Raw genomic sequence first — 230,686 nt, forward strand, 5'->3', positions numbered from 1 at the left:
CAGCAGAGCGGTCGGGCCGAGCAGGATGCCGCCGAACCCGGTCATCAGCATCAGCGACAGCACCACGATGATCGGGCGCTGGTCGTGCAACCGCCGGCACAGCACCGGGATCGACATCGATCCGGCGGCCTGGATCGCAGCCTGCACGCCCAGCGCGAGTCCGGCCAGCTCCGGGCTCATCCCCCGGCTCTGCAACATCGTGGGCAGCCAGCCGAACACGATGTAGGCGAGCGAGGACTGCAAGCCCATGAACAGCGTGAGGTGCCAGGCCAGCGGGCTGCGCCAGAGGATTCCGGGGCTCACCGGCTTCGGCGCGGCGACCGCGCTGCCACGCACCGCGACCAGGCTGATCACCAGGGCCACGAGCACCGGGACGGCCAGCAACCCCAGCGGGGCCCGCCACTCGGAACCCAGCGCGTGCCCGATCGGCACCACCGCGGCGGCCGCGATGGCACCGCCCAGCGTCAGGCACATCGTGTAGACGGCGGTGACCACCGGAACCGTGTGCGGGAAGTCGCGCTTGATCAGGCCCGGCACGGCGACGTTGGCCACCGCGATGCCCGCTCCGACCACGACGGTGCCCGCCAGCAGGGTCCAGATGTCGCCGAAGGCGCGCAGCGAGTTGCCGATCAGCAGCACCACCAGGCACCCCAGCAGCACGCGCTCATCACCGAAGCGCTGCCGCAGGCGCGGCGCGATGAAGGCGAAGGCGCCCAGGCACACCACCGGCAGGGTGGTCAGCACACCGCTGAACGCGCCGGAGACCCCCAGGTCGTTCTGGATGCGCTCCAGCAGGGGCGCGACCGCGGTGAACGGGGGCCGCAGAGCCAGCGCCACCAGCACGACCACGACGACGGTCACGATGGCGGTGACCCGCTGGGTTCGCGACGACTCCTCCCGAACTCCGGTGTCCACGCGACTCTTCCTCCCCGCAACGAACAGCACTTCCGCGGTCAACCCAACTACATGGAACGCGCGTACCACAATCTCCCGACCAGTGAACCTCTGCACACTCCGCCGGGGAATTCCCCCAAACACCCCGAATTCGCCCGTCGAGTTCCGCGCGAAGTTCGAGCTCGAAGGGTCGCGTTCGAATCTCGCGCGAAGTTCGAAAGCTCTGCGGGCATGCGAAGCCCCCGGGAACCTGGGGCTCACCGGGGGCGTCGCGAGGCTGGGATCAGTTGAGGAGGGCGTCCACGAACGCCTCCGGCTCGAACGGCGCCAGGTCGTCGGCCCCCTCGCCGAGCCCCACGAGCTTGACCGGGACACCGAGCTCCCGCTGGACCTGGAAGACGATGCCGCCCTTGGCGGTCCCGTCCAGCTTGGTCAGCACGATCCCGGTGACGTCGACGACCTCGGAGAACACGCGGGCCTGCATGAGCCCGTTCTGGCCGGTGGTGGCGTCGAGGACCAGCAGGACCTCGTCGACCTGCGCCTTCTTCTCGACGACGCGCTTGACCTTGCCGAGCTCGTCCATCAGCCCGGTCTTGGTGTGCAGCCGGCCCGCGGTGTCGACGAGCACCGCGTCCACACCGCTCTCGCCGCCACGGCTGACGGCCTCGAACGCAACGCTGGCCGGGTCGGCGCCCTCATCACCGCGCACCACTTCGGCACCGACGCGCTCGCCCCAGGTCGCCAGCTGCTCGACCGCGGCGGCCCGGAAGGTGTCGGCCGCGCCGAGCAGCACGTTGCGTCCGTCGGCGACGAGCACGCGCGCCAGCTTGCCGGTGGTGGTGGTCTTGCCGGTGCCGTTGACGCCCACGACCAGCAGCACGGCAGGCTTCCCGCCGTTGGCCGGGTCGCCGTGCGGCAGCGCGCGCACGGAGCGCTCCATGTCCTTGCCGAGCGCGTCGACGAGCACCTCGCGCAGGACCGCGCGGGCCTCCTCCGAGCTGCGCACCGCCCGCGAGGCGATCTCGGAGCGCAGCCGCTCGGTGATCTCCGTCGTGGTGGCCGCACCCAGGTCGGCCATCAGCAGGGTGTCCTCGACCTCCTCCCAGGAGTCCTCGTCGAGGTCACCCGCGCCGAGCAGGCCCAGCAGGCTCTGCCCGAAGGTCGTGCGGGAGCGGGACAGCCGGCCGCGAAGCCGCTCCAGGCGTCCCGAGGTGGGTTCGATCTCCTCCGGCTCGACCGCGGGAGCCTCCGGTTCCGGAGGAGCCGTCGGTGCGGGTTCCGCCGGGGCGGACGGCTGCGCCGGAACCTCCGGCTCGGCGGGAGCCTCCGGCTGCGCGGCGGCGTCCGGCTGCGCGGGAACCTCCGACTCGGCGCCGGCGTCCGGCTTCGCCTCGGGGCCCGCCGTGGCGGTCTCCTCGGGCAACTCCACGTCGACGATGCCGCGCCGCTCGGTGTCGCGCGGGACCGCTGCGTCGTCACCGACGCCCGGCTGCCCCTCCACCTCGGTGCGCTCGTCGACGGGGTGCTCCGGCGCGGCGGGTCCGGCGTTCGCCGACTCCGTCTCCGGCTCGGCCGTCGCGGGTTCAGCAGTGGCACCGCCGCTGGCGAAGCTGATGCCGCTCCCGGCTTTGTAGCCACCGCCCTTGACGGCGGGCGGAGCTTCCGCTTCGTCCTTCTCACGCAGGCTGATCCGGCGGCGGCGGTTGAGCACCACGCCGACGACGACGGCGATCACCAGCACGACCGCGGCAACGGCGGCGATCAGAATCAGGGTTGAGGTGGGCACCGGAGCATCCTCCCACCTGCTCTAACCGCCCCGGCGAGGCACCTGCCGGGCAGTTACGTGAGCAATTCACCAACAAAGGCCACAAAGTGCTTGCTTTTTCATGCCCATGTGCAATACACCACAGGTATGCGCTGGTGGCGAGCGGTGGGGCTGCTCTCGGGAACGTCGATGGACGGCATCGACGTGGTCGCTGCCGATCTCCGCCTCGACGGCGAGACGATCGAACTCCGACCGCTGGGCGAAGGCACCCTCGACTACCCCGCCGACCTGCGCGAAGAGCTCCTGTCCGCGCTGCCGCCCGGTGATCTCGACGCGGAGGCCTTCTGCCGGCTGGACACCCTCGTCGGCCAGTCGTTCGCCGACGCCGCCCGCCTCGGCGTGCACCTCGCCGACGGCGAGGCCGACTTCGTCGCCTCGCTCGGCCAGACGCTCTACCACTGGGTCGAGGGCGGCCATGCCCTCGGCACCCTCCAGATCGGTCAACCGGCGTGGATCGCCGAGGCCACCGGCCTCCCGGTGATCGCCGACTTCCGCGCCCGCGACGTCGCCGCCGAAGGCCACGGCGCCCCGCTGGCCGGCGTCCTCGACGCCCTCTGGCTCGCCGACGACGGCGCTCAGGGGAAACCTGGGCCCGGAGCGCAGGTGGCGTTGAACATCGGCGGGATCGCCAACATCACCGTGGTCGGAGGAAGGGAACCCCTCGCCTACGACACCGGCCCCGGCAACGCGCTGATCGACCTCGCCGCCCAGCAGCGCACCGGCAGGGCGCAGGACACCGACGGAGCGCTCGCCGCCTCCGGTTCGGTGCGCCACGACCTGCTCGCGACCCTGCTGGACGACGGTTACTACCGGCTGCCCGCGCCGAAGTCGACCGGCAAGGAGCACTTCAACTCCTCCTACCTGGACCGCGTCCTCGCCGGGCTCCGCGATCCGATCGGTGACGGCGACCTGCTGGCGACGCTGACCGAGCTGACCGCACGCACCATCGCCGACGCCTGCCGGGCCGAGGACGCGTCGCGCGTCGTGGTCGCGGGCGGCGGCGTGCACAACCCGGTGCTGCTGGCGGCACTTCGCCGACACCTGGACGTCCCCGTGCTGGTCAGCGACGATCTCGGGATGCCCGCCGACAGCAAGGAAGCCCTGCTCACCGCGCTGCTCGGTTTCCTGACCTGGAGCGGCCTTCCCGGCAACACCCCAGGAACGACGGGGGCCGCCGGTCCTCGCGTCCTCGGCAGCATCACGCCGGGTGCGACCGGCCTGCGACTGCCCGAACCCGCCACCACCCCGCCACGGCGGCTGATCATGCGGTCCGCCGCAACCAACTAGGAGGCCAGATGCGATCGCTCGACCTCGTCGTGATCGGGTTGTACCTGATCGCGATGCCGGCCCTGGGATTGCTGCTCAGCGGCAAGCAGAAGAGTTCGCAGGACTACTTCGTCGGCGGGCGGCAGCTCCCGTGGTGGGCCGTGTGCTTCTCGGTCGTGGCCACCGAGACCTCGACGCTGACCGTGATCAGCGTCCCGACGGTCGCCTACCTCGGCAGCTTCACCTACCTGCAGCTGGCGATCGGCTACCTGATCGGCCGGATCGTGGTGTCCTTCGTGCTGCTGCCCCGCTACTTCGCCGGGAACCTGGTCAGCGCCTACGCCTTCCTCGGCCAGCGCTTCGGGACCGCCCTGCAGGGCACCGCGTCGGTGACCTTCCTGATCACCCGGTTGCTGGCGGACGGCCTGCGGCTGTTCGCCACCGCGATCCCGGTGAAGGTGATGCTCGCGGCGTTCGACATCCACCTGTCGTACTGGCAGATCATCGCCCTGCTGGCGGTGCTGACCGTGATCTACACCTACTTCGGCGGGATCAAGGCCGTGGTGTGGGTCGACGCGATCCAGATGGTGGTCTACGTCGGCGGCGCCGTCCTGGCCGGGATCATCCTGTTCGGCAAGCTGCCCGCCGACTGGTTCTCCAGCGCGATGGCCGAGGGCAAGTTCCAGCTGCTGGACTTCTCCTCGTCGATCATCACCGACCAGTACGCGTTCTTCACCGCGGTGATCGGCGGCGCGGTGTTCGCGATGGCCTCGCACGGCGCCGACCAGCTGATGGTGCAGCGCCTGCTCGCCTGCAAGGACCTCAAGGACGGCCGGCGGGCGCTGATCGCCAGCGGCTTCGTCGTGGCCCTGCAGTTCGGGCTGTTCCTGTTCATCGGCACGATGCTGTGGTCGTTCTACAAGGGCGCCACGCCGGACTCGATGGGCCTGGCCAGCTCGGACGAGCTGTTCCCGCAGTTCATCGTCAACGACCTGCCGCCGGGCGTCTCCGGCCTGTTCATCGCGGGCATCCTCGCCGCCGCGATGAGCACGCTCGCGTCCTCGCTGAACTCGCTGTCGACCTCGACGGTCAGCGACCTCTACCAGCGCTTGTCGAAGAAGCCCCTCAACGACGCCGCGATCCTGAAGATGGGCAAGCTGTGGACCCTGGTGTGGGCGGTGGTGTTCGTGGCGTTCGCGTCGATGTTCACCAGCACCGAGGACCCGGTCGTCGAGGTCGGCCTGAGCATCGCCAGCTACACCTACGGCGCGCTGCTGGGAGCGTTCCTGCTGGGCCTGATCGTCAAGCGGGCCCAGCAGGCCGACGCGATCATCGCCTTCGTCGCGACCATCGCCGTGGTGCTGATGTTCGCCATCGGGGTCAGCTTCCCCGACGGTGAAGGCGGCGAGACCTCGCTGGCCTTCCCCTGGTACACGCCGCTGGGCGTGATCGTGACCCTGGTCGTGGGCGGCCTGCTGTCGCTGCGGCACCGCAACGACGCGGTGCAGCGCACGCCCGAATCGGTCTGAGAAGCAGAATCGCCCCTGATCACAGCCGTTTCCGGCGGTGATCAGGGGCGATTCTGCCGTTTGATCAGGCGAAGGCCAGCGGGAGCAGCCCGAGCAGCAGGACCAGCACGAACACGCCGATGCTGACGCCGATGGTCAGGCCCATCCCCGGCGTCTCCTGCGGTCCCGGGCCGATGTTGCCGTCGACGAACACGATCGCCGGTGCCCGGTAGAAGACGTCGAGCTGCTGACCCGCACCGACCGGGATCACCGCGGTCGCGTAGCCGATCTTCCACAGGTAGTTCACGTGCACCACGATCTGGTACTGACCGGGCGGCAAGTCGATCGGGTTCTTGCCCCAGGTCAGCACCGGGCCCGGCTGACCGTTGATCGTCACCTGCGGCTTGAACAGCAGGAACAGCCAGGTGAGCCAGTGGTAGGAGCAGTCGATCAGCAGCCGCCCCATGCCGGGAGCCGGCGGCGGGAACTGCGGGGGCATCTGCTGCTGGGGCGGCATCTGCTGCTGCGGGGGCATCTGCTGCTGCGGGGGCATCTGCGGCATCGGCCCGGACTGCGGGTATCCGGACTGCGGGTATCCGGGCGGCGGGCCCTGCTGGGGGTAGCCCTGCGGCGCCGACTGCGGGTACCCCTGCTGCGGGTAGCCCTGGGGCATCGGCTGCTGCGGCATCGGTCCGGAAGGCGGGCCGTAACCGGGCGGAACCTGACCGCCCTGCTGCGGATACGGCGACTGCCCTGGCGGCGGGCCGTACGGGTTGGTCATCAAGATCTCCTAGTGCCTGCCTCGGTCCCCGCGCTCGGGGTGGTGCTCGCGGGAGCACGACGCCGACTCCTCGCCCGGTGAGCTGCCGGATCACGCACATCTTCGCGCATGCGTTCGCGTGGCCCCAACCCCCCGTCCGCAATCCCTGCGCACGGCCTCTTCAGTACCGCCCGCGAAGAGCCGATCATGGGGCAATGGGGATGTTCGCCAGCAAAGACCGGACGGGGTCGGCGACCGATCACGGGGACTTCCAGAGCCGGCTCGACGCGTACGCGGCCGGTGATCTCGACGACGTCGGCTGGCTGATGATGCGCACGCACCTGGCCGAGTGCACCGACTGCCAGGCCGACCTGCGCCGCCCGAAGCTGTGGAACCGCGCCGCACCGCAACGCGTCATCGCAGGTCACGAGGTGCCACGTCAGCAGACGCGGGAAACCGCACCGGGCTGGACCGTCGCGTTGGGCATCGTCCTGGTCGCCGTGCTGGTCACCTTCGGCATCGGCTACGCCCTCGGCGGCCTCTGAACGTCCGCTGGAGCCGGTGCTTCAGGTGCGGGACCCGGCCCGCACCGCCGGGCACGGCGAATCTTCGACGACCTTCTAATCGAGGACCGACGCGACGTCGCCTTCTTCCGGCGCGCCTTCGGGTTCGGGCTCGCCGGAGGAAGCCTCCTGCTTGCCCTTCAAGCGCTGCGAGATGACCTGCGTGATCCCGTCACCGCGCATGGTCACGCCGTAGAGCGCGTCGGCGATCTCCATGGTCGGCTTCTGGTGCGTGATGATGATCAGCTGCGAGGTGGCGCGGAGCTGATCGAGCAGGGTGATCAGGCGTCGCAGGTTGGTGTCGTCCAGCGCGGCCTCGACCTCGTCCATCACGTAGAACGGCGACGGGCGGGCGCGGAAGATCGCGACCAGCATCGCCACCGCGGTCAGCGACTTCTCGCCACCGGACAGCAGCGACAGGCGCTTGACCTTCTTGCCCGGCGGCCGCGCCTCGACCTCGACGCCGGTGCTCAGCATGTCGTTCGGGTCGGTCAGCGTCAGTCGCCCCTCGCCGCCGGGGAACAGGACCTTGAAGACGACCTCGAACTCCTTGGCCACGTCCTCGAACGCCGAGCTGAAGACCTCCAGGATCTTCTCGTCGACCTCCTTGACCACGCTGAGCAGGTCGCGGCGGCTGTCCTTGAGGTCTTCCAGCTGGGTGGACAGGAACTTGTAGCGCTCCTCCAGCGCCGCGAACTCCTCCAGCGCCAGGGGGTTGACCTTGCCCAGCAGCGACAGGTCCTTCTCCGCGCGCTTGGCACGTCGTTCCTGGGTGGCGCGGTCGTAGGGCACCGGCGGCGGGGCGCTGACCTCGTCGCCGCGCTCCTTGGCCGCCTCGTACTCGGCGAGCTCGGCGGGGCTCGGCGGCACGGCGACGGTCGGGCCGTACTCGTCGACCAGGTCGTCCAGGCCGATCCCGAAGTCCTCGATGATCTTGGTTTCGAGCTGCTCGATGCGCAGCCGCTGCTCGGCGCGCACCACCTCGTCGCGGTGGACCGCGTCGGTGAGCTTCTCCAGCTCACCGGAGAGCTCGCGGACGCGGGCGCGGATCACGCCGAGCGCCTGCTCGTGCTCGCTCTGCTTGGCCTGCGCGACGTCTCGCTCTTCGGTCGCGGCCTGCAGCGACACGGTGATCCGCTCCAACGCGGTCTCCGCACCGCTGACGACGGCGCGGGTGACGCGGGCGGCCTTCTCCCTGGCCTCGCGGGCGGCCTCGGCGCGGGCGCGGGTCTCGCGCTCGTGGCGTGCGGCGCGGCGCAGCTGATCCGCCTTGCCCTGCACGGCGCGGGCGCGCTCCTCCGCCGTGCGCTGGGTCAGCCGGGCGTCCATCTCCTGCTGGCGCACCGTCGTGAGCTCGGTGGAGAGGCGATCGCGCTCGTCGGTGTCGGGTTCCGCGGCCTCTTCCTGCTCGTTGTTCACCGCGTCCAAGCGCTCTTCGAGCTCGGCGAGCTTCGTCAGCGACTGGTCGCGGGTCTGCTCGACCTTGACGCGCTGTTCCGAGATCCGCTCGACCTCGGACGTCGCGTTGCGGGCCGCGCGCTGCAAGCTGGAGAGCCGCTCGGTGCTGCGGGCGCGAGCGACCTTGGCCTCGTTGATCTGCTCCTCGGCGGCACGCGCCTCCGTGCGCCGAGAGTCCTCCTCCGCGCGAGCGCCTTCCAGCGCCGCCGAGTGCTGCTCCAGCCGGCGCTCGGCGGCGGCGAGCTCGCTCTCGGCCTCGTCGACGGCCGCGCGGACCTCGATGACGCTCTGCTTGTCGTCGGAACCACCGGTGGCCCAGTGCGCGCCGAGCACGTCACCGGTCGAGGTCACGGCCCGCACGCTCGGGTGCGACTGCACGATCTCCCGCGCGGTGTCGAGGGCGTCGACCACCACGACCTGCTCCAGGGCGCTGAGCACCGCGCCCCGCAGCTCGTCCGGAGCGCTGACCAGGTCGACGGCCCAGCGGGCGGAGGAGGGCAGCTGCGGCCAGTTCGAGCGGTCGACGTCGGCGTCCGAACCGATCACCACGCCGGAACGACCCGCGTCGTCGGACTTGAGCAGGTCCAGCGCGGTCACCGCGTCGGTGACACCGCGCACCACGACCGCGTCGGCCACCGCACCCAGAGCGGCTGCGAGCGCCGCTTCGGCACCGGTTTCGACGGTGAGCAGCGCAGCGACCGATCCCAGCAGGCCGGGCACGCGGTCGCCGGCGGCCAGCAGCGCGCCCGCGCCGTCCTTGCGCTGCAGACCCATCGACAGCGCCTCGACCCGGGCCTTCCAGGACGCGATCTCGCGTTCGGCGGCACGCTCCTGCTTGACCAGCTCCTCCACCCGCGCGCGGGCGGCGTCGCGGGCCTGCGCGGCGTTCTCGCGGCGTTCCTGCAGGCCGGCGTCGTCGGAGTCGTAACCGCCGCTCTCCTCCTCGGCGTCGGCCAGCGCGCCGTTGGCCTCCTCGGCGCGCGCGGTGGCCTCTTCCAGGGATTCGCCCAGCCGCTCGATCTCATCGGCGCTGTCGCTGACCTTGCCGCGCAGCGACTCGACCTGGCCGGACAGCCGGGCTGCTCCCTCGCGCCGGTCGGCGATGGCTCGGACCGCCGCCATGTGCGCCTGTTCTGCCTGCTTGAGCTGCGATTCGAGCTCCGAGCGCCGCTGCACCACTTCTTGGAGGGCTTCGCGAGCTTCCTCGACCTGCTCGCGCAGCTCGATCTCGTGCTCGGCGGCTTCCTCAGCTTCGGCGTCGAGCTGGTCGGGATCGCGGCCGGGGCGGTGCTCCTCGGACTGCTCGGTGAGGTGCCGCAGCCGTTCCGCGGCCAGCCTCGACGTGCCGCGCAATCTCTCTTCCAGCGCCGAGAGCCGGTACCAGGTCTCCTGGGCCTTGTTCAGCCGCGGCGCGTCGGCTGCCACCGACTCCTCGAGGGTCTTCTCCTCGGACTGGGCGAACTGCAGGGCCCGCTCGACCTCGGTCCGCTTGGCGCGCGCGGTTTCCTGGTCGGATTCGTCACGAGCGAGGTCCGCACGTGCCGTGACCAGGTCATCAGCGATCAGCCGCAAGCGGGCGTCGCGCAGGTCGGCCTGCACGGTCTGCGCCTTGCGCGCGATCTCGGCCTGCTTGCCCAGCGGTTTGAGCTGCCGTCGCAGCTCGCTGGTGAGGTCGGTCAGGCGAGTCAGGTTGGCCTGCATCGCGTCGAGCTTGCGCAGCGCCTTTTCCTTGCGCTTGCGGTGCTTGAGCACGCCCGCGGCCTCTTCGATGAGCCTGCGGTTCTCGTCCGGCTTGGCCTGCAGGATCGACGCCAGCTGGCCCTGACCGACGATGACGTGCATCTCGCGGCCGATACCGGAGTCGGAGAGGAGTTCCTGCACGTCCATCAGCCGGCAGGTGTTGCCGTTGATCTCGTACTCGCTCGCGCCGTCGCGGAACATCCGGCGGGTGATCGAGACCTCGGTGTACTCGATGGGCAGCGCACCGTCGGAGTTGTCGATGGTCAGCGTGACCTCGGCGCGGCCCAGCGGAGCGCGGCCCGCGGTACCCGCGAAGATCACGTCCTCCATCTTGCCGCCGCGCAGGTCCTTGGCGCCCTGCTCGCCCATCACCCAGCGCAGCGCGTCGAGGACGTTGGACTTGCCGGAGCCGTTGGGTCCGACGACGCAGGTGATGCCGGGTTCGAAGCGCAGCGTGGTGGCCGAGGCGAAGGACTTGAACCCCTTCAGCGTCAGGCTCTTGAGATACACGGCTGCCGTCGACCTTCCCGTCGGTTACGCGACCACGTCCGCGAGACTCTACCGTCGATCGAGTCGGCCTCGACGCAGAACCGCAGGTTCAGCGCTCGACGAAGCCGGTCAGGCCGCCCTTGGGTTCCATCCACAGCTCGGCGACGTGCTCCACCCGGCCGGGCGTGTCGCCGGAACGCAGTGCTTCCAGGAGCTTTTCGCAGTTCTCCCGCGGTCCCTCGGCGACGACCTCGACGCGGCTGGCGGGAAGGTTGGCCGCGCTGCCGACCAAACCCAGTTCCAGCGCCCTGGATCGCGTCCACCAGCGAAAACCCACGCCCTGCACGTGTCCGTGCACTCGCGCGATCAGTCGTGCCCGCTCCGATTCCGTCACGGTCACCGATGATGCCGCTCGCCGCCCGGACTCACATCACCGGCGGCCGATCGAGACGAATCCGACCCCCGGTATGATCCGCCAGATCCCGGCGCGAGCCGGTGACGGCGGGGGACGAGGACAAACCGACACGAGTTGGGGCACCGATGGACCCGTTAGACGTGGAAGACCCGGACGCCCGGCCGAAACGGCTGGTGATGCTCGCCGCGTCCGGCATCGCCGCGGCCACCATCTTCGCCACGACCGCCGCGGTCGTGGCCGGATCCCAGCAGCAGGAGTCCGCAGGACCGGACATCACGCTGCACCCCAGCACCACCCGCAGCAGCGCCACGTCCTACACGACGCCACCTCCGATGCCGCCGGGACCGCCGATCACCGGCACGACCAGCTCGGAAACCTCCAGCAGCGAAGAGACGTCGACGGCGAGCAGCACGTCGACGACGACCACGTCGGCCACGCCGCCACCTGCGCCGCCGACCACCACGACGCCGCGTCCGACCCCGACCCGGCCGTCGCCGACCACGACAAACCCCCCGACGAGCCCGCCGACGACCACGACGCCGCCGACCACGACCAGGCCGGACCCGACGTCGCCGCACGTCCCGAGCTCGACCAGCAGCTGATGTCGCTGGAAGTGCACGCGTGCCGGTCGCTGTGCTCGTGGCACCGGACTCCCAAGGAGCTCAACGGACTTCCGCTGCTGGCCTGCCGCGGCTGCGGTTCGCAGTGGGTCCGCAGCGAGGCGTGGACGCCGATCGACCACACCGGCCGCATCCCCGACGACGTCCGCGCGCAGCTCCGCGAGCGCTGAGTCAGCTCGGGTCGCCGTCGACCACGAGGTCCGCGCGGACGCGGGTGGGGGCGACGACCGCGGCGTTGCGCTCGTCGCTGCGGTGGACCCATTCCGCTGCGGCTTCGGGTGTTCTGCCGTAGCGGACGTGCCGGTCGATCAGCCGCTGCACGCGGATCTCGTCGTCGGGCGCGAGGAACCAGCACTCGTCGAGCAGCCCGCGCACCGGCGACCAGGGCGGGGTGTCCAGCAGCAGGTAGTTGCCCTCGGTGATCACCAGCGGGACGTCAGGCTCCACGGCGATCTCGGCGGCGTAGGACTCCTCGACGTCGCGGTGGAACTGCGGGGCGAACACGGTCTCCGCGCCTTCCCGGATCCGCCGCAGCAGCGCGACGTACCCGGCGGCGTCGAAGGTGTCCGGCGCTCCCTTGCGATCGGCCCGGCCCAACCGGCTCAGCTGGGCGTTGGCCAGGTGGAAGCCGTCCATCGGCACCAGCACCGCGGAGCCAGCGAGCTCGCTCAGCACGCGCTCGGCAACGGTTCCCTTGCCCGCTCCGGGTGCCCCGGCGATCCCGAGCACCCGCCGCTCACCGCCGGCCGCCAGCGCCTTCGCCCGCGAGATCAACTCCGAGTACACGCACCCCACCCTAGTTCCACACACCTCGCGACCACCCGACCCGACGACGCCACCACCTCACCAAATCCCAGTTTTAGTCCAAACCGAGGACCCCTCGCGCCCGAAATGTCCACTCAGTTATGACTAAAACTGGGACCGGGTGACGCGCGGTTCACACGGTGACGCCGTCGAGGCCTGGCGACGGGGCGCTCGGGTCGTCCCAGACCTCGGTGAGGAGTTCCCGCGCGTACTCGGCGAGGCGGGCGTTGTCGGCCGGCGCGATGGTGCTCCAGGCGCGGCCGTCGCCGCTGCTGCGCACGACGTGCAGGTAGCGGCCCCGATCGGTGTCGTGGAAGGCGACGACCCGACCGGCTCGCTCGGGCCTGCCCCGCCCGGGGTTGGACTCCGCGCCGAACTGGCCGCGAATTCCCATGTTGTGGGCCATGTTGGCGACGTCGGCGGCATCGTCGTGGGCGATGCCCAGGACGCGCAGCTCGTCGGTGAACCCCAGCGGGTTCCCGGCACCGGCGACGTCGGACGCCTTGCGCAGCGCGTCGTTGGGCAGGCTGACCGCCCGGCCCGGACCCGGCGGCACGTCACCGGCGACCGACACCGCGGCATCGGCCAGCGCCCCACCGCGGATCGGGGTCAGCTCGACCACGTCGCCGTCGACGACGGCCAGCAACCCCTCACCGCCGTTCGCGCACGCCAGCGCGCGGATCGAGCGATCGGCCCAGATGCGCACGTCGATGCTGCGCTGCGGCCGGTCCAGCAGTCCGAGCAGGTCCGCGAGCTCCACGTCGACGCGGTCCCGCTTCGTCTCGGCGAGCTGCTTGTGCCGCAACGATTCCCACGCCTGCGCGACGAGCTCGGCGCGCTCGGCGTAGGTGGATCCGGGGCTGGGCACGTCGAGGATGATGTGCCGCCGGTCCTCGAAACCCGCTGCTTCGCAGATGACGTCGAATTCCAGCGCGGACAGGTAGATCGAGTCGACTTCGGCTCCGGGGCGCAACGTCAGTCCTGCTTCTCCGGCTCGTCTTCGTCGTCGTCCTCGTCGTCGCGGGCCGCCGGCTCGACGTTCCCGAGCACGGCGGGGGCGACGAGCCGGTCGTCGTCGAACGGGGTTTCCTCGGCGATGTACTTGTTCTCGTGGTCGGCGTCCTCACCCGGCTTCTGGCCGCGCGTGGCCGCGGGCGACATCATCGATCCCGCCGCGGGACGGCTGCCCGGCGTGCCGCCCGCCGCCTTGCCCGCTGTCGTGTCGCCCGGACCGCCACCGATGACGGACCCGCCGCGCGCCGTCGCGGGAGTCTTCGACTCACCCGCTCCTGGAACGACTTGGGGCCCGCCCGCGGTCGCCGGAGCACGTCCGCCGAGGGCCCGGCTCGCCGCGTAGGCACCGCCGACGGCGACGGCCGCACCACCTGCGGCGACACCGAGGATCGTGCCGGTGCTGATCCGGCCGTCGTCGTCCTGCCCTGCCTGCGGGTTCGGCTCGGCGTCGAACTCCGCGGCGTGCTCGTCGGATCCCGGTCGCTCCTGCTCGGGGTGTTCCTGATCGCCGGGCCGCTGACCCGCGGGCGGCTGCGCGACGGGAGTTCTCGGCGCGCCCGGCCGGTCTCCACCGACTTGACCACCACCTACCTGACCACCGCCGACGGTTCCGCCACCGACCTGACCGCCACCGACCGTGCCACCGGCCACCGAACCACCTGCGACGGCACCGCCGACGACGGCTCCGGAGAAATCGGCGGAGGAGCCGCCGGTCGCGCTCCCGACAGATCCGATCCCGGCGGAGGGCACCTGTCCCGATGACGACGCCGGTGCCACTGCGGCAGCGGGCATCGTGGGGAGCGGCTGGTAGGCCTGGGCCTGCTCGACCGAGGTGTCGCGGTAGTTGCCCAGCGCCGCCTGCGCGGCCTGCTTCTGGGCCTCGATCTGCTTGGCCTCCTGGTCGTAGTCGCTCTCGTAGCCGAACCCGCCGCCCGCCCACTCGAGGACGTTCTCCGACTGCTGATGCCGCAGCTCGTCGGCGTTGGGCAGCCGGTGCAGCGCCGACTCGTACCCGCTGGCCTGCGCGTCCACGCTGCTCGCGGACACGGCGAGCGGGTCGGGCGCGTCACCGAAGGCGACGCTCTGCTGGCGAGTCGCCTCGGCGGCGAGGCTGCCCGCGCTGCCCTCCCACTCGACCTGCAGCTTGCCGAGCTCGCGCCGCAGCGTGTCGTCGAGGTCGACCACGACCTGCACGCACTTGTCCAGCGCTCGAACGGCTCCCTGCATCGCCTGGGTGCCCTGGCCCTGCTTGATCTGGGCGATCCAGTTCTGCAGCTCGGGGATGTCCATCCCCTTGAAGCGGATGTCGCGGATCGGGTCGATGTAGGTCACGTCAGTCCCCTAGCTCCGAGCCTGCAACGTGGTGACGGCGGAATGGGCTGCTGTCTGCGCCTTCTCGCACATCTGGTCGGCATTCATGGCGTTGGGCGTCTGCAACTGCATGTTGATCCAGATCGTCTGCCCCTCGGCCGCGTCGACGAAGGCGTCGCATCCGAGGCTCTCCCCGCCGTTGATCTGGCTCTGCACAGTCCCAAAACCGTTGAGCTGATAGGTCTGCCGCGTTCCTGGGCTCGAGTTGATCTTCTGCAGGAACATGTCGACGGCTTCGGGAACGATCCGCACTCCGATGGCGAACCGCGCAGCTCCGGTGTCACCGAGGTAGCCGCACCCGTTGTAGTTGTTGCCGTCCTTGGGCAACGGCTCTCCCGGACCGACCAGCAGCGATGCCTGCTGCTCAGCACTCATCCAGGTGCAGACGTCGGCATCGTTCTTCCCCGCGATCGCGAGTTCTGCCGGCCGCTGCGGAAGGTTCGCCGACCCGTTCTCGGGCGCGGTCGGCGCCGGAGCCGGGTCGGGACCGTTCACCGTGCAGCCCGTCAACGCGATCGCGGCCGCAGCGGAGGTCACCGCTGCGGCCCAGGTACGGAAGCGCACCGGGTTGCCTCTCACTTCGGTCCCCGCTTCGACTGGAACGAAGCGCTGATCTCTTCGTCGGTGTACCCGTACTCCTTGGCGGCCTCACCGAGCTGCTCGCCGAGCGCGACCACGTTGTCCACGTATTGCTGCAGGCGTTTGAAGTGCGAGTCGGGGTTCCCGAGCAGGTTCGCGGTCCAGACGGCCGCGGCGCGCTGGGAGATCTCGTCGCCGGCCGGCGGGCTGACCGCGAGGCTCGGTGCGAGATCGTTCAACCGCTCGCTGGCCTCCTCGGCCGCTGCCAGGATCGTCTTGCGCACTGCCAGCACGTTGTCCTTGTTGACCGTGATGGTCTGCCCGGGCGCGCCGGAGCCCGGCGCGGGAGGCGGTGGTGGCGTCGTCATCGCGGAAACCCCCAGGTCGCGGCGGCATTTGATCACCCGGTCGGAACCGACAGTAGCAGCGCTCCGACAAGCCCAGCACCCACTTCCGCCGAACTTCCGGCGGCTATTCGCAACCGCGCATGCGACGACTCACGGTTCGAGGCGGTAACCCATCCCCGGCTCGGTCAGCAGGTGCCTCGGCCTGCTGGGGTCCGGTTCGAGCTTGCGGCGGAGTTGGGCGAGGTAGACGCGCAGGTAGTGGGTCTCGTTGGCGTACTGCGGACCCCAGACCTCGTGCAGCATCTGCTTCTGCGCCACGAGCCGGCCCCGGTTGCGCGCCAGCAGTTCCAGCATTCCCCACTCGGTGGGCGTGAGGTGGATTTCGACGCCGTCGCGCAGGACCTTCTTCGCCGAGAGGTCGACGGTGAAGGTCGCCGTCTCGACCACGGGCTGGTCCTCCGAGCCGCTGGTGCTGGCGCGGCGGACGGCGGCGCGCAAGCGCGCCAGGAGTTCGTCCATGCCGAAGGGTTTGGTCACGTAGTCGTCGGCACCCGCGTCGAGGGCCCCGACCTTGTCGGCGGAGTCGGTGCGCGCGGACAGCACGATGATGGGAACCGTCGTCCAGCCGCGGAGGCCGGCGATCACCTCGCTGCCGTCCATGTCCGGCAGCCCGAGGTCCAGCACGACCACGTCGGGCTTGCCGTCGCCCGCAGCGCGCAGGGCCGACTTCCCGTCGACCGCGGTGAGCACCTGGTACCCGCGAGCGGCCAGGTTGATCCGCAGCGCCCGCAGCAGCTGCGGTTCGTCGTCGACCACCAGGACCTTCGTCATCTACTCCCCCTGCCGGTCCGCTGCGGGCAACGAGACCACGACCGTCAGCCCGCCGCCCGGCGTGTCCTCCGCGCGGATGGTTCCCCTCATCGCTTCCACGAAGCCCTGCGCCACGCTCAGGCCGAGGCCCACACCGGCCGGTCCGGTGTCGCCGCGCTCACCCCGCTCGCCGAGGCGCTCGAAGGGCGCGAACGCGGTGCCGTCGGCACCGGCGGGAAGTCCTGGACCGTGGTCGACGACGCGCAGTTCGACGCGGGCGGCGTGGGAGCTGGCGCTGATCCGGATGCGCCCACCACCCGGGCGGCCGTACTTCAACGCGTTCTGCACGACGTTGGCCACCACCCGCTCGAGCAGCCCGGGGTCGGCCACGACCCGCGGCAACCGCTCGGAGATGTCGACGTCGATGTGGTGTCGACCGTCCAGGCCGACCAGCGCACGGGCGACGACCTCGTCGCAGCCGACGGGGTGCAGCTGCGGGGAGACGGCACCGGTCGCCAGGCGCGAGGAGTCCAGCAGGTTGTCCACGAGCTCGGTGAGCCGGTCGGCGGATTCCTCCACCCCGGTCAGCAGCTCCGCGGTGTCGTCGGGCGAGAGCTGCAGGTCGGGGGCGCGCAGGCTGCTGACGGACGCCTTGATGGACGCCAGCGGTGTGCGCAGGTCGTGGCCGACCGCCGACAGCAGCGCGGTGCGCAGCTGCGTGGCGTCAGCACGGCGCTGCGCCTCCCGGGCGTCGTCGGCCATCCGCTGCTGCCGCAGCGCGAGCAGCGCCTGCCCGGCCGCGCCTTCCAGCACGAGCCGATCCGCCGCGGGAAGGGGGCGTTTGCCCGCGCGCCGGAGCGACAGGTGGGCGTCCTTGGTCACCTCGATGTCCACATCGGACTCATCAGGCTTGCGGCACGGGTCGCCGCCGGTGCTCGCCGCCACCCGCCAGCCGTCCCCACCGCGTTCCAGCAGGGCCACCGAGGTGAGCCCGAAGTTCTCCGCGATCTTCTCCAGCAGCGGCGCCAAGGGGTCCGGGTGGATCAGGACCGTGCGGGCGTAGGAGGTGAGCAAGGTCGCCTCCGTGCCGGCGCGGGCCGCCTGCTCGGCGAGCCGTGCCGCGCGGTCGACGGTGAACGCGACCAGCACCCCGACCAGCATCATCGCCACCAGGGTCACCACCGTCTCGGCATCGGTGACCAGCAGCGAGTACCGGGGCTCGGCGAAGAAGAAGTTCAGCAGCCCGCCCGCGAGAAGGGCGGCCACGATCGCCGGGGCCATCCCACCGACCAGCGCGACCAAGATCGTGGCCAGGAAGTAGCCGACGACGTCGGTGGACAGCGTGACCTCTCCCAGCGTCGTGGCCAGCACGGTGACCAGCGAGGGCAGCAGGATCGCGAGCACCCAGCCCCAGGCCTGGCGGGTCGGCGACAGCGGGTTGCGGGCGATCGTCTTCAGCAGCCGCCTGCCACCGGCCTCGTCGTGGGTGACCATGTGCACGTCGATCGGGCCGGACCTCTGCACCGTGGTGGAACCGATCCCCTCGTCGAAGACGCGCGCCCAGCGCGACCGGCGAGAAGTTCCCAGCACGAGCTGGGTGGCATCGGCGGCGCGGGCGAACTCGAGCAACGCCTCCGGGACGTCGTCGCCGACGACGGAGTGGAAGCTGGCCCCGACCGCCTCGGCGACCTTGCGCGCCTTGGCCAGCGTGCGCGGGGACGTTCCGGACAGCCCGTCCCCGCGCAGGACGTGCACGACCTGCAGTTCCGCACCGGCTCGCGCGGCGATCCGCCGAGCTCGGCGGATCAGCGTCTCGCTCTCGGGACCACCGGTCACCGCGACCACGACCCGTTCCCGCGTCTCCCAGGTGGCGGTGATCTGCTCCTCCGCCCGATATCGGCGCAGTGCCACGTCCACCTGGTCGGCCAGCCACAGCAGCGCCAGCTCGCGCAGCGCGGTCAGGTTGCCGGTGCGGAAGTAGTTGCCCAGGGCCGCGTCGATCCGCTCCGCCGGGTAGACGTTGCCGTGAGCCATGCGCCGTCGCAGCGCCTGCGGGGTGAGGTCGACCAGCTCGATCTGCTGCGCCTGGCGGACGACCTCGTCGGGGACGGTTTCCTGCTGGCGGACGCCGGTGATGGTCTCCACCACGTCGTTGAGGCTGTCCAGGTGCTGGACGTTGACGGTGGAGAGCACCGTGATCCCCGCCTCGAGCAGTTCTTCGACGTCCTGCCAGCGCTTCTCGTTGCGGCTTCCGGGAGCGTTGGTGTGGGCGAGCTCGTCGACGACGGCGACCTCGGGTGCGCGCGCGAGCAACCGGCCCACGTCGAGCTCGGTCAGCACGACACCGCGATGGGGCACTTCAGCCCTCGGCAGCACCTCCAGACCCTCGACGAGGGACGCGGTCTTGGCCCGGCCGTGGTCCTCGACGAACCCGACCACCACGTCGGTGCCGCGCCCGGCTCTGCGGTGCGCTTCGGCGAGCATCGCGTAGGTCTTGCCGACCCCAGGTGCGGCCCCGAGGTAGATCCGCAGCTCACCGCGCTTGCGCCCGTGTTCCACGACTCCAGTCTCCTACTGCCCGCTGTTATTAGCGCCGATGATCACCCGATGCCATTTCCGCATGCTCGGTCCGAGGCGAGAGACCCACCGGTTACCGGACCACCAGGCGAGGATCCTGTCACGTCCTCGACCCGGCGGTGGTGCGCCGACATCTCCCGCGATCACCTGGCGGCACCCCGGACGGCGACGTTGAGGGTGCTGGTGTTGACCGCGAGGGGTGACACGAGGCCGCCTTCCTCGCACTGGGCGATGAGCCGGTGGACCTCCGCGAGAGGCAGTCCCGTCACCCGCGCCACGCGCGGCGCCTGGAGTTCGGCGTAGGCGGGGCTGATGTGCGGGTCGACTCCGCTCGCGGAGGCGGTGACCGCGTCGGCCGGGACCGCCTCGGGGACGCTTCCCTCCCGCTCGGCGATGGCGGCTCGTCGCTCGTGGACCGCGGCCAGCAGCTCATCGTTGGAGCCGCCGTCGTTCGAGCCGCCGGAGGTGGCCGGGTCGCCAGGACCGAGGGAACCTTCCGCCGACGCCGACGGCCGGGTGTGGAAGTAGGGGTCGTGGGCCGGATCGTGCGCGACCGGGTCGATCCCGATCAGCGACGAGCCGACCACGCGGCCGTCCATCACGATCTGCGAGCCCTCCGCGTTGGCCACCAGGCCCGGGAGCCGGCTGACCCCCCAGATCGCCATCGGATAACCGATGCCGAGCAGGACCGTGGCGACCAGCAACAACCGGAGTCCGGCCAGCGTCTGCCGCAGCACAGCACTCACTTCCCCTCACCCGATACCGGGCACGAATCGGATCACCAGGTCGATCAGCCAGATCCCGGCGAACGGCGTCACCACACCGCCCAGTCCGTAGATCAGCAGGTTCCGCCGCAGCAGCGCGGCCGCGGTGGACGGTCGGCAGCGAACACCGCGCAGCGCCAGCGGGATCAGCGCGATGATGACCAGGGCGTTGAACACCACCGCCGAGAGCACCGCGGAGTCCGGGGTCGCCAGGCGCATCACGTTGAGCGCGCCCAGCTGCGGGTGGATCGCCGCGAAGAGCGCGGGCAGGATCGCGAAGTACTTGGCCAGGTCGTTGGCGACGCTGAAGGTCGTCAACGCGCCGCGGGTGATCAGCAGCTGCTTGCCGATCTCGACGATCTCGATCAGCTTGGTCGGATCCGAGTCGAGGTCGACCATGTTGCCGGCTTCCTTGGCCGCGCCGGTGCCGGTGTTCATCGCGACCCCGACGTCGGCCTGGGCGAGCGCGGGGGCGTCGTTGGTGCCGTCGCCGGTCATGGCCACCATCCGCCCACCGTCCTGCTCGGACTTGATGAAGGCCATCTTGTCCTCGGGCTTGGCCTCCGCGAGGTAGTCGTCCACCCCGGCCTCAGCGGCGATCGCGCGAGCGGTGAGCTCGTTGTCCCCGGTGATCATCACCGTGCGAATCCCCATCGCGCGCAGTTCGGCGAACCGCTCCCGCATCCCGGGTTTGACCACATCGGACAGCCGGATCACGCCCACCACCCGGCCGTTCTCGGCGACGACCAGCGGTGTCGCCCCCGCAGCGGCGATCTCGTCGGCGCAGCGCACTATCTGATCGGGAAGTTCCCCCACCAGATCGCGGACCGCGCTGATGGCGCCCTTGCGGATCGTCCGGTCATCGAGGTCGATGCCGCTCATCCGGGTTTGCGCGGTGAAGGGAACCTTGTTCGCGCGCGCCTCCGCACCGACGGGCCCTTCGGGCAGCCCGAACTCCTGCGCGCAGAAGGCCACGATGCTACTGCCTTCGGGCGTGGGATCGGCGAGGCTCGACAGGCGGGCGACCTCGGCGAGCGCGGCCGGCTCGACGCCGTCGGCCGGGATGAGCGCGGTGCAGCGGCGGTTCCCGAACGTGATGGTCCCGGTCTTGTCCAGCAGGAGGGTGTCCACGTCCCCGGCGGCCTCCACGGCGCGGCCGGACTTGGCCAGGACGTTGCGCTGCACCAGCCGGTCCATCCCCGCGATGCCGATCGCCGAGAGCAGCGCTCCGATCGTGGTCGGGATCAGGCACACCAGCAGGGCCGTCAAGGTCGTGACCTCGATCGCCGAACCCGAGTAGATCGCCATCGGCTGCAGGGCGACCACCGCGAGCAGGAAGATGATCGTCAGCGTGGCCAGCAGGATCGTCAGCGCGATCTCGTTGGGCGTCTTCTGCCGTTGCGCGCCTTCGACGAGCGCGATCATCCGGTCCACGAAGGTCTCGCCGGGCGCGGCCGTGATGCGCACGACGATCCGGTCGGAGAGCACCGAGGTGCCCGCCGTCACGGCCGAGCGGTCCCCGCCGGATTCGCGGATCACCGGGGCGGATTCGCCGGTGATCGCCGACTCGTCGACGGTCGCGATGCCCTCCACCACGTCGCCGTCACCAGGGATGGTCTCGCCCGCCTCGACCACCACGAGATCGCCCACCGCCAGTGCGGTGCCGGGAACCTCCCGCTCACCGGCGTCGGTGAGCTTGCGGGCGACGGCCTCGGCCCTGGTGCGGCGCAACGATTCCGCCTGCGCGCGACCGCGCCCCTCCGCGACCGCTTCGGAGAGGTTGGCGAACAGCACCGTGAACCACAGCCACGCCGCGACGGCGATGCCGAAGACGTTCGGGGACAGCGCGGCCAGGACGGTGGTCAGCACCGAACCGACCCACACCACGAACATCACCGGGTTGCGCAGCTGGTGTCGCGGGTGGAACTTGCGCAGCGCTTCGGGGATGGCCGTGAGCAGCTGCCGCGACTGGAACGCTCCCGCGACGGTTCTCCGGCCCGCGGCGGGAGTGTCGAGCGCGGGTTCGAGGGTGGCGGTCATGACAGGGCCTCCGCGATCGGGCCGAGGGCGAGCGCGGGCAGGAAGGTCAGCGCTCCGACGAGGACGACCGTGCCGCCGAGGAGACCGGCGAACAGCGGTCCGGTGGTCGGCAACGTCCCCGCCGTGGCGGGCACGCGTTGCCGGCTCGCGAGCGAACCCGCGAGCATCAGCACGGCGATGATCGGCACGAACCTTCCCATCAGCATCGCGATGCTCAGCGCGATCTGGAAGAACGGGCTGGTCGCGGTGAGCCCGGCGAAGGCGCTCCCGTTGTTGTTGCCCGCCGAGGCGAAGGCGTAGAGGACCTCGGAAAGCCCGTGCGCGCCGGTGTTGTTCAACGCTTCGCGGGTGGCGGGAAGTGCCATCGCGAGGCCGGTGCCGAGCAGCACGGCCGTCGGCATCGCCAGCGCTGAGAGAGCGGCGGCCGTCACCTCGCGGCGCCCCAGCTTCTTGCCGAGGTATTCCGGCGTGCGCCCGACCATGAGCCCTGCGAGGAAGACGGCGATCACGGCCAGCACGAGGATCCCGTAGAGGCCCGAGCCTGCTCCACCGGGAGCGACCTCGCCGATGAGCATGGTGAACAGCACGGTCCCTCCACCGAGACCGGTGAAGCTGTCGTGCATCGCGTTGACCGCGCCGGTGGACGTGCCGGTGGTGCTCACCGCCCACAGCACGGAGGCGTCGATCCCGAAGCGGGTTTCCTTGCCCTCCATCGCGGCTCCTGCGGCCAGTGCCGCCGGGCCGTTCGGGTGCGTCTCCGCCCACCACGTGACGGCCAGCATCGCCGCCCAGAGGGTTCCCATCACCGCCAGCAGCGCGTGCCCTTGGCGGCGATCGCCGACCAGGGTGCCGAAGGTGCGGGTCAGCGAGACGGGGATGACCAGCAGCAGGAAGATCTCCAGCAGGTTCGACGCACCGCCCGGGTTGGACAGCGGGTGCGCGGAGTTGGCGTTGAGCACCCCGCCGCCGTTGGTGCCCAGCTCCTTGATGGCCTCCTGGCTGGCGATGGGCGCGGTGGCGAGGGTGTGCGCCTGCCCGTCCAGGCCGGTCACCTGCAGTCCGGGCGCGAGGCTCATGGCCACGCCCAACGCGACCAGCACGATCGCGGCCACGGCCGAGACGGGCAGCAGGATCCGGGTGCAGGCGCGGGTGATGTCGACCCACGCGTTGCCGATCCGGCCGCTGCCGTTCCCCGTGAAACCACGCACCAGCGCGACCGCCACGGCCATGCCCACCGCGGCGGACAGGAAGTTCTGCACCGTGAGCCCTGCCATCTGGACTCCGTGCCCGAGCACCTCCTCCGGCACGTAGGACTGCCAGTTGGTGTTGGTGACGAAGCTGACGGCGGTGTTGAAGGCCATCGACGGCGGCACCGCGCCGCGCCCGAAGTTGAGCGGCAGCAGCGGTTGCAGCCGCTGCATCGCGTAGAGCAGCGCGATCGAGACGAAGGAGAAGCCCAGCACCGCTCTCGCGTAGCCGGTCCAGCGCTGGTGCGCGGAGGCGTCCACACCGGCCAGCCGGTACACGACCTTCTCGACGCGCCAGTCGGTTTCAGCGGTGTAGACGCGAGCCATGTAGTCCCCGAAGGGCTTGTGCACGACCGCGAGGGCGGCCACCAGCAGAACCGCTTGCAGCACTCCCATCAGAACCTCTCCGGCCGGACCAGCGCGAGGAACAGGTATCCGATCAGCAGCAGGGCCAGCACTCCGCCTGCGGCGTTGGCGAGCAGCTCGTTCACAACCGCTCCACACCGCGCAGCAGCAGCGCCAGCACCAGGAATCCGCCGACCAGCAGTGCGGCGAACGCGAGATCGACCACGACCGGTCACTCCTTTCGAACTTCTTGCGACCCGTGGTCCAGCCAAGCCCTCCGCGGATGCGCGGTCGAGACCCATGACGACTCCTTGACGCGGTGCGGGGTGGCCTTGATGCGTTCTTGACGCCGGGCCGCTTTCCTCCTGGTTTCCGCAGTTCTGACTGTTTTGCGGGTGGGTGACTTCACTCCGTTAGTTGGTTTCATCGATGCAACGATCTCGTTAATCTCGCTAACAAGTCGGTGCGTTGAAACCTCGCGGCGAAAACGCCCGAAATCAGCACGGGACGAACGAATTGGAGAAACATCCGGAAATGTGCGGAATCTCCGGCTGGATCGACTTCCAGCGCGACCTGACCGAGCACGGATCCACGGTCGACGCCATGTGCGACACCATGACCTGTCGCGGCCCGGATGCGGGCGACACGTGGGTCAGCAGGCACGCGGCGCTCGGCCATCGGCGGCTGGCCATCATCGACCTCCCCGGAGGCGCGCAGCCGATGGAGGCCGAGAGCGGCCAGGTCGCCATCGTCTACAGCGGTGAGGCCTACAACTTCACCGAGCTCCGCGACGAGCTCCGCCGCCGCGGCCACCGCTTCGACACCGACAGCGACACCGAGGTCGTGCTGCACGGCTACCTCGAGTGGGGCGCCCAGGTCGCCGAGCACCTCAACGGCATGTTCGCCTTCGCCGTCTGGGACTCCCGCGAGGAGAAGCTGCTGCTCATCCGCGACCGGATGGGCATCAAGCCGCTGTACTACTACCCCACCGAGAACGGCGTGCTGTTCGGCTCCGAGCCGAAGGCCATCCTGGCCAACCCGCTGGCCGAGAAGGTCGTCGACGCCGACGGCATGCGCGAGCTGTTCGGCATGGTCAAGACCCCCGGGCACGCCATCTGGTCGGGCATGCGCGAGGTCGAGCCGGGCACGATCGTCACCCTCGACCGGAAGGGCCTGCGCGAGCAGACCTACTGGACGCTGCAGGCCACCGAGCACACCGACGACCAGCAGACCTCCGTCGGCCACGTGCGCGAGCTGCTCGACGACATCGTCGAGCGCCAGCTGATCTCGGACGTGCCGCGCTGCGTGCTGCTCTCCGGCGGCCTCGACTCCAGCGCCATCACCGCGCTGTCCGGGCTGCACCTGGCCTCCAGCGGTGAGCAGGTACGCAGCTTCGCGGTCGACTTCCTCGGTCAGACCGAGAACTTCGTCCCCGACCCGCTGCGCGCCACCCCGGACGGACCGTACGTGCGCGACGTCGCCGAGCACGTCGGCTCGCAGCACCAGGACATCGTCCTGGACCCGGAAACCCTCGCCGACCCGGAGGTGCGCCGCGCGGCCGTGCAGGCGCGCGACTTCCCGATGGGCCTGGGCGACATGGACCAGTCGCTGTACCTGCTGTTCAAGGCGATCCGGCAGCACTCCACGGTGGCGCTGTCCGGTGAGTCCGCGGACGAGGTCTTCGGCGGCTACAAGTGGTTCCACGACCCGGAGGTGCGCGCGGCCGACACCTTCCCGTGGATGGCCGCCGTGCAGAGCCAGGGCGCCGGTTACGACATGCTCGACGCCGACGTCACCGCAGCGCTGGACCTCCCGTCGTTCATCGACGACTCGTACCGCACCGCCCTCAACGAGGTTCCGACCCTCGACGGGGAAACCGGCCTGGAGCGCCGGATGCGGGAGATCTGCTACCTGCACCTGACGCGCTTCGTGCGCACCCTGCTCGACCGCAAGGACCGGATGAGCATGGCGGTCGGCCTCGAGGTGCGCGTGCCCTTCTGCGACCACCGCCTGGTCGAGTACGTCTTCAACACCCCCTGGTCGCTGAAGACCTTCGACGGTCGCGAGAAGAGCCTGCTCCGCCACGCCACGGCCGACACGCTCCCGCAGTCGGTGGTCGAGCGGGTCAAGAGCCCGTACCCGTCCACTCAGGACCCGAAGTACGCCGAGGCCCTGCAGCGCCAGGTCCGCGACCTGGTCAAGGCCGACAACCCCGCGCTGTCGCTGCTGAACAAGCAGTGGATCACCGAGGCCGCCGAGCAGGACCCGTCGGGAATCGACATGCCCGCTCGCTACGCCTTCGAGCGCGCTCTCGACATGGCGGTCTGGTTCGACCTGCACAACCCCACGATCAAGCTCTGAGGTCGTGAGAACCGAAGGGGGAGCCGCACTTCACCGAGTGCGGCTCCCCCTTCTCGCGTTCAGCCGACCGGCAGCAGGAGGCGGAAGACACTGCCCCCACCGGGATTCTCGTGCAGCTCCAGGCGACCACCGTGCGCCTGCGCCAGAGCCCCGGCGATGGCCAGCCCCAGCCCCGTACCGCCCGAGGCGCGCGTCCGGCCGTCGTCGACGCGGTAGAAGCGGTCGAAGATCTTCGCCGCGTGCTCCGGCGGAATTCCCGGCCCGGTGTCGGCGACCGTCACCGAGACCATCCTCGTGCCGTGGCCGGGTTCCGCCCCGGCCGCCGCGAGCGCCTGGTCGCTCGCGGCCGCGTGCGCGAGCTCGACCGCGATCGGCGAGCCCGGCGGCGTGTGCACGAGGGCGTTGTTGACCAGGTTGGTCAGGACCTGGCGCAGCCGAGCGCCGTCACCCAGCACGCGCAGGCCTTCGGGCGCGTCGAGCACGATCTCGCGTTCCGGATCGCGAGCCCTGGCGTCCTGCACGGCATCCCGGGCCAGCGGGACCAGATCCAGGTCCACCAGGTCGATGGTGCGCTGCCGGTCGAGCCGGGCCAGCAGCAGCATGTCCTCCACCAGACCACCCATCCGGACGGATTCGGCCTCGATGCGGCCCATCATCATCCGGACGTCCTCCGGCTCGTGGGCCTCGCTGCGGCGGTAGAGCTCGGCGAAACCGCGGATCGAGGTCAGCGGGGTGCGCAGCTCGTGCGAGGCATCGGCGACGAACCTGCGGAGCCGGTCCTCGGAGCGCTCCCGCTGCTGCAACGCGTCGGTCAGCCGCCCCAGCATCGTGTTCAACGCCTCGCCGAGCCGGCCGGTCTCGGTGCTCGGATCCTGGTCCGGCACCCGACGGTCCAGTTGACCTGCGGCGATCCCGTCCGCCGTGTCCTCGATGCGCGCCAGCGGGCGCAGGCTGAGCCGGACGGTGCCCGCGGCGGCCAGGGCCAGCACCAGCAGCACAGCGCCACCCACGACCAGCTCGATGATCACCAGCTGCCCGACCGTCGCCTGGGCGTTCCCCATCGACAGTGCGAGAACCACGTTGCGCCCGCCGGCGAGCTGGACGCGCCGCACCCGCCAGTCCGAGCCGCCCGCCCGGTCCGGAACGGTGCCGATCTGCGGACCGCGCTCCGGGTTGAGCAGGAGGGGCCCTCCCGAATCACCTTCCTCCGCACCGATCATCCCGCCCACCTGCTCACCGGCGGCGTCGAAGATCAGCACGCGGAACTCGGTCGGCAGCTCACCCCGCCCGGGACCGCCGGGTGGGCGGTGCATGGGATCCGGAGGCGGCATCCGGCCCGCCTCCCACGGCATCGACAGCTCGGCGAGCCGGTCATCGGTGCGCTCCACCAGCGACCGGTTGAGCAGCGCCACGCTGGTGAACCCCATCAGCAGCAAGCCCACGACCAGTGCGCCGACCAGCACGAGCACGAGCCGGCCGCGCAGCGTGCGGAAGACCTTCATCGGTTCTCCGGGGGAAGGCGCAGCACGTAGCCGACACCGCGGATCGTGTGGATCAGCGGCGGGGACACGAAGTCGACCTTCCGCCGCAGGTAGCTGATGTAGGACTCCACGATCCTGGAGTCGCCGCCGAACTCGTAGTTCCACACCCGGTCCAGGATCTGCACCTTGCTGACCACCTTCTCCGCGTTGATCAGCAGGTACCGCAGCAGCTTGAACTCGGTCGGCGACAGGCTCACCAGCTGCCCGGCCCTGCGGACCTCGTAGGTGTCCTCGTCGAGCTCCAGGTCCTGGTAGCGCAGCGTGGCCCCGTCGTCCTGCTCCGGGCGGACCCGCCGCAGGATCGCCCGGAGCCGAAGCACGACCTCGTCCAGGCTGAACGGCTTGGTGACGTAGTCGTCGCCGCCCGCCGTCAACCCGGCGATCCGGTCCTCGACCGCGTCCCGGGCGGTGAGGAACAGGACCGGTACGGTGCTGCCCGCGCTGCGCAGCTCGGTGGCGACGGAGAACCCGTCGCGGTCCGGCAGCATCACGTCCAGCACGACGATGTCCGGGTGGAAATCGCCCGCCTCGCGCAACGCCTCCTCACCGGTCGCGGCGCCGCGGACCTCGAACCCGCTGAGGCGCAGGGCCGCGGCCAGCAGCTCCAGGATGTTGGGCTCGTCGTCCACGACGAGCACTCGCGCTCCGTTGCTGTCCTCCACGCCCTCCAGCATCGCTCACCTCCCTGGGAAAACCCTGGAAACCGGCTGAACGCCCACCCCGCACCCGCCGCACGACTGCCGGAGAAGCCCAGTTTTAGTCATAACTGAGCCGACATTTCGGACATGATCATGGCTCGGTTTGGACTAAAACTGGGCCCTGCCTCACCCACCTCAGTGGAAGCGTCACCCGCAGGTGTAGAGCTGCTGGGAGGAGTCCGTCGAGCCGCCGTAGGTGGCGGGGTCGACGAGGGTGCAGTTCTGCTTCACCCAGTTCTCCCGGTCGGTGGCCGCCTGGCCGCCTCCGGGCATCTGCGCGCCGCCTCGCCCGTCGTCCTGCTGCTGGCCGTCTTGAGGCTGGGCGCTCTGGTTCTGATCGTCCTGGTCCGGGGTCTGGGGGTTCTGAGCATCGGCGGAGCGCATCATGCCTCCCGGGCCGCCTCCCAGCAGGACGAAGCCGAGCTGGCCTCGCTGCTTCCACTCGGCGAGCCGGGCGACCGAGGGCGCGTCATCGGACCCCATGAAGCCGCCCATGCCGACCACCGTCAGATCCGTGTTGATGATGTAGCTCGACGCGCCGTTCGCACCGCCCTCCACCGCCAGCGGAACCTCCACACCACCCGCGTTGGCCTGCACGTGATCGACGATCTTCTGCTGATCGGCGCTCAGCGACGCTCCGCCCGGACCGCCCATGCCACCACCGCTGCCTCGGTCGCCGGACGCGCCCGGAGGCATCTGACCGTCCATCCCCGGAGGGGCCTGCCGGTCCGCCGAAGGCATGCGGCCTTGCCGCCCACCACCCGGCCCGCCCATCGACGTCTCCGGGCCGGCCATCGGGTTGACCCCGCCCATCATCCCGGTCTCGCCGCCGACCACACCGATCACCGACCAGGTCGCGGGCACCGCGAGCACCGCCGTCAGGGCGAGCGCGAAACCGGCCTTGGCCAGCCCCGGACGTCCGCGCCGGCCGACCACCAAGACCACCAGCGCCAGCACGCCGACCCCCACGGCCAGGTAGCCGGTCCACGGGTGCCAGCTCATGTCCCGAGCCACCACGGTCATCGCCCAGGTCACGCTGAGCGCGACACCGGCGGGCAGCAGCAACCAGGCCTTCCCACCCGGCCGCCGGTACCACTGCCAGAACCGGACCAGGCCGGCCCCGACCACCGCGCCGACCGCAGGCGCCAGCATCGTCGTGTAGTAGGGGTGCATGGTGCCCTGGGCGAAGCTGAACATCACCGCGATGACGACCAGCCAACCGCCCCACAGCACCCAGCCGGCGATCTGCTCGCGGTCGGGGGAACCACCCGCGCGCCAGCGCCGCGCACCGAACACCAGCATCGCGACCAACACCAACCCGCACAGCGGAAGCAGCCAGCTGATCTGACCCGCCAGCTGCTCGTTGAACATCCGCAGCACGCCGGCGGTTCCGGAGAACCCGCCACCGCCGCCAGGACCTCCCCCGCCGGGTCCACCACCGGGACCGCCGCCCTGACCGGCACCCTCGCCGAGGATCCGGCCGAAGCCGTTGTAACCGAAGATCAGGTCCCACGCCGAACCATCCGTGCTGCCACCGATGTAGGGCTTGGGCGACGGCCACAGCGCGGTCGCCACCACCCACCAGAACGAGCTCACCAGCAGCACTCCCGCGGCGACGCCGAGGTCGGCGATCTTCCGGCCCGCACCGTTCCTGCTGCCCACCAGGTAGGCCGCGACGAACGCCGGCAACACCATCCAGGCCTGCAGCATCTTGGTCATGAACCCGCAGCCGACCAGGAACGCGGCCAACGCGATCCAGCCGGTCGAGCGGCGTTGGGACGACATCGCCCGCGTCATCGCCCAGGCTGCGGCCACGACCAGCAGCACCAGCAGCGTGTCCGGGTTGTTGTCCCGGTTGATCAGCACCGAGGTGGGGCTCAGCGCCAGCACCAGAGAGGCGATCAGCGCGGCGTTCTCACCGGCCCACCGACGCACCGTGCCATGCAGCAGGAACACGGCCACGACACCGCAGATCGCCTGCGGGAACAGCACTGCGAACTGGTGGAACCCGAAGATCTTCACCGAGATCACCTGCAACCACAGGGCCATCGGCGGCTTGTCGACGGTGACGACACCGGCGGCGTCGAACGAGCCGAAGAAGAAGGTCTCGAAGCTCGTCGACATCGATTTCACGGCCGCGGAGTAGTAGCCGTTTCCCCAGGAACTCCCGATCCCCCAGAGGTGGAGCACGGCTGCGAGCGCGCAGATCCCGGCCAGCGCGAGCCGCCGCGGCTCCACGCGCGTTCGCTGCGGAGCAGCCTCTTCGACTGCGATCATGATGCTTCTTCTCCCTCGGCCGGGGCCGCGAAGACCCAGGAGCGGAGCAGTACGAACCGAAGAGCGGTACCGACCACTGAGGACAGGACGAGAGCCAGAACCTCCAGCCAGCGCGACGGATCAGCCGAGTAGGCGTGCAACCCGAGCAGCGTTCCGGAGGTGACGACGTAGTACAGCGCGAACACGATCAGCCCTTGCGCGTGCACCCGCCTGGAAGAGCCGTGTTGCTGCAGGAACGTGTAGCGGCGGTTGGCCTCCGTGTTCCACAGCGTCGTGACCGTCAGCGCGACCAGGTTCGCCAGCAGCGGTGGCCACCAACCGCGCAGGAGCGCGTAGAGCACCGAGGTGAGCGCAGTGGACACCAGACCGATCGCACCGAACGAGACCAGCTGCCACAGCAGCCCGTTCTCCCGCTTCGCCAGCACCGCTCGCGGGTGCGCGGCCCGGGGTTGCGGACGTTGCGGCAAGCCCGGAACCCGCGCGGCATCGGTCACCTTGGCTCGCGCGACCCGGATCAGCCCGGCGACGTCGTCGGTCGCCGTGCGCACCACGTTCACCCGCGTGTCCACGTCCTCGACCCAGTCCACGGGCACCTCGTGCACGCGCAGGCCGTTGTGCTCGGCCAGCAGCAGCAGTTCGGTGTCGAAGAACCACGACTCGTCCCGCACCTGCCGCAGCAGCGGGCGGATCACGTCGGTGCGGGCCGCCTTGAACCCGCACTGGGCGTCGGTGAACCGCGCTCCGTGCGTCCACCTGATCATCTTGTTGTAACCGCGGGAGATCATCTCCCGCTTCCCGCCGCGCACCGTCCGCGCACCGGGGGCCAGCCGGGAACCGGCCGCGAGATCAGAATGCCCGTTGACCAGGGGCGCGACCAGCGGCAGCAGCGCGTCCAGCCCGGTCGAGAGATCGACGTCCATGTAGACCACGACATCGGCGTCGCTGTACTCCCAGGCGGTGCGCAGCGCGAGACCGCGTCCCTTGCGGTCCAGGTGCAGCACCCTCACGTGGGCGAACTCCTGCGCCAGCCGGTGCGCCACCTCCAGCGTCGAGTCCGTGCTGGCGTTGTCGACGACCGTGATCGACCACGAGAAGGGAAATCCCTCGCCCAGGTACCGGCTCAGCACCTCCAAGCACCCGGGAAGGGAACGTTCCTCGTTGTAGACCGGGACGACCACGTCGACCGTCGCGGTCCGGTTCGACGCTCGACGCACTTCCTCGGCGCCGAGCTGCGGCACGGCACTCATCTCCCACCACCTCTCATCCGGTTCCGCTCCATCAAGCCGGACGCAGGTGCGAGCCCCGTTGACGGAACCTGGGAATCAGCTGGGAGTGGCTCTTCTCCAGCGGACGTGCAGCCGGCTCGCACGTTCCTCCCAGCCGCGGCAGCCACCCTCGACGCTCGGAATGCCCGTCCGGAGAGGAATCCGCGCCATGGCCGCACGTCTGCGTCTGCCGCTCGCCCGCACCGGGGAGCCGAGATGGTCCCCTCCCGCTCGCTGGGTCGTGCTGGTGATCGCCGCGTTCCTCAACACGTGGGCGCTGTCGATCAACGAGTGGGCGAACACGTACTACTCGGCAGCCGTGCTGGGGATGACGCGGAGCTGGGAGGCCTTCTTCTACGGCGCGCTGGACGCCGGATCGTTCATCACGGTCGACAAGCCTCCGCTGGCTCTGTGGTTGCAGGCGTTGTCGGCACGGGTCTTCGGGTTCAACACCTGGAGCCTCCTGCTGCCGCAGGCCGTCGCGGGCGTGGTCGCGGTGTGGGTCGTCCAGCACGTGGTGCGGCGGAGTTCCGGTCCCCTCGCCGGAGCGCTTGCCGGACTCGCGCTGGCGGTAACGCCGATCGCGGTCGTGATGGCCCGCCACAACAACCCCGACATGCTGCTGACCCTGCTGCTGACGCTGGCGTTGTGGGCCGCTTCCCACGCGATCCGGTCCGGGACGCTGCTCCCGCTGGTGTGGTGCGCGGTGGCCGTCGGCCTGGCGTTCAACACGAAGATGCTCCAGGCGTTCCTCGTGGTTCCGGTGGTCGCCGTGGTCTACCTCGTGGCCGCCCGTCCGAAGTGGACGCGCAAGCTGCTGAACCTGGTCGTCGCCGGTGGCGTGCTGGCGGCGGTGAGCGTGTCGTGGCTGGCCGTGGTCGATCTGGTGCCGAGCTCGGCGCGCCCCTACGTGGGCGGCAGCACCGACAACACGGTCCTGGACCTGCTGCTGGGCTACAACGGGCTCGGCCGCGTCGAAGGGCAGGCCCAGATCATGTCGCCCGGGATGATGGGCGGCGGCGGGCCAGGTGGTGGGTCACCAGGGGGCATGCCCGGTGGCGGAGCACCCCCGGCCGGTGCGATGGCCGGCGGCCCAGGTGGGCCCGGCGGTGGTGGGCCTGGCGGTGGTGGCGGCGGGATGGACGACGCCGGTCTGACCCGGTTGTTCAGCGGCGAGGTCGCGCCGCAGATCGGTTGGCTGTTCCCGCTCGCGCTGTTCGGCGCGGTCGCGGTGCTCGTGCGCCTCCGACGCCGTCCCCGGCACGACGCCGAACGCGCGGACTTCCTGCTGTGGGCCGGAACACTACTGGTCACCGGGGCTGTGTTCACCTTCGCGTCGGGCATTTGGCACACCTACTACACGGTCGCTCTGGCACCACCGCTCGCCGCGCTGACCGGCATGGGCGTCCACGCGATGTGGCGCCTGACCCGCGACACCGAGTGGTGGGGCCTCCTGCTCCCGGTCTCGGTCATCGCCACCGGTTTCTGGAGCGCGCACCTGCTCGGCGGGAACGAGGACTTCCTGCCGTGGATGGGAACCGTTGTCGCAGCGGTCTCCCTCGCCGCGGGAATCGCGATGATGGTTCCCCTGCTCCTCTCCCGCCACGGTGGACGTGACAGGAAGCGTCCCTTCATCGCGGTCGGCGCCCTGGTGGGAGTCCTCGCTTCGCTGGCGGGCCCGACGACGTACGCGGTGACGCCGCTGTCCACACCGGTGGGAGCAACGTTCCCCTCCGCAGGTCCCAGCGGTGGTGCGGGCGGTGGACCGGGAGGCGGGCGGATGCCCGACGGCGGTCAACGACCGAACGGCGCGCAGCCGGCCAGGATGCCGGACGGCGGCGAGCGGTCCGGCAGCGAGCAGGTCAGTCCTCAGCTGATGCGCTACCTCACCGACCACCACGCCGACGAGACCTGGCTGGTGGCCGTGGTGGGATCGATGGTCGCGGCGCCGGTCATCCTCGAAACCGGGCAACCGGTGATGGCAGTCGGCGGCTACAACGGCAACGACCCGACCCCGACGGTCGACGAGCTCCAGGAGCACGTCGCCGACGGGGAGCTCCGGTACGTGTGGACCAGCGGCACCTCGGGAGTGCGGAGCGCGGGAGGCGAGGTGGACACCGCAGTGGTGGACGCGGCCATGGGATGGGTCGCCCAGCACTGCGCGATCGTTGACCCGGCCGCCTACGGAGGCGACACCACCGCCACCACGCACCTCCACGACTGCAGAGGCGCCGCATGACCAGCACCCGCCGCACCAAATCCCAGTTTTAGTCATAACTGAGCCGACATTTCGGACATGATCATGGCTCGGTTTGGACTAAAACTGGGATGCTCCCGGGTTTCCGCTCTCGTGGCGTCGAAGTCGGCTCAGGAGTGCGCGTTGCGGGGTTTCGGTTGGCAGACCGGGCAGGTGTAGGCGGAGCGATTCATCCAGGGGTCGCGGCGGATCGAGGCTCCGCACCGCGGACAGGGGTTCCCGCCCTGGCCGTAGACCGCCAGGGAGCGGTCGAAGTAGCCCGACTCGCCGTTGACGTTGACGTAGAGCGCGTCGAACGAGGTGCCGCCGACGTGCAGCGCTTCGCCGATGACGTCGGTGACGGCCGCGAACAGCTCGCGGATCTTGGGGCGCGTCATCGTCGCGGTCGGCCGCGCCCAGTGCAGCCGGACCCGCCACAGGGCCTCGTCGGCGTAGATGTTGCCGATGCCCGAGACCAGGCTCTGGTCCAGCAGCGCTCGCTTGATGCCGGTGCGACGGCCGCGCAGTCGCTCGATCAGCCGGTCCAGATCGAACGCCGGCTCCAGCGGGTCGGGGGCGATGTGCGCGACCGGTTCGGGAAGCGCCACCCCGCCGACCTCGACGAGCTCGGCCAGCTGGAGCCCGCCGAAGGTGCGCTGATCGACGAACCGCAGCTCAGAACCGCCGTCGGCGAACCGCATCCGGACCCGCAAGTGCTTCTCATCAGGTGCGTCGGTGGGCTGCACGAGCAGCTGCCCGCTCATCCCGAGGTGCACGACCAGGGCTTCGCCATCGGTCGTCCCGGAGCCGTCGCCGAGTTCGATCCACAGGTACTTGCCGCGCCTGCGGGCGTCCGTCAGAACCCGCCCAGCGAGCCTCGCCGCGAGGTCCTGCGGCCCGGGCACGTGGCGGCGGACGGCACGCGGATGCAGCACTTCGACGCTGGAGAGCTTGCGGCCCACGGCGTGTTCGGCGACACCGCGGCGGACCACCTCGACCTCGGGCAACTCAGGCACGAGCACATCCTTTCCCACACCGGGCGAGCACCCGGAGGCGGGCGCGAAAGAGGGACGTGATCAGAGGCCGACCGGTAGTTCCCGGCCGCTGATCACGTCCCTCTTTCCGATCGGTTCGAGGTGAACCGACTTCGCTCAGGATGTGGAATCCGCCGCAGAATCCTCGACCTGCGCAGCCTGGACCTGCTCGTTGAGCTGGCGCCAAGCCGCTTCGGCAGCCTTCTGCTCGGCTTCCTTCTTGGTTCGTCCGTCGCCGCGCCCGTAGGTCTGGCCGCCGACGGACACGAAGGCGCTGAACTCCTTGCGGTGGTCAGGCCCTTCTTCTTCGACGCGGTACTCGGGCACGCCGAGAGTCGCGGAGGCGGTGAGCTCTTGCAGGCTGGTCTTCCAGTCCAGGCCGGCACCGCGCTGCGGCGCCTCGGCCAGCAACGGCTGGAAGAGCTTGTGCACGACTGCGCGCGCGACGTCGATGCCCTCAGCGAGGTACACGGCGCCGAGCACGGCCTCGAGCCCGTCCGCGAGGATGCTCGCCTTGTCACGGCCCCCCGTGAGCTCCTCACCACGACCGAGCAGCAGGTACTCACCCAGTCCGCCCTCACCGAGCCCGCGGGACACCCCGGCCAGCGCGTGCATGTTGACCACGCTGGCTCGAAGCTTCGCGAGCTGTCCCTCCGGCAGGTCCGGGTGCTCGTTGTAGAGGTGATCGGTGATCACCAGACCGAGCACCGCGTCGCCGAGGAACTCCAGCCGCTCGTTCGGCGGCAGACCGCCGTTCTCGTACGCGTACGAGCGGTGGGTGAGGGCAAGGGTGAGCAGCTCGGCGTCCAACTCGACGCCGAGCGCTGCCAACAACGGAGCCCTGTCGACCTGACGGGCTCGCGGCTGCTTTCCCCCCACTACGTGGCCGCCACTCAGGCGGGCTGAACGACCTGACGGCCGTCGTACTGACCGCAGGCCGGGCAGACGACGTGCGGGAGCTTCTGCTCGCGGCAGGAGCGGTTCGAGCACTCGACCAGCGTCGGCGCCGAGGTCTTCCACGACGAACGGCGGTGACGGGTGTTGGCCCGGGACATCTTGCGCTTCGGGACGGCCACGACTACTTCTCCTCTTCGGTACCGCCGAACCGCTCTTGAAGCGCGGCCCAGCGAGGATCAATGGTCTCATGCGTGTGCTCGGGGGCGAGTTCGGCCCACTTCACGCCGCACCCGGAGCACAGCCCCTGGCAGTCCGGCGAGCACAACGGTGCCGCGGGCAGCGACAGCAACATCGCATCCCGCACCACCGGTTCGAGGTCGATCAGGTCGTCGACGACCCGCTCGACCTCGTCGTCATCGGTGCTGGTGTCGGTCGCGCTGTCCGGGTACGCGAACAGCTCCCGGAGCTCGATCTCGGTCTCCTCGGAGAGCGGATCCAAGCACCGGACGCATTCGCCGGTCAGCCGGGCCGACGCCGTGCCCGACACCAACACGCCCTCCACCACGGACTCGGCCAGCAGATCGAGGTCCACCGGTTCGCCCTCGGGCACCTTGATCATGTCCAGCCCGAAGCCGGCGGGCGCCGGGGCCTTGCGCGTGTAGGCACGGCTGCTACCGGCCCGATGGCCGATTTCCCGGGTGTCGATCACCCAAGGGCCGGCTTGCGCAGTGCGCGGTTCATGGCTCTGAGACATCACGAATTTCGGTGCTTGGTGAAATGGGCATTCAGCCGACGCTGGGAAGGTGCCTCGACGAGTCGGGCACTGCACCCCAAGTCAGCCCTACCAGCCTACGCGACGCCCGCCTGCGAACGACACCAGCCCCTGTTCACAGCGGTTTCGCGCCGGGCCAGCAGGCCGGGAGGACTGCTCTCAGTTGGCGCCCGCCGAGGGCTGCCACTCCTCGTAGTCGAACGGCGCGCCCATCGGGCTGCGGAGCTGCTGCCGTCCCTTGCCGACGGTCCGCAGCGTGCGACCGAGCAGGTCCTCGAAGTCGGCCAGGCGGGAGTCGACGTAGGCGTCGCACTCGCTGCGCAGCCGCTCGGCCTCCTCACCGGCCTCCTCGGCGATGCGCTTGCCCTCCGCGCTGGCCGCCTGCACGACCTCGGTGTCGGTGACCAGGCGGGCCTGCTCGGCCTTGCCTTCGTGCACCGACTGCTCGTAGGCGGCGCGACCGGCCTGCACCATCCGGTCGGCTTCGGACTGAGCCCGGCTGACGTAGTCCTCGTACTCGCGGCGGCCCGCGGTGACGGTCTGCTCGGCCTGGCCGCGCGCGTCGGACAGCAGGTGGTCGGCCTGCTCGCGCGCTTCGGCCAGCAGCTGCTCCGCTTCGGCGCGGGCCTCGGCGACGGTGCGCTCCGAGTCGGTGCGGGCCTCGGCGACGGACTTGTCCGCCTCGGTCTGGGCCTTGGTGACCACCTCGTCGCGGTGGTCCAGCACGTCCTGGGCGTCGTCGAGCTCCTGCGGGATCGCGTCCCGCACGTCGTCGAGAAGCTCCAGCACGTCACCGCGCGGGACCACACAACCCGAGGTCATGGGGACGCCACGCGCCTCTTCGACGATCGTGACCAGCTCGTCGAGGGCCTCGAACACCCGGTACACCATGATCTCCCTGCAGTCGTTCAGCGCCGCGCCGCTCAAGCATGTCAGAACGCCGCGCGATGCCGATCACGGGCCGTTCACCTCCACAGTCTGCCTCCGCGAGACCCGTACCCGGGGGAAATCAGCCATCCGCGTGTCAAGCCGCCAACCGAGCGGTCGACGAGAACGAGGGAACCTTCCTGCCACCACGAGTGACAGGAAGGTTCCCTCGCACGCATCGCGCGCTCTCTCTCGTTCACCACCCGAGAACCGGCATCACGGCAGGTCCTCAAGCGAGACGAGGAGATCAGGCGTTGATGTCGGTGATGGAGAAGCTCTCGTAGTGGTCGTCGGTCCAGAAGAACTCCCCCGCCTCGCCGACGACGAAGCGGCGGGCGCCGCGGTCGTCGCTGCCGGGGGTCTCGACGGTGTACTCCTTGTAGTACCCGTCCGCGCAGTCGGGCAGGAGCCCTTCGCGGTTGCCGAAGGTCTGGCCGTCCTCCGGGTACGGGAAGGGGCCGCCGGCCTTGATGAGGTCGACGGTCTCGGCCGCCTCGGGAGGCAGGGACGAGAGCGTGACCGGTTCGAACCCGGCGGTGTCCCCGCACTCGGCCTGCGCGACGGCAGCCGGGGCGGGAGCGGCGGAGAAGGCACTGGACTGGAAGCCGACGAGCCCCGCCACGGCGAGCAGGGCGGCCAGCAGGATCTGCACTGACTTCTTCATGGCGATCACGCTAACCGCGGCGCGGCGTCAGCCAGCGGAAATGGCGGGAACCCGAAGGAAACGGGACACGATCCGCCGAAAACTGCGTGGCCCAGCGGTGTTGCGGAGGTTAACCGTTCTCCGCGATGCGCTCGCGCAGCCGCCGCTCGATCTTCGGCGGCAGCAGGTTGGAGACGTCACCACCGTAGGTAGCGACCTCCTTGACCAGCGAGGACGCCAGGAAGCTGTAGAGCGGGTTGGTCGACATGAACATCGTCTCGACCCCGGACAGCTGCTGGTTCATCTGGGCCATCTGCAGCTCGTAGTCGAAGTCGCTCACCGCGCGCAGGCCCTTGACAATCGCGCCGATCTCGTTGGCCTTGCAGTAGTCGACCAGGAGGCCGTGCCAGGAGTCGATGCGCACGTTCGGCCAGGGGGCCGTGACCTCGCGCAGCATTTCCAGGCGCTCGTCAACGGAGAACAGGCCCTTCTTGCTCTTGTTGATCAGCACCGCGACCACGACCTCGTCGAACAGGCCGGACGCTCGCTCGATGATGTCCAGATGACCGTTGGTGACGGGGTCGTAAGAGCCTGGACATACCGCACGCCTCATGTGCTGGGACGTTAGCAGCAGGCCGGGCCAACCCCCAGGTCGACGTGGCCTGGCTCACCGCTGTTCGATCACGGCCCAGTGCACCGAGGTGTCCCCGTAGCGCTTCGAACGCAGCGCTTCCAGCGGGTCCGGCCAGTCGGGTTCACCGCTGCGGACCGCGCGTTCGACGATCACCACGCTGCCCGGCCCGACCCAGCCGTGGGCGACCAACCCGTCCAGCACGCGTTGCAGCAGTTCGGAGGACAGGTCGTAGGGCGGGTCGGCGAGCACGACGTCGAACGGCTCGGCGGTCGCGGCGGCGGTCAGCGTCTCGGCCTTGGCCTGCTCCACCCGCACGTCGCGGAAGCCCAAGGCGGTGGCGTTGCGCTTGAGGATCGATGCCGCGCGGCGGTCGGATTCGACGAACGTCGCGTGGCCGGCGCCCCGTGAGAGGGCTTCCAGCCCGAGAGCCCCGGATCCGCCGTAGAGGTCGAGAACGCGGAGCCCCTCGATGTCGAGCATCGTCTCCAGCGAGTTGAACAGCGCCTCGCGAACCCGCTCGGAGGTCGGCCTCGTCCCCTTCGGGGGCACTTCCAGCCGTCGGCCACCCGCACTTCCCGCCACGATCCGCGTCACCCGGACATCGTCGCGCACCCCTGGTGCGCGGGTGTTCCGCGGGTCCTCCGCCATCGCGCATCTTACGCCCGCGGACCAGCCGCGACGGCAGGCGGGAGACGTCGGCCCGCCCGGCGCCGCGCGTAGTCTGTTGGGTCTGTTCACCGCGCAAGACCGGGAGAAAGTCACAGGTGTCCGAAGCATCCGAAAAGCAGGCCGAGATCGCGGTCGAGCAGGAGCACGTGGACCGCGTCTACGCCCGACTCGACGAGCTGCGCTCCGAAGCCGAGGCGATGCGCGACAAGAGCTACGAGTACGGCCGGGAGGCCACGCCCGAGGCGCTCAACGAGCGGGACGTGATGCTGCACCACGCCAACCGGACCTTGCAGGCGCTCAACGCCGAGTCCGAGGGCCTGGTGTTCGGCCGCCTGGACCTGGGCACCGGCGACGCCGTGCACATCGGCCGGCTGGGCATCCGCGACCAGCGCTTCGACAACTTGCTGGTGGACTGGCGCGCCCCGCTGGCCGCCGCCTTCTACCAGGCCACTCCCGAGCACCCGCAGGACGTGATCCGGCGCCGGGTGATCCGCTGCTCGCGCGAGCAGGTGATCGACGTCTCCGACGACCTGCTGGCACCGGACTCGGCTCCGTCGGACATGCGGGTGATCGGCGACGGCGCGCTGATGGCGGCGCTGACCCGCTCGCGCGGCGAGACGATGCGCAACATCGTGGCCACCATCCAGAAGGAGCAGGACGAGGCGATCCGGGCACCGGAGAGCGGCGTCACCGAGATCACCGGCGGTCCCGGCACCGGCAAGACCGCTGTCGCGCTGCACCGCGCCGCCTACCTGCTCTACCGGGAGCAGCGGCGGCTCGGCGGGCCGGGCGTGCTGGTCATCGGTCCGTCACCGGTGTTCATGAGCTACATCTCGCGGGTGCTGCCGTCGATGGGCGAGCACAACGTGGAGCTGCGCGCGCTCGGCGAGGTGCTCGACGGCCTCGGCACCTCGAACATCGACGATCCGCGCACCGCCGAGGTCAAGGGTTCCTCGCGGATGGTCAAGGTGCTGCGCCGCGCGCTGCGCCTGGCGCCACCGGACGCTCCCGACTCGTTCAAGCTGTACTACCGGGGCGCGGTGCTCAAGCTGGAGGCCGACGAGCTCAAGCGCATCCGCCGCAACCTGCACAACAAGGGCGGCCAGCCGAACAAGACTCGGATGAAGGCCGCCGATGCGCTGCTGGAAGCGCTGTGGCAGCAGGCCAGGGGCTTGGCGGGCGATGATTTCCAACCGGATCGGGACCGGCTGATCAGCGAGATCGGCGAGCGCATCGAGTTCCACCGGTTCCTGGTCGCCTGGTGGCCCGCGCTGTACCCGATGCAGGTGCTGCGCTGGCTGTCGGATCCGGAGCGGCTGGCCGGCGCGGCGCGACGGCTGCTGGCCGCCGAGGAGGTCGACGTGCTGGCCAAGTCGTGGGCGTCGATCGCCGAGTCGTCGGGGTCGGACTGGACGGTCGCCGACGTCGCGCTGATCGACGAGCTGCGCATGCTGATCGGCCCGCCGCCCAAGCGCTCCCGGCGTGCCGAGCCGGAGGCGGAGCAGCCGCGCCGCGCCGTCAACTACGACGAGTACGCCCACGTGGTCATCGACGAGGCGCAGGACCTCTCCCCGATGCAGTGGCGGATGGTCGGCCGCCGCGGCAGGCACGCCAGCTGGACGATCGTGGGCGATCCGGTGCAGTCCTCCTGGCCGGACCCGGCCGAAGCCGCGACCGCCCGGGCCGAGGCGCTGATCGGGCAGCGCAACCACCGCAAGTTCACGCTGCGCACGAACTACCGGAACTCGGCGGAGATCTTCGACTACGCCTCGAACGCGGTGTGCGACCTCGTCGACCCGGACGACCTGCCGTCGGCCGTGCGCACCACCGGCATCGAACCGGACGTGCGGGAGGCGACCGCCGAGGGGCTCGCCGCGACGACCCGGGAATCGGCCCTGGACCTGCTGGAACGTGCCGAGGGCACGATCGGCGTCATCACCACGATGTCGCGCAGGGACGAGGTCCGCGCTTGGCTGTCCGATGTGGACGAATCGCGGCTCCGGGTGGTGGGCAGCCTCGATTCCAAGGGCATGGAGTACGACGCCGTCGCCGTGGTCGACCCCGACGGCCTGGCGGCCGAGTCCACGACCGGACGCAGGGCGCTGTACGTGGCCCTGAGCCGCGCCACCCAGCTCCTCGCGGTGATCAAGCCGAGCTGAACGACCGAACTCCGCGAGGGGACGGGCGATCCACCACGCGCACGAGGCGACCACCGCGGCAATTCCCAGTTTTAGTCATAACTGAGCGGACATTTCGGGCATCGAAGGTCCTCGGTTTGGACTAAAACTGGGCCCTGCCCGGCCGAGCACCGGTGTCGTCGCGGGACTGGTCAGCAGACGGGTGTGAGCCTGCGGCTACTGACCGTCGATCCGGACGAACGCCTGGGCCGAGGAAGCCCAGCGGTAGTGCTCGGTGTGGCCCTGCCCGGTGTCGAAGTCGTTGATCCACACGGCGATGTCGTGGTGGAACACCTGGAACTCCTCGGGGACCTGCGTCCACACCGGCGGGCTGACCACGGTTCCGAGCGGATGCGGCGCAGTGCCGCCCGGGTCGGTGGTCATCCCGATCAGCGCCCGCGAAAACTCCGCGTCCCGCGGCCCGCACTCCATCAGGATCAGGGCGTCCTCGACGCCTTCGCCGGTGACGTCGGCGTAGCCGATCGGCTTGTCCGGGGCGAACCGGTAGACCCGATCCCCGGTCTCGCCCGCTCCGTCGGTGAACGAAACCCGCTGCTGCGGGCAGGAACCCACCGGCGGGACGTCGAATTCGGCGTTGCGCCAGTCGACCTGCTGCACATCGGCCGCAGCAACACCGCCCCCGGCGAGCAGCGCCGCGGCCACCAGCACCCCAGCGCTGGACGCGATCCTTGCGCGCATGACAACCCCCCATGTCTCGGTAGTGGCTCATCCGTTCACCGAGAACACGGAGCGCACCGGGACTCCTGTTGCCACGCCTCCCCGCATTCACCGCATCGGGTGAGCAGGTACAACGAAACGGGCCGCCCCTCCGAGGAGGAACGGCCCGTTTCGAGGGGTCCGGCGATGTGCGGGTCAGCCGAGTTCGACGATGAGGTCCCCGCCCTCGACCTGCTGCACCGAGCCGATCGCGAGGCGCTTGACCTGGCCGCCCTGCGGGGCGGTGATCGCGGCCTCCATCTTCATGGCCTCGATCGTGGCGACCGTCTGGCCCGAATCAACGGCGTCGCCTTCGGAGACCGCGAGGGTGACCACGCCGGCGAACGGGGCCGGGACGTGACCGGGGTTGGAGCGGTCGGCCTTCTCCGCGACCGGCAGGTCGGTGGCCACCGAGCGGTCCCGGACCTGGATCGGCCGCAACTGCCCGTTGAGCACCGCCATCACCGTGCGCATGCCGCGCTCGTCGGGCTCGCTGATGGCCTCCAGCCCGAGGAGCAGCCGCACGCCCGGCTCCAGGTCGACCGAGTACTCCTCGCCCGGCTTGAGACCGTAGAAGAAGTCCTTGCTGCGCAGCAGCGAGGTGTCGCCGTAGGCCTCTCGGTGCTCCTGGAACTCCTTGGTGGGCTTGGCGAACATCAACCGGTTCAGGGTGTTGCGCCGGTCGTTGAGCAGCCCGTCCTGGTCCTCGTCCGACAGCTCCGCGATCGCGCGGGTGCTGGTGCGGCCTTCCAGCGCGCGGGTGCGGAAGGGCTCCGGCCAGCCGGCCGGCGGGTCGCCCAGCTCGCCCTGCAGGAAGCCGATCACCGAGTCGGGGATGTCGAACTTGCGCGGCTCGGCCTCGAAGTCGGCGGGCGAGACACCCGCACCCACGAGGTGCAGGGCCAGGTCACCGACGACCTTCGAGGACGGGGTGACCTTGACCAGCCGGCCGAGGATCCGGTCGGCCGCGGCGTACATGGCCTCGATCTCCTCGAACTTGTCGCCGAGACCGAGCGCGACCGCCTGGGTGCGCAGGTTGGACAGCTGACCGCCGGGGATCTCGTGGGAGTAGACCCGGCCGGTCGGCGAGGCCAGCCCGGCCTCGAAGGGCTGGTAGATCTTGCGCACCGATTCCCAGTAGGGCTCCAGGTCGCACACGGACTGCAGGTCCAGCCCGGTGGTGCGCTCGGTGTAGTCGGTGGCGGCGACCAACGACGACAGCGCGGGCTGCGAGGTGGTGCCCGCCATCGACGCCGTCGCCGCGTCCACGGCGTCCACACCGGACTGCACGGCGGCCATGTAGGTCGCCAGCTGCCCGCCCGGGGTGTCGTGGGTGTGCAGGTGCACCGGCAGGTCGAACTCCGAGCGCAGCGCGGAGACCAGCTTCGCAGCGGCCGGCGGCCGCAGCAGCCCGGCCATGTCCTTGATCGCCAGCACGTGCGCACCGGCGTCGACGATCTGCTCGGCCAGACGCAGGTAGTAGTCCAGCGTGTAGAGCTTCTCGTCCGGATTGGACAGATCAGCGGTGTAGCACAGCGCCACCTCGGCGACGGACTTCCCGGTGTTGCGCACGGCTTCGATGGCCGGGCGCATCTGCTCGACGTCGTTGAGCGCGTCGAAGATCCGGAAGATGTCGATGCCGGTGCTGGTGGCCTCCTGCACGAAGTGCTCGGTCACCTCCGTCGGGTACGGCGTGTAGCCGACGGTGTTGCGCCCGCGCAGCAGCATCTGCAGACAGATGTTGGGGACGGCCTCACGCAGCTTCGCCAGCCGCTCCCACGGGTCCTCGGCGAGGAACCGCAGCGCGACGTCGTAGGTGGCACCGCCCCAGCACTCCACCGACAGCAGGTCCGGCGTCATCCGCGCCACGTGCGGCGCGACGGCCAGCAGGTCCTTGCTGCGCACCCGGGTGGCCAGCAGCGACTGGTGGGCGTCGCGGAAGGTCGTGTCGGTGACGCCGACCCTGCCGTTCTCGCGCATCCAGCGCGCGAACCCCTCCGGGCCGAGTTCGGTGAGCTTCTGCTTCGAACCGGGCTGCGGCGCGGCCGTCAGGTCGACCTCGGGGAGCTTGAAGGTCGGGTCCGCCGCGCCCGGCCGGTCGCCGTTGGGCTTGTTGACGGTGACGTCGGCGAGGTAGTTGAGCAGCCGGGTGCCGCGGTCGGCGGAGTGCCGGGCGGTGAGCAGCTGCGGGCGCTCGTCGATGAACGAGGTGGTGACGCGCCCTTCGCCGAAGTCGTCGTCGTCCAGGACCGCCTGCAGGAACGGGATGTTCGTGGACACGCCGCGGATGCGGAACTCGGCCAGGGCGCGGCGGGCGCGACCGACCGCCGTGGGGAAGTCGCGGCCTCGACAGGACAGCTTGACCAGCATCGAGTCGAAGTGCGCGCTGATGCTGGTTCCCGCGAAAGCGGTTCCGCCGTCGAGGCGGATGCCCGCGCCGCCCGGGGACCGGTAAGCGCTGATCATGCCGGTGTCCGGCCGGAACCCGTTGGCCGGGTCCTCGGTGGTGATGCGGCACTGCAGGGCGGCGCCGCGCAGTCGGATCTCGTCCTGGGTCATGCCCAGCTGCTCCAGCGTCTCGCCGCCGGCGATGCGCATCTGCGACTGGACGAGGTCGGCGTCGGTGACCTCCTCGGTCACCGTGTGCTCGACCTGGATCCGCGGGTTCATCTCGATGAACACGTGGTTGCCGCGCTCGTCGACGAGGAACTCGACCGTTCCGGCGTTGACGTAGCCGATCTTGCGGGCGAAGGCGACCGCGTCGGCGCAGATCCGCTCCCGCAGCTTCGGGTCGAGGTTCGGGGCCGGGGCGATCTCGATGACCTTCTGGTGCCGTCGCTGCACCGAGCAGTCGCGCTCGAAGAGGTGCACGACGTTGCCCGCGCCGTCGGCGAGGATCTGCACCTCGATGTGCCGCGGGTTGACCACGGCCTGCTCCAGGAACACCGTCGCGTCGCCGAAGGCGGACTCCGCTTCGCGCATCGCCGCTTCCAGCGCCTCGCGCAGCGCGGACGGCTCGTCGACGCGCCGCATGCCGCGCCCACCGCCGCCGGCGACCGCCTTCACGAAGACCGGGAAGGTCATCTGCTCGGAGGCGGCCAGGAGCTCATCGATGTCGCGGGTGGGCGGCGAGGAGTCCAGCACCGGGACGCCCGCGTCGCGCGCGGCGGCCACGGCGGTGGCCTTGTTGCCGGTCATCTCGAGGATCTGCTGGCTCGGACCCACGAAGGTGATGCCCGCTTCGTGGCACGCCCTGGCGAGATCGGGGTTCTCGGACAGGAAGCCGTAGCCGGGGTAGATCGCGTCGGCGCCCGCCTGCTGCGCGGCGCTGATGATCTCGTCCACGGACAAGTAGGCCCGGACCGGGTGGCCGGGTTCGCCGATCTCGTACGACTCATCGGCTTTCAGGCGGTGCAACGAGTTGCGGTCTTCGTGCGGGAACACCGCGACGGTGCCCGCTCCCAGCTCGTAGGCGGCGCGGAAAGCGCGAATCGCAATCTCGCCGCGGTTGGCGACGAGCACCTTGCGGAACATGCCGGCTCCCTCGGATAACAGGTGTCGGTCGGTGTGGAAGACACTACCGCGAAAATTCCCCGCAACGGGAGAACCCCTCAGGTGATGAAGACCTCCACACCCCTGATGACCAGCGCAAATGCGGGGAACACACAAGCTGCATCGGAAAGAAAATCATGCATTCTTTCCATTCGCAGAACTTTCGCTCACCTATTCGAAGCGGTGTGGTCATCTCGTGGACACCTGGGAGCAACACGTGGCCGGTTTTGGTCCGAACCGCCCACGATCGATGCCGCATTTGCCCGGTCAGTTCGGACCAAAACTGCCCAGATTCCGGGATTTCACGCCCCAGAGGGAGGCGATCACGACTTCTCCAGGTACTCCGCGCGGTCGTCGTCGACCACCTCGGCCACCATCCGCGCCAGCCCCGAGTGCTCCCGCAGCTCCGGGTCCGCCCCGACGAAGCGGTCCGCCTCCTCCCGAGCCTGGGCGATGACCTCCTCGTCGCGCAACAACGACAGCATCTTGAGCCCGGACTTGCGACCCGACTGCGCGGCACCCAGGATGTCGCCCTCGCGGCGCAGCTCCAGGTCCAGCCGCGCGAGCTCGAAACCGTCGGTCGTCGAGGCGACCGCGTCGAGCCGCTCGCGCGTGGTGGTGCCGCCCATGGCCTCGGTGACCAGCAGACACAGCCCCGCCGCGCTGCCCCGGCCGACCCGGCCGCGCAGCTGGTGCAGCTGCGACACCCCGAACCGGTCCGCGTCCATGATCACCATGACGGTCGCGTTGGGGACGTTGACGCCGACCTCGATGACGGTGGTGGCCACCAGAACGTCCAGCTCACCCGCGGCGAAAGACCGCATCACCGCGTCCTTGTCGTCCGGCGCCAACCGGCCGTGCAGGATTCCCAGCCGCAGCCCGGAGAGCGGGCCCGCGGCCAGCTGCTCGGCCACGTCGATCACCGCGACCGGAGGACGCCGCTGCTCGCCGCCGTCGTCCTCCGGCGGCGGCTCCTCGCCGTCACCGTCATCCACAGTGGACTTCTTGGTCTTCTTGCCCTTGCCCGAGCTCTCCTCGTCGTCGCCGATCCGCGGGCACACCACGTAGACCTGGTGCCCGGCGGCGACCTCCTCGTGGATGCGCGCCCACGCCCGGTCCAGCCACGCCGGCTTCTCCGAAATCGGGACCACGCTGGTGCTGATCGGCGAGCGCCCCTGCGGGAGTTCGCGCAGCGCCGAGGTTTCCAGGTCGCCGTAGACCGTCATCGCCACCGTGCGCGGGATCGGCGTCGCCGTCATCACCAGCACGTGCGGTGCGGTCTCCTCGCCCCCGCGCGCCCGCAGGGCATCGCGCTGCTCGACGCCGAAGCGGTGCTGCTCGTCGACCACGACCATCCCGAGGTCGGCGAAGGACACCTTGTCCTGGATCAACGCGTGCGTGCCGACGACGATCCCGGCCTCGCCGGAGGCCGCCTCGAGCATCGCCTTGCGCCGCTGCGCGGTGTTGAGCGAGCCCGTCAGCAAGGTCACCCGGGTCGCGTTCTCGGCTCCCCCGAGCTCCCCGGCCATGGCCAGGTCGCCGAGCAGTTCGCGCAGCGAACGCGCGTGCTGCGCGGCCAGCACCTCGGTGGGCGCGAGCATCGCCGCCTGCCTCCCGGCGTCGACGGCCTGCAGCATCGCGCGCAGCGCCACGATCGTCTTGCCGCTGCCGACCTCGCCCTGGACCAGGCGGTTCATCGGGTGCTCGGTGCCCAGGTCGACGGCGATCTGCTCGCCGATCTCCCGCTGGCCCTTGGTCAGCTCGAAGGGCATCCGCTCGTCGAAGGCCACCCGCACGCCGTCGTCGCGGCGCTCGCACACCGGCGCCGGGTGCGACTTGGTGGCGCTGCGCCGCTGCGCCAGCCTGAGCTGAACGGCCAGCGCCTCGTCCCACTTGAGCCTCTCCTGCGCGGCGGCGACCTCACCGAAGTTCTGCGGCACGTGGATCTTGCGCAGCGCGTCCTCCAGCACCGCCAGGCCCAGCCGCTCGCGCAGTTCGGGCGGCAGCGGGTCGTCGGTCCCGTCCCACACGTCGAGCACCTGCTTCACGCAGCGCGCGAGCGACCAGGACGGGAGTCCCTGCGCCGACGGGTACACCGGCAGCAGCGCACTCGCGAACTCCTCGGCGGCGGTCCCGACGTCGGTGGCCTCCGAGTCGAACAGCTGGTACTCGGGGTGCGCGAGCTGCAGCTGCTCGCGGAAGGCGGTGACCTTGCCCGCGAACATGCCGCGCTTGCCGGGGATCAGCTCCCGCTCGCGCCAGGCCTGGTTGAAGAACGTGCAGGACAACGACCGGTGCCCGTCGGTGATGCGGGCCTCGACGATGGTGCCGCGGCGGGACTTCATGGTGCGCTTGGTGACCCGCTCGACCTTGGCCAGCACCGTCGCGTGCTCGCCGAGCTCCAGTCCTGCGATCGCCGTCAGCTCACCGCGCTCCGCATAGCGGCGGGGGTAGTGCCGCAGCAGGTCGCCGACGGTGACCAGGCCGAGCGCAGACTCGAGCGCCTTGCCGGTCTTGGCACCCAACAACCGGTCGAGCTTCGCGTCCAATGTGGTCACTGCACGTCCTCCGCCTGCGTCCTCGGATGGCACCGCAGGTTACTCGGCGGCACCGACTGCTTCCCTGCCGCCGAACCGCCACCCGGCCCACGCCATCGGGAGCGCGCCGAGCAGCAACCAGCCCTCGCCGTCGAGTCCGGTGGCGTCGCGGAAGTCCGGTGCGTCCAGGTTGGCCAACGTCGTCAGCACCACGGTTCCCAGCATCACCCAGCCGAACACCGCCATCACGGCACCTGCCAGCTCCTCCCCGCGCTTGCGGAGCACCCCGCGCAGCACGAGCGCGCTCCACACCGCGGCGACCACCAGCCACCACAGCAGCTTGCCGACCAGGAAATCGCGCAGCGAGCTGGAACTCTCCGGCGTCCCGGTGGCGGTCCACTCGACGGCGATGGGTTCGGGCAGCCGGGCACCCGCCATCAACGGCACGGCCAGCATCAGCACCGCCACGAACAGCGTCCAGCCACCGATCAACCACACGTACCGGCTCCGGATCCGCACTGCTTCTCTCCCGCGTCGCTCGACGACTCGGTTCGAGATTAGCGGCACCGGACGCCGGGTCCGCTCACCACCCGGGACGACGCGCGGGCGGTGAGCGGAAGGTTCCCATCCTCACATCGCCGAGCGCTCCGAGAGCAGGCCGTTGATCAGTTCCGCGCCGCGCTCCGGCTTGTCCACGCTGATGACGAAGTCGCGGCCGGAGGTCAGGCGCAGCACCAGGCACTCACCGCTGCGCAGCATGATCGCGGTGGTGGCGGGACGGACCCGGTATCCCCAGCCGCCGACCTCCAGCGCGCGGTGGCGCGCGACTCCGGCGCTGCTGATCTGCTTCAAGCCGATCCGGCGCACCGGGAAGCGCTGCGGGCCGAAGGCGGCGCTCACACCGCGCTCGTCGACGCGGATCCGGACGGTCGACAGCGCTGACACGACGATTCCCACCAGCAGCGCGGGCAGCGCGACCGGCCAGAGCTCCAGGGCCAGGGTGCCCAAGCCGACCGCTAACGAGACGACTCCGACCACGGCGAGGACCGGGCTGGTCACCGAGGAGATCCACACCGCGCGCTGACCCGGTTCGAGAGCGAGCTCACCTGCCGCGTCGTGCTCGGCGCCCGGTTCGTCCGGCCCGCGGTTGCCGAGGAGCCACCCGAGGCCACCGGCCACGACAGCCGCGACCAGCACCGCGGGCACGTGCCACCCCGGCAGCCGGACGTCCTGCCAGGTGGTGTGATCGAGGTTCGCCAGGAGCGTCGAGGCCGTGATCCCCGCGAGGAAGAAGGCCATCGCCGCCAGCCCGGCCGCGGAACCGGCGCGGTGGGCACGTCGCTTGCCCAGCGTTCCCGCGGCCACCGCCAGCCCCGCCAGGACGAGCCATCCGGGCAGCATGATCAGCGGGAACACGGAGGCGGCCGAGGAGCCGTCGGCGACGCCGTTGAATCCCCAGTGGGTGGCGATCGGGTCCGGGAGCCGGTCGCGCCACACCCCCAGCAGCCCGATGAGGACCAGCGCCACGATCGCGGTCCAGACGAGCGAGACGGCCAGGAAGATCTTCCGGTGGTTCACGATTCCTCCTCGATCCACCGAGCCAGCTCCTCGGTGGTGAATCCCTGGCGGCGCGAGTCGGCCACCAGGTCGCGCAGTCGCGAGCGCAGCCCCTGTTCCGGGTCCGGGCGGTGCAGCACGGTCACCCCTCGCCCGCGGCGGAACTCCAGCAGCCCTTCCGCCCGCAGCTCGCGCAGCGCCCGCAGCACGGTGTTGGCGTTGATGCGCATGGCGTCGGCGAGGTCGCGGGCGGGAGGCAGCCGATCGCCCGGTTCCACCTCGCCGGCCGCGATGGCGCGCCGGATCGCGTCGGCGGCCTGCTCGTGCAGGGGCCGACCGTCCTCTAGGTCCAATGAGAGCAACATGGTGCTAATGACACTAGCATCATTGAACTCATCCTGAAAGCGGCGCGACAGAAGCGGGGAACCTCCCGTCACTGACAGGAAGGTTCCCCGGCTCGCGAAACCGGACTACTCGATACCGACCAGCAGCAACGAGTCGAGGGCACCGGCCGGGTAGCTCGCCATCTCCACCTCGGGGTGCACGCGACGCAGGTGAGCGGAGAGTTCCCCGAGCAGATCGGGCGGGGTGTTGTCGCCGATGAGCGCGGTGAACAACTCACCGCCGGTGGTGAGCATCCGCGTCAGCAGTTCCTGCGCCGTGGTCGTCAGGTCCTCACCGATGAGCACGACCTCGCCGTCGATCAGGCCGAGGATGTCACCGGGACGGCAGCGACCGACCCACGTCAGCGCCTCCACATCGGCCACGTAGAGCTCACCTCGGCGGGTCGCTGCCGCGGCCTCCGCCATCGCGACCTGATCCGATGCCCGGCGGCGGTGCGGATCGTGCACCGCGAGCGCGGCCAGCCCCTGCACCGACGACGCGGTCGGCACCACCACGACCTCGGGACCCTCGGACATGTCGGTCACGGCCCGCTCCACGACCAACGCCGTGTCCAGGTCGTTGGGGAGCACCACGACGTGCCCGGCACCGGTGCCGGCGAACGCCTCCCGCAGCTCCGCCGGTACCGGCAACGCGTCGGTGACCAGCACGTCGGCGCCCTCGGCGGCGAAGATCTCGCCGAGCACCTCCCCCGGCACGCACGCCAGCACCGCCACCTCGCGGGCGTAGGCGGCCTGCTGGTCGGCGAAGCGGGTCACCTTGATGCGGTGCACCCGGCCCGACTCGATGCCCGTCTCGATCGCGCCCCCGATGTCGTCGCAGTGGACGTGCACCGCCCAGGAGTCGAGCCCGTCGCCCACGACCGACACGCAGTCGCCCAACTCCGCGAGCCGCCCGCGCAACGCCTCGGCCCGCCCCGCGTCGGTGTCCGCCAGCAGGTACATGACCTCGTAGGAGAAGCTCGACTCGTGCTCCAGGTGGTCCGCTTCACCGGGCACCGGGGAGTTCGGGGCCAACCACTCGCCCTCGCGGACCACCGCGTGCAGCGCGTCGAGCAGGATCACCAGCCCGCGTCCGCCCGCGTCGACGACCCCGGCCTCCGACAGCACGGGCAGCTGAGCGGGCGTGGCCGCCAGCGCGTCGATCGCCGCCCGCGTCGACGTGCGCACCACCTCGCCCAGCTCGCCGGAGCCCTCCGCGCCGCGGACCGCCGCCCGCAGCACCGACAGCAGCGTTCCCTCCTGAGGTTCGGCGACGGCTTGGCGCGCCAGCTCGTCCGCTCGCCGCAGCGCCTCCCGCCAGGCCGCCCCGTCCGCGGTCTCCGCATCCCGAAGCTGCTCGGCGATACCCCTGATGGCCTGCGACAACAACATCCCGGAGTTCCCGCAGGCGCCGCCGAGAGCCCCCTTGGACAGCGCGCCGAGCACGCCGCCGAGGGTGTCCGGAGCGGCCTCGTCGAGGGTGCGCACCGCGGCGCGCACGGTCTGCAGCAGGTTGGTCCCGGTGTCACCATCGGCCACCGGGTAGACGTTGATCCGGTCGATCGCGTCGCGCTCGGCCGTCAGCGCCGACAGGACCAGGTCCGCCCAGCGCCGGGCAGTCGCCGCGTTCAGCGTCCGCAACACCCGGGAACCTCCCACGCGAGTTAGGATCGGTCGGAGCCGAGACTATCCGCCGCCGGTGACCTCGCGGTGCTCCGGCGCACACAGGCCCCCACCTCGGAAGCTCCCGGTAGCGGTGGGCTAGACTGATCCGGTCCCAGGGTGGCGATGACCCCGGGCAACCGGGTTCTCCGGGCTCAGGCCGCCGCACGGCGGTGAGCAGGAAGCGCTCCCGCACGTACCACTCCGCTTCGGCGTGGCAGGACTGCGGAGCTCTCATCGCTGTAACCGTCAAGCAAAGTAAGGGGTGTCTGACGTGGCTGCCGTCTGCGACGTCTGTGGCAAGGGACCAGGCTTCGGCAACTCGGTCTCGCACTCCCACCGGAAGACCAAGCGCCGGTGGAACCCGAACATTCAGACCGTGCACGCCAAGATCGGTCTGTCCCAGCGCAAGCGCATGAACGTGTGCACCTCCTGCATGAAGGCAGGCAAGGTCGCCCGCGGCTGAGGGTTTTCGAGGCTAGGAACCCCGAGGTGATTCACCTCGGGGTTTTCTGCTGTCCGAGGGCGGAACACCCTGAACGAGCACGTCAGGCAACCGGCGAAGCCGGTTTCTCACCACCCCCAGCACGCAACCGGCACCGCCGCGGGTTCTCAGACGCCTCCTGGGGAGGACAGCCGAAGCGCCGCGTATCCCCTCATACTCAAGTCTCGGATCCCGGACCCAGGAGGTGTCTGAGGTTCCGCCACCCGCGCCCCCAAGCAGCGGAACCAGAGAGCAGTAGGCAGGACCCAAAAAGGATCAGGGGAGCTTCCAGTCGATGGGTTCCCACCCCTTGCCCTGCAAGATCTCGTTCGTCCTGCTGAAGGGACGCGATCCGAAGAACCCGCGGTCGGCCGACATCGGGCTCGGGTGCGGCGACTCGACGCATTCCACCCCGGGCATCAGCGGCCTCAGGTCGCGCGCGTCACGCCCCCACAGGATCGCCACGAGCGGTTCTTCGCGGGCGGCAAGGGCTTTGATCGCTTGTGCGGTGACCTGCTCCCAGCCCTTGCCCCGGTGCGAGCCCGGCTTGCCGGGGCTGACGGTGAGGGCGCGGTTGAGCAGCAGCACGCCCCGCTCGGTCCAGGGCGTGAGGTCCCCGCTCGTGGGCTTGGGGTGGCCGAGGTCTTCGCCGTACTCGCGGAAGATGTTGACCAGGCTGCGCGGTGGCGCGACGCCCTCGGCGACGGAGAAGCTGAGGCCGACCGGGTGGCCGGGCGTCGGGTACGGGTCCTGGCCGACGATGAGCACGCGGACGTCGTGGAACGGTTGCTGGAACGCGCGCAGCACGTTCTCCGGAGCCGGGAGGTACGTGCGGCCCTCGGCGACCTCGGAGCGCAGGAACTCGCCCATCGCCGTGATCTGATCCGCAACGGGAGCGAGCGCCTCCGCCCAGCCGGCTTCGACGGTTTCGTGCAGTGGACGTGCTGCCATGCCGGGAGGCTATCGATCGACACCGCGAGTCCCGCACGCAACCCCACAACCACCCGACAGTGGCACACGTCACATACCAAAGCCGTAACGGCGATCGCGAATCGGCCCACATGCGTAATCGGGACTACTCCGTTGGCGCTATTTCCGCCCGTCACCCCTGAAATTCACCTCTCCCATCGGTGACGCTCCGGGGCAGCCTTCCGGGGCCGGCGCCGTGCGGTTCCGGATAAAGCAAATAACGTGGGAATGCTCGATGTCGCGCTTTTGGTGGCCTCCCCCTGGCCACTCGGCTAAGTTCTGGCGAAGTTCGAAATCGACCACGGCGTGGAGACAACACCCGGAGGTGGGCCGCAATCTCATGACTTCTCAGGAAACAGCCGAATCACCGGAGCAGAAGTCGTTGCTGCGCCGCGCGGTCGGCGCAGCGGCGATCGGTAACTGCACGGAGTGGTACGACTTCGGTGTCTACGCCTACGTGGCCGCGTACGTCGGCCACCAGTTCTTCCCCGGCCCGTTGGAGACCGTTTCCGCGTTCGGCGTCTTCGCCATCTCCTTCCTCTTCCGTCCGCTGGGCAGCCTGTTCTTCGGCCCCCTCGGTGACCGGATCGGGAGGCAGAAGGTCCTCGCGGTGACGATCCTGCTGATGTCGGGCTCGACGTTCGTCATCGGCCTGCTGCCGACCTACGGAGCCATCGGCATCTTCGCCCCGATGCTCTTGCTGCTGTGCCGCTTGTTGCAGGGCTTCTCCACGGGTGGCGAATACGGAGGCGCAGCGACCTACATCGCCGAGTACGCCCCGGACCGCAAGCGCGGCTTCTGGGGCAGCTGGCTCGAATTCGGCACCCTGGTCGGATTCGGCCTCGGTGCGCTGGTGCCGACCATCCTGATCCTGACGCTGGACGCCACGTCGATGGAGACGTGGGGCTGGCGCATTCCGTTCCTGATCGCCGGTCCGCTCGGCGGTGTCGGTCTGTACCTGCGTTCCAGGCTGGAGGACACCCCGGCGTTCAAGCAGCTGGAGAACACCCACCAGGTCGCCAAGTCCCCGCTGCGGGACCTGGTCCGCGAGTGGTGGCGCCAGCTGCTGATCCTCATCGGCATCGTCGTCCTGATCAACGTCGCCAACTACACGATCCTGACCTACATGGAGACCTACCTCTCGGACACGCTCAACGTGCCCGATGGGCAGGAGCACCAGGTCCTGATCCCGCTGTTGCTGACGGTCCTGTTCATGATGATCATCATCACGCCGATCGGCGCGCTCTCGGACCGCATCGGCCGCAAGCCGCTGTTCCTGTCCGCGGCGATCTGCTTCCTGGTGCTGCCGGTGCCGGCGTTCTGGCTGATCAGCCAGGGCACGGTGCTGACGACGATCGCCGGTCTGGGTCTGCTGGCAATCGGCCACGTGCAGCTGATCGGGCCGCTCGCTTCGACGCTGCCGGCGATGTTCCCGACGAAGGTCCGCTACGCGGCCTTCTCGGTCGGCTACAACCTGTCCACCGCTGCCTTCGGTGGTACCGCGCCGCTGATCAACGACGCGGTCGTGAGCAGCACGGGCAACAGCTACTTCCCCGCCTTCTACCTGATGGCCGCGGCACTGGTCGCCCTGGTGCCGATCATGCTCATGAAGGAGACGGCGAGGAAACCGCTGATGCAAGAAGCCCCATCGGCGGCCCCGGCGAGCTGACCTGCCGGAACCCACCACGAAACGAGAACGCCCCCTGGCAGCTGCCAGGGGGCGTTCTGCGCGTTCGGCTACCGCCAGTGCTCCCAGCCCGTGGAGCCCTCGTAGTCCGCGCCGTCGATGGTCACCCCGGATCCCTCCGCGACCACGCCGATCTCGCGGAAGTCCGGGGGTACGGGCCGGTTGGCGGGGAAGGTCGCGATCAGCGCCTGGTCCTCGCCCCCGGTGAGGACCCAGTGCCGGGCGTCGGCTCCGAGGGCGGAGGCGACCTCGACGAGCCGCTGCGGGATCTCGACCTGGTCCGTGCGCAGGTCGATGGCGACCTGCGACGCGGTGGCGATGTGGCCGAGGTCGGCCAGCAGCCCGTCCGAGGTGTCCACCATGGACGTGGCGCCCGCGACGGCGGCCTGCGGTCCGGCGCCGTAGGGCGGCTCCGGCACGCGGTGCGCCCCCACGACCGCCACCGGGGAGCGGAATCCGCGACCCAGGACGGCTAACCCGGCCGCCGACCAACCGAGCCGGCCGGCCACCGCGACGACGTCGCCCGGGCGCGCACCGGAGCGGGTGACCGGAGCCCTGCCCTGCAGGTCTCCCAGCACCGTGATCGAGACGGTCAGCGCCGGCGCGGTGACCATGTCGCCGCCGACGATCCCTACCCCGACCCGCTGCGCCTCCTCCCACAGGCCGTCGGCGAGTTGATCGACCACGGCCGCGGGCGTGTCGGGCGGGCAGCCGAGCCCGACCAGCAGACCGGTCGGCACCGCGCCCATCGCGTTGATGTCGGAGAGGTTGACCGCGACCGCCTTGCGGCCGACCTGGTGCGGTGTCGACCAGTCGAAGCGGAAGTGGACGTGCTCGACCAGCACGTCCGTGCTGGCCACCACGCGACCGTCGGGAGCGGCGAGCACCGCTGCGTCGTCACCAGGGCCGAGCAACGTGCCCGGCGACTGCTCGCGGCCAGCCGTCACTCGATCGATGAGGTTGAACTCACCCACCTGGGAAATGGTCTGTGGTTCCTGGGACGAGTCAGGACCCAACTGGGACCTTCCTTCCTTGAGCATCAGCTCGGTCAGATGGGGTAGCTTTCTGCCAGTTTCCTACCCCGAGCACGGGGGCCAGACGAAGGGGCACGCCGTGGTACAGGCATACATCCTCATCCAGACCGAGGTCGGCAAAGCGGCCGCCGTCGCCGGCGAGATCGCGGGGTCCACCGGCGTCATCAGCGCCGAGGACGTCACCGGTCCCTACGACGTCATCGTGCGCGCAGAAGCCGAGAACGTCGACCTCCTCGGAAAGATGGTCGTCGCCAAGATCCAGAACGTGGAGGGCATCACCCGCACGCTGACCTGTCCGGTGGTTCACCTCTGAGGTGCCCCTATTCCGCCCGGCTCCCGGCGTGGTGCTGTAGTGGGGAACGTGGTTGAGCAGGAGGGTTCCGGTGTTCCCAAGCCGGTTTTGATCATCGCGATCGCGCTCGGCGTGCTGCTGGCCGTGGGAGTGGCGGGCGTCGGCGTCTACGGCTGGTACGGTGAGCACCAGATGCGGGAAGAGGCCGAGGCCGCAGCAGCGGCCCGGCGCACGGGTCCGCTGGCGGCGGCTCCGATCCCGGCACCGGAGGCCCGGTCGGCCGAGTGCGCCTCGGTGATGTCGGCACTTCCCGCGCAGCTGTCGGTCGGTGGAACGCCGGTGCCGCGCCGGGCGCTGGCCGAACCGGCACCCGCCGCGACCGTGGCGTGGGGCGATGCGGAGCACGACCCGATCACCGTGCGCTGCGGCATCGACGCTCCTGCCGAGCTGACCCCGACGTCGCAGCTGATGGACGTCTCGGGGGTGAGCTGGCTGGAGATCAACCAGGGCGGCGATTCCTCGTGGCTGGCCGTGGACCGGCCGGTGTACGTGGCGCTGAGCGCCCCCGCCGACACCGGGACGGGCCCGCTGCAAGATCTTTCGAAGCTGATCGGCGCGAAGCTCCCGAAACAACCCGTCTTCCCCTGACCCGCCACCCGGCCACTCCCAGTTTTAGTCATAACTGAGCGGACATTTCGGGCGCGAAGGGTCCTCGGTTTGGACTAAAACTGGGAACTGGTGAGGGGCCCCGCCTCAGCGGAGGCCGGTACCTCGTGCGGTGGCGGTGTCGACCAGCGTGGTCAGCAGCGTCGGGTAGTCGAGGCCGCTGTGCGCCCACATCCGCGGGTACAGCGAGATCGGGGTGAAGCCCGGCATCGTGTTGACCTCGTTGATGATCAGCTCGCCCTGGTCGGACAGGAAGAAGTCGACCCGCGCGAGTCCCTGGCACTCCAGCGCGGCGAAGGCGCGCACCGCCATGTCCCGCAGCTGGGCCGTGTGCTCGTCGCTGATCTTGGCGGGCAGGTCGAACTCGGTCACGTCGTCGAGGTACTTCGACTCGTAGTCGTACCAGTCGGTCTCGCCCGTGACGCGCAGCTCCGCGGGCTGGGAGGCCTCGACGCGACCGTCGGGGAACTCCAGCACGCCGCACTCGATCTCGCGTCCGACCACGCCGGTCTCGATGATGACCTTCGGGTCGGTGCGGCGGGCTTCGGCGATCGCGGCTTCCAGGTCGGACCAGTCGGTGACCTTCGTGATCCCTAGCGAGGATCCGGCGCGCGCGGGCTTGACGAACACCGGGAGATCGAGCCGCTCGCGCTGGGCGTCACTCAGCGTTTCCTGACCGCGCCGCAGGACCTCGTAGGTGCCGACCTCGATGCCCTCGGCCGCGAGCAGCTTCTTGGTGTACTCCTTGTCCATCGACACCGCGCTGGAGAGCACGCCCGGCCCCACGTAGGGAACGTCCGCCATCTCGAACAGGCCCTGGATCGTGCCGTCCTCGCCGAAGGCGCCGTGCAGCACCGGGAACACGACGTCGACGCCGGAGAGGACTTCGCCACCCCGCTCGGGGTCCAGCAGCACCAGCTCCTGGCGCGTCGGGTCGCCCGGCAGGGCGAGCGCGGTGCTGGCGGCGACCTCAGGCTCCTTGCGGTCCCGGATCTCCAGCTGCTTCGGGTCGTCGGTGCCGAGCACCCAGGCGCCTTCCTGGGTGATGCCCACCGGCACGATCTCGAAACGGTCCTGGTCCAGGTGCGCGAGCACGCTACCGCCGGACACGCAGGAGATGCCGTGCTCGGTGCTGCGCCCGCCGAAGACGACGGCCACCCGGGTCTTGCGCGAAGTCATGCGCCGGACCATACCCCGGCCGCGCTCACGCCGTTTTACGAAGGCCTTCCGCCGGCGACACGATGCGGTATCGGATGTCACGCCTGGGTTTTTCCGCACAACCGCGCCACCACCGGCAGCGCGGATTCGAGTTCGTCGCGGGTGCAGGCGGCGTAGCCGAGGGCGAGCCCGTGCCACCGCTGCGGACCGTCGTGGTGGCGCCGCAGCCCGTCCAGGACGATCCCCTCCTCCGCTGCTCGTTCGCGGACGCGCTCCTCCGTCCCGCCATCGGGCAGCGGCAGCACGACGTGGGCACCCGCGCGGTCGCCGAAGACCTCCAGCCCCTCGTCCCGCAGGCGTTCGACGACGATCGCGCGGCGCTGCGAGAGCTCCCTGCGAAGCCGGCGCAGGTGCCTGCCGAGGTCGCCGTGGCGGGCGATCTCCACCAGGACCCGCTGCCCGGCGGGCGCGGGGCTCGCACCGACGCTGTCCCGGTGCCGCTGCACCGCGGTGGTGATCTTTTCGGCCGCCAGCATCCAGCCCACGCCGAGCGTCGGGGTGAGGATCTTGCTGGTGGTGCCGAGGTGCACCACGACGTCCGGGGCCATCGAGGCCAGCACCGGCAGCGGGGCGACGTCGTAGCGGAGTTCGCCGTCGTAGTCGTCCTCGACGATGAGCCATCCCTCGTCGCGGGCGCGTTCGATGAGTGCGATTCGCCGTTCGGCCGGGAGCCGTCCGCCGATCGGGAACTGGTGCGCGGGTGAGCAGTAGACGGCCGCGACCCCGCTCGGCACCTCCTCGACGATGAGACCGGAGTGGTCGACGGGTGCGGGCACGACCTGGATCCCGGCCGCTTTCAGCGCACCCACCGCGCGCTGGTAGCCGGGTTCCTCGACGGCGACCTTCGCTCCGCGCGGCAGCACGGCGGCGGCGAGCTCGCCGAGGGCGGTGCTGGTTCCGCCGGTGGCCAGCACGTTCTCGGCCGTCCACCCGCCGATGACCAGGCCTCGGTGCCGCAGCAGGTGTTCCACGACCGCTTCCCGGTAGCTGAGCAGCCCGGCCCGTTCGTGGCGCAGATCGGGCCCGGCATCGGCGGCCGCGCGCCACGCCCGGCGCCAGATGGCGCGGTCGATGCCATCGGCCCACGGGACTCCGGGAACGAGGACGACCATCGGGCGCTGGTTGCGCCGCGGTTCCAGGACCGGCGGCGGCACCGCATCGCTGCGGGCACCGGGCGGGCTGGTGGTGACGTAGGTGCCCGAGCCGCGGCGTCCGACGATCCAGCCCTCGGCGTGCAGCTGCTCGTAGGCGGCGGCGGTCACGGTGCGGCTAATGGCGAGGTGCCGGGCCAGAGCGCGCGTGGAGGGCAGCCGGTCGCCACCGCGCAGCTGACCGATCGTGGCCGCGTGCCGCAGCGCGTCGGCGAGTTGCACCGCGAGCGGAAGATCAGCGTCCCGATGCAGGTCGATGGCCAGTTCCAGCAGTGGAGAGCTGGCCGCGGGCACGTCATGTGGCATTTCAGAATTCTCCCTGATTGGCACTTCTATGATGCCACTTCTCCGGGTGATCCTGACGACGTGACTACGCAGCTCTCCCCCACCGAACGATCCACCGTCCGCCGCGGAGCCAAGCGGGCGCGCACCGAACGCGACGACCTCCACGCGACCCTCGACGCGGGGCTGATCTGCCACCTGGCACTGGTCGTGAACGGCACGCCGCTCGTGCTGCCGACCTGCTACGGACGCCGTGACGACACGCTCTACCTGCACGGATCAACCGGAGCGCGCAGCCTGCGGGAAGCAGGCGACGTGTGCGTGTCGGTGACGCGAGTGGACGGGATCGTGTACTCGCGCTCGATGATGCACCACTCGATCAACTACCGGTCCGCGGTGATCCACGGGCGCGTCCGGCACGTGGAGGACCCGGACGAGCGCTGGGAAGGACTGCGCCTGGTCACCGAGCAGCTCGCACCGGGGTCGTGGGACTACGCGCGGCAGCCCAACAAGAAGGAGCTCGCCGCGACCTCCGTCCTCGCGCTGGACCTCACCGAGGCTTCGGTGAAGATCCGCGCCGGAGACCCCGGTGACGACGACGAGGACATCGAGGCCAACGAGGTGTGGGCCGGCGTCCTCCCGCTGCACCAGACCTGGGGAACGCCAGTGCCCTCCACCGACCTGATCGCGGAACTGCCCGTACCGGAACACGTTCTGCGGCGGTCCTGAGCGGATCAGCCGCGGAGGGTGCGGTTCGCGCGTTGCGGGCGGTAGACGTGGATCGTCACGGCCGGGTCCACGCCCAGGTTGCTGACCTGGTGGGCGTAGTGCGGACCGAACACCCGGGACTGACCGGCGGTCAGCGAGTGCAGGACCTCGGAATCCCCTGGCCTGGCGACCCGCTCGGTCAGATCCCCCTGCACGACGGTGAAAGCGCCGGTGGCACCACCGTGGTCGTGCAGATCGGTGTGCTGGCCGGGCAGCCAGCTCAGCAGCCACGCCTCGTAGGCGTCGGTGCGAGCGAGCAGCCCGGCCCAGCGCTCATCGGCGTCGTAGCGCAGCAGGTGCGCCCAGGACGCGCGGTCGGCGGCGAACTCGCGGGCGATGCGCGCGGGGTGCGCGATGCTCAGATCGGCAGGCGCGGCGAGGGTGTTGGGCGGAACGGCGAACACGGTGAAGTCCTTCGGAGATCGTGAACGGATCCCCGGGGCGCAGGCGCGCGAGGACGCCGCGATCAACCCGGGAAGTGGCTGAGACCGATCAACACGAAGAACACGAACAGAGCGCGCTGGCGACGTGGTGCAGGTCGATGTGACCCCGTCGGCCGGTGAACGCGCGCTTCAACACGACACGAACTCAACCAGCCCCCCACGACGCCGTCAACCACCCCGCGGCGTCACGCCCACGACTCGGGACTCACCTCACACCCGTTGGGGTGAACTGAGCTCCGCCACCACCCGCACCCCGGGGAACGAGGGGCGGTGGCCGCGGAGCGAGAGGATCAGGTGAGGGCTCGGAGGACGTCGTCGACCAGGTCCTCCGGGGTTTCGCAGCCCGCTGAGAAGCGGAGGAAGCCTTCGGGGACCGGGTCGCCCCACTGGGCTCGGCGGTCGGCGGTGCTGTGCAACCCGCCGAAGCTGGTGGCGGCCACGACCAAGCGGCTCCGGGCGATGAAGGTCGCCACGGCGTCGGCGTCGGCGAGCTCGAAGCAGAACACCCCGCCGAACCGGCGCATCTGCCTGCGGGCCACCTCGTGCGAGGGGTCCCCGGCCCGCCCGGGCCAGCGCAGACCACTCACCGCGGGGTGACCGGCCAGGGCCTCGACCAGAGCGGCGGCGTTCTCCGCCTGCCGCGACAACCGCAGGTCGAGGGTTCCCATGCTGCGGTGCGCCAGCCACGTCTCGAAGGGTCCCGGGATCGCGCCGGAGAGCGACCGGGCGCGCACCAGGCGGTTCGCCAGCTCCTCGTCGCGGACCGAGACGTGCCCGAGCAGGATGTCGCTGTGCCCGGAGAGGGCCTTGGTGTCGCTGGCGATGACGATGTCCGCGCCCAGCTCCAGCGGGCGCTGCCCCAGCGGGGTCGCGGTGGTGTTGTCGACCGCCACCAGCGCACCGGCCGCGTGCGCGCGCTCGGCCAGCGCGGCGATGTCGCACACGTCGCCACCCGGGTTGGAGGGGGTTTCCAGCAGGACCAGCCGAGCGCCGTCGAAGACGTCGTCGGCCCACGGGCCCGGAGTGGGGATCTCGCGGACGTCGAGGGCGAGTTCGGTCAGCTCGTCGGTGACGAACTGGCGTGACGCGTAGTAGCCGTCCGAGGGCAGCACCAGCTTGTCCCCCGCGCCCAGCACCGAGCGCAGCACCGTGCTGGTCGCCGCCATCCCGGAGGGAAGCAGCACGCAGTGCCCGTCGTCGAGCTCACCGATCGCCGATTCCAGCGCGCGCCAGGTCGGATTTCCCGCGCGGCCGTAGAAATCACCGCTGGGACCCGACTCGCCCAGGTGGTACGGCGCCGCGAACACGGGTCCGGGCAGCAGCGGGGTGCCCGCCTCGGGTTCGGGGTGCCCGCCGTGCACCACGCGCGTTCCGTCTCCGAGATCCCCAAGATCCACTGTGGTCGCTCCCCGCGCTCGATCGACGCGAGCGCGGAGCGGATCACTCCGCTTTGCGCTCGCGTCCCAACAATTCCGCCGCGGCCGGCCCCGGCTGCAGCCCCTCGTGGCACACCCGGTGCACCACGTCGGTGATGGGCATCTCGACGCCGTGCCGCTCGGCCAGCTGGCGGATCGACGAGCATGATTTCACGCCCTCCGACACCTGGCCGTGGGCGGCGTCCTGCGCTTCGGCCAGCGTCTCGCCCCGCCCCAGCCGCTCGCCGAAGGTCCGGTTCCGCGACAGCGGGGACGCGCAGGTCGCCACCAGATCGCCCAGCCCCGCCAGCCCGGCGAAGGTCATCGGGTCGGCCCCCAGCGCGACACCGAGCCGCGTCGTCTCCGCGAGACCACGCGTGATCAGCGAGGACATCGTGTTGTGCCCGAAACCGAGGCCCGCCGCGATCCCGCACGCCAGAGCGATGACGTTCTTGCAGGCTCCGGAGATCTCGATGCCCACCAGGTCGGTGTTGGTGTAGGGCCGGAAGTACGGCGTGAAGCACGCCTTCTGCAGCGCCACAGCGCGCTCCGCGTCCGCGCAGGCCACCACGGTCGCGGTGGGCTGCCCGGCCGCGATCTCCTTGGCCAGGTTCGGTCCGGACACGACCGCGACCCGGTTCATCGGCACGTCCGCGACCTCGCCGACGACCTGGCTCATCCGCTTGAGGGTGCTCAGCTCGACGCCCTTGGCCAGGCTCACCAGCGTCACGTCGGCAGGCAGCAGCGGCTGCCACCCGGCCAGGTTCTCCCGCAGCGTCTGGCTGGGCACCGCCAAGACCACGAACTCCGCCGCGTGCACCGCTTCCGCGGCGTCGTCGGTGGCCCGCAGCCGCTCGGGCAGCGTGATGCCGGGCAGGTAGGAGTCGTTGCAGCGGGTTTCGTTGATCTCGGCCGCCACCTGCGGGCGCCGGGCCCACAGGCAGACGTCGTTGCCCGCGTCGGCGAGCACCTTCGCGAACGTCGTCCCCCAGGAACCGGCGCCCAGCACCGCGATCCGCTCAGGCTGCGCCATCGGTCCCCTTGTTCTTCCGGGCGGGAGCGTAGAACGCGGTGGGCGGCTGCTCCTCGCGGATCTCGCCGAGCAGCTCGCGGACCCGCCCCATCGCCAGGTTCGCGACTGCGCGGATCGTCTCCACGTCGGGCTCTTCGCCCCGGTAGGCGGACAGGTCCAGCGGCTCGCCGATGACGTAGTTGACGGTCTTGCGCGGGAAGGGCCGGAACTTCTTGTTGTAGTGGTCGTAGATCTCGCGGGTGCCGTAGCGGGCGGCGGGGATGACGGGGATGTCGTTGGCCAGCGCCAGCCGGGCCACGCCGACCTTCGGCGTCATCGGCCAGCCGTCGGGGTCCTTGGTGATGGTGCCGTCCGGGTAGATCACCAGGACCTTGCCGTTCTCCAGGCCCGAGTGCGCCTCGCGCAGGCTCTTCCGCGCGTCCGCCGTGCCCCGGTAGACCGGGATCTGCTCGACGCCGACCAGCACGTTCCGGACCAGCGGGAGGTTCCACAGGCTGTTCTTGGCCATGAACCGCGGCACCCGGGCGGAGCGGTGAACGGTGACCGCGTCGAAGATCGGGTCGAGGTGGGAGACGTGGTTGAGCACCAGCAGCGCACTGCCCTCGGCGGGAATGTTGTGCGCCCCGCGCACGCGAACGCGCGCCAGCAGGTGCGTCAGCGGGTAGAAAACCCAGCGGGCCAGTCCCAGCCAGAAGATACCCATCCCGCGTACCTTCTCGCTGGTCTTCCTCCGCTGCCGCCGGAGGCTTCTCGGTTCGGCCACGACTACTCCTCAAGGTCTCGAGCGCCAGTCAAATTACCCGGCCCCGGGCACAGCCTCGTCAACCAGGCGGCAGTTGGGAAGGCCTCCACCGCATCGGCGGACGTTGGCGCAAGATGGTTCCCGTGACCACTGAGAACACGCCCGAGGATGCCGGGGTGCAGCTGCTGGTACCGCTCAAGCCGCTGGCGCTGGCCAAGTCCCGGTTGCTGGCCGGCCGAGGCTCGGCCGGGCACTTCGAGCTGGTCACGGCGATGGCGCTGGACACGGTGGCCGCCGCTCGCAGGGCGCGCGGGGTCGCGAGCGTGCTGGTGGTCTCCTCCGATCCCGAGCTGACCGAGGCCTTCGCCCAGCTCGGCGTCGAGGTCCTGCCCGACGATCCGGCCGACGGGCTCAACGCCGCCCTGCGGCACGGCGACGAGGTGCTGCGCTCCCGCGGCGTCACGCGCGTGGGGGCACTGCAGGCCGACCTGCCCGCGCTGCGCTCGGGCGAGCTCGGGTGGGCGCTGCGCTCGGCCGGAACCGACCGCTCGTTCTGCCCGGACCTGCGCGGCGACGGCACCACGCTGCTGCTGGCCGAACCCCACCGGCCGCTGGAGCCGCGATTCGGTCCGGGCTCCGCGCTCGCGCACTCCGAGTCGGGCGCGAAAACGCTGCTCGGCCCGTGGGAGTCCGTGCGCCGCGACGTCGACACCGAACAGGACCTGAACGCGGCGAAGGCCGCCGGCCTCGGCCCCCTCACCGCTGCCCGGCTCAACCCCGGCGAGTGAGCGGAAGGTTCCCACCCGCACGTCCGCCCCGATGGCAGGAAGGGTCCCTTCCTCGCGACTCGCCGCGGAGCGTCCACCCGGGAACGAGTGGCAGGAAGGTTCCCCTGCGCACGTCGCGGACGGCGCCGTGTGCTCGGACGAACATCAGATGAACGGCCTCAGCGGTCGATCTGGAGCGGTTTTCTGAGCGACAATGGAACCGTGAGCACCAACAGCGACCGGTCGCCGAAGCGGCCCGCAAAGCGCACCTCGTCCCGGGGCAAGGCCACGAGCCGCGCGCCGCGTCCCGCGCCTCGCGCCGCCGCGGGCCCGAAGCCGGACGAGTCCGCTCAGGTCAACGGCGGTGCGCGGGTCCCCTCCGCGCCGCCTGCGGTGACGCGGGCGGCCGCGACGACGGACCTGCCCGAGGACCGGTACCTCAACCGGGAGCTGTCCTGGCTCGACTTCAACGCGCGCGTGCTGGCCTTCGCCGAGGACAAGTCGCAGCCGGTGCTGGAGCGCGCGAAGTTCATGGCGATCTTCGCGTCCAACCTCGACGAGTTCTACATGGTGCGCGTCGCGGGGCTGAAGCGCCGCGAGGAGACCGGGTTGTCGGTGCGCAGCGCCGACGGGCTCACCCCGCACGAACAGCTGGTGCGCATAGCCGCGCGCAACCAGGACCTGATGGAGAAGCTCGGCCGGGTCTTCGTGGACGAGCTGCTGCCGGAGCTCGACGCCGGCGGCATCCGCATCATGGAGTGGGACGACCTCGGTGCGGACGACCACGGCAAGCTCACCCGCTACTTCGAGGACCACATCTTCCCGGTCCTCACACCGCTCGCCGTCGACCCGGCGCACCCCTTCCCGTACATCTCCGGGCTTTCGCTGAACCTCGCCGTGACGGTCACCGACCCGGACGCCGGACTGCGGCGCTTCGCCCGCGTGAAGGTCCCGGACAACGTGCCCCGCCTGATCCGGGTGGAGGCCGACCGCGAGAACGAGCTGGCCACGTTCCTCCCGCTGGAAGAGCTCATCGCCGCGCACCTGGACAAGCTGTTCCCGGGGATGCGGGTCTCCGAGCACCACATCTTCCGCGTCACCCGCAACGCCGACCTGGAGGTCGAGGAGGACCGCGACGAAGACCTCCTGCAGGCCATGGAGCGGGAGCTGGCGCGCCGCCGCTTCGGTCCGCCGGTGCGGCTGGAAGTCACCGACACCATGAGCGAGAACATGCTCGAACTCCTGCTGCGCGAGCTGGAGGTCGACCAGCACGACGTGGTGGAGGTCAAGGGGCTTCTCGACCTCTCCTGCCTGTTCCAGCTGGACAAGCTGCAGCGGCCGGACCTCAAGCCCTCGCCGTTCGTGCCCGCCACCCACCCGGCCTTCGCCGAGGGGCAGACGCCCAAGAGCATCTTCTCCACGCTGCGCGAGGGCGACGTGCTGGTGCACCACCCCTACGACTCGTTCTCGACCTCGGTGCAGCGCTTCATCGAGCAGGCGGCGGAAGACCCGCACGTGCTGGCCATCAAGCAGACGCTGTACCGCACCTCGGGCGATTCGCCGATCGTCAACGCCCTCATCGACGCCGCCGAGGCCGGCAAGCAGGTCGTGGCCCTGGTGGAGCTCAAGGCGCGTTTCGACGAGCAGGCCAACATCCAGTGGGCGCGGACCCTGGAGCGCGCGGGCGTGCACGTCGTCTACGGCCTCGTCGGCCTGAAGACGCACTGCAAGACGTCCCTCGTGGTGCGCCAGGAGGGTTCGACGATCCGCCGCTACTGCCACCTGGGCACCGGCAACTACAACCCCAAAACGGCCCGGATCTACGAGGACCTGGGCCTGCTGACCGCATCCCCGGAGATCGGCGCCGACCTCACCGACCTGTTCAACGTGCTCACCGGTTACGCCAGGCACGGCGACTACCGGCGCATCCTGGTGTCCCCGCAGGGCATCCGCAACGGGATCGTCGAGCGGATCGAGGCCGAGATCGAGCGCGCCCGGCAAGGTTTGAGCTGCGGTGTCCGGATGAAGGTGAACTCGCTGGTCGACGAGCAGATCATCGACTCCCTCTACCGCGCCTCGCTGGCCGGTGTGCCGGTGCAGGTCGTGGTGCGCGGCATCTGCGCCCTCAAGGCGGGAGCCGACGGGCTCAGCGAGAACATCGAGGTCCGGTCGATCCTCGGGCGCTTCCTGGAGCACTCGCGGGTGTTCCACTTCGTCGGGATCGACGAGCACTGGCTGGGCAGCGCGGACATGATGCACCGCAACCTGGACCGCCGCATCGAAGTGCAGGTGCGCGTCACCGACCCGAAGCTGACCGCGCAGCTCGACTCGATGCTGGACTCCGCGCTGCACCCGTCGACGCGCTGCTGGGTGCTCAACCCCAAGGGAGACTGGGAAGCCTCGCCGCGAAGCGGTGAGCAGGTCCGGGACCACCAGACCGAGATGCTGTCCGGCCACGGCGCGAAGGTTTCCTAGCGAAACGCCGACGGCCCGAAGACGCCGCTCCTCAAGACCGGCGATGCACGGCTCGCCCACGGCGGCGGTGCAGGCTGCTCGGATGAGGGTGGCGCTTCGCCGCCCGGAGACACCACGTTCACAGGCTCGATGAGGAAGTAAGCGTGACCGACGAAATCCCGGTTGCCGAAGCGGTCGAGGTGCCCGCGCTCGTGCGCGCTGCGGGCGCGGTGCTGTGGCGGCCCGGTGCGCGTGGGCCGGAAGTGGCCCTCGTGCACCGGCCCCGCTACGACGATTGGTCGCTGCCCAAGGGAAAGCTCGACCCCGGTGAACTCCCCGCGCACGCGGCGGTCCGCGAGGTCGCGGAGGAGACCGGTTTCTCCGTCGCGCTCGGGCGTCACCTCCCGCAGGTGCGCTACGCGGTTCCCACGCGTGCGGGCGGGGCGGCGCCGAAGATCGTCGATTACTTCTCCGCACGCCTGCGGGACGGCGAGTTCACGCCCAATGACGAAGTGGACGAACTCCGCTGGCTGCCACTGGAGCAGGCGCACGCGGAGTTGAGCTATCCGCACGACGCGCGAGTCCTCGACGCATTCGACGAGTCCCTGGCCGAAACGGCGACCGTATTGCTGGTGAGGCACGCAAAAGCGGGCAAACGATCCGAATGGTCCGGAGATGACGCTCTGCGGCCGCTGAGCCAAGCGGGCCGCAAACAACGCGACGCATTGCATTCCCTGTTGCCGTTGTTCGCGCCTTCCCGGATCTATTCGGCTCCGCGCGTGCGCTGCGAACAAACCGTGGCCCCGGTGGCCGCGGAGCGGGGAATCGACATCGTGAGCGAACCGCAGTTCTCCGAAGAGGTCTATTCAGCCGATCCGCAGGCGGGCGTGCGCGCACTGCTGGGAGTGGCGGCGGAAGGCGGCACGAGCCTGGTGTCCAGCCAGGGCGGCGTCATCCCGGATCTGGTGACGCGGCTGGCGGATTCGGCCGGGATCGTGCTCGACGGGGTGGCATCGCGCAAGGGAAGCGTCTGGACGCTGTCCTTCCGGCCGGAAGAGCGCACGGAGGGCGAGCAGGAACCGGGCCTGCGCCTGGCGGCCGCCGACTACCTGCCGGATCCCCTGGCAGGAGCACGAAGAAGGCTTCCTGGGCGCTGATCGCGCCGCACAGGGCCGTTGCGGGCGCCTCGGCGGGAGAAGGCCGCCGGGTCCGTGCCGGCGCTACGCGGGCATCTGGAGCCCTTCACGCGCGGAACGTGGGAAGAGGAAGCGACCCGCCGCCCGCGGCGCGGCGGGTTTTCGCATTCCTCGCGAGCTTTGAGCGGGCGGCGGCACGCCCCTGGGTGGGGTTATGCCTCCGCCCGCTCGGCCCGCTGGAGCTCGCAGTCGAAGCGAGCGATCACTTCTTGGTGGACTTGCGGGTCGTCGTGGCCTTCTTGGCGGCCGGACGAGTCGTCGTCTTCGCGGTGGACTTCGGCGCCGCCTTGGTCGTGGCCTTGGCGGTGCTGGCCCGCTTGGTGGTCGACGCCTTGGCCGGGGCCGACTTCGCCGTGCTGGCCTTGGTGGTCGCCCGCTTCGGGGCCGCCTTCGTCGTGGCCTTGGCGGTGCTCGCCTTGGTGGACTTGGCGGTCGAAGCCTTGGCGGTGGAGGCCTTGGCCGTGGTGCGGGTGGCGGTCTTGGTGGCCGCGGCACGCGTGGTGGTGGGCTTGCGAGCAGTGGTGGTCTTGCTCGCCGAAGCGGTCCGCGTGGTCACGCCGCGCGTGGTGGCCGCCTTGCCGGAGGCCGTCGAGCGCGGGAGCTTCCGCTGGCCGCCCACAACTTCCTTGAACTGGGTGCCGGCGCGGAACGCGGGAACGTTGGTCTTCTTGACCTTCACGCTCTCACCGGTGCGCGGGTTTCGAGCGACGCGCGCCGCACGAGCGCGCTTCTCGAAAACGCCAAACCCGGTGATGTTGACCTTCTCGCCTTTGTTGACGTTGCGAACGATGATGTCGACGACGTCTTCAACGGCCTGGCTGGCGGTCTTCTTGTCTCCGAGGCGTTCTGCCAGAGCCTCGATCAGTTGGGCCTTGTTCACTTCAGTCCCTCCCAGGACACAACAACGGCCCCGTTGGGCCGACTCAATGTCAACGGTAAAGCCCCGGAACAACAAATGCCATTCGCCACGCCCCATTTTTTCGTTGGGGCGCGGGCATTCGAGTCCGGGCAACGGGGTCCGCGCAGTGCTGGGAGCAACTGTTGAAGTTGTCCGGGCGAAGCGGGTTTTTCCTGCTGTGAAAGGAAAAACCCGCCTCGCTCCGGGGTACGGCTCAGCCCTTGCGGGCAGGCAGCGTGGCAGGCTTGAAACTCTCGCGCCCACGCTCAAAAGTGTCGATCGTCTCGGCGTGGCGCAGCGTCAAACCGATGTCATCAAGGCCTTCCAGCAGCCGCCAGCGGGTGTAGTCATCGATGCTGAAGGGCACCGTGAGGTCCTTGGCTTGCACGGTCAGATCCTGAAGATCCACCGTGACAGCGGTACCCGGCTCGTTCTCCAGCAGCTTCCAGAGCAGCTCCACATCGGACTGCTCGCACCGCGCCGCCAGCAAGCCCTGCTTGCCGGAATTGCCGTGGAAGATGTCCGCGAATCGGCTCGAGATGACCACCCGGAAGCCGTAGTCCTTCAGCGCCCACACCGCGTGCTCGCGGGAGGATCCGGTGCCGAAGTCGGGTCCGGCGACCAGCACGCTGCCGGAGGAGAAGGGTTCCTGATTGAGGATGAAGTCCTCGTCCCCGCGCCAAGCGGCGAACAGCGCGTCCTCGAAGCCCGTGCGGGAGACCCGCTTGAGGTACACGGCGGGGATGATCTGGTCGGTGTCCACGTTGGACCGGCGCAGCGGGACTCCGATCCCGGTGTGCGTCTTGAACGGTTCCATCGTTGCTCCTGGTGAGTGAAAGCTCGGGAGTTCAGTTCGGGTGCGGCCGACGGCCCGCCCGGATTCGGTTCGGCCCGCGCCACCACGCGGGACCCTGATGAATCAGCTGCTCAGTCGAGGTCTTCGGGCGAGGAGAGCGTTCCGCGCACGGCGGTGGCCGCGGCCACCAGAGGCGAAACCAGGTGGGTCCGGCCGCCCTTGCCCTGCCTGCCCTCGAAGTTGCGGTTGGAGGTCGAGGCGCTGCGCTCGCCCGGGTCCAGCTGGTCCGGGTTCATGCCCAGGCACATCGAACAACCGGCCGAACGCCATTCCGCTCCGGCGGCGGTGAAAACCTCGTTGAGCCCTTCGCTCTCGGCCTGCAGCCGCACCTTCATCGAGCCGGGCACCACGAGCATCCTGGTGTTGGCGGCGACCTTGCGGCCCTCGATGACGGCTGCCGCCGCCCGCAGGTCCTCCAGCCGACCGTTGGTGCAGGACCCCAGGAAGACGGTGTCCACGCTCACCTCGCGCAGCGGCATGCCCGCGGTCAAGCCCATGTAGGCCAACGCCTTTTCCGCGGCGAAGCGCTCGCCCTCATCGACGATGACCTCCGGGTCCGGCACGTTCTCGCCCAGCGGCAAGCCCTGGCCCGGGTTGGTGCCCCAGGTGACGAACGGCGTGAGTTCGTCGGCGTTGAGCGTGACTTCCTCGTCGAAGGTGGCGTCGAAGTCGGTGCGCAGCGTCTTCCAGTACTCGACGGCGGCGTCCCACTCGGCGCCCTCCGGTGCGTGCGGACGGCCCCGCAGGTACTCGAAAGTCGTGTCGTCGGGCGCGATCATGCCCGCCCGCGCACCGGCCTCGATCGACATGTTGCAGATGGTCATGCGGGCTTCCATCGACAGCTGGCGCACGGCTTCACCGCGGTACTCCAGCACGTAGCCCTGACCGCCGCCGGTGCCGATCTTGGCGATGACCGCGAGGATGATGTCCTTGCTCGTCACGCCGGGGCGCAGCGATCCCTCGATGTTGATGGCCATGGTCTTGAACGGCCGCAGCGGCAGCGTCTGGGTGGCCAGCACGTGCTCCACCTCGGAAGTGCCGATGCCGAAGGCCAGCGCGCCGAACGCGCCGTGCGTGGAGGTGTGGCTGTCGCCGCAGACGACCGTCGTGCCGGGCTGCGTGAGGCCGAGCTGCGGCCCCACCACGTGGACGATGCCCTGCTCCGCATCCCCCATCGGGTGCAGCCGGACGCCGAACTCCGCGCAGTTCTTGCGCAGGGTTTCGACCTGGGTCCGCGACACCGGGTCAGCGATCGGCAGGTCGAGGCCGACGGTGGGGACGTTGTGGTCTTCCGTGGCGATCGTCAGGTCGGGGCGCCGCACCTCGCGGCCGGCCAGTCGGAGCCCTTCGAAAGCCTGCGGGCTGGTGACTTCGTGCACCAGGTGGAGATCGATGTAGAGCAGGTCGGGCTCGTGCCCTTCACCTTGGCGCACGATGTGCGCGTCCCACACCTTCTCCGCGAGCGTTTTTCCCATCACTGCTCCCAGTCGAGCGCGCCGAGACCCGTGAAGAAGCGGGTCTCTCCCACAGAGTGGACTTCCCAGATATCGAGAAGTTAGTATCGGTACGTGGGACAGCATAGCGGCATCGGAGTGTTGGACAAGGCAGTGGCCGTACTGCAGGCGGTGGCCCAGGAGCCGTGCGGCCTGGCAGAACTGTGCAGCCGGACGGGGCTGCCGCGCGCGACGGCGCACCGCTTGGCGGTGGGCCTGGAGACGCATCGCCTGCTGCGTCGCGGTTCGGACGGCAGGTGGCGTCCTGGCGCCGCCTTGGCGGAGTTCGCCGGCGGCGCGGTGGATCCGCTGCTGGAGGCGGCGTCCACGGTGCTGCCCAAACTCCGGGATGTCTCGGGTGAAAGCGTCCAACTCTACCGCCGTGACGGCATGCAGCGCCTGTGCATAGCGACTGCGGAGCCGCCGAGCGGTTTGCGGGACACGGTCCCGGTGGGGACTGCGCTGTCGATGACGGCGGGCTCAGGGGCGAAGGTCCTGGCGGCGTGGGCGGATCCGGCGACGCAGCGCGCGGTGCTCGGCGAGGCGGTGTTCGGTGAGCGCACTCTCCTGGAGGTGCGGCGACGGGGCTGGGCGCAGAGCGTCGCGGAGCGCGAGGCCGGTGTGGCGAGCGTTTCGGCGCCGGTGCGGGATTCCCAGGGCGGGGTGGTCGCGGCGATCTCGGTGTCGGGCCCGATCGACCGGATGGGCCGCAGGCCGGGCGCGCGCTGGGCAGCGGATCTGCTGGCGGCCGCCGAGGGCTTGCAGAACAGGCTCTGACAGAGGCAAAAACGAAGGCCCCGGACACGATGTCCGGGGCCTTCGCGTTGTAGTCCCGACGGGATTTGAACCCGCGCTACCGCCTTGAGAGGGCGGCGTCCTAGGCCGCTAGACGACGGGACCGCGCAACGGGGATAAGACTACAACACCCGAGAAACCCCGAGAACACCCCCACCCCTCACACCCACAACCAGCAGGAACACCACCGAAAGTGACCCCAACAACAAAGAAGAGGACAAAAGCACCGCAACACAATCAAAGAAACAACCCCACCAACAACCAAAAGCCAAACCCCAACAAGGCACAAGGAAGCAGGAAGCAGGAAGCAAAAACGAGCCAGCGAGAGGGCGAGACGGCGAAGCCGACAAGCCCACCACGAGACGGCGAAGCCGGCGAGAGCCACCAACCGAGGCGGCGAAGCCGCCGAGCCCACTACGAGGCGGCGAAGCTGACGAGCCAGCCAAGCCAAGCCAAGCCAAAGAGGCTGGTCACAAGCCCAGGCCGGGAACCAGAACCAAAGAGAGGAGCACTCCCCAAAGCAACCACCGCACCGTGGGGGGCTTGGGGGGTTCGACCCCCCAATACAATGACGAAAGCGGTATACCTACGCATCAAAGTAGGTATACCGCTCCCACCGCTGTAGTCCCGACGGGATTTGAACCCGCGCTACCGCCTTGAGAGGGCGGCGTCCTAGGCCGCTAGACGACGGGACCGCATGAGAGATCACCGAGGTGATCTGCTCGCTGGGGTACCAGGACTCGAACCTAGACTAACTGAACCAGAATCAGTCGTGCTGCCGATTACACCATACCCCATGGTGCTTGACGGCCAGTTGTCTCGAATTCCGATCTCCGGTGTGGAGTTCGGCTTCCGGACTTCTGTCCGCCGCGTTGGTGAATATATTAGCCCACCGCTCGAGGGGCCTTCCCAGCACCCCCCTGCTCTGGTGTTCTCGCAGGTGGCGGCCCGGTTCAGCGCGCTTGGCCGACGAGATCGGCGAGGGCGGGTGCGGCGATCTCGGTGACGAGCAGTTCGGGGAGTTCCTCGAGGCTCGTGATGGTGGGGACGGTGTCCTCGGCGTGAGCGCGAGGCGCGGGGATCCGGTGGCGGTTGAGCCAGATGCCGCTGAGTCCGGCGCGGGCGGCGCCGCGGGCGTCGGTGGTGAGCTTGTCTCCCACGTGGGCGACTTCGTGGGGCTGGAGGCCGAGGCTGTCGCAGGCGGCGTGGAAGATTCGCGGATCCGGTTTGGCCACACCGATCTCGCCCGAGATGACCACGGCGTCGAAGGCGTCGGCGAGGCCGACGGCGGCGAGCTTCTTGCGCTGGTAGGCGCTGGGGGCGTTGGTGACGGCGGCGAGGCGGAGTCCGGTGGCGCGCATCCAGTCGAGGCTGTCGAGGACGTCGTCGAAGAGCCCCCAGGCGCGCTGCATGGCTTCCATGCGCTGGTTTTCGCGGCTCTGCGCCTCCGCGTAATCGATGTCCTCGCCGAAGGCGGCGAAGAAGGCGCGGGTGCGTTCCACGCACATGACGTCGAAGGGCATCTGGCCGGTGACGAACCGCGCGTAGTACCGGTCGGTGGTGCGTTCCCACACGGGCCAGGCCCGGTCGGTCCCGAGGAGCTCTCTGAGGGAGCTGCGCGCCGCGCTCTGGCTGTCCAGCAAGGTGTCGTCGATGTCGAGGCAGACAGCCTTGATCTGGGCGGGATTGCGGGATTTCGATTCGTCAGCCGCGGATGTCACCCCGAGAGGCTAGGCGTTCACCCGCCGCGTCCGACTCTGCCAACCTAGTGAAGTCTGCTGTGGGTCTGAGAACACTGCGCAACCGAACCGGGTTTCCGCTCCGTCTTAGCAGTTGGGCTCGAACACGTCCCGGGGCGAAAGCGCAGGTGGGAGAACGACGCCGCCGCGACGCTCCGGTGAGCGACGCGGCGGCGTGGGTGGTGGGAGTTGCTCTCGGTGTCCGTCAGCCGAGCGCCTTGCGGAGCCTGGTGAGCGAGACCTCGCGGCCGAGGAGCTCCATCGACTCGTACAGCGGTGGCGACACGGTGCGCCCGGTGATGGCGACGCGGACGGGCGCGAAGGCCTTGCGCGGCTTGATGCCGAGGCCGTCGACGACGGAGACCTTGAGAGCCTCCTCGATGGCGGCGGTCGTCCACTCCGGCAGCGCTTCGAGCGAACCGATCGCGGCTTCCAGCACGGGCCGGGCGTCGTCGCCGAGCGCCTTCTGCGCGGAGGCTTCCTCTGGCTGGAAGTCGTCGCCCGCGAACAGGAAACCCATCATGCCGACGGCGTCGGAGAGCACGATGAGCCGCTCCTGCACCAGGGGCGCGGCGGCGCGCACGGTCGCCAGCTGCGACTCGGTGGGCTCGGCGGGCAGCACTCCGCCGTTGACGAGGTAGGGCACGATGCGTTCGACGAAGTCGTCCGGCGCCAGGGCGCGCAGGTGCGCGGAGTTGATGGCGTCGGCCTTCTTCTGGTCGAAGCGCGCCGGGTTGGAGCTGACGCGCCCGATGTCGAAGGCCTCGACCATCTCCTCGAGCGTGAACACGTCGCGGTCCTCGGAGATCGACCAGCCGAGCAGCGCCAGGTAGTTGAGCAGGCCCTCGGGCAGGAACCCGCGGTCGCGGTGGTGGAACAGGTTGGACTGCGGGTCTCGCTTGGACAGCTTCTTGTTGCCCTCGCCCATGACGAACGGCAGGTGGCCGAACGCGGGCGTGAAGTCGGTGACGCCGATGCGCTGCAGCGCTTCGTAGAGCGCGATCTGGCGCGGTGTGGACGAGAGCAGGTCTTCGCCCCGCAGCACGTGGGTGATCCGCATGAGGGCGTCGTCGACGGGGTTGGTGAGCGTGTACAGCGCATCACCGTTGCCGCGCACGAGCACGGGGTCGGGCACGCTGCCCGCCGGGAAGGTGATCTCGCCGCGGACCACGTCGGTGAAGGTGATGTCGCGCGCGGGCATCACCAGTCGCAGCACGGGCTTGCGACCTTCGGCCTTGAATGCCTCGCGCTGCTCGTCGGTGAGGTCGCGGTCGAAGTTGTCGTAGCCCAGCTTGGGGTCGCGCCCGGCCGCCTTGTGGCGGGCCTCGACCTCGTCCGGGCTGGAGTAGGACTCGTAGAGCTCACCGGCGGCCAGCAGGCGCTGGGCGACGTCGGCGTAGATGTCGCGCCGCTCGCTCTGCCGGTAGGGGCCGTGGTCTCCGCCGACTCCGGGACCTTCGTCCCAGTCGAGGCCCAGCCAGCGCAGCGCGTCGAGCAGCGCCTGGTAGGACTCCTCGCTGTCCCGGGCGGCGTCGGTGTCCTCGATGCGGAACACCAGTTTGCCCTTGTTGTGCCGGGCGAACACCCAGTTGTAGAGGGCGGTGCGGATCAGGCCGACGTGCGGGGTTCCGGTCGGCGACGGGCAGAACCGGGCACGAACCGGGCCTGCGGCCCCCTGTCCGGCTGCCTCTTCCTTGGCTGCGTCTGTGCTGGCTTCTGGCGTGCTCATAACGGATTCAGCCTAGCCACTGCTCGCGTGCGCTTGACGGCCGCACCCGGTAGGTGCATGCTGACGTTATTCAACAAGCGTTGAAAACCTGGGAGGAACGCGATGGAGCGAACCACCTGCTGCATCGTCGGCGGCGGACCGGCGGGCATGGTGCTCGGACTGCTGCTGGCCCGGTCCGGCGTCGAGGTCACCGTCCTGGAGAAGCACGGCGACTTCCTGCGCGATTTCCGCGGCGACACGGTGCACCCCACGACATTGCAGCTGCTCGACCAGATCGGGCTCGCCGACCGCTTCGAGCAGATCCCGCAAAGCCGGATCACCAAGATCCAGCTGCCGCTCGGACCCGACGGGGACCTGTTCACGGTCGGCGACTTCAGCCTGCTGCCGATCAAGCGCAACTACATCGCGATGGTTCCGCAGTGGGACCTGCTGGACATGCTCGCCGAGGAGGGCAAGTCCGAGCCGGGGTTCACGCTGCGGATGAACACCGAGGCCACCGAGCTGATCCGGGAGGGCGGACGGGTTCGCGGGGTGCGCTACCGCACCGCCTCCGGCGAGACCGGCGAGCTGCACGCCACCATCACCGTGGCCTGCGACGGGCGCAAGTCGTTCGCGCGCGAGCTGCCGGAACTCGGACTGCAGGACTTCCCGACTCCGATGGACGTCCGCTGGTTCCGGCTGCCGCGGCAGCCCGAGGACCCGGAGGGACTGGTCGGGATGCTGCGCAAGCGCGCGTTCCAGGTGCTCATCGACCGGCGTGACTACTTCCAGGTCGCCTCGATCATCCACAAGGGCTCCGACGGCGAAGGCCGGACAGGGCCGATCGAGGACTTCAACGCGCAGCTCAGGCAGGAGATCCCGTGGCTGGGCGACCGCGAGCTCGTGCGCTCGTGGGACGACGTGAAGCTGCTGCACGTGACCCTGGACCGGTTGCGCAAGTGGCACGTGCCCGGCCTGCTGTGCATCGGCGACGCCGCGCACGCGATGTCGCCGGTCGGCGGGATCGGGATCAACCTCGCGGTCCAGGACGCGGTCGCGACGGCGCGCCACCTCGCAGGACCCCTGCGCGAGGGTCGATTGCGGCGCGCGCACGTGGCGGCCGTCCAGCGGCGCCGCTGGCTCACCACGGTGCTGATCCAGGGCTTCCAGCGCGTGATCCACGACAACGTGGTGGGGCCGGCCCTGCGCGGCGAGATCGACCTCGGCGACTCGGCGAGGCTGCCGCTGCCGATCCGCCTGATCTCGCGGCTGCCGTTCCTCCGCCGCGTCCCGCCCTACCTGCTGGCCTTCGGCGCGGTCCGAGAGAAGCCCCCCAAGGAAGCCCGCCGATAACCCGGGCGCCACCCGAATCCCAGTTTTAGTCCAAACTGAGCGGACATTTCGGGCTTCGAAGGTCCTCGGTTTGGACTAAAACTGGGCGGCTACCGCACTTCTCACCCGAAGGTGCGAAGACTGCGGGGGTGTGGGCGCTCCGGACGTCAGGCGTTCTGGACGGGGTTGGTGAGGGCGCCCAGGCCGTCGATGGAGACCGTGACCTTCTGGCCGTCGGTCATCGGTCCGACACCGGCCGGCGTGCCGGTCAGGATGACGTCACCCGGCAGCAGCGTCATGATCCGCGAGACCCAGGAGACCAGGCCGCCGACGCCGTGCACCAGCTGCGAGGTGCGGCCGTCCTGCTTGACCTCGCCGTCCAGATCGGTGCGCAGGGACAGGTCCGACGGGTCGATCTCGGTGTCGATCCACGGCCCCAGCGGGCAGAACGTGTCGTAGCCCTTGGCGCGGGTCCACTGCCCGTCGGCCTTCTGCTGGTCGCGCGCGGTGACGTCGTTGGCGATCGTGTAGCCGAGCAGCACCTCGGTGCCGCGCGCCTCCGGGACGTCCTTGCAGGGCTGGCCGATGATCGCGGCCAGCTCGCCTTCGAAGTCCACCCGCTCGGAGTTCGGCGGCAGCTTGATCGGCGAGTTGGGGCCGACCACCGAGGTCGAGGGCTTCATGAAGATCAGCGGGTTCTCGGGAGCCTCGCCGCCCATCTCGCGCGCGTGCTCCACGTAGTTCTTGCCCACGCAGATCACCTTGCTCGGCAGGATCGGCGCCAGCAGGCGCACGTCGGCCATCGGCCACTTCCGGCCGGTGTAGGTGGGCGAGCCGAACGGGTGCTGGTCGATCTCGACCGCCACGATCTTCTCGCGAGGCGCGGCCGGATCCGGCTCCAACGCCACGAACGACACCCCGTCAGAGTGGGCGACACGAGCCAACCGCAAGACGAACCTCCGCAATGAAATCTGCTGTGGACGGGTGGTGGGAACCCGCGCCCAACATACTCGGGCACCGGAACCCGCCACCGCATTCCGGGGTTCGGCGGGAGGCCGTCGTCACATCGCGGCGCAGGCCTTGTAGATCAGCGCGTCGCAGAGCGCGAGCCAGCTGGCCTCGACGATGTTGGCGTGCACGCCCACGGTGGTCCACTCGTGCTCGCCGTCGCGGGACTCGACGAGCACCCGGGTGACGGCGTCGGTGCCCGGCTCGTCGACGAGGATGCGGACCTTGTAATCCGTCAGCTCGACCGATTCCAGCCACGGCAGGTGCGGCACGAGGGCCTTGCGCAGCGCGGCGTCGAGGGCGTTGACGGGACCGTTGCCCTCCGCCGTGGCGATCACCCGCTCCCCCGACACGCTGACCCGCACGGTCGCCTCCGAGACGACCTCGCCGTCCTCGCGGTGGTCGAGCAGCACCCGGTACGACTGGAGCTCGAACGGTGTTTCGAGCTCGGAACCCGTCATCTCCCGGCGCAGCAACAACTCCAGCGAGGCGTCGGCGGCCTCGAAGGACCAGCCGCGCGCTTCGAGCTCCTTGACCTGCCGCACCGCTCCCCCGACGGCCTCCGGCGAGAGTTCCAGACCGAGTTCGGCTCCCTTGAGCTCCAGGCTGGCGCGACCGGCCATCTCGGTCACCAGCACCCGCATCCCGTTGCCGACCTCGGCCGGGTCGAGGTGGTTGTAGAGCTCGGGGTCCACTTTGATCGCGCTGGCGTGCAGACCGGCCTTGTGCGCGAACGCCGACTGCCCCACGTACGCCTGGTGGGTGTCGGGAGCCAGGTTGGCGATTTCCGCCAACGCGTGCGAAACACGGCTCAGCTCGGGCATCTTTCCCTCGGGCAGCACCGGCATGTCGAGCTTCATGCCCAGATTTCCCAGAACTGCGAACAGATCCGCGTTGCCCGTGCGTTCGCCGTAGCCGTTGGCGGTGCACTGCACGTGCGTGGCACCGGCCTGCACCGCCGCGACGCTGTTGGCCACGGCGCAGCCGGTGTCGTCCTGGCAGTGGATGCCGACGCGGATCCCGGTGCGCGCGATGACCTCCCGGACGGTGTCGGCCAGCTGCAGCGGGAGCTGGCCGCCGTTGGTGTCGCACAGCACGACGACGTCGGCACCCGCACCCGCGGCGGCGTCGAGCACGCGCAGCGAGGTGTCGGGGTCGAAGGCGTACCCGTCGAAGAAGTGCTCCGCGTCGACGAAAACCCGCCTGCCGTGGTCGACGAGGTGGCGGACGGTGTCGGCGATCATCGCGCAGTTCTCCGCGACGTCGGTGCGCAGCGCTCGTTCGATGTGCCTGCGGTCCGATTTGGCCACCAGCGTCACCACCGGGGCGCGAGAGTCCAGCAGGGCGGCAACTTGACGATCGTCGTCCACTTTGGAGCCTGCGCGGCGAGTGGAGCCGAACGCCACGAGCGCGGCGTGGCTGAGTTCGAGTTCCTCTTGTGCCGCGCGGTGAAAGAACTCGGTGTCCTTGGGAAGCGCTCCGGGCCAACCACCTTCGATAAACCCGACCCCGAGCCCGTCCAGCAGGCGCGCGACGGCCAGCTTGTCGGTGACCGAGTACGAAATCCCCTCGCGCTGCGCCCCGTCGCGCAGCGTCGTGTCGTAGACGTGGAATTCGTCGCCCAGGGGCGTGCCGGCCGGCTTGGTGCGGGTCACTGGAATGTCTCCCGTCGGATCGATCGGTTCGGCGCGGACTTGGCGCAGGCAACAAAAAAGACCCCCCGCGAATGCGAGAGGTCAGCGCGTCGGGAAGCGGAGATGTTTACCCGACGCGCTCGCCAATAATGATCACACTGCGGAAAGCCACGACCCCATGCTGCACACCTCGCCCGCGGATGTCCATCGAACGCGGCGGAGTTCTCACGATCCGGAAAAGCCGAAGGGCGCCTCCCCCGGCGGGGAGACGCCCTTCGGAACTCGAACTCCGGTGAAGATCAGGGCTGCGGAGCGACCTCGCGGGAAGACACCAGAGCCGCGAGCCGGTCGCCGATGGCGAACGTGGCGCCCGGCGACGAGTGGTCGCGGGTCGCCAGGTCGAAGGCCACCGAGGCCTCGACGCGCTTGGCGGCCTCGGTCAGCCCGACGTGGTCGAGCAGCATCGCGATCGACAGCACGGCGGCGGTCGGGTCGGCCACGCCCTGCCCGGCGATGTCCGGGGCGCTGCCGTGCACCGGCTCGAACATGCTCGGGTTGCGGCGGGTCGCGTCGATGTTCCCGCTGGCCGCCAGACCGATGCCGCCGGTGATCGCACCCGAGAGGTCGGTGATGATGTCGCCGAAGAGGTTGTCGGTGATGACCACGTCGAACCGGCTCGGGTCGGTCACCATGTGGATCGTGGTGGCGTCCACGTGCTGGTAGGCCACGGTGACGTCCGGGTACTGCAGCGAGACCTCCTCGACCACGCGCGACCACAACGAGCCGGCGTGGGTGAGGACGTTGGTCTTGTGCACCAGGGTCAGGTGCTTTCGGGGCCGCGAGGCGGCGCGGGCGAACGCGTCGCGCACGACCCGCTCGACGCCGAACGCCGTGTTGATGCTGACCTCGGTGGCGATCTCGTGCGTGGTGTCCTTGCGCAGCAGGCCGCCGTTGCCCGCGTACGGGCCTTCGGTGCCTTCGCGCACGATGACCATGTCGATCTCACCCGGGTCGGCCACCGGGCTCTTCACGCCCGGGTACAGCCGCGCGGGGCGCAGGTTCACGTGGTGGTCGAGCTCGAACCGCAGCCGCAGCAGCAGACCGCGCTCCAGGATGCCGCTGGGCACCGATGGGTCGCCGACCGCGCCGAGCAGGATCGCGTCGTGCTGGCGGAGCTCACCGAGCACGGACTCGGGGAGCAGCTCCCCCGTCGCGTGCCAGCGAGCGGCTCCGAGGTCGTAACGGGTGATCTCGGTGTCCGGCACCACCTCGCCGAGCACCTTCAGTGCCTCGGCCACGACCTCCGGCCCGATCCCGTCGCCGGGGATCACAGCGAGCCGCATCTACACACCTCCCGAGAACCACCCCGAACTGCGGGGCTCGAACTGTTGAGCCGAAGGCTACCGGCATGTCCACGTCTCGCGGCACGCCGGGCCCACCGAGTGGATGATAAGTCCCGAACTGTGGGACACCCACTAGAGTGACGGACTGTTTCGTTCCAGGTGCGCGTGAGGGGCCGTCCCCTGAGCGGAGACGACCCCTTCTCACGCTTCCGAGCTATTCAGCACGCGATCCGTCGGTCGCGCACCTACTCAGCGACACCTCGTTGCCGAGGCATCCACCTTCACTCGAAGCTGACCGTGCGCACGATGCGGGCACCCACGGCGGCGCCGATCGGCTCCAGCACGCCCTGCTCGACCGGACGGTCCACGCGCAGCAGCATGATCGCTTCGGAGCGCTCGGTGGTCTGGCTGACCGTGGCGGCCTCGATGTTCACGCCGACCTCGCCCAGCAGCGTGCCGACCTTGCCCATCACGCCCGGGCGGTCCGGGTACTCCAGCAGCAGCACGTTGCCCTCGGCCCGCAGGTCGAAGTGCCGGCCGTTGACCTCGATCAGCTTCTCGACCTGGTTCGGGCCCGACAGGGCACCGGAGACGACAGCGGTGGTGCCGTCGGCCATGTGCGCGCGCAGCGACACGACGCTGCGGTGGTTCGGGCTCTCCGAGGTCGTCTTGATCTCGACCTGAACGCCCAGCTCCTCAGCCAGCTGCGGAGCGTTGACGAAGGTCACCTGGCTCTCGACAGCACCGGAGAACACGCCGCGCAGCGCGGCCAGCTGCAGCACCGAGATGTCCTCGTCGGCCAGCTCGCCGCGGGCCTCGATGGTCACCGAGCTCGGGGTGCCGCCCTGCAGCGCGGACAGCAGCTGGCCCAGCTTCTGGGTCAGCGCCAGGTACGGGCGGACCTCTTCGCCGACCGCACCGCCCTGCACGTTGACCGCGTCCGGGACGAAGTCGCCGCGCAGCGCGAGCCGGACGGACTTGGCCACGTCGGTGCCCGCGCGGTCCTGGGCCTCCCTCGTGGAGGCGCCCAGGTGCGGGGTGACCACGGCGTTGTCCAGGGAGAACAGCGGGCTGTCGGTGATGGGCTCCGACTTGAACACGTCGATGCCGGCGCCGGCGATGGTGCCGTTGCGCAGCGCCTCGGCCAGCGCGTCCTCGTCGACCAGACCGCCGCGCGCGGCGTTGATGATGACCAGGTTCGGCTTGGCCTTCTTGAGCTCCTCCGCGCCGATCAGGCCCAGCGTCTCAGCGGTCTTCGGGAGGTGGATCGACAGCGCGTCGGCGCGGCTGAGCAGCTCCTCCAGCGAGACCAGCTCGATGCCCAGCTGCGCGGCGCGGGCCGGCGACACGTAGGGGTCGTAGGCGATCAGCTTGGTGCCGAAGGCGGCGACGCGAGCGGCGAACAGCTGCCCGATCTTGCCCAGTCCGACGACACCGACGGTCTTGCCGTTGAGCTCGACGCCGCCGTAGGAGCTGCGCTTCCACGCGCCGCCCTTCAGGCTCGCGTCGGCCTGCGGCACGTTGCGGACCACCGAGAGCAGCAGCGCCATGGCGTGCTCGGCGGCGGAAACGATGTTCGAGGTGGGGGCGTTGACCACCATCACGCCGCGCTCCGTGGCGGCGGGTACCTCGACGTTGTCGAGGCCGACACCCGCGCGGGCGACGACCTTGAGATTCTTCGCGGCCGAGAGGACTTCGGCATCGACCTTGGTCGCGGAACGGACCAGCAGCGCATCGGCGTCGGCGACAGCGTCGAGCAGCGCCGGACGGTCGGTGCCGTCCACGTTGCGGATCTCGACCTCTTCGCCGAGGGCGTCGATCACGGACGGGGCCAGCTTCTCGGCGAGAAGAACGACAGGACGGCTTGCGTTGGTCACGGGCGAACTCCAAGCTGGAAGATCACGATCGGCACGACGATGTGCCCGGACGTTGGAAGTTTAACGGGAGATTGAGAAAGCATTCACAAGGGTGTAGCTCGGATCACCGCTGGATCGAACATGTCCGCAAGTTCCGCTTTCCCGGCATTCTCGCAGATCAACCCCCATGAGCGAGCAAAACCGTTCCACAGTGCGGGAGTGAATCGCCGCCCGAACGGGCCAGGCCGCCCACGCCGGCGGCAGCAGGCCCGAACGGCGGCCGCGCTTCACGGTTCGTCGAATTCGCCGTCCTTGGCGCCCGCGACGAACGCGTCCCATTCCTCGGGGGTGAAGACGAGGACCGGCCCTTCCGGGTCAGCCCCGTTCCGCATCCCCACGTAACCGTCGACGAAGGCTATCTCCACGCCCGGTTCATCCGGATCGTCCGTACTAGCGATCCACTCAGCGTCCGTGAAGTCGAGCTTCCCGCGGACGTGCGCTTTGTCGTCGACGATCTCGTTGTCTGCACTCACGATGCGTACCGTATCCCTCACTCATAGCGATATCCCGTTGTGGGAGACCCGCCCGGCGGAAACCTACCGACCACCGCAAGAACGCGCGAGGCCCGGTGAAACCTCATCTGAGGATTCACCGGGCCGGGCGGATCAACGCTGCCGAGAGATCCGGAGAGCTCGGAAACTCACCCCGATGGCGCCACCGGTGCGGCGGCGCGCAGGGGATCAGCTCACTTGTTGGTCCACGACATCAGCGCGCGCAGCTTCTTGCCGACCTCTTCGATCTGGTGGGCGTTGCCCTCGGACTGCAGCTTGGTGAAGTTCGGGCGACCGGCCTCGTCCTCGGCCACCCACTCCTTGGCGAAGGTGCCGTCCTGGATCTCACCGAGAACCTTGCGCATCGAGTCCTTGACGTGCGAGTCGACGACGCGCGGGCCCCGCGTGAGGTCGCCGTACTCGGCGGTGTCGGAGCAGGAGTAGCGCTGACCGGCGATGCCGCCCTCCCACATCAGGTCCACGATCAGCTTGAGCTCGTGCAGGACCTCGAAGTAGGCGATCTCCGGCTGGTAGCCGGCCTCGACCAGCACCTCGAAGCCGTTCTGCACCAGCGCGGAGGTGCCACCGCAGAGAACGGCCTGCTCACCGAACAGGTCGGTCTCGGTCTCCTCCTTGAAGGTGGTCTTGATGACGCCGGCGCGGGCACCGCCGATGGCGGCGGCGTAGGACAGCGCCAGGGCCTGGGCGTTGCCCGAGCCGTCCTGCTCGACGGCGATCAGGCACGGCACGCCCTTGCCGTCGACGAACTGGCGGCGGACCAGGTGTCCCGGGCCCTTCGGCGCGACCATGGCCACGTCGACGTCGGCCGGCGGCTGGATCAGGCCGTAGCGGATGTTGAAGCCGTGGCCGAAGAACAGCGCGTCACCCTGCTTGAGGTTCGGGGCGACGTCGTTGGCGTAGATCTCGCGCTGCTTGGTGTCGGGCGCCAGGATCATGATCAGGTCGGCCTCGGCGGAGGCCTCGGACGGGGTGAGGACCTTCAGGCCCTCCTCCTCGGCCTTGGCCCGGGACTTGGAACCCTCCGGCAGACCGATCCGCACGTCCACACCCGAGTCCCGCAGGCTCAGCGCGTGGGCGTGCCCCTGGCTGCCGTAGCCGATGACCGCGACCTTCCGGCCCTGCACGATGCCGAGGTCAGCGTCCGCGTCGTAGAAGATTTCAACTGCCATGGTGTTTCAGCGTTTCCTTTCGGGACTTCATCGGTTGTCGGTCGCGCCTGCCAACCGCTAGGAGATGTTGGGTGCGGCGGTAGCCGCTGCTTCAGGTGTGGGACTCAACCAGCACCGCCGCGGGTTCTCAGCGGTTCTCCGGGGAGGACGCCGCGACGCCGTGTAATTGGCATACATCAGGAGTGGCGCCCGGACCCGGAGGGCCGCTGAGGTTCCGCTACTCGCACCGCTAAGCACAGTGACCCGAAACCATTCCTTTAAGTTGTCAGCGGACCGCAGTAGCCGTGATGGAGCGGGGGCCTCTACCGATCGCGATCGTTCCCGACTGCACCATCTCGCGGACGCCGTAGGGTTCCAGCATTCGCAGCAACGCGTCGAGCTTATCGGCGGGTCCGGTGGCCTCGATGGTCAGCGCCTCCGGCGAGACGTCCACCACCTTCGCGCGGAACAGCTGGACGGTCTCCAGGACCTGGCTGCGCACCGACGAGTCGGCGCGGACCTTCACCAGCAGCAGCTCGCGCTGCACCGCGGCGTCGTCCTCCAGCTCCACGATCTTGATCACGTTCACCAGCTTGTTGAGCTGCTTGGTGACCTGCTCCAGCGGTTGGTCGCTGACGGCGACCACGATCGTCATCCGGGAGATCTCCGGGTGCTCGGTCGGGCCGACCGCGAGCGACTCGATGTTGAAGCTGCGGCGCGAGAAGAGACCGCTCACCCGGGCGAGGACACCGGGCACGTTCTCGACCAGCACGCTCAAGGTATGCCTAGTCACGCCTCGTCCTCCTCGAAAAGCGGGCGGATGCCGCGGGCCGCCATGATCTCGTCGTTGCCGGTGCCGGCCGCCACCATCGGCCAGACCTGCGCGTCCTTGCCCACCACGAAGTCGATCACGACGGGTCGGTCGTTGATCTCCATAGCCCGCTGGATGACGCTGTCGACGTCCTCTTTGGACTCACACCGCAGGCCTGCGCACCCGTAGGCGTCGGCGAGCAGCTTGAAGTCCGGGATGCGGTGCTTGTGGGTGCCGAGGTCGCTGTGTGAGTAACGCTCGGCGTAAAACAGGTTCTGCCACTGCCGGACCATACCCAGGTTGCCGTTGTTGATGACGGCCACCTTGATGGGGATGTTCTCGATCGCGCAGGTCGCGAGCTCCTGGTTGGTCATCTGGAAGCAGCCGTCGCCGTCGATGGCCCACACCGTCTTGTCCGGCTCGCCGGCCTTGGCGCCCATGGCCGCCGGAACCGCGTAGCCCATGGTCCCCAGACCACCGGAGTTCAGCCAGGTGCGCGGGTTGTCGTAGCCGATGAACTGCGCGGCCCACATCTGGTGCTGCCCCACGCCCGCGGCGTAGACGGCGTCGGTGCCCGCGATCTTGCCGAGGCGCTCGATGACGTACTCCGGCGACAGGCTGCCGTCGCTGGGCTCGGCGTAACCGAGCGGGAACCGGCCGCGGATGTCGTCGAGCATCCCCCACCAGGGCTTCAGGTCGACGGTGCCGTGCTCGGACTCGGCGGCTTCGAAGGCCTCGGTCAGCTCGGCGATGACGTCCTTGCAGTCACCGACGATCGGGACGTCGGCGTAGCGGTTCTTGGAGATCTCGGCCGGGTCGATGTCGGCGTGCACGACCTTGGCGTCCGGTGCGAACGACGACAGCTGGCCGGTGACCCGGTCGTCGAACCGGGTGCCCAGGGCGATCAGCAGGTCGGAGCGCTGCATGGCGGCGACCGCCGACACCGTGCCGTGCATGCCGGGCATGCCCAGGTGCTGCGGGTGCGAGTCCGGGAACGCACCGCGCGCCATCAGCGTGGTGACCACCGGGATCCCGGTGCGCTCGGCCAGCTGCCGCAGCTCCGCGTGCGCCTCGGCCTTGATGACACCGCCGCCGACGTAGAGGACCGGCTGCTTGGCCTCGACCATCAGCTTCGCGGCCTCGCGGACCTGCTTGCCGTGCGGCTTGCTGGTCGGCCGGTAGCCGGGCAGCTTCATCTCCGGCGGCCAGGCGAACGACATGGTCGCCTGCTGGACGTCCTTGGGGATGTCGACCAGGACCGGGCCGGGACGGCCGCTGGAGGCGATGTAGAACGCTTCCGCGATGACCCTCGGGATGTCCTCGGCGTCGGTGACCAGGAAGTTGTGCTTGGTGACCGGCAGCGTGATGCCGCAGATGTCGGCTTCCTGGAAGGCGTCGGTGCCGATCAGGCCGGTCGACTGCTGCCCGGTGATCGCCACCATCGGAACCGAGTCCATGTTCGCGTCGGCCAGCGGGGTGACCAGGTTGGTCGCGCCCGGGCCGGAGGTCGCCATGCAGACGCCGACCTTGCCCGTGGCCTGCGCGTACCCGGTCGCCGCGTGCCCGGCTCCCTGCTCGTGGCGAACCAGCACGTGCCGGACCTTCTCGGAGTCGAGCAGCGGGTCGTACGACGGGAGGATGGTGCCACCCGGAATCCCGAAGACGACCTCGCAGCCCACGGACTCCAGGGAGCGGACGAGTGCCTGCGCACCCGTGAGCTTCACCGGAGCACCGCTGGGCGGCGCTGGCTTGGGTCGGCGTCCTGGCGGGGGCGCCGGGACCGGATTCTGCCTGGTATTGGCGCTGGTCATCGGGTCAACCTCGGTGGTTGGGAGTGGGACCGGACACGAAAAAACCCCCGCAGGCCACGAATGGGCCAGACGAGGGTTGGCGCGTCGACAGCTGCGAGGACTTCCTCAGGCGTCGACGCGCCGGGGAAGTACGAGAATGTCGTGCAGTCGCAGCATGGCCAGGACGTTAATGGGGTTGGTCGTACCGCGTCAAACCATTCGGGACGCTCTTCCCGCATGCTGGGCGCCCGTTCGAGGGGCCGCGATCACGCTCGTTCGCGATTTTCCCAGTTCACGGGCATCGTGCCGACGAGATTTCCGGCCGATGTGATACGCACCGCTCTGCGACTCCCAGCCATCGGGAAGCCCTGCGGCGCTCGGGTCCCGACCGGGAGGATCCGGCCAGGTGAGAGCATCGGGGCGTGAGCGACACACCCCAGGACTCCGGGCGGGACGACGCCGCCGAGCCGCAGAGCACCGAATCCGCGCAGGCCGCGGAACCGCAGCAGACCCGAATCCCGGAATCGCTGAACTTCCGGCTGCCCCGGGTATCGCTGCTGGCCGTGCTCGCGATCGCCGCCTGCGCGGTCCCGCTGGCCACCACCGCCGGCCCGCTGGGACTGCTCGTCTTCCTGGTGCCGCTGGTCCTGCTGTGGATCGTGCTGTGGCCCCGCACCATCGTCGACGCCGAGCGGATCAAGGTCCGCGGCCTCGCGACCGCGCACACCTTTCCCTGGGAATCGCTCAACGGCCTGGCCATCACCAAGCAGTCCAAGGTCCGCGCCAGCACCACCGGAGGCTCCGAGGTCACGCTGCCGCACGTGCGCCCGCGCGATCTCCCGGCGATCTCGCTCGTCAGCCGCGGCCACCTCCCGGACCCCAGCGCGCAGTCCACCGACGAGGGCTGAACACCACCGCCAGCGCGTAATCTGCCCGACATGCGTGGTCAACGGCGCTTCGAGCAGGAGTAGGGTCGCGGTACCGCCACGCTTAGCGCCCACAAGGCGTTGTCAGCGGGAAGGTCCGCGTTGAAGCTCTCGCTGGCTCCGCATCCTGGCACCGACCCGCACAGAGCCTGGAATCGAAGAAGGTCTCCCAATGCCTCAGCTGCGTTCCCGAACCACGACTCACGGCCGGAATGCCGCCGGCGCCCGTTCGCTGTGGCGCGCCACCGGCATGACCGACGACGACTTCGGCAAGCCGATCGTCGCCATCGCCAACTCCTACACCCAGTTCGTGCCCGGTCACGTGCACCTGCGCGACCTCGGTGATGTCGTGGCCGAGACGGTCCGCGAGACCGGGGGCGTGCCGCGCGAGTTCCACACCATCGCGGTCGACGACGGCATCGCGATGGGCCACAGCGGCATGCTCTACTCGCTGCCCTCGCGCGAGATCATCGCCGACTCGGTGGAGTACATGGTCAACGCGCACCAGGCCGACGCGCTGGTGTGCATCTCCAACTGCGACAAGATCACCCCGGGGATGCTCAACGCCGCGATGCGGCTCAACGTCCCCACCGTGTTCGTCTCCGGCGGGCCGATGGAGGCAGGCAAGGCGGTCGTGGTCGAAGGCGTCGCGCACGCGCCGACCGACCTGATCACCACCATCTCGGCCTCCGCGAACGCCGCGGTCGACGACGAAGGACTGTCCGAGGTCGAGCGCTCCGCGTGTCCGACCTGCGGTTCCTGCTCGGGGATGTTCACCGCGAACTCGATGAACTGCCTGACCGAGGCACTGGGCCTGGCGCTGCCCGGCAACGGTTCGACGCTGGCGACCCACGCCGCCCGCCGCGAGCTGTTCCAGGAAGCCGGGCGCACGGTCGTCAACATCTCGAAGCGCTACTACCAGCAGGACGACGAGTCCGTCCTGCCCCGATCCGTGGCCAACAAGCAGGCCTTCGAGAACGCGATGGCGCTCGACATGGCCATGGGCGGTTCCACCAACACGGTGCTGCACACCCTCGCCGCCGCGCAGGAGGGCGAGATCGACTTCACCCTCGACGACATCGCCGAGATCAGCCGCAGGGTGCCGTGCCTGTCGAAGGTCGCGCCGAACTCCGACTTCCACATGGAGGACGTGCACCGGGCCGGCGGCATCAGCGCGATCATGGGCGAGCTCGACCGCGGCGGCCTGCTGCACCGCGACGTCGCCTCGGTGCACAGCGAGAGCCTGAGCGCGTGGCTGTCCGATTGGGACGTGCGCGGTGAGTCCCCCTCGGAGAAGGCCCTCGAGATCTTCCACGCCGCCCCCGGCGGAGTCCGCACCACGCAGGCGTTCTCGACGGAAAACCGCTGGTCGTCGCTGGACACCGACGCCGCCGAGGGATGCATCCGCGACGTCGAGCACGCCTACACCGTCGACGGCGGTCTGGCCGTGCTCAAGGGCAACCTCGCCGAGGAAGGCGCGGTCATCAAGGCCGCGGGCGTCGAGGAGGAGCTCTGGCACTTCCAGGGCCCGGCTCGCGTTCTGGAGAGCCAGGAGCAGGCGGTCTCGGCGATCCTGAAGAAGGAGATCCAGCCCGGCGAGGTCCTGGTCATCCGCTACGAAGGACCGGCGGGCGGCCCGGGAATGCAGGAGATGCTGCACCCGACCGCGTTCCTGAAGGGCTCCGGCCTCGGCAAGAAGTGCGCGCTGATCACCGACGGCCGGTTCTCCGGCGGTTCGTCGGGCCTGTCGGTCGGGCACATCTCGCCGGAGGCCGCGGGCGGCGGAGCGATCGGCCTGGTGGAGAACGGCGACCAGATCCTCATCGACGTCCACGAGCGCAAGCTGGAGCTGCTGGTCGACCCGCAGGTCCTGGCCGAGCGCCGCGCCAAGATGGAGGCCAGCGAGAACCCCTGGCACCCCGTCGACCGCGAGCGCAAGGTCACCACAGCCCTGCGCGCCTACGCCAAGCTCGCCACCTCGGCCTCCTACGGAGCAGTCCGAGACGTGAACAAGTGATTTTCTGCATGGACCTGCTCAGCGGTGCGGGTGGGGGAAACCCCGGAGGGAAAGCACAGCGGCTCCGTGGACTCCGCGCGCCACTCCTCGTGTATGCCCAACACGTCGTCGCGGCGTGCTCGCCACGAAGCCGCTCAGAACCCCCGGCGGTGCCGGTTGCTCAGGTGGGGTAACGAGAAAGCACCTTCGGTGCTTGCCTGACGAACTCATCTCCTGACCACGAAGAATCGGGCCCCGCTCCTTGTGTGGAGCGGGGCCCGATTTTTCGGTGCACGCCTCAGGGGCGGTGGAAGAGGATCAGAATCGCCGCGGCCGCGCCAGCCGCGACGACCAGGCCGAAGAAGCCGAATCCCAACGGACGGCGGAACCACACGCGCCCGTAGTCCAAGGCCACCCGACCGGGGCCGGTGAACATCAAGCCGAGACCGAGGGCACCGAGGATGGCATCCATCTCGAACCCACCGTCGGCGTTGAAGAAACCGGCGCCCAGCTTGACGAACACCGCGCTGGCCATCAGGCCCACCACACCGGCCGCGGCGGCGGGCGTGAACAGACCGAGGACCAGCAGCGCACCCGCACCGAGCTCGGTGCCGCCGGTGACCAGCGAGAGCGCGGCGCTCTGCTGGAAGCCCATGCCGGACAGCACTTCCGCGAAGCCTTCCGGGCCCGGACCGTTGAACGCGCCGAAGAGCTTCTGCGCGCCGTGCAGGAGGAAGACCCCTCCGAGCGCGAGGCGCAGGATCAGCAGTCCGAGGTCGGTGCCACCGTTCCAGGCGAAGGGCTTGCGCTTCTTGCCGAGCTCTTCGGCGTAGCCGGACTCTTCGCCGACGCCGCCCACCAGCGAGGTCGCTTCGCCGTCGCTGTAGCCGTCGTCTTCGTCGTAGTAGTTGTGTTGCCGTGCGCCGAGGCTCTGCGTGCTCCTGGCCGCACCCTTGGCGCCGCGCGGGCGCTGGGCGTGCGCGCCGTAGCTGCGATCGTCGGGGGAGCCGCCCGCACCGCCGGGGCGATCGTCATGGATGCTCACGCCGCAGGAGGTTAGGGCATCTTCACCCGATAGTGCGACCCTTTGGGAGAAAACCTTTCCGACACGTGACAGGTTCGATACCAGAAGTGTCCGTTCAGGTGGAAAATGTGCTGATGGAGGATCCAGAATTCGGCGAGCACGCGCCAGGAAGAACCGATGTTTCCGCAGGTGGCTCGCGTTTCCTGGAGTTCGGCGAAGCCTGGCCGTCGGGCTCGTTCGCCCCGCGAGCGGTTCTCGCGCTTCCCGAACTCATTTCGGCGCCGGAATTGCTTCCGCTGGATTGCACGGCTCAGGTGCTGAATTGGTCCCCCTCCCGCATTTCCTCCGGCAGCCCGGATGAGCACATCGCCGATGCCGTCGAAGTCCTCGATGACGCCGACGTGCCCGACTGCGTGGTCCTGGCGTGGTCCGGCGGCACCGCCACCGCCGTGGAGATGGCCGCGCGCCACCCCGATCGGGTGCGAGGACTCCTGCTGCTCGCCGGACCTCCCACCGCGGGCATCGAGACCCTGCTGGCCAACCTGGGCCTGCCCGATTCGGTGCGCAGGCTGCTGGCCTCGGGGGGCTCGGCCTCGCTGAAGCTGGCCGGCGACCTGATGGAAGGCATCACCTCGCAGCTACCGGTGGGCGACTGGCCCGCCCGCATCCTGCGTCAGGCGGGCGTGCTGCCGACCGGTCACCGCGCCACCACCGCCGTCGCGCTGCGCAGGCTCGTCCAGCACGACTGGCGCAGGCACGCCGAACTCGCGCTGGCCTGGAGCGCGTCCGCCCGCGACGAACTGCCGCGCATCACCTGCCCGGTCACGCTGCTGGCCGGGCGCAACGACCCCCTCGGGGAACCACTGACCGCGGCCCGGCAGATCGGCTCGCTCCCGCAGGCCAGGGTGCGGCTGCTGGAGGCCTCCCACTTCCTCCCGTTCGAGGATCCCGCCACGGTCCGGGAGGAGTTCGACCTGCTCCTCCGCCGCGTCGAGGCCGTGGAATGCGCGCGCCTGGGGATCGACCCGCCACCACCGCCGGTGCGACGACTCCGCTTCCCCCTGCCAGACGTGCGCCCACGGCGCAGGGCGCTGCGGCCACCGACGTGACCCGAGGCGAAGGGTGGCTCACCCCGGGTTCACCGCGGGGCGGATAGGGTCGCGGGTGTGATGGGTCGGTCTCGTGCGCTGGTGAGCGCCTTCGCGGTGCTCGGGGTCGTGCTGAGCGGATGCGCCCAGTTCCCCGACGAGCACACCCGGCCGTTCGCCGAACAGCCTTCGCTGGCGCCGCAGGCCGGACCGCAGCCCTCCTTCGAGAACGAAGTGCCGCCGTCCGAAGCGCCCGGCGCTCCGAACCCGCAGCAGCCGCCTCCGCAGGCGGTCGGCTGCGAGGACCCCGACCCGGCGGTGGTCGCCACCTGCCTGGACCCGGTCGGGGCGATCGCGGTGCTCCCGGACGGGCAGAGCGCGATCGTCGGCGAACGCACCACCGGCCGCGTGCTGCGCGTCCAGAAGGGCGCGAAACCCGTTGAGCTGGCGCGCATCTCGGTCGACGCGAGCAGCGGTGGCGGGCTGACCGGGCTGGCCCTGTCCCCCACCTACCACGAGGACGAGCTCTTCTACGCCTACGTCACGACCGGCTCGGACAACCGGGTCGTGCGAGTCGCCAGCGGCGACAGCCCGAAACCGGTGCTGACCGGCATTCCCAAGGGCTCCAGCGGGAACTCGGGTGCGCTGCTCGACGACGGCAAGGGCGCGCTGCTGGTGGCCACCGGCAACGGCGGCGACCCCGCCACCGCCGCCAACCCGACCTCGCTGACCGGGAAGCTGCTGCGCATCGACGGTTTCGGCAAGCCCGCTGAGGGCAACCCGCAGCGGAACTCCCCGGTCGTCACCTCCGGGCTCAACGAACCGACGGGCATCTGCGGGACCGCCGCGATGAACATGTTCTGGGTGACCGACCGCAACAACGGCCAGGACGCGCTTCACCAGGTGAGGTTCGGCGAGCCGCTGGGCACCCCGGCCTGGACCTGGTCGGACCGGCCCGGGGTGTCGGGATGCGCGGCCGACGCGTCGACGGTGATCGTGGCGCTGCGCGACGCCTCCGCCCTCTACACGCTGCACCCGGCGCCGGACGGGAGCTTCACCGGGCAGCCCACCAAGGTGCTGGAGAACCGCTACGGCCGCTTCTCCACCGCGACGCTGGCCCCGGACGGCCTGGTGTGGCTGGGCACCACCAACCGCGACGGCGACCGTCCCGTCCCGAGCGACGACCGCGTCCTGCGGCTCGAACCACCGACAGGCGGCACCGCGGGCAAGGACTAAGGGGTCGTTTTCAGAATGCGGCGGTAGCCGTTGCTTCAGGTGTGGGACTCAGCTGGCACCGCCAAGCAAAGCAAATCCGAAACAACTCCTAAGACCGGAACGGCCTAGCCGTTGATGCCGCGGTCGATGAGCCCGGTGAGCAGGTCGATCGCGTCCTCGTCTGCGAGCGCCGCCAGCACCGGCTGGCCCTCGACGAGCTTGGCGTAGGCGAACTGCTGGCAGAGCCCGGCGATGGCGACCGCGGTCGCCTCCGGCCGTGCGCAGTGCGCCAGGTGGTCGGCGAGGTGGTGCACGTCGGGTTCGAGGAGGCCGGCGACGCGGTCGGCGAATCGCTGGTCGACCAGCGCGGCCTGGCGCAGCGCGATGAGCACGGCCTTGTTGGCCCCGAAGAAGTTCCAGTACTGGGAGACGTGCCAGCGGATCGCATCCCGCCGCCCCAGGTCCGGCGAGTGCTCGTCGTCGGCGAGCACCTCCTCGTCGCTGACCCGCAGCAGGTCGGCGAGCAGCGCTTCGAGGAGCTCTTCCTTGCTCTTGAAGTGGTTGTAGAACGATCCCGCCGACCGGCCGGCGTCGGCCGTGATGTCGGTGATCTTGGTGTTGAGATAGCCCTGCCGGTCGAAGACCCGCACCGCCGACGCCTTGAGCGCCGCCTCGGTCTCGGCCGCCTGCGCCTTGCGGGTGATCCCCGGCATCTGACGTCCTCCCTCGTCGCTTGACACGAAACCTAGCAAGCGGTTCACTGAACTTTAATTCACTGAATTTTAATTCATCTAGGAGTGGTGATGGACACCCGAGTGCTGATCGCCGGTGCCGGACCCACCGGACTGACGCTGGCCATCGAGCTGGCACGGCGCGGCGTGCCGTGCCGGATCGTGGATGCGAGCGAGGATCCCTTGCCCGGCTCGCGCGGTGATGGACTCCAACCGCGCACCCTGGAGGTCTTCGACGACCTCGGCGTGATCGACGAGATCCTGGCGGCCGGCTTCCTCCCACCACCGTTCCGCACCTACTCCGGCGGCAAGCACACCGGCGAACTGCGGATGGCCGAGCACGTCGAACCCACGCCGCAGATCCCCTACCCGAACGGGTGGATGGTTCCCCAGTGGCGCACCGAGGAGATCCTCCGCGACCGCCTCGCAGAACTGGGCGTGAAGGTCGAACGCAGCACGGCGCTGCTGAGCTTCCAGCAGGACGATGACGGCGTCACGGCCACGCTGACCAGCGGAGACGTTCGAGCTGAGCACCTGGTGGCGCCGACGGCGGCCGCAGCGCCGTCCGCAAGCAACTCGGCGTCGACTTCCTCGGCAACACCGACGAGGACACCAAGCTGGTCCTCTTCGACGCGCGCGTCACCGGCCTCGACCACCCGGAGCTGGCGCACCACTTCGCCTCCGCCACCGACCCCGGGTGCGGGGTGAGCCTCACCCCGCTCGCGGGCACCGACGTTCTGCAGTGCGCAGCAAGGCCTCCCTCCACCCACCCGGCGCGGACGGACATCGACTCCGTGCAGGGGCTGCTGGACGAGTTCGGCGCATCGCACGTGCGGATCCAGGAGTTGACGTGGTCGACGGTGTGGCGCCCGAACTCGCGACTGGCCGAAACCTTCCGCTCAGGGCGGGTGTTCCTGGCAGGCGACGCCGCGCACACCCACCCGCCCACGGGCGGTCAAGGGCTCAACACGAGCGTGCAGGACGCCTACAACCTGGGCTGGAAGCTCGCCGACGGCTCCCCCGAACTGGTCGACAGCTACGACGCCGAACGCCGCCCGGTCGCGGCGAGCGTGCTCGGGCTCAGCACCGACCTCCTCGACAAGACCCTCGAGGGAAACCCGGACGCGATGCGCCGCGGCCCGGAGACCAACCAGCTCGGCATCAACTACCGCAACGGTCCCCTCACCACCGACGAGCGCCCGCACCCCGGTCGCGTCCGAGCAGGCGACCGCGCGCCCGGTTCCCTCCTGCGCAGCCCCGGAGGCGAACCGGTGCACCTCTTCGACCTGATGCGAGGAACGCACTGGACGCTTCTGGCCTTCGACGCGGACGTTCCCAGCACCCCGCCGCACATCCGCACCGTGCACATCACCCGGGAATGCGCGGAAGGTTCCCATGCTGACGTCGACGCCTACGACACCTACGACGTCACCCCCGCGACCACCGTGCTGATCCGGCCCGACGGCTACATCGCCCACGTCCTCTGAACGCCGGCGCGCACGAAGAACGCCCCCGACCTGGCGAGGTCGGGGGCGTCTCGGGAACTGCTGCGCTACTGGCCGCAGGCCTTGAGGACGAGTTCGCGGACCCGCTTGGCGTCGGCCTGACCCTTGGTGGCCTTCATGACCGAGCCGACCACGGCACCGGCCGCCTGGACCTTGCCGCCGCGGATCTTGTCCGCGACGTCCGGCTGCGCCGCCAGGGCCTCGTCGACCGCCTTCTGCAGCTCGGAGTCATCGGAGACGACCTCGAAGCCGCGTGCGGCCACGACCTCGTCCGGCTCGCCCTCGCCGTCGAGCACGCCGTCGACGACCTGGCGGGCCAGCTTGTTGGTCAGCTTGCCCTCGCCGACCAGCGCCACGACCCGCGCGACCTGCTTCGGCGTGATGGCCAGATCCGCCAGCTCGACACCGCGGGTGTTGGCCTGCTGCGACAGGTAGGCCACCCACCACGAGCGGGCGTCGCCCGGAGCCGCACCGGCCTCGACGGTCTCGGCGATGAGCTCCAGCGCACCGGCGTTGACGAGGTCGCGGAGCTCCTCGTCGGACAGGCCCCAGTCCTCCTTGGCGCGACGACGACGCTCCCAAGGCAGCTCCGGCAGGGTCTGGGACAGCTCCTCGACCCACTCGCGGGACGGCGCGATCGGAACCAGGTCGGGCTCCGGGAAGTACCGGTAGTCCTCGGAGGTCTCCTTCGGGCGACCGGACGAGGTGGAACCGGTGGACTCGTCGAAGTGCCTGGTCTCCTGCACGATCGACCCGCCGGAGGTCAGCACCGCCGCGTGCCGCTGCATCTCGTAGCGGACCGCCCGCTCGACGCTGCGCAGCGAGTTGACGTTCTTGGTCTCGGTGCGCGTGCCGAACTCGCTCGCGCCCTTGGGCATCAGCGACACGTTCGCGTCGCAGCGCAACGAACCCTGGTCCATCCGCACGTCGGAGACGTTCAGCGCGCGCAGCAGGTCGCGCAGCGCGGTCACGTAGGCGCGGGCGACCTCGGGAGCGCGCTCACCGGCACCGGTGATCGGCTTGGTGACGATCTCGATCAGCGGCACGCCGGCCCGGTTGTAGTCCAGCAGCGAGTAGTCGGCACCGTGGATTCGACCGGTGGCACCGCCCATGTGCAGCGACTTCCCGGTGTCCTCCTCCATGTGCGCCCGCTCGATGTCGACGCGGAAGGTCTCTCCGTCGTCGAGCACCACGTCGAGGTGACCGTCGAAGACGATCGGCTCGTCGTACTGCGAGGTCTGGAAGTTCTTCGGCTGATCCGGGTAGAAGTAGTTCTTCCGGGCGAACCGGCACCACTCCGCGACCTGGCAGTTGAGCGCCAGGCCGATCCGGATCGCGGCCTCGACGGCCTTGCCGTTGACCGCGGGAAGCGCCCCCGGCAGCCCCAGGCACACCGGGCAGACCTGCGTGTTGGGCTCGGCGCCGAACTCGTTGGCGCAGCCGCAGAACATCTTTGTCTTGGTGGAGAGCTCAACGTGGACCTCGAGCCCCAGCACCGGGTCGAACCGGTCCAGAACCTCGTCGTAGTCCATGATCTCGGCGACCGCGGTCACTCGTCGTCACTCCCCTTGCGCAGCGCGCGCACCGCCAGCGCGGTGCCGGTGATCAGGCCGAGCGCGGTGATGATGACGTCGGCCAGTTCGAGCTTGTCGTTCTTCTCGCGGGCCGCCTTGTAGCTCGACTTCAGCCCGAAGGCCGCCGAGACCACGGAAGCGAGCTGGAACGCTGCCTTCAACTTCGGGTTCACTTTGCGACCTCCTGCATCGGTGGCGTGGGAGCGGCTCATACCGCCGCCTCCAGCTTCGGGGCACGGTTGATCAGCGGGCCGCCCTGCTCGGCGTCCCGGGCGACCTCGTAGGCCGCGCCGACGCGGTAGAGCCGGTCGTCGGCCATCGCCGGAGCCATGATCTGCAGACCCACCGGCAGGCCGTCCTCATCGGACAGTCCGCACGGGATGCTCATGGCGGCGTTGCCCGCCAGGTTGGACGGGATGGTGCACAGGTCGGCGAGGTACATCGCCATCGGGTCGTCGACCCGCTCCCCGATCTTGAACGCGGTGGTCGGGGTGGTCGGCGAGACCAGCACGTCGACCTGCTCGAACGCGGCGGTGAAGTCGCGGGTGATCAGCGTCCGCACCTTCTGCGCCTGGCCGTAGTAGGCGTCGTAGTAGCCCGACGACAGCGCGTAGGTGCCGAGCATGATGCGCCGCTTGACCTCGGGGCCGAAGCCCTCCTCGCGGGTCAGCGACATGACCTGCTCGGCGCTGTGCTCACCGTCGTCACCGACGCGCAGGCCGTAGCGCATCGAGTCGAACCGGGCCAGGTTCGACGAGCACTCGCTCGGCGCGATCAGGTAGTAGGCACCCAGCGCGTAGTCGAAGTGCGGGCAGGAGACCTCGACGACCTCGGCACCCAGCTTCGAGAGCTGAGCGACCGCGGCGTCGAAGGCGCGCTGCACACCCGGCTGGTAGCCGTCGCCGGAGAACTCGCGGACGACGCCGACCTTCACACCGGTCAGGTCGCCGCCCGAGCCCTGCTTGGCGGCCTCGACGACCTGCGGGACCGGCTGGTCGATCGAGGTCGAGTCCATCGGGTCGTGCCCGGCGATCACCTCGTGCAGCAGGGCCGCGTCCAGCACGGTGCGCGCGCAGGGACCCGGCTGGTCCAGCGACGAGGAGAACGCCACCAGGCCGTAGCGGGAGACGCCGCCGTACGTGGGCTTCACGCCGACCGTGCCGGTCACCGCGCCGGGCTGGCGGATCGAGCCGCCGGTGTCGGTGCCGATGGCCAGCGGCGCCTCGAACGAGGCCAGCGCGGCCGAGGAACCGCCGCCGGAACCGCCCGGGATGCGGTCGGTGTCCCACGGGTTGCGGGTCGGGCCGTAGGCCGAGTTCTCGGTGGAGGAACCCATCGCGAACTCGTCCATGTTGGTCTTGCCCAGCACGACCACGCCGGCCTCACGCAGCCTGCGCGTGACGGTCGCGTCGTACGGCGCCATCCAGCCCTCGAGCATCTTCGACCCGACGGTGGTGGGCATGTCGGTGGTGGTCAGCACGTCCTTGAGCGCCAGCGGCACGCCGGCCAGCGGCGACGCCGCCTTGCCCGCGGCCCGGTCCTCGTCGGCCTTGCGGGCCGCGGCGAGCGCGCCCTCGGCGTCGACGTGCAGGAACGCGTGGACCAGCGAGTCCACAGCGGCGATGCGGTCCAGGTGCGCCTGGGTCACCTCGACCGATGTGACCTCACCTGCCGCCAGCTTGGCGGCCAGCTCGGACGCGGTCAGCCCGGTCAGGCTCATCAGGCCTCCTCAGTCAAGATGCGGGGGACGCGGAAGCGGTCCTCTTCAGCTGCGGGCGCCGCTGCGAGCGCCTGCTCGCGCGTCAGGCCCGGACGGACCTCGTCCTCACGGAAGACGTTGGTCACCGGCACGGCGTGCGACGTGGGTGGGATGTCGTCCGCAGCGACCTGCCCCACCTTCGCCACCGCGTCGAGGATCTGGTCGAGCTGGCCTGCGAAGGTGTCGAGCTCGGCCTCGGTGACTGCCAGCCGCGCCAGGCCGGCGAGGTGTGCGACCTCGTCGCGGGAGATCTTGGACACTGCGAAGGCTCCCTGGTCATGTCCGGTTTACGAGTACATCCCAGTCTATGGCGACCACGCTGCCAGACCTGGCAGGGGTCGTGCCTGGCGAGGCGCGCCCGGGAACTTTCGCGAATGGCCTGGTCGTTCTACTCCGTGGACGGCTGTAGCAAGGTGACTACACCGCGTCTGACACAATTTCTCCGCGGTTGTTCCTCGCGCGTGCGGCCGCGCAAGCGGATGCGCACGCGAAGGAGAACGCGCGGCCGGCGAGGTGTCGCGCACGAAACTGGAGGCGTTGAGTCCGGTGTCCTTCCTCATCCGGGTGCAGATACCGGATCGGCCCGGCAACCTCGGGTCGGTGGCGAGCGCGCTCGGCGAGATCGGTGCCGACATCCTCAGCGTCGACGTCGTCGAACGCGGCGGCGGCGTGGCCATCGACGACCTCGTGGTGGAGCTGCCCTCCGGGCGCCCGCCGGACGTGCTGATCACCGCTGCGGAGTCCATCGACGGCGTCGAGGTCGACGCCGTGCGGCCCTACGCGGGCGTGCTGGACACCCACCGCGAGCTGGAGCTGGTCGAGGAGATCGCCGCGGAACCGGCGCGCGGCCTGCAGATCTTCGCCGAAGGCGTCCCGAAGATCATCCGATCGGGGTGGGCGATCGTGTTCGGGCACCGCTCCGGCGGCGCCGAGCAGCTGGCCGCCAGCACCTCGGCTCCCCAAGAGGGCTACCTGGAACTCCCGTGGCTGCCGCTGCCGCGCGCCACGATCCTCGACGGCGACGAGGTGTGGGTGCCGGAGACCTGGCAGGAGCTGGGCACCGAGCTCGCCGCCACGCCCATCGGCAAGCCCGACCGAGTCCTGCTGGCGGGCCGCCCGGGTGGCCCGATGTTCCGCGCGGCCGAACTCGCCCGCCTCGCCCACCTCGCAGGCATAGTCTCAGTCGTCCTCGACAGCTGAAGACCCCGAGTGCGGCGGGCACCCCTGCGCACCAGTTCCCAGTTTTAGTCCAAACTGAGCCGACATTTCGGACATGATCATGGCTCAGTTATGACTAAAACTGGGACCTGACAACCCACCGTTGACACGATCGCGCCCTCGGTCGTCCTTCGCGGGGCGCTGAAGCGCGCGGGTCAGGCGTCCAGGTCGAGGGAGTAGCCGAGCAGGCTGATGTCTCCCGTGGGGCTCCAGTCCCGGTCGGGCAGCCTCGCGAAACCCATGCGCTCGTAGAGGCGTCGCGGCGTCTCCGCCGTTTCCGAGACGCACAGCACGACCCGGGCCGCGCCCTCCGCTCGGGCGCGCTCCAGGACCGCGTCCACCAGCTGCCTGCCGACGCCCTGACCACCGGCGTCGGGCGACACCGCGAGCATCCGGAACTCGATCTCGCCGGGACGCGCGATCTCCGCGTAGCTGTCGCCGGGACGGCACACGGTCACGGTGCCGACCGGATGAGCGCCATCGAGCGCAACGAGCAGTTCGGCCTCGGCCGAGCGCTTCGCGGCATCGCGCAGGACCGACACGTACGAACCGTCGGCCGGGAGGTTGCCCGCGTCCGCGTAGGCCTTCGCGGCGATCTCTCCCACTGCCTCGTGCTCCGCCGGCAGGGCGGCGCGAATCGTTGCCATGGCCGCGATCCTGCCACCCCGGACCGACGTTCCCCTCACTCCTCGGGCGGCAGCGCCCGCTCAGCGGCCGCCTCCGGCCCCTCCTGGAGCAGCACGGTGAAACCGTCCTCGTCGAGCACCGGAACCTTCAGCTGCATCGCCTTGTCGTACTTCGACCCCGGCGCGTCACCGACCACCACGAACGCGGTCTTCTTCGACACCGAACCGGCGGCCCGGCCGCCCCTGGCCATGATCGATTCCTTCGCGCCGTCCCGGGAGTACTGCTGCAGCGTCCCGGTGACCACGATCGACATGCCCTCCAACGTCCGAGGGATCGACTCGTCGCGCTCGTCGGCCATCCGCACACCGGCCTCGCGCCACTTGCGCACGATCTCGCGGTGCCACTCCACCGCGAACCACTCGCGCACCGCGGTGGCGATCGTCGGCCCGACGCCGTCGGTGTCGGCCAGCTCCTCCTCCGAGGCCTCCTCGATCCGTTCCAGCGTGACGAACTCCCTGGCCAGAGCCTGCGCCGCGGTCGGCCCGACGTGCCGGATCGACAAGCCGACGAGGATCCGCCACAGCGGCTTCTGCTTGGCCTCCTGGAGGTTCGCCAGCAGCTTGGCCCCGTTGGCCGAGAGGTTCCCCTCCTTCGTCGTGTACAGCGGTGTCTTGAGCAGCTTCGCCTCGTCGAGGTCGAACAGATCTCCCTCGTCGCCGAGGACACCGGCGTTGAGCAGCGCGGAAGCACCCTCGTAGCCCAGCGCGTCGATGTCGAGGACCTTGCGGCTGGCCAGGTAGAACAGGCGCTCCCGCTGCTGACCGGGGCAGCCCTGCGCGTTGGGGCAGCGCAGGTCGACGTCGCCTTCCTTCTGCGCCGCCAGCCGTGCTCCGCACTCCGGGCACGCCTCCGGCATGACGAACTCGCGCTCGTCGCCGGTGCGCACGTCGGCGACCGGCCCGAGGACCTCGGGGATCACGTCTCCGGCTTTGCGGATCACGACCCGGTCGCCGATGAAAACGCCCTTGCGGCGCACCTCGTCGGCGTTGTGCAGGGTGGCCATGGACACCGTCGATCCGGCGACCTTCACCGGTTCCATGACCGCGAACGGCGTGACCCGACCGGTGCGACCGACGTTGACCTCGATGCCCAGCAGCTTGGTGGTGGCCTGCTCCGGCGGGTACTTGTAGGCGATCGCCCACCGGGGTGCCCGCGAGGTCGTGCCGAGCCTGCGCTGCAGCGGAACCTCGTCGACCTTGATGACGATGCCGTCGATCTCGTGCTCGGCGGAGTCCCGGTTCTTGCCCCAGTTCTGGATGTGGTCGAGCAGTTCATCCACAGTGGACAGAACGACGGTGTGCCGCGAGACCGGCAGCCCCCACGCCTTGAGCGCCGCGTAGGACTCCGACTGCCGCTCCGGCTCGAATCCCTCCCGCCTGCCCAGTCCGTGGCAGATCAGGCGGAGCGGACGGGAACGGCTCACCCGCGGGTCCTTCTGCCTCAGCGACCCGGCTGCGGCGTTGCGCGGGTTGGCGAAGGGTTCCTTGCCCGCGTCGACCAGCTTCGCGTTGAGCTCGGCGAACTCGTCGACCCGGAAGAAGATCTCGCCGCGCACCTCCACCAGCGCCGGAACCGGGTACTCCTCGGTGCCCGACAGCTGCTCGGGCACGTCGCCCATGGTGCGCACGTTGAGCGTCACGTCCTCACCGGTGCGGCCATCTCCCCTGGTCAACGCGCGCTCCAGGTGGCCGTCGCGGTAGAGGAGGTTGACCGCCAGGCCATCGATCTTGAGCTCGCAGAGGTAGTGGGCGCCGTTGCCGACCTCGCGCTCCACGCGCTCGACCCACGCCGCCAGCTCCTCGGAGTCGAAGGCGTTGTCGAGGCTCAGCATCCGTTCCAGGTGCGCGACCGGGGTGAACGCGGTGGAGAAGGTGCCGCCGACGACCTGCGTGGGCGAATCGGGGGCCTGCAGCGCGGGGTGGTCGGACTCCATCCGCTGCAAGCGGGTGAACAGCTCGTCGAACTCGCCGTCGGCGACCGTGGGCGAGTCCAGCACGTAGTAGCGGAACTGGTGGCCGCGGACCTCCTCGGCCAGCTCCGCGTACTGTTCGCGCACGTCGGGCGGCACGTCCTCGATGCCCTCGGCCGCGCCTGCCGCGGCAGGGTCGGCGGGCACGCCGTCGGCGTCGTCGCTGGGATTGAGCTCGTGCACGTCCTCGCTGGTCACGCCCCGAGACTAACGAGCTACCCCGACACGGGCACGCAGCGGCTCACTGCGCGTTGCGGTCGAGGTCGGTGACGAGCTCCCGCAGTTCGAGCAGACCGATGGCGTCCGCGGGTTCGGCCTCCGCGGTTTCCACCCGCCCCAGCCGGTCGGCGGCCAACCGCTCACCGAGGGCCGCATCCAGCGGCAGGAAGGTCAGGGCCCGGCGCGCGCTGTCGTCGAGCTTGTGGAAGCCCGGGTGGTACACGGCGACGTCGACCAGACCCTCCGCCTCGTCGACCTGCGCGGCGACCCGCACCTCCTCGAGGGGGTACTTCTCACCGCGCAGGTTCACCGTGACCTCGGTCGGATCGGGTACGGCGGGGACGGAGTCGTGGTACTCGAAGAGCGTGTCGGCGGCCGGTGCGGCGGCCATCCAGGCGTCGGTGCGGGGCCGCAGCTCCGGATCGGCCTGGCTGCTGATGACCAGCGCGTACGCGGCCTTCTCGCCGTGTTCAAGGCTGAAGGTCAGATCCGGGTGCACCGCGGCAACGGCGTCGGCGACCAGCGCCTCGATGCGCTGCGGCTCGCTGTCGCCGAGCGCCGAGGCGATCTCGGGCAGGTTGTCGTCCCACCACTGCCAGAACGCCGCAGCCCGCTCCGCGGCCTCAGCGGCGAGGTCGACCGGTTCGGCGGGCACTTCGGCTTCACAACGGCGCAGGAACCTGAACATGGGAACTATTGTGCCGTCCCACCGAGCCGGTCGTGGCGGGACGAGGAATTTCACCTGGGAAGCTCATCGCGGACGAGGGCGGTGACCGCCGCCGGCTCGGTACCGCGCACTCCCGCCACACCGGACAGGACACCGGACAGGGCGCTGCGGGAGTCCTCGTGCATGACCTGCCGCAACACCTGCATCGCGTGCAGGCGGTTGCGGCTGACCAACGCGGGACGTTCCCAGATACCGCACCACACCAGTTCGCGGAGGGTCTGGTCCACTTCGGCGCACGGTGGCCGGGCCCCGGCGAGGATCTGCTGCACGACAGGCAGGTCCAGGCAGTCCGCTGTGGTGGCGACGTAGCGGGCCAGCGATCGCAGCACCCGCCGCTGATCGTGCTCACCGGCTGCGCGCAGGGCGGTCAGCATCTCGACCGGGTAGCCGTCGAGATCGCCCAGCGGCATCGATTCGAGGTCGTCCGGCCAGGGCGCGACCGGGTAGGTGCAGAAGTTCCCGGTGAGCCACTCCTCGGTCGGGATCTCCCCGGTGATCCGCCCGGCCAACGCCAGCATCAGCGGCACCGGATGCCCCTGCGACCAGGGAAGGGGCTTGCGATGAGCTTCGATCCCGTCCGGGGCGGCGCCCTCCCGGTATTCGGGGAGCGCCGCTTCGAAGGACGTCTGGATCACGCCATCCGCGGCGTGCACGAAACGCGTGCGCACGTCCTCGTCCCAGTAGCACGAGACGGCTTCCGGACGCGCGACCCGCCGCTGCACCTCGGGACGAATACCCTGGTCACCGCTGTCCTCGACGACCAGCGTCCACTCCCCGACGGAGCACAGCGCGATCATCGGGTGCTTCTCCTGGTACGCGAACGACTCCTCGCAGAACTCGTCTATGTCCAGCGACCTCCCCCGGGAGGTCACGGCACCGAAGGACTCGGCGACCCGCGCGAGGTCGTTGTCCCGGACCAAGGTCAAGCACGCCGCGTCCCGGATCGTGCTCCGCTCGATCCAAGCGACGCGGTGAAGCTCGCTGACGCATTGACTCCCCACGGAGCTCTTCCTACCAGCGCAAAGGTCGATTCACGGCCATTTCGGCAAAACATTCGGACAACGAGACGGACTCAACCGGTCCAAACGGACGCACGCCACCATCGATCCACAATGGACTCGTCATCCGCCGGAACCGTCCGTCCGATCGCTCCGATCAGGATTCGGCTTCATCGGCGAAGAGCTTGGCCAGATCCTGGGTGAGCGAGAGGGCTCGGCGCGACCATGCCGGAGAGGCGCCAGCGAGACCGCAGGTGGGCGTGGGAACGGCCCGCTCGGCGAGCGTCCTCTTGCTGAACCCGAGCCTCGTCGCCAGGTCGAAGGCCGGCTGCGCGATGCGGCGCAGTTCGGCCTGACCTGCGGGTTCGGCGGTGGGGACCAGGCCGAGGAACAGCGGGACGCCCTCTTCCCAGGTCTCGCCGAGCTCGTCGGCGAACGCGCCGGTGACGTCGCCGAGCCGGGAGGCGTCCAGCGAGATCGCGCCCGCTCCAGCGCGGCGCAGCAGCTCAACCGGCGGCCTCGGTGCGCAGCAGTGCACTACGACCGGCGAACCCGTTGCCTCGCCGAGCTTTTCGATCACCTCGCCGAGCAGCCGCTGAGCGTCCGGTTCGGGCACCGCCGAGACGTTGCCGTAGCCCGACGGCGTGGGCAACGATCCCTTCAGCACGGCGGGCAGCGACGGCTCGTCGAGCTGCACCACGACCCGCGAACCGGTGCGCGCGGCGACGTGGCCGACGTGCGCGATCAGCCCTTCGGTGAGCGAGTCGGTGAAGTCGCGCAGGGCCCCGTGATCGGTGAGCACGCGGTGCCCGCGCATCAGCTCGACGCCGGCCGTGAGCGTCCACGGCCCGGCCGCCTGGACCTTCACCACCCGGGGCGCCCCCGCCTCACCGACCGCCTGCTCCAGCGCGTCGAGGTCCCAGCGCAGCAGGTCAACGGCTCGCCGGTGATCCATGCCCGGAGCCGCGGCGACGCGATAGCCCGAGGGCACGACCTCGACGGCCAGGTCGACCAGCAACCCCGCGGTCCGCCCGAGGATGTCGGCCCCGCCACCGCGTGCGGGCAACTCGGGCACCGGCATCAGGTCCGGCAATTCGCCGACCACCGTCCGCGCGGCCTCCACCGGATCCGTTCCCGGCAGAGACCCGACGGCAGTTGCCACGCCCGGACCCCAAGCTGCTTCAGTCACGCCCTTCATTATCGACCGCCGCGATGATCCGGCACGCACGGGTGACCACGACTCCGGAACGCTCGCCTTTCAGCGTTCGCGAAGGCGCCGGCCGAGGAGCTCGGACCGCGGGGGTGAGCGAAAGGTTCCCAAGCGATCACTTGACGGCGATCAGGCGAGTTCATCGCGGAGGACGCGTTTGAGCAGCTTGCCGGAGCTGTTGCGGGGCAGGTCGTCGACGAAGTGGATCTGCTTGGGGACCTTGAACCCGGCGAGGGTGCGGCGGGCGTGCTCGAGCAGTTCCGCTTCGCTGATCTCGCCCTTGGCCACGACGACGGCCGCGATGCGCTCGATCCACTTCGGGTCCGGGACCGCGATGACGGCGACCTCGCCGACCGCGGGATGCGCGTAGAGGGCGTCCTCGACCTCGCGGGAGGCCACCAGCACACCACCCGTGTTGATCACGTCCTTGATCCGGTCGACGACGAAGCAGTAGCCGGCCTCGTCGCGCCGGACCAGATCGCCGGAGTGGAACCAACCGCCCCGGAAGACCTCGTCGGTCTCCTCCGGCTTGTCCCAGTACCCGGTGCACAGCTGCGGCGATCGGTAGACGATCTCGCCCGACTCACCGGGTGCGACTTCCTCGCCCTGGTCGTCGACGACCTTCGCTTCCACGAACAGCACCGGCCGCCCGGCGGAATCCGGCCGCTCGTCGTGCTCCTCCGGACGCAGCACGGCCGCCAGGGGCGCGATCTCGGACTGCCCGAAGCAGTTGTAGAAGCCGAGTTCGGGCAAGTGCTCGCGGAGTCGCTGCAACACGGGACCGGGCATGATCGAGGCGCCGTAGTAGGCCTTGCGCAGGGTCGTCAGGTCGCGGGTGGCGAAGTCGTCGTGGTTGGCCAGCGCGACCCACACCGTCGGTGCCGCGAAGAAGGACGTGATCTTCTCGGTCTCGATGCGCCGCAGGATGTCCGCCGGATCGGGCACTTCGACGAGGCGGTTGGTCGCGCCGATCATCAGGTGCGGCAGCAGGAACACGTGCATCTGCGCCGAGTGGTACAGCGGCATCACGTGCAGCGGCAGGTCGTTCTCGCCGAAGTCCAGCGCGTGCAAGCAGGAGACGTACTCGTGCAGCAGAGCCCGGTGGGTCATCATCGCGCCCTTGGGCAACGACGTGGTTCCGGAGGTGTAGAGCAGCTGCACGAGATCGTCGTCGGCCACGGACACGTCGAGGACCGGAACCTCGCCCTCGACGCTGCGCGACAGCAAGGATCCCTTCTCATCGCGCAAAGCGATGACCTGCCGCAGGGAAGTTTCCGCCCGCACGGCGTCGACGTTGCCGACCAACGCGGGATCGACCAGCGCAATGCCGCTGCCCGACTGCGACAGGAGGTAGGAGAGCTCCCCTCCGGTCAGGTTGTAGTTGATCGGAACGTGCACCAGGCCCGCCCTCGCGCAGGCCAGGAACCCGATCAAGTAGGCGTCGGAGTTCTTGCCGTACGCAGCGACCCGATCGCCCTTGACCGCCCCCGAGGCCAGCAGGAACCCGGCTGCCCTGGAGACGGCCGCGTCCAGCTCGCCGTAGGTCCACACACGCTCTTGACCTGCGGAATCGACGAACCGCAGCGCCTGGCGGTCGCCTGCGCGCGCCGCGCTGCGCCGCAGCACGTCCGCGACTGTGCTCCCCCGAAGCTCCACCACCGGACCTCCCACTCGTCGTGTGAGGCCAGACATTAACCCGACGAACCACCGAGCACTAGGCGCGGACCCGGCGGTGTTCAGCGCGGTCACCACGGGGCGGTTCTGGTCCGAACCGTCCATGATCGATGTCCTGAATGCCCGGTCAGTTCAGACCAAAACTGACCGCCACCGCCGCGCGGTCGTGGTGACGGACCCCCGGCTGCCCGAATCCCGCACCGCAGCACCAGAACCCACGGAGCCGACCTCGACCCACGCGGAGCACTGATGAGAGCGCGACGGGGTTCGGCCAGGAGTTGACCGTGTTCCCCGACAGCGGCCACCTGCTCGTCGGCGAGCCGCCGAGCTCATCGCGGGATGATTCAGCGGGTGCCGGAGATGATGCCGCTGCCCAGCACCAGGTCTCCCGCTTCGTCCGGGCGGTAGAGGACGACCGCCTGGCCCGGGGCGACACCCTGGAGCGGCTGCCGGAGCTGGATCGTGAAGTTCTCGCCGTCGAACTCCGCGACCGCATCAGCCGTGCCGCCGTGGGCGCGGACCTGGATCACGCACTCCGTCGGACCGTCCAAGGGCTGCTCGGACGGCCAGATCGGGCGCTTCGCGTCGATCTCGGTGACCGCCAGCTGCTCGCGGGAACCCACCTTCACCGTGCCCGAAACCGGCTCCAGGGACAGGACGTATCGCGGCTTGCCGTCCGCGGCGGGCGCGTCGATGCCCAGGCCCTTGCGCTGGCCGATCGTGAACCCGTGCACGCCCGTGTGCTCGCCGAGCACCGCCCCGGTCTCCTCGTCCACCAGCTGCCCCGGGGCCTGCCCGAGCTTGCTCTCCAGGAAGCTCTTGGTGTCGCCGTCCGGGATGAAGCAGATGTCGTGGCTGTCCGGCTTCTTGGCGACCGCCAGGTCCTGCTCGCCGGCCTCCTCGCGAACCTCGGACTTCAGCGAACCACCGAGCGGGAACATCGAGTGCCGCAGCTGCTCGGAGGTCAGCGACGCGAGGACGTAGGACTGATCCTTGCCCTCGTCACGGCTGCGCCGCAGCTCAGGGACACCGTCCACCGTGGACAGACGGGCGTAGTGGCCGGTGCACACGGCGTCGAAGCCCAACGCCATCGCCTTCTCCAGCAACGCCTCGAACTTGATCTTCTCGTTGCAGGTCAGGCAGGGGTTCGGAGTGCGTCCTGCCGCGTACTCGCCCACGAAGGTCTCGATGACCTCCTCGGTGAAGCGCTCGGCGAAGTCCCACACGTAGAACGGGATGCCCAGCAGGTCCGCTGCGCGGCGCGCATCACGGGAGTCCTCGATCGTGCAGCACCCCCGCGCGCCCGTCCGCAGGGTCCCGGGTTTGGCGGACAGCGCGAGATGCACCCCGACCACGTCGTGGCCCGCGGCGACCGCCCGCGCTGCCGCGACCGCGGAATCGACCCCACCGCTCATGGCTGCCAGCACTCGCACGACTCACACCTGCTTCCTTCTTGCTGATCAGTGTCGATCATTCCGCGGCAGCGGTCGCCGCCGACGACCGGCGCAACCCTGCCAACCCGGCACCACGTGCTCGCTGGACCACCGAGCCGATGACATCGGTGAGCGCCTTCACGTCGGCCGCCGTCGAACTGTGCCCAAGGGAGAAGCGCAACGACCCCCGAGCGGCCTTCGACTCAGCACCCATCGCCAGCAGCACGTGGCTGGGTTCGGAAACCCCCGCGGTGCAGGCCGAACCCGTGGAGCACTCGATTCCCTTGGCGTCCAGCAACATCAGCAGGCTGTCGCCCTCGCAGCCGGGGAAGGTGAAGTGCGCGTTGCCGGGCAATCGCGACGGACCACCGCCGATGACCTGGTCACCGGGATCGCCGTTGAGCACCACGTCCGGGACCGCCGCGCGCACGCCGTCGATCAGCTCGTCCCGCAGCTTCGCCAGCTGCGGCGCGTGCGAGTCGCGCTCGTCGACGGCTTCCCGCACCGCCGCGGCCAACCCCAGGACACCGGGGGTGTCGAGGGTCCCGGAACGCACCTCGCGCTCCTGGCCACCGCCGTGCAGCACCGGTGTGCACTTGACGTCGCGGGACAGCAGCAGCACACCAGCACCGTAGGGACCGCCCACCTTGTGCCCGGTCATGGTCAGCGCCGACGCACCGGACGCCCCGAAGTCCACCGGCAGCGTCTCGACGGCCTGGACCGCGTCGGTGTGCAGCGGAATCCCATGACGTTGTGCGATGGCGGCGAGCTCCGCGATGCGGTTGACGGTGCCGACCTCGTTGTTGGCCCACATCACCGTCGCCAACGCCACATCATCCGCGCTGGTCAGAGCCTCTTCGAACACCTCGGGAGTGATCCGCCCGGCCGCGTCCGCCTCCAGCCAGGTCACCTCGGCGCCCTCGTGCTCGGCCAGCCACTCGACGGCGTCGAGCACCGCGTGGTGCTCGACCGTGGAGGCCAGGACCCGACGACGGGTCGGATCGGCCGCTCGGCGCGCCCAGAAGATGCCCTTGACCGCGAGGTTGTCGCTCTCGGTGCCCCCGGCGGTGAACAGCACTTCGGAGGGCCGAGCGCCCAGCGCGTCCGCGATCTCCTCGCGGGACTCCTCGATCTGCCGCCGCGCCCGCCGACCCGAGGTGTGCAGGGACGAGGCGTTGCCGATCCGGGTCAACGCCTCGCTCATCGCGGACACCGCTGTGGGCCGCATGGGCGTCGTGGCAGCGTGGTCGAGGTAAGTCATCGCTCATCCAGGGTAATGCAAGCTGACCGCCGCCTCCCCTGCGGTCCAACGGAACGCGCAGGTCAGACCGGTTTGACCCGGCCCGCCCGGAGCAGCATCACAGCCGCGGGCACCGCCACCACCAGCAGCACCAGATCCAGCGGCAGCACACCCCGGGTCGGCGCGGTCTCGCTCGCCAGCGCGCTGACCACCACACCTCCGGCCCCGACCAGCAGAGCCTGCCCGAGCATGTCGGAGATCTGCAACGCCGAGGAGTTGAAGCCGCGCTCGGTCTCCGGGGACCGCGAGAGCACGGCCACGGCCGTCGTCGCCACGGAAATCCCCATCCCCATCCCGGCCACGAACCACCCCACGAACACCAGCCACGGCACACCCCCTGCCGGCAGTGCCCACACCAGCGCGAACACGCCCGTCCCCACCAGGCCGAACCCGGTCGCGACGACCTGCTCGCGGCCCATCCGGCGCTGCCTGCTCTGCCAGAAAGCTCCCACCGACCACCCCACCGACCCCACCGTCAGCGGGACGCCTGCGCCTGCCGGGGAGAAACCGTGGACCACGGTCAGGCTCAACGGGACGAACGCCTGCGCCGTGAAGAACAGCCCGGCGAGAAGTCCCCGCGAGAGCACCATCACCGGCAGTCCCGGACGAGCTCGCAGCGTCCCTTCCGGGAGCAACCGCAGCAATGAGGGGACCAGCACGACCACCCCCACCGCCGCCACCACGAGCCCGAGCGGGGACGTCTGGTTCACCGACCAGTTCAACGCCACAACACCGGCCGCCGCGCCCACAGCAGCCCACGGCAGGCCGGGCCGGGCAGCAACGCGCCCTTCACCCCGCGCGCCGAAGCGGCGCAGCGTGGGAACCAACAGCGCAGCACCGATGCAGACCAGCGGAGCGAGGCCGCCGAACACCCACCGCCAGCTCGCGTGCTCGGTGAGCAGCCCTGCGATCAAGGGACCCAGCAGAGCAGGCACCACCCACGCCGCCGAGAGCGCCCCGAAGGCGGCCGGCCGGTGCCGCTCCGGGTAGACGCGGGCGATCATCACGTAGAGCGACACGATCAGAACACCGCCGCTGAGGCCCTGCACCACGCGCGCGAGCAGCAGCACCGCCATGCTCGGAGCCGCGGCCGCGATCACCAGGCCCGCGGCGAACGACGGCAGCGCCGCCAGCAACGACGACGCCGGGCCACGCGTGTCCGCAACCCTGCCGCCGATCACGGTCCCGACGGCGCTGGAAGCCAGGAACACCGTGAACGGCCAGGAGTACCACTGCGATGCGTGGAAATCGGCGACGATCGTGGGCAGTGCGGTGCCGAGTCCCATCGCCTCGAACGCCACCAGCGTGATGACCAGGATCAGCCCCGCGGTGAAAGCGCGGCGCTGCGGATGCCACAGCGCGCTGCCGGAGGGGTCGCTGGTGTTGCCCTCGACGATGCCCACCGAACCAGGCTGCAACTTCCACCCCGGTAGAGGTCCAGCACTTCCACCCACCCGGCGCAGCGACCCGCCCGGCCACTTCCCGGGTTTCCGCTGAGATCAGGTTCCCCGCTCCGTTGCCGTCCCGACGGCAGCGAGCATGGGAACCTTCCTGTCACATCCCCACGAACGGCAGGCTTCGAGCACCAGGCCGTCCGGGTTGCCGTCCCGTTGGCCGGGAATCGACCTGAGGATCACGCGGCGACGGGCTCGGCGGGGACGTCGTGTCCCCTGCGAGCTCCGGTGACGCCGGTGATCGCGGCTTTGGCCTCCAGGGCCAGCGACTTTCGGTCGTCACCGGTCAGTTCCGGCAGAACGACGACCTCCACCACGAGGCCGCGCATGCGTGCGACCGAGAGGACCGAATCGGCCAAGTTCGCATCGCCCAGGAAGGCCGGCGCGGTGGTCAACCGCCCGCCCCCATCCCGGAAGCGCACCGCCACCGGTTGGATCGGAGTCCCGGCGTCCAACGCGGCCTGGAAGACCGCGGGACGGAACGTGCCGCTCGCCGAACCGCACCACGTGGTTCCTTCTGGGAACGTTCCGATCACCGCTCCGGTGCGGAGCTCGTCGGCGATCGTGGCGACCGCGCCCGGCAACGCCGAGAGCCGATCGCGGTCGATGTAGACGGTCCCGACCCGCCCGGCCAGCGAACCCAGCACCGGCCACGACCGGACCTCGACCTTGGCCAGCATCTTCATCGGAGTGAGCACCTGGAGCGCCACGACATCCAGCCACGAGACGTGGTTGCACACGACCAGCCCACCACCGGGCTTGAGCGTGCCGTCCACCTCCAGCCGGATGCCCAGCGCGCGCAACAACATCCGGAACCACTTCGGCACCGCCCGTCGCCGCAGCGACGACGGGAGGGCCAGCACCATCGCGCTCCCGAGCAGCAGCAGCGCGATGGTGACGCCGATGCGCATGACCAGCCGCAGCCGACCGACCTCGGTGCCGGGGTCGCGCGGCGGCAGGCAGTCCGGCCCGCACGGCGACTCCGGCATCCACGAGTGGTTCATGCCGGCTCTCCGAGGAAGTACCGCATGTATCTCTGGTCGGCGCGTTCCAGGTCGAGCAGCACGAAGAAGTCCGCCACCCCGAAGTCGGGGTCGTGCGCGGGAGGTCCGCAGACCTCCGCGCCCAAGCGCAGGTAACCGCGCAGCAGGGGCGGGATCGTCGAGCGCTCAGCGGTCTCGCCGGGTTCCCACGGCTGATGCGGGAGCACCCGCCGCTCCTCCGGCGCGTAGTGCTTCTGCGAGACCGTCCTCCACACGTGCGCGGCCTGAACACCGCCGTCGTCCAGCGGCACCGATGCGCAGCCGACGAGCATGGTGTGCCCGTGCAGCAGCATGTAGCGGGCGATTCCCGTCCACACCAGACTCACCACGGCACCGTTGCGGTGATCCGGGTGCACGCAGGACCGGCCGGTCTCCACCAGCGACGGGCGCAGCGGATCCAGTGCCGAGAGGTCGAATTCGGTTTCCGAGTAGAGCATTCCGGCGGACGAGGCGCGGTCGGGCGGCAGCATCCGATAGGTGCCGACGACCTCCCCGCTGCGGTCTTCCCGCACGATCAGGTGGTCGCAGTGGTCGTCGAAGGAGTCCTGGTCGACGCCGAACTCCCCGCCCTTCACGGTGGCGCCCATCTCCTCCGCGAACACCCGGTGGCGCAGGCGTTGTGCGGCGTGGACCTCGTCGGCATCACGCGCGACGAGCAGCGAGTAGTGTGCGTCGGCCGCCGCGTTCGGTGCGGCGCTGGCCAGCAGCTGCATCTCGGACATGTCCAAGGTGTATCGCCGCGCGGCGAACGCCCAACACACCAGCGGATGACACGGAGCCGGAACTTTCGGTGAATGCCAGGTGCGTGCTACTCCATCCGGGCCCTCGATACCGCCCGTTGCAGCACGTCAGAGGGGCTTGGCTGGCTCGCCATCTCCTCGGCGACGGCCCGCGCGCACTCGGCGAACTCCGGTTCATCGAGCAGCCTGCACACCGTGGCGCGCACCGTGTCCGCATCGACGGTGGCCGGGTCGTGGGACAGCCCGACGCCCCTGCCGACCACGCGTTCCGCGGACAGCGGGTTGTCGGCGAACGACGGCAGCACCAGCTGCGGAACGCCGTGGTGCAGCGGTGCCGCCGTGGTCCCGGATCCGCCGTGGTGCACCAGCAACGAGGTGGTCGGCAGGAACACCGACAACGGCAGATACCCCACCGCGCGCACGTTGTCCGGCACCGAGCCGAGCTCGATCTTCCCCGCCAGCACCACCTCGACGTCCATGTCTGCCAGCGCGTCGAGGGCGACCATCACGGTGCTCGTGCCGGACATCAGGGGAACGACCGTGCCGAGCGTGACACCGACGCGCGGCCTGTCCGGTCGCCTCAGAGCCCAGTCCGGGACGGCTGAGCCGCCGTTGAAGGGAACGAACCGCATGGGCCACCAGGGCACCTCGTCGAACGCGTCCGGCTCGTCGGCGGCCAACCCGCCCATGCTCGGCGGGCGCGGGTCGATCCGAGCGATCACCTCCGGCCCGTTGCCGGGGATGCCCAGCCGATCACGCAGCAACCGGTCCACGTCCTCGTTGACCCGAAACGGGCTGTCGGCGTCGCGGCTCGACCACGAAATCCGGTTGCCCACCTCCAGCACCGGAACACCCAGCGCGTCCGCGGTCAGACCGCCCGCGGGGTGACCGCTGGTGTGCACCACGAGCTCGGCGCCGAAAGCCCGCCCCGCCTCGATGGTTCCCTCGGTCATCGCGAGCGTGAACGAACCGAACGGTCCCCGCTCGGTCCGGGCGACCTCCGCGAAGGTCTCGGCCATCCACTCCGGCACACCCGCGAGCTGTTCGGGAGTGGGGCCGGCCGGTGACATGGCGGCCCCCATCACCGCATCCCAGCGTTCGTGATCGGGGAAGACATCAACCACGGGCAGTCCTGCGCGCGACAGGACGTCGACCATCTCGGACGCGCTCGCGAAGAGCACTTCGTGACCAGCGGCACGGGCCGCCCACACCAACGGCACGATCGGCAGCGTCAACCCGTGCGCCGGCCCAGCGGTGAACAGAATCCTCACAAGACCCGAGCCTGCCACGCCCCACGACCGAGCACCGGCCACTTCGGCGAGCAGGGGAACCTTTCTGCCACCCGCGACGCACCTCCCGCCGAAACGAGGATGGGACCCTTCCTGTCACCGCCCCCAGCGAGCACCACGGGCTCCCGCGGTGCGTGGGAACCTTCCTGTCACCGCTCGCCGGTCGGCGCTGAGGTGAGGATGGGAACCTTTCGCGCACGCCGCTGCCCGGGTCTGCGGACGGTGGAGGCTAGATTCAGCACATGCAGATCGAGCGCGTCGACCTCTACACCGATGGCGCATGCAGCGGTAATCCCGGCCCGGGCGGCTGGGGTGTCGTGCTGCGCTACGGCGATCACGAGCGGGAGCTCTACGGCAAGGACCCGACCACGACCAACAACAAGATGGAGCTCATGGCCGTGATCGAGGGCTTGGCCGCCCTCACCCGTCCGATCCCGGTGGTGCGCGTCTACACCGACAGCACCTACGTGCTCAAGGGCATCACGGAGTGGATGCGCGGGTGGAAGCGCAACGGCTGGATGACCTCGGCGAAGAAGCCCGTCAAGAACGCGGATCTGTGGCAGCGGCTGGACGCGGAACGCTCCCGCCACGGCGAGGTCCAGTGGGAGTGGGTCAAGGGTCACGCCGGTCATCCGGAGAACGAGCGCGCCGACAAGCTCGCGTGCAAAGGTCGCGACGAAGCTCGCTGAACGACGAGAAGCGGGCCGTGCTCTGGTGTGAGCACGGCCCGCTTCGTCGCGTCAGGGGTCAGCCCTTGCGCTTGGTGACCTCTTCGGTGAGCTGCGGGGCGACCTTGAACAGGTCACCCACCACGCCGTAGTCGGCGATCTCGAAGATCGGCGCCTCAGCGTCCTTGTTCACCGCGACGATCGTCTTGGACGTCTGCATGCCCGCCCGGTGCTGGATCGCACCGGAGATGCCCAGGGCGATGTAGAGCTGCGGCGACACGGTCTTACCGGTCTGACCGACCTGGAACTGGTGCGGGTAGTAACCCGAGTCCACCGCGGCACGCGAAGCACCGACGGCGGCGCCCAGCGTGTCGGCCAGCTTCTCGACGACCTCGAACTGGTCGGCCGAACCGACACCGCGACCACCGGAGACCACGATGCTGGCCTCGGTGAGCTCGGGACGGTCGCCGGCCTCGGCCGGCTGGCGGCCGGTGATCTTGGCACCGGACGACGCCGGGACCTCGACCTGCTCGACCGCGGCGGCACCCGAGGCCTGCTCGGCCTCGATGGAACCGGGCAGCACGGTGACGACCGGAGTGCCCTTGCTGACCTTCGCCTTGGCGTCGTAGGTGCCACCGAACAGCGAGTGCGAAGCCACGCCCTCACCGTCGACGTCCACGACCTCCGACAGCAGACCGGAGTCCAGGCGGATCGCCAGACGACCGGCGACCTCCTTGCCGTCGACCGACGCCGGCACCAGCACGGCCGCCGGGTTCGCCGAACCCGCCAGCGCTGCCAGCACGTCGACCTGCGGCGTCACCAGGAACTGGGCGGCCTCCGCGGACTCCGCCGCGTAGACCTTCGCCGCACCGTAGGAGCCCAGGGCCTCCGACAGCTTGCCCGCCGTGCCCGGCTCACCGACGACGACCGCCGACGGCTCACCGATGCGACGCGCTGCGGTCAGCAGCTCGTGGGTGACCTTTTTGACCTCGCCGTCCACGTGATCGACGAGGACCAGAACCTCAGCCATGAATCAATTCCTCCTCGAAAACCGCGAACGACTCAGAGCAGCTTCTCGCCGGCCAGGAACTCAGCAACCTGCGCGCCGCCTTCGCCCTCGTCGGTGACCTTCACACCACCGGACTTCGGCGGCTTGGGCGCGGACTCGACGACCTGGGAGCCGGCGTTGGCCAGGCCCACCTCGGAGGCGTCGATTCCCGCGTCGGCCAGCGACAGCGCGCTCACCGGCTTCTTCTTCGCGGCCATGATGCCCTTGAACGACGGGTATCGCGGCTCGTTGATCTTCTCCGTCACCGACACGACGGCAGGCAGACCCGACTCGACGGTCAGGATGCCCGCGTCGGTCTCGCGCTCGACCTTCACCGACGAACCGTCGGTCTCGACCTTGCGCGCGAAGGTCAGCTGCGGCCAGCCGAGCACCTCGGCGACCATGGCCGGCACCGCACCCGAGCGACCATCGGTCGCCTCGTTGCCCGCGATGACCAGCTCGGCACCCTCAACGGTGCCGATGACCTTCGCCAGCGCCTTGGCGGTGGCGGGCGCGTCCGTGCCGTGCAACGCCTCATCGGAGAGGTGCACCGCCTTGTCCGCACCCATCGAGAGCGCCTTGCGGATGGCATCCGTGGCGCGATCGGGACCCATGCACACGACGGTCACTTCGCCGCCCTGGGCCTCCTTGATCAACAGCGCCTCCTCCACGGCGCGCTCGTTGATCTCATCCAACACGGCATCTGCCGACTCGCGGTCCAACGTGTGATCCGCAGCAGCCAGCTTCCGTTCGGAATACGTGTCGGGCACCTGCTTAACCAGGACGACGATGTTCATGGGCCCTCTTCGACCTCCTGCGGACTCAACTGACGCTCGCTGGTCCTCCAGCGGCTCTGCTTGTGGACCCGGAGCTTGCTCCGTCCGGGTTAGGTTGACCTTGCCATGCCCTTGTCTGGAAAGCACAGTGATGCCAACCACCAAGGATGTTACTTGCCAGTAGCCGGGGTGCAACCAGGCCCCACCCGTGACAGTACTCACCCTCCCGGCGCCCGGGATGATCAACCATCGCAAAAGTGGCGACGGGACATCCGGGAAAGTATGTGAACGAACCTTACGTATTAGTAGCCTTGCCGCCATGAGAAGACGCGTCGCCATCGTGACCGATTCGACGGCTTCGGTTCCGCTCGACGTGGCCGACCGACTCGGAATCTCCATCGTCCAGCTCGAGCTGACAGTGGGCGATGAGCAGAACGACGAGCGCCGAGTGCTGCACGCCCAGATGGCCGAGGCAATGCGGAACAACGTGCCGGTCGCCACCAGTCCGCCGCCCACTCCCGCGTTCTACTGGAATTACGCCGATGCCGCGGCCTCCGGCGTGGAAGCGATCATTTCGATCCACATTTCCGAAGGAATGTCCCAAACCTGCCAGGCCGCCCGAATTGCCGCCGCGGAGATCGGCGTGCCGGTGTACGTGGTCGATTCGCGGCTGACGGGCCTGAGCCTGGGATTCCCGGTGATCGCGGCGGCGGAAGCGGCCGCAGCGGGCGCCAACGCGCACGGTGTGATGAACGTCCTGGAGCACCGGCTGCGCAGCACAACGCAGCTGCTCTACGTCGACACGCTGGAGTACCTCCAGCGCAGCGGGCGGATCGGCCGAGCTCAGGCCCTGCTGGGCCAAGCGCTGTCGATCAAACCGGTGCTGATCATGAAGGACGGCATCATCGACCAGCTGCACAAGGGGATCGGACCGGACCGGGCCCTGCGCAAGGCCATAGGGACCGCCGCGGAACGAGCGGGCCGCGGGCCCGTCGACGTGGGAGTGGAACATTTCGAGGCCTCCGACCGCGCCAAGCACGTGCTCGACGCGCTGTGCTCGCAGCTGCCTCAGGTGCGCCGGGTCACGCTGGAGGAGACCAGCGCGATCATAGGAGCCCACACGGGGCCGGGAGCGCTCGGAATCGCGGTGTCACCCGCGAGCTTCTGATTCGCCCGTTCCGCGCAACTCCCGGACCGGACGCTCAGATCGAGCCCCGACTCCGCGAATTGCTCCCCCGAACCGCCTCTCGCGCGGATGCGGCGTCGACCTCTGCCCTTTTCCCCTGACTTTCCACTCTTTTGAGTGGTGCGAACGTGCGTTCGATGCCGGATACTCGTTGTGGTCCGGCCCGAAACACTGCACACGGGCACGAATTGCGCACCATTCCTGGGGGAATCATGCGTGCGACCCGCGGCTCGCGCCTGCGCGCGAGCGAATCCGACAGGCGCTCAATCCTCGATCTTGTCCATCGCGCGGTGAATGCGCTTGACCGACACCGGCCGCGGCGTCCCCAGGGACTGGGCGAACAGGCTCACGCGCAGCTCCTCGATCATCCAGCCCACATCGAGCAGCGCGGGGCTGGGAGACCGCCCTCGCGGAACGCCGGCCAGCAGCTCCCGATAGCGCTGCCCGACCTCGTCCACCTGGTGCATCCACTCCCGGTCGCGCTGCGGCTGGTGCTGCGCCTTGTCCAGCCGCTGCTCGATCGCGCGCAGGTAGCGGACCAGGTCGCGAAGCCGGTCGAAGCCGGTCGCGGTGACGAACCCCGGGTGCAGCAGGCCTTTCAGCTGCCCGCGGATGTCACCCAGCGACTCAGTCGAGATGCCCTTGGGCCGGTCGGCGATCACCGCCTCGACGTGCTGCGCGGCGACCAGGACTCGCTCGACCTCCGCCAGCACCGCCACCGCGTACTCGCCGAGCCCGGCGCGGACCTTCGCCTCCAGCGAGGCGTAGGCCTCGCCGTCCCAGGCGGGCCCACCGTTGTCCGCCATCAGCTTGTCCACGGCGCAGCGCACGCAGTCGTCGAGGACCGAATCCAGATCGCCGTAGAGGCTCCCGCCGAGCACGAGGCGACTGGTCGTGCTCATGCCGCGCCGGATGGACTTCGCGGGCGAGGGCACGTTGAGCAGCAGCAGCCGTCGTGTGCCGTCCCACAGCGCGCGCTGCTGCTCCCGCTCGGTGTCGAACATCCGCACCGCGACGCTCTCGCCCTCGTCCACCAGCGCCGGGTACGCCTTCACCGCGTGCCCGGAACGCTGCTGCGAGAAGGTGCGCGGCAGATCGCCGAAACTCCAGGAACGCAGCCCGCCCTGCTCGATGTCGTCGGCCGCGGCCGAGATCTCCTCCCTCACCTTGGGTTTGAGCCGCAGCTTCAGCGATTCGAGATCCTTGGACTCGGCCAGCTTGCGGCCCTTGCGGCCCACCACGCGGAAGGTGATCTTCAGGTGCTCGGGAACCTTGTCCGGATCCCACTCGCCGCGCGGCACGTCGACCCCGGTCAGCTGGCGAAGACTGCGCTGCACGGTCTCCAGCAGCGGGCCGTCATCAGGTCCCACGCGGGAGATCACGGCCTTGGCGAAGTCCGGGGCAGGCACGAAGTTGCGCCGCGTGTGCTTGGGCAGCGACTTGAGCAGCGTGGTCACGAGTTCTTCGCGCAAGCCCGGGATCTGCCAGTCGAATCCCTCGCCGTCGATCTGGTTGAGGACCTGCAACGGGATGTGCACCGTGACGCCGTCGGCATCGGATCCCGGCTCGAACTGGTAGCTCAGATTCAGCCGGTGCTCTCCGTAGGTCCAGTGGTCCGGGTAGTCCTGATCCCTGACCTGCTCCGAGGTCTCGTTGATCAGCATGGACTTCTCGAAGTTGAGCAGGTCGGGCTGCTCGCGGCGGGTCTTCTTCCACCACGTGTCGAAGTGCTTGCCGGAGACCACTTCCTCGCCGAGGCGCTGGTCGTAGAACTCGAACAACGTCTCGTCATCGACCAGGATGTCGCGGCGGCGCGCCCGCTCCTCGAGGCCCTCGACCTCGTCGAGCAGCGCGCGGTTCTGGTGGAAGAACTCGTGCCGGGTGTCCCAATCCCCCTCGACCAGCGCGTGGCGGATGAACAACTCGCGGCTGACCTCGGGGTCGATGCGCCCGTAGTTGACCTTGCGGCCCACCACCAGCGGCACGCCGTAGAGCGTCACGCGCTCGGCCGCGACGACCGCGGCGCGGTCCTTCTCCCAGTGCGGTTCGCTGTAGTTGCGCTTGACCAGGTGCCCGGCCAGCTGCTCGATCCACTCCGGTTCCACGCGGGCGACGATGCGCGCCCACAGGCGGGAGGTCTCGACGAGCTCCGCGGCCATCACCCAGCGCGGTGGCTTCTTGAACAACGACGACCCGGGGAACACCGCGAACCGCGCGTTGCGGGCTCCTTGGTACTCGTGGGAACCACGCCCCGGCGGGCCGGAACGCTGCGCGCCGTTGCGCTTCTCGACGTCCTTGAGGCCGATGTGCGACAGCAGGCCGGCGAGCAGCGACTGGTGGATGCGGGTGGCGTCGGCGGGCTGGTCGGCCAGCGTCATCCCCATCGACTTGACCATCTGGCGCAGCTGGCCGAACAGGTCCTGCCACTCGCGCACGCGCAGGTAGTTGAGGAAGTCGTTGCGGCAGAGCTTGCGGAACTGGTTGGAGGACAGCTCCTTCTGCTGGGTCCGCAGGTGCTCCCACAGGCGCAGGTAGGCGAGGAAGTCGGACTCGGCTTCCTTGTCGACGAAGCGCGCATGCTTCTGGTCGGCGGCCTGCTGGTGCTCGGCGGGGCGTTCGCGCGGGTCCTGGATGGACAGCGCGGCCACGATCACCAGCACCTCGCGCAGGCAGCCGTTGCGCTCTGCTTCCAGCACCATCCGCGCCAGCCGCGGGTCGATGGGCAGCTGGGCGAGGCTGCGGCCGACCTTCGTCAGCTTGCGGTCGGCGGCCGACTTGGTGTTCTCCAGCGCACCGAGCTCGTGCAGCAGGTTGACGCCGTCGGTGATCTGCCTGCGGTCCGGTGGCTCCAGGAACGGGAAGGACTCCATCTCGCCGAGCCCCAGGGAGGTCATCTGCAAGATGACCGAGGCCAGGTGGGTGCGCAGGATCTCCGGGTCGGTGAACTCCGGCCGCGACTCGAAGTCCTCCTCGGAGTACAGCCGGATGCAGATGCCCTCGGAGACCCGGCCGCAACGGCCCTTCCGCTGGTTCGCGGAGGCCTGCGAGATCGGTTCGATCGGCAGCCGTTGCACCTTGGTGCGGAAGCTGTAGCGGGAGATCCGCGCGGTTCCCGGGTCGATGACGTACTTGATGCCGGGAACCGTCAGCGAGGTCTCGGCGACGTTGGTCGCCAGCACGACCCGGCGCCCGGTGTGGCGCTGGAACACCCGGTGCTGCTCGGCGGCCGTCAACCGCGCGAACAGCGGCAGGATCTCGGTGTCGCGGAGCTGCAGCTGCGCGAGCGCGTCGGCCGCGTCCCGGATCTCCCGCTCTCCGCTCAGGAAGACCAGGACGTCACCGGGTCCTTCGGCGAACAGCTCGCGCACCGCGTCGCAGATGGCCTGCGGTTGATCGCGGACGTCCGAAGACGGTTCCTCCTCGTCGTCGGATTCCTCCAGCAACGGCCGGTAGCGCACTTCGACCGGGTAGGTGCGGCCGGAGACCTCCACCACCGGGGCGTCGTCGAAGTGCCGGGAGAAGCGCTCCGGGTCGATCGTCGCCGAGGTGATGATGACCTTCAGGTCCGGGCGCTGCGGCAGCAGCTGCTTGAGGTAGCCGAGGATGAAGTCGATGTTGAGGCTGCGCTCGTGCGCCTCGTCGATGATCAGCGTGTCGTACCGCCGCAGCAGCCGGTCGTGCTGGATCTCGGCGAGCAGGATCCCGTCGGTCATCAGCTTGACGAGGGTGTCGTCGCCGGTCCGCTCGGTGAACCGCACCTGGTAGCCGATGGCGCCACCCATCTCGGTGCCCAGCTCCTCCGCGACCCGCTCGGCGACGGTGCGGGCCGCCAGCCTGCGCGGCTGGGTGTGCCCGATGACGCCCTTGATGCCGCGACCGAGCTCCATGCACATCTTGGGCAGCTGCGTGGTCTTACCGGAACCCGTCTCACCTGCGACGATGACGACCTGGTTGTCCCGGATGGCGGTGAGCAGGTCGTCGCGCCGCTGACTGACCGGCAGGCTCTTCGGATAGCTGATCTTGGGGACGCCGTCGTGGCGGCGCTGCACGCGCAGCTCGGCCTTCTCCACCTCGCCGGTGATCTCCGCAGCGGCCGACCGCAACGCCTCGGGGTCGCGGATCTTGCGGGTGCCTTCGATGCGACGACGCAGCCGACGCTGGTCCTGCAGCATCAGCTCGGGCAAACGGTCCCGCAGATCAGCGAGCGAAGATTTCACAGACGGCGTACTCATACTCCGCACAAGCATAGAGAAGGCCCCTGCGGAGCTGCCTCCCGATTTCGCCGCATTCACAGGCGAGAGGCATTCGACCGGCCATGTCGTGACGCCGGTCACCGACCAGAGGTCAGGTGCGCTCCGCCCGGCACAGGTAGGCGACCGCGTGATCCCCGACCCTGGTGATCACGACGCTCGCCTCCTGCGCCCCCTTCGGCTTGAGGCGGCGGCGCAACGCGTCCGGATCCACGTCGACACCGCGCACCAAGATCTCCAGCCGGCCCACGTCGTGGCTGCGCAGCAGCGAGCGCAGCGCCTTCTCGTTGAACCGCCCGTGATCGAGAACGCGGAAGGCCCGCACGCCCGGCGGCGGCACGTCCCCGGTGAGGTAAGCGATGTGCGGGTCGAGCTGGACCAGCCCGTGCCGGGCGGCGTAGTGGCGCACGAGCCCCGCCCGCACCACGGCGCCGTCCGGGTCGACGATCCACTCGCGCACGTCCTCGGCCGGGCAGTCGTCGGACTCGGCATCGGTGATGGTCCAGGCCGTGCCATCCGCTCGCAGCACGCTCGCCCGGCGCCGGACGGTCCGATCGGCCAGCGATCCGAACCACAGAGCGGCCTCCCTGACCTGCCCGGCCAGAGACACCACCTCGGCCTCGGCGTCGTCGGGAACGGCGGCGAAGTCCAGTCCAGGCGCGCACTTGACCACCAGGTCGCGCCCGGCGTAGACGGCCAGGAGCTCGTCCAGCGGCGGCACCAGGTCGGCCGGGCTCCAACGGCGCCGACCACCTTCGTCCCGGCGCGCCGGGTCGGCCACCACCGCGGTGTCGCGGGTGACCGGTCTCAGCGCATCGGCCTCCGCCACCACAGCGTCGCGACCAGCGCTGATCAGGTTGTGCCGAGCCATGAGAAGCCGCACCCGGTCCACGTCGGATCCCACGCTGCGCTCGGCAACAGCGGCCACGGCGGCGAGATCGGCACCGATGGAGCAGGTCACGTCATGCACGTCGCGGCCGGCCAAGCGCTGCGCGCGATGCCGCGCGACGGTGCTCGCGGTGGCCTGCTGCAACGCGGCGTCGGTGAACAGCCAGTCGCCGCTCCCGTCCAGCTTGGACTCGGCTTTGCGCCGCAACACCGCCGTTTCCAGCGCCGCTGCGGCGAACCGCTCACCGACCTGGCGTCGCGCGGTGGCGACATCGGTCAGCCGCGACTTGCCGGTCAGAGCGAGTCCGGAGAGCTCGGCGACAGCGGCACGACCCGCCGCCGAGCGCAGGAACGTCACGTCATCGACGTCGAACGAGTAGCCCACGAAACGCCCCTAGAACGCGCCAGCCGCGAACGGCCGGCGCGGACCGGGAACCGGAACTCGGTGGGCTCTCGTCACGACTGTCTCGACTGGTCAGGGCAGGATCAGCGACCGGTGAACTTCGCCTTGCCGGGACCGTTCTCGACGAACGACTTCATGCCGATCTCCTGGTCCTCGGTTGCGAAGGTGCCCGCGAACAGGTGGGTTTCGAGCTTGAGCCCGTTGTCCAAGTCCACGTCCAGACCCCCGTCGATCGCGGCCTTCGCCGCCGCCAGGGCCCGAGCCGCACCTCCGGTGAACTGCTCCGCCCAGCGCTTCGCGGTCGCGTAGACGTCAGCGGACGGCACGATCTCGTCAACCATGCCCAGCGCGAGCGCTTCGTCCGCCTCGACGAACCGTCCGGTGTAGATGATGTCCTTGGCCTTGCTGGGCCCGATCAGCCGCGCGAGCCGCTGCGTACCGCCGGCGCCCGGGATGACTCCGAGCAGGACCTCCGGCTGGCCGACCTTGATGTTGTCGGCGGCGATCCGCCGGTCGCACGACAACGCCAGCTCGAAACCGCCGCCGAGGGCGAAACCGGTCAGCGCGGCAACCGTGGGCTTCGGGATCGCCGCGACCTGGCTCATCGCGTACGACAGCCCGCGCTTCTCCTTGTCGGCCATGTCCGCGTAGGACATGTCGGCCATCTCCTTGATGTCCGCACCGGCTGCGAAGACCTTCTCACCGCCGTAGACGATCACGGCGCGGATGTCCTCGCGCTCAGCGGCCTCGATCGCGACATCGCGAAGCTCGGTCTCGATCTGCCGGTTCAGCGCGTTCATCTTCGGCCGATCCAGCCGGATCGTGCCGATCGCACCCTCGACCTCAAGCCTGACGAACTCGCCCACGCAGCAACCTCCTCGTCGAACCACCGCTCTTGCCGCCCGCGAGGCTATCGCGCTGCACTCCGGATCTGCTGTGTCACGGATCTCAACCCCGCCGCACATCAGCGAGCCCAGCAAGCGCGCACGCGATTCGCGCAGGTCAGGCCCGGCGACGGGCGAAGTAGCGGTCCCCTGCTCGCTGCAGTTCGAGGTCCTGGTCGAAGGTCTTCGACAGGTTGTCCTCGGTGAGCACGTCGTCGAGGAGGCCCTGGGCGACGATGGCGCCGTCGCGCAGCAGCAGGCAGTGCGTGAAGCCCGGCGGGATCTCCTCGACGTGGTGCGTGACCAGCACCGAAGCGGGCGCGTCCGGGTCCATCGCGAGCGTCGACAGGCGGGCGACGAGGTCTTCCCGCCCACCGAGGTCGAGGCCGGCAGCGGGCTCGTCGAACAGCAGCAGCTCCGGGTCGGTCATCAGCGCGCGGGAGATCACGACCCGCTTGCGCTCGCCCTCCGACAACGTGCCGAACTCGCGGTCGGCGAGGTGCGCGACGCCGAGCAGTTCGAGGAGTTCGACCGCGCGATCGGTGTCCATCGCGTCGTACTCCTCGCGCCAGCGACCGAACACCGAGTACCCGGCGCTGACCACGACGTCGCGAACGATCTCGTCTCCGGGCACGCGGTTGACCAGCGCACCCGAGCACAGCCCGATCAGCGGGCGGATGTCGAAGACGTTCGTCTTGCCGAGCCGCTCACCGAGCACGTCGACGGTCCCGGTGGTCGGGTGCATCTCCGTGCTGGCCATCTTGAGGAGCGTCGTCTTGCCCGCCCCGTTGGGCCCCAGCACGACCCAGCGTTCGTCGAGCTCGACCGACCAGTTCACGTCGGCGACCAGCGTCGTCTTGCCCCGCCGGACACCGACGCCGTCCATCTGGATGACCAGGTCCTCCACGTCTACCTCCCAGCCGTGACTGACCGCGGCTGCGCACCAGGCGCGCGCTCGGCGCTCGTCTCCGTCGAGGACCGCCACAGGCTCCGGCCGGTCCTTCTGCGTCCATTGTTCCCGTCCTCACCGCACTCCCTGCGAGCGGGATGCCGCAGCCGGACGAACACGACCAACCCTGCAGACGGTCCACATCCCGGGAACTCCGTCGCGCCCCTGGCCCTGCGGACGCTCCGGTGCAACTATCGATGGCGTGTCCGATTCGTTGCTCACCCGCGATCGCGTGATCGACCTGTTCCGGGTCGTCGCCTCCGCCTGTCGCTGAAAGCGGTCCGAGAGACCTCCCGCTTTCCGACTTCATCGCGGCACGACGAATCGTCCAGCCACCCCACCTCTCGCGGTAGGGGTGCCGTGTCGTGCCGGTGCACACCCGCAAGACACCTGGAGACACCCCATGAGCATCACGCAGCCCGAGAAGCCGACCTCCCCGCAGTCCGAGTACACCCCGACCGCACCCGTTCCCGCCCTCGGCGAAGCCGAACTGCACCCCGCCCTGGATCTCCCCCTGCTGCGGGACCTGATCCACCCCGACCGCCTCAACTGGACGCCGCGCGAGCTCCGAGACCTCACCGGCCTCGTGACCAGCGAGCTGACCACGGATCTGATGAACATCGTGCACGTCGACGAGCAGCAGCGGTGGTGGGCCAAACTGGGCCTGACCGCAGGCGTCGAGCTCTGGCTGCTCTCGTGGACCCCCGGCCAAGGCACGCCCGCCCACGACCACGGCGGGGCATCCGGTTCGTTCTCCGTCCTATTCGGCGCGCTGCGCGAGGACTACCGCTACGCCAACGGACCGACCCGGACCAAGCACCACGACCTCGGCGCCGGAGTCGGTTTCGGCCCCGGGCGCGCCCACCAGGTCACCAACGTCAGCTCGGTCAACTCAGCCAGCGTCCACGCCTACTCGCCGCCGCTGCTGCCGGTCCGCTACTACGCCGACCCCGCCGAGATCCCCGCAGTCCCCCCGCAGCGAAGCGAGGTCAAGTGATGCCCCACATCCCCGAGCCCCGAGAAGAGCAGGTCGGTTTCGGCCCGTACGGAATCGAGCACCTGCTGGCCGAATCGCGCGAGAAGCTCGCGAGGGTCAGCCCGCACGAGGCCTTCGAAATCCAGCGCGAAGGCGGCCTGATCATCGACATCCGGCCGGAGGCTGATCGCCTCACCGGCGGTGAGATCCCCGGCGCGCTCACGGTGGAACGAATCGTCCTGGAATGGCGCCTCGACCCGTCCGGAAGCCACCGGCTCACCGGACTGCACCCTGATCGCCCGGTCGTCCTGGTCTGCAACGAGGGCTACGCCTCCAGCCTCGCCGCCGCCCAGGCCCAGGAACTCGGCCTCACCAAGGCCACCGACCTCGCAGGCGGCTTCCACGCGTGGAAGCAAGCGGGCCTTCCCACCACCGCCGCCGCGGCCTGACCGGAGCAAGGGAACCTTCCTGTCATCACCGCCTGGTGAGTGACAGGAAGGTTCCCTTGCTCACTTCCGGACCGGGCACGACGACGGCCACGAGCAAAGCGGCCACTCGGACGGTGCCGGTCCCGTAGGCTCCGGGCCTTGTGCGAGCTCAGAGCATCTTGTTGCGCCCTTGGGTGCTGGTCACCGTGGTGGGCGCGATTGTCCTAGCGACGGTGGAAGTCCTCCTCGGAACCGGTTTCTCGGGTGTCGTGGCCGGGTGGTCGGGCGGTGTGGTGGGAGCCGTCCTGCTGCCGGTGGCGACGCAGCTCGGGTTGTTGCTGGGTTCTGCGGTCTTCGGGCTGCGCGTGCGGCAGGTCGTGTTCGGCGCGATGCGTGAGGTCGCTTCCTTCAAGCGCGGGAACGTGACCTTCACCTTCCGGGCCCTGCCCGTGACGCTGCGGGCGCAGATCGGACCGTGGCGCTCACCGGTGATCCTGCGTTGCTGGCTGGCGGGGTTGCTCTCAGCACTGGCCGGTCTGGCCGCGGTGGCCGCCGCCTGGTGGTGGGTTCCCGGCGCGTTCGGACGCGGGATGGCGCTGGCGATGAGCGCGTTCATGCTCGTCAAGTTGTGGCCCAAGCGAGTGCCGCTGACGACGTCGACCGGGTGGCTGCTGTTCTCCCTGCCCCGACTGCCGGAGGCGGAACGCTCGGACTTCCTCGCCGCGCCGTTGGCGGCGCGCGCCTACGAGGCCCTGCGCAGTGGCGACATCGACACCGCGCAGGCCCGCGCCGACGAACTCGCCGAGCGCTTCCCGGGCATCAACGCGACGGTCTCGTGCCAGATCGCGGTGCTGGAATCGCGCGGGCTCTACGCGCCGGGCGTGCTGCTGCTGTTGAAGTTCCTGTCCGACAACGACGTTCCGCCGCGCAAGATGGCGTACCTGCTGGCGGGTCTGGCGGGTCTGGGATTCAAGGCCATCGAATCCGGGCAGATGCCGGCGGACAGCCTGTTGCCGACGGCGAAGAAGGCCCTCCACGACGCAGTGCAACTCGGATATCCGGAGTTCGAGCTCAACGGCACCAACGGGTTGCTGGCCCTGATCGAGGGGGACGCCGACGTCGCGGTCCGGCTGGCCACCAGCGGCGCCGAGTACAACCACTCACCGCTGTCCCGCGCCGACGACCTCGCCACCCTCGCCCGCGCGCACATGCTCCTCCACGACAACGCGTCGGCCCGAACCGCATTGGCACGCGCCGAGGAGCTGGCGCCCTGGTCTCCGCGGGTGAGCGAGACCCGCCAGCGCCTGTCCGTGAACTAAGAGCAGGGAACCCTTCTGCCACGCGAAGTGACAGAAAGGTTCCCCTGCTGCTTCTGGCGTGCTGATTCAGTCGATGGTCAGCACGAGCTTGCCCTTGGTGCGCCCGGTTTCGCCCTGTGCGTGGGCCTTGGCCGCATCGGCCAGCGGGAACGTCCCGGCGATTTCGGCGCGCAGCTTGCCCGCCTCGACCAGCTCGCGGACGGCCTGCATTCCGGCCTGGTCGGCTTCAACGAGCATCAGTTCGGCGCGCACGCCCAGCTCGTCGGCTTCCGCAACGAGTTCGTCCCGGTCGTAGGGCAGGATCGAGACGAGGACTCCGCCCTTGCGCAGCACCTGCAACGAGCGGCTGCGGTAGTCGGCGGCAATCGGGTCGAGAACGACATCGACATCGCTGACGACCTGCTCGAAGTCGTTCGACGTGTAGTCGATGAGCTCGTCGACGCCCAGTCCGGTCAGGAACTCGTGCTTGCTCTTGCTCGCGGTGGCGATGACGTGGGCGCCCTTGGCCTTGGCGATCTGCACGGCGAGGTGCCCGACTCCGCCCGCGGCCGCGTGGATCAGGATTCGCTGGCCCGCCTGCAGATCGGCGGTGTCGTTGAGCGCTTGCCACGCGGTCAGCGCGGCGAGCGGGATGGCTCCCGCCTGCACGTGGTCCACCTCGGCGGGCTTGGAAACGAAGGCACGCGCCGGACCGGTCACGTACTCGGCGTGGGAGCCGAGCCCGAACGGGTAGGGCAGCATGCCGAAGACCTCGTCGCCCGGCTTGTGCAGGGTCACGCCGGTTCCGATGGACTCGACGACGCCGGAGACGTCCCAGCCGAGGATGCGCGGGGGCTCACCGAGGAAGCCCTGGCCGGCGCGGTGCTTCCAATCGGTGGGGTTGACGCCCGCGGCACGCACGCGGATCAGGACCTCGCTCGGTCCCGGCTCGGGCTTGTCCAGTTGTGCCTCGCGCAGCACCTCCGGACCGCCGTACACGTCCTGGGTGATGGCGCGCATGGTTTCACTCATGTCCTCCACCCTGCCCCATCGAAAGCGGGCCTGCGTGGAGGCGGTGGGGCGTTGTGAGGATGGGAACCTTTCTGTCACCGGAGTGCGCGAAAGGTTCCCCTGCGCCGATCAATTCAGGCGGGGTCTGTGAGGCGGCGGACGGCTTCGCGGGAAGCGGAGCGCAGGTCTTCGACCTTGGTCTCGCCGAGGATCAGGCGACGCAGTTGGGGAACGGCCAGGGGCCAGCTGATCACGCCGAGGGCGAGCAGGACGAGCATGCCCGGGTCGATCGCTTCGGTGACCTTGCCGTTGTCCTGGGCACGGCGGACCGCATCGACCTTGTCGCGATAGTGCTCAGCGCGTTCGGACTCAGCGGCGACACCGCTGTCACCGCGCTCCAGCGATTCCCACATGAGCAGTCGCAGGACGTGCGGGTTGGCCGAGTGGTAAGCCGCTAGTCGGTCGACGTAGCCGGGGAGGTCCTCGCCGTCGATGGGCACCTCGGCCGCGAGTTCGGCCATGGCTGCTTCCAGGACGGCGGTGAACAGGGCGTCCTTGCTGCCGAAGTAGGCGTAGATCAGCTGCTTGTTGGCCTGGGCCTGCTTGGCGATGCGGTCGACGCGGGCGCCGGCGATGCCGTGTCCGGCGAACTCGGTCGTCGCGGCCTGGAAGATCCGGGCCTTGGTGGCTTCGGCGTTGCGGGACACAGCCGCACTGTACCGCTGTGACCAACCATTCGGTTGACACGAGTTCCGGCCGCCGAGAGACTTCAACCAACCAGTTGGTTACCCGTTTCACCTGCGGAGAGTGAATGACCGCCGTCGCCCCCGACACCGGCCGCCTGAGCCGTGCACTGCTGTTCGCCGCCGCGTTGTGCGCCGGTATCACCGTCGCCAACATCTACCTCGCGCAACCGATCATCGGCCCCGTCGCCGACACCTTCGGCACCTCGCCGCAGACCGCCGGCATCGTGGTGACCGCCGGAATGCTCGGCTACTCCGCCGGTCTGCTGTTCGTCATCCCCCTCGGCGACAGCAGCGATCGGCGCACCATGGTCGGCGCGCTCAGCGTCCTCACCTCGCTCCTGCTGGTGGGAAGTTCTCTCGCACCGTCGTTGCCGGTGCTCGCGGTGCTGATCGGACTCGCAGCGGTCACGACCGTCGTGCCGCAGATCCTCATCCCGCTGGTCGTGCAACTGGCCGACCCGGCGCAGCGGGGCACCGCCATGTCCTGGGTCCAGGCCGGGTTGATCACCGGGATCATGGGGGCACGTGTCGTGTCCGGCCAGATCACCGGACTGCTGGGCTGGCGCTGGGTCTTCGCCGCTTCAGCTGTGCTCACGCTGGTCGTGGGCCTGTGGACGGTTCGCGTGCTGCCGAGCGACGGCGAGCGGAACCCGGTGAGCTACTGGGCGCTGCTGGGCTCGCTGCCCGGCTACCTGCGCCGCGAGCCGGGGCTGCGCCGCGCCTGCCTGCGCCAAGCGGGGAGCTTCGCCGCGTTCAACGCCGTCTGGACCACCCTCGCCCTGGTGCTCACCGCACCACCGCACGGCTTCACCGTCTCCGAAGCCGGGCTCGTCGGTCTGCTCGGACTGCTCAGCGCCGCACTGGCACCCGTGGCCGGGAAAATGGTCGACCGCCACGGCCCCCGGCTGGTCGGCGCGCTCGGACTAGCGGTGCTCGCCCTCGCCGCACTCGTGCTGATCCTGGGCACGAACTCGCTGACCACCCTGCTGCTGGGCACCGCGGCCGTGCCGATCGGCCTGCAGGTCGGCCAAGCCGCCAACCAGAACGCGGCGCTGTCGGTCAACCCCGCAGCCGGCGGACGCCTGAACACCATCTTCATGCTTTCGACGTTCCTGGCCGGCGCGATCGGCTCGGCCGCGGGCGCCGTCACCTACGGACTCCACGGCTGGCCGGGCGTGTGCGTCACCGCCCTGATCTTCCTGGCGCTCGGCGGGATCGGACTGCGCCGGATCCGCTGACCACTAGCCCGCGAGCACGACCTTGCCGAGCTCCGCGGGCTGCGACAGCAGCGAGTGCCGTGGCAGGACGCGGACGTTGTACCCCGCAGGGCCCGCGTGCGGAAGGGTCACCGTGGCCGCGTACCGGCCATCACCGGTGGGCTTCATCGACGCGGTCACGAAGTCGTGCAGGACGTCGTTGTCGTCGACCCTGCCGACCACGACCTCGACGTCCACATCAGACGGGTCGAGGCCGGCGAGGTCCACCTTCGCGCGAACCGTGACCTGCCCGCCCAGAAGCGGCGTCCCGTGATCCACCGACATCTCGGTGTCCCCGACCCGCACCTGGTTCCACGCGGCCTGCAACCGCCTCCGGTAGTCGGCGAGTTCCCGCGCACCGCTGAAGTCGTCGTCGGACATGGCGCGCATCGACTGCGCCGCAGGCGTGTAATGGCCGTCGACGTACTCGCGGACCATTCGCGACGCCTGAACGCGCGGTCCCAAGGTCGCCAAGGTGTGGCGCACCATCGACATCCACTTGCCGGGCACTCCGTCGCTGTTGCGCTCGTAGTACATCGGAGCCACGTGCTCGGAGATCAGCTCGTACAGCGCAGCGGCTTCCAGGTCGTCCCGCCGGTTGGGGTCGCTGACACCGTCGGCCGTGGGAATCGCCCACCCGTTGCGGCCGTCGTACATCTCGTCCCACCAACCATCGCGCACCGAGAGGTTCAGCCCTCCGTTGAGCGCGGCCTTCATCCCCGACGTCCCGCACGCCTCCAGCGAGCGCACGGGGTTGTTCAGCCACACGTCGCAGCCGGACACCAGGTAGCGCGCCAACGACATGTCGTAATCCGGGAGGAACACGATGCGGTGCCGCACGTCGGCGCTGTCGGCGAAGCGCACGATCCGCTGGATCATCGCCTTGCCGCCCTCGTCGGCCGGGTGGGACTTGCCCGCCACCACGATCTGCACCGGCCGATCGGAGTTCAGCAGGAGCTCCCGCAACCGATCGGTGTCGCGCAGCATCAGCGTCGCCCGCTTGTAGGTGGGAACCCTTCGCGCGAAGCCGATGGTGAGCACCTCGGGGTCGAAAACCGAGTCGCACCAGCCCAGCTCCAGGTCCGAAGCACCGCGCTGCTGCCAGGCCACGCGCAGCCTGCGCCGCACCTCGTCGATCAAGCGCTGGCGCAACGAGGAGCGCAGCTCCCACAACAGCGAATCGCTGACCGGCTCCATCCCGCGCAACCCTGCGCCGCTGTCCATCTCCGACTCGCCGAGCAGCTTGCCGAGTTCGCGCGCCGACCAGGTCGGCCCGTGCACACCGTTGGTGACCGAGCTGATCGGGATCTCCTCGATCCCGAAGCCCGGCCACAGGTTGCGGAACATCTTGCGGATCACTTCACCGTGCAGCTCCGAGACGCCGTTCGCGCGCTGCGCCAACCGCAAACCCATGTGCGCCATGTTGAACATGCCCGGGTTGTCCTCAGCCCCCACCGCGAGCACCCGGTCCGACGGCACGCCCGGCAGCAGCGGTTGCTGCGCTTCATCGTCGAAGTAGTGACGCACCAGATCCACCGGGAAACGGTCGATCCCGGCCGGGACCGGGGTGTGCGTGGTGAACACGGTCCCCGCGCGGACCGCGGCCGTGGCCTGGTCAAAGTCCAGCCCGGGATCTGCCTGCAGCTCCCGGATACGCTCCAGCCCCAGGAAACCGGCGTGGCCCTCGTTGGTGTGGAAGACCTCGGGCTGCGGATGCCCGGTGAGGTCGCAGTAGGCGCGCACCGCCCGCACACCGCCGATGCCGGCGAGGATCTGCTGGCGGATCTTGTGCTCGGCGTCGCCGCCGTACAGCCGGTCGGTGGTGCCCCGCAGGTCGTCGTCGTTGTCCGGGAGGTCGCTGTCGAGCAGCAGCAGCGGAACCCGCCCGACCTGCGCCTTCCACACCCTCGCGTGCAAGGTGCGGCCTGCGGGCATCGCGACCTCCACCACGACAGGGCGATCGTCCCCGTCTGTGAGCACTTCCAGCGGCAGCCCGCGAGGGTCGATCACCGGGTAGTGCTCGACCTGCCAGCCCTCTGAGGACAACCCCTGCCGGAAGTAACCGGAGCGGTAGAGCAGGCCCACCCCGATCATGGGGACGCCCAGGTCGGAGGCCGACTTGAGGTGGTCACCCGCGAGCACGCCGAGGCCGCCGGAGTAGTTCGGCAGCGCTTCGGTGAGGCCGAACTCCATCGAGAAGTAGGCGATCGAAGCCGGAAGTTCGGCGCCCTCGTCCTGGCGCTGCTGGTACCAGCGCGGCATGGTGAGGTAGCGGCGCAGGTCGTCGCCCACCGCGCGAGTGCGCGCGAGGAAGTCCTCATCCGCAGCGAGCCGGCGCAGCCGCTCGGCGGGCACCTCCGACAGAAGGCGCAGCGGATCTGATCCCACCGCCGCCCACACCTGCGGGTCGACCGCCGAGAACAGGTCCTGCGTGGGCGGATGCCACGCCCAGCGCAGGTTCGTCGCCAGCTTGCCCAGCGGGCTCAGCGGTTCGGGCAGGTGGGCCCGGACGGTAAAGCGATGGACGGCTCTCACGGGAGCGGACCATATCTCGCTCGACGCGGTCGCGTGAGATGCGCACCCGACGGCACCACCACCCGCGAGCCAGGTGGGAAGCTGGGTCGCGTGCGTGCATTCGGACTTGTCGCGGTGACCATCGGGCTGATCATCAGCGCCTGCACGACTCCTCCGGCTCCGGGGCCGAGTGTGTCGGAACCCGCGGTGGACCCGGCCTTCGTGCACGGAACCGACCGCGGCGACACCGATCGGTTGGCGGCCGCGGTCGTGACCGACGCGCAGCGCTATTGGGCGCAGGCCTACCCCGACGCGTTCGGTTCCCCCTGGCGCGACCTCGACGGAGGGTTCTTCTCGGTCGACACCGGCGGCGTCGGCACGCCTCCGCCATGCGCCTCGGACCGGCAGGAGGTCGAGGGCAACGCGTACTACTGCCAATCCGTGGACGCCATCGCATGGGATCGCACCGCACTGCTTCCGGTGCTGCGCGAGCACTACGGGGACACGGCCGTGGCGGTGGTGCTCTCCCACGAAGTCGGACACGCCGTTCAGCAGCGCGCAGGTCTCACCGAAGGCGAGCCGCTGCGACTGGAAGCGATGGCCGACTGCTACGCGGGTTCCTTCCTGCGCTGGGTGTCCGACGGGCACGCTCAGCACCTGCGCACCGACCCCGACCAGATCGACGCGGCGCTGCGCGCCATCACCGTCTTCCGCGACCCGGTCGGCACCACCGGGCACGGCACCGCCTTCGATCGTGTGACCGCGTTCCAGCACGGATTCGGCGGGGGCCCGCGCGGGTGCACCGGGGTGACCGAGAGCAACGTCGCCGAGCCGGTCGACGACGATCCGAACGAGCCCTTGGCATCTCTGCTGGACACCACGTCCATGGCCGAGCACTTCAGGTCCGTCGTCGTCGACCACGGCGGACGATGGGTCCCTCCCGCGCGGTCCACCGGCTGCCCTGGCGCCGGCGAACCGGTCGGTTTCTGCCCGTCACCTCCGACGGTCAGCGCCGATCCCGCGGCGTTGAGCAGGACGCACGAGGACATCGGCGACCAGGCCGTCACCACGCTGCTCGCTTCCCGCTACGCGCTCGCGGCGCTGTCCGAGCTGGGGCAGCGCGTGACCGGCGAACGCATCCTCTGCCTGACCGGCGCGTTCACCGCGCAGCAGCCGCACCTGTCACCGGGCGACCTGGACGAGGCGGTGCAGCTCGTCCTCGACTCCGACGTGGTCTCCCGCGGCGGAGGCGCCCCGATGAGCGGTTCGGCTCGGATCGCGGCCTTCCGCGACGGCGTGACCTCCGGCTCTACCGAGTGCCTGAAGTGAGCATGGGAACCTTCCTGCCACGCACGATCGGCGTCCGCTGAGATCGTCCGTGACGAAGATCCACCACCCGATAGGCTGCTTCGCGCAGACCGGTCCGCGCGGCCGGCCCAGTGCGACGAGTTCAGTACCGGTAGCGAGATGGGGCGCGTGGAGTGGTTGCGACGGGAACCCGGCGGCGTAGGCGCATCCTCGGCGCCGTGATCTCGGCACTCACCTGCGCATCCCTGGTCAGCGGGTGTTCGCAGGTCATCAGCGGAGTGCCCACGACGTTGGGCGGCTACTCCACCACCAGCGTGGCGGGGCTTCCGGCCGCCGACGGCCCGAGCGGGCCGAAGGAAGGTTCCCCGCAGGCTCCGCTCCCGGTCGAGGGCACCGACAACGGCGAGATGGACAAGCTCGCCCGCAACGCGGTCGCCGACGTCGACGCCTACTGGGCGGATGCCTTCCCGGAGGCCTTCGACGGCAAGAAGTTCGAACCGGTGAAGCGCCTGATCTCCTACGACTCGGGAGCTCCCGGAGCCCCGCTGTGCGGGCAGAACACCGGGGGGATGGTCAACGCCTTCTACTGCCCGCCCGAGGACCTCGTCGCCTGGGACCGCGGAACGCTGCTCCCGGAGCTCAACAACAGCTTCGGGCCGCTGGCGGTGGTGACCGTGCTGGCCCACGAGATGGGGCACGCCGTGCAGCACCGCGCGGGCACCTCCGGGCAGAACGATCCCGTGATCGTGCTGGAGCAGCAGGCGGACTGCTTCACCGGCGCCTACTTCCGGCACGTCGCCGAGGGCTCTTCGCAGTACTTCCAGGTGTCCACCGGGTCCGGCCTCAACGAGGTCATGGGCGTGCTCAACTTCATCCGCGACTCGCCCGGCGCCTCGGACTTCACGGGCAGCAATGCGCACGGCACAGCCTTCGACCGGGTCAGCGCCTTCCAGTTCGGCTTCAGCGACGGGCCCGAGCGCTGCGCGGAGATGACCAACGACGAGGTCAAGAAGCGCACCACGCTGTTCCAGAACTGGAAGCCCACCCAGCAGGAGACCGACCTGCCCGTCGACGACAAGAGCTTGAAGGCCGTGGAGGAGAGCCTGCACGCGGTGTTCCGGGACACCGGTGCGGAGCCGCCGAGGATCATCGCCGAGCCCAGGACCTGCTCCGGGCGGCAACCGACCACGCCCGCGTCGTACTGCACCGAGACGAACACGATCTCGTTGAACGTTCCGGAGCTGCGCGAGATCGCGACGCCTCCGAGCAAGGAGAGCCAATCCGCCGGCTACGGCGACTTCGCCGCCTACGCGCAAGTGGCTTCCCGGTACGCGCTCTCGGTCCAGAAGGCCGCCGGCTACTCCCTCGATGACGAGGCTGCCGGGCTCCGCACCGCGTGCATGGTCGGTGCGTGGAGCGGTCTGCTGGTGGAGGACCCGATCGGGCAGCGCAACCCGGTGGGCAAGCTGCGGATCGTGCCCGAGGACATCGACGAGGGCGTGTCCGCGCTGCTCGGCGAGCAGAGCTTGATCTCGGCGAACGTCAACGGCGATCAGGTTCCGGTCGGTTTCGCGCGAGTGGAGGCCTTCCGGGTCGGTGTGCAAGAAGGCCTCGCGCCGTGCACCACCAAGTACGGGGGTTGAGGGCGCCGGACAACCTCGATCGAGCCCACGCGTCCTCCGAAGCATGAGCGCGCAACGGATTCTGGACTTCGAGGGCATGGTGAACGCCCGGGACCTGGGGGGCGTGCCAGTGGCAGGCGGCCGCGTCCGCTGGGGAGCGGTGGTACGAGCGGAGCACCCTGCGAGGCTGACGGCGGTGGGCTGGGAACGTGTGTGGCAGCACGGGGTCCGCACGATCATCGACCTGACCGGTCCTGGCGAGGAGGAGCCCGAACGCGCTCCCCGTCCGGCAGGGTTGAGCACGATCCGGATCGCGTTGGACGACACCTCCGACACCGAGTTCTGGGACCGCTGGGGTGGGGCCTTCTCGTGCACTCCCCTGTACTTCGGGCCGTTCCTCGACCGCTATCCGCAGCTGGTCGGCGAGGTCGCCGGCGCCATCGCCGATGCGGAACCTGGCGGCGTGCTGGTGCATTGCGGCGGCGGCAGGGACCGCACCGGGTTGATCTGCCTGGTTCTGCTGGCCGCGCTCGGAGCGAGCGCACGGGACATCGCCGAGGACTACGCGATCAGTCATCGGCGCCGCGCGGAGCAGTGCGCGGCGTCGGGCATGGGCGATGACACCGGGAAGGTCGAGCAATTCCTGACCCAGCAGGGCACGACCGAACGCGACGCCCTCGACGAGGTCCTCGGCGGACGGGATTTCGCCGCATACCTGAAGACCGCGAGGGTGCTGGGCGAGTCCGGTTTCGCGACGCTGCGCGAGCGCCTGCTGGAGCCGGCCTGATCAAGGCCCCCGGATTCCGGCGGAGGGGCTGCGCACTCACCACGAGATCGATCGCCCCCGGAACCGGGCTGGTTTCGAGGGCGATCGTGGTGGTGAAGATCAGAACAGCGCGCTGGCGAGGTTCCGGCGGGCCTTGGTGACCCGCTCGTCGCCATCGGGAAAGATCTCGAACATCTCGACCAGGTGCGTGCGCACCCGGTCGCGGTCGTCTCCCGCGGTGCGCTTGATGGTCTGAATGAGGCGGCTGAAGCCTTCGTCGACCTTGCCGAACGCGACCTCCGCGTCAGCGGCGGCGATCTGTGCGTCGAGGTCGTCCGGTGCGGCGTCGGCGCGCTCGATCGCGGACGGGTCGGCCTGCTCGGCGCGGGCCATGAAGCGCACCTGCATCAGAGCGGCGTTCGCCTGCTCGTTGGCGGGCTCGCTGTCGAGGATCTGCTGGTAAGCGGCCTCGGCGGCGGCGAAGTCGCCCTGCTCCAAGGCGTCCTCGGCCGCGGTGAACCGCGGGTCCTCGGGTTCCTCTTCCGGCTCGGCGCCTTCAGGGGCGCCCTCCTCGGCCGCCCGGATGCCGGGCAACTGGTCGCGCAGCGCGTTGAGCAGGGAGTCGATCCACTCCCGGAGCTGCGGTTCCGGCTGAGCACCGGCGAAGCCGTCGACCGGCTGGCCCCCGGCGACCGCGATCACCATGGGCACCGACTGGACTTGGAACAGCTGCGCGATCCGGGGGTTCGCGTCGACGTCGACCTTGGCCAGCACCCAGGCGCCGTTGTACTCGCGGGCGAGCTTCTCCAGCGCGGGCGACAGCTGCTTGCACGGCTCGCACCAGGTCGCCCACAGGTCCACGACGACCGGAACCTGCAGGGAGCGCTCGACCACCTCGGCCTGGAAGTCGGCCTCGGTGACCTCGATGATCGCCGGGTGCGATGGCCCGGCCGCTCCGTCACCGCCGCTGGGCGGCTGCGCGCTGGAGTTGGCGGCCTCGGCACGGTTCTTGAGTGCCGACAGGTCGACTGCGCCCGCCATCCCGGCGGACATCGCTGCTGCGTTCTGGCGTGGATCCGGCCTCGTCACAGTTTCCATCCTGACACGTCCTACCTGCGGCGTGGCGCGTGGGCGTGCGATGAAGGGAACCTTTCTCGCACGAGCGGACGCAAGGTCACATCCGGGCGGCGAGCTGGTCACCGAATGCACTCGACCAACACGCGGGAACGGCAAAGATCAATTCGATCCGGTGAACGAAGACACTCGAACAGGTGGAGTAGGCACTCAAACCCTCATGTTCTCCCGCAGTGATCGCCGAAGAGGACACAGAGCCCGCGAGGGACTGTCGTCCGCTCGCGGGCCGCGGGGTCTCTCGTGGGGGACCTTCGGCCAGTAGTTCAACGAGAGGTTCGAAACAGTGCGTATTGCAACCCGTGTTGCCGGTGCCGCCGGCGTCGCCGCCCTCAGCATCGTGACCCTGGGCAGCGCCGCGTTCGCTGACACCGCCGACAACGACGGCGTCAACCTGCTGGACGACAACAACATCAGCGCCGTCCCGGTGCAGGCCTGCGGCAACAACGTGGGTGCCGCGATCGGCGTCGTCGTCCCGGTTCTGTCGCCGCAGAGCAGCGAGTGCGTCAACGCCCCGGTGGTGGACCACCCGGAGGGCTGACGTCAGTCGAGCCTGACGTGATCACGGGGGTGGTGTCGCTGACACCACCCCCGTTTCGCGTTCACCTACTGTTCCCGAAGATGTTGCTCGATCCGATCCACCTTCGCCCGCAGCTGACCTGAGTGCCCGGGTCGGATGTCGGCCTTGAGCACCAGGCTCGTGCGCGGGGCCTGCGCGGACACCGCCTCGGTCGCCCGTTTGACGACGTCCATGACCTCGTCCCACTCGCCCTCGATCGTGGTGAACATCGACGTCGTCTCGTGCGGCAGACCGGAATCCCGGACCACCTTCACCGCGGCTGCGACCGCCTCGCTGACACCGTCGCTCTCACCAACCCCACTCGGGGCCACGCTGAACGCCACCAGCACGTCTGCCTCCTCAGTCCACGTCAATCAAGTCCCAGCACCAGTAGTAGCAGCACAGTTATCAGGCATGCTTCCTCTCGCTGCTAGCGTCGGCGCTATGAGCTCCCGTGGCCCACTGCCCTTCGATCCCATCGCCCGCGCGGCCGAGACCTGGGGAGAGCGGATCGGCCCGTCCACGACGATGGCCGCGGTGACCAGCGTGATGCGCGTGCAGCAGATCCTGCAGTCAGCGGTCGACAACGCCCTGCGCGCGCACAACCTGACCTTCGCCCGGTACGAAGCCCTCGTGCTGCTGACGTTCTCCAAGCGCGGCAGCCTGCCGATGCGGGTCATGGGCGACCGGCTTCAGCTGCACCCGACAAGCGTGACCAACATCGTCGACAGGCTCGAGCAGGACGGCCTGGTCCGGCGCGTTCCGCACCCGACGGACCGGCGCACCACGCTGGTGGAGATCACCGAGCAAGGTCGGGACCTCATGCAGAAGGCAACCGACGCGGTCACCGAGATCGACTTCGGCCTCAGCGGCATCACCGAACGCCAGACCCAGCAGCTCACCGAACTGCTGGGCAAGGTCCGCCACTCCGCAGGCGACTTCTAGTTGAGCTCCTTGAGCGCGTAGCGCACGTGGCCCCAGAACGTCGGGGCGTCGGAGTCCGGCACGGTGAGCATGCCGCGGCGGTGGGCCCAGCGCTCGAACCACACCGTCGCCAGCGGCGGCACCGACGCCACCAACGCCAACGCCAACGTCCAGAAGCGCCAGCGCAGCGGGCTGAACACGACCAGCGCGGTCACCACGTAAGCGGTGAACAACGCGCCGTGGACCGACCCCATGATGGTCACGCCCAGCGGCCATCCGAGCCCGTACTTGAACGCCATCGCCACCAGCAGTCCCGCCCACGAGAACGCCTCGGCGATCGCGACCAGCCGAAACCACCCGCCATAGCTACGCGGCACGTCGACCCCACTTCCGATTGCACGGCACCTCTAGCGAGTGTGCCCGGTGGCGCGCGTCACCGAGACGCCGGAGTGGTCTGTTCGTCGACCCAAGCCAAGTAATCGGGGTTCCCGCCGACGATCGGCGTCGCGATGATCTCCGGAACGTCGTAGCCGTGATGGTCCTTCACGTGCGCGACCAAGGCCTCCAACCGTCCGCTGGAGGTCTTGATCTGCAGCTGCCACTCCGGGTCGTCCTGCGCCGCGCCATCCCACACGTAGAAGCTGCGAATCGGCACGACCTGCACGCACGCCCCGAGCCCCGCCTCCACAACACCCCTCGCGAGCTCGGCGGCCGACTCCTCGGAGTCGGTGGTGGTCACCACCTGAACATGATCAGCCATGACGTCCAGGGTATCCCCGGGGAAGGGCCGAGGATGGGAACCTTTCGCTCACCACCGGTGGCAGGAAGGTTCCCATCCTCACCTCAGCGCCGCGCTCCGCGCAGCAGGTTCGCCTCGGTGCTCAGGTAGTTGTCGCGGTAATCCAGCCTCGGGGTGTCGGAGAACAGCAGCCAGTAGTACTTCATCTGCTCCGACCACCAGTAGCCCGGGCACGTGTCCTCTTGGGACGGAGGTGCGGCGGTGACATCCGCCAGGGACGCGAAACCGTACTTCGCCTTGGACGTGGCCACCATGTTCTTGAAGTGGGTGTGGGCGCGCTCGCGGAACACCTCGTCACCAGTGGCCAGCCACAGCATGAGCGCGGAGTCGGCGAACTCCGGGCGCAGCGCGTTGTCGACGCGGGTCGCTTTCATCGTCGAGTAGTCCACGAAGGTCGGGATCACGCCGAATTCGTCCTGCACCAGGTTGAACGCATCGTGGTAGGCGCGACCTTCGGCGACGCGGCCGGATTCGGCGAGCAGCCCCGCGTAGAAACCGGCGAGGACGCTTTGCTCCCGGCTGAGGACCTCGCCGGTGAAGGCGTCGACTTGCGGGAACCACAACATCCCGTCCCGGCGTTCGGCCTGCTTCGACAGGATCGCGCCGGTGAGGGTGTCGTACCACTGCTTGAGCTCCGGGTCACCGAACAGCCGGTACCCATCCCACAGGTACTCGTAGTAGGAGTCGCCGGGCGGTCCGATGGTCGCTTCGCGGTTGCGCCACTGCCCCGTCTCGGCGTTGATGTCGTGCGGCAGGAGGCCGATTTCCGTGCGCTGGTCGTAGGCCACGCGCATGGCTCGTTTCGCCAGGTCGTAATAGCGGCTGTCCCCGGTCCACTCCGACAGGACGCCGAATTCGGCGATGTAGGTACCGATCTCGACGATGTTGGTCTCCGGGTCGCTCACCTGCCCGGTCGCGAGGTTCACGTACCGGTAGGGCAAACCCGCCGGGGACTGGGTGAAAGCCGGCAGCAGCCGGTCGGCGACGTCCTTGGCGCGCTCGAGAAGCCGCGGATCACCGGTGCAGTGGTAGGCGGCCGCGAGTCCGCCGACCATGCGGATGTTCGTCTCGAAGACCTGGAAGGGAGCGTCGATGTTGAAATCGAGGTTGTCGATGATCCACTGCACGGCTCGCTCGACCTCGGCGTCGGCTTCCATCAGCCACAGCGTGTCCACGGCCTCGACGACGCTCAGGCCGACCGAGTGCCCTTCGACGAAGAAGTCCTCCCCGCCGCCCGAGATCGGTTTGATGTGGTCGGCGCCGAAAGCGCGATCGACGTAGTGGCGCCACGCCCACAGGAACTCCTCGCGAACGGCGTCGGCGACCGGTTTCCAATTCCCCTGCGCCGACGCCGGAACCGACGTGGTCGCGAACATCGCGCCTGCGACGGCCGCGGCACCCATCACGCGCAACACGGACCTTCTGGACATGCCTGGAAGCATCGTCTTCTCCGCACCTAGACAACCTTGTCAAGCCACGCGGAACCACCGTCGCGGGCCGGCGCGGACGAGGTCAACGCTCAGCACCGTTCCTGTCGGTTTTGGCCACCGGAAGCGCCGATCAGGCGCACCGGGTACGGCCGCCGGATGCCTTGACCCCTCCCTCCGCACCGCGCTGAACCGAGAGAAAGGGAACCTTCCTGTCACTTCCCCGCGCCTGGTGGCAGCGATCGCGGTGCGCCCGCCGCCGTTGGGCCGGGTGGTGCAAGCGGCGCGTCCGGGCGCAGCAGAACCGGACGAACAGCATTGACAAACCGATCGCGGGTGGGGTCCAATCCGCTCCGCCATGACAACGTTGTCTGACTCGAGAAGCGTCCGCCGCGCCACCATGACCGATGTCGCGCGGCTGGCCGGTGTGAGCGTCAAAACGGTCTCCCGCGTCGTCAACGCCGAAGCCGGGGTTCATCCGGTGACCGCGCAGCGCGTGCTCTCAGCGATCGACCAGCTCGGTTTCCGCCGCAACATCAGCGCCCGCAACCTGCGCCGCGGCACCGGGACCGGCACCCTCGGCCTGGTCCTGGAGGACCTCGCCAACCCCTTCTACTCGATGCTGACCCGGGCGGTGGAGGAAGTCGCTCGTGTGCAGGGCAAGCAGGTGCTCACCGGGTCCTCCGACGAAGACCCGACCCGGGAACGAGAACTCGTCCTGGAGTTCTGCGCGCGCCGAGTCGACGGGCTGATCGTCGTCCCCGCGGGCCACCAGCACGGCTACATCGCGCACGAGATCAACACGGGCACCCCCGTCGTCTTCGTCGACCGGCCGCCGGGCAACCTCGAAGCGGACTCGGTGCTCATCGACAACGCCGGCGGGACGGCGCAGGCCGCCCGGCACCTCGCCGAGCAGGGCCACCGCCACATCGGCTTCCTGGGCGACGCCCCCGAGATCCACACCGCTTCCGAGCGGCTCCGCGGATTCCGCGAGGGCTGCGCCCAGGCCGGTGTTCCCTTCGACCCCGAGCTGGTCGTGATGGGGCCGCACGGCGACGAGTCCGTTTCCGCAGCGCTCTCGGGCTCGCTGCGCGACGCCACCGCGCTGGTCACCGGCAACAACCGGATCACCATCCACGCACTGCGCTCGCTGGCCGGCCGGCCTTCGCGACCTGCGCTGGTCGGCTTCGACGACTTCGAGCTGGCCGACCTGCTGGACCCCCCGATCACCGTGGTCACCCACGACACCTGGGCGCTGGGCAAGTCCGCGGCCGAGTTGCTGTTCGCGCGGCTGGACGGCGACACGTCGCCGCCCGGTCGCGTGGTCGTCCCGACCAGGCTGCTGGTCCGAGGATCTGGAGAGGTAGTTCGTTGAGTTCCGTCCACAGTTCACCATCCGCGCGGGCAACGGTGCTGCCGGCGAACCAACCCCGGCAGTTCTACCGGGGTGGAGCGTCGATCGCCGCGTTGCGCGGCGGCGGAGATGACCGCGAGTTCGGCCCCGAAGACTGGGTCGCGTCCACCACCACCCGGTTCGGCCAGGAAGAGTCCGGCCTTTCGCGGCTGCCCGACGGACAGCTGCTGCGAGACGTCGTCAACAGCGACCCGCAGTCCTGGCTGGGAGCCGATCACGTGTCGGCCTTCGGTGAGAGCACCGCGTTGCTGGTGAAGCTGCTCGACGCCGGTCAGCGGCTGCCGGTCCACTGCCACCCCGACGACGGATTCGCCAAGCAGCACCTGGGTTCTCGCTTCGGCAAGACCGAGGCGTGGATCGTCGTGGGGACGAGCGGCGCGAACCCCGTGGTCTACCTGGGCTTCCGAGAGGACGTGTCGCCTGAGGTCGTTGCCGAGTGGGTGCGCACCCAGGACTCCTCGGCGATGCTGGGCTCGCTCAACGAGATCCCGGTCAAGCCGGGTGACACGGTGCACGTTCCCGCGGGCACTCCGCACGCCATCGGCGCCGGGGTCTTCATCGTGGAGCTGCAGCAGCCCACCGATTTCTCGATCACCCTCGAGTGGCAGGGATTTCTCACCGACGCCGAAGGCGCTTTCCTCGGTTTGGAGACCGCCACCGCGTTGGAGACCGTCAACCGGTCCGGGTTCGACGATGCTCTCCTGGAATCGTTGATCAAGCGCACCGGCGAGCTGGGTGAAGGACGCGTTCCGCTGCTCGCCGACGACGCCGCACCGTTCTTCCGCGCCGACCGCGTGCACGGTTCGGCCGAACTCGACCCGTCCTTCGGGGTGCTGATCGTTCTGGACGGCAGCGGGGAGCTGCACTGCGCGGATGGTTCCCCTCTGCAGCTCAGCCGCGGCGCCACCGCTGTCGTTCCGCACGCCGCCGGGCAGACCCGCCTCGAAGGGGATCTCACCACCGTGCTGTGCAGACCTCCATCAGCTGGGAGCCACGCATGACCGAACCACTTCTCGAAGCACGTGATCTCGTCAAGCGCTACGGCAGCGTGGAAGCGCTGCGAGGGGCCTCCTTCACCGTGCATCCCGGTGAGGTGGTCGCGCTCATCGGTGACAACGGTGCCGGCAAGTCAACCCTCGTGAAGTGCCTTTCCGGGGTGGAGCAACCGGATTCGGGCCAGATCCTGGTCGACGGCACACCCGTGTCGCTGGACTCGCCGTCCGCTGCACGCGGTCACGGCATCGAGACCGCCTACCAGGACTTGGCCGTCGCGCCGGACCTGGACCCGGCCGCGAACCTCTTCCTGGGACGCGAGATCAGGCGTTCCGGTGTGCTCGGCAAGCTCGGGATGCTGGACAAGGCCAAGATGCGCGCCGAGGCCACCGAGCAGTTCGCCAAGTTCGGCGTGGCGCTGCCCGACCTGTCGGTGCCGATCGGCGCGCTGTCGGGCGGGCAGCGGCAGAGCGTCGCGGTGGCGCGCTCGGTCGCGTGGGCGAGCCGGCTGGTGTTCCTCGACGAACCGACCGCCGCACTCGGCGTGGTGCAGCGGGAACGCGTCCTCGACGTCGTCCGGCGGGTTCGCGACAACGGCATGGCCGTGGTGCTGATCAGCCACAACATGCCCGAGGTGCTCTCGGTCGCCGACCGCGTCGAGGTGTTGCGCCTGGGCAGCAGGGTGGCGCGGTTCAACGCGTCGGAAGCCAAGTTGGAAGACCTGGTCGGCGCGATGACCGGGGCCTTGTCGCAGGAGGACGCGAGCTGATGTCCACTCCGCAGAAGACTTCCCCCGAGAAGCCGGTGCAGCAATCCCCCGACGAACCCGCGGCGAGCCTCCGCTCCCGGCTGGCCGGTTCCAACACCGTGTGGACCGGCCTGGTCCTCGTGGTGCTGTGCGCGCTGTTCGGCGCATTGCGCCCTGACGCCTTCCTGACCCTGTTCAACGTGCAGAACCTGCTGGTGCAGGCCGCGCCGCTGCTGATGCTCGCGGTGGGCATGACCTTCGTGATCATCACCTCCGGCATCGACCTGTCGGTGGGTTCGGTGCTGGTGTTCGCCGGGGTCGTCTCGGCGATGACCATGGAGGCGCTCAGCGGTGGCGACGCCACCGACGCGAGCTGGGGCGTCATCGCGATCGGCCTGGTGGCCGCGCTGCTCGGCGGTGCGGTGTGGGGGCTGCTCAACGGGCTGCTGGTGGCCGTGGCCCGGGTCCCGGCGCTGATCGTCACGCTCGGGTCCTTCGGCGCCGCGCTCGGCGCCGCTCAGCTGCTGACCAACGGCATCGACGTGCGCACGGTTCCCGCCGCGCTGCGCACGACGCTGGGCACGGGCACGTCCTTCGCGGTGGTGCCGAACCTGGTGATCCTGGCCGCGATCATCACGCTGCTGGCGATGTGGCTGCTGCACACCACCGCCTTCGGCCGCTACACCTACGCGATCGGTTCCAACGCCGAAGCCGCGCGGCGCAGCGGGATCAAGGTGACCCGCCACCTCATCGCGGTCTACACGCTCACCGGCGTTCTGGCCGGGTTGGCCGGTTTCATGTCACTGGCCTACTTCGGCACGACCACGATCAGCGGCCACAGCAACGACAACCTCAACTCGATCGCTGCCGTGGTGCTGGGCGGGACCAGCCTCTTCGGCGGCATCGGAACGATTCTCGGCAGTGTCATCGGCGTTTTCATCCCGGCGGTGCTCGACGCCGGATTCGTGATGGCCGGTGTTCGCCCGTTCTGGCAGCCGATCGCTGTCGGGGCGGTCCTGGTCGCCGCGGTCTACCTGGACCAGCGCCGGCGTCGGGCACGCAACAACCGTTGACCTGAAAACCTTTGAAACCAAAGCCTTTTTCAACACAAAGCCGTGTGGAGGTTGTTTCGATGAGAACGCACAAGGGGCTGTTAGCGCTCGGCGCCGCAGCGCTGCTGCTGGCCGGATGCGGTTCCGGGCAGATCGGTGGCACCGGCGGGCAGACCGACCCGAACAACAAGAACCTGGCCCTGATCACCGGTCAGCGCGGTGAACCCTTCTACGTCTCCATCGAGTGCGCTGCGCAGCAGGAAGCCGCAGCGCAGGGTTACCAGCTCAACGTGCAGGCCCCGGAGAAGTTCGAGCAGGCGGAGCAGTCGCAGATCCTCGGCGGCATCGTCAGCAGCAAGCCGGGTTCGGTGATCATCGCCCCGACTGATGACAAGGCCCTGGCCGCGCCGCTGCAGCAGGCGAAGGGCAACGGCATCCAGGTCGTGGAGGTCGACACCGCGCTGGAGGACCGTTCCGTCGCAGTCACCTCGCTCTCGTCGGACAACTACGCCGGCGGACAACTGGCGGCGCAAACGCTGGTGCAGCTGCTGGGCGGCAAGCCGGGCTCGGTGCTCGCGCTCAACACCAAGGCGGGCACCTCCACCACCGATGAGCGCGCCAAGGGCTTCGAGGACGAGGTCAAGAAGCACCCGAACCTGAAACTGCTGCCGACCCAGTACACCGAGAACGAACCGGCCACGGCCGCGCAGATCGTGTCCTCGACGCTGGCGGCCAACCCGGATCTCGTGGGCGTGTTCGGCACGAACCTCAACACCGGTGAGGGCGCGGGCACCGCGCTGTCCAACGCGGGCAAGTCCGGTCAGGTGCAGCTGGTGGGCTTCGACGCGAGTCCCAAGCAGGTCGACGACCTCCGCAACGGGCGGGTGCAGGCCCTCATCGCGCAGAACCCGGGCAAGATCGGCCAGGAGGGCGTCAAGCGCGCCATCGCGGCGATCAAGGGACAGCCGGTCGAGCGCGAGACCAAGACCGAGATGATCTCCCTCACCCGCGACAACATGGACCAGCAGGCTCAGTACTTCTACAAGTCCCAGTGCTGAGGCGTTGACCGACAGGTGCCCGTCTCGCCACTGGCGAGACGGGCACCTTCGTCTCTCTCGGGAGCGCCCGGTGGTGCGAGCATGGGAACCTTTCGCTCACCGCTGTGCCCCGGCGCAGGTCGCGGTTACGGTGGGGTTATGGCAGCAATCGGTGAGATGTTCCCCGGTCGCAGGCTCAAGCACGAGGGCGACGAGGACGGTGTTTCCCGCGAGCACGACCCGGGCGGTCCGCTGGACCTGGACCGGGGCGTGGTCTTCCTCGCGCCTCGCGAGCCTGCCGCGAAGGAAGAACCGGAAGAAGACCAGCAGGGCTGAGCCCTCCCTGAAATCCGCGTCGCGATCACGGAGTGGGCGCGGATCTGTCGGATCACGCACCGGAGCTACGCGTCTCCGCTAATGTGCCACGGGCAGTTGACACATTTCGCTCGAAAGAGTCTTACGTTGTCACTGCACGTAGTTCGTGGCGGAAGGCGCGGTGCTCGCGCGTGATCGAAACAGGGGGAACGCCGTGCATCCGAACAACCTGTCCGGGAGCGCAGCTCTCGAACAGACCGAGGCCGTCGAGGACGGCACCGCGCTGATCGGAAACGCCACACCCCCCGGAGCCGGGAACCTCAACCCCGCTCAGAAGCACGCCCTCGCCCGCAAGATCGGGCAGGACTGGCAACGGATCAGCTCCACCGTCGCGGAGCTGTTCGCCACCGGTGTGCCCAGCAACGATCCCCGGACCCAGCAGATCGTCCACGAGCACTACCAGTGGCTCGGGCACTTCTGGACGCCCGACCGCGCTTCCTACCTGCGGCTGGCCGAGATGTACGTCAACCAGCCGAAGTTCCGGCAGCGCATCGAGCGCCGCAAGCCCAAGGGCATGGCCGCGTACCTCCGAGACGCGATGACCACCTACGCCTGGTCCCGCCTGCGCTGAAACCCTGCCTGGAAGTGACAGGAAGGTTCCCATGCACCGGTCCGGACGGGGCGCGGTGAGCCGGAGGCAACCTTGAGCTCGCGGCCGGCATGAGGACGGAGACGGCGCTCACGGCCGCGCCTCCTGGGCCCTTGTCGGCCTGTTCGAGTTCAATGAGTCCCATGAGGTGGGTGCTGCACATGGACATGGACGCGTTCTTCGCGTCCGTGGAGCAGCTCACCCGCCCCACCGTGCGCAGCCGTCCGGTCCTGGTCGGCGGGCTCGGCCCGCGCGGCACGGTCGCCGGTGCCAGTTACGAAGCCCGCGAGTACGGGGCGAAGTCAGCGATGCCGATGGGCGAAGCCCGTCGGCGCTGCCCCGTTGCGGTCGTCCTGCCGCCTCGCTTCCGCGTCTACCAGGTCGTGAGCCGACAGGTCCTGGGGATCGTGCGCGAGGTCTCCGACGTCGTGCAGCAGGTGTCGGTCGACGAAGCGTTCCTGGAACCCGCCGAACTCGCCGGTGCTGACGTGCAGCGCGTCGAGGAGTTCGCAGGCGCCCTGCGGGCGCGCGTGCAGCGCGAGGTCGGGGTGGTGGCCTCGATCGGTGCGGGCCCGGGCAAGCAGTTGGCGAAGATCGCCTCGGGACTGGCGAAACCGGACGGCATGCTGGTCGTGCCGCCTGATGAGCAGCTGGAACTGCTGTGGGCGCTTCCGGTGCGCAAGATGTGGGGCATCGGGCCCGTCACCGAGTCCAAGCTGCACCGCATCGGGGTCAACACGATCGGCGAGCTCGCCGCGATGCACCCGCAGGACGTGACCTCGCTGCTCGGGCAGGCCGTAGGAGGCGAACTGCACCGGCTCGCGCAGGGCGTTGACGACCACCCCGTCGCCGAGCGCGCCGAGGCCAAGCAGGTCAGCGCTGAGACCACCTTCGACCACGACATCGCCGACCGCGAGACGCTGCTGGCCGAGGTAGTCGGCCAGGCCGAGAACGCCCACCGGCGGCTGGTGTCCTCGGGACGCGCCGCGCGCACGGTGACCCTCAAGGTCCGCGACTCGGACTTCACCACGATCAGCCGCGCCGAGACCTTCTCCTCGGCCACCAGCGAGCTGCACACGCTCTCGGCCGCGGCCCGCCGTCTCCTGCCGATCGCCTTGCCGCCGGGAACGCCGGTGCGACTGGTCGGGGTGTCCTACTCAGGTCTTGCCACCTCTGAGCAGGAATCGCTGTTCGACCACCCCTCCGACCCGGAGGACGGACCCGCGCCCGAGCCGGAGTCCGCCGAACCGGCCGAAGCGCCGCGGCCGTCATCGCGGCAGTGGCGAGCGGGTGACGACGTCCAGCACGCCGAGCACGGGCACGGCTGGGTGCAGGGCTCCGGACACGGCCGGGTCACCATCCGCTTCGAAACGGCGACGACGGGAAGGGGCGTGGCACGCACCTTCGCCGTCGACGATCCGCTCCTGAGCGCCGCTGACCCGGTCGCGAGCCTGGGCGTCGAGGTCGATCAGCCCTGCGGCGGGGGCGGCAGGTGACGCCGGTACTGGCCCACCCACTTCTGCGGCGCGATGTCCTTGATCGCGCTCTCCAGCTCCTTCGGCAGGCTGCTGAACGGCGGTAGGTGGAACCGGTAGCGGTCCGGCGGGAGGCCTTGCACCGTCGGCGGCTCCTCCACCCACCAGCGCTCCAGCTCCGGGTGACGCTCGACGAAACCGGCGTCCGCGGGGTAGATCTCCAGCGCCCGGCGGCGCTCCGGGTTCACCGGCCGCTTGTTCTCGATCCACGGCAGCGTGCCGATGCCGACGGCCTTGATCTCACGCCAGTCGACGCCGACGACCTCGCCGGTGGTGCGCGCGTAGAACCCGCTGCGGTCGATGAGGAACCCGCGGCCGCGCAGCGTCCCGCGTGACCCCATCAGAAACCACAGGAACGCCACGCCGAAGACCAGCTGCCAGAACCACATGCCCGGTGTGCTGCCGTTGTTGGCGAGCGTCGCCGCGATCAGCACGGTTCCCAGGCCGCTGATCCCGCCCCCGATCAGCAGCGTGCGGAAGCTCGCCGCGCTCACATCGACGTCGCGAGCATCAGCGCCCAGCAGCGCGGGACCGGGAGCGGCGGCCAGCGGGCGGTGAGGTTCCGCCGCCGGGCGCCCTCCGGTGTATCGAGCGGTCCCGCGCGGGATCGTGCGCGTCGGTTCGCCCCAGTCAGCTCGTTGCCATCCCCCTGGAAGCCACTTCATGGGGTCCAGGGTAGCCACGAACCAGACAGTTGATCATGAAGGTGGGCAAATCCCCGGGTACCACTCAGGGATTTCTCGGGGATGCCGCGATCAGGCTGAGGGGACCGTGAGCAGCAGAGCGTCGCCCTGGCCACCGCCGCCGCACAACGCGGCTGCACCGGTTCCGCCGCCGCGGCGCTTGAGCTCGAGCGCAAGGTGCAGTGCCAGGCGGGCACCGGACATACCGATCGGGTGGCCCAGCGCGATCGCGCCGCCGTTGACGTTGACCTTCTCCTCGGCGATTCCCAGCTGACGGGTCGAGACGATGCCGACCGCGGCGAAAGCTTCGTTGATCTCCACCAGGTCCAGACCGGTCGCGTCGACGCCGGCCTTCTCGCAAGCCTTCTTGATCGCGTTCGACGGCTGCTCGTGCAGGCTCGCGTCCGGACCGGCCACCACGCCGTGCGCGCCGATCTCGGCCAGGTAGTCCAGGCCCAGCTCTTCGGCCTTGGCCTTGCTCATCACCACGACCGCGGCGGCACCGTCGGAGATCTGCGAGGCCGAGCCAGCGGTGATCGTTCCGTCGGAGGAGAAAGCCGGGCGCAGCTTGCCCAGCGTCTCGGTGGTGGTCGCACCGCGCACGCCCTCGTCGGTGTCGAACACGACCGGGTCGCCCTTGCGCTGCGGGATCTCCACCGGCGCGATCTCCTCGGCGAACGCACCGGACTCGATCGCCGCTGCGGCGCGCTGGTGAGAACGCGCGGAGAAGGCGTCCTGCTCCTCGCGGGTCAGCTCGTAGCGGGTGTTGTGCTTCTCGGTCGAAACACCCATCGCTACCTGGTCGAACGCGCAGAACAGCCCGTCGTGCGCCATGTGGTCGAGCATGTTGGCGTCGCCGTACTTGAAGCCCTCGCGTGAACCGGTGAGCAGGTGGGGCGCCTGGGTCATGGACTCCTGACCACCGGCCACCACGATGTCGAACTCACCGGCCCGGACGAGCTGGTCGGCCAACGCGATCGCGTCGAGCCCGGACAGGCAGACCTTGTTGATGGTCAGCGCCGGAACGTCCATCGGGATGCCGGCGGCGACAGCGGCCTGGCGGGCGGGGATCTGCCCGGCACCGGCGGTCAGCACCTGACCCATGATCGTGTACTCGACCTGCTCGGGCGCGACCCCGGCGCGCTCCAGCGCGGCCTTGATGGCGACTCCACCGAGCTGCGCACCGGAGAAGTCCTTGAGCGAACCGAGCAGTCGCCCCATCGGGGTGCGCGCGCCCGCAACGATCACAGAACCACTCACGATTGCCTCCCGGTCATCGTCGACACACCAACTCTTCGGCGTCGCGCACCATCATCTCCCGCGAACGCCATCGGGACCATACCCGCGAACCCCGCGAGCACCGCCTGTGACGACTGCCATAAGCCGTGCTCGCGAGGTGAGCGGAAGGTTCCCGTGCAGCGGTTTCACCGGGCCGGAGTGACAGGAAGGTTCCCATGCTCACACCGGCCCCGAAGCCGTGCGGCGTCAGCAGTTGCCGGTGCCGGTGGTGGTGTCGCAGAGGGTCGATTCTTCGTCCCAGGACAGCTTGCTGCGGGCGTTCACGCCCAATTCCCTGGAGGCGGACACGTCGGTCGACGCACCGGAGTCGCCCTTGAGCCAGTACCTGACCTCGTAGTCGACGCCGCTCTTCTCGTAGGTGAAGGCGTAGAACGGGGCCGGGAGAGGTGCGGGTCCGTAGTCGTCGGCGGTCCAGGCGTCCTCGCCCTGCGCCGCACTGGGATCGACGTACAGGCAGTCGTACTCGGCACCTTCGAAGGTGCACTTGCGCGCCTCGGCGCCGCCGTAGCGCCCGACGTTCTCGTCCTTGGTCACACCGTCCGAGCCGAGCCGCTGGTAGACGTCCTCGCAGGCACCGGAACCGCAGGCGTTCCAGTCACTCCACGCCGAGGCGCGGGCGGAGGCTTCGCTGGAACCGCCGTTGATGGACGAGCAGTACCTGTCGACCATGTAGGGAACCATCTTCGCAGCCGCGGACGAGCTGTCGATGGCGGTCGCGGCGGTTTCCTCCTTGCCCAGTCCGGCCGAGTCGAGCTGCCACATGCCGACGCCGGGGTTGAAGAACAGTCCCTTCGCCCGCTGCTCGGGGTCGGCCAGCGAGGTCTGGTCGTCGTAGCGGGACAGCGTCATCGGGGATGGTGACTCCCCGGACGGCGACACTTCCGGCCAGGTCGTGGACAGCGCCAGGTTCGTCGCGGCTTCGGCGCTGATGCTGCAGCCGGCTTCGTCGGCTGCGGTGGCGGCCGCGGATTGCACCTGCGCGTACGGTTCCGCACCGAAGTGCAGAGGCGCGAGGGGTACCACCCAGCCACGGTCCCGGCTCATCCTCTCGGCGTTCGGGTTGGGACCGCCTCCGCCACTGATGGTCCCGTCATCGCCTGCGGCGAGTGCGACGGGAGCGGCCGTCGCAGCGGCGATGCCGAACGAGACGAGGAGGACGGCGAGTCTGCGGGTTCGTTGCGTCTTGACCATTTCTGCCCCTTCCGCGTGAATTGGCCACATGCTCGCCTCCGGGACAGACCAACCGACTCCACCTGTTGGGGCAATTCGATCTTCGGATTTCGCCGCTTTTCCCAGGCTTTCCGCGACGACTACGCTGCGACCATGCGAGCGGAACTGAACGACCTGGTCACGGCAATCGATCACGTGGGCATCGCGGTCCCCGACCTCGACGAGGCCATCGCCTTCCAACGCGACACCTTCGGCCTCGAGGTCGCCCACTCCGAGGAGAACGAGGAGCAGGGCGTCCGCGAAGCGATGCTGCGCGCACCCGGCGACACCACCGGAGCCACCCAGATCCAGCTCATCGCACCGCTGCGCGACGACTCCACCATCGCCAAGTTCCTCGACAAGAACGGACCTGGCCTCCAGCAACTCGCCTACCGGGTCACGGATGTCGAAGCCGCGATGGCCGCCCTCCGCGCCAAAGGTCTGCGCCTGCTCTACGAGAAGCCCCGTCGAGGCACCGCTGACAGCCGCATCAACTTCGTCCACCCCAAGGACGCCGGCGGCGTTCTGGTCGAGCTGGTCGAGCCAGCGGCCAACGCCCACTGACCCGGTTCATCCACGGCGGGTCCCGTGCGGACCCGCCGTTCTCGCCTCGGCGACCGGTGGCGCGAGGGAACCTTTCTCCCCATAGCCGGGGCCACCTTCGTGATCAGCCGGGTTTGCCAGATCAGGCCGGCACCAGCAGGATCCTGCGCTCTGCGATCTCCTCGACGGCTTCGCGGCTGTAGCGGAGGGGGAAGTAGCTTCCCTCCTGCCAGCTCTCGGCGAGGTCGCGGTAGTGCGGGTCCCACGGATTCCCCGACTGGCCCGGCGTGTTCACCGCGACCGAGTAGTCCCAGTCGCCGACGTCGAGCACCATCCGGAAGGAAGGGCCGTTGGTCTGGCGGAAGTCGCTGACGCGGTAGGTGGATTGGTTCACCGTCGCCGACGACCCGCCCCGCGGCAGCGGTCCCACGTCGAAGCGCGCCCGCTGGGCCTCGTCGAAGGCGTCCGAGGCCGGGTGCTCGAAGAGGCTGTGGTGCAAGCGCCCCCACTTCCACGACGCTTCACCACGGCCGAGCAGCTCCTTCACCTCCGCGCAGGCCGAGCGCAGCGTCTCCAGCAGCAGCCGGTCGCGCGCAACCGCGTCCGGCAGCCAACGACCCGGTTTCTCGAGCTCTTCGAGCATGACCAGGTTGTCCACGCTGTCGATGTGCTCAGCCGCCTCCGGCACCGCGGCCCGCGCGAACCCCGGGCCGAGGTGCTTGGACAACCACACCTCGAACAGCGCCGCGGCGGGGGAATCCGCGTCCAAGACCGCGTCCCAGTCGCGCAGCAGCCGCAGAGCGCGTCGCAACTCGGCCTCACCACTGTCCACACGCGACAGCAGCGGCTGGATCCGCCTCGCCGGTAGCGACAACTGGTCGTTCTGCAGCAGTTCGGAGTCGCGGACGGTGTGCTTGCGCTGGCGGGAGAGGACTTCCACGATCCGCTGGTGCCGGAACGGGTTGGTCCACTCGTAGCCCAACCCCAGGTTCCGGTGCTCGGGCGGCAGGTTGAACTGGTTCGCCGTCGCGATGAAGCCCTCGGCCGGGTTGAACGACCTCGGGAGGTCGTCACCCGAGTGGAAACCGTCCCACTCGTAGCGCCCGTCACCTGGGACGGGGAGCAACCCGTCGTAGCCGACCCGCTTGGGAGCCATCCCCGCCGGTACCCACCCGATGTTTCCCTCCACATCGGCGTAGACCTGGTTCTCCGTCGGGGCGCCCCAATTGCGCATCGCGTCGGTGAACTCGGTGAAGCTCTGCGCGCGCATGTAAGCGATGCTGCCGAAGTACGGGGACATTCCCGGCTGCAGCCACGCGGTGCGCACCGCATAGGCGAGGTTGCGCTTCCGGTCGACGTGGATCACCGGACCGTGCCGGGTGAAGGCCAGCTCCACTTCGCGGTCCGCCTCACCGCGCACCGGGACCGCTTCGCGCAGCGCGGTCATCTCCTCCCAGCCGTTGTCGTACCGGTAGCGGCGGGGATCGGCCGGATCGAGTTGGTAGACGTAGAGGTCTTCCTGATCCATCGGGAAGATCGTCAGGCCGAAGGCGACGGTCCCGTTGTGACCGATGGAGATCCCCGGCAGCGCGGGCTCACCCGCACCGATCACGTCCAGGCCGGGCGCGGACAGGTGCGCGATGTAGCGCAGCGACGGTGCCGAGTAGGCCCGGTGCGGGTCGTTGGCCAAGATCGGACGCCCGGTCGCCGTGCGCTTCCCGCTGACCACCCAGTTGTTGCTGCCCTCGGTCGTCGCATCGCGCGGGATGCGACGAAGGGAACCTTCCTTGAACTCCACGTCCTGGGTCGCCAGGTCGAAAACGTCCAGCACGTCGGCGGGAAGCGCGCAGGGGTCGAATCCTCGCGGCACGACCGTCCGGTGATCAGGTTGCAGCCCCTGGCGCACCAGGTCGGCTTCCGCTCCCGCAGCGCAGACGACCCGGGCTCGCTCCACCTCGCTCTCCAGGTTGCGCGTCAGGCCGTGGCTGCGGATGCGCACCACATCGGCCGGTTCCCAGCGGGCAGGCCGGTAGTCGAGGAGCCGGAACTCCTCGGGCAGCCTCTCCGGGTGGGCGTCCAGCCAGTCGATGTAGGCGTTGATGCCCTGGACGAACAGGGTGGCGATGTGCTGCGCGTCCTCGGAGTAGCGCGCCCATTCGGCGTCCATGTCGCCGCGGTAGAGGAACAGGCGCGTCGCGCGATCCTGCTCGGCGTGATCGGGCCCGAAGACCTCGGCGAGCAAACCCAGCCCGCGACGCCGCCAGAGGTCGATCTGGAAGAGACGTTCTCTGGCCGCGTTGAAGCCCTGCGCGAGGAAGACGTCGTCCTCGCTGTCGGCGTAGAGGTGGGGGACGCCGTAGCGGTCCTCGATCAGCTCCACCTCATCGTTGAGGCCGGCGACCGGGTAGGTCACGGGATCGGGCGACGCGTCGACGAAAGAAGTCATGGCACCCGCTCCGACGATGCCGAAACCGGTAGCGACGAGTCCTTGTCTCCGGGACAGCCGAACGCGCCCAATGCCCACCCCAACCTCCCGCGGTGATCGCCTGCGGGAGTTTCTAGCGCGAGGAACACCGCGTCACAAGGCCCGGGCGATCTCAGGCCGGTTCCACCGCGCGCGTGCTGGCGCCCAGTTCGAGGGCTTTGGCGATGAAACCGATCTCGCGGTCCAGCTCGTCGTCCTCGGTGCGGTGGCGGGCGACCGAGTGCCGGTGGTTGACCACGCGGGCCAGCAGCATGGCGGCCGCCTCGATGTCGCAACCCGCCAGACCGGGAGGCAAGGCCAGTTCGATGACGCGTCGGATCTGCTCGACGACGACACCGAACCTCTGCTGCATGGCTCGCCGCACGGCGTCATGGGTATCAGCCTCCCGCCACAGCAGGTGGCTGAGCAGCATCGATGACTCCAGCCGGGCGTCGAGCTCGCTCACCAGGCGCCGCAGACTCGCCGCCACGTCTCCGCTCACGACGAGGCGTTCGGATTCCAGCTCTTCGTCCGGAAGCCGCTCGATCAGCGCGGCCAGCAGGTCCTGCTTGCGGCGGAAGTAGTAGTGAATGAGGCCTTTCGGGACCTCGGCGCGCTCGGCGATCCGGGAGGTCGGCGTGGCGTTGAAGCCGTGCTCGGCGAACAGCTCACCGGCGGCGGTCAGAATGCGCTCCCGCGTGCTGCCGCTGCGCTCCTCGTGGTTCGAGTCCGAAGTGGACGGGCGTCGACGGGTCCCCTCGCCCAGCTCGTTGGGCATCGGCCCGACCTCCTCATGGCGGGATGAACACTAAGAGCGCGGCCCGGACGTTACCGCCGGACCGCGCGATTGTCGCAACCGTTCACCACCTGGTCGTCACCGCTTCGCAACCCAGCGGACCTGCACGGCAGGGACGTCGGAGCGGCTCGCCCGCTGGGGTCAGTGCTGCCCGGCGATACCGCGATGCGCCGCGTTGGCCTCGGGCAGCGCCGCCGCACCGACGATCACCGCCAGCAGTCCGACGATCCACGAGGTCCACGAAGCCCCCGTCATCTCGGTGTAGCCGAGTACCCACGGGGAGATGAACAGCAGCACGCCCAGCAGCATGTGGCTGTACTCGCTGGTCATCGAATCCGGCATCGACAGCGACCAGACGCTCGCGATCAGCAGCAGAGCACCGAGCACGATCATCACCGACATCGCGGCACCGTCCGTCGACGTCCACATCGTGCCGAGGATGAGGTAGGCGCCCAGCACGACGCCGACCCAGTCCTGCCAGCGAACCCACGGCTTCGAGGTCGAAGCGCTCGACTGTTCGGCCACGTCGATCACCTCCGTTATGTCCGACTTGACCAGTCCATGCTCGCTCTTGGTTGGCCAGCCGGTCAATACTCGGGTTCGAGGTGTCACCCGACAGGCCTCCACGAGGTGAGGAAAATCCTCTCGAGACCCAGGCGCACCTCCCACAACAACGTCCGCTTCCAGGTAGCTTGGTTGCCATGGGCCTTGCCGACGACCGCGATTTGCTGCCACTGGGATCGGGATTCGATCTTGCTCGTAAGAACGGCTACGACCGCGCCCAGGTCGACGAGCACCTAGAGCGCCTCGATGCCGACATCCGGATCCTCACCTCGGATCGGGATGCCGCGGTGTCGCAGGCCGCCGACCTGTCGAAGCAGCTCGAGTCGACCCGCTCCGAGATCGAAAGCCTCCGCGGTCAGGTCGATCGTCTGGCGAAGCCGCCGACAACGCTCGAAGGCCTCAGCGAGCGCCTGCAGCGCATGCTCCGCCTGGCCCAGGACGAAGCTTCCGACATCCGCTCCCGCGCGGAGGGCGACGCGGCGCAGATCCGCTCACGCTCCGAGTCCGAGGCCGTCAACCTGCGCACCCGCTACGAGCGGCTGATCAGCGAGGTCGACAACCGTCGCAGCGAGATGGAGACCGAGCACCGGTCTCTCATGGACGGCGCCAAGACCGAGGCCGAGCGCATCACCCGCGAGGCCGAGGAGAGCCGCAAGCGCGCCGACGAGGAGTCCGAAGCCCACCGCACCCAGGTGGAAGAGGACTTCGAGATCGCGATGTCGGCCCGCCGCACCGAGTCCATGCGCACGCTCGCCGAGCAGGAGGCCACCAGCAAGTCCGAGGCCGAGCGCCGCGTCCGCGAGGCCACCGAGGAAGCGAACCGCCGGCTTCGCGAAGGCACCAACGAGGCTCACCGTCGCGTCCAGGAAGCCACCGAGCAGTCCAACACCCTGGTCAGCGACGCCACGACCAAGGCGGAGACTCTCGAGCGGGAGTCCACCGCGGCGGCCGAGAAGCTCGAACGCGAGTCCACCGAGACCGCGAACGCCCGTGAGGCCTCCAGCAAGGAAGCCGCGCAGCGGCGACTCCAGGAGGCCAAGCAGGAGGCGGAGCGCCTCGTCCACGAGGCCAACGAGAAGTCCGAGCGGATGGTCCGCGAGTGCACCGAAGAGGCCACTCGCCGCATCGACGTCGCGACCCGCGAGGCGAAGCGCCTGGTCACCGCCACTCGCACCGACGCCCAGCGCCGTCTCGGAGCGACCACCGAAGAGGTGCAGCGCAGGCTCTCCCAGGCCGACGAGCACGTGCACTCGCTCACCGAGCTGCGCGACACCGTCGCCAAGAAGCTGCGGGACGCGGCCGAGATGCTCGGCCAGACCACGCCGCTGCTGGAGCGCCTCGACCTCGAGGACGCCGAAGAGGAGAAGCTGCGCAAGTCCGCGATCGAGGCCCGCGAGCAGGCACGCAAGGACGCGGAAGAAGCCATCGCCCGCGATGGCCGCGAAACCGGCGAGATCCACAAGAAGTCGCAACCCGCTGAGCAGCCCGCGAATCAGGCCGTCACCAGTTCGGGACTGCCCAAGCGCACGCCCCGCCAGGGCGGTTCGGCGCGAGAGGGCGCTCAGTCCGCGGACGAGCCCACGGACAAGATCCAGCGCAAGCAAGCCTCGACGGACGAGCCGACGCACCGGATTCAGCTCCCCGTGCCCGGTGAGCAGCCGTCCGAGCAGTACTCCCAGGACGCTGCCCGGGTGAACGCCAACCAGCAACGCTGATCACGTCCGCGCTGGTCAGGACATCGCGCGTCATCGATTCGCGACTTCGGTGTCTCTCAAGGCGAAGTCGGCCACGAGCCGGCTCCCCAGGAGAGGACCAACGCAATGGCGGACAGCGACCCCGGCAGTGACAACACCCGCGCACGCGGTCAGCGCGACTCAGGGCGGTATTTCATGCTGCCCAGCGAAACCGCGGAGCAGTTCCGGCGAGACGACAACGAGCCGGATCCCACGAAACCGACCACGGATCAGAACGCGGACGAGGAGCAGTAGACCTCACACGTCCAGGCTCGCCAGCCAGGGCAACACCGCATCAGCCAGGGCATCGGGAACCTCCAACGACGGCAGGTGCCCCGAACCGGCCATTTCGACCAGCTCCCCGCGCGGCAGCACCTCGGCCATCTCTCTGGCCGCCGACGGCGGGGTGATGGTGTCCTCCGCCCCGACGACGACCATCGACGGCCCGCTGAAGGCGCGGAGGGTCTCGACACTGTCGGGGCGTGCGGCCATGGCTCGCTGCGCCCACGCCACCCCATCGGCAGGCTGCGCTTCGATCAGCGCCCGGAGCTCCTCGACGACCTCCGGGCGCTGTCGGCGCGTGCTCTCCCCCAGCAAGTTCGGCAGCATGGTGTCGGCGAGCCAGCCGGACGTGCCCTCCTGCTCGGCCCTGGTCGCGACGCCGAGCCGGTTGGCGCGCTGCTCATCGGTGTCAGCGGGAGCCTTGGTGTCCACCATCAAGAGCCCGGCAACCCGCTGCGGAGCCGCCCGCAGCACAGCCGTGGCCACGTAGCCGCCCATCGAACAGCCGCCCAGCACCACTCGCGGCAGCTCCAGCTGATCGAGCAGCTCCAGGATGTCGGCAGCAGCGACGTCGACGCTCGGGCGGTCGGCGGTCAGCGGGGCGGTCTTCGGATCGAGCATGCCCCGCGCAGTGGACCCGTCGAGCGAGCTCTCCCCCAACCCCCGCTGGTCGGGCGCGATGATCCGGACTTGCTCCTCCAACCGCCCACGCAGCGGATTCCACATGCGCGCGTCCACGGGGAAGGCGTGCAGCAGCACGAGAGGCGTACCGGCTCCGGATTCGATGTAGTGCACGGGAACCATTCTGTCGGACCCACCCCTCCCCGAGCACGCAACAGGCCGGGCGCGAGCATGGGAACCTTCCTGTCACCACCCCACGCGCGGCAACCTGGAAAATCGGCTGCCTGACCGCTGCGGCTCCCGCTACCGTGCGCCCCGTGTCCGATCCTTCAGAGATACGAACCCGGCGACTGCTCCTCCGGCGGCCGCTGGCGGCCGACACCGAGAAGTTCGTCGAGGTGCACACGAGTGAGCAGGCGCACGCGTTCTCCGGATTCGGCAGAAGAGACCGGGCCGAGTCGCTGCGACTGCTGGAGAACTTCCAACTCGACTGGGACACCCACGGCATCGGCTACTGGACGGTGCAGGCCGCGAGCACCGGCGAGGTGCTGGGGTTCGGCGGTGTCAGGAACGCTCTCGACGAGGGGCAGAAGGTCCTCAACCTGTACTTCCGCTTCCTCCCGATCGCCTGGGGGCACGGCTACGCCCCGGAGATGGGTCACGCCGCCGTGCGATGGGCACATCGCAACCGTCCGGACCTGCCCGTCGTCATCGCCACTGCCGTGAGCAACGTTCCGGCGATCCGGGTCGCCGAGAAGCTCGGCTTCGCACGAGCGCTGGAACGGACCCACGAAGGCGTCGCGGAGGTGCTGTTCCGGTCCTCAGCACCCGGCCCGCTGACGTGAGCATGGGAACCTTCCTGTCACCCGCTGGCTTCGATCACGAGTTGACGATGGTGACCTGCCGGTTTTCCGACGGTCCGTCCCAGGTGCGAGGGAGCGGGGTGGTGACCGACGGGTCGACGGTGTCCACGATGGCGTCCAGGGCAGCCTCCGCCTTGCCGACCCACAGGTGCTTGGTGTCGGCGAACCCGGTCACCTTCGCTTGGGGGATGAGTCCGAAGCGCTCGCGGGCCTCTTCCGGACGCAGGTAGTCGTCGAACTCGGGAATCAGGGCGTGCACGGGCTTCCCGGATTCGCCCCAAGCTCGCAGGTGCTCCTCGGTGCTCCACCGCAGCGGCGGGGAGATCAGCACCGCGCCCTCCACCAGCGGGTCCAAGCCGTGCACCAGCGTCAGGTCGGTGCCGAAGGACCAACCGATCAACCACACGTTGGGCAGGTCGTTGAACTCCGCGTACTCGAGCGCCGCGGCGACGTCGAACCGCTCGGAGTCACCGTTGTCGAAGCTGCCCTGGCTGCGACCGGCCTCGCTCGCGGTACCGCGGGTGTTGAAGCGCAGCACCGCCATGCCTGCCAGGGCCGGCAACCGGAACGCGGCCTTGCGGTAGATGTGGGAATCCATCATCCCGCCGTGCGTGGGCAGCGGGTGCAAGCAGATCAGCGTGGCCCGCGGCTGTCCGGACTCAGGCAGCGCGAGCTCCCCGATCAGCTCCATCCCGTCAGCGGTGTGCAGGGTGATCTGCTCCCGGCGGGCGGGCAGCATCGTGTTGGCGCGGATCTCGGTGCTCATCGAACCCGATCCTGCCACGAAGGGGTGGCCGGCTCGTGGTGCCCTGCGCAGCAGTGACGTGGGCTACGACCAGCGGCGAGTGGGACCGCGACGTGCGCGGGCCGTCCAGCAACCGGTGTGCCAGTGCCTGCGCTCGTCCACCCCGCCGAGCTCTGCCTCCGGCCAGGCGACGACGTGCGCGATACCGGCCTGGATCTCGTGGTCGCACCCCGGGCATCGGTAGATCTTGGTGGCCTGAGCAGCAGGAACGGTGCGCACCATCCAGTCACCGTCGGGGCCCTGCTCGACGCGGGACGCCCCATACGCCGCGCCCGCCCCGCGGTGACTGGTGTCCGCGCGGAGACCCTTCTGGCGCTGCTGTCGGTTGCGTCGAGGCACGTTGACAACGGTAACCGGTTCGGTTCTCAAGGATTCGCAGGCGGCAAACTCGGCCATGCCAGGCGGGCCAGCCCGCGGGCGTAGTCGCACGCATCCGTGCCCGTCATGCCGGGCAAGGCGACGACGAGCTGGGCCACCTCCACCTGGCCGGCGACACGGCCGAAGGGGATGTGGGCGGTTTCGGCCGAGCACAGGGGAACCTGCGGGTCACCGCCGACGACGCTCAGGACCGTACGCCGCCCGTCGATCTGTTCCTCCACGGCGGCACCGTGCAGGAGCTTCGGCGGTTCGCCCGCCGTGTGCTGCAGCTGCACGCGCGGGGAGTCCGCGGACTGCTCTCCCCAGGAGCACACGTGGTTGGCCAGACCGGGGCGTGGTGTCGCCTCTTCCAAACCCGGGACCTGGTTCACCGACTCGGTGTCCAGCACGGCGCAGGGGTCCAGCAGGGCCAGTGAGTTGGACGGGTAGTCGCGGTGACCCGCGCGCCCCTGCTGCACCGCGTCGGCGACCAGCTTCGCGCCCGAATCGGCGATGCCGCACAACCCGGAGGCCGGGTCACCGGCCAGGAGGTCTGCGCTGACCTGCAAGGAAACCCCATCGCCGAACTGCACTCGACGACTGCAGTGTCCGGGAACCGGCGCGCTCTGGGCGATGCTCAGTGCGCCGTGCTGCACGACCGGGTCCCCTTCTCCGCCTTCGTCAGGGCCCACCAGCTCGCCGACGGCGAGCTGGACGAGGGTTCGCTCGTCCGGTTTGAGGTGCAGCAGGCAGTAGTCCAGCGACACCGTTCCCGCCTCCGACACCGCACCGAGGTGCCGCAGCGCGGCAGGATCGGTCAACGTGCACGGGTCGAGGGTGCGAAGCTCGCCGAGCATCGCACTCGCACTCGTATCGACCGGCCTGGATTCAACGGCCGGTCTCGAGGTGTCCGCTGTGCACCCGGCCAGCAGGACCCAGCACAGCAACAGCAGCAGCATGCCTCGGTGGCGACGCGGCGACATCAACTCAGCCTAGCCCCCGACGACCTTGAAACGCAGTCACCGACACCGCTGACGACGTGCGCGAGGGAACCTTCCTCTCAATGCCAGTGACAGGAAGGTTCCCTTGCACAGGTCCGCGCGTCTATTCGTCGAAGTCGCGCTGGACGAGCTCGATGATGCGCTCGACGGCCTGCACGGCGTCGGGCCCGTTGGCGAGCAGGGTGATCCGATCGCCCTTGCGAGCGCCCAGGCCCATCAGGCCGAGGACGCTGAACGCGTCGGCCTGCTTCCCGTCCAAGGCGATCTTGACCGTGGCTTGCAACCCGGTGAGGCTGCGAGCGAGCAACGCGGCGGGCCGAGCGTGCAGTCCGACGTCGTTGGTCAGCTCGATTTCCCTTGTGACCTGGTCCGTCGAATCCGATTCGGCACCGACGGGCTCGGCCGTGGCGGCTTCCGAACTGCCGCGGGCGCTTTCAGCTGCCTGCGCCACGGTCTTCATGTCGTTGCCGCCTTGCGCCGAAACAGCTGCGGCAACGGCACCCTCGACAAGCGGAGCGTCGACGACCCGCGCGGTCTCGGGATCGCCGAGGGTCTCCACCGCCAGATCGGCGACCATCTGCGCGCTACCGAGGTCGTAGAGCACGATCGCACCAGAACCGCTGTCGGCGTCGGAGAGCGCGGCCGAGACCCTCTCGAAGTCGGTGCCAACACCTCCGTCCGGCAGACCGCCGGCAGCAACGATGCGCACCTCGGGCGCCATCTGCGCGGCCAGCTCGACAACGCCCTCGGCGAGGCCTGCGCTGTGCGAGACGATGACCAGTCCTACGCTCATGAACGGGCTCCCGCGGCTTCGGCGAATGCGGACAGCAGCAGCGCGGTGGAACGAGCACCTGGGTCGATGTGCCCGGCACTGCGCTCACCCAGGTACGACGCGCGTCCCTTGCGGGCCACGAGCTGTTCGGTGGACCGCACTCCCTGGTGCGCGGCTTCTGCGGCGGCAGCCAGCACCTTGGTGCCGTCGGCGCCGGATTCGGCGGCGTTCTTGGCTGCTTCGACCGCAGGAGAGAGCGCGTCGATCATCGTCTTGTCCCCGACCTCGGCGCGTCCACGCGCGACAACGCCTTCCATGCCTGCCTGCAGGGCTTTCGCCACACCCGCGGCGTCGAGCTCGGTTTCGTCCCCGACCGCCGCTGCCGCGCGCAGGAACGCCGTGCCGTAGAGGGGGCCGGACGCTCCGCCGACGGTGGAGATCAGAACCGTAGCGGCGAGTTTCAGCGCGGCACCCGGGGTTTCGGGATCAGTCGTGTCCATCTTGGCGGCGACCGCCCGAAAACCGCGGTCCATGTTCTCGCCGTGGTCGGCGTCGCCGATCTCACGGTCCAGCTGAATCAGCTCGTCGCGGTGCTCGGCGACCACGGCGGCACCCGCCCGGAGCGCGGCGATGACGTCCTGTGTTGTGCAACCCATCCTGGGACTCCTCCTCACCAGTGCAGCGCCGTGGTGTGCACGGGCGCGTCCCAGAGCTCGGTGAGCTCGTCGTCCAGCTTCAGCAGCGTGAAGCTCATTCCCTGCATCTCGAGGCTCGTCACGTACGGACCGACAAGACGGCGGCGGACGTGGATGCCGCGTTCGGCCAGCTTCCGCTCGGCGATGCCGTGCGCCAGGTACAGCTCCAGCTGCGGCGTGCCGCCCATCGAGTTGGTGAACAGCAGGACGTCGTCACCTTCGGCAAAGGGCAGGTCCTCCAGGATCGGGTCCAGCAGCTGCGTCACGATCTCATCGGCGCTGCCCAGCGGCACGCGGGCGCGGCCCGGTTCGCCGTGGATGCCGATGCCGATCTCCATCTCGTCAGGGGCGAGTTCGAAGCTGGGCTGCCCGGCGTGCGGAACGGTGGGGGCGGTCAGGGCCATGCCCATCGACCGGACCTGGGAAACGACCTTGCGGGCAAGGTCCTCGCACTCGTCGAGGCCGGTTCCTCGTTCGGCGGCTGCACCGACGATCTTCTCGACCATCACGGTGCCGCCCACTCCGCGGCGACCCGCTGTGTGAGTGGAGTCCTTGACCGCGACGTCGTCGTCGACGATCACGCTGCGCACGTCGACGTCCTCGATGCCCGCGAGCTCAGCGGCCGTCTCGAAGTTGAGCACGTCCCCGGTGTAGTTCTTGACCACCAGCAGCGCGCCGGCACCGCCGTGAGCTGCGGTGATGGCGGCCTGCACACCATCAGGGGTGGGCGAGGTGAACACCGGGCCGGGAACGGCCGCGGCGAGCATTCCCGAACCCACGAATCCGCCGTGCAACGGCTCGTGCCCGGAGCCACCACCGGAGATGACCGCGACCTTGCCCGCGACCGGCGCGTCAGCGCGGATGATCACCGCCGGATCGGTCTGCACCCGAAGCATCTCGGGGTGGGCAGCGGCCACCCCCTGCAACGCCTCGGCGACCACGTCCGCCGGCTCGTTGATGATCTTCTTCACCCGCTGGCCTCCTTGCTTGCGCTCCCCGCCGGGACTTGGCGCGATCAACCGCGCGCGGTCAACTCTGCCCGGGACGTGCGCCCGCGCGCATCCCCCTGACGAACGCCGGGGGATGCGAGCAAGGGAACCTTCCTGTCACCACAGGCGCAAGCCAAGGCCCCGACCGGGGTGCACCGGAGCGCTCAGCGGCCCCGCGCCAGCTTGATGATCTTGACGACCGTGCGCACCGTTCCCTTCGGGCGGGCGAAGCTCATCGGATTGAGCGGGATCTTGAACTTGGTGCGGGTCACCGACTGCGGGCGGGCGAACTCGCGCAGGCCGTCGGCACCGTGGATCCGGCCGAAGCCGGAATCTCCGACACCGCCGAAGGGCAGCGCGGGCACACCGGCGAAGGCGATCACCGAGTTGACGGCGACCATGCCGCTGCGCAGCCGGCGAGCCAGCTCCTGGCCGCGAGCCCGTGAGAAGACGGTGGCGCCGAGTCCGTACTTGGTGGCGTTGGCGAGGGCGACGGCCTCGTCCACGTCGCGGACCCGCTGCACGACCAGGGTCGGACCGAAGGTCTCCTCGGTGATGGCCGACGAGTCCTCCGGGACGTCGGCGATCACCACGGGCTCCACGAACGGCGGGCGCACCGAGTCACGTCCGCCCACCACTGCCCGCCCGCCGCGTTCGATCGCGTTGTCGATGTGGTCGCGAATGATGTTGACCTGCGAAGCCATCGTGATGGGACCGAAGTCGGCACCCGGTTCACCGCCCGGGCGCAGCTTGGCCGCGCGGTCGCTGACCATCTTCAAGAACCGGTCGGCCACGGCGTCGTGGACGTACACGCGCTCCACGCCGATGCAGGTCTGGCCCGCGTTGGACATGGCTCCCCACACCGCGGCGTCGGCGGCCGCAGCGAGGTCGGCGTCGGCGTCGACGATCAGGGCGTCCTTGCCACCGCACTCCACGAGAACCGGGATGAGATTCTCCGCGCACGAGGCCATCACGCGCTTGCCGGTGGCGGTGGAACCGGTGAAGGCCACCTTGTTCACACCGGACTGGCACAGCGCGGCGCCGGTCTGGCCGTACCCGGTCACCAGGCGGAACACCGGGTGCTCCGGTACCGCCTCGGCGAAGCTCTTGACCAGCCATTCCCCCACGCCGGGGGTGAGTTCACTGGGCTTGAACACCACGGCGTTGCCCGCCGCGAGCGCGTAAGCGATCGATCCCATGGGAGTGAAGGCCGGGTAGTTCCAGGGTCCGATGACGCCAACGACGCCGTAGGGGAGGTACTCGACCGTGGCGGTCTGGTTGGACATCAGAACACCGGGCGAGACCTTGCGGCGCTTGAGGACCTTCTCCGCGTTGGAGGTGGCCCAGGCCAAGTGGTCGATGACGAGCACGAGTTCGAGCTTGGCGTCCTCGAGCGGCTTGCCTGTCTCGGCGCACACCACGGCCGCGAGTTCGTCTAGGCGTTTGACCAGCAGTTTGCGCCATTGGTCGAGATGCGTCTTGCGGCCGGAGAATCCGAGCTCGTCCCACGCGGTCTGCGCCTCGCGGGCCGCTGCGACCCTGCTCTCAACCGCCTCGGCGTCGTGGATCGGATGCTCGCCCACCACCTCACCGGTGCGCGGGTCGATCGACTGGAACGTCTCGAACCGCGCGCTGGCGATCTCCTCGACGTTCCCCCGGGCGGTCTGGGTCATTGCCGGCCTCCCACCATTGCGACGTTCGTTGTCAATGCGCAGCCTACGAAATCACCGGGCGGGAAAGAACCGTCATGTACCGCCCGACTCATGTGCTGGACAAGAGCTGTTGACACTGGTGCACTTGTCAGCTGCGCGCTGGCGGACACGCTAGCCAGACGATCTTGAATTCGGAACCGGAACGGCGAAATCGGTGCCGAAAAGCGAAACGGCGCCCGCACGTTGAAGTGCGGACGCCGTCCCGGCCAGCTCACGTCACTCGGCGGCGGTGCCGCCCTCGACGTCATCGGGAACCGCGATCGGGCGCAGGCGTGCCCACGCGATGAACACCGCGGCGAACACGACCATGCCGACGCCGGCCCACAGGTTGATGTTGAGCCCGGCGGACTTGTCGATCTCGGCTTGCGGCTGGATGAAACCGAGCACCACGAGCACGACTCCGTAGATCGCGAACAGCAGCGCGATCACCGTGCGAATGTCGAAGGCACCTGCGCTGTGCCCCGAACCTCCACTAGCCATGAGATTTCCTCCCGATCCAGGCTCAGCCGAAGATGATGTTGAGGGCGACGATCAGGATCAGCGCGATGCCGGCCAGCAGACCCGGACGCCGGTACCAGCCGGAGTCCTCGCCCGAGGTCGACGCCTGCAGGTTCTCCTTCGGCGTCAGGCCCCAGACCAGGCCGACCAGCTGCTCCTCGGTCTTGGGCTTGGTGGCCAGCGAGACGACGACGCTGACCACGATGTCGACTACGAACGCCACACCGGCACCGACGAAGCTCGCACCCTGGCCGGGCAGGTCCAGCACTCCGGTCTCGGACAGAGCGTAGACCGTGATGGCCGACGCCGTACCCAGCACCAGACCGGACCAACCGGCGTGCGCGGTCATCCGCTTCCAGAACATGCCCAGGATGAAGGTCGCGAACAGCGGCGCGTTGAAGAACGAGAACAACTGCTGCAGGTAGTCCATCAGGTTCTCGTAGCCGGAGGCGATGAACGCGGTGCCCACGGCGGCGAGAGTGGCGCCGACGGTGACCCAGCGCCCCATCTGCAGGTAGTAGTTGTCCGGCTTGTCCTTGACGACGTACGCCTGCCAGATGTCGTAGGTGAACACCGTGTTGAACGACGACAGGTTCGCGGCCATACCGGCCATGAAGGACGCGAGCAGACCAGCCAGCGCGATACCGAGGATGCCGTTGGGCAGCAGGTCTCGCATCATCAGCAGGATCGCGTCGTTGTAGTCGTACGGACCCTGCTCGGTGAGCTTGTAGTTGGTCATCTCCGGGATGATCACCGCGGCGATCATCCCGGGGATGATCACGATGAACGGGATGAACATCTTCGGGAAGGCACCGATGATCGGGGTCCGCTGCGCGGCCGACATCGACTTGGATGCCATCGCGCGCTGGACCTCGACGAAGTTGGTGGTCCAGTAACCGAAGGACAGCACGAACCCGAGACCGAAGATCATGCCGACGACGCTGAGAATCGGGTTGCTGAAGCCGGTGAGCTCAGCACCCGGCCAGGCGGTCAGCTGCTCGGCGCCGCCCTTGCTCGCGGACACCTTGTCGACCAGACCCTGCACGCCGCCGACCTTGACCAGACCGACGATGGTCAGCGGCAGCAGCGCCGCGACGATCACGAAGAACTGGAGCACCTCGTTGTAGATGGCCGCGGACAGGCCACCCAGCGCGGTGTAGGAGAGCACGATCAGCGCCGCGACGAGGACCGAGACCCACAGCGGCCAGCCCAGCAGCGCATTGACGATGCTGGCCAGCAGGTACAGGTTCACACCGGCGATGAGCACCTGGGCCAGGGCGAAGGAAATGCCGTTGACCAGGTGCGCGGCCTTGCCGAATCGCCGGAGCATGAATTCGGGAACGCTTCGGACCTTCGAGCCGTAGTAGAACGGCATCATGACCACGCCGAGGAACAGCATGGCCGGAACTGCACCGATCCAGAAGTAATGCATCGTCGGCATTCCGTATTCGGCACCGTTGGCCGACATGCCGATGATTTCGATGGCACCGAGGTTCGCCGAGATGAACGCCAGACCTGTCACCCATGCGGGCAGCGCGCGCCCGGAGAGGAAGAAGTCCAGGCTGGTTGAAACGGCTCGCCGTGCAATCCAGCCGATCCCCAGCACGAACGCGAAATACAGCGCCAACAACACGTAGTCGACGCCGTTCGCGTCGAGTAGCTGACCTTGGGCTAGCAGCACTGCCGCCCCACCTCCCACAGACCCAACAAAGTCAAACGAGAACCACCACATTCGCGATAGCGGTCGGACAGTACCGCACAGATGGGGCGTCGACCGTGAGTCGATATCAATTCGTTGGGGAAGACACTAAATCGATCACGGAACTTCCGCCGAGTGGCGTCACGCAGGGGACTTTCCGGTCGTACGCGTGTGCACCCCGTCATCACCCGGGGCCATGCGAGTGATATACGCGAACGGCCGCCGAATTCGACGCACCGTGACGGTATCGTCACGTTATGCATTCGCGACGCTGCGGGGAGGAATCATGAACGCCCGTGTCGACCTGGCGATCAGCGCCGGCCTCGCGCGAGACCCGCTCGAACGATCCCGCCCCGACACCGATGCCGAACGTTCGGACCGCCCCGCGAAGCTGCTGCACCAGTTGGCCGCCGCCCTCGCGCCGCTGTCCGCACTCCGCCTGCACACCAGCAACTGCCCTGGTCAGGCAGACAGCTGATCGCCGCGTCGCCGGTCCGCGGCTGCGAGCACGGGAACCTTTCGGTCACTCCGCGCCCGCGAGCGTTCCCCGACCGGTGATCCTTTTCGGAGCCAAGAATGGTGAGCCCGGGAACTTTCCCGGCGCTGCCGTTTTTCGCACCATTTTCGGTCGAGACGCGGACGCCGATCACGTTCCGCAACGGCGCGAATGCGCGCGGCGAAGAACTCCGTTTGGGCATCGCACCAGTTCACGAACACCCGCAGCGGAATTGTTGACCGCCCCGCTGACTCAGAAAACGCGGATCAGAACAGGCGGTACTCGTCGGGTTCGATGCCGCGCAGCTTGTCGTAGTCCAGCACCACGCAGCGGATCCCGCGATCTTCGGCCAGCGTCCGCGCCTGCGGCTTGATCTGCTGCGCAGCGAACACACCCGCGACCGGGGCGAGCAGCGGGTCCCGGTTGAGCAGCTCCAGATAGCGGGTCAGCTGCTCGACACCATCGATCTCGCCGCGCCGCTTGATCTCGACCGCGACGCTCTTGCCCGCGTCATCCCTGCACATGAGGTCGACCGGACCGATCGCCGTCGGGAATTCGCGGCGAACCAGCGACCACCCGTCGCCCAAGGTCGTGACGTGCTCGGCCAGCAGCTCCTGCAAGTGCGACTCGACGCCGTCCTTCACCAGACCCGGCTCGGCGCCCAACTCGTGCTTGGAGTCGTGCAGCACCTCGTCGACGGTGATCACCAGCTTCTCGCCGGCCTTGTTCTGCACCGTCCACACGTCGTGGTCCTCGATGAGCCAGCAGGGCGGGCTCATCCAGTTCAACGGCTTGTAAGCGCGGTCATCGGAATGCACCGACACGGAACCATCGGACTTCACCAGCAGCAGTCGCTGCGCCATCGGCAGGTGCGCGGTGAGACGACCGACGTAGTCCACCTGGCAGCGGGCAATCACAAGTCGCACCCGGCACAGAGTACGGGCGCAGCGATCGATGTCGAGCACCCCCACGGGTGATCAACAAGAATCAGCCGTCAGGACCCGCGCCGCACGCCCTCCCACCACCGGCGTTACCGTTACCGCTCGTGTCTTTCGCCCGAAGCCTGGTCCGCGTCAAACCTGCCGAACGGCTCTCCAGCGAGGGCTCGCACAGCGAGCTGAACCGCACGCTCGGCCTGGTGCCGCTGGTGGCCCTGTCCGTGGGTGCGACGCTGGGAACCGGCATCTTCGTGGTGCTCGCCGAGGCCGCGCCGGCAGCGGGCCCGGCCGTGGTGGTCTCGTTCGTCCTCGCCGGACTGGCAGCGTTGTGCTCAGCCCTGTCCTACGCGGAACTCGCGGGCAGCGTCCCCGTCTCCGGATCCGCCTACTCCTACACCTATGCGACGCTCGGCGAGATCATCGCTTGGATCTGCGGCTGGTGCCTGCTCCTGGAGTACGGGGTGTCGGTCGCGGCCGTCGCCGTCGGCTGGGGCGGCTACCTCAACGAATTCCTCGAGGGCACCATCGGCATGACCATCCCGGAGGCCCTGGCCGCGCCGCCGGGCGAAGGCGGCGTCGTCAACGTTCCCGCCGCGGTCGTCGTGCTGCTGGCCACCGGTGTGCTGCTGCTGGGCGTGCGGGAGAGCGCGTGGGCCACCACCGTCACCACCGTGCTCAAGATCGCGGTCCTGGTGTTCTTCGTCGCCGTGGCGCTCACCGCGTTCAACTCCGGGAACATGACTCCCTTCGCGCCTACCGGGATCGCCGGAATCTCGGTGGGCGCCTCCGCGGTGTTCTTCTCCTTCATCGGCTTCGACGCCGCCTCCACAGCGGGCGAGGAGGCGCGCAACCCCCAGCGCGATCTGCCGAGGGCGATCATCCTGTCGCTGATCATCGTCACCGCCATGTACGTGCTGGTGGCCTTCGCAGCGGTGGGCGCGGTCGGTGCGGGCGTGCTGGGCGAGTCCGACGCATCGCTGGCCACGGCCCTGCGCGTGGTCACCGGACAGGGCTGGCCCGCCGTCGTGCTCGCGCTGGGCGCCGTGATCGCCATCGCCTCGGTCGTGCTCACCGTGCTGTACGGGCAGACGCGCATCCTGGTGGCCATGTCGCGCGATGGTCTGGTCCCACCCGTGCTGTCGCGGGTCAACCGCCGGTCCGTTCCGGCACGCAACACCGCCCTGGTGGGAATCCTGGTGGCGCTGCTGGCCGCCGTCGTGCCGCTCAACCAGCTCGCCGAAGCCACCAGCATCGGCACGCTCGTCGCATTCGGACTGGTCAACATCGGTGTCGTGGTGCTGCGGCGAACGCGCCCCGAGCTCCCGCGGAGCTTCCGCACGCCGCTGATGCCGTTCGTCCCCTTGCTCGGCCTCGCGCTGTGCGCGTACCTGATCACCGGGCTTGACGCGGTCACCTGGTTGACCTTCGCGATCTGGACTCTGCTCGGACTGGGCGTGTACTTCGCCTACGGTCGCCGGAAGTCGCAGCTCAACCACGCGAGCGAGTAGGGGAACCTCTTTTCCGGCAAGCCACTCACCTGGGGATTCGCGCGCACGGGATGACAGGAAGGTTCCCATGCGCACCTGCGGCCTCGATGAGCGGCAGGATGGGTCCCATGCAGCAGACCAGCAGTCGCGAGGTGTATGCGAATCCGTGGATGTCAGTGCGGGAGGACGGTGTCCGGCGCGACGACGGTTCCACCGGCGTCTACGGCGTCATCGACAAGCCGAACTACGCATTGGTCATCCCGTTCGACGGCAACCGCCTGCACCTGGTCGAGCAGTTCCGCTATCCCCTGGGCATGCGCCGCTGGGAGTTCCCGCAAGGCACGGCACCTGATCGCGCGGACGTCGAGGCCGACGTGCTCGCGGCGCGCGAATTGCGCGAGGAAACCGGGCTGCGCGCGGCGAGCATGCTGGACCTCGGGCCTCTCGACGTCGCGCCCGGCATGTCCAGCCAGCGTGGCCGGGTGTTCCTGGCCACCGGGCTCACCGAAGGCGCGCACGAACGCGAGCACGAGGAACAGGACATGCGCACGGCCTGGTTCAGCCGGGACGAGTTCGAGAAGATGATCGCGGCAGGCGACATCACCGATGCGCAGTCGATCGCCGCCTACGCGCTGTTCCTGCTGCACGAACGCAGGCGTGCCGCCTGATTCACAAGCCGACGCCGCCGAGCGCGTCCAGGTCAACCTGCTCCGGCGGTTCGGCGAGGATTCCCAGCACGTCGTTGAGGTCGATGTCGGCGTGCGTGGCCACCGTCGTGGCCAGCGCCGCGTCGGCACTGGCGTAATCCGTCCACGCTTCGATCACTCGAACCGTGTCGGACGATTCCGCGTCGCGGCTGACCAGGTACAGCTCGCAGCCCCACGATCCGCGCAGGCCCTCCGCCACTTGCATCATGATCGTGGCGAGCTCGTCTCCCCTCCCGGGTTTCGCGGTGAAGGTCATGATGCGGCCGACCCGCGTGGTGGTGCTCATCGGTTCCCTTTCCGGATTCTCGCCTGTGCGCAGAGAACCTTAGCCACCCGAACCGCCGCAGTTGATCATCGGGACCGTCGCCGAACACACCTGTGGCCGGCGATCCCGGTCTTGAGCGGGATCACCGGCCACAGGAAGCCGAAGGTTCAGTCCGCGACGCGCTCGATGTCGGCGCCCAGGCCGCGGAGGTTCTCCACGAAGTTCGGGTATCCGCGGTCGATGTGGAAGACATCCCACACCTCGGTGTCACCGTCGGCGCACAACCCGGCCAGCACCAGGCCCACACCAGCGCGGATGTCCGTGGCCCACACCGGTGCGCTGGACAACCGGTCCAATCCCCGCACCACCGCGTGATGACCGTCGGTGCGCGCGTCCGCGCCCATCCGGACCAGCTCCTCGATGAACCGGAACCGCGACTCGAAGAGGTTCTCGGTGATCATCGAGGTGCCATCGGCGACGGCTGACAGCGCCAACGCCATCGGCTGCAGGTCCGTCGGGAACCCCGGAAAGGGCAGGGTCACGTAGTCGACGGCCTTCGGACGCTCCGGCATGACCACCCGGAAGCTCTCCTCGTCGGTGGTCACCTCCGCGCCCGCGCTGCGCAGCTTCTCCAGCATCAAGTTGGTGTGCTGCGGGTCGACCCCGTTGACCGTGATGTCACCGCGAGTGGCAGCAGCCGCGAATGCCCAGGTCGCGCCCACGATGCGGTCGCCGATGACGCGGTGCTCCACTGCGCGCATCGAGGAGACCCCGTGCACGGTCAGCGTTGAGGTGCCCGCGCCCTCGATCTTGGCGCCCATCTGCTGGAGCATCACGCAGAGGTCGACGATCTCCGGCTCGCGGGCCGCGTTGTCGATGACCGTGGTGCCTTCGGCCAGCACCGCGGCCATCAGGATGTTCTCCGTGGCGCCCACGCTCGGGAAGTCCAGCCAGATCTGCGCGCCCTGCAGGTTCTCGGCCTCGGCCACCACGGCGCCGTGCTCGATGTGGCTGGCCGCCCCCAGCTTTCGCAGCCCGTTCTGGTGCATGTCCAGGGGGCGCGAACCGATCGCGTCACCGCCGGGAAGGGTGACCACTGCGCGACGGCAGCGCGCCACGAGCGGTCCCAGCACGCACACCGAGGCGCGCAGCTTCCCCATGGAAGGCGAAATCGCTTCGTGGCTGACCGTGGAGGGCGTGGTGATGCGCACCGTGCCGCCGTCGATCGTCACCTCGCAGCCGAGGCTGCGCAGGACGTCGGCCATCAGCGGAACGTCCAGGATCTCGGGACAGTTCACGATCGTCGTCGTGCCTTCGGCAAGCAGCGCAGCGGCCATCAGCTTCAGGACGCTGTTCTTCGCACCGACCACGTCCACCGTGCCGACGAGGCGCGCTCCGCCGCGAACTCGGAAGTGCTCACTCACGAGCATCGAGGTTACGGCCCTCGTCCAGTCCACATCGGGGCGGGTCACGAGCGGGTGAGGGAACCTTCCTCCCGCCGGGTGGCGAGCCGGGGAGCCTTCCTGTCACCGGCGGTGCCGCAGCGGCAGGTGTGGTGCATGGGAACCTTCCTGTCACTTCCCAGCGACACGGTCACGCCTACGCTGTGGGCATGGCAGTCCACTTGACGAAGATCTACACGCGGGCCGGAGACGCGGGCACCACGCGTTTGTCGGACAACTCGAAGGTCCACAAGACCGATCCGCGCCTGGTCGCCTACGCCGACGTGGACGAGACGAACTCCGTGCTGGGCGTGGCTCTGGCGACGGCTCAGCTTCCCGACGACGTCGTCGCGGCACTGCACGCGGTGCAGAACGACCTGTTCGACGTGGGCGCGGACCTGTCGACGCCCGTGGTGGAGGATCCCGAGTTCCCCCCTCTGCGGGTCGCGCAGAACTACATCGACCGGCTCGAGAGCTGGTGCGACGAGTTCAACTCGCGGCTCGGCAAGCTCGACTCGTTCATCCTGCCCGGCGGCACTCCCGGCGCCGCTGTGCTGCACCAGGCCCGCTGCGTGGCACGCCGGGCGGAGCGCGCGGCCTGGGCGCTGCAGGAAGCCGATCCCGAGCGCACCTCGGCGCTGCCGGCGAAGTACCTCAACCGGCTCTCGGATCTGCTGTTCATCCTGGCCCGGGTCGCCAATCCGGACGGCGATGTGTTGTGGAAGCCGGGCGGCAACGCCTAGAGCCCCTTGCCGAAGCAGCGGCTGTCGGGGTCGCAGCGGTAGACGCCGAAGTTCTCGATCCGCTCGTAGCCCGAGGAGACGTAGAGCCCGATCGCCTCGGGCTGCTTGGTGCCGGTCTCCAGCACCAGTCGTGTGCGCCCGGCCAGCGCGGCCGCGGACTCCAGCTCGGCGAGCATCCGCCTGGACCATCCGCTGCCTCGCTGACCGGGGACGATGTACATGCGCTTGAGCTCAGCGTCGCCGTCCTCGAACCCCTCCTCGTCGGCGTCGTGCACGCGCCAGCCGCCGGAGGCCACCGGCTCATCGCCCAGGTACCCGAGCATGAACAGCCCCTGCGGCGGGCAGAACTCCGCCGGGTCGACCGGTGTCAGGTCCGCCTCGCCGTAGCGCACGACGTACTCCTGCTGCAGAGCCTCGATCAACCGCTCGGAATCGGGGTGGTCGTAAGCGACGATCTCGATGCGCACACCCGCAGCGTAAACGGCTCCACGCCTGGTCAGCGAAGGCCTTTTTCGAACCAGTGCGCGGCGTAGGGGTTGTCGTTGTAGGCGGGAATCTCGGTGTACCCGGCCTTGGCGTACATGGCCTGCGCCTCGCCGAGCTCGGCGGCGGTGTCCAGCCGGACCCGCGCGCACCCCAGGCGTCTCGCCTGATCTTCCAGGCTGTTCAGCAGTGCGCGACCGGCTCCCCTGCCGCGCAACTCAGGTGAGATCCACATCCGCTTGATCTCGGCGATCCCATCAGGCGTGGTCCGCACCCCACCGCACCCCAGCACCGAACCGGCGGCCCGCACCAGCAGGAACGCGCCCTTCGGGGGCGTGAAATCGTCGCCAGCGGGCGCAGTGCCCTGACCCGGATCGGAATCCCTCCGGAAAGCGCTCCACGAGCTCAGCGACGTACTGAGCCAACGCCTGCTGCGCCTCGGGGCTGTCGAAGGACTCCGGCTGGATGGTGAATTGCTCGCTCACGCCGTCCAGTCTCCGCAATTCCGCCCGCCGAGGCCGAGCTGGGGACCGCCGCGAGCATGGGAACCTTCCTGCCACTCCGGCCCCGGCGAATGACAGGAAGGTTCCCATGCTCGCGCCCCAAGGCACGAAAAAGCGGGGCCCGTGGTTGGACCCCGCTGTTGTTCGTCGGCGTTCTACGACGCCCACGGCACCGAACGTCCCGGCGGTGCCGATTCGAGCCAGGACAGGAAGCCGGTCAGCGCGTCGCTGTTCATCGCCAGCTCCAGGTCCGGTCCGGTGAGGTCCAGGACGGTGGAGCCGCCCGGCATCGCGTACGCCTCGGCGACCGAGGGTTCGCGTCGTTGGGCGATGTCCACGGTGCGCCGGTTGATCACCCAGTTCGGGCCGGAGCGAAGGCTCAGGATGCGGTACCAGGCGAATTCCTCGCCGCGGTAGTGCGCCACACCCAGCTGCCACCCGCGTCCTTTGCCATCGGTGGCGCGCAGCGCCACGTCGATGCCTCCGACCCGCAGTTCGCGCACTCGTCGCCACGCCAGCAGGCCCACCACCAGGGCGGCGGCTAGCACCAGCAGCACCAAGGCTACGACGAGCAACACGACCGGCGACCCCATGCTGGCCCGATCAGTCCGTCTGGCCCGCTGCTCGCAATCGGGCAGACGCCTGCGTTCTGGCCAGCTCGTCCTCGCTCGTGACGTCCTTGCGGGCCTGCGCCACGTCGATCTCGTGGGCCAGCTCCGCGGACTCGGCGAGCACGCTCACGCCGTCGCCGGACACCGAGAGGAAACCACCGTGCACCGCAGCGGTCACGGTCTCCTTGTCAGTGGTGGTGATGCGCACGACGCCACCGTCGACCAGCTGCCCCAGCAGCGGTTCGTGGCCCGGCAGGATGCCGATCACTCCTTCAGCGGTCTGCGCGACCACCGAGGTCGCCTCCCCGGACCACAGCAGGCGCTCGACGGCGACCAGTTGGACGGACATGTTGGCCACGCGCGTCTCCTTTGTCGGGTGTGTGCGGGCAGTCTAGCCAACGCCACCAGGGCGATCTGGACTGACCGGGCCGGAAATGCCTAGCGGCAAAGGGGGTCGGGACCCGTCGGGCCCCGACCCCGCTCGCCGGTCTTCACCACTCCCCGCCCGGCTCGCGAGCGGGGAGGCAGCTCACTGCTCGGTGAGCTTCTTGTACGCCTGCTCGAGGTCGTCGAGACCACCGATGGACAGGAAGGCCTGCTCCGGGTAGTGGTCGAAGTCGCCCTTGCAGAGCTTGTCGAAGGCCTCGATGGTCTCCTTCACCGAAACGAAGGAACCGTCCTGGCCGGTGAACTGCTTCGCGACGAAGAAGTTCTGCGACAGGTAGCGCTGGATGCGGCGCGCACGCTGCACCGTCACCTTGTCCTCTTCGGACAGCTCGTCCATGCCGAGGATGGCGATGATGTCCTGCAGCTCCTTGTACTTCTGCAGGATCCGCTTGACCTCCTGGGCCACGCGGTAGTGCTCCTCACCCACGACCGACGGGTCGAGAATGGTGGAGCTCGAGGTCAGCGGGTCGACCGCCGGGTAGATACCCATCTGCGAAATCGGACGGGACAGCTCCGTGGTGGCGTCCAGGTGGGCGAAGGTCGTCGCCGGCGCCGGGTCGGTGTAGTCGTCCGCCGGCACGTAGATCGCCTGCATCGAGGTGATCGAACGACCACGCGTGGAGGTGATCCGCTCCTGCAGCTCACCCATCTCGTCGGCCAGCGTCGGCTGGTAACCCACGGCCGAAGGCATGCGGCCCAGCAGGGTCGACACCTCCTGGCCGGCCTGGGTGAACCGGAAGATGTTGTCGATGAACAGCAGCACGTCCTGGTTCTGCACGTCGCGGAAGTACTCCGCCATCGTCAGAGCGGACAGCGCCACGCGCATGCGGGTGCCCGGCGGCTCGTCCATCTGACCGAACACCAGCGCGGTGTCGGCCAGAACGCCGGACTCGTCCATCTCCACCCAGAGGTCGTTGCCCTCACGGGTGCGCTCACCGACACCGGCGAACACGGAGGTACCACCGAAGTTCTTGGCGACTCGGCGGATCATCTCCTGGATCAGAACGGTCTTGCCGACACCGGCACCACCGAACAGACCGATCTTGCCACCCTGCACGTACGGGGTGAGCAGGTCGATCACCTTGATGCCGGTCTCGAGCACCTCGGTCTTGCCCTCGAGCTGGTCGAAGGCCGGGGCCTTGCGGTGGATCTCCCAGCGCTCGGCGTCCGAGCCGTAGCCCGGCTCGTCGAGGCAGTGACCCAGCGCGTTCCAGACGTGGCCCTTGACCTTGTCGCCGACCGGGACGGAGATGGCCGAACCGCTGTCCACGACGTTCACGCCGCGAACCAGGCCCTGGGTGGGCTGCATCGAGACGGTGCGCACCACGCTGTCGCCCAGGTGCTGGGCGACCTCGAGGGTCAGCGTCTTGGCCATGTCCTCAGCCGTGATCTCGGCCGTGAGGGCGTTGTTGAGGTCGGGCACCTGGTCACGCGGGAACTCGACGTCCACGACGGGGCCGAGCACCCGAACGACGCGGCCCGTGCCAGTGCTGGTGGCAGTAGCAGCAGTCATGTCACTCACTTCCTGCGGACGAGAGCGCCTCGACACCGCCGACGATCTCGCTGATTTCCTGGGTGATCTGGGCCTGGCGGGCCTGGTTGGCCTCGCGGCTGAGGTTGCGGATCAACTCGTCCGCATTGTCCGTCGCCGACTTCATCGCCGTCCGGCGAGCCGCGTGTTCCGAGGCCGCCGCGTCCAGCAAGCCCGCGAACAGGCGGGTCTTGATGTACTTCGGCAGCAGGGCGGAGAACAGCGTCTCGGCGTCCGGCTCGAACTCGTAGACGGGCTTGAGCTTGCGCTCGTCGGTGTACTCGACCTCCAGCGGAGCGATCCGCCGAACGGCCGGCTGCTGGGTCAGCATCGACACGAAGTCGGTGCTGACCAGGTGGAGCTCGTCCACACCCAGCTTACCGTCCGCACCACCGTCGTCGAGGTAGTCGTCGGCACCCGCCAGAAACGCCTTGACCAGGGTCTCGCCGACCTCGGAGGCGTTGGCGTACTCGGGGCGGTCGCTGAAGCCGGACCAGCTCGCCTCGATCTCGCGCTGCCGGAACCGGTAGTACGACTCGCCCTTGCGGCCGATGACGTACAGCACCGGCTGCTTGCCCTGCTCCCGGAGCAGCGACTGCAGTTCTTCGGCGGCCTTGATGACGTTCGCGTTGTAGCCGCCGCAGAAACCCCGGTCACTGGTCACGACCAGCACACCGGCCCGCTTGGGGTTGGTGCGCTCGGTCAGCAGCGGGTGGTCCAACGTGCTCACGTCAGCCAGCGCGGACAGGACGTTGGTGATCTCCTCGGCGTACGGCCGTGAAGCCTCAACCCTGGCCTGCGCCTTGGTGATGCGCGAGGTAGCGATGAGCTCCTGCGCTTTGGTGATCTTCCGGGTCGACTTCACCGACCGGATGCGATCCCGGAGTTCCCGAAGGTTGGCCATGGCTTATCCGGTCACTCCTTCGGCGCGGGCTTGGCGACCTTCACGGTCTCCTGCCCGACCTCATCGGCGGCCAGAGCCTCGGCGTCCGGACCGCTCGGCGCGGCGGAGCCGGCCGAACCGGTGAAGCTCTTCTTGAACTCCTCGACGGCGTCGACGATGGCCTTCTCGCCGTCGGCGGACAGCTTGCCGGTCTCGATGATGTCCTTGAGCGTGGTCTCGTGCGAGCGGCGCATGTGAGAGAGGAACTCGCTCTCGAAGCGGCGCACGTCCGGGATCGCCACCGAGTCGAGGTGACCCTTGGTGGCGATGAACAGGGACACGACCTCGTCCTCGACCGGAAGCGGCTCGCCCTGACCCTGCTTGAGGATCTCCATCAGGCGGGCACCGCGGTCCAGCTGGGCCTTGGAAGCGGCGTCCAGGTCGGAGGCGAAGGCCGAGAAGGCCTCCAGCTCGCGGTACTGAGCCAGGTCCAGACGCAGCGAACCGGTGACACCCTTCATCGCCTTGATCTGCGCGGAACCACCGACACGCGACACCGAGATGCCGACGTCGATGGCCGGGCGCTGACCGGCGTTGAACATGTCCGACTGCAGGAAGCACTGCCCGTCGGTGATCGAGATGACGTTGGTCGGAATGTAGGCCGACACGTCGTTGGCCTTGGTCTCGATGATCGGCAGACCCGTCATCGAGCCGGCGCCCAGCTCGTCCGACAGCTTCGCGCAGCGCTCCAGCAGACGCGAGTGCAGGTAGAAGACGTCACCCGGGTAGGCCTCGCGGCCCGGCGGACGACGCAGCAGCAGCGACAGCGCGCGGTAGGCCTCGGCCTGCTTGGTGAGGTCGTCGAAGATGATCAGGACGTGCTTGCCCTGGTACATCCAGTGCTGACCGATGGCCGAACCGGTGTAGGGGGCCAGCCACTTCAGACCCGGGGAGTCCGAAGCCGGGGCCGCGACGATGGTCGTGTAGTCCATCGCGCCGGCGTCCTCGAGGGACCGCTTCACACCGGCGATCGTGGAGCCCTTCTGGCCGATCGCGACGTAGATGCAGCGGACCTGCTTGGTCGGGTCGCCCGACTCCCAGTTCTGCTTCTGGTTGATGATCGTGTCGACCGCGACCGTGGTCTTACCGGTCTTGCGGTCACCGATGATCAGCTGGCGCTGACCGCGGCCGACCGGGGTCATCGAGTCGATGGCCTTGATGCCGGTCTGCATCGGCTCGCCGACGCCCTGCCGCTGCACGACCGTCGCGGCCTGCAGCTCCAGCGGGCGCTGCTCCTCGGCAGCGACCTCGCCGAGGCCGTCGATGGGCTCACCCAGCGAGTTCACCACGCGACCGAGGAAGCCGTCGCCGACCGGGGTCGACATGACCTTGCCGGTCCGCTTGACCTCCTGGCCTTCTTCGATCTTCTCGGACTCACCCAGGATGACCGCGCCGATCTCCTGAGCCTCGAGGTTCATCGCGACACCGTAGATGCCGCCGGGGAACTCCAGCAGTTCCTCGGTCATGACCGAAGGCAGTCCCTCGACATGGGCGATGCCGTCACCAGTATCGGTGACGACCCCGACCTCCTCGCGGCTGACCTCCGGGGAGTAGCTGGAGACGTAATTCTCGATCGCACTGCGGATCTCGTCCGACGAGATCGTCAGCTCCGCCATGTCTCGTTCCTGCCCTCGGTTAGTTCTTGGAAGGGAGTTGGTGTTGCGCGCCGCGCGCCCGGCCCGATGGTGCGACCGGGGCGCGGCGTCGGCATCAGTCGGCCAGGTCGCGCCGCAGCGTCTGCAGGCGTCCCGTCACGCTGCCGTCGATGACCTCGTCACCGACCTTGATCAGCAGCCCGCCCTCGACACCCGGATCGACCTCCAGGTGCAGAGCGATCGGACGGGCGTAGATCCGCTGCAGGGTGCGCGACAACCGCTCCTGCTGTTCCGCGCTGAGCGGGAAAGCGGATCGGATGTGCGCCACCGAGCGTTCCCGGCGCTTCGCCGACAGCTCGGCCAGCTCTTCCAGCCCCTCGCTGACCCGCCGACCACGCGGCCGGGCCACGAGCTGCCGGACCAGTTCGAGGGTCACCGGCTCGACCTTGCCCTCGATGAGCCGATCCAGCACAGCGGTCTTGCTGGCGGGATCCCCGGAGGGGTCCGACAGCAAGCGCTCCAGGTCCACCTCCGAGCCGATGATGCGGCCCAGCCGGAACAGCTCGTCCTCGACGGCGTCGAGGCGACCTGCCCGTTCAGCCTGCACCAGCAGCGCGGTGCGGGCGAGCTGCTCGAGCCCGCCCACCAGATCACCCGGGGTCGACCAGCGTGCGCGGACGGCTTCGACGACCACCGGCAGTGCCCGGGCGCCGACCTTGGGCTCCAGCAACCCGCGAGCCAGGTTCTCCCTGGACTGCGCGTCGGTGGAGGCGTCGGCGAGAGCCCGCCGGAGCGTGGACTCACGGCCCAGCAGAGCGGCCACGCCGAAAAGCTCGTCGGCGAGCCCGGTGATCTCCGCAGCCTGAGCCCCGTCAGTGGCCTGCAGCAACTGCAGCTGACTCGCTGCCATTGCTTCACGGCTCGCGGCGTTCACGAGGGTGCTCAACTCTCAGCGCCTTTCACTAGATTCAGGGCTTGGCCGACTCGGCCGGGGCCGAGGTCGCGTCCAGCTCGTCGAGGAACCGGTCAACGGTGCCGCGACGACGCGACTCGTCCTCAAGGGACTCGCCGACCACTCGGCTGGCCAAGTCGACGGCCTGACGTCCCAGATCGGCGCGCAGTTCGGCGACGATCTGAGCCCGCTGGTGCGCCAACTGGGACTGGCCCTGGCTGACGATGCGCTCCGACTCGGTCTGAGCCTGCGTGCGCATCTCCTCCAGGATCTGCTGTCCCTCGGCACGGGCATCGTCGCGAATGCGCGCAGCCTCGGCGCGGGCCTCGGCCAGCTGCGACTTGTACTGCTCCAGGGTTCGCTGAGCATCGGCCTGCGCGGCCTCCGCCTTCGCGATCCCGCCCTCGATCCGCTCGCTGCGCTCCGCGTAGATCTTCTCGAAGCGCGGGACCGCGAACTTCCAGAGCACGAACAGCAGCAGCCCGAACGCGACGAGACCGACCACGATCTCCGCAGGCTCCGGGACGATCGGGTTGTGCTCGCCTTCAGCGGCCAGCAACATCTGGGTCTTCACCACAACGTCTCCCAACGCGTTGAGCCGTCAGATGATCAGGCAGCCGACGCGATGAAGTAGACGACCAGACCGATCAGCGCCAGCACCTCGACCAGAACGAAGGAGATCCAGGCGATGCCCTGCAGCTGACCCTGGGCCTCCGGCTGACGGGCGGTGCCGTTGATGACGGCGGCCCAGATCAGACCAACGCCGATGCCCGGGCCGACGGCGCCGAGGCCGTAGCCGATCGCGGCGAGACCGGGGTTGATGTTGCCCGCAGCCTCAGCGGCCTGCGCGAGAACGATGTTGCTCACTTTCACTACCTTTCACTCGGTCCGCTTTACAAGGGCGGATCGACAGGTCCTTTTTCGGATCGGAAAGTCTTTGTCGTCGCCCGGTTCTTAATTTGTGTCAGGCCCTCAGTGGCCTTCGGCCAGCGCAGCACCGATGAAGTTCGCGGTGAGCAGGGCGAAGATGTAGGCCTGAAGCACCTGGATCAGGGCTTCGACAAAGGTCAGGGCGATAGCGAAGGCGAAAGCCACCACGGAGATGGGCTTGAACGCCACGCTCGCCTCGAGGAGCAGGTACTCACCGCCGAGCGTGAACACCAGCAGGATGAGGTGTCCGGCGAACATCGCGGCGAACACTCGGACCGCGAGAGCGGCCGGCTGCGCGACGAACTTCTGCAGGAACTCGATCGGCGCCAGCAGAACGTAGATCAGCTTCGGAACCCCGGGCGGGAACATGATGTGCTTGAAGTAACCCAGGAACCCGTGGCGGGCGAAGCCGACTCCGTGGAACACCAGGTAGACCACGGCTGCCAGCGCGATCGGGAAACCGATCTTGGACATCGTGGGGAACTGGATGATCGGGATGATCCCGAAGAGGTTGTTCACCAGCACGAACGTGAACAGCGCGAAGATCAGCGGTACGAAAGGACGGAAGTCCTTGGCGCCGATCTGCTCCCGGGCGATCTTGTTCCGGCTGAACTCGTAGGCGAACTCGGCCACGAACTGACCCTTGCCCGGAACCAGCTTCAGGTTTCGGGTCGCGATCAGGAAGTAGGCGCCCACGATGATCGCCGAAGCCACGACGAGAACCATCGGCTTGGTGACTCCGCCGGCGATCGGCGGGAGGAAAAAGCTATCGGCGCCCGGCGGCTGGAATGTTCCGCCTTCGGCCAGCATCAGCGCGCCCAACTGGGCTCCTTCCGGTTCTCCCGGCCGAACTTCACTCTTCCGGGGGAATCGTCACGTTTTGCACTTAACGTACCTGATACGCGATCCGGTACGCGGAGGGGCCCTCCCCACCGAGTGGTGCCTGAAGGCCGACCTTGTGGTGCCCTTCAACCCGCTGCGCAGGGAAGGCATTCGGGCAAACCCTACCAGCGGGTAAGTAGCCAACCGACATGCTGGGTGGCTACCCCTGCGAATGCACCCATCCGCAGGCCCGGATTACGCCGTGAGAACGGTTCAGTTGCTCGGAATGATGGTCGGAATCTTGGCGCGTTTGAACGCCGCGACCTCCGCGCCGGCCCAGACCATGACCGTGGCCAGCATCGTGAAGGCCATCGACTCCCGGTGAATGGCGTCGATGCCTCCCAGCAACGTCATCACCACCAGCAGCACGAGCATCTTGCCCACATATCCACCAAGTGCGATAACCATCACAAATTGCGGGTTCATGCCGCCGGAGAACCGCATCAACCAGATCGTCAGCAATGAGGACCCGAATGCAACGACCCCACCGATCAACGCCCCGACGAGACCGGTGACGCCGATCAGAACCGTGGCCACGATCGCCCCGATCACCACGGTGGCCAGACCCGGCCACACCGCTGTGCGCAGCATCTCGGTGGCCAACCTGCGCACGACCTCTGCGTGCGGGTTCACCGGCTCGGCCTGCTCAGCGGTGCTGGCGGACTCGGACGCTTCGCTCATCAGGACTCTCGATCGGCTCGGGTTCGCATGCGCGGAATCAACGAAATGATAGCCGCCAGCAGCACGGTCAAGGCCACGACCCAGCCGACCACCCACGTGTTGAACAGCGTCAACGACACCGCGCCGAAGGCGATCACCGCCGCCCACAAGTACATCAGCAGCACCGCCCGACGCTGCGAATGACCGATTTCGAGCAATCGGTGGTGCAGGTGCATCTTGTCGGCGTGGAACGGGCTCTTGCCCGCCTTCGTCCGCCGCACCACCGCCATGATCAAGTCCAGCAGCGGCACGAACAGCACGGCCGCCACGACCAGCAGCGGCGACAGCAAGGCGATCGTGTCGCCGGGGCCCGAACCCGTGTAGATGATCCTTCCCGAGGCCGAGGTGCTCGCCGTCGCCAGCATCAGGCCGATCAGCATCGACCCGGAATCGCCCATGAAGATCTTCGCGGGCTGGAAGTTGTGCGGCAGGAAGCCCAGGCACGCGCCGGCGATCGCCGCCGCGATCATCGCCGGCGGGTAGGCGTTGACGTCGCCGTTCTGGCGGTCGAGCACGCTCAGGCAGAAGACGAAGGTCGCGGCCGCCGAGATCAGCCCGATCCCCGAGGCCAGCCCGTCCAAGCCGTCGACGAAGTTCATCGCGTTGATCATGGCCACGACCAGCAGCACCGTCAGCAGCTGCCCCTGGTTGCTGCCCAGCACCAGCAGCTGCCCCACGTGCCCGTCGGTGCCGCCCCACGGCACCCAGAACACGAACCACTGCACACCGGAGAGCACCAGGATCCCCGCGGCGGTCACCTGACCGGCCAGCTTCGTCAGCGAATCCAGCTCGAAGCGGTCGTCGAGAGCCCCGACCAGCACGATCAGCCCGCCGGCGATGAGCACCGCCAGCGAATCCTTGGAATAGGCGAAGCCCCGCGACAACGCGGGCAGGTTCGTGGCCAGGAACGTCGCGGCCAGCACGCCGCCGTACATCGCGACGCCACCCATCCGCGGCATCGGCTTGACGTGCACGTCGCGAACCCGCGGGTAGGCGACGGCGCCCACCCGGATGGCCAGCAACCGGACCAGCCCGGTCAGCAGGAAGGTCGTGACCGCTGCCGTGAGCAGGACCAGCAGGTACTCACGGGCAGGAAGTCCGACCGGGGCGAAGGGTGCGTAGTCCATACCGGTGGCTCACCCGCGCAGCGGCGCGAGGTCGAAGTTCGGCCCCCAGGACGGAGTAATCAAACCCGGCGCTCCTCGTCGGTTGAGAATCACGGCCCTTCACCGGCGTCGCCGCGGCGCGCAGCGCCTTGAGCGGCGAGACCGCCGCCCGCCCCGACAGGGACGGCTGGCCCGCACAGTTTCCGCTCTAACGCTATCGATCCCGGCGGCGGGACCTCTCACCGGTCCGGTTCGATCTCCACACCCAGCACGTCCGACAGCTCCGCCCTGCTCACAGCGCCCTCGCGGAGCACGCGCGGAGTGCCCTGGGTGAGATCGACGATCGTCGAGGCCACCGGCTCCCCCGAGGGACCGCCGTCGAGGTACACCTGCACGCGGTCGCCAAGCTGCGCCTCGGCCTCACCGGCGCTGGCCGCGGGCGGCTGGCCGGTGTGGTTGGCGCTGGAGACGGCCATCGGGCCGACCTCCCGCAGGAGGTCCAGCGCGACCGGGTGCAGGGGCATCCGCAGGTTCACGGTTCCCCGGGTCTCGCCGAGGTTCCAGTTCAGCGACGGCGCCTGCGGCAACACCAGGGACAGCCCGCCCGGCCAGAAGGCCTCGATGAGGGCTCGCGCCTGCTCCGGGACCGACATGACCAGCCCATCCACAGTGGACCACGAGCCGACCAGGACCGGAACGGGCATGTCCGGGCCGCGTCCCTTCGCCGTCAGGAGGGAACGCACCGCCTCCGCGTCGAAGGCGTCGGCGCCGATGCCGTAGACCGTGTCGGTCGGCATCACCACGAGCCCGCCGGCGCGAACCGTGTTCGCCGCGGCGGCGAGGCCCGCCTTGCGCTTGTCCGGACTGCTGCAGTCAAAAACGGTGCTCACTCCACGCATCCTGACACGCCACGCCGAGACCCTTTCGAGTGGTGCAGCAGATCACTGTCTAGGAGCATCCTGGCGAGTAACACCGGGGCATCGGCCTGAGATCAATTCGGGTGTGGCCGCGGACACGAGCACGAAACGAACCGGGCCTCCCACGCGTCTGCCGGACACGGGCACCGATGGATCAGAGAAAAGAGGAGAGCGCAGATGACCGCCCCACCGCAGGGTGTCGAGGTCGACGAGATCGAATTCCCCGCCGGCAAGGTCCGCTACTACAAGGCGGGCACAGACGGGCCGCCGATCGTCCTGCTGCACGGCGGCGGGCCTGACAACGCCCTGCTGAGCTGGCGCAACACCATCGGTGTCCTGGCCGCCGACCACCGCGTGTACGCCCCCGACCTGCCCGGCCAGGGAGGCAGCACCCAGTGGCGCGGGCGGGGCAACCAGCGCACCTTCGAAGAGGTCCTGCGCTGGCTGCTCGACGCCTGGCGGATCCCGCAGGCGACCCTGGTCGGCCTGTCCATGGGCGGCAGCATCGCGACCGGCTTCACGCTGCGCCACCCGCAGCGGGTGCGCGCGCTCGCGCTGGCCGACAGCACCGGGATGCAGCACCGCATGCCGCACCACCTGCTCACCTACCTGCTGATGCGCACGGACCTCAGTGGCCGGACGGCGGCGAAACTGCTTCGCAGCAACCGCGCTCTGGTGCGCTTCGCGCTGAACAAGGTGTTCTTCGCCGACGCTTCCTCGGTTCGGGACCTCGAATCCGTGGTCGACGAAGTCCGCGCCGAAGCAGGCGTCCGGCGATCGGTCTTCGCCGATTGGCACGCCGACGCCATCAACCACCGGTCGATGAGCATCAACCACCTGCCCCAGCTCGAGCGGATCAGCTGCCCCGTCACCGTGATCCACGGCGAGAAGGACGCCCTCGTCCCGGTCTCCTCCGCCCAGGCGGTGGCCAACGCCATCCCCGGCGCGCAGCTGCGGATCATGCCGCAGGCAGGGCACTGGCCGAACCGCGAGCGCCCCACCGAGTTCAACGCCCTGCTCCGGGAGTTCGTCAACGCCGTCAACGCGCCTGCGCCCGCGAAGGGAACCAACGGCACGCCCAAGCGCGACGAGACGGCCGAGGCACCCACGCACCGGCTGAACACCCGCGCTGCGGCCGAGCCCCCGAAGCCGATCGCGGCCGCCGAGGAGACCGAGGGCGAGAAGCGGCCCGCCGCCGACAGCGGAAGCGTCGACGCCCCGACCAAGATGCTGAAGGTCGGCGCCGGCAGCGCCGCAGCCGAGACCGGCGAGGAGAGCGCAGAATCCCCGGAACCGTCGGAGCCGGAGGAGACCACCGACTCCGCGACGACGGCCGAACCGGAGGAGAGCTCCGAGCCGGCAGAGGCCTCCGAGTCGACGGAGGGCGAGGAATCGCCGAAGGCGGAGGCATCCGCGGAGCACGCGGATGCCGCTGCGGTGACGGGCTCAAATGACGCCGACACCGCCGACGAAAGCCCCGATCCGAAGCCCGCTGACGCGAAGAAGACCTCCACGGACGAACCGACCCGCTTCCTCAAGGTCGACTCGAAGACCGAGAACACCACCGGCACCGAGGAAGACGACAAGCCCGGAACCGAATCCGAGGAAACGCCCGACACGACCTCGGAAAGCCCCTCCGACTCCGAGAAGCCGGCGAAGGAGTCCCCCGAGAACTCCAGCGACAAGCCCGCGACCTGAGCAAGGGAACCTTTCGCGCACCAGCAGTCCCTGCCCATCGCCGGACATCACTCACCGGCGGTGGGCAGGGCTTCTCATCGCGAGGATGGGAACCAACCTGTCACTCCGGGTGGGTGCGCCGCGCGGTGGCGAAGCGCGGGCGCCCGGCGAGGTCCGGGTGCTCCTGGACCTCGGTCAGCACCCGGCGGGCCCGCAGGAGTGCGGGAACCGATCCGCCGTGGGTGTCGTCGTGCTCGATCGCGACGCCGCCGCCGGGCTTGAGGAGGCGGGCCGCGCAGGCCACCACGTGGCGCACGACGTCGAGCCCGTCGCGGCCGCCGAAGACGGCTTCGTGGGGGTCGTGGTTGCGGACCTCGGGCGGGACCGGCGTGCCGTCGGGCACGTAGGGCGGATTGCAGACGACAAGGTCGACCAGGCCTTCGAGCTCCATGAACAGCATCGGGTCGGTCACGTCACCGGAGTAGAGATCGATCGGGGTGTCCCCGGCCTCCGACCGCGATCCGGCGTTGCGCCGAGCCCAGGACAGAGCGATGGGGTCCTTCTCGACGGCGTGCACGCAGGCGTCCGGGCGGACGTGGGCGAGCGCCAGGGCGAGCGCGCCCGAACCCGAGCACAGGTCGACGATCGTGGGTCGCTCGACACCGTCCACGATGCCCACACCCCACTCGACCAGCAGCTCGGTCTCAGGACGGGGCACGAACACGCCGGGCCCCACCTCGAGGTCCACGCCGCTCAGGAAGGCGCGGCCGGTCAGGTGCTGCAGCGGCACCCGTGCGGCGCGCTGGCCCACGAGGTCCTGCAGCGCCTGCACGACCGGCGGGTCGACCAGGGGAACCATCATGAGCTTGGTGCGCTCGACGCCGAGCAGATGCGCGGCGAGCAGCTCGGCGTCGGCGCGCGGACTTCCCACGCCCGCCGCCGCAAGAGTGCGCTCGGCCTCCAGGATGGCCAAGCGCAGTGGCTGTCGGGTCACGTCGCTCAGCTTAGAGCGCGAGGCGCTCGTTGCGATCGGCAGCGAGCAGCGCGTCGAGCACCCCGTCCAGATCACCGTCGAGAACGTGATCGAGGTTGTACGCCTTGTAGTTGACGCGGTGGTCCGAGATCCGGTTCTCGGGGAAGTTGTAGGTGCGGATGCGCTCCGAGCGGTCCACCGTGCGGACCTGGCTGCGCCGGGTCTCCGACGCCTCGCGCTCGGCCTCCTCCTCCGCGGCGGCCTGCAGCCGCGCCCTGAGCACCTGAATGGCCCGGAGCTTGTTCTGGAGCTGCGACTTCTCGTTCTGGCAGGACACGACGATGCCGGTCGGCAGGTGGGTGATGCGCACCGCTGAGTCGGTGGTGTTCACGCTCTGCCCGCCGGGCCCGGAGGACCGGTAGACATCGATGCGCAGGTCTTTCTCGTCCACCTCGACCTCGACCTCTTCCGGCTCGGGGTAGACGAGCACACCGGCCGCGGAGGTGTGCACACGGCCCTGGGACTCGGTGATCGGCACCCGCTGCACGCGATGCACGCCACCTTCGAACTTCATCTTCGACCACACGCCGTCCGGGCTGTTGTCGCCGGCCTTGGCCTTGAGGGCGACCATGGCGTCCTTGAAGCCACCGAGATCGGAGTCCGTGGAATCCAGCACCTCGGCTCGCCACCCCTGGCGCTCGGCGAAGCGCAGGTACATGCGCAGCAGGTCACCCGCGAACAGCGCGGATTCCTCGCCGCCTTCGCCGGACTTGACCTCCAGCACCACGTCGGAGCCGTCGTGCGGGTCGCGCGGCAGCAGCAGCTCGGTGAGCTTCTCCTCGAGCTCCGGGAGGCGCTCGGCGAGCCGTTCCGCCTCCTCCGCGAAGCTCTCGTCCTCCGCGCCGAGCTCGCGAGCGGTCTCCAGGTCGGAGCGGGTCTCGTCCAGCTCTCGCGAGGTGCGCACGATCGGCGTGAGCTCGGCGTAGCGGCGGCCGAGCTTGCGGGCGTTCGCCTGATCGACGTGCACGCTCGGGTCGGCCAGCCGCTTCTCCAGATCGTCGTACTCGGCCAGCAGGCCTTCGAGCTTCGATGTCTCCACGGGGCGACCCTTTTCCTCACACGGCTTGCACTCCGACGATGCCTTCTCTGGTCGAGACGGCCCTCACGCAAAGACGGCGCCCGCCCTCACGCGTCAACGCGGAGAGCGGGCGCCGTCGGCGCAGCTACTTCTTGCGCTTGCCGTAACGGGCCTCGAAGCGGGCCACTCGGCCACCGGTGTCCAGGATCTTCTGCTTGCCCGTGTAGAACGGGTGGCAGTTCGAGCAGACCTCAACGGTGATCTGGCCGCTCTTGCGGGTGCTGTGGGTCGTGAAGCTGTTGCCGCAACCGCAGTTGACCTGCGTCTCCACGTACTCGGGGTGAATACCACTCTTCAACGGCTTTTCCTCTCAACTTGGCCGCCGGGTCCACGCGCCCATCGCGACGTGGTGAACCGGGACCGGAACCAGCCTTCAATTGTGCCAGACCACGGCACGCGACCTGCAACGCAGGTGTTCCGGGCAGTATTCCCGGAGCCGCTCGTCGCACCAGCGCGACCGCCCGGCGCAGGAGAGCAACCGCCTGGCGAGGCCACCGCCGCACCAGATGCGCGACCCCGTGAACGCCGTTCATCATTTGCCCGTGCTGTTCTGCGCTGTACTGGGAAAACTCACGGTCAAGTCGTGGGTCTCCCTGCCCTTGCTCTTCTTGGGCAGCGCCACCGGAGTCGCAGCGCTGATCGACCTCCTGCTGTCGCAGCGCGCCCTGACGCTGCAGAGCGAGCTGTCGCTGTCGGCACCACTGCTGTTCGGTTTCGCGGCCGGACTCGCGATGTTCAGCGCCAACCAGGTGCAATGGCGCTTCCGCTGGCAGCGGCGAAGCCTGCGCTTCACCTACCCGCTGGCGATGGTCGTCTGCGCCATCGCCGTCGACGCCCTCACGCTGCCGACGAGCGCCGCCCTGATCATCGGTCCCGTCGCAGCCGTCCTCCTCGCCGCGCTGCTGATGCGCAACAACACGAACCGAGACGAAGCCGACTGCCTCACCTCGTGATCGGCTCCGGGATCGCGAGCAAGGGAACCTTCCTGTCACCCACCGGCTGAGCGGCGCAAGGGAACCTTCCTGTCACCCGCACCGAAAAAGCAGGGCCCGCACCCCTCGGGTGCGGGCCCTGCTTCGCCGGGAACAACGATCAGTCGTCGTCCTTGCCCGGGGTGTTCTTGGCGACCTGCATCAGGAACTCGATGTTGGTGCGCGACTTGCGCAGCCGGTCCTGCAGGAGTTCCAGCGCCTGCTGCGCGTCGAGTGCGGCGAGCACCCGGCGGAGCTTGTGGGTCACGGCCAGCTCGTCGGGCGAGAGCAGGATCTCGTCCTTGCGGGTGCTGGAGGAGTCCACGTCGACCGCGGGGAACAGCCGCTTGTCGGCGAGCTTGCGATCCAGCTTGAGCTCCGCGTTACCGGTGCCCTTGAACTCCTCGAAGATGACCGTGTCCATGGTCGAACCGGTCTCCACCAACGCCGTGGCGAAGATGGTCAGCGAGCCGCCGTTCTCGATGTTCCGCGCCGCGCCCAGGAACCGCTTCGGCGGGTACAGGGCCGTGGAGTCGACACCACCGGACAGGATTCGCCCGGATGCCGGGGCCGCCAGGTTGTAGGCGCGGCCCAGGCGCGTGATCGAGTCCAGCAGCACGACGACGTCGTGGCCCATCTCCACCAGGCGCTTGGCACGCTCGATGGACAGCTCGGCGACCGTGGTGTGGTCCGACGGCGGGCGGTCGAAGGTGGAGGCGATGACCTCACCCTTGACCGAGCGCTGCATGTCGGTGACCTCTTCCGGACGCTCGTCCGCTAGGACGACCATCAGGTGGCACTCGGGGTTGTTCGTGGTGATCGCGTTGGCGATCGCCTGCAGCACCATCGTCTTACCGGCCTTGGGCGGCGAAACGATCAGCGCGCGCTGCCCCTTGCCGACGGGCATCACCAGGTCGATGATCCGGCCGGTCAGGTTCTGCGGCTCGGTCTCCAGGCGCAGGCGCTCGTTCGGGTACAGCGGCGTCAGCTTGTGGAACTCCGAGCGGTTCTTGGAATCATCCGGCTCCAGGCCGTTGATGGAGTCCACCCGCACCATCGGGTTGAACTTCTGCCGCTGCTGATCGCCCTCACGAGGCTGCTTGATGACGCCCTTGATCGCGTCGCCCCGGCGCAGCCCGTACTTGCGCACCAGGGACAGCGAGACGTAGACGTCGTTCGGTCCGGCCAGGTAACCGGAGGTGCGCACGAAGGCGTAGTTCTCCAGCACGTCCAGGATGCCGGCGACGGGCAGCAGCACGTCGTCCTCGCGGACCTCCGGCTCGCCGCCTTCACCACGACCGCGGTTGCGGCGACGGTCGCGGAAGCGACGTCCCCGACCCCGGCGACCGCCCTCGTCGTCATCGTCCTGGCGGTTGTCCCGGTCCTGCCGGTCCTGCCGGTTGTTGTCCCGGTCCTGCCGGTTGTCCCGGTCCTGACGGTTGTTGTCGGACTTGCGCTCGGCGTTGCCGCCACCGCGCTGGTCATCAGAACCGCCCGACTCGGTTCCCGCGTTGTTGCGCCCGTTGGAACGGCGCCGGCGGTTGTTGTTGCCGCCGCGGCGGTTGTCATCGTCGCCGCCGCTCTCGCCGGACTGCCGCCGAGTGCGGGTACGCGTGGGGGCGGAGCCGTTGTTGTTCGACTCGGCCGCGTTGTCGCGCGAGGCGTTGTCGCCCTCGTTGCTGGTGCCCTCGAGAGTCGGCTGCTTGGCCTTGGCGGGGGATTCTTCGCTGCGCACCTGCGCCTTCTTCGCGGTCGAGCGGGTGCGCGGCGCCGTGGTGCCGCCTCCCTGCTTCTCCTTGATCGCGGCGATCAGGTCGCCCTTGCGGAGGCCCCCGGTCTCGATCCCCAGCTCCCCCGCGAGTTGGCGCAGTTCGGCAAGAACCATGCCGGAAAGTCCGCCGCGTCGCCGCGGCGCGCCGTTGGCGTCGGCGTCCTGCTGGCCAGCAGATGAGGTGCCTTCGGCGGCCTCGCTGCTCAACAGTTCGGTGTTGCTCACGAATGTCCTTCCTGACCGGACCGCGCCTCCTACGCGACCCAGCGGATTGCCCGCCCGCTCGTTTGAGTGCGGACGGCCGGTATGTGCTACCAGCCCTTTCGCCGGTCGGATTCGCCCCTTGGACGCAGCATTACCGACTTCGACGTTGGCTCGGGGAACCAGCAGCACCGGGCAGTGGGAGGCACCCGGCTCGCGTGGTCCATGTGCGACGCATCCACTCCGATCCACACGTGCCGATGCACGTCCTGCCGCCTCATTCCAGGAATCCCCGACTCTCGGATTGCCCCGATGGTGAACCGGGAAACTTCAGGATCCGGGTCGGCGTCATGGTCACCTTGGGAGGCCACACCGTGGAACTTAAGGCCCCCGACCCGACATCGGCAACGGATTGGCGTCGATGATCCCGAAGCGAACTCACTTTGAGTTGACAACTCCTGCCTCGGTCACCGCATTCGCCAGACCCACCTAAGTTGATCTTCGCCCGTGTCGGGCGGAGCCAATTCACAGCGGGAGATGCGCCCCGGAAAACGATGTTCCGGACACGGCACCGGCCCTAGGCGCGGTGACTGATTGACCTTGAGGGTAGACGCCCAGTAGTTCGGGTGCAACAACCCCCTGGGCGTGTGGCGCCCTGCAGATCGTGCCGTCGACTTTCCGCGAAACGAGAACTCCGGAAAGCGGTCGCGATCTCCTCGTCCGGAGATCGGGTCCACCACACTTCCACCAGCGACTCGCACTGCCGGACCGTCGGCGACACTTCCTTTCTACCACTCCACGCCGGTCCGCCGCGCTCGGGGCCGGTGAACAGCGCTTTCTCCGCACCCCGCGTTCCGGGAAGCGGGCCGAACGCGAGCCGGCGCCCGGGGCGAGGATCAAGCCTCGACTCGCGTCCGAACCCCTTCGCGGTCGACCGGGAGATCCAGGACGGCGAACCCGCTCGGAACGAGATCGCGAACGTCCACGTTCTTGACCGGCAGAGCCAGCACGGTCGGCCCCGCTCCCGACACCGCGGCAGCGATCCCCTCGGAGCGAAGTCCGCGGACCAGCGCGACGGTCTCCGGCCAAGCCGGTTCCCGGTAGTCCTGGTGCAGCCGGTCGTCGGTGGCGGCCAGCAGCAGCGACGGGTCCCTGGTGAGCGCGTGCACGGCCAGTGCTGAACGGCCTGCGGCGAACGCGGCATCGGCGTGCGGAACCTGTTCCGGCAACAACCCGCGCGTCAGGTGCGTCGCCGATTCCGCTTGTGGCACAAAGGCGACCGGCGCGACGTCCGGGTGCACGGGAACGCTGACCGCGCGGAAGCGGCCGGACTCCCGCCAGGCGAGGACGAAATCACCGAGCAAGCTCGCCGCCACGTTGTCCGCGTGGCCTTCGCGAACCGCAGCCAGGTGCAGCGCCCGCTCGGCGTTCTCCGTTGCGCGCAGGTCGATTCCCGCCAGGCCGTGGGCGAGCGCGACCCCGGCGACGATCGCCGCGGCCGAAGACCCGAGCCCGCGTGAATGCGGAATGTTGTTCTCGCAGCGCAGGTCCAGCGCAGGCGGTTCCGGAAAACCGAGCTCCGACAAGGTGTCGTGCACGACGCGGACAACGAGGTGCCGCTCATCCGCCGGGAGCGAACCCGCGCCCTGCCCGGTGACCGACACGGTCGCCGATCCGACCGGGCCGTCGGTCACGCGCGCGTGCACCTTGTCGTGCAAGGACAAGGCCATGCCCAGCGCGTCGAAACCGGAGCCGAGGTTCGCCGTCGATGCGGGAACCTCGACCCCGACCTCGCGCACCGGGAACGAACTCAACGCAGCTCCAGCGCGTCGGCGACGGCGCTCGGGTCGACCGGCAGCGGCTCGACCTCCACCATGCCCGCGAGCGCGGTGTCGGGGTCCTTCAACCCGTGCCCAGTGACCGTGCACACCACGACGGAGTCCTTCGGCAGGCGCCCGTCGGCGGAGCTGGCCAGCAGACCGGCGACGCTGGAAGCGGAGGCGGGCTCGACGAACACGCCTTCCCGCGCGGCCAGCACCCGGTAGGCGTTGAGGATCTCCTCGTCGGTCACCGCGGAGAACAAGCCCTCGGAGGCCTCCTTGGCCTTGACCGCGCCCTCCCAGGAAGCCGGGCTACCGACCCGGATCGCGGTCGCGATGGTCTCGGGTTCGGACACCGGCTGGCCGTGCACCAGCGGAGCCGCACCGGCGGCCTGGAAGCCGAACATCCGCGGCAGCGAGTCGATGAGGCCGTCGCGGTGGTACTCGGCGTAGCCCTTCCAGTAGGCCGTGATGTTGCCGGCGTTGCCGACCGGCAGGCAGTGGATGTCGGGAGCGCGGTCCAGGACGTCGCAGATCTCGAACGCCGCGGTCTTCTGGCCTTCCAGGCGGACCGGGTTGACCGAGTTGACCAGCGTGACCGGGTGCTCCGCGGAAGTCTTGCGAGCCAGCTCCAGGCAGTCGTCGAAGTTGCCCTGCACCTGCAGGATCTTCGCTCCGTGCACCACGGCCTGCGCGAGCTTGCCGAGCGCGATCTTGCCCCTGGGCACCAGAACCGCGGAGGTCAGCCCTGCGCGAGCCGCGTAGGCGGCGGCCGATGCCGAGGTGTTGCCGGTCGAGGCGCAGATGACGGCCTTGCTCCCCTCGGCGAGCGCGTGCGTCATGGCCACCGTCATGCCGCGGTCCTTGAACGAACCGGTCGGGTTGGCGCCCTCCACCTTCAAGTAGACGGTGCACCCGGTCTGCTCGGACAGGTACGGCGCGGGCACCAGCGGGGTGTTGCCCTCCTGCAGGGTCACGATGCGCGCCCCGTCCGGAACCTCCACCCGGTCGCGGTAGGCCTCGATCAGGCCCGGCCATCCTGCTCCGGACCGCGTCGGAGCACTCTGGATGTTCGTCACGTCGGTTCACCTTCCACGCGCATCACGCTGACCACTTCGCGCACAATCGGGAGCTGCGCAATCTTGTCCACTGTGGACGACAGTGCTGCGTCGTCGGCCGTGTGCGTGACCACCACGAGACTGGCCTCCGCACCCCTGCCCTGCTGACGCACCACCGAAATGCTCACATCGTGCTCGTTGAACGTCGCCGCGACCTGCGAGAGCACGCCCGGCTTGTCCGCCACGTCGAGACTGATGTGGTAGCGGGTGGGGGTTTTGCCCATGGGCTGCACCGGCAATTCGGCGTGCGCGGATTCGCGCGGTCCCTTGCCCTTCACGACCAGGTTCCGGGCGACCGCGACGAGGTCTCCCAGCACCGCGCTCGCAGTCGGCGCACCCCCGGCACCCTGCCCGTAGAACATGAGCTGACCGGCGGCTTCCGCCTCCACGAACACCGCGTTGAACGCCCCGCCCACGCCGGCCAGCGGGTGGCTGCGGGGAATCATCGCCGGATGCACGCGCGCCGAGACGGACTCCACGCCGTTGTCGTCCACCACGCGCTCGCAGATCGCCAGCAACTTCACCGTGCGGTCGAGGGTGACCGCAGCCGCGATGTCGCCCGGCGTGACAGCCGAGATCCCCTCGCGGTGCACCTCGCTGGCCGTGACCCGGGTGTGGAACGCCAGCGACGCGAGAATGGCGGCCTTCGCCGCGGCGTCGAACCCGTCCACGTCCGCCGTCGGGTCCGCCTCCGCGTAGCCCAGTCGCCCGGCCTCGTCGAGGGTCTCCGAATAGCCGGCTCCGGTGGAGTCCATCGCCGACAGGATGTAGTTGGTCGTGCCGTTGACGATGCCCATGACCCGGTTGATCCGGTCCCCGGCCAACGACTCGCGCAGCGGCCGCAACAGCGGAATCGCGCCTGCCACGGAAGCCTCGAAGTAGATGTCGGTGCCCGCCTCGTCCGCGGCCGCGTAGAGCTCCGACCCGTGCTCGGCCAGCAGCGCCTTGTTCGCCGTCACCACCGACTTGCCCGAGCGCAACGCCGTCAGCAACAGCGACCGGGCAGGTTCGATGCCGCCGATGAGCTCGACGACGACATCCACATCACCCTCCACCAACGCCTGAGCGTCGGTGGTCAACAGGTTCTCGGGCACCTCGGGATGCTTGTGCGGGCGCCGCACGGCGACGCCGGTGACCAGCATCGGGGCACCGGTGCGCGCCGCGAATTCCTCCGGTTGGTCCTGCAGCAGCCGCAGCACCTCTGTGCCCACGGTGCCGCACCCCAACAGCGCGACCCTGATCGGTTCACGGTCCCGGATCACTCACACCTCCAGCCGGAGCAGGTCGTCCTCGGTCTCCCTGCGCAGCAACAATCGCGCCTGACCAGCGCTCACCGCAACGACCGGCGGCTTGGGCAGGCGGTTGTAGTTGCTGGCCATCACGTAGCAGTACGCCCCGGTGGCGGCCACCGCGAGCAGGTCTCCCGGAGCAATGTCCTCTGGAAGCCAGCAATCGCGCACCACTACGTCACCGGACTCACAGTGCTTGCCCACGATGCGGGACAGAACCGGCTCCGCCTCGGCCGAGCGCGACACCAATCGGCTGTCGTAGACCGCGTCGTAGAGGGAGGTGCGGATGTTGTCGCTCATGCCGCCGTCAACGCTGACGTAACGACGATCGACGTCAGCCCCGATCGCGACGTCCTTGATCGTGCCCACCTCGTAGACCGTCATCATGCTCGGGCCGACGATGGCGCGGCCCGGCTCCACGGCGATCTTGGGCGTCGGCAGACCGGCGTTGTCGGCTTCCTTGCCGACGATCTCGAACAGCCGAGTCGCCAGCTGCGAGGGAGGCATCGGGTCGTCCTCGGAGGTGTAGGCGATGCCCAGCCCACCACCGAGGTCCACGGTGTCGGCAGCGGCCAGCGCCTCCTCACCGTGCTCCTCGCGCAGCTCGGCCAGCAGCCGGACCACGCGGTGCGCGGCCAGTTCGAATCCGTCCACCTCGAAGATCTGCGAACCGATGTGGCTGTGCAGGCCGGCCAGCTTCAGCGCATCGGCCTTGAACACCCGACGCACCGCCTCGGCGGCCTGCCCCGCGGCCAGCGAGAACCCGAACTTCTGGTCCTCGTGCGCGGTGGCGATGAACTCGTGGGTGTGCGCCTCGACGCCGACGGTGACCCGCACCAGCACCCGCTGCGTGGTGCCGCGCTGGGCGGCGATGTGGTCGAGCCGGGCGATCTCGTGGAACGAGTCGAGCACGACGGAACCGACGCCGGCTTCCACGGCAGCGGTCAGCTCCGCGACGGACTTGTTGTTGCCGTGGAACGTGATGCGCTCTGCCGGGAACCCCGCGCGCAGCGCGACGGCCAGCTCGCCGCCGCTGCACACGTCGAGGCTCAGCCCCTCCTCGGCGACCCAGCGGGCCACCTCGGTGCAGAGGAACGCCTTGGAGGCGTAGTGCACCGCGGACGGGTCGCCGAAAGCCTCGGCGTAGTCGCGGCAGCGGGACCGGAAGTCGTCCTCGTCGAGCACGAACAGCGGTGTGCCGTACTGCTCGGCGAGCTCGCGGACGTCCAAGCCCGCGACGCGGACGACGCCGTCGGGACCGCGCTCGCTGTTGCGCGGCCACACGTGCGGGTGCAGCAGATCGATCTCCCCGGTCGTCGCCGGGGACGGTCCTGCGGTGTTGCCGGGCGGCACGACGTCGGCGTGCCGCGGCCCGGCGGGATGGGCGCGCATGTTGACAAAGCTCCTTCGCGCAGCCTGCCGCTGGACAGGCGGTGAGATGGGCAGCACGGTCCCTCGTCGTTGAGGGGAACCCGCCTGCCTGCGATTACATCTGTTCCGGCGCGCTCACGCCGAGCAGACCCAGACCGTTGGCCAGGACCTGGCGGGCGGCCTCGCACAGCTGAAGCCGCGCGATGGTCAGCGGATTGGACTGGTCGTCACCGGGCTGCAGAACGCGGCACGCGTCGTAGAACTTGTGGTACGCGCTGGCCACGTCCTCCAGGTAACGAGCCACCCGGTGCGGTTCGCGCAGTTGGGCGGCCGAGCTCACCACTCGCGGGAACTCGCCCAGGGTGCGGATCAGGTCGCCCTCACGTTCGTGGGTGAGCAGCGACAGATCGGCATTCTCCACGGCTCCCCGCTCGATGCCCAGGGATGTGGCGTTGCGCTGCAACGACGAGAGCCGGGCGTGCGCGTACTGCACGTAGAAGACGGGGTTCTCGTTGGTGCGCTTGCTGATCAGGTCCAGGTCGATGTCCACGGCGGAATCGACCGACGAACGGATCAACGAGTAGCGCGCGGCGTCGACACCGACGGCCTCGACCAGATCCTCGAGGGTGACCACGGTGCCTGCGCGCTTGCTCATCCGGACCGGTTTGCCCTCGCGCACCAGGTTCACCATCTGCCCGATGAGGACCTCGACCACGGCCGGGTCGTCACCGAGCGCCGCCGCGGCGGCCTTGAGCCGGGCGATGTAGCCGTGGTGGTCGGCGCCGAGCATGTAGAGGCACAGGTCGAACCCGCGGGAGCGCTTGTCCCGCAGGTAGGCGATGTCACCGGCGATGTAGGCCGGATCCCCGTCGCTCTTGATGACCACCCGGTCCTTGTCGTCGCCGTACTCGGTGGAGCGCAGCCACCAGGCGCCGTCCGCGGCGTAGAGGTGGTCGGAGGCCTTGAGCTGCTCGACGCAGGACTCGACCTGGCCGGAGCTGTGCAGCGAGTCCTCGTGGAAGTAGACGTCGAAGACCGTGCCGAAGTCGTTCAGGCTCTGCTTGATCTCCTCGAACATCGTCCCGACACCGACGCGGCGGAAGACCTCGTGCCGCTCGTCCTCGGGCAGCTCGAGCACTCCCGGCTCCGCCGCGAGCACCTGCTGGGCGATCTCGGCGATGTAGTCGCCGCCGTAACCGTCCTCGGGAGCGGGCTCACCGGTGGCCCCGGCGATCAGGGAGCGGACGAACCGATCGATCTGCGCGCCCGCGTCGTTGAAGTAGTACTCGCGGGTCACCTCGGCGCCCTGAGCGGAAAGTACCCGTCCCAGCGCATCGCCCGCGGCAGCCCAGCGGGTGCCGCCGAGGTGGATGGGGCCGGTCGGGTTGGCCGAGACGAACTCGAGGTTGACCTTCAGACCGGTGTAGAGGTCGCCGGCGCCGTAAGCGGCACCGCTGCTCAGCGCCTCGCGCACGATCTGGCCCTGGGCGTCGGCGGCGAGCCGTAGGTTCAGGAAACCAGGACCGGCGACATCGACGACGTCGATGGCGTCCTGGCTGGTCAGCGCCTCAGCGAGCCAGGTAGCGAGATCGCGCGGGGCGACTCCCGCCTTCTTGGCGACCTGCATCGCGAGGTTGGTCGCGTAATCACCGTGCTCCGGGTTTCGCGGGCGCTCGACCGTGACCGTCTCAGGCAGCACCGACGTGTCCAGCCCACGGGCGGAGAGCACGTCGACGGCGGTGTTGCGGACCAGTTCAGCGAGCGCGGCAGGAGTCACCCTGTGAAGTCTAGGGATCCTTCGACCCAGTTCAGACGCCGGGTAGCCGCCCACTCCGTGGACTCGGTCAGGCCATTCGGCCCAGACCGGTGCCTGCGCACGACCGAGACGACCACAGGGCGTGATCGGGCCGTTGTCTGTGTGTGAGAACGTGTGGTGGCGAGCATTTGCCTACCGGCACACCGCCATACGGGCAATCTCTACACTGGCGGGCGCTGTCCCCAGGTTCTGGCGAGACGAGGTTTGCGAGCAGCATGGCTAAGAACAAGGCGGTGCGCGGCGCCGCGGTGGTGAACCAACGGTCGATCCCGTGGGTGCTGGTCGCCGGGGTGACGGTGGTCGCGGTGTTCGCGTCGGTCATCTTCGGCTACGCCTACAGCCGGTGGTCGGATCAGGCAGCGACACGTGACGCGCAGGCCGCAGCGGAGAAGGCCACCGAGGCGTTCAAGCCCTCGCCGCAGAACCCGGACCCGTCGAAGGGGATCCAGGGCGTCGTCACCGCTGACTACAAGGCGCAGCAGCACGTCACGCCCACCCAGCGCGTCGCCTACGACAAGAACCCGCCCTTCGGCGGCCCGCACGACGGCGTCTGGGCCGACTGCACCGGCGTGGTCTACCCGCAGCCGGTGCGCACCGAGAACATGGTCCACTCGCTGGAGCACGGCGCGGTCTGGATCGCCTACAACCCGGACAAGGTCGACGAGGCCTCCCTCGACCGCCTCAAGGTCCGCGCGCAGGGCAAGCCGTACACGATGCTGTCGCCGTACCCGGGCCTGGACAAGGCGGTCTCCCTGCAGTCCTGGGGCCACCAGCTCAAGGTCGACAACGCCGACGATCCGCGGATCGACCAGTTCATCACCGCGCTGCGGCTGAACAACAACGGCGTGTACCCCGAGATCGGCGGTTCCTGCCAGGCCTACCCGGGCGCGTTCGACACCAACAACCCGCCGAAGTTCGACGCGAGTCCGCCCGGGCCCGACGCGGTCACCATGGACGGCAAGGGCTCGAACACGACCGCAGGCCAAATGGGGCAGTGAGCCCGTTGCCCCAGGCACGACGCATCACACAGGCCATCGTCGCCGTCGTCGCGGCGATCTCCCTGCTCCTGTTGGGGGCGGCGCTCGGACTGCTGGTCCGGGTGCCGTCCTTCGACAGCTCAGAACCCGAGGTCACGCCTGTCGACATCGGGTTCTCGCAGGACATGAGCGTTCACCACCAACAGGCGGTGACCATGGCGACGCTGGCGCGGGAACGCGCCGATGACGTCGCCGTCCGGCAACTCGCCTTCGACATCGAGACCAACCAGCGCGACCAGATCGGCCGCATGCAGGGCTGGCTGGGGATCTGGAACCAGCCGGCGCAGACAACCGGTCCGGTCATGCAGTGGATGACCGAAACCGGGGGCCACCAGCACGGCGCCGCTCCGATGCCGATGTCCGGTGGCGCGCTGATGCCCGGCATGGCCAACAGCGAGGAACTCTCCCGACTCAGTTCGCTGCGCGGACCCGAGTTCGACGTCTACTTCCTCCAGCTGATGCTGCGCCACCACCAGGGCGGAGCGCCGATGGCCGAGTACGGCGCGGTGCACGCCTCCGTGCCCGCGGTCCGCGCCCTGGCCAAGAACATGCTCGGTTCCCAGGGCAGCGAGATGGAACTGATGAAGACCATGCTCACCCGGCGCGGTGCTCAGCCGCTGAGCTGAGCATGGGAACCTTCCGCTCACTCCGAGCGGGGAGCCACCCCGCTCACCAGGTCAGTTCGCGGCAGCGTGCGGCGCAGTCCGCCGGCTCGACCTGAAGGGTCGCGTGCTCGATCCGGTAGCGCTCGGACAGCAGGCGCTGCGCTGCGGTGAGGACGCCCCCATGATCGACGTCCGGTCCTGTCGTCAGGTGGGCGGAGGCGACTTCCATGCCTGAGGTCAGCGTCCACACGTGGAGGTCGTGGACCTCGGTGACCGAGGGCAGAGCAGCCAAGTCGCTGCGCATCTCCCGCACGTCGAGCCCCTCCGGCGCCTGCTGCACCAGGATCCGCAGCGCCTGACGGGCGAGCTTGAACGTGCGGGGCAGGACGAACAACCCGACGCAGACGGCGATGATCGGGTCAGCCAAGTACCAACCGAAGGCCCAGGTCACGAAGCCGCCCACCAGCACACCGGCCGAGCCGATGGTGTCGGCGAGGACTTCCAGGTAGGCGCCGCGCACGTTGAGGCTTTCATCGGCCCCCTTGCGCAGCAGCCCGAACACGACGAGGTTGGCCACCAGACCGGCTGCGGCGGTGACCATCATCGGCAGACCCGCGACCTCAAGGGGCTGCCGGAAGCGCTCCACCGACTCGAACAGGATGTAGCCGGCGACGCCGAAGAGCAGCAGGGCGTTGGCCAGCGCGGCGAGAACTTCGACGCGGTAGAGGCCGAAGGTGCGCTTGTTGCCTGCGGGGCGCTTGGCTGCCGTGATCGCGGCCAGCGCCATACCGACACCGAGCACGTCGGTGAGCATGTGGCCCGCGTCGGAAAGCAGGGCCAGCGATGACGTCATCCATCCGACGACCGCTTCGAGCACGAAGAAGGCGAGCAGCACGCCGAACGCGATGGAAAGCCTGGTCAGGTAGCGACCGGACGCGTGGGTCGCGTCAGCAGCGGATCCATGCCCGTGGCCGTGCCCCATCTCTTTCGCCTCCTCACATCCACAGCGGATACATAGCAAAGTATGCATGATTTCGGAGACGGGGCGAAAGTGGCCTGAAACGTAGATCACCGCCACTCTCGCGCCCGCTCCCGCAGCGGTGACAGAAAGGTTCCCGTGCGCTCACCGGACGACGACGCCACGATGAACACCACCGACGCGCAAGCCGACCCCGCCCCGAACCCACGCCGAGCGTGCGTTAAGCTATCGATCGTCCGCAGCGACGAGCCCTCGTAGCTCAGTGGATAGAGCACTGCCCTCCGGAGGCAGGTGTCGCAGGTTCGAATCCTGCCGAGGGCACAGCAGATGGACATCCAAAACCGCCCCTGGCCAGCAAGAAACTGGCCAGGGGCGGTTTTGTGCGTGAGCCACTGTCCGCCGATGGTTGGAAGGCAGCAGGAAGGCCGGAAGCTGCTCCCGCGCATGACTTTCCGAGGATGGCCTTGGGTTGTCAGTTCACGATCAGATCTTCCGGGACCGGATCGTCGGCTTCCATCGCCGCGAAGAGCCGCAGCGCCTTCTGCTTGTCCCACCGGCTGGCCGTGGCATCGGTGACCGGAACCGTCGTCGTCACCACGCCACCCGAGGATATGCCGCGCATTGCCCAACCCAGCGACAGCAGGTCGCCGGGACCGTCCGAGTCGAGCATCGTCAACGCATCCGCACCCTCGTCCGCCAGCGCGTACGCCCGGAAGGGGTTGATCAGGGTGGTGATGCTCGACGCCTCGGAGACCAGGGCACCGATGAACTCGCGCTGGTTGGCGACCCGGTCCAGGTCTGATCGCGGAGTCGCGTCGCTGTAGCGCATTCGCACGAACGTCAGGGCGTCCGGGCCGTTCAATGTCTGGCAGCCGGCTTGGAGGGTTTGGCCCGTCTTGGTGTCGTGCATCTCCCCGTCCAGGCACATCTCGACGCCGCCGACCGCTTCGACGAGGCCCGTGAAGCCGCCGAACCCGACTTCCGCGTAGTGATCGACGCGCAGCCCGGTCGCCTGCTCCACCGTCTGCGCCAGCAGGCGGGGGCCGCCCACGGCGAAAGCCTCGTTGATCTTCACCCGGCCCTGCCCCGGGACCGGCACTCGCGAGTCGCGCGGAATGCTGATCAGCGTGGGAACCGTGGAGTTGTCCGGCAGGTGCGCAACCATGATCGTGTCCGTGCGCTGACCAGACGCATCTCCCACGTGCAGGCCGGTCGCCGTCTCCGGATCTAACCCATCCCGACTGTCCGAGCCCACTACCAGCCAGTTCGTGCCCGCTGCGGCCTCCGGTCGGCCCGGGTAGTCGGGGAAGGCATCGATCCGGTGGACCGAGGAGTCGACGTGGAACCAGAGCCAGCCGGCGAACACCACCGGCAACACCACCACGGCCACCAGCAGCAGAACCCCCCGACCCTTCCAGCCCCGCCTCGGCGCCCGCCCCACCCCACCTCTCACCGGGTGCGGCTGCGCATTCCAGTCGCGCCGGATCCTATTGGCGTTCATATCAATGAAGACGCCCCGGCTGGCCGGAGGTTGTCCGCTCCGCGCGACGAGTCCTCGTAGCTCGGTGGAGAGAGCACTGCTTCCGGGGGGCAGGTGTCGCCGGCCGAAAACTGCCGAGGGCACCGCAAATGCGTCCCTGGCCAGCAGGCCAGGGACGGTATTGCGCGCCGGGTTTTTCAGCTGATGGTTGTAGGCAACGCGCGTGCATTCGCAGCAGACATCGCTGCGCAGTTGCGGACTACACCCCGGGACGACAAACCCTTGATATCGCTTGCGGTTTTGAGGGACCCGGACGCCCTTGGCCCCATGTCGGGCATCGGCTGGCACCGACGATGGTGCCGTTCCCCACGGTCGCAGAGGCCGACGCGACCAGAACGACCTTGCCTCCCGGCCTCCCGCCAGCCATCAGCGCAGACCGAGCCGCTCGATGGTTTCAGCGACCGCAGCCCTGTCTTCGTCCGCCAAGCCGTTGAGAGGTCGCGGCAAGTTGGGATGACCGACCAAGTCGAGCAGTTCGGCGATCGCGGAAACCACGCGGAGGCTCCCGTGACGGGTGAACAGTTCCCACAAGGGCTGCAACCGCTCTGATTCCGCGACCGCAGACGCCGATTCCCCTGCCAGCGCTGCGCGCGTGATCGTCAGAGCCGGTCCGGGCAGGGTCCCGCCCACGACCGAGTACCAGGCGTCGCACCCGGCGTTGAGTCCCGTGGCAGCCAGCGGATCGCCACTGACCCCGATGGTCATCGTGGCGGGCAGCAAGGACCGAAGACGAGCTAGCCGACCTTCGGCCTCGCTGGTGGCACGCGGAACCCCGGGAATCTTGACCGAGGCGACGTTCGGGAGTTCGGCGATGCGGGCGTAGAGGTCGTCGGTGAAGGTGAAGTGCGTGGTGCCGGGGTTGTCGTACACCACCAGCGGAACCGAGAGCTCCGCGGTGACGTCGGCGTAGAGACCGAACACCTCGTCGGACGTCAGCTGCTGGTAGGTCATCGGCGCCAAGAGCACTCCCGAAGCGCCCGCGTCCTGCGCGTCTTCGGCGAGTTCGAGTACGTCGCGGGTGCGCAGCGCACCGATGCCCACGATCACCGGGGTACCGCCGGCATGCTCGACGGCCAGCCGCGCGGTCCGGGCGCGCTCGGCACGGTCGAGGTACGCGTACGAGCCGGTCGAGCCCAGCACGGTGATCGAGTCGACCTGCGCGGCCGCGAGACGCTCGACCAGGCCGGTGAAGGCCTTCTCATCGATACCGCGGCCGGTGACGGGCGTCAGCGGGAAAGCGCTGAGTCCGGTGAACATGTTTCCTCCCCCACGAGGTCAGGCCGGGCGAACGACGTGAACGCGTCCACCACACGAGTTGCGCAGCGCTCCTGAACGAAGCGCGCCGACCCCAGCTTGATCCCCTTCATCGCGTTCCGCCGAAGGCGATAGGCGAAGCGGAAAGATCCGCCTTCGGCACTCGTCTCTTCGAGGAAGGACCCTTTCCGCGCGTCGACCTCGTGGACCTGCTGCTCAGGAGTCGTAATCGACCGTGAGGACGTCGCTGACCGGAAGCGATTGACAGGTCAGGACGAATCCTTCGGCCACTTCCGCCTGTTCCAGTGCGAAGTTGCGGCGCATGTCGACCTCCCCCTCGGTGACCTTCGCCCGACACGTGCCGCAGACGCCTCCCTTGCACGCAAAAGGCAAGTCGGGCCGGGCCTTCTGGGCACCGTCGAGGACCGATGTCTCTCTCGAGAGCGCCGTGGTCGTGCGCCGGCCGTCGAGGACGATGGTCGTCTCGGTCGTCTCACCCGCTGGCGGCGCATCGACGTGCTTCACGGGTTCCGGCGGAACGTCGTCCACGTAGAACAGCTCGCGGTGGATGCGCTCGTCCACCACCCCGAGTTCGCCGAGCAGCTGCTGAGCCCCGGTGACCATGCCGAACGGCCCGCACAACCACCACTCGTCAACGTCGCCGACCTCAGGCACGAGGGCCATCAGCGCGCGCAGCTTCTCCTCGTCGAGACGCCCGGTGAACAAGTCGGCTTCCCGCGGTTCGCGCGAGAGAACGTGCACCAACTCCAGCCGCTCGGGATAGCGGTCCTTCAGGTCCGCCAGCTCGTCGGCGAACATCACGGTGTCGGTCCGGCGGTTCCCGTAGACGACCGCCGCGGTGGCGGTGGGGTCCTTCAACACGGTGGCCGCGATCGACAAGAGCGGCGTGATGCCTGATCCGGCCCCGATCAGAACGTGATGCCCGGATACCGACTTCGGGCAGAACGCTCCGGTAGGGGTTCCCACTTCAATCTCGTCGCCGGGACGCACCTCGTTGACCAGCCACGTGGAGAACAACCCGTCCGGAACTTCGCGGACGCCGATGCGCGGAAGGGTCCCTTCAGCCGAGCAGATCGAGTACGACCGCCGCTCCTCGCGTCCGTCGATCACCCGGCGCAGGGTCAGAGACTGACCTGCCCTGAAGTCGTAAGTGCCGTCGAGCTCCGGGGGCACCGCGAAGGTGACCGCGACCGCGTCGTCGCACAGGTGGCTGACCTCGGCCACCGTCAACGTGTGGAACTCGCCCCGCACCCGGGACTTGGTAGACGCCGTCACCTCAGATCTCCTTGACATGTTCGAACGGTTCGGCGCACGCGCGGCAGCGACGCATCGACTTGCACGCCGTGGCGCCGAATTCCGACAGCAGTTGCGTGTCCGCCGCGCCGCAGCGCGGGCAGGTCACCTGCCGCTCAGGCGGGTTCAGGGACAACGGAACCGGCCCGGGGCCGCGCGCAGGAGCCCCTCCCGGAGGCGCGATGCCGGCCTCGGCGAGCTTGCGGCGGCCCCGCTCGCTGATCCAGTCCGAGCTCCACGGCGGCTGCAGCACCGTGCTCACCTCGACGCGGGGGTAGCCGGCTCCCTGCAGCGCGTGGACGAGGTCATCGCGCATCGTGTCCATGGCCGGGCATCCGGTGTAGGTGGGCGTGATGGACACCTTCACCGCACCGTCCTGTTCGGACACCTCGCGGAGCACCCCGAGGTCGGCGAGCGTCAGCATCGGCAGCTCGGGATCGCACACCGTCTCCGCAACGGCCCTGGCGGTCACCACGTCGCCTCCGGGTGTACGCGGGCGACGCTCTGCAGCTCCGCCACGAGGTATCCCATGGCCTCCGTGTGACGGCCGTGCCGCCCGGTGCCGCCCGCCACTCCTGCCTTCCCGGCAACTCCCGGGGCTTCCAGGGTCGCGGCCTGCAGAACCTGCTCCAGCACCGCGTCGAACTCCTCGCGCGCAGCTGCCGGGTCGACTGCAACTCCTGCCTCCGCCAAGCGGGCCTCGACGTCGTGCGCGACGAACATCTCGTCCACGTACGGCCACACCCCGGTCAAGGCCGCCTGCATGCGTTCACGGGAGAAGGCGGTGCCGTCACCGAGCCGAACCGCCCACTGAGCGGCGTAGTCGCGGTGATAGGTCAGTTCCTTCACGCCCTTGCCCGCGATGGCTGCGAGAACCGGGTCACCGGAGGTCGTCAGGCGCTGCAGCAGGGCGAGCCGCCAGGTGGACAGCAGCAGGAGGACCGCGGTGAGGTGCGCGAAGTCGCCGCGTTCCACCTCGGCGAGGCGGACGTTGCGGAATTGGTTCTCATCGCGGAAGAACGCGTAGTCGTCCTCGCCGCGATCGCTGCCGTCGGCCTTGCCCGCCCGCGCCAGCAGCAGCCTGGCCTGCCCGAGCAGGTCCAAGCCGATGTTGGCGATCGCGACCTCGTCCTCCAGCTCAGGCGCGAAGGTGCACCACTGCTGCAGCCGGTGCGAGAGAACCAGTGCGTCGTCACCCAGCATCAGGCAGTACTCGGCCAGGTCCGAACCGTCCACACCGGACGGGACAGAGGTGTCGACGCCGGCCAGCGGATCTTCGAACCCGGTCCCGAAAGCCCAGCGCGAATCGTCGTGCGCGTCGATGAGTGCCTCGTAGGCGTTGTCAAAGGACATCGTCGGCTCACATGTGGGGAACGTTGTCGGGAATGTCGTAGAAGGTCGGGTGCCGGTACACCTTGTCCCCGGCGGGTGCGAAGAAGGGATCCTTCTCGTCAGGGCTGGACGCCGTGATCTCGGAGGCCTTCACCACCCAGATGCTCACGCCTTCGTTGCGCCGCGTGTAGAGGTCACGCGCGTGGTGGACGGCCATCTCGTCGTCGGCGGCACGAAGGGACCCGACGTGCACGTGGTTCAAGCCTCGCTTGCCCCGCACGAAAACCTCGTAGAGCGGCAGTTCGGTGCGGCTCATGCCTTCGCCTCCGTCATCTTGCGGGCGTGCGCAGCGGCAGCCTCGCGGACCCACGCGCCGTCCTCGTGCGCCTGACGCCGCCGGGCGACGCGTTCTGTGTTGCAGGGACCGTTCCCCTTGATGACCTGCTTGAGCTCATCCCAGTCGACCGGGCCGAAGTCGTAGTGCTCGCGCTCGGCGTTCCACTCCAGCTCGGGATCGGGAAGGGTCACGCCGAGCACCTCCGCCTGCGGAACGGTCATATCGACGAACCGCTGCCGCAGCTCGTCGTTGGTGTGCCGCTTGATCTTCCAGAGCATCGACTGCTCGGTGTGCGAGGATTCGGCGTCCGGCGGACCGAACATCATCAGCGACGGCCACCAGAAGCGGTTCACCGCGTCCTGGACCATGTCCCGCTGCGCTTGGGTCCCCTTCATCATCGTCATCAGCAGTTCGTAGCCCTGCCTCTGGTGAAAGGACTCCTCCTTGCAGATCCTGATCATCGCCCTCGCGTAAGGGCCGTAGCTGGAACGGCACAGAGGCACCTGGTTGCAGATCGCGGCACCGTCGACGAGCCAACCGATCACGCCGACGTCGGCGAACGACAGCGTCGGGTAGTTGAAGATCGACGAGTACTTCTGCCGGCCGCTGACCAGCTTCTCGGTGAGCTCCTGCCGATCACCACCGAGCGTTTCGGCCGCCGAGTACAGGTAGAGCCCGTGCCCGGCCTCGTCCTGCACCTTGGCCAGCAGGATCGCCTTGCGCCGCAACGAAGGTGCCCTCGTGATCCAGTTGCCTTCCGGCTGCATCCCGATGATCTCGGAATGCGCGTGCTGGGCGATCTGCCGGATCATCGTCGTGCGATAGCCCTCGGGCAGCCAGTCCCGGGGCTCGATTCGCTGATCCTTGTCGATGGTGTGCTCGAAGTGCTGCTCGAGCTCCTGGTCGGACAACGTCGTCGTCATCACTTCTCCTTGGCCACCAGGGTGAGCACGTCGTACTTGGCGACCGAATCGTGGTCCTGGTTGGTGACGTCGGCGTCCCAGCGGACCTCGCCGTAGTCGGCGCTCTCGCGGGGCGTGATCTGCTTGCACGTCAAGGTCACGGTCAGTTCGTCACCGGGCTTGACGGGCGTGAGGAACCGCAGGTTCTCGAGTCCGTAGTTGGCGAGCACGGGGCCGGGTTCCGGTGACACGAACAGGCCCGCCGCGAAGGAAACAACCAGGTACCCATGCGCGACGATCCCACCGAACAGCGGGTTCTCGCGGGCAGCGTCCTCGTCGGTGTGCGCGTAGAAGGTGTCGCCGGTGAACTCGGCGAAGTGGGCGACGTCCGCGTCGGTGACGGTGCGCGGGCCCGCGACCACAGCATCACCGACCTTCAGCTCGGCCAACGACTTGCGGAAGGGGTGGACGTCACCTTCTGAACGAGGGGCACCTTCCACCCATCGGCCGGTCACCTGGGACAGCACTTCCGGGCTGGCCTGAACCGCGGTGCGCTGCATGTGGTGGAGCACGCCGCGGATTCCGCCCATCTCCTCGCCGCCACCGGCGCGGCCTGGGCCACCGTGCACGAGCGACGGCATCGGCGAACCGTGCCCGGTGGACTCCTTCGCATCATCGGCGTTGAGGACCAGGAGACGGCCGTGCCAAGGGGCGGCACCGAGCACCACGTCCCGGGCGAACCGCACGTCACCGCTGACCACCGATCCCGCGAGGCTTCCGTTCCCGCGCGCCGCGTAGTCGACGACCTGTTCCACCGAGCTGTAGGGCATCAGGGTCGACACCGGCCCGAACGCCTCAACCTCGTGGGGCTCCGCTCGATCGGCATCCGCCTTGAGCAGAACCGGTGAGATGAAGGCGCCCTTCTCCGCATCGGCGTCGACGACATCGACCTGATCGGGATCACCGAAGACGATGCTCCCGGCACCCTGCAGGGCCTTCAGCGAGCGGCGGACCTCTTCGCGCTGCTCGATGCTCGCCAGCGCCCCCATCCGCACGTCGGTGTTGGCGGGGTTGCCGACCTTGATCTTCGCCAACCGTTCGGCGACCGCTTCAGCGACGTCATCGATCAACTCGGCTGGAACGAACGCACGCCGGATCGCGGTGCACTTCTGACCGGCCTTGACGGTCATCTCTGTGACCAGCTGCTTGACGTAGAGGTCGAACTCCGCGGTGCCGGGTGTGGCGTCCGGACCGAGGATCGAGCAGTTGAGCGAGTCCGCCTCAGCATTGAAGCGCACGGAGTTGCGCACGATGGCCGGGTGAGCGCGCAGCTTCTGCGCGGTGGAGGCCGAACCGGTGAACGACACGAGGTCCTGGCCAGTGACGTGGTCGAGGAGATCGCCCGCGCTCCCGCTGATGAGCTGCAACGTCCCCTCGGGGATGAGGCCCGAGTCGACGATCAACTCGACGAGCTTCTCGGTGACGTAGGCGGTCTGGCTGGCAGGTTTGACCAAGCTCGGCACACCAGCGAGGAAGGCCGGGGCGAACTTCTCCAGCGGACCCCACGCCGGGAAGTTGAAGGCGTTGATCTGGACCGCGACACCGCGCAGTGGCGTCGCGACGTGCTGGCCGAGGAACGTGCCGCCCTTGCTGAGGGGCTCCACGTTCCCGTCGACGTAGACGGTGTCGTTGGGCAGCTCGCGCCGACCCTTGCTGGAGTAGGCGAAGAGGACACCGATTCCGCCGTCGATGTCGAACTTGGAGTCTCCAGCGGTGGCACCGGTCTTGGTCGAGAGTTCGTAGAGCTCTTCGCGGTGCTCGCGGAGATGCGAGGCCAGCGCCTTGAGCAGGGCTGCGCGTTGGTGGAAGGTCAGTTGCCGCAGCGCCGGGCCACCGACCCGGCGACCGTGGTCGAGCGCGGCGGCCATGTCGATGCCCGCGGACGAGATGCGCGCGACCTCGGCTCCTGTGACGGCGTCGTGCAGTGGCGCGCCTTCGCCGTCGCCCACCTGCCAGCCGCCGCTGGCGTAGCTCCGCAGAACCTTGCTCTCTTCCTGAGCCATCGCGCCTCGCCTCTCCGAATAACTAACCGAACGGTCGGGAAATAATGCTAGCGCGGCCGGCCGGAGAACGAAAGCGTCAAAGGCTCCCTTCCGCCGCTCAAGGCGCTTCAGGCAATCGCCGTGACCGAGAGCTCCGCGACCGTGAGGGGTTCCGCCTGCGCCTACGCTTGATCCTTAGAGCACAAGCGGACCCGGCATCCTCACCCGCCAGCCCAGGAGGGATGCATCCACATCCGCAACCCTTGACATCGGCTTGCCCGCTGCTTTTACTTGGGCGGATTTATTTACCGTCCATTCGGTCAGTAAGCAAGGCGGTGGGACCCGGTGACACCCTCGGCGAACCGACTCAGCGACTCCGCGCGGTCGATGCTCGAATCCGACGTCGCTTCGGCGTCGCTGGGCATCGACGTGACCGCCGCTCATGACGGCGCCGCGGTAGCTCGGATGAAGGTGACCGAACAGATGGTCAATGGGCACGACATCACGCACGGCGGCTACGTCTTCTTGCTCGCCGACACGACCTTCGCAGCTGCGTGCAACAGCCACGGTCCCGTCACGGTCGCCGCAGGGGCTGAGATCTCGTTCGTCACGAGCGCACACCTCGGCGACGAGCTGGTGGCGACCGCGCAAGAACGAACTCGCTATGGCCGCAACGGCATCTACGACGTCACGGTGCACAGGTCCACCCCCACCGGACCTGAGGTCGTCGCGGAGTTCCGCGGCCGGAGCCGGACCATCGGCCAGATCAAGCGTTGAGGAGTCCCCCATGACGACCATGCACAACGAAGTGCCGAGCGCGCGACGCCTGGGCGCCGCTCCCCCGGTGGACGACCTCTCGCCGGTCGAACGGCTGAGCACTGACGAGCTCCGCGCCCTGCAGCTCAAGCGCTTGCAGTGGACGCTGCACCACGCGTACGCGAACGTTCCCTTCTACCGCAAGAAGTTCGACGAGACCGGTGTGCACCCGGATGACTGCCGGGAGCTGGGCGACATCGAGAAGTTTCCCTTCACCACCAAGCAAGACCTGCGGGACAACTACCCCTTCGGCATGTTCGCGGTCCCGCAGGACCAAGTGCGCCGCGTGCACGCCTCCAGCGGTACGACCGGAAAACCCACCGTCGTCGGCTACACCGAGTCCGATCTCGACGCGTGGGCGACCGTCGTCGCGAGATCGATCTTCGCCGCAGGCGGGCGGCCCGGCCACAAGGTGCACATCTCCTACGGGTACGGCCTGTTCACCGGGGGACTCGGCGCCCATTACGGCGCCGAGAAGCTGGGAGCGACCGTCATCCCCGCCTCGGGTGGCATGACCGCCCGACAAGCGCAGATCATCAACGACTTCCGCCCCGAGATCATCATGGTGACGCCGTCCTACATGCTGACGCTCCTCGACGAGTTCGAGCGCCAGGGGATCGATCCGCGCAGCACCTCTCTCAAGGTCGGGATCTTCGGCGCCGAACCGTGGACCGAGCAGATGCGCCGCGAGATCGAGGAACGCGCCAACATCGACGCCGTCGACATCTACGGCCTGTCCGAGGTGATGGGACCCGGTGTGGCGCAGGAAGCGGTCGAGACCAAGGACGGCCTGCACATCTGGGAAGACCACTTCTACCCCGAAGTGATCGACGCGATCGATGACGTGCCCCTGGCCGACGGGACGACCGGGGAGCTGCTGTTCACCTCGCTGACCAAGCAGGCTCTTCCGATCATCCGGTACCGGACTCGCGACCTCACCGCATTGCGCCCCGGCACGGCACGGCCGGCCTTCCGGCGCATGGACAAGGTCACCGGCCGCAGCGACGACATGATCATCCTGCGCGGAGTCAACATCTTCCCCACCCAGATCGAGGAGATCGTTCTCGACACCGCTGACCTCTCCCCTCACTTCCAGCTCAGGCTCACACGCGAGGACCGGATGGACCGCCTGACCGTGCTGGTCGAGGCACTTCCCGAAACGGCACCGGAACGGCGAGGGCACGCATCGGCGGAGATCGCCGATCGGGTCAAGGACGGCGTCGGCGCGAGCGTGGGAGTGGAGATCGTCGATCCGGGTTCCCTCGAACGCTCGGTCGGCAAGCTTCACCGCGTCAACGACCAACGCCCTCGCGACTGAGACGACTTGCGATAATGCGCTCATGACCGAACCGCCCAGCACCCGCGTCACCAAGCGTGGTCGCCCCGGCTACGACCTGGAGTCCTTGCTCGTGGTGGCGGTCAAGCTGTTCAACGAACGCGGTTACGACGGCACCAGCATGGAAGATCTGTCGCGCAAGCTGCAGATCACCAAGTCGGCGATCTACCACCACGTGCGCAGCAAGGACGAACTGCTACGGCTGGCCGTCAACCGCGGGCTGGACGGCCTGTTCGCGGAAGCGGACAAGTTGGAGAGCATCGACGGCCGCGCCATCGACAAGCTCGAATATCTCGTGCGAGCTAGCGTCGGCGTGCTGGTCGACCAGCTGCCCTTCGTGACCCTGCTGCTGCGGATCCGCGGCAACACCAAGGTCGAGAAGGCCGCGCTCGCCCGCCGCAGGGAGTTCGACCAGATCGTCGCCGATCTGGTGAGCAAGGCGGCTGCGGACGGCGACCTCCGCCCGGACGTCGATCCCGCGACGGCAGCCCGCCTGCTGTTCGGCATGGTCAACTCACTGGTCGAGTGGTATCGACCCCGCCAAGGCGCCGACGCGGAAACGCTCGCCGACACCGTGGCGGCGGTCGCCTTCGACGGCCTCCGGGTCCGCAAACAGGACTGACCGGATCGAGGGAGCGCAGAAGCTCTCGGACACTCCCGGCAGCGCCGAGGGCCGACCCGTCCAGGCCCGATCCCTTCGTTCGTACTCGCCCTTCCTGCGCACGACGCGAGGGAACCTTCCTGCCAGGGAAGTAGCAGGAAGGTTCCCTTGCGCGGCGCAACGGCTCAAGAAGCTCCGATGCCGGTGAGCGAGCGAACCTCCATCTCATCGGCGCGGTTCTCCTCATCGCTCTCGCCTAGCAGCGTGCCGATGTACCCGAACAGGAACGACGCCGGGATCGACACCAAACCGGGGTTGTTGAGCGGGAACCACGCGAAGTCGACGCCGGGCACGATCGAGGTCGGCGAACCGGACACGACCGGGGAGAAGATCACCAGCAGCAGGCAGGTGCCCAGCCCTCCGTAGATGCCCCACAAGGTGCCGCGCGTGTTGAACCGCCGCCAGTACAGCGAGTACAGCAAGGTCGACAGGTTCGCGGAGGCGGCGAACGCGAAGGCCAGCGACACCAAGAAGGCGAGGTTCTGCCCGTTGACCAGAATGCCGCCGACGATCGAGGTGGCACCGATGATCAGCGCGGTCAGCCTCGCGACCCTGATCTCGGAGTCCGGATCGGCCTGACCACCCTTGAAGACGTTCGCGTACACGTCGTGAGCGAAGGAAGCGGACGCGGTCAACGTCAGACCGGCCACCACGGCGAGGATCGTGGCGAATGCGACGGCCGCGACCACTCCCAGCAGCACCGTTCCGCCGATCTTGTAGGCCAGCAGGGGCGCCGCGGAGTTCTCACCACCGGGAGCGGCCAAAATCGAGTCCGTGCCGCTCACCGCACCCGAGCCGAAACCGATGACCAGCGTGCACACGTAGAAGACCGACATCGTGACGGTCGCCCACACCACGGAACGCCTGGCCTGCACAGCGTTGGGCACGGTGTAGAAGCGCATCAGCACGTGCGGAAGGCCGGCGACGCCGAGGACCAGGGCCAACGACAACGAGACGAAGTCGAGCTTGGTGGTCCCGTCCTTCCCGTACTGGGCTCCGGGCGAGAAGATCCGCTCTCCCAGCGGGTTCTTCTCGGCAGCGTGCTGCAGCAACGACGTGATGCTGTAGCCGAACTTGCCCATCAGGAACAACGTCATGAGCGCCACGCACAGCATCAGGGCGACCGCCTTGATGATCTGCACCCACGTGGTTCCCTTCATGCCACCGACGAGCACGTAGACGATCATCAGCGCGCCTACGGCTGTGATCACCAACGCCTGACCTCCGGCGCTGTGCACGTCGAGCAGGAGGGCGACCAGACTTCCGGCACCTGCGATCTGGGCGATCATGTAGATGAAGGAGATCACCATGGTCGACACTGCGGCGGCTGCGCGCACCGGACGCTGCTTCATCCGGTAGCTGAGCACGTCCCCCATGGTGAACCTGCCCGTGTTGCGCAGGAGTTCCGCGACGAGCAGCAGGTTCACCAACCATCCGACCAGGAATCCGATCGAGTAGAGGAAACCGTCGTAACCGTGCACGGCGATGGCGCCGGCGATGCCGAGGAACGACGCAGCCGAGAGGAAGTCGCCCGAGAGCGCGATGCCGTTCTGCGCACCGGTGAACTGCGAGCTGGCCGCGAAGTAGTCGGTGGTGGATCCCGCGCTGCTGACCCGGTAGACGATGTACAGCGTGATCAGCACGAACACGGCGAAGATACTGATGTTGAGCATCGGGTTGGTGTCCATCACGGCCGCTCCTCACCGGTGACGTTGCGGTAGAGCTCAGCCGCTCGCGGGTCGATTTCGTTCGCCGCGTATCGCAGGTAGAGAGCGGTGATGAGCAGCGTGCTGGCGAACTGGCCGACACCGAGGACGAGCCCGATGTTGACCGCGCCGAAGAGCCGGATGCCCATGAAGTCCGGGAAGTACGCGGCAAGGACGACATAACCGACGTACCAGAGCAGGAACACCAGGGTCATCGGGAACGTGAACCTGCGCAGCTTTCCGCGCAATTCGCGAAACTCATTGCTGTGTGCGATGCCGTGAAAGTCGGGGCCCGCCTCGCCTGGGAGCGCGACGTCCGTGCGCCTGGCGGATTTGTCGATTTCACCGAAGGTCGCTTCGGTTTGTCGAGATGGCGGCGGGGGCTGGGTGGCGTTGCGCATGCATCCTTCCAAGAAATCGGACAAACATCGACGTATTCTCCGCCGATGCGCAAAGTCCCCCAACTTCGTCCGAACGCCCGGCGTTCGCGATCTTCATTGATCTCGAATTCCAGAGGCTCGGTGACCGCACGACTTGCGATGCCAACCAGGGCGGGAGTCTAACGATCAATTCGCGCCACCTGGACCACTGCAGCGACACACCACACCTATTGATGAACCACGCAGTCACTACGCGTAATTACTACAGGAGTGAACTCGTACCTTCCCGAGCGTCGAGCGGGGTCGATCCTGAACGGAGAACCCCTCCAACGGAGACGATATTCGCTGATCAGAGGCGAAATTAGGGGAGGGTAACACGGTTCGAGCATGGGAACCTTCCGGTCATTTCCGCCTCCGGCGCCACCCGATCGGCGACGTTCTCCCTATCGGGTGACTAAAGCTCTTCCGGCCTCCACGGCGCCGAACACGATCAGTGTCCAAAGTGCCCACCGATCCGGGCCTCACCCACGAAGATGATCTCCACTTCGACGAATTCGCAGGTCAGCGCACTGGATTCAATAAAGGTAGTAGATCATTCCGGTGAGGTAGTGTTCTGCACGCCGACGACCGGTGCGAACTGATTTCGATGCCGCCGCGATCACCCCCGACATCGCAGGCCTTCGAATACCGCCGTCGAAGACCGCACGGCCACCCGCGAAAAACCCCGAAACGCAGGCAGCGCCGCCAACCACGAATGACCTGCCGCGCACACCGAGGCGGGCCGGCCTGCCCACCACACGAACGCGCAGTTGGCGATGAAAGCTTCGACCGCGCGGGAAAGGACTGCGTCGTGAGCAGCGGAGTAGAAGACCCGCCCGCGAACGCGACCCGGGCATCCATGTGGTCGCGCGCCACATCTCGAATCATCACGTGGCACAACTGGAAGCTCCCGGTCAAGATCGCCGCTGTTGTACTCGTCCCGGTCATCTTCGCGATCGTGCTGGGCGTCCTGCAGATTCGCGGGCAGATCACCGAAGCCAACAACTACGAGCAGATGGACCGGGTCGTGTCAGCCGGTCGTGCCGTTCGCACTGCCGTCGACAGGCTCCAAGAGGAGCGGAGCCTGTCCGCCGAATTCCTGGTCCGCGGCCAGGTGACCGACGCCGACGTGCAGAACCGGTTCAAGGCCTCCGACCGGGCGCTCGCGGAAACCCAACGGCTGCTGCGCGCCGCACCTGACAGCGCCGCGGTGCGCTACGCCTCGCAGGAAACGGAGCGGCAGTCCACGGAGCTCGACCCGATCCGCAGGCTCGTGGTCGACGGCCGCGCCGATCCCGGCATCACCGCCAACTCCTACACGGAGCTCATCGACGTGATGCTCGCGCTGGACCGGACCCTGATCAGCCAGATCTCGTCTTCGGAGCTGGTGGCCACCGCCACCACCGTGCACGAGCTGGCCAAGATCAGCGAAGAGGTGCAGCTGCAGCAGGCCCTGGTGCTCACCGGCCTGGCCCAGGACAAATTCACCAGCGACAACCTCACTCGTCTCGCAGCCAGCGAATCCCGCCGCACCGCCGCGGTCAAGGAGTTCCGCGCTGCCGCCGACCCCCAACAGCGCGTCCGCTACGACCAGCTCTACGCCAATCCCGAGGTGCCGGCCCGGGAAACCTCGGTCCAGCTGGCCATGGCCGAGCAGGACAACACACGATCCAGTCTCTCCTCACACCTGGTTTCGACCGCGACGTGGAAGAACCAGTCGCACACCGCAGCTCAAGCGCTCAACACGCTCCAGGGCGAGCTCGATCGCCAGTTGCACGAAACCGCGTTCACCCTGCAGGACACGGCGGGCAACCTCGCCGGTCTCGCGTCGGTCATCCTGCTGACCGCACTGCTGATCGCCGGTGCGATCGTGGTCATGGTCGCCAGGCATCTGCTCGGTTCGCTCGACCTCCTGCGGCACAGCGCTCTGGACACCGCCAACCACCAGCTGCCCACCGCGGTCGCCGACATCCGAGCCGGACACGCGCCACAAGCCGTCCGCCCGGTGCCGGTCGAGACCACCGACGAGGTCGGCGAGGTTGCCCGGGCCTTCGACGACGTGCACACGCAGGCCGTCAACCTCGCCTCCGAACAGGCGGAACTCCGCAGGAGCTACAGCGACTCGTTCATCAACGTCTCGCGCCGCAGCCAAAGCCTGCTTGAACGCCAGCTGCGCCTCTTCGAACAGCTCGAACGCGACGAAGAGGACCCCGACCAGCTCGCGACGTTGTTCCAGCTGGATCACCTCGCGACCCGGATGCGCCGCAACAACGAGAACCTGATGGTGCTTTCCGGTGCGGACCTGGCGAGGCGCTTCACCCGGCCCACCACGCCGGCGGACCTGCTGCGAGCGGCAGTGTCCGAAATCGAGCACTACCCGCGGGTGAACGTTCAGCAGCTGCCGGACACCAAGCTCGTCGGCTACGTGGCCAGCGACCTGGTCCGGCTTCTGGCCGAACTCCTCGACAACGCCGCGAACTTCTCCGCACCGCAAACCCAGGTCGCGGTGTCCGGGCAGCGAGGCGATGACGGCTCACTGCGCATCGACATCGACGACGAAGGCATCGGCATGAACCCGGCCGAGCTCGCGGAAGCGAACCAGAGGCTCACCTCGGACGAGGAGATCAAGCGGTCCACCTCCCGCCGCATGGGCCTGTTCGTGGTGGGCCGCCTGGCCCGCAGGCACGGCATCCGGGTAGAGCTGATGCCTGGTCAGGAGAGCACCGGAGTTCGCGTGTCCATGACGCTTCAGCCGGACCTGCTGGTCGACGACGTCTCCGTTCCCACGCCGCGTACCAACGGTGTCTACCGTCCGGGACACGACGACGACACCCTGATCAGGCAGTTCGACTGGGAAGCGGCCGAGCAGGACGCAATCAGCGACCCGCCCACCCACAACGGGTTCCACCTCTTCCGGAGCACCGGAGAGGACGCCGCGGACAGCTCACCCAACGACCTGTTCAACGGCTACGAGCTTTCGGCGGAGCCTCCGCCCGCGATGGAGGTTCCCGAGACCGCGGAGTCGATCCTCGACGAGCTCTCCTCCGCGTGGTTCCTGGAGCGGGAGGACGGTGACCCCGACGCGGAGCCCGAGTTCCGCTGGCCAGACGGGACTGAGGACGGCCCGAACACTGAAGTCATCGCGGCTGTGAGGACGGACGAGGGGGCGCCATCCTCCGATGCCGGTCCGACCGCGAACGGCGCGGAACCTCGTGATTGGAACTTCGCCAGCGACGAGGTCAAGCAACGCGCTGAAGAGGTCGCGGCGGCTGAACCGACCGATTTCACCTCTGCCGGCCTGCCTCAGCGAGTTCCACTGGCGAACCTCGTGGCGGGAAGCGCTGACCGGGTCGACGACGTCGAGGCTCGTCCCACACGTGATCCGAACCTCGCACGGGGCCGACTGGCGAGCTTCCAGGCGGGTGTCCAACGCGGCCGCCACCGCCTGAACCAGGCTTCGCACGCTGCCGGCACCGACGCGCAGGAGTCCGCCACCGCGCGTCCGGAGCTGGTCGAGAGCTCCGAGGCGGCAGAGCCGCCGGACATGGGTGAAGCCGAGCAGTACACGCCCTCGGGTCTGCCTCGGCGGACCCCCAGAGCCCAGCTGGTATCGGGATTGGCCACCGATTCGGCTGCCACACCACCGCGCGACGCCGACGTGATGCGCGGCAGGCTGGCCAGCTTCCAACGCGGTGTCCGCGAAGGCAAGCACAGCCTTCGCGACCCACAACCGTCAACGGATGAGTCCCGGTGACCCCCGAATCAGTTAGGAGGAAAGGAGGCGCCATGAACGCCCAAAATTCCCAGCCGAGCCAGTTCGGTTGGCTCGTCACGGACTTCACCGAGCGAGTCCCCGGTGTTGCCCACGCAGTCGTCGTCTCGGCTGATGGTCTGCTGCTCACCGCCTCGGCGAAGCTCCCGACCGACCGTGCGGACCAGCTCGCGGCAGTCGCGTCCGGGCTGCTCAGCCTCACCCAGGGTGCCGCCCGGTGCTTCGAGGCCGGCGCGGTCACCGAGACCGTCGTCGAAATGGAGCGCGGTCTGATGCTGCAGATGGCGATCAGCGACGGCTCCTGCCTGACGGTGTTGGCGGCTCCCCAGTGCGACATGGGTCTGATCGCGTACGAGATGACCTTGCTGGTCGAACGCGTCGGCCAGATCCTGACGCCGGAGCTGCGTTCTCAGCTGCAGGGGACGAGCCGAGTGATGACCGGACAGTCGGTGTGAGGCGAAGATGAGCGAAGGTCCGGACCCGACTGGGCAACACCGGCGCTCCACCGGTTCGTCGGAGAGCGACAGCGTTGCGGAGGTTTTCAACCGGTTCACCCTGGACAGTGGCCGCCGCGGGTGGCGTCGGAAACGTGCGCAGAAGGACCCCGGACCGCAGGCAGAGACCGAGCTGACGACGAGCGAACCCGCCTCCCCGGCAGGTCCGTCACCTTCCAACGCGTCCGCGGTGGAGGCACCTTGGCCCCACACGGGTGGCCCGGGTGCTCCGGCACCGAGCCATGAGCCCGGCTCGCCGGGCGCACGGGATGCTTCGTCGACCGATGAGACGATGTCCACCTCCATCCGCCCGTACGCGTGGACCGGCGGGCGAACCAGGTCCAACCACCACCTGGAGCTGGAAACGCTCGTCTCAGCGAGCGAGTTCTGCACGCCGGAACGGTTGCGTCGCACCGAGCATCACTCGATCTCCGAGATCTGCCAGCACCCGAGGTCGATCGCCGAGGTCGGGGCCATGCTGGGCGTGCCCTTCGGCGTGGCCAAGGTGTTGGTCGGTGACATGGCGGATCTGGGGCTGATCACGGTGCACGAGACCGTCAGCGACAACAGCAGCTCGTCGCACTTCCTGCTGATGGAACGGGTTCTGAGTGGACTCCGCCGGCTCTGACTCCGCGAGCGCGCCGGTCCAGTTCGCCGCGCGCCGAACGCAGAAATCCAGCCTTGACTTGATGACTGAAGTGGGCAGACATGAATCCTGATACGCAAGCCCGACCTGGATCCCCCCGCAGGTCCACGAACGCCACCTCGGCGAAGATCGTCGTCGCCGGTGGCTTCGGAGCCGGCAAGACCACTTTCGTCGGTTCAGTGTCGGAAATCGTGCCGCTGACCACCGAGGCGGTCATGACCGAAGCCAGCCACGGCATCGATGACCTGCACGCCACCCCGAACAAGCAGACCACGACCGTGGCAATGGACTTCGGCCGCCTATCTCTCGATTCGGACCTGATCCTCTACCTTTTCGGCACACCGGGGCAGCACCGGTTCTGGTTCATGTGGGATGACCTCGTCCGCGGAGCGATCGGCGCGGTCGTGCTCGTCGACACGCGTCGGCTCGCCGACTGCTTCTCGGCCATCGACTTCTTCGAGGACCGGAACCTGCCCTACATCATTGGACTCAACTGCTTCGACGGAAACCTCAACCACCGCGTCCAAGAGGTCCGCGAAGCCATGGCGATCCCCGAGGACGTCCCGATCGTCACCTGCGACGCCCGGAACCGGGAATCCACCAAGCAATCCCTGATCCGGTTGGTCGAATACGCCATGAAGTGGTGGATGCAGAAGCATCCGGAGGAGCAAGGGAGCCTTTCGGCCAGTCGCTGAGCGCGGTTCCCGCGGTGGGTGTGGGAACGCCGCCAGCCTCGTCAGGTTGGCAGGAACGTTCCCATACCCACGTAATCCCCAGATAAGCACCCGTTCAGGCGATGCCGACACACGCATCTTCCGTGCCTGCTTCACGGATTTTGCGCCTTGCGTGCGGATAGTTCTGGGCATGCAGAAAACGATCGCAGCCAAAGCAGTCGCTCTGAACTTCCCCCGACGCGTGTACCGGGTCAGCGAACTCGTCAAACTCGGGATCAGCCAGTCCAAGGCCTACCGCTGGGCGCGTGCCGACGGTCCGTGGACCCGATTGGCCCCAGGAATCGTGCTCGTTGCTCCTGGCCCCGTGACGGTGCGAGACCGCATCGACGCTGCTCTGCTTCGAGCTGGTCCGGACGCGATGCTCACGGGATTGCACGCCGCTCGTATGCACGGGTTGAAGTCTCCGCCTGAGTCAGCGGACATTCACGTTCTCATCCCGCATCGCCAGAAGATCCAGAGCTACGCGGGAACGCGATTCGAGCGCACCATCCGCCTGCCCAACCCCGTGTACGTCGACGGGATCCCAGTGGCTCCGCCGGTGCGCGCGGTGATGGACGGTGCCCGGACCTTCCTCTCGGCAGCGTTGACCCGGCAGGTCCTGTTCGAGGCGATCAGGGCCGAGAACCTCTGCCGCTTCGAAGAACTGGTCGCAGAGATGGAGAGCGGCAGTCGCCGGGGAACGGCCCTGCCTCGCGCAACGCTGCGCTCCTACGAGTTCGGGACGGCACGACCGCATGACCGCCTGCGTGTGGCTCCGCGGCCCTCTGCGGTTCATCCGCCACCCGTCTTGCGGCGGGACCGTCGTCCTCTGCTGAGCGCGGGACGGCTGCTCCGGCGCGCCTTCCTCAGAACACTGATGCCGAGTCCGTGATGCCGAACCGGTGATCGTCGATCGGCTTTCCCGAGATGTCGACGGGTCGTCCCACGGGCACAGGATGAGCGGTGGGGAGCCAGCTGTGCGCGACGCGCCAGGCGGTGTCGATCAGTGCACCTGAGTGCGCGAACGAGTAGGGCGAGAGCCCGACGATGGAAGGAGCGGGCACCACGTACAACTCACAACGCGAGGCGTTGACCTGCATGTCCAATCGAGCTGCGGACACCATCGCCGCGCCGAGAGCAGCACCGTTGACCCCGCCGATCGAACGCGGGGGCGTCTTCGGCGGTGGCCAGGTGGCGATCGAGCCGATTCCGCGGCGTCGGTCCGGGTTGAACTCGAACGGCTCCGTGCCGCCGCAAGGCAGCACGAACACCCGTTGTGCGCCCTGCTCGACCGCGCGACTGATCGGCATGAAGGCCGCCGGGCCACCATCCACCAGCCAGCGTCCACCGACCTCGACAGGGGGGAACATTCCGGGGATAGAGCACGATGCCACGAGTGGCGGCAGTGCCGGACCGTCCTCGAAGTAGACGGCTTCGCCGGTGTCGAGATCGGTCGCGGTCACGGTCAGCGGAATCACGGCCTGCTCCAGCCTGCGGAACGGCAGAGTCTCGTGCAGCCAGCGGGCGAGGCCTTCGTTGCCCATGACGTGGTTGGACAGACCGAGCTTGCCCGCCAGGATTCTGGTGGGCTGGATCGGGAACACGTCCGCCCTGCGCATCGACTTCCAGATCTCGCGCAGCTTGTCGACTCCGCTGGGGGTTGGATCACCGGCCAACCACGCCGCGTTGAGCGAGCCTGCGGAGGTTCCGACGACCAGATCGGGCTCTACGCCGGACTCGAACAATGCTGTTGCCAAACCGGCCTGGATGGCCCCGAAGGTGGATCCGCCGGGCATGACCCATGCTGTGCGCATCAGCTCGTCCCCCTCTCCGTCTCACCTCTGCGCAAGAGTAGCGAGGAACGCGGTATCCGCAGTTCAGGCCTCGCCGGGGTCACCCCGTCGACGCTGGCGCTTGACCTCGGATCGTCGCTTCTTACCGGCGAGACGTCGCCTTTGCGAGCCCTTGGTCGGTTTGGTGGGCCGGCGCTTCGCCGGGGGTGGTGCGACGGCGGAGGCCAGCACTTCAGCGAGGCGTTCCCGAGCTGCCTGGCGGTTGGCCAGCTGCGCACGATGCTCGGATGCGGTGATCGTGAGCACGCCGTCGACGAGCCGGTTGCCGAGCCTCTCCAGAGCGCGAGCGCGCAGGCTCTCAGGAACGGAGGGCGATCCTGCCAGGTCGAACGACAGCTCGACTCGGGAGTCGGTGGTGTTGACGCCTTGGCCACCTGGTCCTGAGGACCTGGAGAAGCGTTCGGAGAGCTCCGCGGGCGGAATGCTCCAGCTTCTCGTGATGGACAGGTCGTCGGGCATGCCCCCAGCATGCAGCACGCGTTGTGCCCAGCACAGCGGTGCCCCGGTCCGCCAGCGCTGGGCCCCTTCCTGCCTGCTCGTTGACAGAAAGGGACCCAAGCTGCCTGGATCAGTCGCGAGCGGGGCGCCAGCCCGAAACGCCACCGGGCACCGGTGCGGCTGGGGCATACGGAGTGCGGGTGAAGATGAACGTGTTCAGGTTCAGGTGGTTGGGCGTGCCATCCGCGTCTCGTCCGATGCGCAGGATTTCGCCCGCGTAGTACCCGTCCAGACCCGTCCAGGTGCCGTCGCCGTTGGGGCGGAAGCGTGAAGCCCTTCCCCGCTTTCCGTGGCCGGGCCGAAGGTCGAGCAGCCCGTTGCTGAGAACGCGCAGCACGTGTGGCGACGGGCCCCAGTACCACTCGCCGGTGAGTTCCAGCAGGCCCATGTCGACATCGGGCTGCGGCCTCCAGGGTTCCGGGATGCGCGGTTCGTGCTCGGCCAGTGCGTCGAGCAGGTCCGTTCCGAGTGCCCCGGTGACTCCGGCTGTCGTGTTGGCCATGAAGATGACCGCTTCTCGCTCTGCGGGGTCGGCCCACACGCTCGCGAGGAAGCCCGGCATCGAACCGCTGTGGCCGGCCAGGCAACGCTTGTTGTGCCGGAGCAGCTGGAGGCCGAGCCCGTAACCGGCGCGCCATTCCAGACCGTCGTCGACCGACCCGGGCACGCGCATTTCGGCCACCGTGTCCGGGTGCAGTACCTCGTCGGTGTCACCCAGGACAAATCGGGCCCACCGGGCCATGTCATCGAAGGTCGACCACAGCTGGCCTGCGGGTGCCATCGCTCCCGCGTCTTCGGCGGGCTCGTCCAGCACCACGTCCGCCCACGGGTGCACGGCCAAGCCCTGCGCGTGGGGCTCGACAGGCATCATCGTGGTTCGCCGCATCTCGAGCGGACGCAGAATCTCGCGTTCCATGACCTCATGCCATGCGGCGCCACGAATCCTGGCGACCAGCTCGCCCAGGATTCCGAAACCCACGTTGGAGTAGTGGAACTGGTGGCGAGGGGTGGGCCGCACCGCGCTGCTGTCGACGGTGGCGAGGAGTTCCTCGGGGGTTCCTCCTTGCGTGCGCTCCCACCACTGACCTGCGGGCTCAGCGGTCAGCCCGCTGCATTGGCTGAGGATCTCGCCGACGCTGCGGTTTCCCAGAGCCGTGCCCGGCAAGTGGTCGTCGAGTTTGTCGGCCAAGTCGAGACGACCTTCATCACGCAGCCGCATCACGAGCACACCGACGAACGTCTTCGTGATCGACCCGATCCGGTACTGGGTGTCCGTCGTGGAAGGCGTTCCGTTCACCAGGCCGCGGGAGTCGACCCAGGCCGTCTCCCCGTCGCGCAGGACGCCGGCGATCAAGGAAGGAACGCGGTTTTCACTCTGCTCCAGGGCCAGTCGTCGCAGCAGCACGCGCTGGGTGGAGGGCAGCAGACTCGTCACCATGACCACAATGCTTTCACGTCAAAGAGCCTGGGCGCGCGAATTTCACGTTCGCCCCGGCCAATGTGGAACAACGGTTCCCCTCCACCGTTCACGCCTTGCGGCTGCGCCGCTCGACTCCCGGGCTGATCCCCTGCTTTACGACCTCGAACCGCACGGGCAGCTTCCCGATCATGATCAACACGAGGATGAGCAGCACGAGCACGATCCAGCCGCTCCACCCCAGCAAGCCGACGCTGGCGTTGTCGACCGGGTGGCCGGCTTGGCTGAAGATGACCGCCATGGTCCCCGCGGAATTGAGGAATCCGTGTGCGATCGCGGCCGGCCACACGCTGTCGGAGGCCAGGCGCAGCCAACTCAGCAAGACCCCGACCAGCACGCAGAAGCAGCCCATCATCAGGAATGACACCACGACGGGAACCGTCGGATAGTTGTAGCCGAGGAGCAGGATCGGCGCGTGCCACAAGCCCCACAGGACTCCGCTGATGAGGAAGGTTGCGGGTTGACCGAGTGGGAGCAACGCCTTGACCAGGTAGCCTCGCCAGCCGAGCTCTTCCCCTAGCGCGAGCAGCGTGTGAACCCAGCCGAGCAGGAAGATCTGGCCGAGCTGGCTTACCGCGAGGGTTGTCGGCGCCGTGCGGGCCTGCTCACCGACCACGGTTGTGCCCATTTGTTCCGTAAGTCCGGAAAATCCGGTCCAGTCGGCTTCGTAGACGCCGAGCATGTAGCCGACGAGCAGCGCGAGCAGCACGGCCAGCGGCGGCCCTGCACAACCCAGGATTGCGTAGGGCCACCACTTCTTGATGCCGTCGGCAGTGGTGATTCCCAGCGTTCGCCACGGCTTGCGGCTAGGACTGATCCATTTGTTGACCACCACCGCCGCGACGGCAGGCATGAACATCATGAGAGTGAGGGCGACCGGCGCCCATACCCACGACAGACCTTCACCCGTCAGCCAGAGCGGCGCGCTCAACAACCAAGCCGGCAGGTAGGCGAGAACGGCGAACCAGACGGTGCCGCGAACATCCACTCGATCATGTCCAGAAACCACTCCGGCATCTTGCCAACGATTTCTGAGTTATCGCTGAGTACACACCCAGGAATGACAATGGGGACCTTCCTGCCACTCCTCGAAGTGACAGAAAAGTCCCCATGCTCACGTCAGATCAGGGCGCGGGTGGCCCTGCTGGGGGTGTTCCCGGTAGTTGCGCGGTCGGCAAACCGTCGTGGATCTTGGTCATCGCGTCGAACCACGTTCGCGCCGGGACCTTGCCGCCGTAGATGTTGCCGTCTCCGCACAGGTACGGCGGCGATTCGCCGCCACCGTCACAGATGCCCTGCGGACGCTTCCCGTCGGAGTAGGTCAGGACCGCACCAGCCATCTGCGGCGTGGCGGCCAGGAAGCCCGCGGACTTGTGCTCCTGGGTCGTACCGGTCTTACCGATCATCGGGCGGGCCCATTGCACGGCCTGGGCCGCCGCGCGCGAGGTTCCCTCGGTGTCGTCCTTGCTCAGGCCTTGAGCGAGTCCGGTCGCGACGGCCGGCGACACGGCTTGCTCACATGCCGGCTCGTTGAGCTGCACTGGGTTGCCGTATCGGTCCTTGACCTCTTCGATCGGCGTTGGCGGGCAGTAGACACCGTCGCTCATGATCGTGGCCGCGACGTTGGACAGCTCCAGCACGCTGGTCGGCGTGAAGCCGAGGGTGAAGGACCCGTTGTTGCGCCGCTTGATCGAGTCTCCCAGCGAGGGCCCGTTGGACCCATCGTCCTTCAGCGTCGACCCCAGCGAGTTGACGCCGTTGATGCTCTTGCGCATGCCGAGCTTGGCGGCCATGTCGACGGCGTTGTTCAACCCCGCGCGCTCCTGCAACGCCACGAAACCGGTGTTCGGCGAGGTCGCCAGTGCGCTCTGCAGCGTTCTCGGCCCTGGCCTGACTCCCTCGGCGTTGTGCACCGTGTAGGGCGCCAACCCGTTCTTGTAGATGCGTGAGGTGTAGCTGGCGGGAACGTCGATCGTGTCGTAGATGCTCATGCCACGCTCGATCGCGGCACCAGCAGTGAAAATCTTGTAGATCGACCCGGCACCGAAGGGCTGCACTCGGCTCACGATGTCGTAGGCCGTCTGCCCCTTGCTCGGGTCGTTGCCGAAGTCGCGGTTGGCGACGAGGGCGCGGACCTTGTGCTTGTCCTTGCCGGGTTCGACGACCGACATGGCGTTGGCGATGCCCTCGGTCTGGGTCGGGACCTGCTTCTGGGCGGCCTGCTTGGAAGCGTCGGACGCCGTGCGGTCGAGAGTCGTGCGCACCGTGTATCCGCCGACCTTGAGCCTGTCGGTGTCGATGCCGTAGCGCTCGAGGTAGTCGCGGACGTAGGTGCAGAAGAAGCCGTCGGTCGTGCCGTCACCGATGCCGACGCAGCCGTTCGGCGGCCGACCCAACGGGGACAGAACACCCAAGGGCTCCTGCTTGGCGATCTCTGCGTCTTCCTTGGTGATGCGGATGTCGTTGTTGCTGTCCGCCATCAGGTCGATGACCAGGTTCCGCCGCGCGAGCGCGTCTTGCGGGTTGCTGTTGGGGTTCAGGGACCCCGGCTGGTTGACCACCGCGGCCAGCAGCGCGGACTGGGCGATCGTCAGCTTGTCGGGAGTGGTGCCGAAGTAGGTCTGCGA

Annotated in this window: 209 protein-coding genes, 4 tRNA genes and 1 pseudogene (2 of these 214 only partly in view); 63 read left to right on the forward strand and 151 right to left on the reverse strand. The window is 68.9% G+C overall.

What is annotated here, in order from left to right:
• Both FHU35_RS07805 and ftsY read right to left on the reverse strand, forming a co-directional pair.
• On the reverse strand, window positions 1-915 hold the 5' portion of the coding sequence (locus FHU35_RS07805) for a CynX/NimT family MFS transporter (RefSeq protein WP_246110122.1). Its footprint begins 306 nt before the window's first position; the window shows 915 of its 1,221 coding nt (coding positions 1-915); it begins with the start codon at window positions 913-915; its stop codon lies off the left edge, out of view.
• A gap of 262 nt (window positions 916-1,177) precedes the next feature.
• A complete protein-coding gene (gene ftsY / locus FHU35_RS07810; protein ID WP_145737653.1) occupies window positions 1,178-2,680 on the reverse strand; it encodes a signal recognition particle-docking protein FtsY in 1,503 nt (500 codons plus the stop codon).
• 126 nt (window positions 2,681-2,806) lie between these two features.
• On the opposite strand from ftsY, the gene FHU35_RS07815 reads away from it, so the two are divergent.
• Both FHU35_RS07815 and FHU35_RS07820 read left to right on the forward strand, forming a co-directional pair.
• Entirely contained in the window at window positions 2,807-4,006 is a 1,200-nt protein-coding gene (locus FHU35_RS07815) for an anhydro-N-acetylmuramic acid kinase (protein ID WP_145737654.1), read from the forward strand.
• Between the two features lie 8 nt (window positions 4,007-4,014).
• A complete protein-coding gene (locus FHU35_RS07820) occupies window positions 4,015-5,514 on the forward strand; it encodes a sodium:solute symporter (RefSeq protein WP_145737655.1) in 1,500 nt (499 codons plus the stop codon).
• A gap of 64 nt (window positions 5,515-5,578) precedes the next feature.
• Here FHU35_RS07820 and FHU35_RS07825 read toward each other — a convergent pair whose 3' ends face one another.
• Window positions 5,579-6,274 carry a DUF2057 domain-containing protein gene (locus FHU35_RS07825; RefSeq protein WP_145737656.1) on the reverse strand — a complete coding sequence of 232 codons (696 nt, stop codon included), beginning with the start codon at window positions 6,272-6,274 and terminating at the stop codon, window positions 5,579-5,581.
• Window positions 6,275-6,468: 194 nt separating this feature from the next.
• On the opposite strand from FHU35_RS07825, the gene FHU35_RS07830 reads away from it, so the two are divergent.
• Entirely contained in the window at window positions 6,469-6,798 is a 330-nt protein-coding gene (locus tag FHU35_RS07830) for a zf-HC2 domain-containing protein (RefSeq protein WP_145737657.1), read from the forward strand.
• 75 nt (window positions 6,799-6,873) lie between these two features.
• On the opposite strand, the gene smc is transcribed toward FHU35_RS07830, so the two are convergent.
• From smc to FHU35_RS07845, 3 genes are all read right to left on the reverse strand, one after another.
• Complete coding sequence (gene smc, locus FHU35_RS07835; protein WP_145737658.1) at window positions 6,874-10,524, reverse strand: chromosome segregation protein SMC; 3,651 nt, start codon at window positions 10,522-10,524, stop codon at window positions 6,874-6,876.
• An 88-nt stretch (window positions 10,525-10,612) separates the two neighbouring features.
• Window positions 10,613-10,897, reverse strand: coding sequence for an acylphosphatase (locus tag FHU35_RS07840; RefSeq protein WP_145737659.1), 285 nt, complete (start codon window positions 10,895-10,897; stop codon window positions 10,613-10,615).
• Between the two features lie 334 nt (window positions 10,898-11,231).
• Window positions 11,232-11,537: a hypothetical protein gene (locus FHU35_RS07845; protein WP_145737660.1), complete on the reverse strand. Its 306-nt coding sequence runs from the start codon at window positions 11,535-11,537 to the stop codon at window positions 11,232-11,234.
• Here FHU35_RS07845 and FHU35_RS07850 point away from each other — a divergent pair.
• Window positions 11,520-11,708 carry a hypothetical protein gene (locus tag FHU35_RS07850; RefSeq protein ID WP_145737661.1) on the forward strand — a complete coding sequence of 63 codons (189 nt, stop codon included), beginning with the start codon at window positions 11,520-11,522 and terminating at the stop codon, window positions 11,706-11,708. The genes FHU35_RS07845 and FHU35_RS07850 overlap by 18 nt on opposite strands.
• A 1-nt stretch (window position 11,709) precedes the next feature.
• On the opposite strand, the gene FHU35_RS07855 is transcribed toward FHU35_RS07850, so the two are convergent.
• The 11 genes from FHU35_RS07855 to kdpF all read right to left on the reverse strand — a co-directional run bounded on the left by FHU35_RS07855 (window position 11,710) and on the right by kdpF (window position 23,582).
• Entirely contained in the window at window positions 11,710-12,324 is a 615-nt protein-coding gene (locus tag FHU35_RS07855; protein ID WP_145737662.1) for a nucleoside/nucleotide kinase family protein, read from the reverse strand.
• A 151-nt stretch (window positions 12,325-12,475) separates the two neighbouring features.
• Complete coding sequence (locus FHU35_RS07860) at window positions 12,476-13,315, reverse strand: ESX secretion-associated protein EspG (protein WP_145737663.1); 840 nt, start codon at window positions 13,313-13,315, stop codon at window positions 12,476-12,478.
• A 2-nt stretch (window positions 13,316-13,317) separates the two neighbouring features.
• Window positions 13,318-14,688 (reverse strand): hypothetical protein, encoded by a 1,371-nt coding sequence (locus tag FHU35_RS29200; RefSeq protein WP_186459294.1) that lies wholly within the window; start codon window positions 14,686-14,688, stop codon window positions 13,318-13,320.
• A 9-nt stretch (window positions 14,689-14,697) separates the two neighbouring features.
• Window positions 14,698-15,291 (reverse strand): DUF3558 family protein, encoded by a 594-nt coding sequence (locus FHU35_RS07865; RefSeq protein ID WP_186459295.1) that lies wholly within the window; start codon window positions 15,289-15,291, stop codon window positions 14,698-14,700.
• A gap of 11 nt (window positions 15,292-15,302) precedes the next feature.
• Window positions 15,303-15,674, reverse strand: a complete 372-nt coding sequence (locus FHU35_RS07870; protein WP_246110123.1) for a hypothetical protein — start codon at window positions 15,672-15,674, stop codon at window positions 15,303-15,305.
• A 129-nt stretch (window positions 15,675-15,803) separates the two neighbouring features.
• A complete protein-coding gene (locus tag FHU35_RS07875) occupies window positions 15,804-16,484 on the reverse strand; it encodes a response regulator (RefSeq protein ID WP_145737665.1) in 681 nt (226 codons plus the stop codon).
• Window positions 16,485-19,022, reverse strand: a complete 2,538-nt coding sequence (locus FHU35_RS07880) for a sensor histidine kinase (protein ID WP_145737666.1) — start codon at window positions 19,020-19,022, stop codon at window positions 16,485-16,487.
• A gap of 161 nt (window positions 19,023-19,183) precedes the next feature.
• Window positions 19,184-19,786 carry a potassium-transporting ATPase subunit C gene (locus tag FHU35_RS07885; protein ID WP_145737667.1) on the reverse strand — a complete coding sequence of 201 codons (603 nt, stop codon included), beginning with the start codon at window positions 19,784-19,786 and terminating at the stop codon, window positions 19,184-19,186.
• Between the two features lie 6 nt (window positions 19,787-19,792).
• On the reverse strand, window positions 19,793-21,844 hold the full coding sequence (gene kdpB / locus FHU35_RS07890; RefSeq protein ID WP_145737668.1) for a potassium-transporting ATPase subunit KdpB: 2,052 nt from the start codon (window positions 21,842-21,844) through the stop codon (window positions 19,793-19,795).
• Complete coding sequence (gene kdpA, locus FHU35_RS07895) at window positions 21,841-23,487, reverse strand: potassium-transporting ATPase subunit KdpA (RefSeq protein ID WP_145737669.1); 1,647 nt, start codon at window positions 23,485-23,487, stop codon at window positions 21,841-21,843. The genes kdpB and kdpA overlap by 4 nt, the downstream gene beginning before the upstream one ends.
• Window positions 23,487-23,582, reverse strand: a complete 96-nt coding sequence (gene kdpF / locus FHU35_RS29835; RefSeq protein ID WP_145737670.1) for a K(+)-transporting ATPase subunit F — start codon at window positions 23,580-23,582, stop codon at window positions 23,487-23,489. The genes kdpA and kdpF overlap by 1 nt, the downstream gene beginning before the upstream one ends.
• A gap of 388 nt (window positions 23,583-23,970) precedes the next feature.
• On the opposite strand from kdpF, the gene asnB reads away from it, so the two are divergent.
• Window positions 23,971-25,797 carry an asparagine synthase (glutamine-hydrolyzing) gene (asnB, locus tag FHU35_RS07905; RefSeq protein ID WP_145737671.1) on the forward strand — a complete coding sequence of 609 codons (1,827 nt, stop codon included), beginning with the start codon at window positions 23,971-23,973 and terminating at the stop codon, window positions 25,795-25,797.
• Window positions 25,798-25,856: 59 nt separating this feature from the next.
• Here the strand turns inward: asnB and FHU35_RS07910 are convergent, their stop codons facing one another.
• From FHU35_RS07910 to FHU35_RS07925, 4 genes are all read right to left on the reverse strand, one after another.
• Window positions 25,857-27,299 (reverse strand): sensor histidine kinase, encoded by a 1,443-nt coding sequence (locus FHU35_RS07910; RefSeq protein ID WP_145737672.1) that lies wholly within the window; start codon window positions 27,297-27,299, stop codon window positions 25,857-25,859.
• Window positions 27,296-28,012, reverse strand: coding sequence for a response regulator transcription factor (locus FHU35_RS07915; RefSeq protein WP_145737673.1), 717 nt, complete (start codon window positions 28,010-28,012; stop codon window positions 27,296-27,298). The genes FHU35_RS07910 and FHU35_RS07915 overlap by 4 nt, the downstream gene beginning before the upstream one ends.
• A gap of 171 nt (window positions 28,013-28,183) precedes the next feature.
• Window positions 28,184-30,313, reverse strand: coding sequence for an ArnT family glycosyltransferase (locus FHU35_RS30140; protein WP_145737674.1), 2,130 nt, complete (start codon window positions 30,311-30,313; stop codon window positions 28,184-28,186).
• A complete protein-coding gene (locus FHU35_RS07925) occupies window positions 30,310-31,560 on the reverse strand; it encodes a bifunctional glycosyltransferase family 2/GtrA family protein (protein ID WP_145737675.1) in 1,251 nt (416 codons plus the stop codon). The genes FHU35_RS30140 and FHU35_RS07925 overlap by 4 nt, the downstream gene beginning before the upstream one ends.
• Before the next feature lie 187 nt (window positions 31,561-31,747).
• On the opposite strand from FHU35_RS07925, the gene FHU35_RS07930 reads away from it, so the two are divergent.
• Window positions 31,748-33,817 carry an ArnT family glycosyltransferase gene (locus FHU35_RS07930; protein WP_186459296.1) on the forward strand — a complete coding sequence of 690 codons (2,070 nt, stop codon included), beginning with the start codon at window positions 31,748-31,750 and terminating at the stop codon, window positions 33,815-33,817.
• Window positions 33,818-33,945: 128 nt separating this feature from the next.
• Here FHU35_RS07930 and mutM read toward each other — a convergent pair whose 3' ends face one another.
• From mutM to rsmD, 8 genes are all read right to left on the reverse strand, one after another.
• A complete protein-coding gene (gene mutM, locus FHU35_RS07935) occupies window positions 33,946-34,830 on the reverse strand; it encodes a bifunctional DNA-formamidopyrimidine glycosylase/DNA-(apurinic or apyrimidinic site) lyase (RefSeq protein WP_145737677.1) in 885 nt (294 codons plus the stop codon).
• A 135-nt stretch (window positions 34,831-34,965) separates the two neighbouring features.
• Window positions 34,966-35,727 (reverse strand): ribonuclease III, encoded by a 762-nt coding sequence (gene rnc / locus FHU35_RS07940; protein WP_145737678.1) that lies wholly within the window; start codon window positions 35,725-35,727, stop codon window positions 34,966-34,968.
• A 14-nt stretch (window positions 35,728-35,741) separates the two neighbouring features.
• Complete coding sequence (gene rpmF / locus FHU35_RS07945; protein ID WP_125091036.1) at window positions 35,742-35,924, reverse strand: 50S ribosomal protein L32; 183 nt, start codon at window positions 35,922-35,924, stop codon at window positions 35,742-35,744.
• A gap of 2 nt (window positions 35,925-35,926) precedes the next feature.
• A complete protein-coding gene (locus FHU35_RS07950; protein ID WP_186459297.1) occupies window positions 35,927-36,499 on the reverse strand; it encodes a YceD family protein in 573 nt (190 codons plus the stop codon).
• Window positions 36,500-36,676: 177 nt separating this feature from the next.
• A complete protein-coding gene (locus tag FHU35_RS07955; RefSeq protein ID WP_145738039.1) occupies window positions 36,677-37,405 on the reverse strand; it encodes an SPFH domain-containing protein in 729 nt (242 codons plus the stop codon).
• Window positions 37,406-37,691: 286 nt separating this feature from the next.
• Window positions 37,692-38,108 carry a guanyl-specific ribonuclease gene (locus FHU35_RS07960; RefSeq protein WP_145737679.1) on the reverse strand — a complete coding sequence of 139 codons (417 nt, stop codon included), beginning with the start codon at window positions 38,106-38,108 and terminating at the stop codon, window positions 37,692-37,694.
• A 109-nt stretch (window positions 38,109-38,217) separates the two neighbouring features.
• On the reverse strand, window positions 38,218-38,700 hold the full coding sequence (gene coaD / locus FHU35_RS07965; RefSeq protein ID WP_145737680.1) for a pantetheine-phosphate adenylyltransferase: 483 nt from the start codon (window positions 38,698-38,700) through the stop codon (window positions 38,218-38,220).
• A 54-nt stretch (window positions 38,701-38,754) separates the two neighbouring features.
• The gene (gene rsmD / locus FHU35_RS07970) at window positions 38,755-39,315 is read right to left on the reverse strand and encodes a 16S rRNA (guanine(966)-N(2))-methyltransferase RsmD (protein WP_145737681.1); all 561 of its coding nucleotides are present in this window, start codon (window positions 39,313-39,315) and stop codon (window positions 38,755-38,757) included.
• Between the two features lie 170 nt (window positions 39,316-39,485).
• Here rsmD and FHU35_RS07975 point away from each other — a divergent pair, with 170 nt between their 5' ends.
• Window positions 39,486-41,549, forward strand: a complete 2,064-nt coding sequence (locus FHU35_RS07975; protein ID WP_145737682.1) for a HelD family protein — start codon at window positions 39,486-39,488, stop codon at window positions 41,547-41,549.
• Between the two features lie 195 nt (window positions 41,550-41,744).
• On the opposite strand, the gene FHU35_RS07980 is transcribed toward FHU35_RS07975, so the two are convergent.
• From FHU35_RS07980 to FHU35_RS08010, 7 genes are all read right to left on the reverse strand, one after another.
• The gene (locus tag FHU35_RS07980) at window positions 41,745-42,266 is read right to left on the reverse strand and encodes a hypothetical protein (protein ID WP_145737683.1); all 522 of its coding nucleotides are present in this window, start codon (window positions 42,264-42,266) and stop codon (window positions 41,745-41,747) included.
• 174 nt (window positions 42,267-42,440) lie between these two features.
• A complete protein-coding gene (locus FHU35_RS07985) occupies window positions 42,441-45,818 on the reverse strand; it encodes a pyruvate carboxylase (protein WP_145737684.1) in 3,378 nt (1,125 codons plus the stop codon).
• A 341-nt stretch (window positions 45,819-46,159) separates the two neighbouring features.
• Window positions 46,160-48,394 carry an ATP-dependent DNA helicase RecG gene (gene recG, locus FHU35_RS07990; protein WP_145737685.1) on the reverse strand — a complete coding sequence of 745 codons (2,235 nt, stop codon included), beginning with the start codon at window positions 48,392-48,394 and terminating at the stop codon, window positions 46,160-46,162.
• A 39-nt stretch (window positions 48,395-48,433) separates the two neighbouring features.
• The gene (locus tag FHU35_RS07995) at window positions 48,434-48,892 is read right to left on the reverse strand and encodes a hypothetical protein (RefSeq protein WP_145737686.1); all 459 of its coding nucleotides are present in this window, start codon (window positions 48,890-48,892) and stop codon (window positions 48,434-48,436) included.
• Between the two features lie 111 nt (window positions 48,893-49,003).
• The gene (locus tag FHU35_RS08000) at window positions 49,004-49,951 is read right to left on the reverse strand and encodes a DUF1648 domain-containing protein (protein WP_145737687.1); all 948 of its coding nucleotides are present in this window, start codon (window positions 49,949-49,951) and stop codon (window positions 49,004-49,006) included.
• Window positions 49,948-50,295: a GntR family transcriptional regulator gene (locus FHU35_RS08005; RefSeq protein WP_145737688.1), complete on the reverse strand. Its 348-nt coding sequence runs from the start codon at window positions 50,293-50,295 to the stop codon at window positions 49,948-49,950. Before FHU35_RS08005 ends, FHU35_RS08000 begins: the two co-directional genes overlap by 4 nt.
• A gap of 105 nt (window positions 50,296-50,400) precedes the next feature.
• A complete protein-coding gene (locus tag FHU35_RS08010) occupies window positions 50,401-51,957 on the reverse strand; it encodes a DAK2 domain-containing protein (RefSeq protein ID WP_145737689.1) in 1,557 nt (518 codons plus the stop codon).
• A 292-nt stretch (window positions 51,958-52,249) separates the two neighbouring features.
• On the opposite strand from FHU35_RS08010, the gene rpmB reads away from it, so the two are divergent.
• The gene (gene rpmB / locus FHU35_RS08015; protein WP_132625373.1) at window positions 52,250-52,441 is read left to right on the forward strand and encodes a 50S ribosomal protein L28; all 192 of its coding nucleotides are present in this window, start codon (window positions 52,250-52,252) and stop codon (window positions 52,439-52,441) included.
• 294 nt (window positions 52,442-52,735) lie between these two features.
• Here rpmB and FHU35_RS08020 read toward each other — a convergent pair whose 3' ends face one another.
• Window positions 52,736-53,410 (reverse strand): uracil-DNA glycosylase, encoded by a 675-nt coding sequence (locus FHU35_RS08020; RefSeq protein ID WP_145737690.1) that lies wholly within the window; start codon window positions 53,408-53,410, stop codon window positions 52,736-52,738.
• Window positions 53,411-53,768: 358 nt separating this feature from the next.
• Here FHU35_RS08020 and FHU35_RS08025 point away from each other — a divergent pair, with 358 nt between their 5' ends.
• Window positions 53,769-55,097 (forward strand): MFS transporter, encoded by a 1,329-nt coding sequence (locus FHU35_RS08025; RefSeq protein WP_145737691.1) that lies wholly within the window; start codon window positions 53,769-53,771, stop codon window positions 55,095-55,097.
• Between the two features lie 68 nt (window positions 55,098-55,165).
• Here the strand turns inward: FHU35_RS08025 and FHU35_RS08030 are convergent, their stop codons facing one another.
• Complete coding sequence (locus FHU35_RS08030; RefSeq protein WP_186459298.1) at window positions 55,166-56,155, reverse strand: thiamine-phosphate kinase; 990 nt, start codon at window positions 56,153-56,155, stop codon at window positions 55,166-55,168.
• Window positions 56,156-56,228: 73 nt separating this feature from the next.
• Between FHU35_RS08030 and FHU35_RS08035 the strand changes: the two genes are divergently transcribed.
• Both FHU35_RS08035 and FHU35_RS08040 read left to right on the forward strand, forming a co-directional pair.
• Window positions 56,229-56,462, forward strand: coding sequence for an Lrp/AsnC ligand binding domain-containing protein (locus FHU35_RS08035; RefSeq protein WP_145737693.1), 234 nt, complete (start codon window positions 56,229-56,231; stop codon window positions 56,460-56,462).
• Between the two features lie 48 nt (window positions 56,463-56,510).
• Entirely contained in the window at window positions 56,511-57,089 is a 579-nt protein-coding gene (locus tag FHU35_RS08040) for a DUF3515 domain-containing protein (RefSeq protein ID WP_246110124.1), read from the forward strand.
• Between the two features lie 105 nt (window positions 57,090-57,194).
• Here the strand turns inward: FHU35_RS08040 and FHU35_RS08045 are convergent, their stop codons facing one another.
• Window positions 57,195-58,286, reverse strand: a complete 1,092-nt coding sequence (locus FHU35_RS08045) for a D-alanine--D-alanine ligase family protein (RefSeq protein ID WP_145737694.1) — start codon at window positions 58,284-58,286, stop codon at window positions 57,195-57,197.
• A 77-nt stretch (window positions 58,287-58,363) separates the two neighbouring features.
• Entirely contained in the window at window positions 58,364-59,782 is a 1,419-nt protein-coding gene (pdxR, locus tag FHU35_RS08050) for a MocR-like pyridoxine biosynthesis transcription factor PdxR (protein WP_145737695.1), read from the reverse strand.
• A 60-nt stretch (window positions 59,783-59,842) separates the two neighbouring features.
• Between pdxR and FHU35_RS08055 the strand changes: the two genes are divergently transcribed.
• A complete protein-coding gene (locus FHU35_RS08055; protein WP_246110125.1) occupies window positions 59,843-60,487 on the forward strand; it encodes a pyridoxamine 5'-phosphate oxidase family protein in 645 nt (214 codons plus the stop codon).
• Between the two features lie 5 nt (window positions 60,488-60,492).
• Here FHU35_RS08055 and FHU35_RS08060 read toward each other — a convergent pair whose 3' ends face one another.
• From FHU35_RS08060 to FHU35_RS08075, 4 genes are all read right to left on the reverse strand, one after another.
• Window positions 60,493-60,930: a cysteine dioxygenase gene (locus FHU35_RS08060; RefSeq protein ID WP_145737697.1), complete on the reverse strand. Its 438-nt coding sequence runs from the start codon at window positions 60,928-60,930 to the stop codon at window positions 60,493-60,495.
• Window positions 60,931-61,259: 329 nt separating this feature from the next.
• Window positions 61,260-62,366 carry a cystathionine gamma-lyase gene (locus FHU35_RS08065; RefSeq protein WP_145737698.1) on the reverse strand — a complete coding sequence of 369 codons (1,107 nt, stop codon included), beginning with the start codon at window positions 62,364-62,366 and terminating at the stop codon, window positions 61,260-61,262.
• A gap of 43 nt (window positions 62,367-62,409) precedes the next feature.
• Entirely contained in the window at window positions 62,410-63,417 is a 1,008-nt protein-coding gene (locus FHU35_RS08070) for an NAD(P)H-dependent glycerol-3-phosphate dehydrogenase (protein WP_145737699.1), read from the reverse strand.
• The gene (locus FHU35_RS08075; RefSeq protein WP_145737700.1) at window positions 63,404-64,180 is read right to left on the reverse strand and encodes a lysophospholipid acyltransferase family protein; all 777 of its coding nucleotides are present in this window, start codon (window positions 64,178-64,180) and stop codon (window positions 63,404-63,406) included. Before FHU35_RS08075 ends, FHU35_RS08070 begins: the two co-directional genes overlap by 14 nt.
• A gap of 122 nt (window positions 64,181-64,302) precedes the next feature.
• Here FHU35_RS08075 and cofC point away from each other — a divergent pair, with 122 nt between their 5' ends.
• The 3 genes from cofC to FHU35_RS08090 all read left to right on the forward strand — a co-directional run bounded on the left by cofC (window position 64,303) and on the right by FHU35_RS08090 (window position 68,537).
• Window positions 64,303-64,947, forward strand: a complete 645-nt coding sequence (gene cofC, locus FHU35_RS08080; RefSeq protein ID WP_246110126.1) for a 2-phospho-L-lactate guanylyltransferase — start codon at window positions 64,303-64,305, stop codon at window positions 64,945-64,947.
• Between the two features lie 201 nt (window positions 64,948-65,148).
• Window positions 65,149-67,401 carry an RNA degradosome polyphosphate kinase gene (locus FHU35_RS08085; protein WP_145737702.1) on the forward strand — a complete coding sequence of 751 codons (2,253 nt, stop codon included), beginning with the start codon at window positions 65,149-65,151 and terminating at the stop codon, window positions 67,399-67,401.
• A 179-nt stretch (window positions 67,402-67,580) separates the two neighbouring features.
• Entirely contained in the window at window positions 67,581-68,537 is a 957-nt protein-coding gene (locus FHU35_RS08090; protein WP_145738041.1) for an NUDIX hydrolase, read from the forward strand.
• Window positions 68,538-68,778: 241 nt separating this feature from the next.
• On the opposite strand, the gene FHU35_RS08095 is transcribed toward FHU35_RS08090, so the two are convergent.
• The 3 genes from FHU35_RS08095 to leuC all read right to left on the reverse strand — a co-directional run bounded on the left by FHU35_RS08095 (window position 68,779) and on the right by leuC (window position 71,805).
• Window positions 68,779-69,456, reverse strand: coding sequence for an HU family DNA-binding protein (locus FHU35_RS08095; protein WP_145737703.1), 678 nt, complete (start codon window positions 69,454-69,456; stop codon window positions 68,779-68,781).
• Window positions 69,457-69,688: 232 nt separating this feature from the next.
• Entirely contained in the window at window positions 69,689-70,291 is a 603-nt protein-coding gene (leuD, locus tag FHU35_RS08100) for a 3-isopropylmalate dehydratase small subunit (RefSeq protein ID WP_145737704.1), read from the reverse strand.
• Between the two features lie 110 nt (window positions 70,292-70,401).
• Entirely contained in the window at window positions 70,402-71,805 is a 1,404-nt protein-coding gene (leuC, locus tag FHU35_RS08105) for a 3-isopropylmalate dehydratase large subunit (RefSeq protein ID WP_145737705.1), read from the reverse strand.
• 93 nt (window positions 71,806-71,898) lie between these two features.
• On the opposite strand from leuC, the gene FHU35_RS08110 reads away from it, so the two are divergent.
• On the forward strand, window positions 71,899-72,600 hold the full coding sequence (locus FHU35_RS08110; RefSeq protein WP_186459299.1) for an IclR family transcriptional regulator: 702 nt from the start codon (window positions 71,899-71,901) through the stop codon (window positions 72,598-72,600).
• A gap of 50 nt (window positions 72,601-72,650) precedes the next feature.
• Here the strand turns inward: FHU35_RS08110 and FHU35_RS08115 are convergent.
• The 5 genes from FHU35_RS08115 to gltX form a co-directional block, all read right to left on the reverse strand.
• Window positions 72,651-72,723: transfer RNA gene (locus tag FHU35_RS08115), tRNA-Glu, on the reverse strand.
• A 517-nt stretch (window positions 72,724-73,240) separates the two neighbouring features.
• Window positions 73,241-73,313, reverse strand: a tRNA-Glu gene (locus tag FHU35_RS08120).
• A 30-nt stretch (window positions 73,314-73,343) separates the two neighbouring features.
• A tRNA-Gln gene (locus FHU35_RS08125) sits at window positions 73,344-73,415 on the reverse strand.
• A 156-nt stretch (window positions 73,416-73,571) separates the two neighbouring features.
• Window positions 73,572-74,339, reverse strand: coding sequence for an HAD family hydrolase (locus FHU35_RS08130; RefSeq protein WP_145737706.1), 768 nt, complete (start codon window positions 74,337-74,339; stop codon window positions 73,572-73,574).
• 223 nt (window positions 74,340-74,562) lie between these two features.
• Complete coding sequence (gltX, locus tag FHU35_RS08135; protein ID WP_145737707.1) at window positions 74,563-76,086, reverse strand: glutamate--tRNA ligase; 1,524 nt, start codon at window positions 76,084-76,086, stop codon at window positions 74,563-74,565.
• A 102-nt stretch (window positions 76,087-76,188) separates the two neighbouring features.
• Here gltX and FHU35_RS08140 point away from each other — a divergent pair, with 102 nt between their 5' ends.
• Window positions 76,189-77,418 carry an FAD-dependent oxidoreductase gene (locus FHU35_RS08140; RefSeq protein WP_145737708.1) on the forward strand — a complete coding sequence of 410 codons (1,230 nt, stop codon included), beginning with the start codon at window positions 76,189-76,191 and terminating at the stop codon, window positions 77,416-77,418.
• Window positions 77,419-77,564: 146 nt separating this feature from the next.
• Here FHU35_RS08140 and FHU35_RS08145 read toward each other — a convergent pair whose 3' ends face one another.
• The 8 genes from FHU35_RS08145 to FHU35_RS08180 form a co-directional block, all read right to left on the reverse strand.
• The gene (locus FHU35_RS08145) at window positions 77,565-78,347 is read right to left on the reverse strand and encodes a fumarylacetoacetate hydrolase family protein (RefSeq protein ID WP_145737709.1); all 783 of its coding nucleotides are present in this window, start codon (window positions 78,345-78,347) and stop codon (window positions 77,565-77,567) included.
• Window positions 78,348-78,458: 111 nt separating this feature from the next.
• The gene (cimA, locus tag FHU35_RS08150) at window positions 78,459-80,060 is read right to left on the reverse strand and encodes a citramalate synthase (protein ID WP_145737710.1); all 1,602 of its coding nucleotides are present in this window, start codon (window positions 80,058-80,060) and stop codon (window positions 78,459-78,461) included.
• A gap of 278 nt (window positions 80,061-80,338) precedes the next feature.
• Window positions 80,339-81,382: a 3-isopropylmalate dehydrogenase gene (locus FHU35_RS08155; protein ID WP_145737711.1), complete on the reverse strand. Its 1,044-nt coding sequence runs from the start codon at window positions 81,380-81,382 to the stop codon at window positions 80,339-80,341.
• Window positions 81,383-81,663: 281 nt separating this feature from the next.
• Window positions 81,664-83,259, reverse strand: a complete 1,596-nt coding sequence (gene serA / locus FHU35_RS08160) for a phosphoglycerate dehydrogenase (RefSeq protein WP_145737712.1) — start codon at window positions 83,257-83,259, stop codon at window positions 81,664-81,666.
• A gap of 266 nt (window positions 83,260-83,525) precedes the next feature.
• Window positions 83,526-83,771 (reverse strand): DUF397 domain-containing protein, encoded by a 246-nt coding sequence (locus FHU35_RS08165; protein WP_145737713.1) that lies wholly within the window; start codon window positions 83,769-83,771, stop codon window positions 83,526-83,528.
• Between the two features lie 212 nt (window positions 83,772-83,983).
• Window positions 83,984-84,979 carry a ketol-acid reductoisomerase gene (gene ilvC / locus FHU35_RS08170; protein WP_145737714.1) on the reverse strand — a complete coding sequence of 332 codons (996 nt, stop codon included), beginning with the start codon at window positions 84,977-84,979 and terminating at the stop codon, window positions 83,984-83,986.
• 265 nt (window positions 84,980-85,244) lie between these two features.
• Entirely contained in the window at window positions 85,245-85,751 is a 507-nt protein-coding gene (gene ilvN, locus FHU35_RS08175; protein WP_145737715.1) for an acetolactate synthase small subunit, read from the reverse strand.
• The gene (locus tag FHU35_RS08180) at window positions 85,748-87,580 is read right to left on the reverse strand and encodes an acetolactate synthase large subunit (RefSeq protein WP_145737716.1); all 1,833 of its coding nucleotides are present in this window, start codon (window positions 87,578-87,580) and stop codon (window positions 85,748-85,750) included. The genes ilvN and FHU35_RS08180 overlap by 4 nt, the downstream gene beginning before the upstream one ends.
• Before the next feature lie 401 nt (window positions 87,581-87,981).
• Here FHU35_RS08180 and FHU35_RS08185 point away from each other — a divergent pair, with 401 nt between their 5' ends.
• Window positions 87,982-88,467, forward strand: a complete 486-nt coding sequence (locus tag FHU35_RS08185) for a PH domain-containing protein (protein WP_145737717.1) — start codon at window positions 87,982-87,984, stop codon at window positions 88,465-88,467.
• 190 nt (window positions 88,468-88,657) lie between these two features.
• Window positions 88,658-90,502 carry a dihydroxy-acid dehydratase gene (gene ilvD, locus FHU35_RS08190; RefSeq protein ID WP_145737718.1) on the forward strand — a complete coding sequence of 615 codons (1,845 nt, stop codon included), beginning with the start codon at window positions 88,658-88,660 and terminating at the stop codon, window positions 90,500-90,502.
• A 277-nt stretch (window positions 90,503-90,779) separates the two neighbouring features.
• On the opposite strand, the gene FHU35_RS08195 is transcribed toward ilvD, so the two are convergent.
• The gene (locus FHU35_RS08195) at window positions 90,780-91,526 is read right to left on the reverse strand and encodes a DoxX family protein (RefSeq protein ID WP_145737719.1); all 747 of its coding nucleotides are present in this window, start codon (window positions 91,524-91,526) and stop codon (window positions 90,780-90,782) included.
• 293 nt (window positions 91,527-91,819) lie between these two features.
• Here FHU35_RS08195 and FHU35_RS08200 point away from each other — a divergent pair, with 293 nt between their 5' ends.
• Window positions 91,820-92,614, forward strand: coding sequence for an alpha/beta fold hydrolase (locus FHU35_RS08200; RefSeq protein WP_186459300.1), 795 nt, complete (start codon window positions 91,820-91,822; stop codon window positions 92,612-92,614).
• A gap of 81 nt (window positions 92,615-92,695) precedes the next feature.
• Window positions 92,696-93,829: a PQQ-dependent sugar dehydrogenase gene (locus FHU35_RS08205; protein ID WP_145737721.1), complete on the forward strand. Its 1,134-nt coding sequence runs from the start codon at window positions 92,696-92,698 to the stop codon at window positions 93,827-93,829.
• Window positions 93,830-93,933: 104 nt separating this feature from the next.
• On the opposite strand, the gene FHU35_RS08210 is transcribed toward FHU35_RS08205, so the two are convergent.
• Window positions 93,934-94,521, reverse strand: coding sequence for a TetR/AcrR family transcriptional regulator (locus FHU35_RS08210; protein ID WP_145737722.1), 588 nt, complete (start codon window positions 94,519-94,521; stop codon window positions 93,934-93,936).
• A gap of 90 nt (window positions 94,522-94,611) precedes the next feature.
• On the opposite strand from FHU35_RS08210, the pseudogene FHU35_RS30145 reads away from it, so the two are divergent.
• Window positions 94,612-96,026, forward strand: a pseudogene (locus FHU35_RS30145) (FAD-dependent monooxygenase).
• Window positions 96,027-96,091: 65 nt separating this feature from the next.
• On the opposite strand, the gene gatB reads toward FHU35_RS30145, so the two are convergent.
• Genes gatB through gatC form a run of 4 tightly spaced genes read right to left on the reverse strand, consistent with a single transcriptional unit; the run spans window position 96,092 to window position 99,637 of the window.
• The gene (gene gatB / locus FHU35_RS08220) at window positions 96,092-97,597 is read right to left on the reverse strand and encodes an Asp-tRNA(Asn)/Glu-tRNA(Gln) amidotransferase subunit GatB (protein ID WP_145737723.1); all 1,506 of its coding nucleotides are present in this window, start codon (window positions 97,595-97,597) and stop codon (window positions 96,092-96,094) included.
• Entirely contained in the window at window positions 97,594-97,791 is a 198-nt protein-coding gene (locus FHU35_RS08225; RefSeq protein WP_145737724.1) for a hypothetical protein, read from the reverse strand. The genes gatB and FHU35_RS08225 overlap by 4 nt, the downstream gene beginning before the upstream one ends.
• Before the next feature lie 35 nt (window positions 97,792-97,826).
• The gene (gatA, locus tag FHU35_RS08230) at window positions 97,827-99,338 is read right to left on the reverse strand and encodes an Asp-tRNA(Asn)/Glu-tRNA(Gln) amidotransferase subunit GatA (RefSeq protein ID WP_145737725.1); all 1,512 of its coding nucleotides are present in this window, start codon (window positions 99,336-99,338) and stop codon (window positions 97,827-97,829) included.
• Entirely contained in the window at window positions 99,338-99,637 is a 300-nt protein-coding gene (gene gatC, locus FHU35_RS08235) for an Asp-tRNA(Asn)/Glu-tRNA(Gln) amidotransferase subunit GatC (RefSeq protein ID WP_093413507.1), read from the reverse strand. Before gatC ends, gatA begins: the two co-directional genes overlap by 1 nt.
• 286 nt (window positions 99,638-99,923) lie before the next feature.
• Between gatC and FHU35_RS08240 the strand changes: the two genes are divergently transcribed.
• Window positions 99,924-100,577 (forward strand): ACT domain-containing protein, encoded by a 654-nt coding sequence (locus FHU35_RS08240; RefSeq protein WP_186459345.1) that lies wholly within the window; start codon window positions 99,924-99,926, stop codon window positions 100,575-100,577.
• 173 nt (window positions 100,578-100,750) lie between these two features.
• Here FHU35_RS08240 and FHU35_RS08245 read toward each other — a convergent pair whose 3' ends face one another.
• The 12 genes from FHU35_RS08245 to FHU35_RS08305 form a co-directional block, all read right to left on the reverse strand.
• Window positions 100,751-101,242 (reverse strand): GNAT family N-acetyltransferase, encoded by a 492-nt coding sequence (locus tag FHU35_RS08245; protein ID WP_145737727.1) that lies wholly within the window; start codon window positions 101,240-101,242, stop codon window positions 100,751-100,753.
• Between the two features lie 35 nt (window positions 101,243-101,277).
• Window positions 101,278-103,449, reverse strand: coding sequence for an NAD-dependent DNA ligase LigA (gene ligA / locus FHU35_RS08250; protein WP_145737728.1), 2,172 nt, complete (start codon window positions 103,447-103,449; stop codon window positions 101,278-101,280).
• 43 nt (window positions 103,450-103,492) lie between these two features.
• Window positions 103,493-104,158 (reverse strand): hypothetical protein, encoded by a 666-nt coding sequence (locus FHU35_RS08255; RefSeq protein WP_145737729.1) that lies wholly within the window; start codon window positions 104,156-104,158, stop codon window positions 103,493-103,495.
• Between the two features lie 50 nt (window positions 104,159-104,208).
• Window positions 104,209-105,198, reverse strand: coding sequence for a DUF6461 domain-containing protein (locus tag FHU35_RS08260; RefSeq protein ID WP_145737730.1), 990 nt, complete (start codon window positions 105,196-105,198; stop codon window positions 104,209-104,211).
• 154 nt (window positions 105,199-105,352) lie between these two features.
• On the reverse strand, window positions 105,353-106,384 hold the full coding sequence (locus FHU35_RS08265; protein WP_145737731.1) for a methionine synthase: 1,032 nt from the start codon (window positions 106,382-106,384) through the stop codon (window positions 105,353-105,355).
• 150 nt (window positions 106,385-106,534) lie between these two features.
• A complete protein-coding gene (locus FHU35_RS08270) occupies window positions 106,535-108,097 on the reverse strand; it encodes an acyl-CoA synthetase (RefSeq protein ID WP_425474105.1) in 1,563 nt (520 codons plus the stop codon).
• Between the two features lie 326 nt (window positions 108,098-108,423).
• Entirely contained in the window at window positions 108,424-109,512 is a 1,089-nt protein-coding gene (gene mnmA, locus FHU35_RS08280; protein ID WP_145737734.1) for a tRNA 2-thiouridine(34) synthase MnmA, read from the reverse strand.
• Window positions 109,513-109,549: 37 nt separating this feature from the next.
• Window positions 109,550-110,773, reverse strand: a complete 1,224-nt coding sequence (locus FHU35_RS08285) for a cysteine desulfurase family protein (protein ID WP_145737735.1) — start codon at window positions 110,771-110,773, stop codon at window positions 109,550-109,552.
• Between the two features lie 62 nt (window positions 110,774-110,835).
• Window positions 110,836-112,215 (reverse strand): MFS transporter, encoded by a 1,380-nt coding sequence (locus FHU35_RS08290; protein WP_246110130.1) that lies wholly within the window; start codon window positions 112,213-112,215, stop codon window positions 110,836-110,838.
• A gap of 230 nt (window positions 112,216-112,445) precedes the next feature.
• Window positions 112,446-113,270: a lysophospholipid acyltransferase family protein gene (locus FHU35_RS08295; RefSeq protein WP_246110131.1), complete on the reverse strand. Its 825-nt coding sequence runs from the start codon at window positions 113,268-113,270 to the stop codon at window positions 112,446-112,448.
• Window positions 113,267-114,031: a GNAT family N-acetyltransferase gene (locus FHU35_RS08300; RefSeq protein ID WP_145737736.1), complete on the reverse strand. Its 765-nt coding sequence runs from the start codon at window positions 114,029-114,031 to the stop codon at window positions 113,267-113,269. Before FHU35_RS08300 ends, FHU35_RS08295 begins: the two co-directional genes overlap by 4 nt.
• 86 nt (window positions 114,032-114,117) lie before the next feature.
• Entirely contained in the window at window positions 114,118-115,269 is a 1,152-nt protein-coding gene (locus FHU35_RS08305) for a nucleotide disphospho-sugar-binding domain-containing protein (RefSeq protein WP_246110132.1), read from the reverse strand.
• 311 nt (window positions 115,270-115,580) lie between these two features.
• On the opposite strand from FHU35_RS08305, the gene rnhA reads away from it, so the two are divergent.
• Window positions 115,581-116,027 (forward strand): ribonuclease HI, encoded by a 447-nt coding sequence (rnhA, locus tag FHU35_RS08310; protein ID WP_145737737.1) that lies wholly within the window; start codon window positions 115,581-115,583, stop codon window positions 116,025-116,027.
• Between the two features lie 58 nt (window positions 116,028-116,085).
• On the opposite strand, the gene FHU35_RS08315 is transcribed toward rnhA, so the two are convergent.
• Together FHU35_RS08315 and FHU35_RS08320 are read right to left on the reverse strand one after the other, a co-directional pair.
• Complete coding sequence (locus tag FHU35_RS08315; RefSeq protein ID WP_145737738.1) at window positions 116,086-117,036, reverse strand: electron transfer flavoprotein subunit alpha/FixB family protein; 951 nt, start codon at window positions 117,034-117,036, stop codon at window positions 116,086-116,088.
• Window positions 117,037-117,068: 32 nt separating this feature from the next.
• Window positions 117,069-117,851 (reverse strand): electron transfer flavoprotein subunit beta/FixA family protein, encoded by a 783-nt coding sequence (locus tag FHU35_RS08320; protein WP_145737739.1) that lies wholly within the window; start codon window positions 117,849-117,851, stop codon window positions 117,069-117,071.
• A 298-nt stretch (window positions 117,852-118,149) separates the two neighbouring features.
• Here FHU35_RS08320 and FHU35_RS08325 point away from each other — a divergent pair, with 298 nt between their 5' ends.
• A complete protein-coding gene (locus FHU35_RS08325) occupies window positions 118,150-118,998 on the forward strand; it encodes a DegV family protein (protein ID WP_145737740.1) in 849 nt (282 codons plus the stop codon).
• A gap of 281 nt (window positions 118,999-119,279) precedes the next feature.
• On the opposite strand, the gene hrpA is transcribed toward FHU35_RS08325, so the two are convergent.
• From hrpA to FHU35_RS08345, 4 genes are all read right to left on the reverse strand, one after another.
• Window positions 119,280-123,188 (reverse strand): ATP-dependent RNA helicase HrpA, encoded by a 3,909-nt coding sequence (gene hrpA, locus FHU35_RS08330; protein WP_246110133.1) that lies wholly within the window; start codon window positions 123,186-123,188, stop codon window positions 119,280-119,282.
• Between the two features lie 172 nt (window positions 123,189-123,360).
• A complete protein-coding gene (locus FHU35_RS08335; RefSeq protein WP_145737742.1) occupies window positions 123,361-124,539 on the reverse strand; it encodes a THUMP-like domain-containing protein in 1,179 nt (392 codons plus the stop codon).
• A 101-nt stretch (window positions 124,540-124,640) separates the two neighbouring features.
• Window positions 124,641-125,423, reverse strand: coding sequence for an enoyl-CoA hydratase/isomerase family protein (locus tag FHU35_RS08340; RefSeq protein ID WP_145737743.1), 783 nt, complete (start codon window positions 125,421-125,423; stop codon window positions 124,641-124,643).
• A gap of 136 nt (window positions 125,424-125,559) precedes the next feature.
• On the reverse strand, window positions 125,560-126,327 hold the full coding sequence (locus FHU35_RS08345) for an ABC transporter ATP-binding protein (RefSeq protein WP_186459346.1): 768 nt from the start codon (window positions 126,325-126,327) through the stop codon (window positions 125,560-125,562).
• 466 nt (window positions 126,328-126,793) lie between these two features.
• Between FHU35_RS08345 and FHU35_RS08350 the strand changes: the two genes are divergently transcribed.
• The 3 genes from FHU35_RS08350 (at window position 126,794) to FHU35_RS08360 (ending at window position 129,113) form a co-directional block, all read left to right on the forward strand.
• Entirely contained in the window at window positions 126,794-127,387 is a 594-nt protein-coding gene (locus tag FHU35_RS08350; protein ID WP_145737745.1) for a cysteine dioxygenase, read from the forward strand.
• The gene (locus FHU35_RS08355; RefSeq protein WP_145737746.1) at window positions 127,387-127,815 is read left to right on the forward strand and encodes a rhodanese-like domain-containing protein; all 429 of its coding nucleotides are present in this window, start codon (window positions 127,387-127,389) and stop codon (window positions 127,813-127,815) included. The genes FHU35_RS08350 and FHU35_RS08355 overlap by 1 nt, the downstream gene beginning before the upstream one ends.
• Before the next feature lie 212 nt (window positions 127,816-128,027).
• Window positions 128,028-129,113 (forward strand): hypothetical protein, encoded by a 1,086-nt coding sequence (locus FHU35_RS08360; protein WP_246110134.1) that lies wholly within the window; start codon window positions 128,028-128,030, stop codon window positions 129,111-129,113.
• Window positions 129,114-129,179: 66 nt separating this feature from the next.
• Here the strand turns inward: FHU35_RS08360 and FHU35_RS08365 are convergent, their stop codons facing one another.
• Window positions 129,180-130,124: an NADP-dependent oxidoreductase gene (locus FHU35_RS08365; RefSeq protein ID WP_145737747.1), complete on the reverse strand. Its 945-nt coding sequence runs from the start codon at window positions 130,122-130,124 to the stop codon at window positions 129,180-129,182.
• A 113-nt stretch (window positions 130,125-130,237) separates the two neighbouring features.
• Window positions 130,238-130,810 (reverse strand): TetR/AcrR family transcriptional regulator, encoded by a 573-nt coding sequence (locus FHU35_RS08370; RefSeq protein WP_145737748.1) that lies wholly within the window; start codon window positions 130,808-130,810, stop codon window positions 130,238-130,240.
• Between the two features lie 104 nt (window positions 130,811-130,914).
• Between FHU35_RS08370 and FHU35_RS08375 the strand changes: the two genes are divergently transcribed.
• The gene (locus tag FHU35_RS08375) at window positions 130,915-132,087 is read left to right on the forward strand and encodes an MFS transporter (RefSeq protein ID WP_145737749.1); all 1,173 of its coding nucleotides are present in this window, start codon (window positions 130,915-130,917) and stop codon (window positions 132,085-132,087) included.
• A 3-nt stretch (window positions 132,088-132,090) separates the two neighbouring features.
• On the opposite strand, the gene glgP is transcribed toward FHU35_RS08375, so the two are convergent.
• On the reverse strand, window positions 132,091-134,640 hold the full coding sequence (glgP, locus tag FHU35_RS08380; protein WP_145737750.1) for an alpha-glucan family phosphorylase: 2,550 nt from the start codon (window positions 134,638-134,640) through the stop codon (window positions 132,091-132,093).
• A 90-nt stretch (window positions 134,641-134,730) separates the two neighbouring features.
• On the opposite strand from glgP, the gene FHU35_RS08385 reads away from it, so the two are divergent.
• The 3 genes from FHU35_RS08385 to FHU35_RS08395 all read left to right on the forward strand — a co-directional run bounded on the left by FHU35_RS08385 (window position 134,731) and on the right by FHU35_RS08395 (window position 138,336).
• Window positions 134,731-135,948 carry a neutral zinc metallopeptidase gene (locus FHU35_RS08385; protein ID WP_246110135.1) on the forward strand — a complete coding sequence of 406 codons (1,218 nt, stop codon included), beginning with the start codon at window positions 134,731-134,733 and terminating at the stop codon, window positions 135,946-135,948.
• Between the two features lie 197 nt (window positions 135,949-136,145).
• Window positions 136,146-137,570: a neutral zinc metallopeptidase gene (locus FHU35_RS08390; RefSeq protein WP_246110136.1), complete on the forward strand. Its 1,425-nt coding sequence runs from the start codon at window positions 136,146-136,148 to the stop codon at window positions 137,568-137,570.
• Between the two features lie 43 nt (window positions 137,571-137,613).
• Window positions 137,614-138,336 (forward strand): tyrosine-protein phosphatase, encoded by a 723-nt coding sequence (locus FHU35_RS08395; protein ID WP_145737753.1) that lies wholly within the window; start codon window positions 137,614-137,616, stop codon window positions 138,334-138,336.
• Between the two features lie 99 nt (window positions 138,337-138,435).
• Here the strand turns inward: FHU35_RS08395 and FHU35_RS08400 are convergent, their stop codons facing one another.
• Window positions 138,436-139,368 carry a tetratricopeptide repeat protein gene (locus FHU35_RS08400; RefSeq protein WP_222429298.1) on the reverse strand — a complete coding sequence of 311 codons (933 nt, stop codon included), beginning with the start codon at window positions 139,366-139,368 and terminating at the stop codon, window positions 138,436-138,438.
• Between the two features lie 364 nt (window positions 139,369-139,732).
• On the opposite strand from FHU35_RS08400, the gene FHU35_RS08405 reads away from it, so the two are divergent.
• Complete coding sequence (locus tag FHU35_RS08405) at window positions 139,733-139,987, forward strand: hypothetical protein (RefSeq protein WP_145737754.1); 255 nt, start codon at window positions 139,733-139,735, stop codon at window positions 139,985-139,987.
• 65 nt (window positions 139,988-140,052) lie between these two features.
• Here FHU35_RS08405 and FHU35_RS08410 read toward each other — a convergent pair whose 3' ends face one another.
• Window positions 140,053-140,355, reverse strand: a complete 303-nt coding sequence (locus FHU35_RS08410) for an MTH1187 family thiamine-binding protein (protein WP_145737755.1) — start codon at window positions 140,353-140,355, stop codon at window positions 140,053-140,055.
• A gap of 94 nt (window positions 140,356-140,449) precedes the next feature.
• Here FHU35_RS08410 and FHU35_RS08415 point away from each other — a divergent pair, with 94 nt between their 5' ends.
• Window positions 140,450-140,950 carry a MarR family winged helix-turn-helix transcriptional regulator gene (locus tag FHU35_RS08415; RefSeq protein ID WP_145737756.1) on the forward strand — a complete coding sequence of 167 codons (501 nt, stop codon included), beginning with the start codon at window positions 140,450-140,452 and terminating at the stop codon, window positions 140,948-140,950.
• Here FHU35_RS08415 and FHU35_RS08420 read toward each other — a convergent pair.
• From FHU35_RS08420 to FHU35_RS08430, 3 genes are all read right to left on the reverse strand, one after another.
• Entirely contained in the window at window positions 140,947-141,306 is a 360-nt protein-coding gene (locus FHU35_RS08420; RefSeq protein ID WP_425474107.1) for a DUF3817 domain-containing protein, read from the reverse strand. The genes FHU35_RS08415 and FHU35_RS08420 overlap by 4 nt on opposite strands.
• Before the next feature lie 56 nt (window positions 141,307-141,362).
• Window positions 141,363-141,689 (reverse strand): divalent-cation tolerance protein CutA, encoded by a 327-nt coding sequence (gene cutA / locus FHU35_RS08425; protein ID WP_145737757.1) that lies wholly within the window; start codon window positions 141,687-141,689, stop codon window positions 141,363-141,365.
• Between the two features lie 83 nt (window positions 141,690-141,772).
• Window positions 141,773-143,158, reverse strand: a complete 1,386-nt coding sequence (locus FHU35_RS08430; protein ID WP_246110137.1) for a glycoside hydrolase family 47 protein — start codon at window positions 143,156-143,158, stop codon at window positions 141,773-141,775.
• A 397-nt stretch (window positions 143,159-143,555) separates the two neighbouring features.
• Between FHU35_RS08430 and FHU35_RS08435 the strand changes: the two genes are divergently transcribed.
• From FHU35_RS08435 to FHU35_RS08465, 8 genes are all read left to right on the forward strand, one after another.
• The gene (locus FHU35_RS08435) at window positions 143,556-144,530 is read left to right on the forward strand and encodes a LacI family DNA-binding transcriptional regulator (RefSeq protein WP_145738050.1); all 975 of its coding nucleotides are present in this window, start codon (window positions 143,556-143,558) and stop codon (window positions 144,528-144,530) included.
• A 35-nt stretch (window positions 144,531-144,565) separates the two neighbouring features.
• Window positions 144,566-145,570 carry a class I mannose-6-phosphate isomerase gene (locus tag FHU35_RS08440; protein WP_145737758.1) on the forward strand — a complete coding sequence of 335 codons (1,005 nt, stop codon included), beginning with the start codon at window positions 144,566-144,568 and terminating at the stop codon, window positions 145,568-145,570.
• On the forward strand, window positions 145,567-146,331 hold the full coding sequence (locus tag FHU35_RS08445; RefSeq protein WP_145737759.1) for an ATP-binding cassette domain-containing protein: 765 nt from the start codon (window positions 145,567-145,569) through the stop codon (window positions 146,329-146,331). Before FHU35_RS08440 ends, FHU35_RS08445 begins: the two co-directional genes overlap by 4 nt.
• Window positions 146,331-147,383, forward strand: coding sequence for an ABC transporter permease (locus FHU35_RS08450; protein ID WP_145737760.1), 1,053 nt, complete (start codon window positions 146,331-146,333; stop codon window positions 147,381-147,383). The genes FHU35_RS08445 and FHU35_RS08450 overlap by 1 nt, the downstream gene beginning before the upstream one ends.
• Window positions 147,384-147,442: 59 nt before the next feature.
• Window positions 147,443-148,420, forward strand: a complete 978-nt coding sequence (locus FHU35_RS08455) for an ABC transporter substrate-binding protein (RefSeq protein ID WP_145737761.1) — start codon at window positions 147,443-147,445, stop codon at window positions 148,418-148,420.
• A 138-nt stretch (window positions 148,421-148,558) separates the two neighbouring features.
• Window positions 148,559-148,735 (forward strand): hypothetical protein, encoded by a 177-nt coding sequence (locus tag FHU35_RS29205; protein ID WP_186459303.1) that lies wholly within the window; start codon window positions 148,559-148,561, stop codon window positions 148,733-148,735.
• 193 nt (window positions 148,736-148,928) lie between these two features.
• Entirely contained in the window at window positions 148,929-149,345 is a 417-nt protein-coding gene (locus FHU35_RS08460; RefSeq protein WP_145737762.1) for a TipAS antibiotic-recognition domain-containing protein, read from the forward strand.
• A 161-nt stretch (window positions 149,346-149,506) separates the two neighbouring features.
• A complete protein-coding gene (locus FHU35_RS08465; RefSeq protein ID WP_145737763.1) occupies window positions 149,507-150,859 on the forward strand; it encodes a DNA polymerase IV in 1,353 nt (450 codons plus the stop codon).
• On the opposite strand, the gene FHU35_RS08470 is transcribed toward FHU35_RS08465, so the two are convergent.
• The 3 genes from FHU35_RS08470 to FHU35_RS08480 form a co-directional block, all read right to left on the reverse strand.
• A complete protein-coding gene (locus FHU35_RS08470; RefSeq protein WP_145737764.1) occupies window positions 150,832-151,563 on the reverse strand; it encodes a hypothetical protein in 732 nt (243 codons plus the stop codon). The two genes, FHU35_RS08465 and FHU35_RS08470, sit on opposite strands and share 28 nt — an antisense overlap.
• A 90-nt stretch (window positions 151,564-151,653) precedes the next feature.
• Window positions 151,654-152,841 (reverse strand): acetyl-CoA C-acetyltransferase, encoded by a 1,188-nt coding sequence (locus FHU35_RS08475; protein ID WP_145737765.1) that lies wholly within the window; start codon window positions 152,839-152,841, stop codon window positions 151,654-151,656.
• A 225-nt stretch (window positions 152,842-153,066) separates the two neighbouring features.
• Window positions 153,067-154,071, reverse strand: coding sequence for a hypothetical protein (locus FHU35_RS08480; protein ID WP_145737766.1), 1,005 nt, complete (start codon window positions 154,069-154,071; stop codon window positions 153,067-153,069).
• A 132-nt stretch (window positions 154,072-154,203) separates the two neighbouring features.
• On the opposite strand from FHU35_RS08480, the gene mce reads away from it, so the two are divergent.
• Entirely contained in the window at window positions 154,204-154,653 is a 450-nt protein-coding gene (gene mce / locus FHU35_RS08485; RefSeq protein ID WP_145737767.1) for a methylmalonyl-CoA epimerase, read from the forward strand.
• A 121-nt stretch (window positions 154,654-154,774) separates the two neighbouring features.
• Here the strand turns inward: mce and FHU35_RS08490 are convergent, their stop codons facing one another.
• From FHU35_RS08490 to FHU35_RS08500, 3 genes are all read right to left on the reverse strand, one after another.
• Complete coding sequence (locus FHU35_RS08490; RefSeq protein ID WP_145737768.1) at window positions 154,775-157,078, reverse strand: penicillin acylase family protein; 2,304 nt, start codon at window positions 157,076-157,078, stop codon at window positions 154,775-154,777.
• A 151-nt stretch (window positions 157,079-157,229) separates the two neighbouring features.
• A complete protein-coding gene (locus FHU35_RS08495; RefSeq protein ID WP_145737769.1) occupies window positions 157,230-157,874 on the reverse strand; it encodes a TetR/AcrR family transcriptional regulator in 645 nt (214 codons plus the stop codon).
• Window positions 157,875-158,033: 159 nt separating this feature from the next.
• Window positions 158,034-158,417: an SPW repeat protein gene (locus FHU35_RS08500; RefSeq protein ID WP_246110138.1), complete on the reverse strand. Its 384-nt coding sequence runs from the start codon at window positions 158,415-158,417 to the stop codon at window positions 158,034-158,036.
• Between the two features lie 176 nt (window positions 158,418-158,593).
• On the opposite strand from FHU35_RS08500, the gene FHU35_RS08505 reads away from it, so the two are divergent.
• Window positions 158,594-160,171 (forward strand): M protein, encoded by a 1,578-nt coding sequence (locus FHU35_RS08505; RefSeq protein ID WP_145737771.1) that lies wholly within the window; start codon window positions 158,594-158,596, stop codon window positions 160,169-160,171.
• 105 nt (window positions 160,172-160,276) lie between these two features.
• Entirely contained in the window at window positions 160,277-160,444 is a 168-nt protein-coding gene (locus tag FHU35_RS29210) for a hypothetical protein (protein ID WP_186459304.1), read from the forward strand.
• Window positions 160,445-160,447: 3 nt separating this feature from the next.
• Here FHU35_RS29210 and FHU35_RS08510 read toward each other — a convergent pair whose 3' ends face one another.
• On the reverse strand, window positions 160,448-161,266 hold the full coding sequence (locus FHU35_RS08510; RefSeq protein ID WP_145737772.1) for an alpha/beta fold hydrolase: 819 nt from the start codon (window positions 161,264-161,266) through the stop codon (window positions 160,448-160,450).
• A gap of 143 nt (window positions 161,267-161,409) precedes the next feature.
• On the opposite strand from FHU35_RS08510, the gene FHU35_RS08515 reads away from it, so the two are divergent.
• Window positions 161,410-161,937, forward strand: a complete 528-nt coding sequence (locus tag FHU35_RS08515) for a GNAT family N-acetyltransferase (protein ID WP_246110139.1) — start codon at window positions 161,410-161,412, stop codon at window positions 161,935-161,937.
• 34 nt (window positions 161,938-161,971) lie between these two features.
• Here the strand turns inward: FHU35_RS08515 and FHU35_RS08520 are convergent, their stop codons facing one another.
• The 9 genes from FHU35_RS08520 to FHU35_RS08560 form a co-directional block, all read right to left on the reverse strand.
• Complete coding sequence (locus tag FHU35_RS08520) at window positions 161,972-162,721, reverse strand: alpha/beta hydrolase (RefSeq protein ID WP_145737773.1); 750 nt, start codon at window positions 162,719-162,721, stop codon at window positions 161,972-161,974.
• Window positions 162,722-162,784: 63 nt separating this feature from the next.
• The gene (locus FHU35_RS29215; protein WP_186459306.1) at window positions 162,785-163,099 is read right to left on the reverse strand and encodes a hypothetical protein; all 315 of its coding nucleotides are present in this window, start codon (window positions 163,097-163,099) and stop codon (window positions 162,785-162,787) included.
• Between the two features lie 26 nt (window positions 163,100-163,125).
• A complete protein-coding gene (locus FHU35_RS08530; RefSeq protein ID WP_145737774.1) occupies window positions 163,126-164,100 on the reverse strand; it encodes a DUF3558 domain-containing protein in 975 nt (324 codons plus the stop codon).
• A 121-nt stretch (window positions 164,101-164,221) separates the two neighbouring features.
• Window positions 164,222-164,911 (reverse strand): dihydroxyacetone kinase phosphoryl donor subunit DhaM, encoded by a 690-nt coding sequence (dhaM, locus tag FHU35_RS08535; RefSeq protein ID WP_145737775.1) that lies wholly within the window; start codon window positions 164,909-164,911, stop codon window positions 164,222-164,224.
• Window positions 164,908-165,546: a dihydroxyacetone kinase subunit DhaL gene (gene dhaL / locus FHU35_RS08540; protein ID WP_145737776.1), complete on the reverse strand. Its 639-nt coding sequence runs from the start codon at window positions 165,544-165,546 to the stop codon at window positions 164,908-164,910. Before dhaL ends, dhaM begins: the two co-directional genes overlap by 4 nt.
• Before the next feature lie 14 nt (window positions 165,547-165,560).
• Entirely contained in the window at window positions 165,561-166,556 is a 996-nt protein-coding gene (gene dhaK, locus FHU35_RS08545) for a dihydroxyacetone kinase subunit DhaK (protein ID WP_145737777.1), read from the reverse strand.
• A gap of 182 nt (window positions 166,557-166,738) precedes the next feature.
• The gene (locus FHU35_RS08550) at window positions 166,739-168,247 is read right to left on the reverse strand and encodes an aldehyde dehydrogenase family protein (RefSeq protein ID WP_145737778.1); all 1,509 of its coding nucleotides are present in this window, start codon (window positions 168,245-168,247) and stop codon (window positions 166,739-166,741) included.
• A gap of 255 nt (window positions 168,248-168,502) precedes the next feature.
• Window positions 168,503-168,766 (reverse strand): hypothetical protein, encoded by a 264-nt coding sequence (locus FHU35_RS08555; protein ID WP_145737779.1) that lies wholly within the window; start codon window positions 168,764-168,766, stop codon window positions 168,503-168,505.
• 22 nt (window positions 168,767-168,788) lie between these two features.
• Window positions 168,789-170,516 (reverse strand): sodium:solute symporter family protein, encoded by a 1,728-nt coding sequence (locus FHU35_RS08560; RefSeq protein WP_145737780.1) that lies wholly within the window; start codon window positions 170,514-170,516, stop codon window positions 168,789-168,791.
• A 253-nt stretch (window positions 170,517-170,769) separates the two neighbouring features.
• Between FHU35_RS08560 and FHU35_RS08565 the strand changes: the two genes are divergently transcribed.
• Window positions 170,770-170,961 carry a hypothetical protein gene (locus FHU35_RS08565; RefSeq protein WP_145737781.1) on the forward strand — a complete coding sequence of 64 codons (192 nt, stop codon included), beginning with the start codon at window positions 170,770-170,772 and terminating at the stop codon, window positions 170,959-170,961.
• A gap of 284 nt (window positions 170,962-171,245) precedes the next feature.
• On the opposite strand, the gene nucS is transcribed toward FHU35_RS08565, so the two are convergent.
• On the reverse strand, window positions 171,246-171,905 hold the full coding sequence (gene nucS / locus FHU35_RS08570; RefSeq protein ID WP_145737782.1) for an endonuclease NucS: 660 nt from the start codon (window positions 171,903-171,905) through the stop codon (window positions 171,246-171,248).
• A 119-nt stretch (window positions 171,906-172,024) separates the two neighbouring features.
• On the opposite strand from nucS, the gene FHU35_RS08575 reads away from it, so the two are divergent.
• Window positions 172,025-173,425 (forward strand): amino acid permease, encoded by a 1,401-nt coding sequence (locus tag FHU35_RS08575; protein ID WP_145737783.1) that lies wholly within the window; start codon window positions 172,025-172,027, stop codon window positions 173,423-173,425.
• Window positions 173,426-173,532: 107 nt separating this feature from the next.
• Window positions 173,533-174,072: an NUDIX domain-containing protein gene (locus tag FHU35_RS08580; RefSeq protein WP_186459307.1), complete on the forward strand. Its 540-nt coding sequence runs from the start codon at window positions 173,533-173,535 to the stop codon at window positions 174,070-174,072.
• 1 nt (window position 174,073) lies between these two features.
• Here the strand turns inward: FHU35_RS08580 and FHU35_RS08585 are convergent, their stop codons facing one another.
• Window positions 174,074-174,397: a putative quinol monooxygenase gene (locus FHU35_RS08585; RefSeq protein ID WP_145737785.1), complete on the reverse strand. Its 324-nt coding sequence runs from the start codon at window positions 174,395-174,397 to the stop codon at window positions 174,074-174,076.
• Window positions 174,398-174,543: 146 nt separating this feature from the next.
• Complete coding sequence (gene murA / locus FHU35_RS08590) at window positions 174,544-175,800, reverse strand: UDP-N-acetylglucosamine 1-carboxyvinyltransferase (RefSeq protein WP_145737786.1); 1,257 nt, start codon at window positions 175,798-175,800, stop codon at window positions 174,544-174,546.
• Window positions 175,801-175,988: 188 nt separating this feature from the next.
• Here murA and FHU35_RS08595 point away from each other — a divergent pair, with 188 nt between their 5' ends.
• Window positions 175,989-176,561: a cob(I)yrinic acid a,c-diamide adenosyltransferase gene (locus FHU35_RS08595; RefSeq protein ID WP_145737787.1), complete on the forward strand. Its 573-nt coding sequence runs from the start codon at window positions 175,989-175,991 to the stop codon at window positions 176,559-176,561.
• Here the strand turns inward: FHU35_RS08595 and FHU35_RS08600 are convergent.
• The 15 genes from FHU35_RS08600 to FHU35_RS08665 all read right to left on the reverse strand — a co-directional run bounded on the left by FHU35_RS08600 (window position 176,558) and on the right by FHU35_RS08665 (window position 188,154).
• Window positions 176,558-177,028 carry a GNAT family N-acetyltransferase gene (locus FHU35_RS08600; RefSeq protein WP_145737788.1) on the reverse strand — a complete coding sequence of 157 codons (471 nt, stop codon included), beginning with the start codon at window positions 177,026-177,028 and terminating at the stop codon, window positions 176,558-176,560. The two genes, FHU35_RS08595 and FHU35_RS08600, sit on opposite strands and share 4 nt — an antisense overlap.
• A 29-nt stretch (window positions 177,029-177,057) precedes the next feature.
• Window positions 177,058-177,354 (reverse strand): GNAT family N-acetyltransferase, encoded by a 297-nt coding sequence (locus tag FHU35_RS29845; RefSeq protein WP_342788496.1) that lies wholly within the window; start codon window positions 177,352-177,354, stop codon window positions 177,058-177,060.
• Window positions 177,302-177,529: a hypothetical protein gene (locus FHU35_RS29850; protein WP_246110185.1), complete on the reverse strand. Its 228-nt coding sequence runs from the start codon at window positions 177,527-177,529 to the stop codon at window positions 177,302-177,304. The genes FHU35_RS29845 and FHU35_RS29850 overlap by 53 nt, the downstream gene beginning before the upstream one ends.
• Window positions 177,530-177,702: 173 nt before the next feature.
• Window positions 177,703-178,140 carry a DUF2550 domain-containing protein gene (locus tag FHU35_RS08610; protein WP_145737789.1) on the reverse strand — a complete coding sequence of 146 codons (438 nt, stop codon included), beginning with the start codon at window positions 178,138-178,140 and terminating at the stop codon, window positions 177,703-177,705.
• A gap of 10 nt (window positions 178,141-178,150) precedes the next feature.
• Window positions 178,151-178,516, reverse strand: a complete 366-nt coding sequence (locus FHU35_RS08615; protein ID WP_145737790.1) for a F0F1 ATP synthase subunit epsilon — start codon at window positions 178,514-178,516, stop codon at window positions 178,151-178,153.
• Window positions 178,517-178,687: 171 nt separating this feature from the next.
• Window positions 178,688-180,118 (reverse strand): F0F1 ATP synthase subunit beta, encoded by a 1,431-nt coding sequence (atpD, locus tag FHU35_RS08620; protein WP_145737791.1) that lies wholly within the window; start codon window positions 180,116-180,118, stop codon window positions 178,688-178,690.
• Window position 180,119: 1 nt separating this feature from the next.
• Complete coding sequence (locus FHU35_RS08625) at window positions 180,120-181,040, reverse strand: F0F1 ATP synthase subunit gamma (RefSeq protein ID WP_145737792.1); 921 nt, start codon at window positions 181,038-181,040, stop codon at window positions 180,120-180,122.
• A gap of 11 nt (window positions 181,041-181,051) precedes the next feature.
• Window positions 181,052-182,695, reverse strand: a complete 1,644-nt coding sequence (gene atpA, locus FHU35_RS08630) for a F0F1 ATP synthase subunit alpha (RefSeq protein ID WP_145737793.1) — start codon at window positions 182,693-182,695, stop codon at window positions 181,052-181,054.
• A gap of 94 nt (window positions 182,696-182,789) precedes the next feature.
• Window positions 182,790-183,620 carry a F0F1 ATP synthase subunit delta gene (locus tag FHU35_RS08635; protein WP_145737794.1) on the reverse strand — a complete coding sequence of 277 codons (831 nt, stop codon included), beginning with the start codon at window positions 183,618-183,620 and terminating at the stop codon, window positions 182,790-182,792.
• 22 nt (window positions 183,621-183,642) lie between these two features.
• Window positions 183,643-184,200: a F0F1 ATP synthase subunit B gene (locus tag FHU35_RS08640; RefSeq protein ID WP_145737795.1), complete on the reverse strand. Its 558-nt coding sequence runs from the start codon at window positions 184,198-184,200 to the stop codon at window positions 183,643-183,645.
• A 35-nt stretch (window positions 184,201-184,235) separates the two neighbouring features.
• Window positions 184,236-184,493 (reverse strand): ATP synthase subunit c family protein, encoded by a 258-nt coding sequence (locus tag FHU35_RS08645; RefSeq protein ID WP_132672361.1) that lies wholly within the window; start codon window positions 184,491-184,493, stop codon window positions 184,236-184,238.
• Window positions 184,494-184,598: 105 nt separating this feature from the next.
• Window positions 184,599-185,378, reverse strand: a complete 780-nt coding sequence (atpB, locus tag FHU35_RS08650; RefSeq protein ID WP_145737796.1) for a F0F1 ATP synthase subunit A — start codon at window positions 185,376-185,378, stop codon at window positions 184,599-184,601.
• Between the two features lie 273 nt (window positions 185,379-185,651).
• The gene (locus tag FHU35_RS08655) at window positions 185,652-186,119 is read right to left on the reverse strand and encodes a Cg1360 family ATP-synthase-associated protein (RefSeq protein WP_145737797.1); all 468 of its coding nucleotides are present in this window, start codon (window positions 186,117-186,119) and stop codon (window positions 185,652-185,654) included.
• Entirely contained in the window at window positions 186,119-187,285 is a 1,167-nt protein-coding gene (locus tag FHU35_RS08660; protein WP_145737798.1) for a glycosyltransferase family 4 protein, read from the reverse strand. The genes FHU35_RS08655 and FHU35_RS08660 overlap by 1 nt, the downstream gene beginning before the upstream one ends.
• Before the next feature lie 218 nt (window positions 187,286-187,503).
• Window positions 187,504-188,154: an L-threonylcarbamoyladenylate synthase gene (locus FHU35_RS08665; protein ID WP_145737799.1), complete on the reverse strand. Its 651-nt coding sequence runs from the start codon at window positions 188,152-188,154 to the stop codon at window positions 187,504-187,506.
• Between the two features lie 204 nt (window positions 188,155-188,358).
• Between FHU35_RS08665 and FHU35_RS29545 the strand changes: the two genes are divergently transcribed.
• Window positions 188,359-189,879 carry an alpha/beta fold hydrolase gene (locus FHU35_RS29545; protein ID WP_222429299.1) on the forward strand — a complete coding sequence of 507 codons (1,521 nt, stop codon included), beginning with the start codon at window positions 188,359-188,361 and terminating at the stop codon, window positions 189,877-189,879.
• A gap of 100 nt (window positions 189,880-189,979) precedes the next feature.
• Here FHU35_RS29545 and prmC read toward each other — a convergent pair whose 3' ends face one another.
• From prmC to rpmE, 3 genes are all read right to left on the reverse strand, one after another.
• Complete coding sequence (gene prmC / locus FHU35_RS08675) at window positions 189,980-190,852, reverse strand: peptide chain release factor N(5)-glutamine methyltransferase (protein WP_145737800.1); 873 nt, start codon at window positions 190,850-190,852, stop codon at window positions 189,980-189,982.
• Window positions 190,853-190,862: 10 nt separating this feature from the next.
• On the reverse strand, window positions 190,863-191,930 hold the full coding sequence (gene prfA, locus FHU35_RS08680; protein ID WP_145737801.1) for a peptide chain release factor 1: 1,068 nt from the start codon (window positions 191,928-191,930) through the stop codon (window positions 190,863-190,865).
• Window positions 191,931-192,054: 124 nt separating this feature from the next.
• Window positions 192,055-192,267 (reverse strand): 50S ribosomal protein L31, encoded by a 213-nt coding sequence (gene rpmE / locus FHU35_RS08685; RefSeq protein WP_145737802.1) that lies wholly within the window; start codon window positions 192,265-192,267, stop codon window positions 192,055-192,057.
• 244 nt (window positions 192,268-192,511) lie between these two features.
• Here rpmE and FHU35_RS08690 point away from each other — a divergent pair, with 244 nt between their 5' ends.
• Complete coding sequence (locus FHU35_RS08690; protein ID WP_145737803.1) at window positions 192,512-192,922, forward strand: hypothetical protein; 411 nt, start codon at window positions 192,512-192,514, stop codon at window positions 192,920-192,922.
• A gap of 139 nt (window positions 192,923-193,061) precedes the next feature.
• Here FHU35_RS08690 and rho read toward each other — a convergent pair whose 3' ends face one another.
• From rho to argS, 6 genes are all read right to left on the reverse strand, one after another.
• Window positions 193,062-194,936 (reverse strand): transcription termination factor Rho, encoded by a 1,875-nt coding sequence (gene rho / locus FHU35_RS08695; protein WP_145737804.1) that lies wholly within the window; start codon window positions 194,934-194,936, stop codon window positions 193,062-193,064.
• An 872-nt stretch (window positions 194,937-195,808) separates the two neighbouring features.
• Window positions 195,809-196,726 carry a homoserine kinase gene (gene thrB / locus FHU35_RS08700; protein WP_145737805.1) on the reverse strand — a complete coding sequence of 306 codons (918 nt, stop codon included), beginning with the start codon at window positions 196,724-196,726 and terminating at the stop codon, window positions 195,809-195,811.
• The gene (gene thrC, locus FHU35_RS08705; protein WP_186459309.1) at window positions 196,723-197,811 is read right to left on the reverse strand and encodes a threonine synthase; all 1,089 of its coding nucleotides are present in this window, start codon (window positions 197,809-197,811) and stop codon (window positions 196,723-196,725) included. Before thrC ends, thrB begins: the two co-directional genes overlap by 4 nt.
• A complete protein-coding gene (locus FHU35_RS08710) occupies window positions 197,808-199,112 on the reverse strand; it encodes a homoserine dehydrogenase (RefSeq protein WP_145737806.1) in 1,305 nt (434 codons plus the stop codon). Before FHU35_RS08710 ends, thrC begins: the two co-directional genes overlap by 4 nt.
• Window positions 199,113-200,531, reverse strand: a complete 1,419-nt coding sequence (gene lysA / locus FHU35_RS08715; protein ID WP_145737807.1) for a diaminopimelate decarboxylase — start codon at window positions 200,529-200,531, stop codon at window positions 199,113-199,115. It abuts the gene before it with no gap.
• A 94-nt stretch (window positions 200,532-200,625) separates the two neighbouring features.
• Window positions 200,626-202,287 carry an arginine--tRNA ligase gene (gene argS / locus FHU35_RS08720; RefSeq protein ID WP_145737808.1) on the reverse strand — a complete coding sequence of 554 codons (1,662 nt, stop codon included), beginning with the start codon at window positions 202,285-202,287 and terminating at the stop codon, window positions 200,626-200,628.
• 254 nt (window positions 202,288-202,541) lie between these two features.
• Between argS and FHU35_RS08725 the strand changes: the two genes are divergently transcribed.
• A complete protein-coding gene (locus FHU35_RS08725) occupies window positions 202,542-203,324 on the forward strand; it encodes a thioredoxin-like domain-containing protein (protein ID WP_145737809.1) in 783 nt (260 codons plus the stop codon).
• A complete protein-coding gene (locus FHU35_RS08730; protein ID WP_145737810.1) occupies window positions 203,321-203,989 on the forward strand; it encodes a DUF305 domain-containing protein in 669 nt (222 codons plus the stop codon). The genes FHU35_RS08725 and FHU35_RS08730 overlap by 4 nt, the downstream gene beginning before the upstream one ends.
• Before the next feature lie 43 nt (window positions 203,990-204,032).
• Here FHU35_RS08730 and FHU35_RS08735 read toward each other — a convergent pair whose 3' ends face one another.
• Window positions 204,033-204,950: a cation diffusion facilitator family transporter gene (locus tag FHU35_RS08735; protein WP_145737811.1), complete on the reverse strand. Its 918-nt coding sequence runs from the start codon at window positions 204,948-204,950 to the stop codon at window positions 204,033-204,035.
• A 245-nt stretch (window positions 204,951-205,195) separates the two neighbouring features.
• On the opposite strand from FHU35_RS08735, the gene FHU35_RS08740 reads away from it, so the two are divergent.
• Window positions 205,196-205,268, forward strand: a tRNA-Arg gene (locus tag FHU35_RS08740).
• 151 nt (window positions 205,269-205,419) lie between these two features.
• Here the strand turns inward: FHU35_RS08740 and FHU35_RS08745 are convergent.
• The 8 genes from FHU35_RS08745 to paaZ all read right to left on the reverse strand — a co-directional run bounded on the left by FHU35_RS08745 (window position 205,420) and on the right by paaZ (window position 213,689).
• A complete protein-coding gene (locus tag FHU35_RS08745) occupies window positions 205,420-206,775 on the reverse strand; it encodes an LCP family protein (RefSeq protein ID WP_342788497.1) in 1,356 nt (451 codons plus the stop codon).
• A 78-nt stretch (window positions 206,776-206,853) separates the two neighbouring features.
• Window positions 206,854-207,744: a dihydrodipicolinate synthase family protein gene (locus FHU35_RS08750; RefSeq protein ID WP_145737812.1), complete on the reverse strand. Its 891-nt coding sequence runs from the start codon at window positions 207,742-207,744 to the stop codon at window positions 206,854-206,856.
• Between the two features lie 213 nt (window positions 207,745-207,957).
• Window positions 207,958-209,037 carry a 1,2-phenylacetyl-CoA epoxidase subunit PaaE gene (paaE, locus tag FHU35_RS08755; protein ID WP_246110140.1) on the reverse strand — a complete coding sequence of 360 codons (1,080 nt, stop codon included), beginning with the start codon at window positions 209,035-209,037 and terminating at the stop codon, window positions 207,958-207,960.
• Between the two features lies 1 nt (window position 209,038).
• Window positions 209,039-209,530, reverse strand: a complete 492-nt coding sequence (paaD, locus tag FHU35_RS08760) for a 1,2-phenylacetyl-CoA epoxidase subunit PaaD (RefSeq protein WP_145737814.1) — start codon at window positions 209,528-209,530, stop codon at window positions 209,039-209,041.
• Complete coding sequence (paaC, locus tag FHU35_RS08765) at window positions 209,524-210,408, reverse strand: 1,2-phenylacetyl-CoA epoxidase subunit PaaC (protein ID WP_145737815.1); 885 nt, start codon at window positions 210,406-210,408, stop codon at window positions 209,524-209,526. The genes paaD and paaC overlap by 7 nt, the downstream gene beginning before the upstream one ends.
• Window positions 210,409-210,415: 7 nt before the next feature.
• Window positions 210,416-210,703 (reverse strand): 1,2-phenylacetyl-CoA epoxidase subunit PaaB, encoded by a 288-nt coding sequence (paaB, locus tag FHU35_RS08770; RefSeq protein WP_145737816.1) that lies wholly within the window; start codon window positions 210,701-210,703, stop codon window positions 210,416-210,418.
• A complete protein-coding gene (gene paaA, locus FHU35_RS08775; protein WP_145737817.1) occupies window positions 210,700-211,647 on the reverse strand; it encodes a 1,2-phenylacetyl-CoA epoxidase subunit PaaA in 948 nt (315 codons plus the stop codon). Before paaA ends, paaB begins: the two co-directional genes overlap by 4 nt.
• Window positions 211,647-213,689 carry a phenylacetic acid degradation bifunctional protein PaaZ gene (gene paaZ, locus FHU35_RS08780; protein ID WP_145737818.1) on the reverse strand — a complete coding sequence of 681 codons (2,043 nt, stop codon included), beginning with the start codon at window positions 213,687-213,689 and terminating at the stop codon, window positions 211,647-211,649. The genes paaA and paaZ overlap by 1 nt, the downstream gene beginning before the upstream one ends.
• Before the next feature lie 366 nt (window positions 213,690-214,055).
• Between paaZ and paaI the strand changes: the two genes are divergently transcribed.
• The 3 genes from paaI to FHU35_RS08795 are packed head-to-tail and all read left to right on the forward strand — an operon-like array spanning window position 214,056 to window position 216,442.
• A complete protein-coding gene (gene paaI, locus FHU35_RS08785) occupies window positions 214,056-214,445 on the forward strand; it encodes a hydroxyphenylacetyl-CoA thioesterase PaaI (protein WP_145738055.1) in 390 nt (129 codons plus the stop codon).
• 10 nt (window positions 214,446-214,455) lie between these two features.
• Complete coding sequence (gene paaK / locus FHU35_RS08790; RefSeq protein ID WP_145737819.1) at window positions 214,456-215,802, forward strand: phenylacetate--CoA ligase PaaK; 1,347 nt, start codon at window positions 214,456-214,458, stop codon at window positions 215,800-215,802.
• A 22-nt stretch (window positions 215,803-215,824) separates the two neighbouring features.
• Window positions 215,825-216,442 carry a TetR/AcrR family transcriptional regulator gene (locus FHU35_RS08795; protein WP_145737820.1) on the forward strand — a complete coding sequence of 206 codons (618 nt, stop codon included), beginning with the start codon at window positions 215,825-215,827 and terminating at the stop codon, window positions 216,440-216,442.
• 164 nt (window positions 216,443-216,606) lie between these two features.
• On the opposite strand, the gene FHU35_RS08800 is transcribed toward FHU35_RS08795, so the two are convergent.
• Window positions 216,607-218,169 carry a solute symporter family protein gene (locus FHU35_RS08800; protein WP_186459310.1) on the reverse strand — a complete coding sequence of 521 codons (1,563 nt, stop codon included), beginning with the start codon at window positions 218,167-218,169 and terminating at the stop codon, window positions 216,607-216,609.
• The gene (locus tag FHU35_RS08805; RefSeq protein ID WP_145737822.1) at window positions 218,169-218,588 is read right to left on the reverse strand and encodes a DUF485 domain-containing protein; all 420 of its coding nucleotides are present in this window, start codon (window positions 218,586-218,588) and stop codon (window positions 218,169-218,171) included. Before FHU35_RS08805 ends, FHU35_RS08800 begins: the two co-directional genes overlap by 1 nt.
• Before the next feature lie 829 nt (window positions 218,589-219,417).
• On the opposite strand from FHU35_RS08805, the gene FHU35_RS08810 reads away from it, so the two are divergent.
• The 5 genes from FHU35_RS08810 to FHU35_RS08830 all read left to right on the forward strand — a co-directional run bounded on the left by FHU35_RS08810 (window position 219,418) and on the right by FHU35_RS08830 (window position 225,123).
• Complete coding sequence (locus FHU35_RS08810; RefSeq protein ID WP_145737823.1) at window positions 219,418-222,360, forward strand: sensor histidine kinase; 2,943 nt, start codon at window positions 219,418-219,420, stop codon at window positions 222,358-222,360.
• Window positions 222,361-222,392: 32 nt separating this feature from the next.
• Window positions 222,393-222,833: a roadblock/LC7 domain-containing protein gene (locus FHU35_RS08815; protein ID WP_132618957.1), complete on the forward strand. Its 441-nt coding sequence runs from the start codon at window positions 222,393-222,395 to the stop codon at window positions 222,831-222,833.
• A 331-nt stretch (window positions 222,834-223,164) separates the two neighbouring features.
• Window positions 223,165-223,500 carry a DUF742 domain-containing protein gene (locus FHU35_RS29855; protein WP_246110141.1) on the forward strand — a complete coding sequence of 112 codons (336 nt, stop codon included), beginning with the start codon at window positions 223,165-223,167 and terminating at the stop codon, window positions 223,498-223,500.
• A gap of 80 nt (window positions 223,501-223,580) precedes the next feature.
• Window positions 223,581-224,213: a GTP-binding protein gene (locus FHU35_RS08825; RefSeq protein ID WP_145737825.1), complete on the forward strand. Its 633-nt coding sequence runs from the start codon at window positions 223,581-223,583 to the stop codon at window positions 224,211-224,213.
• Between the two features lie 169 nt (window positions 224,214-224,382).
• Window positions 224,383-225,123 carry a hypothetical protein gene (locus tag FHU35_RS08830; RefSeq protein WP_145737826.1) on the forward strand — a complete coding sequence of 247 codons (741 nt, stop codon included), beginning with the start codon at window positions 224,383-224,385 and terminating at the stop codon, window positions 225,121-225,123.
• Here FHU35_RS08830 and FHU35_RS08835 read toward each other — a convergent pair.
• The 5 genes from FHU35_RS08835 to FHU35_RS08855 all read right to left on the reverse strand — a co-directional run.
• Window positions 225,098-226,045 carry a patatin-like phospholipase family protein gene (locus FHU35_RS08835; RefSeq protein ID WP_145737827.1) on the reverse strand — a complete coding sequence of 316 codons (948 nt, stop codon included), beginning with the start codon at window positions 226,043-226,045 and terminating at the stop codon, window positions 225,098-225,100. The two genes, FHU35_RS08830 and FHU35_RS08835, sit on opposite strands and share 26 nt — an antisense overlap.
• 63 nt (window positions 226,046-226,108) lie before the next feature.
• Window positions 226,109-226,543 (reverse strand): alternative ribosome rescue aminoacyl-tRNA hydrolase ArfB, encoded by a 435-nt coding sequence (gene arfB, locus FHU35_RS08840; RefSeq protein WP_145737828.1) that lies wholly within the window; start codon window positions 226,541-226,543, stop codon window positions 226,109-226,111.
• A 109-nt stretch (window positions 226,544-226,652) separates the two neighbouring features.
• The gene (locus FHU35_RS08845) at window positions 226,653-228,020 is read right to left on the reverse strand and encodes a serine hydrolase domain-containing protein (protein WP_145737829.1); all 1,368 of its coding nucleotides are present in this window, start codon (window positions 228,018-228,020) and stop codon (window positions 226,653-226,655) included.
• Between the two features lie 88 nt (window positions 228,021-228,108).
• Window positions 228,109-229,068 (reverse strand): CPBP family intramembrane glutamic endopeptidase, encoded by a 960-nt coding sequence (locus tag FHU35_RS08850; RefSeq protein ID WP_186459311.1) that lies wholly within the window; start codon window positions 229,066-229,068, stop codon window positions 228,109-228,111.
• Between the two features lie 115 nt (window positions 229,069-229,183).
• Window positions 229,184-230,686: the 3' portion of a transglycosylase domain-containing protein gene (locus FHU35_RS08855; RefSeq protein WP_246110184.1), read on the reverse strand. It continues 579 nt past the right edge of the window; 1,503 of the gene's 2,082 nt are visible here — the last part of the coding sequence; its start codon lies off the right edge, out of view — the gene reads right to left on this strand; its stop codon occupies window positions 229,184-229,186.

It is taken from the genome of Saccharopolyspora dendranthemae, assembly GCF_007829955.1.
Classification (GTDB): Bacteria; Actinomycetota; Actinomycetes; order Mycobacteriales; family Pseudonocardiaceae; genus Saccharopolyspora; species Saccharopolyspora dendranthemae.

Coding starts and splice junctions, on each gene's coding strand:
- FHU35_RS08565 (WP_145737781.1), top strand. CDS start 170,770: ATGAACGCCCGTGTCGACCTGGCGATCAGCGCCGGCCTCGCGCGAGAC.
- FHU35_RS08295 (WP_246110131.1), bottom strand. CDS start 113,270: ATGAACCACTCGTGGATGCCGGAGTCGCCGTGCGGGCCGGACTGCCTG.
- FHU35_RS08045 (WP_145737694.1), bottom strand. CDS start 58,286: ATGACTTCGCGCAAGACCCGGGTGGCCGTCGTCTTCGGCGGGCGCAGC.
- pdxR (WP_145737695.1), bottom strand. CDS start 59,782: ATGCCACATGACGTGCCCGCGGCCAGCTCTCCACTGCTGGAACTGGCC.
- FHU35_RS08480 (WP_145737766.1), bottom strand. CDS start 154,071: ATGGTCAAGACGCAACGAACCCGCAGACTCGCCGTCCTCCTCGTCTCG.
- FHU35_RS07870 (WP_246110123.1), bottom strand. CDS start 15,674: ATGACGACGCCACCACCGCCTCCCGCGCCGGGCTCCGGCGCGCCCGGG.
- FHU35_RS07980 (WP_145737683.1), bottom strand. CDS start 42,266: ATGCGCGCAAGGATCGCGTCCAGCGCTGGGGTGCTGGTGGCCGCGGCG.
- leuD (WP_145737704.1), bottom strand. CDS start 70,291: ATGGAACCGTTCAAGACGCACACCGGGATCGGAGTCCCGCTGCGCCGG.
- gltX (WP_145737707.1), bottom strand. CDS start 76,086: ATGAGCACGCCAGAAGCCAGCACAGACGCAGCCAAGGAAGAGGCAGCC.
- FHU35_RS07915 (WP_145737673.1), bottom strand. CDS start 28,012: ATGCTGGAGGGCGTGGAGGACAGCAACGGAGCGCGAGTGCTCGTCGTG.
- FHU35_RS08070 (WP_145737699.1), bottom strand. CDS start 63,417: ATGGCGCAGCCTGAGCGGATCGCGGTGCTGGGCGCCGGTTCCTGGGGG.
- FHU35_RS07910 (WP_145737672.1), bottom strand. CDS start 27,299: ATGAAGGTCTTCCGCACGCTGCGCGGCCGGCTCGTGCTCGTGCTGGTC.
- FHU35_RS08375 (WP_145737749.1), top strand. CDS start 130,915: ATGACCGCCGTCGCCCCCGACACCGGCCGCCTGAGCCGTGCACTGCTG.
- FHU35_RS07820 (WP_145737655.1), top strand. CDS start 4,015: ATGCGATCGCTCGACCTCGTCGTGATCGGGTTGTACCTGATCGCGATG.
- dhaL (WP_145737776.1), bottom strand. CDS start 165,546: ATGGGTTGCACAACACAGGACGTCATCGCCGCGCTCCGGGCGGGTGCC.
- paaZ (WP_145737818.1), bottom strand. CDS start 213,689: ATGGCTCAGGAAGAGAGCAAGGTTCTGCGGAGCTACGCCAGCGGCGGC.
- FHU35_RS08815 (WP_132618957.1), top strand. CDS start 222,393: ATGAACGCCCAAAATTCCCAGCCGAGCCAGTTCGGTTGGCTCGTCACG.
- FHU35_RS08315 (WP_145737738.1), bottom strand. CDS start 117,036: ATGGCTGAGGTTCTGGTCCTCGTCGATCACGTGGACGGCGAGGTCAAA.
- mce (WP_145737767.1), top strand. CDS start 154,204: ATGCGAGCGGAACTGAACGACCTGGTCACGGCAATCGATCACGTGGGC.
- FHU35_RS08735 (WP_145737811.1), bottom strand. CDS start 204,950: ATGGGGCACGGCCACGGGCATGGATCCGCTGCTGACGCGACCCACGCG.
- FHU35_RS08660 (WP_145737798.1), bottom strand. CDS start 187,285: ATGGACTACGCACCCTTCGCCCCGGTCGGACTTCCTGCCCGTGAGTAC.
- coaD (WP_145737680.1), bottom strand. CDS start 38,700: ATGAGGCGTGCGGTATGTCCAGGCTCTTACGACCCCGTCACCAACGGT.
- FHU35_RS08435 (WP_145738050.1), top strand. CDS start 143,556: ATGACCGATGTCGCGCGGCTGGCCGGTGTGAGCGTCAAAACGGTCTCC.
- FHU35_RS07815 (WP_145737654.1), top strand. CDS start 2,807: ATGCGCTGGTGGCGAGCGGTGGGGCTGCTCTCGGGAACGTCGATGGAC.
- asnB (WP_145737671.1), top strand. CDS start 23,971: ATGTGCGGAATCTCCGGCTGGATCGACTTCCAGCGCGACCTGACCGAG.
- paaI (WP_145738055.1), top strand. CDS start 214,056: ATGCTCGAATCCGACGTCGCTTCGGCGTCGCTGGGCATCGACGTGACC.
- dhaM (WP_145737775.1), bottom strand. CDS start 164,911: ATGAGCGTAGGACTGGTCATCGTCTCGCACAGCGCAGGCCTCGCCGAG.
- FHU35_RS07850 (WP_145737661.1), top strand. CDS start 11,520: ATGTCGCTGGAAGTGCACGCGTGCCGGTCGCTGTGCTCGTGGCACCGG.
- rnhA (WP_145737737.1), top strand. CDS start 115,581: ATGCAGATCGAGCGCGTCGACCTCTACACCGATGGCGCATGCAGCGGT.
- FHU35_RS08750 (WP_145737812.1), bottom strand. CDS start 207,744: ATGTTCACCGGACTCAGCGCTTTCCCGCTGACGCCCGTCACCGGCCGC.
- FHU35_RS08585 (WP_145737785.1), bottom strand. CDS start 174,397: ATGAGCACCACCACGCGGGTCGGCCGCATCATGACCTTCACCGCGAAA.
- FHU35_RS08325 (WP_145737740.1), top strand. CDS start 118,150: ATGAGAAGACGCGTCGCCATCGTGACCGATTCGACGGCTTCGGTTCCG.
- paaK (WP_145737819.1), top strand. CDS start 214,456: ATGACGACCATGCACAACGAAGTGCCGAGCGCGCGACGCCTGGGCGCC.
- FHU35_RS07830 (WP_145737657.1), top strand. CDS start 6,469: ATGGGGATGTTCGCCAGCAAAGACCGGACGGGGTCGGCGACCGATCAC.
- FHU35_RS08245 (WP_145737727.1), bottom strand. CDS start 101,242: ATGGCAACGATTCGCGCCGCCCTGCCGGCGGAGCACGAGGCAGTGGGA.
- FHU35_RS08005 (WP_145737688.1), bottom strand. CDS start 50,295: ATGTTGCTCTCATTGGACCTAGAGGACGGTCGGCCCCTGCACGAGCAG.
- FHU35_RS29210 (WP_186459304.1), top strand. CDS start 160,277: ATGGCGGACAGCGACCCCGGCAGTGACAACACCCGCGCACGCGGTCAG.
- paaA (WP_145737817.1), bottom strand. CDS start 211,647: ATGACGACGACGTTGTCCGACCAGGAGCTCGAGCAGCACTTCGAGCAC.
- FHU35_RS08595 (WP_145737787.1), top strand. CDS start 175,989: ATGGCAGTCCACTTGACGAAGATCTACACGCGGGCCGGAGACGCGGGC.
- paaC (WP_145737815.1), bottom strand. CDS start 210,408: ATGTCCTTTGACAACGCCTACGAGGCACTCATCGACGCGCACGACGAT.
- FHU35_RS08020 (WP_145737690.1), bottom strand. CDS start 53,410: ATGGCAGCACGTCCACTGCACGAAACCGTCGAAGCCGGCTGGGCGGAG.
- FHU35_RS08830 (WP_145737826.1), top strand. CDS start 224,383: ATGCAGAAAACGATCGCAGCCAAAGCAGTCGCTCTGAACTTCCCCCGA.
- leuC (WP_145737705.1), bottom strand. CDS start 71,805: ATGGGAAAAACGCTCGCGGAGAAGGTGTGGGACGCGCACATCGTGCGC.
- hrpA (WP_246110133.1), bottom strand. CDS start 123,188: ATGCTGCAGGACCAGCGTCGGCTGCGTCGTCGCATCGAAGGCACCCGC.
- cutA (WP_145737757.1), bottom strand. CDS start 141,689: ATGGCTGATCATGTTCAGGTGGTGACCACCACCGACTCCGAGGAGTCG.
- FHU35_RS08520 (WP_145737773.1), bottom strand. CDS start 162,721: ATGAGCACCGAGATCCGCGCCAACACGATGCTGCCCGCCCGCCGGGAG.
- lysA (WP_145737807.1), bottom strand. CDS start 200,531: ATGCGCGCCCATCCCGCCGGGCCGCGGCACGCCGACGTCGTGCCGCCC.
- FHU35_RS08430 (WP_246110137.1), bottom strand. CDS start 143,158: ATGTCCAGAAGGTCCGTGTTGCGCGTGATGGGTGCCGCGGCCGTCGCA.
- FHU35_RS08555 (WP_145737779.1), bottom strand. CDS start 168,766: ATGGCTAGTGGAGGTTCGGGGCACAGCGCAGGTGCCTTCGACATTCGC.
- FHU35_RS29545 (WP_222429299.1), top strand. CDS start 188,359: ATGACCGCCCCACCGCAGGGTGTCGAGGTCGACGAGATCGAATTCCCC.
- FHU35_RS08180 (WP_145737716.1), bottom strand. CDS start 87,580: ATGACCAGCGCCAATACCAGGCAGAATCCGGTCCCGGCGCCCCCGCCA.
- kdpA (WP_145737669.1), bottom strand. CDS start 23,487: ATGGGAGTGCTGCAAGCGGTTCTGCTGGTGGCCGCCCTCGCGGTCGTG.
- FHU35_RS08210 (WP_145737722.1), bottom strand. CDS start 94,521: ATGCCGGGGATCACCCGCAAGGCGCAGGCGGCCGAGACCGAGGCGGCG.
- FHU35_RS08505 (WP_145737771.1), top strand. CDS start 158,594: ATGGGCCTTGCCGACGACCGCGATTTGCTGCCACTGGGATCGGGATTC.
- atpA (WP_145737793.1), bottom strand. CDS start 182,695: ATGGCGGAGCTGACGATCTCGTCGGACGAGATCCGCAGTGCGATCGAG.
- FHU35_RS08490 (WP_145737768.1), bottom strand. CDS start 157,078: ATGACTTCTTTCGTCGACGCGTCGCCCGATCCCGTGACCTACCCGGTC.
- FHU35_RS08255 (WP_145737729.1), bottom strand. CDS start 104,158: ATGTTCAGGTTCCTGCGCCGTTGTGAAGCCGAAGTGCCCGCCGAACCG.
- FHU35_RS08800 (WP_186459310.1), bottom strand. CDS start 218,169: ATGGACACCAACCCGATGCTCAACATCAGTATCTTCGCCGTGTTCGTG.
- FHU35_RS08550 (WP_145737778.1), bottom strand. CDS start 168,247: ATGACCCAGACCGCCCGGGGGAACGTCGAGGAGATCGCCAGCGCGCGG.
- FHU35_RS08655 (WP_145737797.1), bottom strand. CDS start 186,119: ATGAGCGAAGCGTCCGAGTCCGCCAGCACCGCTGAGCAGGCCGAGCCG.
- FHU35_RS08835 (WP_145737827.1), bottom strand. CDS start 226,045: ATGCGCACAGCATGGGTCATGCCCGGCGGATCCACCTTCGGGGCCATC.
- FHU35_RS07960 (WP_145737679.1), bottom strand. CDS start 38,108: ATGAAGAAGTCAGTGCAGATCCTGCTGGCCGCCCTGCTCGCCGTGGCG.
- FHU35_RS08355 (WP_145737746.1), top strand. CDS start 127,387: ATGCCCCACATCCCCGAGCCCCGAGAAGAGCAGGTCGGTTTCGGCCCG.
- FHU35_RS08365 (WP_145737747.1), bottom strand. CDS start 130,124: ATGAGTGAAACCATGCGCGCCATCACCCAGGACGTGTACGGCGGTCCG.
- FHU35_RS08465 (WP_145737763.1), top strand. CDS start 149,507: ATGAGGTGGGTGCTGCACATGGACATGGACGCGTTCTTCGCGTCCGTG.
- arfB (WP_145737828.1), bottom strand. CDS start 226,543: ATGCCCGACGACCTGTCCATCACGAGAAGCTGGAGCATTCCGCCCGCG.
- FHU35_RS08625 (WP_145737792.1), bottom strand. CDS start 181,040: ATGGCCAACCTTCGGGAACTCCGGGATCGCATCCGGTCGGTGAAGTCG.
- FHU35_RS08445 (WP_145737759.1), top strand. CDS start 145,567: ATGACCGAACCACTTCTCGAAGCACGTGATCTCGTCAAGCGCTACGGC.
- FHU35_RS08725 (WP_145737809.1), top strand. CDS start 202,542: ATGGCTAAGAACAAGGCGGTGCGCGGCGCCGCGGTGGTGAACCAACGG.
- FHU35_RS08155 (WP_145737711.1), bottom strand. CDS start 81,382: ATGCGGCTCGCTGTGATCCCCGGCGACGGGATCGGGCCGGAGGTCGTG.
- FHU35_RS29205 (WP_186459303.1), top strand. CDS start 148,559: ATGGCAGCAATCGGTGAGATGTTCCCCGGTCGCAGGCTCAAGCACGAG.
- FHU35_RS08395 (WP_145737753.1), top strand. CDS start 137,614: ATGAGCGCGCAACGGATTCTGGACTTCGAGGGCATGGTGAACGCCCGG.
- FHU35_RS08270 (WP_425474105.1), bottom strand. CDS start 108,097: ATGTCTGGCCTCACACGACGAGTGGGAGGTCCGGTGGTGGAGCTTCGG.
- atpD (WP_145737791.1), bottom strand. CDS start 180,118: ATGACTGCTGCTACTGCCACCAGCACTGGCACGGGCCGCGTCGTTCGG.
- ilvD (WP_145737718.1), top strand. CDS start 88,658: ATGCCTCAGCTGCGTTCCCGAACCACGACTCACGGCCGGAATGCCGCC.
- FHU35_RS07825 (WP_145737656.1), bottom strand. CDS start 6,274: ATGACCAACCCGTACGGCCCGCCGCCAGGGCAGTCGCCGTATCCGCAG.
- FHU35_RS08415 (WP_145737756.1), top strand. CDS start 140,450: ATGAGCTCCCGTGGCCCACTGCCCTTCGATCCCATCGCCCGCGCGGCC.
- FHU35_RS08285 (WP_145737735.1), bottom strand. CDS start 110,773: ATGACTTACCTCGACCACGCTGCCACGACGCCCATGCGGCCCACAGCG.
- FHU35_RS08300 (WP_145737736.1), bottom strand. CDS start 114,031: ATGTCCGAGATGCAGCTGCTGGCCAGCGCCGCACCGAACGCGGCGGCC.
- FHU35_RS08450 (WP_145737760.1), top strand. CDS start 146,331: ATGTCCACTCCGCAGAAGACTTCCCCCGAGAAGCCGGTGCAGCAATCC.
- FHU35_RS07930 (WP_186459296.1), top strand. CDS start 31,748: ATGGCCGCACGTCTGCGTCTGCCGCTCGCCCGCACCGGGGAGCCGAGA.
- FHU35_RS08470 (WP_145737764.1), bottom strand. CDS start 151,563: ATGAAGTGGCTTCCAGGGGGATGGCAACGAGCTGACTGGGGCGAACCG.
- gatA (WP_145737725.1), bottom strand. CDS start 99,338: ATGAGCCTGACCGGGCTGACCGCGTCCGAGCTGGCCGCCAAGCTGGCG.
- FHU35_RS08495 (WP_145737769.1), bottom strand. CDS start 157,874: ATGCCCAACGAGCTGGGCGAGGGGACCCGTCGACGCCCGTCCACTTCG.
- FHU35_RS08030 (WP_186459298.1), bottom strand. CDS start 56,155: ATGCTCAAGGAAGGAAGGTCCCAGTTGGGTCCTGACTCGTCCCAGGAA.
- FHU35_RS08795 (WP_145737820.1), top strand. CDS start 215,825: ATGACCGAACCGCCCAGCACCCGCGTCACCAAGCGTGGTCGCCCCGGC.
- kdpB (WP_145737668.1), bottom strand. CDS start 21,844: ATGACCGCCACCCTCGAACCCGCGCTCGACACTCCCGCCGCGGGCCGG.
- FHU35_RS08345 (WP_186459346.1), bottom strand. CDS start 126,327: ATGGACGGCGTCGGTGTCCGGCGGGGCAAGACGACGCTGGTCGCCGAC.
- FHU35_RS30140 (WP_145737674.1), bottom strand. CDS start 30,313: ATGATCGCAGTCGAAGAGGCTGCTCCGCAGCGAACGCGCGTGGAGCCG.
- FHU35_RS08805 (WP_145737822.1), bottom strand. CDS start 218,588: ATGCGCAACGCCACCCAGCCCCCGCCGCCATCTCGACAAACCGAAGCG.
- FHU35_RS08845 (WP_145737829.1), bottom strand. CDS start 228,020: ATGGTGACGAGTCTGCTGCCCTCCACCCAGCGCGTGCTGCTGCGACGA.
- FHU35_RS08610 (WP_145737789.1), bottom strand. CDS start 178,140: ATGGGGTCGCCGGTCGTGTTGCTCGTCGTAGCCTTGGTGCTGCTGGTG.
- FHU35_RS08400 (WP_222429298.1), bottom strand. CDS start 139,368: ATGTCCGCCGGGATGGCGGGCGCAGTCGACCTGTCGGCACTCAAGAAC.
- FHU35_RS08320 (WP_145737739.1), bottom strand. CDS start 117,851: ATGAACATCGTCGTCCTGGTTAAGCAGGTGCCCGACACGTATTCCGAA.
- FHU35_RS08825 (WP_145737825.1), top strand. CDS start 223,581: ATGAATCCTGATACGCAAGCCCGACCTGGATCCCCCCGCAGGTCCACG.
- FHU35_RS07925 (WP_145737675.1), bottom strand. CDS start 31,560: ATGAGTGCCGTGCCGCAGCTCGGCGCCGAGGAAGTGCGTCGAGCGTCG.
- FHU35_RS08580 (WP_186459307.1), top strand. CDS start 173,533: ATGCAGCAGACCAGCAGTCGCGAGGTGTATGCGAATCCGTGGATGTCA.
- FHU35_RS07875 (WP_145737665.1), bottom strand. CDS start 16,484: ATGACGAAGGTCCTGGTGGTCGACGACGAACCGCAGCTGCTGCGGGCG.
- FHU35_RS08025 (WP_145737691.1), top strand. CDS start 53,769: ATGACTTCTCAGGAAACAGCCGAATCACCGGAGCAGAAGTCGTTGCTG.
- FHU35_RS07985 (WP_145737684.1), bottom strand. CDS start 45,818: ATGTTCCGCAAGGTGCTCGTCGCCAACCGCGGCGAGATTGCGATTCGC.
- FHU35_RS08350 (WP_145737745.1), top strand. CDS start 126,794: ATGAGCATCACGCAGCCCGAGAAGCCGACCTCCCCGCAGTCCGAGTAC.
- FHU35_RS08530 (WP_145737774.1), bottom strand. CDS start 164,100: ATGTCGCCGCGTCGCCACCGAGGCATGCTGCTGCTGTTGCTGTGCTGG.
- FHU35_RS08560 (WP_145737780.1), bottom strand. CDS start 170,516: ATGTGGTGGTTCTCGTTTGACTTTGTTGGGTCTGTGGGAGGTGGGGCG.
- ilvC (WP_145737714.1), bottom strand. CDS start 84,979: ATGGCAGTTGAAATCTTCTACGACGCGGACGCTGACCTCGGCATCGTG.
- FHU35_RS07950 (WP_186459297.1), bottom strand. CDS start 36,499: ATGTCTCAGAGCCATGAACCGCGCACTGCGCAAGCCGGCCCTTGGGTG.
- paaB (WP_145737816.1), bottom strand. CDS start 210,703: ATGAGCCGCACCGAACTGCCGCTCTACGAGGTTTTCGTGCGGGGCAAG.
- FHU35_RS08455 (WP_145737761.1), top strand. CDS start 147,443: ATGAGAACGCACAAGGGGCTGTTAGCGCTCGGCGCCGCAGCGCTGCTG.
- FHU35_RS08140 (WP_145737708.1), top strand. CDS start 76,189: ATGGAGCGAACCACCTGCTGCATCGTCGGCGGCGGACCGGCGGGCATG.
- FHU35_RS29855 (WP_246110141.1), top strand. CDS start 223,165: ATGTCCACCTCCATCCGCCCGTACGCGTGGACCGGCGGGCGAACCAGG.